Origin of the sequence: Pseudomonas syringae KCTC 12500, assembly GCF_000507185.2 — a bacterium.
GTDB lineage: Bacteria > Pseudomonadota > Gammaproteobacteria > Pseudomonadales > Pseudomonadaceae > Aquipseudomonas > Aquipseudomonas syringae.
The window spans coordinates 4,426,373-4,657,058 of sequence record NZ_AYTM02000002.1 but is presented as its reverse complement, the minus strand read 5'-3'; the positions used below and the strand labels follow the sequence as shown (position 1 = coordinate 4,657,058).

Here is a 230,686-nt window from a genome sequence, read left to right as displayed (position 1 = left end):
CTGCCCAGGCAGCACGTCCGCCGGGTTGGCGGCCTGCAGCAGGCCCTGCAAATGGCTGGGCACGATTTTCAGCACGTCAACCTGATGCTCGGCCATGTAACGCGCAAAACCGTCAGGGTCGAACGCCTGTTCGTGAGACAGCAGGTGCAGCGTCCGGCCGGACGCCAGCGCACCGAACAACAGCGTGTGCCCCAGGTCGGCAGCGACCGTCGACACCATCGCCATGCTCGCCCCGTCGTTCAGCGCCAGGCGCTCAAGCACGCCCTGCACATAGTTGGCCAGCGCGCCGTGGCTGATCACCACGCCCTTGGGCTGCCCGGTGGAGCCGGAGGTGTAGATGATGTACGCCGCTTGCCCGGGCAGCACCCGAACGTCCAGCGACTGGTTGTCGACAGCGGCCCAAAGCGCAGCATCGAACGCCAGCACCGGGCACACGCCCAACCGCGCGGCCTTGTCGTCTTCGGGCGCATGCACCAGCAGCACCGCGCCGCTGTCACGGACCAGTTGCTGCAGGCGCTCGGCCGGTTGCGCGCTGTCCAGCGGCAGGTACACCGCGCCCAGTTTCAGCAGCGCCAGCAGGCTGACCACCCATTCCACGGAGCGGTCCAGGCACAGCGCGACGGTCATGCCCGGCTTGATGTCCTGGGCGTGCAGGTAGCGGGCGAATTGGTTACTGCGTGTCTCAAGCTCGTCAAAGCTCAACACCTGCTGGCCCACACGCAACGCAGTCTTGCCACGCCCGGCACGCAGGCCCTGTTGCCAGAGGCTGAGAAAATCGGTGCAGGCAAAGTCCTGGGTTTGCTCGGCGACCAGCGACGATACCGCGTGTGGATGATCGGCCAGACGCCGGTCGGTGTCCGAAACCAGTGCGTGCAGCACGCTGCGCAACGCATCGGCGATACGCTCGATGGTCTGCGCTTCGAACAGGTCGGTGGCGTAGGTGAAATAACCGCGTATCCCGTCGGGCGTGTCGGTGAAGTCGAAGGCCAGGTCGAAACGCGCATCGCTGCTGCCCATCGGGAACTCATCGACCGTCAGGCCCGACACGCGCGGCCCGTTGTCATCGGCCGCCAGCACGTGCTGATTGATCTTGAACTGGAACAGCGGGTTGTGGCCCGGATTGCGCTCCGGCGCCAAGGCATCCACCAGATGCTCGAACGGCAGTTCCTGATGCGACTGCGCGCCCGTGACCACCTGCTTGACCTGATCCAGCAGCTCGGCAAAGCTCTGCCGCTCGTCCACCTGCACACGCAGCACCTGAGTGTTGATGAAAAAGCCGATCAGCCCTTCCAGCTCGCTGCGTGTGCGCCCGGCATTGGGTGCGCCGATGCGGAGGTCGGACTGTCCGCTGAAGCGCGACAGCACTACCGACAGTGCCGCCAGTGTCACCATGAACAGGGTCTGGCCGTTGTTGCGCGCCAGGCTTTTCAGTTGCGCGGAGAGTTGCTGCGGCAGGTCGACGTGCACACTCGCACCGCGATGGCTGGGTTGCAGCGGACGCGGATGATCCAGTGGCAGGCTCAGCAACGGATGTTCGCTGCCCAGTTGCTGTTTCCAGTAGTCCAACTGCCGCTCGCCCTCCCCGGCCTCCAGCCAGGCGCGTTGCCAGATCGCGTAGTCGGCGTACTGAATCGCCAGGGCGGGCAACGGCACTGGCTGCCCCGATACCTGCGCCTGATACAACTGCACGAACTCGCGAATCAGCACTTCGCCGGACCAGCCATCGGACACCACGTGATGCATGCACACGGTCAGTACGTGTTCGCTTTCACTCAACTGAAACAGCTTAGCCCGCAGCAGCGTCCCACTCAGCAGATCGAAGGGCTTTTGCAACTCGGCGCGCACCTGCTGCTCGATGTCTGCGGGCGCCACTGACGCGAACTCGAGGGCGACCGTGGCCTGCTCGAGAATCTCCTGATAGAACGCGCCGTCCTCTGAAACGAAGCGGGTACGCAGGGTTTCATGACGCTGCACCAGCAGGTCCAGCGCCGCGCTCAGGGCCTGCCGGTTCAATGCGCCATTCAGACGCACCGCCATGGGCACGTTGTAGGCCGCGTTGCCCGGCTCCATCTGCCAGAGGAACAGCATGCGCTGCTGCGCGTAGGACAGCGGAATACGCGCTGCGGCGTGTCGGGTCACGGCGATGGGCAGCAGTTTGAAGCTCTGTCCGGTCTCGTGCATCTTGGCGAGGATCTGCCGGCGCTGCTCGACGGGCAAGCCGACGAAACGCTGGGCGATACGCTCTGCTGCAGACTTGTCCATGTCAGATACCCGCCATTTCATTCATCATTTTTTCAATATCGGACAAGCCGTCCTCGGTCAGCGACAAGCCACTGTCGGCGAAGGCCTGAATAAATTCGTTCAATTGCGGTTTCTCGAAGATCAGGCGCAGCGGAATGTCGATTCCCAGGCCGGTGTGGATTCTGGAAATCAGCTGCGTCGCCAGCAGCGAGTGGCCACCGAGCTCGAAGAAATCGTCGCTCAGGCCGACACGCTCGACCTTCAGCACCTCGGCCCAGATCGCCGCCATCTGCTGTTCCTGCTCTGTGGACGGTGCGACGTACTGGCGCTGCAACTGGCTGGCGTCCGGTTTCGGCAGGGCCTTGCGATCGAGCTTGCCGTTGGCGCTCAGCGGCATCCTGTCGAGGATGATGAAGTGCTTGGGCACCATGTAATCCGGCAGCGACTCCTTGAGGAAGGCCTTGAGCGCATCACGCAACTGATCGTCGTGGTGCTCGACCACCAGATACGCCGCCAGCTGTTTGCCGGACGGGCCGTCAACGTCGATCACCACCGCCTCATGAACACTGTCGTGCTCCAGCAGGCAGGCTTCGATTTCGCCCAGTTCGATGCGCAAGCCGCGAATCTTCACTTGGTGGTCGATACGCCCTGCGTAGTCGATGACGCCCGCGTCGCGATAACGCGCCAGATCGCCGGTGCGGTACAGCCTGCCGCCGCCCTGTTCGTCGAACGGATCCGGCACGAAGCGCTCAGCCGTCAAGGCTGCTCGGTTGTGATAACCCCGCGCCAGACCGAAGCCGCCCAGGTACAACTCCGCCGCCACGCCTTGGGCGGCAGGCAACAGGCCGTCGTCGAGAATGTGGGTTTTCAGGTTATCGATCGGCCGGCCGATCGGCACGCTGAGCACGTCGTCGGTGGTGCACGTCCAATGCGTCACGTCGATGGCCGCTTCGGTGGGGCCATACAGGTTGTACAAACCGGCCTGCGGCAAGCGCTTGAGCACCTGAGCGGCCAGCTCGGCAGGCAGTGCTTCGCCGCTGCACACCACTCGGCGCAGCGTGTTGCAGCTTTCCACCTGAGGATGGGTCAGGAACGCCTGCAGCATCGACGGCACGAAGTGCAGGGTCGTGACCTGATGCTCACGGATGGTCTGCACCAGCCGCTCGGGGTCGCGGTGATCGCCCGGCAGCGCCATGGCCAGACGTGCGCCGGTCATTAGCGGCCAGAAGAACTCCCAGACCGACACGTCGAAACTGAACGGCGTCTTCTGCAGAACCGTATCGCTTTCATCAAGTCCGTAGGCCTTCTGCATCCAGTGCAGACGGTTGACCAAAGCACGATGGCTATTGCCCGCGCCCTTGGGTTTGCCGGTCGAACCCGAGGTGTAAATCACGTAAGCCAGATTCAATGGATGGCTGAGGTTGACCGGGTTGGCAGTGCTGTAACCTTCCAGCCAGTCGCCGTCCTGATCCAGACACAGACTGTGTACCTGCGCAGGAACTGGTAGGCGTTCCTGCAACGAAGCCTGGGTCAACAGCAAGCCAATCCCGCTGTCCTGCATCATGTAGGCCAGACGGTCCTCGGGGTAATCCGGGTCCAGCGGCACGTATGCGCCACCGGCCTTGATGATCGCCAGCAGGCCGATCACCAGTTGCAGGCTGCGCTCGACGCAGATCCCCACCAGCACGTCCGGACCGACGCCCGACTCACGCAGGCGATGCGCAAGCTGATTGGCGCGGGCGTTGAGTTGCGCGTAGCTCAGTTGCTCGGCGGCGAAAATCAGCGCCGGCGCGTCCGGCGTGGCACGTACCTGCGCTTCGATCAGGCTGTGCAGGCAGTCCTCGCTGGGGAAGTCTGCGGCTGTGGCGTTCCAGTCGTGGAGAATCTGCTGCCGTTCAGCCCTGTCGAGCATCGGCACTTCGGCGATGCGCTGTGCGGCATTGGCGCAGATGGCCTGCAACAAGGCCAGCCAGTGCCCGGCCATGCGCTCGATGGTGCGCAGGTCAAACAGCGCTGTCGCGTAGGTCAGGCCAGCGCTCAGGCCACCGTCATGTTCGGCAGTGTTCAGGGTCAGGTCGAACTGCGCCGGGTAACTGTCCGGCAGCAACGCTTCGACCTGCAGACCGGGCAACGCGCAGACGTCGGCGCTGGCCTGGCTCTGGTGATTGAACATCACCTGAAACAGCGGGCTGTGGCTGAGGCTGCGGTGTGGCTGCAGGGCTTCGACCAGTTGCTCGAATGGCAGCTCCTGATGCGCCTGGGCTTGCAGGGCGGTGTGTTTGACCTGCTGCAGCAACTCGTTGAACGTCGTATGCACGTCAAACTCGGCGCGCAGTACCTGCGTGTTGACGAAGAAGCCGATCAGGCCTTCGGTTTCAGCGCGGTTGCGGTTGGCAATCGGCACGCCGACACGAATGTCCGACTGACCGCTGTGACGGTGCAGCAGGCTCTGGAATGACGCCAGCAACAGCATGAACAGGGTCACGCCCTGTTGCCGCGCGACCTGCTTCAAGCCATCGATCAGCGCGGGCTCAAGCTCGACTGCCAGCCGCGCACCGGCATGGCTTTGCACCACGGGCCGCGGGTAATCGGCGGGCAGCTCCAGAATCGGCTGCTGATCGCCCAATTGCTGCTTCCAGTAATCCAGCTGCCGGGCCTGTTCGCCAGCCTCCATCCAGGTCCGCTGCCACAGTGCGTAGTCGGCGTATTGCAGGTCCAGCGCGGTCAGGCTCACCTCACGGCCCTGACTGTAGCCCTCGTAAAGGCGTACCAGTTCATCGACCATGATCGGCATCGACCAGCCATCGGAGACGATGTGATGCTGGGTCAGAATCAGCACATGCTCGTCGGTGTTCAGATTCAGCAAGCGGACCCGCAACAGCGGCCCTTGTTCCAGATCGAACGGGCGCTGCATTTCCTGCTGCACGCAAGCTTCAAGGCTCTGGCCGCTGGGCAGTGACTCGACAGACAGGGTCAAGGCACGTGGCGGATGGACGATCTGCAGCGCCTGTTCGCCCTGCTGACGGAAGGTCGTGCGCAGGGTTTCGTGGCGGGCGATCAGCGCGCTGAAACTGTGCTCCAGCGCAGCGATGTCCAGCGAACCGCGCAGGCGCAGGGCTGTGGGAATAATGTACGCGGTGTTCTCCGGGTCAAGCTGCCAGAGGAACCACTGACGCTGCTGCGCGTAGGACAGCCCCAACGGCTGCGTGCGGTCGGCCTTGATGAAGCGCGGCGCGTCGTTGCCCTGCCCTGCGCCCGCTGCCAGCGCTAAGGCCTCCAGATCACGCGTTTCGAACAAGTCGCGTAACGACAACTCGACGTCCAGTTGCTGACGAATGCGCGAAATCACCTGAGTGGCCAGCAGCGAATGCCCGCCCAGCTCGAAAAAGTTGTCGCTGCGCCCGACCCGCTCGACTTTCAACACATCGGCCCAGATCGCGGCCAGTTGCTGCTCCAGCTCGCCTTGCGGGGCGCTGTAGGTGGCCTGTAACTGACTGGCGTCCGGCGCAGGCAGCGCCTTGCGGTCCAGCTTGCCGTTGGCAGTCAGCGGCATGCTGTCGAGGACGATGAAATGGGTGGGCACCATGTAATCCGGCAGGTGCGCCCTGAGTTCGGCTTTCAGCGTTTCACGCAGCGTTTGCTGATCCTGATCGGACTGAGTCGGCACCAGATACGCCGCCAATTGCCCGTCCAGCGCCAGCACGCTCACTTCGCGTACGGCCGGGTGCGCTTGCAGCCGCGCTTCGATTTCCCCCAGTTCAATACGGAAGCCGCGAATTTTCACTTGGTGGTCGATACGCCCGGTGTATTCGATGATTCCGGCAGCGCGATAACGCGCCAGGTCGCCGGTGCGGTACAGGCGGCCGCCATCGCTGGAAAACGGATCGGGCACAAAGCGTTCGGCCGTCAGCGCGGCGCGGTTATGGTAGCCCCGCGCCAGACCGGCATGGCCGATGTGCAGCTCGCCGCTGCAACCTTGGGCGACCGGATTGAAATCGGCGTCCAGCACGTACCACGACAGGTCGGGAATCGCCTCGCCAATCGGACTGGCGGGGTTCTGCGTGTCAGCCAGCTTGATCGGTCGATAGCTCACATGCACGGTGGTTTCGGTGATGCCGTACATGTTGATCAGTTGCGGTGATTGATCGCCGAAACGCGCGAACCAAGGCTTCAGGCTCGCCACGTCCAGCGCCTCGCCGCCGAAGATGACTTTTTGTAGCGATAACGCCGACGTGGAATCACAGGCAACGCGCATCAATTGCTTGAACGCCGACGGCGTCTGGTTGAGCACCGTAACCTGCTGCTCGACCAGCAGCGCATGGAAATCTTCCGGCGAACGGGTCACTTCACGGGGCACGATGACCAGTCGGCCGCCATGCAGCAGCGCGCCGAAAATCTCCCACACCGAAAAGTCGAAGGCGAAGGAATGGAACAGCGTCCACACATCCTTTTCGCTGAATGTGAACCACTCATCCGTCCCGGCGAACAGGCGCATCAGGTTGTGATGGGCAAGCAAGGTGCCTTTGGGTTTGCCGGTCGAGCCCGAGGTGTAGATCACGTAGGCCAGGTTGTCCGGTGTGGTCTGATTGAGCGGGTTTTCCGTGCTGTAACCGTCCAGAGCGTCAGCCAGATCGAGCGTCTGCACCTGTGCAGGGATTGGCAGTTTGTCGAGCAGCGACGTCTGGGTCAGCAGCAGCTGGATACCGCTGTCGTGCATCAGAAAGCTCAGGCGATCCTGCGGATAATCCGCATCCAGCGGCACGTAAGCACCCCCGGCCTTGAGGATGGCCAGCAGGCCGACAATCATCTCCAGACCGCGCTCGGCAACCAGCCCGACGCGCACATCCGGGCCAATCCCCTGTTCGCGCAGTTTATGGGCAAGCTGATTGGCGCGGCGGTTGAGCTGTTGATAGCTCAGTTGCTCGACACCAAAGCTCAGAGCGATGGCCAGCGGCGTGCGCTCGGCCTGGGTTTCGATACGTTGATGGGCACAATAAGCGCTTGGATAAACCGCGAGATCGCGGTTCCAGTCACGCAGAGTGTTCTGGCGTTCCTCGGCACTCAGCAATGGCAGGTCAGCGATACGCTGATTGACGTCGAGGCACATGCCGTTGAGCAGGTTGCTCCAGTGCCCGGCCATGCGCTCGATGGTCGATGTGTCGAACAGGTCGGTGGCGTAGGTCAGTGCGGCTGTAAGGCCGTCCGGGCGTTCGCAGGTGTCGAGGGTCAAGTCGAACTGCGCGGTGTGCTTGTCGGACACCTGATATTCCAGACGCAGCCCTGCCAGCTCACGGCTCTGGTTGTGCCCTTCGCTCTGGTGGTTGTAGGCCACCTGAAACAGCGGGCTGCGGCTCAGGTCGCGCTGCGGCTGCAAGGCTTCGACCAGTTGTTCGAACGGCAGGTCCTGATGGGCCTGCGCCTGCACGGCAGTGTGTTTGACCTGCTGCAACAGCTCGGCCACGGTGGTCTGCGTGGTGAATTCGGCCTTGAGCACCTGAGTATTGACGAAGAAGCCGATCAGCCCCTGGGTTTCGCTGCGGGTACGGTTGGCGACCGGCACGCCGACGCGTATATCGGCCTGACCGCTGTAGCGGTGCAGCAGGGTCTGCAACGAGGCCAGCAACAGCATGAACAGCGTGATGCCCTGTTGACGCGCCAGCACCTTGAGGCCGTCGAGCAGTGCGGCGTCCAGCTCGACGTCAAGTCGCGCACCTTGGTAACTGCGCAGCGCAGGACGCGGCCGATCAGTGGGCAATTCCAGAATCGGCTGTTGCTCGCCCAGTTGCTGTTTCCAGTACGCCAGCTGGCGTTCCTGTTCACCCATTTCCAGCCAGTTGCGCTGCCAGAGGGCGTAGTCGGCGTACTGGATCGGCAGCGGCGCCAGTGTGGTCTCGCGACCGAGGCTGGCGGCCTGATAGAACTGCATCAACTCCTCGACCATGATCGGCATCGACCAGCCATCGGAGATGATGTGGTGCTGGGTCAACACCAGTACATGCTCCTGCCCGCTCAGCTTGAGCACGTTGACCCGCAGCAGTGGCCCTTGCAGCAGATCGAAAGGCTGCTGCACGTGCCGATCCACCCACGCTTCAACGGACTCGCCAGCCGCCAGTTGCTCGACACCGAGCGCAAACGGCGACGCCGGATGCACCACCTGCAGCGCTTCATCGCCCTGCTGTTCGAAGGTCGTGCGCAGGGTTTCGTGACGCTCGATCAGTTGCTCCACGCTGCGTCGCAGTGCCTCGACATTCAGCGCACCGTGCAGGCGCAGCGCCAGCGGAATGTTGTAGGCCGCGCTGTGCGGCTCCAGTTGCCAGATGATCCATTGCCGCTGCTGCGCGTAGGAGAGCGCGGACGGTGCCTGCGTCTCCCTCACGGCAATCGGCGTGACCCCGTAGAGATTCACCCCTTGACGCTTGAGCAGCACCGCCAGCGCCTTGCGTTCACGGGCGGACAGCGATTTAACGGAGTCAAGCAACTGTTGCACTGGGGTCTCTCCTGCTAAGCAATCAAATTATCAATTTCCTCCGCTGATAAACGTTTGAGTGCCTCCAGTGATTTAGTCAATTCGTCCTGCGCGTGGTCACTTTCGCCATTTTTTTCCTGCAGCGTGGCGCAGAAGTCCGCCAGCAGCGGTTGCTCGAAGACATCCTTGAGGCTGACCTCGTGCTGCAACTGTTCGCGCACCCGCACGAGCATCTGCACCGCCAGCAGCGAATGCCCACCCAACTCGAAAAAGTTGTCGCTGCGCCCGACCCGCTCGACCTTCAACACATCGGCCCAGATCGCCGCCAGTTGCTGCTCCAGCTCGCCTTGCGGAGCGCTGTAGGTGGCCTGCAGCTGACTGGAATCCGGCGCAGGCAGCGCCTTGCGATCCAGCTTGCCGTTGGCAGTCAGCGGCATGCTGTCGAGAACGATGAAATGGGTGGGCACCATATAATCGGGCAAGTGCGCCCTCAGTTCATTTTTCAGCGTTTCACGAAGGCTCTGCTGATCCTGATCAGGCTCGTTAGGCACCAGATACGCCGCCAACTGCCCGTCCAGCGCCAGCACGCTCACTTCGCGTATGGCCGGGTGCGCTTGCAACCGCGCTTCGATTTCACCGAGTTCGATGCGGAAGCCGCGAATTTTCACTTGATGGTCGATGCGCCCGGCGTAGTCGATCATCCCACCAGCCCGATAACGCGCCAGGTCGCCGGTGCGATAAAGGCGGCCACCCTCGCTGGAAAACGGGTCCGGCACGAAGCGTTCGGCAGTCAGCGCGGCGCGGTTGTGATAACCCCGCGCCAGACCGGCATGGCCGATGTGCAGCTCACCGCTACAACCCTGAGCGACCGGATTGAAATCGGCGTCCAGCACGTGCCACGACAGGTCCGGAATCGCCTCGCCTATCGGGCTGGCCGGGTTCTGCGTGTCGGCCAGCGTGATCGGTCGATAGCTCACGTGCACCGTGGTTTCGGTGATGCCGTACATATTGATCAGTTGCGGCGTCTGATCGCCAAAGCGCTCGAACCACGGCTTCAGGCTGGCGACGTCCAGCGCCTCGCCGCCAAAAATGATTTTCTGCAGCGACAGCGGTAGCGATGAATCACAGGCCACGCGCATCAGTTGCTTGAACGCCGACGGTGTCTGGTTGAGCACCGTGACTTGCTGTTCGACCAGCAGCGCATGGAATTCTTCCGGCGAGCGGGTCACTTCGCGGGGCACGATGACCAGTCGGCCACCATGCAGCAGCGCGCCAAAAATCTCCCACACCGAAAAGTCGAAAGCGAAGGAATGGAACAGCGTCCACACGTCTTGCTCGTTGAAATGGAACCAGTCATCCGTCGCGGCGAACAGGCGCATCAGGTTGTGATGGGCGAGCAAGGTGCCTTTCGGTTTACCGGTCGAACCCGAGGTGTAGATCACGTAGGCCAGGTTGGCCGGCGCGGTCTGATTGATCGGGTTTTCCGTGCTGTAACCGTCCAGTTTGTCAGCCAGATCGAGCGTCTGCACCTGTTCGGGGATCGGCAGTTTGTCAAGCAGCGGCGCTTGGGTCAGCAACAGTTCGATACCACTGTCGTGCATCAGAAAGCTCAGGCGATCCTGCGGATAATCCGGATCCAGCGGCACGTAAGCGCCACCGGCCTTGAGAATGGCCAGCAGGCCGACAATCATCTCCAGACTGCGCTCGGCGGCCAGCCCGACACGCATGTCCGGGCCAACGCCCTGTTCGCGTAGTTTGTGGGCCAATTGGTTGGCACGCTGGTTGAGCTGCCGGTAATTCAGTTGCTGATCGCCAAAACTCAGGGCGATGGCCTGCGGGTTACGCTCGACCTGGGCTTCGATGCGTTGATGCGCGCAGTGCTCGCTAGGGTAGCGCTGCACGCGTTGCGTCCAGGCGGTCGGCAATGCCAGTTCGCCGAGTGGCATGGTTGCCGATGCGCAGAGGCTCTGCAGCAGGTGATCGAAATGCGCCGCCAGCTGCAGAATGCCTTCGGCGCTGAAGTGCTGGCGGTCGTAACTGAAACGTACCGACAGCACCTCATTGGCCTCGACCACCAGGGTCAGCGGGTAATGCGCCTGCTCCTGATTGCGCAGGTCGCTGAAGACCAGACCGTCCGGCGCGCGCTGCAGGGCTTCGGACACCGGGTAGTTTTCGAACACCAGAATGGTGTCGAACAACGCCTCGCCACTGTTGCGCGCCCAGCGCTGGATGTCATACAGCGGCGTGTGCTCATGCTCGCGCAGAGCAAGGTTTTTCGCCTGCACCTGCTGCACCCAGTCGGCCACCGTCTGCTCGGCACGCGGGCTGGCGATGACCGGCAGGGTATTGATGAACAGCCCCAGCTGTTCTTCGACACCCGGCAACTCGGCCGGACGCCCGGCCACGGTCGCGCCAAAGGTCACACTGGACTGGCCGGTGTAGCGTTGCAGCAACAACAGCCAGGCCGATTGCAGCAGCGTATTGAGGGTGACGCGTTGCTCGCGGGCAAACGCGTTCAGGCGTCGGGTGCCGTCGCTGTCGATCAGCTGGATGTAATCGCCGTAGCCCTGCCCCTCGGCCGAAGACTTGAACGCTTGCAGCAAGCGGGTCGGCTCGTCCAGCTCCGCCAGTTCCGCAGTCCAGAAACGCTCGCTGAGCGCGGCATCCTGACGCTGTAGCCACTGAATGTAATCACGATAGCGGCCTGCCTGTTTCGCTGGCATCTGCCCGCTGTAGCGTTGCAGCACTTCACCGAGCAGGCGCGAACTGCTCCAGCCATCCATGAGGATGTGGTGGCTGGTATACACCAGATGCCACGCGTCATCGGCGGTGCGCAACACGGCCAGGCGCAACAATAGCCCTTGCGCCAGATCGAAGCCTTGCTGACGGTCGGTCTGCGCCCAGTCGTCGAGCCAGTTTTCTGGCTGACCACGCGCATCCAGCTCGACAAAGGGCACCTCGACCTGACGCTGCACCACTTGCAGCGACTGCTCGCGCTGGCTGACAAAACAGCTGCGCAGCACGTCGTGATGGTCCACCGCGGCCTGCCAGGCGTTGCGGAAACGCGGCACATCCAGCCCGCGAATGTTCACCCGCAACTGGTTGATGTAGTTGCCCGCGCGTTCATCGAATAACGAGTGAAACAGCATGCCCTGCTGCATCGGTGACAGCGGGTAGATATCCTCGATCTGGCCCGCCGCAATCGGCAGACCGTCAAGCTGCGCCTGGGTGAGGCGCGCCAGCGGGAAGTCCGACGGCGTAACGCCTTGATGCCCCGCCGTGCAATGTTCGATCAGGGTGGTCAGCGCCTGCTCGTAGCGACGCGCCAGGGTGTCGATGGTCGAGGCGTGATACACCTCGCGGCTGAAGCTCCAGTCCAGTTGCAACTGGCCGTCGAACACCTGACCGTTGAGGCTAAGCCAATTGCCCAGCGGCCCGTCCTCGCACAGCGCAGTGCCTGAACTGTCGGCACTCGGTACGAACAACGCGCCTTGGTGTTCGTTGAAGCTGCCGTCGAACTGGCCCAGGTAATTGAACGTGACACGCGCCTGCGGCAAGGCGGCCAATTGCTGCGCGAAAGGCGCTTCACCCATATAGCGCAACACGCCGTAACCAATGCCCTTGTCCGGCACTGCACGCAATTGCTCCTTGATGCCACACAGGCTTGCCCCCGGCGCGATCTGCGGCGTGAGGCGCACCGGAAACAGGCTGCTGAACCAGCCGACGGTGCGGCTCAGATCGGTCTCGTCGAACAGGTCTTCGCGGCCATGCCCTTCCAGCTGGATCAGCACCGAGGGCTGCTGACTCCATTCGCAGAGAACCTGGGCCAGCGCCGTCAGCAGCAGGTCGTTGACGTGCGTGCGGTACGCGGCGGGCGCGACTTTCAGCAGCTTGTGGGTCAGGTCCCGGCTCAGCCAGGAAGATGCATGGGCCGCGTCGCGATTGCGCATCGTGCCTTCGGGCTTGTCACGAGGCAGCGGCTGGTCTTCGCCCTGCAAGGCCTGCAGCCAGTAATCGCGCTCGGCCTTCAGCGTCTCACCGGCCGCATACTGTTGCAATTGCTCGGCCCAGCGCTGGAGCGACGTGGTTTTTGCCGCGAGTAATACTGGCTGGCCTTGCGCCAGGGCGAGGTACGCGTGTTGCAGGTCTTCCAGCAACACCCGCCATGACACGCCGTCCACCAGCAGATGATGAATCACCAGCAACAGACGCTGTTCGCCTTGTGGCAGGTTGATCAGCACGGCACGCAATAGCGGGCCATTTTTCAGGTCCAGGCTGCGTTGCGCCTCATCGGCCAGCTCAGGCAAGCGCTCGATGCTGTCCAGCTCATGAGTCCAGAGCAGCTCACGAGCGTTCAGCACGCCGAAGGTGGCCTGCCATTGGCCGTCCTGCTGGGTGAAACCCAGACGCAGTGCGTCGTGCTGCTCGATCAGCGCAGTCAATGCAGACTGAAGATGAGCAGCCTCCAGCGTTTGCAACGGCTTGAGTATCAACGCCTGATTCCAGTGCTGACGCTCGGGGATGTCCAGCTCGAAGAAACGCGCCTGAATCGGCAGCAACGGTAACGAACCGCTGATCTGCTCTGCCACGGCTGCGGGCTTTTTCTGAATCAGTTTCGCCACCGAGGCCAGTTGGCCGATGGTCTGTTTTTCGAACAATTGCTTGGGGCTGAGCTTGATGCCCTGGCGCTTGGCGCGGGCAATGATCTGCAGGCTGAGAATCGAATCGCCGCCCAGTTCGAAGAAGTTGTCGGTGCTGCCGACCTGTTCCAGTTTCAACACATCCGCCCAAACGGCAGCGAGCTTTTCCTCGATCTCGCCGACCGGCGCGGTGTAACGCTGTTTGACCACGCCGGGCCTGGGCAAGGCGCGCTTGTCGAGCTTGCCGTTGGCGGTCAGCGGCAGACTGTCCAGCAGCATGATCTGCGCGGGCACCATGTAGTCCGGCAAGCGCGCAGTCAGTTGCTCGCGCAGGCTGTCGATACTCAGGTGCGCCCCGCCTGCCGCCACGCAATAGGCCACCAGTTGCAGGCGGGTCTGATCGTCATCGATGGGCAACGCCAGTACGCTGACCTGCGCCACCGAAGCCAGGCCCAGCAACACCCGCGCGACCTCTGCCGGCTCGACACGATAGCCGCGCACTTTGACCTGATCGTCGGCCCGGCCGATGAATTCCAGCAGGCCCTGATGATTGCGGCGCATGCGATCACCGCTGCGGTAGACGCGCGTGCCGTCCTGCGCGAACGGGTCCGGCACGAAGCGCTCGGCGCTCAGCGCAGGCTGGCCGATATAGCCCAGCGCCACGCTGTCACCGCCGATGTACAGCTCACCGGCGACCTGAGTACCCACAGGGTTCAACACGTCGTCCAGCACGTAGGCGCTGGCCCCCGGCAACGATGTGCCGACTGGCACGCTGCGCAGAGGGTCGCCAGCGTTCACCCAAGTGGATACACATACATCCTGTGGGAGCGAGCCGGGCGACATCAGCACCTCATAAGTCAGCACACCAACAGTGGTTTCGCTCGGCCCGTAGTGGTTGATCACCCGGCAACCCGGCTTGAGCTGACGCACCTGCTCGATCAGCGCTGGCGAGCAGGCTTCGCCGCCGACAATCAGTGCATGCTGCGGGAGCACGTCGGCTGGCTGACCGGACTGCAACAGCGCGGCCAGATGACCGGGGACGATTTTCAGCACGCCCACCTGATGCTCGGCCATGTAGGCCGCAAAGGCATCCGGGTCGAAACCCAGCGCCTCGGTCAGCACGTGCAGCGTGCGTCCCGAACACAGCGCGCCGAACAGCACGGTATGGCCGAGGTCGGCGGCGATGGTCGAGACCAGCGCCATGCTCGCCTCGGGTGCCAGTTGCAATTGCTCCGACAAGCCACGCAGGTAACTGGCCAGTGCGCTCTGGCTGACCAGCACACCTTTTGCCTGGCCGGTCGAGCCGGACGTATGAATCACGTAGGCCGCCGAATCGGCTGAAGGCCGGGTGTCAGGGCGACTGACAGGCAGGTCCTGCCACAGCGCAGGCGTCCAGGTCAGGCCCTGACAACCGGCAACACCCAGCGACGTCTGCCGCACATCACCCTCGGCACACAGCAATACTCTTGCCTGCGCATTGACCAGCATCTGTTGCAGTCGTGCATCGGGGGCTTTGACGTCCAGCGGCATGTACACGCCGCCGGCCTTGAAAATTGCCAGCACGGCCGTCAGCCAGTCCAACGAACGCTCCATCAATACCGCGACCGGCTGGCCCTCGCTGATGCCCATGCGGATCAGGTGATGGGCCAACTGATTGGCGGCCTGCTCCAGTTGCAGCGTGGTCAGAGTGCGCTGCAGGCAGCGGGCTGCCTGGGCATTAGGTTGCCGTTCGACCTGTCGGTCCCACAGTTGCAGCATGTGCGGCGCGGGTGCGCGAGCGTCGCGCCTCGGCTCGACCGCGAGTGCTCCCAGGCTGAATAGCGGGGCGTGGGGCGTATCGAGCAGGGTTTCGAACAGCGCGAGCAGTTCCGGGATGAAACCTTCGACGGTGGTGCGTCGATACAGGTCGCTGGCGTAGGCCATGTCGCCGTGGATCAGTGTGCCGTCGTCAGTGATGTCCAGCGCCAGGTCGAAATGTGCGCCCTGTTTGTCGAAGGCATATTCGCTGACCTCCAGCCCGGCCAGCCTGAGCGCGGTTTTCTGCTTGAGGACCACGTTCTGGTTGAACTTGGCTTGGAAGAGCGGGTTGTGGCCCAGGCTGCGCTCGGGTGCCAGTTGATCGACCAGTTGTTCGAAGGGCACGTCCTGATGCGCCTGCGCACCGAACGAGGTGTCGCGAATCTGCGCCAGCAGGTCAAGGTAGCTCAGGCGTTCATCCACCTGGCAGCGCAAAACCTGGGTATTGATGAAGAAACCGATCAAGCCTTCGGTTTCAGCGCGACCGCGGTTGGCATTCGGCACGCCGATGCGGATATCGCGCTGCCCGGCCTTGCGCGACAGAAACAGCGAAAAGCCGGCCAGCACCAGCATGAACAGGGTCATGCCCTGCGTGCGCGCAAAGGCGTTGAGCCGCCGCGACAGGTCTACACCGAAATCGAAACGCAGGTGCTCGCCCTGATAGCTCTGCGTGGCCGGACGCGGGAAATCCGGTGCGGCGTCCAGCAGCGGTTGCTCGTCACCCAACCGGTGACGCCAGTACTCCAGCTGACGTGCGCCCTCGCCCGCCTCCAGCCAGCTGCGCTGCCAGATCGCATAATCGGCGTATTGCAGCGGCAGTTCCGGCAGCGCGGGTTCGCGGCCCTCGCAGTACGCCTGATAGCAGTGCACGAACTCCTGAATCATCACATCCATCGACCAGCCGTCGGAGACGATGTGGTGCATGCTGACGATCAGCACATGCTCGTCGTCCGCGAGGCGAAACAGGTGCGCGCGCAGCAGCGGCCCGGTGCGCAGATCAAACGCTTGGCCCGTGACTGTGGCCACTTGCAGCGCCAGCTCGGCATCGCGCAGTTCGCCATCGGCCAGACCGGCCAAATCAATGCTTTCCAATGCGACTGTCTGGTCGTGCAGCAGCACTTGCTGTGCCTGATCGCCATCAGTGTGAAACACCGTGCGCAGCACCTCGTGGCGTTCGATCAGATGATCGAACGCGCGGCGCAACGCCGACTCGTTCAACGTGCCGCGCAGACGCAGGCCGGTAGTCATCTTGTACGCGTCGCTCGAGGGATCGAGCTGCCAGAGGAACAGCAGGCGTTGCTGAGCGAAGGACAGCGGAATGGCGCTGACATCATGCCGGCTGACCGGCACCGGCAACAGGCTGAAATCCTTGCCTTCCTGGCGCAACCGGGCGAGGAACTGTTGGCGTTGCTCCAGCGACAGGCCGACAAAACGTTTCGCAATGCGTGCAGCAGTGGTCCCGGTCATGCGCCGAATTCCTCCAGTGAATCCATGAACTGGTCCATGTCGCTCCAGTCGTTATCCGTGCTGTTGTCGGTCAGCGCTGTCACTTCGACGGCGAGTTCACCGAGCAGCGGTTTTTCGAACAGGCTGCGCAGCGGAAGGCTGATGCCCAGTTGCGTCTTGATCCGGGCGATGACTTGCGCGGCGAGCAGCGAATGCCCGCCCAGTTCGAAAAAGTGATCGTCGAGGCCCACCTGGGGCGCATGCAGAACGTCCGCCCAGATGGCCGCCAGGCAGATTTCCACCTCGCTGTGCGGCGCCCGATAACGCGCCTGCAACTGGCTTGCGTCGGGGGCAGGCAATGCCTTGCGGTCCAGCTTGCCGCTGGGCGTCAGGGGCAGCTCGGGCAACAACAGCATGTGCGTCGGCACCATGTAATCCGGCAGGCTGGCTTGCAACTGGCTGCGGATGCTTTGGCGCAGGGCCAACTGTTCGGCCTCTGTAGACGCGGCAACGTCCGGCACCGCGTAGGCGACCAACTGCGTGCTGCCCGCCAGTTCGACGGCCAGCACCACGGCCTCGCGCACGCCCGTGCATTGCTGCAGGCGCGATTCGACCTCGCCCAGCTCGATACGGAAACCGCGAATCTTCACTTGATGATCGACCCGGCCGATATACTCGACAGCGCCATCGGTGCGCAGTCGGGCGCGGTCGCCGCTGCGATACAGGCGCTCACCGCTGACAAACGGATCGGCGACAAAACGTTCGGCGCTCAGGCCGGGCTGGGCGTGATAGCCCCGCGCCAGACCAGGACCGCCGATGTACAGCTCGCCCACCGCACCTTGCGGCAGCAGGTTCATTTGATCGTCGAGAACGTACAGGCGTCGTCCTGCCAGCGCCTGGCCAATCGGCACGCCGCGCCAGGACACCTGCTGCGGGGTCAGCGTGCTGCAATCATGGATGCTCGACACCACGGTAGCTTCGGTCGGGCCATAGGTATTGAGCAGGCGCACATGCCCGAGCCCGGACTTGTGCCACAGGCGCAGCCCCTCGACGGCCATGGCTTCGCCGCCGACATGCACCTGGCGTAGCGCGCCGTAATGTGCGGGCGGGCTGGCGGCGAAGTCCTGAACCAGCGTCAGCCAATAGGCCGCGGGCAAGTCGGCGAGGGTCACGCCGTGCTCGACGATGGCCTGATGGAAGGTGGCGCTGTCCCACAGGCGCTCGTCACGCAGCACGACGGCCGCACCACGACACAACGGTGGGTAGAACTGCTCGACGAAGCCATCGAAGCTGTGGGTGGCGAACTGCAGGACCCGGTCGCCTTCGCGCAGGTCACTGTAGTTGGCCCCCAGGGCGACGAACTCGGCCAGGGCCGCATGACTGATCGCCACGCCTTTGGGCCGCCCGGTCGACCCTGAGGTGTAAATCACGTAGGCCAGGCTGGCCGGATCAATCGGGCCGTCGAGGTTGTGCACGCTGGCGGTTTCGCTGTTCATCCGATCGATGCACAGGCATTGCATGTCAGCCAATTCAGGCAGCCCGGTCAGCTGATCGCTGTGGGTCAGCAGCAGTTTCACGCCACTGTCCGCCAACACATGACGCAAGCGTTCGCTCGGCGCATTCAGGTCCAGCGGCAAATAGGCACCGCCAGCCTTGAGCACGGCGAGCAGCGCCACGGGCATGTCCAGCGAACGACCCAGCGCCACGCCGACCAGCACGTCCGCGCCGACACCCAGCTCGCGCAGCTGCCAGGCCAGACGGTTACTGCGCTGGTTCAGTTCGGTGTAGCTCAGGCCTGGCGATTGACCTTCACGGGCGAGGATCAGTGCCGGGGCCTGCGGCGTGCGCTGTACTTGTGCCTCGAACTGGCGATGCGCGGGGGTTGTGGTGTCAGCTTTGGTGGCATTGTCGACATCCAGCAGTTGCGTGCGCTCGTCGGCCGAGAGCATCGACAGCTCGGCGATGGTCTGCAGCGGGTCGGCACAGACAGAGGCCAACAGGTTGCGCCAGTGCCCGGCCAGGCGAGCGATGGTCGACTCGTCAAAAATGTCGGTGGCGTAGGTGAAGGCGGCATGCAGTTGTTCGCCTTCACCGCTGGTGGCCAGCATCAGGTCGCTGGCGGCAGCGTGCGAGCGCTGCGCCAGTGCCTGTTGTTCGGCGGGCAGATTAGCCACGCGCAGGCCGCCGCTCAATTGCTTGTCGAGCAGGTCGGCCACCACCGGCTGGTGATTGAACATCACCTGAAATAAAGGGTTATGGCTCTGGCTGCGCTCCGGCTGCAGGGCGTCGATGATGGCGTCGAATGGCAATTCCTGATGCGCCTGGGCACCGGTCGAGGCGTCGCGCACGATATTCAACAAGTCGACGAAGCGGGTCTGCGCCGTCACTTCACTGCGCAGTACCTGAGTATTGATGAAGCAGCCGATCAGCCCTTCGGTTTCGCTGCGGGTGCGGTTGGCGATCAGGCCGCCAACACGAATGTCGGTCTGCCCGCTGTAGCGATGCAGCAGGCTTTTGAAGGTCGCCAGCAGCACCACGAACAGGGTCACGCCCTGGCGTTGCGCGAGGCTTTTCAGGTTGCGCAGCAGCTCGGGCTCCAGTGCCAGCTCCAGGCGAGCGCCGTCGTGGCTGGGCAAGGCCGGATACGGACGGTCGGTGGGCAGCTCCAGCAGCGGATGCTCTTCGCCCAGGTGGCTGCGCCAGTAGTCCAGCTGACGCGCCTGCTCACCGGCTTCCAGCCAGCTGCGTTGCCAGACTGCGTAATCGCGGTACTGCACAAGCAGCGGCTGAAAAGGCAGCGGTTTGCCGGCCAGCAGCGCGTCGTAGCCGCGCAGCCATTCGTCGATCAGCACGTTCATCGACCAGCCATCGGTGATCATGTGGTGCAGGTTGAGCAGCAGCAGGTGCTCCTGTTCGGCCAGACGCAGCACCTGCACGGTGAACAGCGGCCCGCGCTGCAGATCGAAGGTTTGCGCAGCCTGTTCGGCCATGGCCTGACGCGCACTGGCCCAGCGCTGTTCGGGCGGCAAGGCGCTCAGATCGGTCAGGCGGATGCTCACTGGCGCTGGCGGCGCAACACGCTGAAATGCCCGATCGCCCTCCTGGCCGAAGGTGGTGCGCAGGCTTTCATGTCGTTCGACCAGCGCACTGAATGCCCGATCCAGCAAAGGCAGTTCCAGCGGACCGTTCAGGCCCACCGACATCGGCAGGTTGTAGGCCGCGCTGTGCGGGTCCAGTTGCCAGAGAAACCACATGCGTTGCTGGGCATAAGACAGACCCTCACGCTCGGCCAGCCCGGCACAGGAAGGGATCGGGAACAGCGAGAAATCCATGTTCTCCTTGCGCATGCCATCGAGGAACAGGCGGCGTTTTTCAAGGGGTAACTCGACAAAACGGCGAGCGAGTTTCTGGGCGTGTTCGGGGTTCATGGGTCGATCCTTGCTGAGTGGGGCTGACCGTCGGGCGGGGTCGTATCAACAAGAACGAATTGGCGAGGAAATATTTAGAAAGGTTTGTCGGGGGGGTGAGTGAGCTGCCCCCACAAAGTTGGACGGTTGACTATCGTTCCCATGCTCTGGTATGACCCCCGAAGGTTGGACGATTATTTCTACGCTGCCTGAGCGGCCTGCATTCTGAACTCCACAGGGCTCAGGCCGTTAAGTTTCAGTTTGATGCGTGACTGATTGTAATACTCAATGTACTCGTCGATGCCCGCATGAAGCTCATCCAGATTGTTAAATTTGTTCAGATAGAAAAACTCGGACTTCAGCGTGCCAAAAAAACTTTCCATAGCCGCGTTGTCGTAGCAGTTGCCCTTGCGCGACATGCTGCATGTGATCGAATGCTCATTGAGTAATCGTTGGTAAACAGGCATCCGATATTGCCAGCCCTGGTCTGAGTGCAAAATAGGCTTTTCATGCGGCTCAAGCTTCTTGAACGCTCCTTCAAGCATTTCGTCCACCATGGAGTACAGCGGGCGCCTGGCGATTGCATAGGAAATGATTTCGCCGTTGTACAGATCCATGATGGGCGACAGATAGAGCTTCTGGCCTCCCACTTTGAACTCGGTGACGTCCGTGGCCCATTTTTCATTAAGGTGCTGGGCCTTGAAATCACGCTTGAGAATGTTGGGCGCAGCCTTGCCTACTTCGCCCTTGTAAGAGCGGTATTTCTTCACTCGCACCAGGCTCTTCAGGCCAAGCTGCCCCATCAGTTTCTGCACCGTCTTGTGGTTCACAAGATGGCCTGCGCGCCGCAACGCCGCCGTGATACGACGATAGCCATACCGGCCTTTATGATCGTAGAAAACTGTCTGAATCAGGTCTTTCAGCCCGGCGTACTTATCGCCCGCTTGCAGTACCTTTTGTTGATAGTAAAAAGTGCTGCGCGCCAGACCGGCAAGCTTCAGCAGGCCACCCAGAGAATGCCCCAGTCTCAGTTCGGTTACGATTTGCGCTTTTTCTGTTGCGCTATTCGTTGCTTCTTCTGAGCCAAGGCATCGAGCTTTTTTAGATAGTCGACCTCCATCCGCAGTTGCTTCACCTCGGCAAGCAACTCGTCACGCGAGCGCGATTCATCGTCGATTGAGGGGGCGTTCACAGGCGGAAGTGCAGTCGTCATCTTTCTTGGGCGTCCGGCTTTTGTGGGTGGCTTGGAGGAGGCATCAAAGGCCCCTTCTTCATAATGGCGCTGCCATAGACCGATGATGCCGAACTGACGGATATCGAACAAGGCCGCTGTCTGGCGCAGAGATAAACGCTCATCATGCATGCGCTTCAAAACAGTCAGCTTGAACTCGTCACTGTAGCGCTGGCGTTTTTTCTCTTGCAGGCCCGCTACGCCATGAATCTGATAGGCCGCAACCCACTGCCTAAGGCAGGAAAAATCCACATCGTGGCGATGCGCAACATCCCTCAAACCTGCCTTGCCAGCACAATACTCTTTCACGGCTGCGAGTTTTGCCTGCTCTGTATATTTACCCATGACGCCTCCAAAGGTTGCATCCAACCTTCGGGGGTCACACCACTCCGCGTGGGAATGCAGCTCGTGACGCTCTGCGTCACACGGCGGTTTTTCTTTTTCAGGTGGATTGAGGTTCGGCTCAGGTAACCTTTTCGCCCCTCGGCGACCTACTTTGATGGGGCCAAAGTAGGCAAAGCCCGCAGCTCCGTTTCCGGCCCGACTTCGTCGGGTTCCTTCGCCCTGTCACTGCTCCGGGGGTCGCCGCAACGGGCCATCCATGGCCCGGTGCGGCTTGCCTGGCGTCCTGCCAGGCTACCCCCGGATCAGCGCCATGACTCAGCCGTCACTTACGTCGCACTCTGCGTCGTCTGTGCCATCGTGGTTTAAAAGCATCGTGGTTCTGGATGTTTCTGAACTGCGGCGAGCCGTAGATTCGTGATGCAGCGAGTCACGAAAGGCAAAACCACTCAGTGCGTCAGCACGATGATCTAACGGCGTTTACTTATCCGAATGCCCCTGTGCCATGGCGACCACCACTTTGCGTTTGCCGGTGAAGGGTGCGCGGGAGTGGGCGGTGAGCATGTTGTCGAGCATCAGGACGTCGTTTTCCAGCCATGGGAAGCTGACGGTGCATTCGTCGAGTACGCCGCGGATTTCGTCCAGCAGGGTTTCTTCGAGGGGCGAGCCGTCGCCGTAGTAGACGTTGCGCGGCAGGTCTTCTTCGTCCACTACGTCGAGCAGGGTTTCGCGCACTTCCGGTTGCAAGTTGGAGATGTGGAACAGGTGCGCCTGGTTGAACCAGACGGTGTCGTGGGTCACCGGGTGGCGCGATACCGCTTGGCAAATCTGGCGGGTGCGCAGTTCGCCGTCGTCTTTCCATTCGCACTCGATGTTGTGCGCCCGGCAGTAGGCTTCGACCACGCGCTCGTCTTCGCTGTTGAACACCTGACTCCATTCCACATCGAGCCCGTTGCCGTAGTTACGCACGTACATCAGTTTCTTTTCGACAAAGCGCTCGCGAATGCGCGCCGGAATGCGTCGGTAGATTTCGCGGCTGTCGGCGATCGGTGTTTCGCCGCCTGTCTGCGCCGCGATCATGCTGTAGAACCAGATCTTCATCGGCCATTCCAGCGTGTAGGCCTGCTCGTTGTGCAGCGGGATGCTCTGGTGCGCCGGGTACTCGGTCGAGGTGTATACACCCTTGGTGACATTGCTGCGCGGCGTAGAGCCGAACTCGTAGTTGAGCAGCGGATCGCCGAAACCGGCGGCGAACTCGCGAAACGCTTCCGCACCGCCCACCTCGAAGCCGCGAAACAGAATCCCGCCTGCGCTATACAGGTGCCCGGCGACCAACGGCTTGAGTTCGCCCAGCGCTTCCATCAAGTCCAGACCGGGCTCGGGTGCCTGCACCAGCATCGGCAAGCTGCCCGCCCCTGCCAGCAACGGCCGGATATCCAAACTCAACGCATGACTCATGATGTCTCTCCCTTGATGGCAAAAGCGCCCGAGCCCCTGCGGCCTGGCGCAACACCAATGTCCAGATTGAACGTACTGCGCTGCTGGAAAATTAGCCGGACCGCCCTATTCATGCGGCATGCGGAGCTGTACCGCCGCACTGAAACAATTTTTTGCATTTAAACGCAAAAAATTCCTATAGGAATTCAGTTCTCATTCGTCTTTAACTTAATGCGAGGCTTTTATACCGCCCGCGCGTACAGACAGAGGGGACCGCCCTGCGGCCGCTCCACATCGTGAATCGAGATTGTTTATCCATGTCGAAGAAGTCCCGTTCAAAAATCTGGTTTCTCGTCCACAGCTGGCTGGCCCTGCCGATCTGGTTCTTCGTGCTGATCGTTTGTGTGACCGGCACGCTGGCCGTGGTCAGCAAGGAAATCATGTGGCTGGCCAACCCGGAGATGCGTGACAACCGCCCTTCCGACGACGCGCAGCGCCTGAACTTCGAACAGATTCGCGCAACCATCGAACGCAACCAACCGGACCTGATCGTGGGCACCATCATGCAGCCGGACGGCGACTATTTCGCCTTGAGCGTGTTCATCACCTACCCCGACGGGCGTTCGGTGCCGGCTTACGTCAACCCTTACACCGGAGTGATTCAGGGCATTACTCCTTCGTTCGACTTCCGCCGCTTCACCCGCGCGCTGCACGGCTGGTGGCTGGTGCCGTTTACCAACGGTTATTCGTGGGGCTGGTACCTGGTGTCGATTCTCGGCCTGCCGTTGCTGGCCTCACTGGTGACCGGGCTGGTGGTCTACAAGAAATTCTGGCGCGGCTTTTTCAAGCCCGTGCGTTTCAGCCAGGGCCCGCGGATTTTCTGGGGCGACCTGCATCGCCTCAGCGGCGTCTGGTCGATCTGGTTCATTGCGGTAATTTCCATTACCGGCACGTGGTTTCTGATCCAGGCGATTCTGGGCGACAACCAGATCAGTATTTCCAGCAAATCCCAGGGCGCGTCGATCATCCCGCACAGCGCCGTGCCACTGACTGCCGATGGTAGTCCTGCGCCGACCATCAGCCTGGAGCGCGCCGTGGAAATCGCCAGGGAGCGGATTCCGGGCCTGGAAGCCAGCTTCATCACACCGCCGTTCAATGCCTACAGCAACATGCAGGTGGGTGGACGCAGCTGGTATCCATTGATGTTCCAGACCGCCGAAATCAACCCGTACAGCGGCGAGATTGCCGCCTCGCACCTGCTGTCGGACCGCAACAAGCTGGAGTTCGTCACCGAGTCCATGCGCCCCCTGCACACCGGCGATTTCGGCGGCATCTGGATCAAGCTGATCTGGGCGTTTTTCGGCCTGCTGCTGAGCATGATGGTGCTCAGCGGCCTGTTGATCTGGAGCAAGCGTACTGCACTGGCGACGCTCAACGCCCTCAAGCGTGATGCCCGAGCCAGACCTGTCGCGTACACCCCGGAGATAAACACCTCGCCGCTGGCGACCCGCACCCCGGAGAACAGCCTGTGAGCAAGGCCGCCGCTGCTGCACAACCTGCATCGTCACTGAGTCGTTTCTGGCACAAATGGCGCTTCCATATCAACGTGCTGCTGGTGCTGATCCCGCTGGGTTTCATGCCCAAGTACTTCTCCGATGTTTCACTGGATCGTGGCGATCAGGGCCTTGGCCAGCGCGAGGTCGGCGAGATTCAGGTCGGCCCGTGGAGCCTGCGTCTGGCAGAGGACCGCAACGAAGCGCCGCGCCTTTCCGGCCCATCGGGCTACATGAAAAGTTTCAACGCGGCGCTGTGCAACGCCTGCATCGACCGGGTCAAGGCCACTTATCTGCGTATCGGCAAACCGCGCAGCCTGCGCACCGCCGGGGTGATTTTCTTCGGTGGCGGCTACCGCATGAGTGCCTTCATGCAGATCGCGCAAAACACCGATCCCGACGCCGAGCTGTGGATCACCATGGAAGGCTGGGACGGCGCCGTGCATCAGACTTCCATCCCCCTGCAACAGGCTTCGCCCAGCACCGTGGCGTGGCTGAAAAAACAAGGAGCCCAACCATGAGTGCCCGCCCTTCCCTGCGCTGGCTGACGGCCAGTGCCCTGTGCCTGCTTGGCCTGAGCGGCAACGCCCTGGCGCATAACCCGATGTGCGAATGCAAACAGATCGACACCGAGCAGATCCGCTGCACCGGCGGTTTTTCCGACGGCAGTGGTGCGCCGGGTGTGACCCTGGACGTGATCGGCTACGACGAAACCATCCTGGTGCCAGGCAAGCTCGGCGAAGACTCGACGGTAACCTTCAAACGCCCCGCCTCCGAGTTCTACGTGCTGTTCGACGCAGGTCCCGGTCATGTGGTGGAAATCGATCAGGCGGACATCCAGGCGCCATGAGCACACCAACCCGACACATCGTCCGCCCGGCAGGCGCCGGGCATGAAACCCTGTACGTCCTGCTGCTGTGCCTGCTGATCCTTGGCAGCGCTGCCGGGGTGATCAGCTTGCACCGTGATACTCAGGAAACGCACAGCATCGCCAACCACCAACTGGACGCACGACGCGAGTTGAGCGCTGCGGAACAAGGCATTTACGCCGACCTGCGCGTGACCCTCGACGAAATCCGCCTGCTGGCCAGCGAGCAGCAGACACCGATCACCCCAGAGCAACTGGGCGATGAAGGCTTTGCGCCGTTCGCCAGGGATGCCAGTTCGGTGAGCCGTGGCGACCATGCCTGGCAGATGATCGAGCAGTCCTACCTGGGACTGAGCCGGACGTCGAGCGTGGCCGGTTCGTTTCTGATGCGTGTCGATTCCGGCGAGCAGCCGGACATCTGGATCAACCGCAACGCCTCGCTGGCGGCGGTTAGCGACCTCAGTGACCAGGCCTTGATCGATTCAGGCTGGAAACAGGTCGTCGCGCAATTCGATGCTGGCGTGACCCGTCAGCACCCGCACTGAAACTCCGCATTCCTTTGAAAGAAGACCGCTTGCCCATGCCTATTTCATTCAAACGCCGTGCCTTGCTGCGCGGCCTGCTGACGGGGCTGATGGTAGCCCTGCTGGCGCCGTCCAGCTTCGCCGCCGAACCGGCCAAACGCCTGCGCATCGGCATTACCCTGCACCCTTACTACAGCTACGTGAGCAATATTGTCGGCGACAAGGCCGACGTCGTGCCGCTGATCCCGGCGGGCTTCAACCCGCATGCCTATGAGCCGCGCGCCGAGGACATCAAGCGCATCGGTTCGCTGGACGTGATCGTGCTCAACGGCGTTGGCCATGACGATTTTGCCGACCGCATGATCGCCGCCAGTGAAACGCCGAACATCAAGACCATCGAGGCCAATGCCGATGTGCCGTTGCTGGCGGCCACCGGGGTGGCGGCGCGAGGTGCTGGCAAAGTGGTCAATCCGCACACCTTCCTGTCGATCAGTGCGTCCATTGCGCAGGTCAACAATATCGCCCGAGAGCTGGGCAAGCTGGACCCGGACAATGCCAAAACCTACACCGCCAACGCCCGCGCCTACGGCAAGCGCCTGCGCCAGATGCGCGCCGACGCGCTCGCCAAACTGACCAAGGCACCCAATGCCGACCTGCGCGTGGCCACGGTGCATGCCGCCTACGACTACCTGCTGCGCGAATTTGGCCTGGAAGTCACCGCCGTGGTTGAACCGGCGCATGGCATCGAGCCGAGCCCGAGCCAGTTGAAAAAAACCATCGACCAACTGCGTGAGCTGGACGTGAAGGTGATCTTCTCGGAGATGGATTTCCCGTCCACCTACGTCGAGACCATTCAGCGTGAATCCGGGGTCAAGCTGTACCCGCTGTCGCATATTTCCTATGGCGAATACACCGCCGACAAATACGAAAAGGAGATGGCCGGCAACCTGGACACGGTGGTACGGGCCATTCAGGAGTCGGGCGCATGACGGCTGCACAGCAACTCGGTATCGTCAGCCAGGGGCCGGGCATCGAATTCAATCAGGTCAGCCTGACCCTCGGGCGCACCACGATTCTCGATCAGGTTCACTTCAATGTGCGCGCCGGCAGCGTACACGCACTGGTCGGCCCGAACGGCGGTGGCAAAAGCTCGCTGATCAAGACCCTGCTCGGGCAGACACCGCATCAGGGCCAATTGAGCCTGCTGTGGCCTGCTGTCCCGGGGCTGATCGGCTATGTACCGCAGGCGCTGGAGTTCGACCGTGGCCTGCCGATGACCGTCGACGACTTCATGGCTGCGATGTGTCAGCGACGCCCGGCGTTTTTGGGCTTGTCGAAGCACTACGCGGCAGCGATTGGCGAGGCGCTGGAACGGGTCGGGATGCAGGACAAGCGCAAACGGCGCATGGGCGCGCTGTCCGGTGGCGAGCGGCAGCGCGTGCTGCTGGCGCAGGGGCTGATTCCTGCGCCGCAATTGCTGGTGCTGGATGAGCCGATGTCGGCGCTGGATGAAGCGGGTATTCAGGTGTTCGAGCGGTTGTTGGGCGACTGGCGCCGAAGCGGGGTCACGGTCCTGTGGATCGAGCATGACCTGGATGCCGTCAGGCGTCTGGCCGATCAGGTAACGGGGCTCAACCGACGCATCCTGTTCGATGAACCGGCCGCCACTGCGCTGACCCCGGAGCGGCTGCTGACCCTGTTTTCCGCGCACCCGCGCACGACGGATAGCAGCGCCGGGAGGATAGCGTAATGGATTACGAAACCTTTCGCCTGTTCATTCAGGGCCTCGCCTCTTCCGGTTACCTGCCCGAGGCGCTGGCCTACGGTTTCGTGGTCAACGCCCTGCTCGCCGGGCTGTTGATCGGCCCGGTGCTGGGCGGGCTGGGAACACTGGTGGTGGTCAAGCGCTTCGCGTTTTTCTCCGAAGCCGTGGGCCATGCAGCACTGACCGGGGTGGCGATCGGCATTCTGCTCGGCGAACCCTACACCGGCCCCTATGGCGCGCTGTTCGGCTATTGCCTGCTGTTCGGCATCGTCCTCAATTACCTGCGCAACCGCACCGGGCTGGCACCGGACACGTTGATCGGCGTGTTCCTGTCGGTCTCCCTGGCACTGGGCGCGAGCCTGTTGCTGGTGCTGGCCGGCAAGATCAACGTGCACATACTGGAAAACGTGCTGTTCGGCTCGGTGCTGACCGTCAACGGCAACGACCTGCTGGTGCTGCTGATCGTCGGTTCGCTGGTCATGGGCCTGAGCCTGCCGCTGTACAACCGCATCATGCTGGCCAGCTTCAACCCGCAACTGGCTGCGGTGCGCGGCGTGGCGGTGAAGACGCTGGATTACCTGTTCGTGATTCTGGTGACGCTGATCACGGTCGCGGCGGTGAAAGTCATCGGCGCAATCCTGGTCGGTGCGCTGCTGGTGATTCCAGCGGCGGCGGCTCGCCTGTTGAGCCAGTCGCTCAAGGGCTTTTTCTGGATTTCAGTGGCCATTGCGACGCTCAGCACCCTGTGCGGCATCCTGCTGCCCATCGTCTTCGACCTGCCTGTGCCGTCCGGCGCGGCAATCATTCTGGTGGCGGGCATGGCTTTTGCGCTCGCCGCCATCGCTCGCGGCACGCTGCCGAGCCTGAAAGGGAATATTGGATAAATGCCTACGTTACGTACCTTGACCCTCGCGCTGATCATGAGCGGCCTGTTCAGCAACAGCCTGCAGGCGGCTGACAGCAAAACCGACAGTTCGCAACCGGTGCGAGTACTGGCCAGCCTGCCGATCACCTATGGCCTGGGCGAGATACTGCTCAAGGACAGCGGTGTGGTGCTGCAGCGGGCTGCAGCGGCCAACCTGCCGGGCTCGCGTCAGACGGCGTATTTCACCGGGCGTGGTGCCGATGCCTTGCGCGGGCTGGCGAACAACGCCGACGCGGTGATCGGCTTGCGCTCGATCTGGGCCGATGACCCGCTTTACCCCAATGCACGGCGCAGCAATATTCGTATCGTCGAGATCGACGCCGCACGGCCGGTGGACGGCAGCTTGCCAGGCATCGCCGTACAGCCGGGTCAGGGCACTGACGGATTGAACAGTCAGCCGTGGCTGGCGAGCAATAACATGGGGCGTATGGCCGATGTGCTGGCAGCGGATCTGGTGCGCCTGGCTCCGGCCGCCAAACCGAAAATCGAGGCCAACCTGGCGGCGTTCAAGCAGCAGCTACTCAAGCTCAGCGCCAGCAGCGAGGCCGCGCTGGCCGGTGCCGATAATTTGAGTGTGGTGAGCCTGTCGGATCGCTTCAGCTATTTGATCAGCGGGCTGAATCTGGAGCTGATCGACACTCAGGCACTGACGGACGAGCAATGGACGCCAGAAGCCTTGAGCAAATTGAGCGCGACCCTGAAGGATAACGACGTGGCCTTGGTGCTCGATCACCGCCAGCCACCCGCGCTGGTCAAGACCGCCATTGAAGCGGCTGGCAGCAAGCTGTTGGTGCTGGGGATCGATGGCGCTGAGCCGCTGGCGGAGTTGCAGGGGGATATTCAGGGGATTATCGGGGTGCTGGCTGGTAAGGAGTGAGATTATCGTTCGGCACGCTACAGCGTGGGAATGCAGGTCGCGACGCTTTACGTCGTAGAGAGGACGCGGAGCGTCCGGAAAGGCATGCGACGCGGAGCGTCGCACGATAATCGAAGTATCCGTCCATACCGTCAATCAGGCCGTCTGCGCTTCCATTTTCTGGCGCAGGCTCAGGGGGCGCATGTCGGTCCAGACTTCTTCGATGTAGGCCAGGCATTCTTTCTTGAAGCCGCTTTTGCCCACGGTGCGCCAGCCGTTGGGGATCGCCTTGTAGTCGGGCCAGATGGAATACTGTTCTTCGTGGTTGACTACAACTTGAAAGACGATGTCTTCCCGATCGAATACTGAAGTCATTGCTGCTCTCCATGTGTGTTCAGGGCTGCCGTGCCAATTCATGGCAGCTATAGGGATTGAACGTATCACTACGTCGAAAAATTAAACCTGGGCGACAGCGGCGTTCAGCGCACGGCCGAAGATCTCTGCCACTTCGTCGATCTGCTCGGCGGTGATGATCAGCGGTGGCAGAAAACGTACCACGCTGGCATGTCGACCGCCCAGTTCCAGAATCAGCCCGCGCTTGAGGCATTCACGCTGGATCAGTGGGGCCAGACGCGCAAATAGCGGCGGATGACCCTGTACATCACGCGCACCGGATGGGTCGACCAGCTCGACACCGAGCATCAGGCCGCGCCCGCGAATATCGCCCAATTGCGGGAAGTCACGCTGCAAGGCACGCAGATGCCCGGACAGACGCGCACCCATGGCTATCGCATGTTCGCAAATGGAGTGCTCCTGAAGATAGCGCATGACGGCAGAACCGGTAGCCATGGCCATCTGATTGCCGCGAAAAGTCCCGGCGTGTGCGCCCGGCAGCCAGGTGTCCAGCCACGAACGATAGACCACCACCGCCAACGGCAAGCTGCCGCCGATGGCTTTGGACATGACCACTACGTCCGGGATGATCCCGGCATGCTCGAAGGCAAACATCTTGCCGGTGCGGGCGAAACCGCTCTGGATTTCATCGACGATCAGCGCCACGCCGGCCTTTTCGGTGATGCGCCGCACGCCGCGCAGCCAGTCCAGATCAGCAGGGATGACTCCGCCCTCGCCCTGCACCACTTCAAGGATGACCGCTGCGGGCAATTGCACGCCGGCTTCCGGATCGTTGAGCAGGTTTTCCAGATAATGCAGGTTGGCGCGCACGCCCGGTTCGCCGCCAAGCCCGAACGGGCAGCGGTAATCGTAGGGGTAAGGCAGAAACTGCACGCCTGTGCCGAGCAGCGCACCCAGCGGCTTTTTAGGCCCCAGGCTGCCCATCAGGCTCAATGCGCCTTGGCTCATACCGTGATAACCGCCCTGAAATGACAAGACCGTGCTGCGTCCGGTAGCGGTACGCACCAGCTTCAACGCGGCTTCCACCGCATCGGTCCCGGTCGGGCCACAGAACTGAATCTTCGCGTCATCGGCCAGCGCTGGCGGCAGCAGGCCGAACAGGTCCTGAACGAACTGATCTTTGACCGGCGTGGTGAGGTCCAGGGTGTGCAGCGGCAACTCGTCGGCGATCACTTGCTGGATCGCTTCGATAATCACTGGATGGTTATGACCCAACGCCAGGGTGCCCGCGCCTGCCAGGCAATCGATGAAGCGCCGCCCTTCGACGTCCTCGACGTGAATACCCTTGGCGCGTTTGAGCGCCAGCGGTATGCGCCGCGGGTAGCTGCGAGCATTGGACTCCTGGCGACTCTGTCGGGCCAGCAGTGGCGATTCGTCGAACTGGTAGAGCGTCTCAGCCGCAGCCGGGGCAACCCGTGTCGGCTGATCATCGATAAACCTGGTAGCGACTGACATCTGTGCAACCCTCAATACGCGGCTTGAATGACCTGAAGCATGGGCGTTGGCGCATGCCGCTTCAGGTGTGTGTTCGTTGCTTTGAAAACGCGCCAGCGAGCCGCGGATTTACACCTGCCAACGAGTTTTTTATCCGCAGCCCCAGCGCTCCGAGGAGAGGCTGATCAGAGCCCTTCCAGTTCCGCCATCAAGTCCGCCAGACGGTCGAATTTCTGCTCGTCGACCTGTGCTCCGCCAAGGCTTTCCAGGTGCTGCGCCAACGCCTGAACGGTGTTGAACTCGAACATTGCCCGTAACGGGACGTTACGCTGCAAGCGCTTCTGCGCACGGGTCACCACCTGAGTGGCGAGCAGCGAGTGCCCGCCCAGCTCGAAGAAGTTGTCGGTAATGCCCACGCGCTCGACCTTGAGCACATCGGCCCAGATCGTCGCCAGCTGCTGCTCCATTTCGGTCTGTGGCGCCAGATAATCCTGCTGCGCCAGGCTGACGTCGGGCGCCGGCAGGGCCTTGCGGTCCAGCTTGCCGTTCGGGGTCAGCGGCATGGCCTCCAGCAACACCAGATGCGTCGGCACCATGTAGTCCGGCAGGCTGGACTTGAGGTGGCTTTTCACCTCGTCACGCAGAGCCTCGTGATCTTGCGTCGCGGAACGCGGCACCAGGTAGGCCGCCAGCACCTTACCCAATGGGCCGTCGACGTCCAGCACCACTGACTCACGGATGGCCGGATGCTCCAGCAGACGGGTTTCGATTTCACCCAGCTCGATGCGATAGCCACGAATCTTCACCTGATGATCGACTCGACCGACGTACTCCAGCACGCCGTCCTTGCGCCGCCGCGCCAGGTCACCGGTGCGGTACAGACGTTCGCCCGGCGCACCGAACGGATGCGGCACGAACACCGGCACGGTGCGCAGCGGATCAGCAACATAGCCGCGACCGACACCGGCCCCGGCTACGCACAGCTCACCGACGGCACCCAGCGGCACGAGGTCCAGCGCATCGTCGAGCAGGTACAGACGATTGTTGTCGGTCGGCGAACCGATCGGCAGATAAGCGCTGCGAGTGGACTGCACATCGACCCGGAAGAACGCCACATCGTCGGAACACTCGGCCGGACCATAGGCATTCACCAGGCCGATCTGCGGGTAACGTTGCAGCCATTGGCTGGCCAGTTCCGGCGGCATGGCTTCACCGGTCGGCAGCATCCAGCGCAGGCTGTCGAGCGCTGCCTGCGGTTCGGCGAGCAGGCCGGTGATCAGCGACGGCACGCTTTCCAGCACGCTGATGCGCTGCGCCTGAACATGCGCCAAAAGGGCCTGCGGGTCGCGGGCGATGTCGTTCGGCACGATATCTACCCGAGCGCCAAACAGCGGCGCGGCGAGGAACTGCCAGACCGAAATGTCGAAACTCTGCGAGGCGGTCTGGGCGATCACATCGCGGTCGCTCAGGCTCAGGTAAGGCACCTTGCTCAACTGGTTATTGAGCATGCCGCGCTGCTCGACCATCACACCCTTCGGCAGCCCGGTGGAGCCTGAGGTGAAGATCACATAAGCGAGGTTGTCCGGCGCGCTGTAGCGACCAGGGTTGTGCTGCGCGGAATCGCTCTGCTGCACGTTGTCCCAGACCCGCAACTGCGGTCGGCTCGACTCAGGCAGCGCATCAAGTAACGCCCTGCCCTGTTCCAGGCACTCAGCACTGCACACCAGCAGCGGCGTGGCGCTCTGGCCGATGATGCCGCTCAGCCGCGAGTTCGGCAGCGTCGGGTCCAGCGGCAGGTAACCGGCACCGGCCTTGAAGCTGCCGATGATCATGCCCAGCAGTTCAAGGCCACGCTCGGCGAGCACGGCAACCGGCTGATCGAAACCGACACCGGCCTCGATCAAGGCATGGCCCAGACGGTTGCTGGCGATATTCAGCGCGGCATAGCTGAGCTGGCGTTCCAGGCAACTGACCGCAATGCGCTCCGGATGCGCCGCGACCTGCGCTTCGAACAGTTCGACATAGCTTTTATCCAGCGGGTAAGCATGGTCGCTCTGATTGCAGCCGTCGATCAGGAAAGCGCGCTCCTGCTCACTGACCAGCGCCAATTCGGCCATGTCGCCATGAAAGCCTTTGACCAGCGCCAGCAGCAGGCGCTTGAACTCACTGAGCATGCTCTGCACGGTGGATTCGTCGAAATAGCGCTGGTCATAGGACAGGTGCAGGCCCAGGTCATCGCCCGGATAGCAGACTGCGGTCAGCGGGTAGTTGGTGTGGGTGCGACCGGAATCCGAGGTGGCATTCAGGCTTTGCGCACGGTCCAGCACCGAGACCTCGACCGGCGCGTTCTCGAACACGAACAGGCTGTCGAACAGCGGCTGGCCCTTGGGCAGCTCGCTGTTTTCCTGAATGGTCACCAGCGGCAGGTATTCGTACTCGCGCAGCTGCATGTTGCTGTCCAGCAACTGGCTGAGCCACTGGCGAACGCTGCAACGTTGATCGTCAGCCGGCATGCCGACACGCAAGGCGATGGTGTTGATGAACAGCCCGACCGTGCGCTGCATCTGCGGCAGTTCCACCGGCCGCCCGGCCACAGTCACGCCGAACACCACGTCGCGATCACCGCTCATGCGCCGCAGGGTCAGCGCCCAGGCCGCCTGGGCGAAGGTGTTGACGGTCAGTTGATGCTGCTGCGCCAGTTCGCGCAGTTGCGCACCGTCGCGTCCATCGAGACGGGTGTAGCAGTCGCCCACCACCATGCCACCGCTGTCGCCGGCATGTTCACGCAGGAACGGCCGGTCGCTGGGGATCGGCGTGGGCCGCTCGAAGCCGCGCAGGTTGTCTCGCCACCAGTCACGTGCCTGCGTCAGGCCTCGGCGTTGCAACCAGCCGATGTAGTCGCGATAGCGCGGTGCGGGGGCCAGTTGCGCATCACGACCTTCGCCTAGCGCGGTGTAGATGTCGAAGAAGTCGTTCATCAGCAGCGAGCGGCACCAGGCATCGATCAGGATGTGGTGGTTGCTCATCATGAACCAGTAGCGCGCCTCGTCGACGCGGATCAGACGCAAGTGGAACGGCGGTTGATCGAGCAGTTCGAAACCGGCCTCGCGCTCGGACTTGAGCAGAACCTGCAAGCGCGGCTCCTGCTGCTCCGCCGGCACCTCACGCCAGTCCAGGTAATCAATTGGCGTGCTGCCCGGCTTGTGAATGACCTGCAGCATGGTTTCGCCGATGTTCCAGCAGAACGAGGCACGCAACGCTTCGTGACGGGCGATGACCGCTTGCCAGGCCTGGGCGAAACGCTGCGGGTCCAGCGCGCTGTCGATGCGGTAGCGGTCCTGCATGTAATACAGTCCGGTGCCCGGCTCCAGCAAAGTGTGCAGCAGCATGCCCTCTTGCATCGGGGTCAGTGGGTAGACGTCTTCGATGTGGCTTGGCGGAACCGGCAGCGCGTCCAGTTGCGCCTGATCCAGAGTAGCCAGCGGGAAGTCCGACGGCGTCAGGCCGCCGCTGCCATCGGCCAGGCAATGGGCGATCAGCGCCTGCAGGCAAGCCAGGTAATCCTGCGCCAGTGCTTCGATGGCAGCGGGTTCATAGCGCTCGGCACTGAAAGTCCAGCGCAGCAGCAGTTCACCGCCGTACACCTGACTGTCGATGCTCAATTCGTTGGGCAGCGGCGCCTGTGGATCGTGGGCCGCACCTGGCGACTCTTGCAGCGGACGGAACAGCGCGTCGTCAGCGAAGCTCTGATCGAACTGGCCGAGGTAGTTAAAGGTGATCGGCGCCACCGGCAATGCCTGCATGGCGGCCTTGCTGACACTGTCGGCCAGGTAGCGCAGCACGCCATAGCCCAGCCCCTTGTGCGGCACCTGGCGCAGTTGCTCCTTGACCGCCTTGATCGAATCGCCCGGTGCCGCGTCGACAGCCGGCGCTGGCGTCAGGCGCAGCGGATAGGCGCTGGTGAACCAGCCCACCGTGCGGGTCAGGTCGATGTCATCGAACAGGTTTTCACGGCCGTGACCTTCAAGCTGGATCAGGGTCGACGGCTGCCCGCTCCAGCGGCAGACCACCTGTGCCAGCGCGGTCAGCAGCAGGTCGTTGACCTGGGTTCGGTAGGCACTCGGCGCCTGTTGCAGCAGTTGCCGGGTACGTTCGGCATCCAGGCGCACGCTGACCGTCTGCGCATGACGATTCTGCCGACCGCCCTGCGGGTTATGGCACGGCAGACTTGTCGCAGGACCGCCCAGCTGGCGCTGCCACAGGTGCAGTTCTTCACGTAACGACTCGTTGCCCGCATAAGCCTGCAGACGTGCGGCCCAGTCGCGGAAGGCGCTGGTCTTCGCCGCAAAGCGCACCGGTGCGACTTCGCTTAATTGACGATAAGCAGTTTGCAGATCGTCGAGCAGCACGCGCCATGACACGCCATCGACCACCAGGTGATGAATGACCATCAGCAACCGTTGCTGGCCCTGCGGCCCGTCGACCAGCAAGGCGCGCAGCAGCGGACCGTTTTGCAGGTCGAGACTGCGCTGGGTGTCAGTGTACAAGGCTGCGCATTCGGCCATGTCGCTGACCTGCACCTGAATCAACAGGGTGGTATCGGCGGTCACTGCGCGGTGTTCTGCCTGCCACGTACCCTCATGCTCGGTGAAACTCAGGCGCAGGGCATCGTGTTGTTCGAGTAGCGCACGCAACGACTGCTCAAGGACGTTCGGGTCCAGCGCGCTGAGCGGCTCCAGCAACAGCGACTGGTTCCAGTGCTGACGCTCGGGGATCGGCGTGTCGAAGAACCAGTGTTGAATCGGCGTCAGGCCGGAAGCACCGTCAAGCTGGCCCTGCTCGGCCTGAATCAGCTCGCGAGTGGTCGCCACGGCGGCCAGGGTCTGCACGGTCTGGTGCTGGAACAAATCACGCGGGCTGAAATGAATACCCAGTTGACGCGCCCGGCTGACCACCTGAATCGACAGGATCGAGTCGCCGCCCAGCTCGAAGAAGTTATCGTTGAGGCCGACTTTTTCCACGTTCAGCACCGCACACCAGATTGCCGCCAACTGTTGCTCCAGCTCACTGGCGGGCGCTACGTAGTGTTGACGATTGAGCTCCGGGTCTGGTGCAGGCAAGGCACGGCGGTCGAGTTTGCCGTTGGCGGTCAGTGGCATGCTGTCGAGCAGAATCAGGTGGGTCGGCACCATGTAGTCCGGCAGTTGCGTCTTGAGGTGCGACTTGAGCGATTCACGCAATTGCGCCTGATGCTCGTCGCCCTGCCCGGCCACATCGCTGACCAGATAGCCCGCCAGCTGCTTGCCCGACGGCGTGTCCAGCGCCAGCACGATGGCTTCGCGAACGGCTTCGTGCTCCAGCAAGCGGGTTTCGATTTCACCCAGCTCGATGCGGAAGCCGCGAATCTTCACCTGATGGTCGATACGCCCCAGGTATTCCACCAAACCGTCGGCGCGCTGGCGCACCAGATCGCCAGTGCGGTACAGACGCCCGCCATTGCTGGCAAATGGATCGGCCACGAAGCGTTCGGCAGTCATGCCGGGGCGCTGGTGATAGCCCTGCGCCAGGCCCGCTCCGCCGATGTACAGCTCGCCGCTCGCGCCCTGGGGCACCAGCGCCAGATCGGCGTCGAGAATGTACGCCACCCTTGCACCGACCACGCGCCCGATCGGCACGCTGGCTTCACCGTCCTCCAGTTGCTGCGGGGCCAGGCTGGCCAGCGGCATGACCACGGTTTCGGTCGGGCCGTAGGCATTGAACAGCAGCTCGGGCTGGAACACCGCACGGATGCGTTGCAGGTGTTCGCCGGTCAGCGCTTCGCCGCCGGTGATGCACATACGCACCGGCAGGGTCTGGCCCTGGGTCGCCAGCCACTGCGCCAACTGGCTGCCGTAACTGGGCGTGAAGCCGAGAATATTGACCTGCTGCTGACGAATCAGCGTGCAGATTTCTTCGGCGTCCCACTGCCCCTGAGCACGCAGCACCACACGCGCACCGCTGAGCAGGGGCACCAGCAGACGCTCGGTAGCGGCATCGAAATTGATCGAGTAGAAATGCAGCTCACAGTCGTCAGGGCGCATGTCGAAGCGCCGGATTACTGCCTGGCAATGCATGGCGATTTCACCATGGGACACCACCACGCCCTTGGGTTTGCCGGTCGAGCCGGAGGTGTAAATCAGGTACGCCTGATGCTGCGGCAGGCTGATAAACGGCAGTTCATCGGACGAAAAAGACTCCAGCAGCGGCTGATCGTCTTCCAGGCACCAGCGGGCAACACCGGCAGGCAACTCGCCCAACGCGGTAAACAGGGCACGATCGCTCAGCAGCAGCCCGACGCCGCTGTCTTCGATCATGTAGTGCAGGCGTTCCAGCGGGTATTCCGGGTCAAGCGGCACGTAGGCACCACCGGCCTTGAGGATCGCCAGCAGGCCGACGACCATGTCCAGCGAGCGCGGCAGTGCCAGACCGACGCGAACCTGCGGGCCGACGCCACGTTCGCGGAGCATCCAGGCCAGTTGGTTGGCCTTGGCGTCCAGCTCGGCGTAGCTGAGAGTTTGCCCGGCGAACGTCAGCGCCGGCGCGTCTGCACGCCGTTGTGCCTGTTCGGCGAACAGGCTGTGAATGCACTGGTCGAGCCGCTGCTCACCCGCTTCGACGCCGAGGCTGTCGAGCAGTTGCTGACGCTCTGTGTCCTGCAACAGCGGCAATTCACCCAAACGCTGTTGTGGATCAGCGAGCAGCGCCTGCAACAGGTTCAGCCAGTGTTCGGCCATCTGTGCGATGCGCGGTTCGTCGAACAGATCGGTGCTGTAGGTCAGGCAGCAACCCAGACGGTGGTCCAGTTCGGTGACTTCCAGATTGAGGTCGAACTTGGTGGCTCGCGCATCGTTGACCAGGTACTCGACAGTCATGCCCGCCAGTTCGCGGCTTTGCTGGAACTCCCAGCGCTGCACGTTGCACATCACCTGAAACAGCGGGTTGTAGGCTGCGCTGCGTGGCGGTTGCAGGGCTTCGACCAGATGATCGAATGGCAGGTCCTGATGCGACTGGCCTTCGATCACCGTGTGACGAACCTGTTCGAACAGCTGGGCGACGCTCATCTGCCCGTCAAGCTGCACGCGCAACACCTGGGTATTGAGGAACGCGCCGATCAGCCCTTCGCTTTCCGGACGAATGCGGTTGGCCACCGGCGCGCCGATGCGCAAGTCGTTCTGGCCGCTGTAGCGGTAGAGCAATACCGCCAGGGTGGCGGTCATGGTCATGAACAGGGTCAGGCCGTTGCGCGCATTGAATGCACGAACTTTCGCGGCCAGGTCGGCGTTCAGGTCGAAGCGATACAGTTCGCCCTGATGGCTTTGCACCGGCGGCCGCGGCCGGTCCGCAGGCAGCTCCAGCAATGGATGCTCGCTGCCCAACTGCGCGGTCCAGTAATCGAGCTGGCGCTGGCGTTCGCCGGCTTCCATCCACTGCCGCTGCCAGACGCTGTAATCCAGATAGTGCACCGCCAGCGGTTCCAGCGGCGATGGTCGTCCTTCGAGGAAGGCTTCGTAAAGCTGCCCCAGTTCGCGGGCGAAAATGTCCATCGCCCAGCCTTCGGTGACGATGTGGTGCAGGGTCAGGACAACGTAATGCTCAAGGTCGCTTGACCTGACCAGACACGCGCGCAGCAACGGTCCGGTTTCCAGATCGAAGGGCTGGTGCGCCTCGCTGTCGGCCAGTGCCTGAATACGTTGCTGACGAGCCTCGGCGGGCAACGCAGAATAATCCTGCCACTGCACGCGCAGGCCGGACTGCTCGCTGACCTGCTGGCACGCTACGCCGTTGACGCTCGGGAACGTGGTGCGCAGGGTTTCGTGGCGCAGGATCAAAGCTTGCAGCGCTGCCTCGAAGCACTCGATGTTCAGCACGCCTTTCAGGCGCGCCATGCCGCCGACGTTGTAGGCCGGGCTGTCCGGTTCCATCTGCCAGAGGAACCACATGCGCTGCTGGGAGTAGGACAACGGCACCGGCTGGCTGCGGTCGACACGGGCAATCGGTTGCAGGCTGCTGCGTGCGCCGGACTGCTGAATGGCCTCAACCTGTTCGGCAAACGCGCCCAACTCGCTTGCTTCGAATAGCGTCCGTAACGGCAGGTCGATGTCGCACGCCTGACGCACGCGGGAAATGATTTGCGTGGCCAGCAACGAATGCCCGCCCAGCTCGAAGAAATCATCGCGCAGGCCGACACGCGGCACGCCCAGCACCTGTCGCCAGACAGCGGCGATCTGTTTTTGCAGATCCGTCTGCGGCTCGACGTGCTCGCGGGTCTGCCATTGCGGCTCGGGCAAGGCGCGACGATCCAGCTTGCCGCTCGGGCTCAGGGGCATGCTGTCGAGGCGCACCAGCTGCGCCGGAACCATGTAATCCGGCAGTTCCAGGGCCAGTGCCGACTTGATCCGCTCAGCCTTGACGTTCTGCCCCGCTTCGGCGGTGTAGTAACCGATCAGTTGCGGCCCGGCAACGGTTTCGCGCAGCAAGACGGCTGCCTGGCCTACGCCTGGATGGGCCAGCAAACGCGCTTCGATCTCTTGTGGTTCGACGCGGAAACCGCGCAGTTTGACCTGCTGATCCAGACGGCCAAGGTATTCCAGCACGCCATCGGCGGCCCAGCGCACCAGGTCACCGGTGCGATACAGGCGCTCACCCGCTTGCCCCAGCGGATCGGCGATGAAGCGCTCGGCGGTCAGCCCGGGACGTCCCAGATAGCCACGCGCCAGACCGATGCCGCCGATGCACAGCTCCCCGGCCACCCCGCGTGGCAGCGGATTCAGTTCGCTGTCCAGCACCCGGCACAGCACATTGCCCAATGGCCGGCCGATCGGCGAGCGCAGGCCGTCGCTGATCCGGCACTGCCAGTGGGTGACGTTGATCGCGGTTTCAGTCGGGCCATAGCGGTTGTGCAGCTGTACGCCGGGCAGTTGCTCGAGCACCCGGTTGCGCAGCTCGCCGGGCAATGCTTCGCCGCCGGAAAACAGCCGACGCAGGCTGCTGCACTGCTGCGCCAGCGGCTCATCGATGAACAGTTGCAGCAGCGGCGGCACGAAGTGCAGCGTGGTCACCGAATACGCGTTGATCAGCTGCGCGATGCGCTGCGGGTCGCGATGCTCACCAGGGCCTGCCAGCAACAAGCGGCAGCCGGTGATCAGCGGCCAGAAGCACTCCCACACCGAGACGTCGAAACTGATCGGTGCCTTCTGCATGAGCACGTCGCTTTCATCCAGTGCGTAGGTGTCCTGCATCCATTGCAGGCGCTCGGCCAGGGCCGCGTGAGTGTTGCCGACGCCTTTGGGCTGACCGGTCGAGCCGGAGGTGTAAATCACGTACGCCAGGTTGTCGCCGTGCAGGTTCAGACGCGGCGCACTGACCGGCCAGTTGTCCAGGTGCAGCGTGTCCATCGCGACGGTGCACACGCCTTCGACGCTCGGCAGGTCGCCCAGCAGATGGCTCTGGGTCAACAGCAGTTCGACCCCGCTGTCTTGCAGCATGTAGGCGAGTCGATCCATCGGATAGTCCGGGTCCAGCGGCACGTAAGCCCCGCCTGTCTTGAGGATCGCCAGCAGCCCGATCAACAGCTGCGGCGAACGCTCGGCGGCGATCGCCACCTTGATGTCCGGACCAACGCCCTTGTCGCGCAGGTAATGCGCCAGGCGGTTGGCCTGAGCGTGCAGGCTGGCGAAGTCTAGGCTGCCGCCCTCCCACACCAGTGCGATACGTTCCGGTGTCTGTCGCGCCTGGCGGTCCAGCCGTTCCGGCAACCACAACGTGGCCGGTGCGCAAGGCGCGGCGCTCCATTGCGCCTGTTGCTCCTGCTCCTCGGCGCTGAGCAGTTGCACGTCACCCAGCGCGAGCTGGGCCTGCTGGCTGACCTGCGTCAGCAGGCGCACATAGTGCTGAGCCATGGCCACGATAGTGTCGTGCTCGAACAGTTCGTCGGCGTAATCGAAGGACAGCGTCAGGCGACCATTGCGGTCCTCCTCACTGTGCAGTTGCAGATCGAACTTGGCCTCGCGGCTGTGCCACGGCAGCTCTTCGGCCAGCAGCCCCGGCAAACGACGCAGAGCGCCGAGGTCGCGTTGCTGGTGGTTGAACATGACTTGAAACAGACCGTGCTCGCGCGCCTGCGGAAACGCTTCGACCAGTTGCTCGAACGGCACGTCCTGATGGGCCTGGGCTTCAAGCGCCGCCTGCCGGGTCTGTGCCAGCAGGGTCGAGAATGGCAGACGCGGGTCCAGCTCTGCGCGCAGCACCAGGGTGTTGATGAAGAAGCCGATCAGGCCCTGGGTTTCATGGCGTGGCCGATTGGCGCCGGGCACACCGATGCGAATGTCGGCTTGCCCGCTGTAACGATGCAACAGGGTCTGGAACCCTGCCAGCAGGAACATGAACGACGTCGATTGCCAGGCTTGCGCGGTGTTGCGCACGGCGGTGCTCAGTTCGGCAGTCAAGCGCAGGCTGTAGCGCGAAGCGCTGTGCTGCTGGCGGGCCGAACGCGGATGGTCAGTGTTCAGCGTCAAGACTGGCTGTTCATCACCCAGTTGCTGCTGCCAGTAAGTCAACTGACGCTCGGCCTCGCCGTTCGCCAGCCATTCGCGCTGCCATTGGCCGTAATCAGCGTAACGCAGCGGCAACGGTGCCAGCTCCAGCGTCTGGCCCTGAACAGCCGAGGCATAGAGGCGCGAGAATTCGTCGATCAGCACATTCAGCGACCAGCCATCGGCAATGATGTGGTGCAGCGTGACCAGCAATTGATGCTCTTCTTCGTCCAGTTGCAGCAGCGTGACGCGCAGCAAAGGGCCATGTTGCAGATCGAACGGCAAGCGCGCCTGTTGTTCGCGAATTGCCACGGCCCGTGCCTGACGCTCGGCGCTGGGCAGATCGCTGATATCAAGGGTGTCGAGGTGAAATTCACTCGGCGCATCGATACGTTGCAGTGCCACACCGTCCTGCTCGTAGAAGCGCGTACGCAGCGATTCATGGCGCTCGATCAGGCGCTGGAAGCTGGTGCGCAATGCAGTGCTGTCCAGTTCACCGCGCAGGTGAAGCCCACCGGGAATGTTGTAGGCGCTGCTGTGCGGGTCGAGCTGCCAGAGGAACCACAGACGGTTCTGGGCCATGGACTGTGGCAGATGCTCATTGCCGGGCAATCGCGCGATGGCGCTCTGCGTCTGGCTGTCGCCTTGCGATGCGGCGGTCTGCAGCGTTTCGACCTGTGCCGCGAAGACCGCCAGCGTCGGCGCCTCAAAGAGCAGTCGCAGGCTCAGGTCAATCCCCAGCGTTTCGCGCAGGCGGGCCACGACCTGGGTCGCGATAATCGAATTGCCGCCCAGCAGGAAGAAATGGTCGTCGGCGTTGACCTGTTCACACTGCAACTGCTCGCACCAGACTGTGGCGATCTGCGCTTGCAGGTCCGAGCCGCTGCTTGGGGCACAGCCTGAAAGAGTGGCATCGCTCGAAGGAAACACCGCGTAGCTGTCCAGGCTGCCGTCGGCCAGACGCGTGCGGCAGGCCGAGCGCTGCAATTTGCCGCTGGAGGTCTTGGGCAGCGCGCCCGGATTGAGCAGCACCACGACACTCGGCGCTTCCTGAAACGCCTCGGCCACGGTCTGCCGGATGATTTTGATCAACGCGTCCGGCGTGAGGATTTTCTGCACGCTGCGACTGATTTCAGCAGCAATGCCGATGCCTTCGCTACCGTCCTGAGTGACGGCAAACGCCGCCACCCGGCCTTTGCGCACGACATCTACGTCACGCTCGATGAGCTTTTCGATGTCCTGTGGGTACAGGTTGTGGCCACGAACAATCAGCATGTCCTTCAGGCGGCCAGTGATGTACAGCTCGCCGTGACGCTGAAAACCCAGGTCGCCGGTACGCAGCCAGGTCTGCCCGGCGTGCTGCACGAACGCCTTGGCGGTGGCTTCCGGGTTGCGCCAGTAACCATGGGCGACGCTCGGCCCGCTGGCCCAGACTTCGCCAACCTGATTCTCGCCGAGCACCTGCAGGCTGACCGGGTCGGCGATCAGCACGCCATGCCCTGGCTGGCCCGTGCCGCAGCTCATGACCGGCATACCGTCGCCCGGTTCTACGACATTGCGCGCCAGCGCCTGCGCATCCAGGCGCAGCGATGGGATACCCTTGCCGCGCTTGCCGCCGGCCACATACAACGTCGCTTCGGCCAGACCGTAGGACGCCATGAAGCTGTCAGGCGTGAAGCCGCAACTGGCGAATTTTTCGGCAAATGCTCTCAGGCTGTCTTCACGAATCGGCTCGGAGCCCGAATACGCCACGCGCCAGCGACTCAGGTCCAGACGCTCCAGCGCCGAATCGCTGACCCGTGCGCTGCACAGCTGGTAGGCGAAGTCAGGTCCGCCGCTGATGGTGCCGCCGTATTCACTGATGGCTTCCAGCCAGCGCAACGGCCGGGCGAGGAAGTACGCGGGGGCCATCAGGATGCACGGGACACCGCTGAAAATCGGCTGCAACAAGCCGCCGATCAGGCCCATGTCGTGGTAGAGCGGCAGCCAGCTGACAATCACGTCGTCCGGATTGACGTCGATGCCGAAGCCGTGGCGGATCAATGACTCGTTGGCGACCAGATTGCCATGCGTGACCTGCACGCCCTTCGGTAGTGCGGTCGAGCCAGAGGTGTATTGCAGGAACGCAATGTCGTCGGCCTGCAGTTGTGGGCCCTGCCAGTCTTGTGCCGGGGCAGCAGGCAGCGTATCGACACAGAGCAGTGGCGGCGCATCGGCAGCGGCCAGCTCGTCCATCTGCAGCAAGGCAGGCTGCAAATCGGAGCCGGTCAGCAGCAGACGCGGCTCGGCATCGGCGATGATCGACAGCAGTCGCTCCTGGTGATGGCGACGATTGGATTCCGGCGGATAAGCCGGCACGGCAATGACCCCGGCATACAGGCAGCCGAAGAACGCCGCAACATAGTCGGGCCCGCTATGGAACAGCAGAATTGCCCGATCCCCCGGCACAGCCTGACGTTGCAGCGCAGCAGCGATGGTCCGCGCGCGCAGGTCCAGATCACGGTAGGTCAACACCAGGCCCTGGTCTTTCTCATCGGTGAGAAAACGCAGCGCCAGCCGATCCGGCGTGTGCAAGGCGCGACGCTGAAGAGCCTGAGCCAGAGTGTCGGGGAGTTCAAACGCATCCATGATGGGGTTCCTGCTAGATTCGGCGTGCCAGATAAAATCTGAATTTCAAAAAAGACGCGCGCCCTGCAAGGAGGTCGCGCGCGGAGCAAACAGGGTCAACCGGCGGCCCGGTTCATGTGCCGTGACGCGCTGTTGCGCCAGCGTGTCAGGTGCTGTTCGCAATAGCGTCGCAGCAGACGGAGCAGCTGCGTTTGCTCGTCGACCAGATAAAAGTGATGGCCCTCGAACATGTCCAGAGAGAAGCCGGTGCAGGTCTCTTCCTGCCAGTCGAGCAGTTGCTCGACGCTGATGCTGTCCTGCTTGCCGCCGAATACATGGATCGGCACGCTGAGCGGCTCGCGCTTGCCATACACAAAGCTGCCGCAGAGCAGAAAATCGGCGCGCAGGATCGGCAGCATCAACTGCATGAGCTCCTGGTTGGTGATGACGTTTTCGCTGGTGCCTTTTAACGTGCGCAATCGGTCGAGCAGTTGCGCATCAGTCTTCGCAGTGGCGTATTCGCTGACATCGCGGCGCACCGGGCCGGCAGTCGCCGATGCGAACAGCGCCAGCGGCGCAGGCAGGCCGCGCTCGCGCAAAACGTGCGCCAGCTCAAAGGCCAGCAGCCCGCCCAGACTGTGGCCAAACAGCGCATAGGGCTTGTCCAGGTCGGCACTGATCTCGTCGGCCAGATGACTGGCCAGCTGCACGATGTCGGTCTGCAAGGGCTCGTCCATGCGCATGCCACGGCCGGGAAGCTCCAGCGGGCGCACGTTCAGCCACTCCGGCAATTTGCGCCGCCAGGGGCTGTAGAACATCGCGCTGGCCCCGGAATAAGGCAGGCAGAACAGCGTCAGGCTCACCGGCGTGCTCATATCGAAACCGTCCGGCTGTGGGCGCGGATGTAAAAGCGGCGATGCGCGTGATCGAAACGCATGGGGTTCTCCTGAGGTATTCCCTGGCCGCAACCGTCGTCGGGCCTGTCACCAATGAGAACGGATGGCGTCTGCAAATAATTAGGCGGATGCACGCGGCGGGGACAGGCACGACGAAAGCGCCCTTTTAAAGTGCGCTGATTGGCTTTCGCATTTGACAATAATTATCATTAAGGCTAATTTGTCGCCCCATGTGACGGTGCTGCCCCCTCCATGCGGCCCTCCCCTCCATTGTTAAAGCAGCAAGGTGAATTCCATGACGGAACACGTAATCACAAGTAAGTGCGACTCACCCTTACTCCAGGCATTCGTCGATAACTACTTGCTGCTGGTCAAGATTGCGGCCCGCATCGTGGGCTGCCGCTCACGCGCCGAAGACGTCGTGCAGGATGCCTTTTTCAGACTGCGCTCGGCACCTCAGGCCACGCTGACCTTCAAGGCACAGCTCAGTTACCTGTTTCAGATCGTGCGCAACCTGGCCATCGATCATTACCGCAAACAGGCGCTGGAACAGAAATACACCGGCCCCGAGGCCGAGGGGCTGAACGTGGTGATTCAGGGTGCCTCGCCGGAAATCTCGCATATCAACTTCTCCAGCCTGGAGAAAATTGCCGACGCCCTGACCGAGCTGCCGCCCCGCACCCGCTATGCGTTCGAGATGTACCGCCTGCACGGCGTGCCGCAAAAGGACATCGCCAAGGAACTGGGTGTGTCGCCGACACTGGTCAACTTCATGATCCGCGATGCGCTGATTCATTGCCGCAAGGTCAATGGCGCCCAGGCCGAAGCCTGATTGCGAGGGGTTCAGACAGGCAAAAAAAATCCGGAGCACTGGCTCCGGATTTTTGTTTTCAGCTTGGCAGACGACAGATCAGCGGCTGACCTGATACTCGGGCTGCACTTCCGGCATCGCCGAGGAGTGGTGGTTGAGAATCTTCCACTCGTTGCCGACGCGGTGGTAGAGAAACGAATAACGTGCCTGCACCTTGGTCTTTTTGCCGTCCGGCGCCGTCAGGGTGAAGGTGTAAACACCGTTGTCCGCTGCGGCATCAGGCCCCAGGCGACGAATCTCCCGGTAGTTGATCTCGCCAACCGGCTTGAGCGCCAGGAACTTATCGAAGTAATCTTTGATCTCTGCCGGAGTGGCACGCACCTTGTTGGAGACCGTAGGCTGCAGGACCGCGTCCGACGCGTACAACGATGCGACGGTAGTGGAGTTTCCGGTCTGCAGGGCCTTGTTCCAGCGATCAAACAGACCGGCGATTTCCTTGTCGTTCACATTGTTTGGCGTCTCGGCCACCATGCGGTAGGTGTAGCCGGACGGCTCGGCAGCAGCTTGAACCATCGGTGCACTTACAGCCAGCAACAGGGCCAGGGCGGTCAATTTCGTTTTCATCGCTACTCTCCTACGGGGATCTGTTCAGGGATTCAGTGATTGCCACTTTGCCCTCCCCGCCACGGCTCGCCATCGGCCAACCGGGGTTAACTGTGTATGCCGATCGGCAGATAGGCGTCACCTCCTGATACAGTTCTAATAGCCTGACTTCTGTTTATGCCCGCGCGGGCATAAACCCTCGCTGGAGCACCCCATGCAAAGTCCTCCCCATGATCCGGCAAGCGCACTGGCCATCCGTAACCAGTATCGCCAGTCGCAAAGCCGCGCCGCACGTCTTCGCCTGCTGGTGGATACCGGTCAGGAGCTGACCCATCTGCCACCTCAGGCCATGCGCCAGTGCGTGCTGCAACGCGCGTGCGCATTCGTAGCCATGGACCATGGCCTGCTGCTGGAATGGAGTGCCGACAACGGTGTGCAGACCACCGCCAGCCATGGCAGTGCAGAACGCCTCGCCACGCTTGAAACCGCTGCCGACCCGCTGGCCATCGGCCCGCAATGGCTGGAGCGGCCCGCAGCCGACCTGCCGTGCATGCTGCTGTTACCGTTGCGCGGCGCCGACGAAGGGTCTTTTGGCACCCTGCTGCTGGCCAACAGCGTGGGCATCAATGCGCCGGACAACGAAGACATCGAGTCGCTGCAATTGCTGGCGACGTTGCTGGCGGCGCACCTGGAAAACAATCGGCTGCTCGACGCGCTGGTGGTCAGAGAGCAGACCATGTCCGAACTGGTCCGCCAGTTGTTCACCGCTCAGGAAGACGAGCGCAAACGCATGGCCTACGACCTGCATGATGGTCTGGCTCAGACCCTGGCCGGTCTGCACCAGCGATTGCAGGGTTTTGCCGGTCGCTGCCCGGAGCTGCCTGAGCAACTGGACGCCGATCTGCAGGTCATTCTCAAACTGGCGCAGCACTGCGTGGGCGAAGGTCGACAACTGATCAGCGGCCTGCGGCCGAGCGTGCTCGACGATTTCGGCCTGCTGCAGGCGGTCGACAAGGAAGCCGACCGGTTGCGCGAAGCCGGAGTCGCGGTGCACTGGCGCTCGCGCTCCCTGACCCGCCTGCCCAGCCACCTGGAAATCGCCCTGTTCCGTATTGCCCAGGAAGGCATCAACAATGTGCTCAAACACGCCAGTGCCGGCCGCGTAGAATTGGCCCTGGAACTGAGTGACGAGCACATTTCACTGCTGCTGGAAGACAACGGCAGTGGCTTCATCACCCAAAAACCGTTTAATGGCAAAGGCGTCCAGAAACTGGGCCTGGTGGCCATGCAGGAGCGCGCCAGCCTGCTCGGCGGCCGCCTGACCTGCGTCAGTCGGCCCGGGCACGGCACCCGACTGCGCGCCATCGTTCCTTTTACCGCAGACAAGGCAATGACATGACAGACACTGTGCGACTGGTTTTAGCGGACGATCATGAAGTGACGCGCACCGGGTTCGTCTCGCTGCTGGCGGGGCATCCGGAATTCGAAGTGGTCGGTCAGGCAGCCGACGGCCAGCAAGCCATCGATCTGTGCCTGGAACTGCAACCGGACATCGCCATCCTCGACATTCGTATGCCGATACTCAACGGGCTGGGCGCTGCGCGGATTCTCCAACAACGCATGCCGGGGCTGAAAGTGGTGATTTTCACCATGGACGACAGTACCGATCACCTGGAGGCTGCGATCAGTGCGGGGGCCGTGGGCTACCTGCTCAAGGATGCCAGCCGCGACGAAGTGATCGACGGCCTGCAAAGGGTGGCGCGTGGTGAAGAGGCACTGAACAGCGCCGTCAGCGCGCGCCTGCTGCGGCGTATGACCGAACGCAACACCAGTGGCGCAGCCCTGCCGGAAACCCTCACCCCGCGTGAGCGCCAGGTACTCGGCCTGGTAGCGGGCGGCTTCAGCAATCGGGAAATAGGCGAAAAGCTTGGCATCACCACCGGCACAGCCAAGGCCCACGTGGAAAAGGTCATCGGCAAACTCGGCGCCTCGGACCGCACGCAGGCTGCAGTACGCGGTGTTGCACTGGGGCTGGTGAGTCAATCGACGAGCGACTGGCAATGACGGCACACGCCAGCAGTCGCTGGGAAGACCTTCCGCTACGCGGCAAGGCGCTGGTGGCCATTTCGCTGCCACTGACGATTCTCATGTTCTCGCTGGTGCTGATTTATATCGCCGAGCGCCAGACCGCTCGGGCGGAGGAAGATGTACGGCGTGTGCTGCTCGTGCAAGGCGACATCCAGACCCTCCACACCCAGATCGCAGAAGGCGCGGCCAGCGTACGTGGCTATCTGCTGACTCACAGGGAAGACTTCCTGCCTGGCTACCTCAACGCGCAACCGCTGATCGAGGCGGCGCTGACGCGGCTCAACACCAATGTGCGTGACGGGCAGATGCGCGAACACCTGAAAGCCATCGAACCGCTGATCAACACCAAGGTCGAAGGCCTGGGAAAACTGCGCTCGATGAATAGGCAAGATCAGGAAACCGTCGCCCGCATCCTGATCGAAAACAAGTACGTGCTCGACCAGTTGCGCGAACGCATCGGCATCATGCGCGAGCGTGAAGACGCGCTGCTCGCCGAACGCACCGAGGCTGCCGCAGCCACCCGCGAGCGCCTGCTGCTGTCGACCCTGCTGGCAGCGGCCTGCGGAATCTTCGGCGCCATTCTTGCCGTGCTGATGCTGTCCAAGGGCATCGTCGCCAGGGTGCATCAGGTGCAACGCAACGCCCAGCGTCTGGCGCTCGGGCATCCGCTGCTGCCCCAGCCGCCTGAAAAGGACGAAATCGGCCAGCTCGGCACCCGGCTGGTCGAAGCCGGTCAGTTGCTGGCCGAACGCGAACGCGCACTGCGCGACAACGAAGAGCGTTTGCGGCTGATCATCGAAGGCGTCAAGGACTACGGCATCTTCGCGCTGGACCGCAACGGCTACATCACCACCTGGAACGCAGGCGCCGAACGTATCAAGGGGTACACGGAGCAGGAGATCATCGGCCAGCACTTTTCTGTGTTCTATCTGCAGCAGGAGTGTCCGCAACACCCCGACATGGCGCTGCATGAGGCCACCGTCAATGGCCGGTATACCGAAGAAGGCTGGCGCCAACGCAAGGATGGCAGCCGTTTCTGGGCCAGTGTGGTGATCACCGCGCAATACGACAGCAATGACGAGCTGCGCGGTTTCTCCAAGATCACCCGTGACATCAGTGATCGTCGCGTTGCCGAAATTGCCCTGGGCACTGCGCGCGAGGAAGCCGAACGCGCCAGCCGCGCCAAAAGTGAATTCCTGTCGCGCATGAGCCATGAACTGCGCACGCCGCTGAACTCGATTCTGGGCTTTGCCCAGTTGCTGGACATGGACTCCCCCGCCAGCCAGCGCCCGCAAATCGGTCATATTCTGCGGGCGGGCCAGCATCTGCTGAAGCTGATCAATGAAGTGCTCGACATCGCCAGAATCGAAGCCGGGCATGTTTCCCTGATCCTCGAGCCCGTATCCCTGTCGAGCGTGCTCGAAGAAGCGCTGGTGCTGGTCTCGCCGATGGCTGCCGACGCCAACATCGGATTGAAGCCCTTGCCGAACCTGCCTGACGAGATCGGCGTGGTGGCTGACCGCCAGCGCTTGATTCAGGTGTTGCTGAACCTGCTGTCCAACGCCATCAAATACAACCGGCCCGCCGGCCAGGTGCGGATTGAAATCGAGCAGACCGCCGAGCAGGTGACAGTCAGCGTAGTGGACACTGGCTACGGGATTGCGCCAGAGCGTATCGGGCAGCTGTTCAAGCCGTTCGAACGCCTGGATGCCAACCCGAGCGTCGAAGGAACCGGGCTGGGACTGGCGCTGAGCAAAAGCATGCTGGAGATGATGCACGGCACGCTTTCCGTACAAAACACGCCGGATGAGGGCTGCCGGTTCATACTGGCGCTGCCGTTTGTGCGGGTGCAGCCGCCTGCCGCTAAACTGCCCCGTCAAGCTGAAACTTCCCTTGAGATAAAGCCTGATGCACGCTCACCTGCCCGCCCGGTCTATCATGGCAAGCTGCTGTGCATCGAAGACAATTTGTCGAGCATGGCCTTGATTGAAACGCTGCTGCAACGTAGACCCGGTATCCAGTTGCTGTCGAGCATGCAGGGCCAACTGGGGCTGGACCTGGCGCGCCAGCATGCGCCACAGCTGATTCTTCTCGACCTCAACCTCCCGGACATCAAAGGGCTTGAGGTGCTGCAACGTCTGCGCCACTTGCCGGCCACCGCCCACACGCCCGTGCTGATGATCACTGCCGACACCAGTGATAAAGCCCATCGCGAACTGAAACAGGCCGGCGCCACGGCCATTGTGATCAAACCCATCCAGGTGCCAGTGTTCCTTGCACTCCTGGACCAGTATTTACCGGAGCCCACATGACCGGCGACTTTCGCATTCTGATCATCGATGACCAACGGCCCAACCTTGATCTGATGGAGCAACTGCTTGCCCGCGAGGGGCTGACCAATGTCCTGAGCAGCACCGAGCCGTTGCGCACGCTGGACCTGTTCAACAGCTTCGAGCCCGACCTTGTTGTGCTCGATCTGCACATGCCCGAATTCGATGGCTTCGCGGTACTGGAACAGCTCAATCGGCGCATACCGGCCAATGACTACCTGCCGATCATGGTGCTGACCGCCGACGCAACGCGCGATACCCGCCTGCGCGCGCTGGCGCTGGGCGCGCGGGACTTCATCAGCAAGCCGCTGGATGCCCTGGAAACCATGCTGCGCATCTGGAACCTGCTGGAAACCCGCGCGCTGTATAAATCGCTGCGCGAGCTGGTGCCTGCGGAAAATATCGAACTGCTGCGCCAGCCGCGCACGCTGGCGCAGCAGTGATTATTTGATCAGCGTCACCGGCACCGATGCTTCGTGGATCACCCGCGTGGCCACCGAGCCCAGCAGCAAGCCGCCAAAGTTACCGAGCCCGCGGGTGCCCATGACCACCGCGTCACAGCCAAGCCGCTTGACCTCGGCCTCGACCTGTTCGGCCACGTTGCCCAGATCGACGTGGGCCTGAAACGGCACACCAGCAGCAGTCAACAACGCAACCGCATCAGCCAGCACCCGCTTGCCTTCATTGGTCAAGCCGGCCTTGACGCCATCAATCATGTCGGGAGCCAGATAAAGGCTGTAATCGATAGGGCTGGCCTGCACATTCAGGATATGTACCTCGAGCGACTTGGTGAGTTCGCCAGACAACTCGATGACATAGCCCAGGGCACGCATCGCGTGCTCGGAGCCGTCGAAAGGAACCAGGACTTTGTGCATGGGCGTTTTCCTTGTTGGGTTATGCGCTCAACATAACCGCAGCCCGATAACGCCGCTACTGGAATAAGCGTTTCCTTTGATTCGGCTCAACTCAGATCAATTCACGGCACATGCGATCAATGCCCCTGCAGAAACGCCGCGGCCTTATCCAGCAACAGCATAGGGTTTTCGGCCTTGTGTATGTCAACCGACAGCAACTGCCGGAAGCGTCGCGCGCCTGGGAAACCCAGGCCCAGACCGAGCATATGCCGGGTGACGTGGTGCATGTTGCCGCCGCTGGCAATGTGCGCAGCAATGTACGGCCGCATCGACTCCAACGCATCGTAACGACTGATGACCGGCGCCGTGCTGCCGAACAACTGCTGGTCCACATGCGCCAGCAAATAAGGATTGTGATAAGCCTCACGCCCCAGCATCACCCCATCGAACGTCTGCAAATGCTCACTGCACTGCTCCAGCGTCTTGATGCCGCCGTTGAGCACAATCTCCAGGTCAGGAAAGTCTGACTTCAACTGCGCGACCACGTCATACCGCAATGGCGGAATATCGCGGTTTTCCTTGGGAGACAGCCCTTCGAGAATCGCGATACGCGCGTGAACCGTGAAACTCTGGCAACCCGCCTCCTGAACCTTGCCGACGAAATCACACAACTCGGCGTAGCTGTCACGGCCATTGATGCCGATCCGGTGCTTGACCGTGACCGGAATACCGACCGCATCGCGCATCGCCTTCACGCAATCCGCCACCAGCTCAGGATGCGCCATCAGGCACGCGCCGATCATGTTGTTCTGCACCCGGTCACTCGGGCAACCGACGTTCAGATTGACCTCGTCATACCCCGCCTCTTCCGCCAGACGCGAACACGCAGCCAGATCCGCCGCCGTACTGCCACCCAGCTGCAATGCCAGCGGATGCTCGCTTTCATCATGCCGCAGGAAACGCTCACGGTCGCCATGCAACAAGGCACCGGTGGTGACCATCTCGGTGTAGAGCAAGGCGTGCTTTGAGAGCTTGCGCATGAAGTAGCGGCAGTGGTGGTCGGTCCAGTCCATCATCGGGGCGACGGAGAAGCGGCGGGATAATACTGGGGCCGATTCACCAGCATTTACGGGTTGTTTTACTTCTTCGATGCTCATCGATACTGATCTTTTATACAGCGGTTTATGGGCATCTTCGCTTGGATTTTGTAGCGCGTTGGTAATGTGTACCAACCCAAATCAAAAATGTACCCACTCAAAATAGGAACGATCAGCCCCTTCAAGCGCGAAGACAACATGACTGCTGACTACGCGCAGATACGGATCAATCGAAACGGCCAGCCAGTTTATCAGGAAACCCGAACCTTCGACCGCAAGTGGGTGGCTCACGCGTGGATGAAACGACGTGAGGCCGAGCTGGCCGTACCAGGTGCGATTGAGCGCATGAACCGCAAGACCGTCAGCGTCAAACAGATGATTGATCGATACCTTGATGAGTACGAAAAAGTTCGTCCTCTGGGCAAGACCAAGCGGGCAACGCTTACGGCCATAAGCGAGAGCTGGCTGGGAGCGGTGGCAGACTCAGCATTGACTAGTCAGAAGCTGGCAAACTACGGGCTCCGTAAGCTAGTCTAAGCCCTCAATTTTTAAGCAGGAAGCTGATATGTCTTTTGACGCATTTATGCAGGTGGACGGTGTAGAGGGCGAGTCGCTGGACAACGCCCACAAAGGCTGGGTAGAGCTGCTGTCATATCATTACGATGCGGTTCAATCGATCAGTACAACTGCCTCTTCTAGCGGCGGCGCGACTGCTGGGGGCGTGACCCTGGGCGACTTTAGAATCAGTAAATATATAGACAGAGCAACACCAAAACTATTTGAACTTTGTTGCCGAGGCTCGCACATCAACAAAGTAACTATTCGCATACACCGTGCAGGCACCGAGAAATTTAAATATCTAGATATCGTTCTTGAAGAAGTCTTGATATCAACCGTTAGCGGTAATGGTGCGGAGCATGCTGGCTTACCTGTGGAAATGATCACACTCAATTATGGCCGTATAAAATTCGAATATTCTCAGCAGCGGCGTGCTGACGGAGGAAATGCTGGTATCGTCTCAGGGGGGTGGGATAGGACCGCAAACAAGCCTTTTGCGTAATCAAAAGCATTAGCAGTTCAGCGGCCTTCTTTAAAAGCTGAAGGCCGCCCAACGACAGTACGGGCTTCAGACTTATTTGAATAGCAGCAAAGTGACACCAAGTAGAATGACAGTAATTATTGCTTCTTTTCGAGAAAGCGAAAAGCAAATGGCCATCTGCACAACGACAGCTATGGTTACGACCAAGCCCCGAAAAACTGCTCTGTTGTTAGACTCATCTTGAATCGGTAAGGATAGATTATCAGGTGATGGCGCGAGACCAGGTGGTGACGCGAGCATACTGGGATCCATCCAATCATATTCAGATCCCTGAAAGAGCACATACATTAGCAGACAGAAACAATAGATACCGTACAAAAAAACTCGTAGCAATACGCTTTTAATTTTCATAGTTATCACATCGCAAGTTGTTTGAGGCGAGACCAAAAATTGACGATGAAGTTACCGTAACGCATATCTTTTTTTATCTCATCTAACGACCAACTTGTACCTCGATTATACCGAGCACCGATAACTCGCACCTCCTCCATTCCGATGGTAGAAAAGTGATCATAATCAGCGAGCATACGTATGTGCTTTGCCGCAATATCAATATTATAGATATCAGTTTCAATACAATTAGCCAAGGTCCGAAGCTGACTGATATCCATCTCATCGGGATTCATCCCTAAAGTAACAGCTGCTGTGCGAAGCTGGATGCTGACCCAACCGAAACTGGTTTTGAGTGGGGGACTAGTAATTACGGTTGGCAGATTACCCAAGTGGTCAAAAGCTCTGACTTCAAAGCCTATCCTGTCCACAATATTTGGGTCGCCGCCAACCTCAATCCAACAAACTCCGGCCAACAGTTCAATAGGGAGGTAGTACTTAGCTGCTGCCGCCTTGATATATGATTTATTATGAACTACCCAAGCATCTTTGAATCGTCTTGAATAAGCGGTGCCACCGCCCAAACGCTCGGGCCATGCTTTCCAAATGATTATATCAAGCAAGGTCCAAGTGGGACTGTTGTTTGACTCTGGCGTGCAAAATTCGTCCATATGTTCATCCGTGACCAGCTTGCAAAAGCTTACTCTAACATTAACCTTTGCCGTAAGTGCAGTCACTAGTGGCCCAGCTACGGACAAAAATCAAAATACCCCCCAGCACCAAAGGCTCCCAATTTGATAACCAGCTCACCGCTGACATCAGCCTTTCCCTTTCTCTGGTTTTGGAGCGGCAGTTCGGTGCCAGCGTCGGCCAGTCGCTTGACGAGCCTGCGCCTACCGTCACGGCCGGAGGTGGAAGTAAAAGCTCTGCCGTATCGCTCAGACTCTCCCCAGGTCATGAGGAAGGCGCACTGCGCGTCGCCGCGTTCCTGATCAGCTATTACGGAACCGAGAACGTCAGCAGCGCGGGCGAACCAGCGCCCACCATCACGACCAAGGATCGCTTGGCGCTGGTCACCGTGATGGTCAAGGGTACGCCCTACGTGATCGTAGACATCTGCCTTCGAATGCTCAAACCGTCCGAGCTGTACAAGGCCCAGGGCTTCCCGGCCGACTACGTCATCACCCACGGCGCCGACGGCAAGCCATTCACTAAGACCCAGCAGGTGCACATGTGCGGCAACAGCGTCAGCCCTCCGCCGATGGCCGCACTTGCCAAAGCAAACGATCCATGGCGGCAGATCTAACTCTGCAGGGAGGCAGCATGAGCCGCACAGGGGGGCGTGACAGAGCGCGCAAACAGCTCACCGAAACTTTGGCGCTCATGAGTGACTCCGTGGCTCTTCTTGCCAAGTCGCGCTCGCTGATCGAGCACATCGATACACCGGACGCAGCTCAGTATCTTGCAGATCTGGAGGCTTTTTGTTCCCGCCCGTTTCCAGCACAGGTCGACCAGCACCCTAATAACCAAGCTGTTGATGCGTTCGCTGCCGCAATGAAAACCAAGCTTGCCAAGGCCCGCGCTAAAGGCCGTCATGGCTGGTGCGAGTCATGGGTGCAGGATAAGCAACTAGCCGAGCTGATGGTTGGGCATATTCCCAAGGGCAATGCTGGCAACTTTGAGGACATCGCGAACTTCGCCATGATGCTGCATCAAAGGGGCGCGGATCCGATGGAGCTGTCACTGGCTTTCGACAAAGCCAAGCTCGGCCGGGATTTAATGGCGCGTGTTGAGCATGCGCTCGAGGAGGTGACCAAGCAAATCACTACCCAACCAGCAAACCAACAGAGCGAGCCAGTGGCTTGGGATGTGCTCTCAAGCCGTGGGAGTTGGTGCAAGACTGTGAGAGGGCTTCAGACAGCCTTGGCAGCAGAACAGCGCGGCGTCAAGATAGAACCGCTTTTCCGCCGCGCCCAACCAGTTATAGCGGATGTGAACGAAAGAGCGACGAATCTCGGCCCAGACATGAGGCATACCAATGACGGCGTTGAACTCGTCACCTTGAGTGCAATGGCCAGCGCCCATGAAACCCGCTCTGTAGGTGACTTGAAGCAGGTGAAGCCATGAATACTCTGTTCCTATTGATGGCCCAGTATGACGGCCAAGCCGTGATCCCCCTAGACCGAGTCTGCTCCGATTATATGCATTTAACTGTCGAAAAATTCAAACGTAAAAGGCTAGACGGCGAGATAGATATCCCTGTTGTACGCCTCGGCGCTGACAGTCAAAAGGCCGCCCTAGGTATCCACCTCAAAGACTTGGCTGATTACATTGACCGACAACGAGAGAAGGCAGCCAAAGAGCAAAATCAGCTCATGGGGAGAGCAGCCTGACAAGATACTTTATCTCCCGCTACATTCTATTTTTAGAGTCTCCAAAATCAGCCTGCCCCTCCCTTCGTGGGTGAGGGACAGGCTTTCTGGCAAAAAGACATGCCGCACGAGGGGTAACCAGTCGACCATCTGCAGCAGGACAATGTAATATGCGACCTGCTTGCATCCTAAATATAATTCAAAAGAAGGTGGGTATGGTCAACCAAGCAAGAAATCATCACTACGTTCCACAAGCCTATCTACGGGCTTTCACAGACGGCGGGTCAAAAAAATCCACACTATATGTATATAATGTAATTACTGGAGATAGATTCGAAACGATTCCTCGTAACGTATGTGCTATCCGAGATTTCAACAGAATTTCAATACCTGGATTCCCGAGTGATTACATAGAATCCGAGATGGGAAAGTTCGAGTCATTGATTGTCCCTGCAGTTATCCACATCGAAGCCGATAATGAATTTCGTGGTGAGCCTAAATCCTGCATTCTGAATTTGATCGCACTGTTGGCTACACGACACCCTGCTAGAAGAGAAACTACCCGAAAGTTTCATGAAAAAATTGCAAAGATGACTATGGGCATGGTTCTACAAAATCGTGAGCGATACGAAAAAACTATTTCAGACATGAATAGTAACGGTGTCGCCGCAAGCTCAAAAGCCACATACGAGGAAATGAAAGATTTTGTGGCTAAAGGCGAGTATGAGATAGAAGTTACAACAGAGCATCACATTAATTTGGAGGGGAAAATGCAGGAGGCTGCACTAGAGGTACTTCACCAAAGAAACTGGAAACTTTTTAAAGCAAGTAGGGAGGATGGACACTTCATAACAAGCGATTGGCCGGTCTCCTTGGAGTGGACCAATCCAGAGACCATACCCCCTTTTTATCGGAGCAGCCCAGGCCTCGGATTGAATGGCACGGAGGTGGTGTTTCCTTTGACTAAAGAATTGGCACTGCTAGGAACATTCGATGGCAAAGATGAAACACTCCAAGCGTCCCCTCATCTAGTTGCCGCCTTCAATTCAAGGACGCTTAGATTCAGCAGAAACCAAGTCTACTCACCAAAGCGCTGGTTTCCGGCGCTCTCGAGCGGCGCAATCGTTTCAGGCGCTGAACTAATCCAAGGATTGAGTCGCTAACCGGTAGGGCCCAAGTGGCCCAATACTGACTAAACTTACAAAGAATGGGAACGGCAGAATGAAAAACCACAATTCAGATCGGCGAAAAAAACATGAAAGAATAATATCAAAATTTTACCTTCAAAGAGTTCTTTTTTATCAGAGCATCTAGACTACCTTTACCCCAATCAAGCGTGCTCAAATGCCTGAGAATGTGAGGCAACTCCGAACTATTCCCTACTTGACCGTTCGCAGCCGCAATTCGTATCAAACTATCAGCTTGCTTATAAGTAGGTTGGGAATCTTGAAACTTTAGCCTAATAGTACGACCATATCGGTTCGCTTCAGCGAAGCTTGATGAACCTTGATAAATCTCCAAAAGCCTATCGATCACGGCGGGAGGAGGGTCAAACCAGCTCGACTCATCTATCTCATCATAAGTTGCCTTCTTAACTCTTTTTTCAATTGCAAGAAGAAATTCTTTAGGAGAGTCATCTACCAAATAAAACCAATCTAGTTCGCTGTAAAGGCTGGACGGAGCATTTTCAACATAAGTTAAAAACCGTAGCCTCTCTGCTTTTGGCAAGACCTTCCACATTCCTAGCTCGTTGAATCTTGCGAAACGGATGACAGCAAAGTTCATCGCGTCTTCTACACGCAATGGTTCTACAATCTGCTTGACGCAATTCGAAAAAAACTCCTCCCATAACGCTGGATGCATTATTTTTAAAGCCGATAGCGCGAGAGCGCACTTCCCGGGTTGGACAGGGGCATCACCTACTCCGATGATCACTTTAATTAATATCTTCAACAAGTTACTCATAAGAGCTGACCTGCAACGCTTCAATGGACCTGCTTCAAAAAGCGTTACGACATCATCAAGACTGCTGGGAAAAAATTTAGAATCCAAATCGTTCAACACCCTCTCTAGCGCAGCTTTTCCTTGAGCTGCAGGCTTGGAAAGTATAGATATTACCGCATTGTGTATATGCAACCTAGACAGCTCCGCCGATGCAACAAACACTTGATTATCAGAGACGTGAGAAGGATGCGCACACCGATTGCGATCTTCAACGAGGCGTACAAGATCCAAATACTCTAAATGGGAAATGAACTCAAACTTATCCTTGGCCATGAGTGGCAAGTCTTTCTCAAAGGCCAGCGCGCCGGATAAGTTGTTGGCCTTTTGAATTGTTTCGAACCGTGTTAACTCAGCCTGAGCTTCTTTATCCCCACCTGCGGCTAACTCTTTGATTTTATCGACCAAGTCAAAAGCTACTGCAATCCAGCAAGCCACCACCGAAGAGCGATAAGCACCAGCTTTATAGCAACGGACGGCCTCTTCAATATATTTTCGTGATCGTGGATCCTCGCAGCTCAAGATCAGTTCGTCAAGGTCGCTTAGCATAGTTTCTCTTCGTTATAATAGACAGTTATGAACTATCGCACATGGAGAAATTTGTTGCAATCAGGATCCAATTCAAAGTCAACCACATCTTCCCAAGCCAGCGAAGGTGCGCGAGATAGGAAAGGATGCTGTCAGACGCAGCTATGAATTGGAGAGGATTGTCTCACCGCCAACAATCTAACCGATAATCAGAGACAAGATTTCGGTCGAAAAGCCCCACATTCCCTAGGCACAGTATCTCTCGTCAACTATTATGCTGAGCACCCGCGCCAAAATTGGTACATTTAGAGCGGTCAGATCTTTTCATCCCAATAAAAGCTTGGGATTCGGCCGGAGTATGTCCAATCCATCATAGGGGCGACGGAGAAGCGGCGGGACACTGTTGCAACCGGATCGCCTATGTTTGCTGAGGCTTCGTTGTTTTCGATGTTCATGTGGATTGGTCTTTTACGCGGCGGGTTATCGCCATCCCTTAGCTGGCCCCAACAACATGCATCATTGAGAGGCGGCCAGCGAAAAAATGGCTCAATTGAATCGAGCGATACGCGGGACCACACCGTGGCCCGCACGCAGAGACGCGGTCAATCGGGAAAGGCCGATAGTTTATCAGGAAAGCGACAGTTCTGATGACGTGCTGATTTGCAGCCGGATTTCAGGCACGGGAGTTGAACGTGTCAAAAAGCGCCAACGGCAAAGGCATTTTCCGGGCGTGTTTTTCCAAGAATATTCTGCTCGCAGACAGCATTGACGCTCCTCACAACGCTGGTACTTATTCTGGAAAGGACAGCTCTGGAAATGCGATCGTTGTTGGAGATTACAGACATCCGTATGGCGGGCAATGCGGGAAGCAGCGAGCTTGTGATAATAGGCGTATCGCCCGGAATGAGTGATAACTCGCCCACGCCGATACCTACACCAGCACTGATGGCATTGAAAACGGCAAAATTGGACTCTGAGGTGAATCGTATCTCGGACGCCATCCCGGCAAACTGCAAGGATTGGACAGAGACCTCTCGGCATATACAACCATCGGGAAAATGCACCAACGGTATCGGATGCCCTGCCCTGATCAGCCTGGCATCGCCGATCCAGTGCAGTTCTTCACGCCTGATGTATTCAGAATGCTCCATGACCCGAGATTCCGGCACTGCGACAACGGCCATGTCCAGTCGACCCTGGTCGACGTCGTCTATCAAGAACGACGACGTCTTGCAGACCAGCTTTATCTTGAGATCGGGGTTTGATCGAGACAGGGCTTTTACAATCCCTTGCAGGAAAAAGAGTGCGTAATCATCCGGCATGCCCAGACGCAATTCGCTATCAGGGTTCTTGTTCTTCAAGCGGAACAAATTGTCATGCATGGCGAGAATCTTTTCAGCGGCCGCCAATACTTCTTCGCCAATGACCGTCAGCCGAAAACCGTCGTCGCCTCTGACGAACAACTTCAGTTCCAGAAGTGCTTCCAGCTTTTTTATCTGCATACTGATAGCTGGTGGAGTTTTGCACAGCGCAACCGCAGACCGCGTGATACTTCGAGTTTCGCTCACCGATTTGAACGTGCGCCAAAGGTGCGTATCAACATCAAAGATTCGAGACATCCGTTTTCCCTGTTTACCCGGTGCAAAGCGGATGGTCGACTTTGCTAACCGGGTGTTTTCCCGCTCCGGGGTTTTTCCACTGCACCCCGGCTTTCCTTCCCTCTATAGTTAGGCCATTTGGCGGGTATTCGCAAAGTATTCCTGAGCATCAGAGGAAATAGGGTTAAAAAACGACGGGCTGAATCGATTTTCTGCGCCCCGATCATCTTTCTGACCATTCATTTACAGATGAAAACTTCGGTACGTCCAGACTCCCCTCCGCGGCACGGATACCGAGCTTCTGTCAGGAAGCCTCTTCCCGCAACGCGACGCCAAGCGCCTGCAGCAGAGGCGTATTTTCACAGGCGATGTACGTGACCTCTGCGTCCTCTGATGTATTGACGTGTTTGTGCCAACGCCAGACGGGAATATAAACGGCGTCTCCAGCTGTCCAGGCAACGAGCGTCTCTCCTACCATCGAAAAACCGGTGCCTGAAATGATATAGATGATGGTTTCATAGTTATGCCGATGCAGGCCCGACCCTTGCAGCGGCTGCAGCGCACCGAACGTCATACTTATCGACCTGGACGGCAGGTCGACAACATGAACTTCGTGCTTTCTTGTTTTGCTGAACGCGTCCAGCGTGGTGGTTCTGACGCCTTCATGTAACAGCGTGCCCACGTCCTCGCCAGCGGCCAGACTGGCGGGAACATGCACGAAATCACCGGAAGAAAAAGTAGGGTTATTCATGCTCACCTCAAAGTTTATCGAGAAACTCAAGTCGCGCCTTGATCATCATGACGGCGGCGTGCCGGACTATTTCAAAACGAGTCGGTTTTTCCATCACCAGACGCGACAGAATCGCCAACAGGGTGTCCGCGTGACCATCGTCACATTCGATATGCAACGTGAAAAACCTGAGCCTCTCTGCAGCAACGCCCTGACCCGAGAAGCCAGTGACAATGTCACTGTACAGATGAGGAACAATGGCCTCAGCCCCCAGGCACAACGCCGAGAGTCCATAAATACCATTGGGCTGTTTGCAGAAGTCCATCATTGTATCGATGAGGTGCTGCGTGGAAGGGAGCGTGGCGTGCGCCTCCAGGTTCAGGTCGAAGGAGCACAACATCTCACGGTAGATAGCCGAATGAGTGGGTTCGGCGACTTCACCAAAACCCAGTTCTTCGAAAAGATTTTCGAACACTGCCAGAATATCTTCATCACCCTCAAGATGACTCATTAACTGGCAGATGTACCGCGTGAAATAACGGCTGTATTTTCCTTGTTGCACGAGAAAGCTCTTCAGCCGGTCTATCGGCATGCTTGCCGCACGGCACTGAACCAGAAAAGGATGATCGAAAACCTGCTGGATCAGTTCGTCTCTTAATTGTGCAAGCTCTTGCAGGATGAACTCATTGCCCAACGCACGGGCAGCCAATGTACGGGTATCTCCAACCATTAAATCCATCAGGCAATCCCTCGCGATGATTCGTTGTGTAAGGTAGAAAGGTAGGCACGTTTCAAGATGTCCAGTCCGCGCTCTAGTACAGGCAGATCGATGGTCAGTGGCGGCATCAGCTTGAGCACTTCATTCAAGGGGCCACAGGTTTCCACAAGCAGACCTTGGGACAGGCATTCTGCAGACAGTCTGCTCGCACGCCGTGAGTTGCCAAATCTCAATCCCATAAACAGCCCTCTCCCGACAATGCGGACAGCCTCGGGGGGCGAATGAGCAATTATTTTTTCCAGTGCAAGGCGCAGGACGGCGGAACGTTGCGCTATCGAGCGCTCGAACGCGTTGTCTTGCCAATAGCTCAGTGCCGCCGCAGCCGTCACGAATGCAGTGTTGTTTCCACGAAAGGTGCCATTGTGTTCACCGGGCGCCCACTGATCGTGCTCCGGTTTTATCAGCACCAGTGACATCGGCAGACCATAACCGCTGATGGACTTTGAAAGGCAAATGATATCGGGGGATATATCGGCAGATTCAAAACTGAAAAACGTGCCCGTACGACCGCAACCGGCTTGAATATCGTCAATGATCAGCAGCGCGCCTGAGGCCTGGCACAGCCGTTGAATTCTCTGTAACCATTGCGGACGCGCGCAATTCAAACCGCCCTCGCCCTGCACAACTTCCAGAATAATGGCTGCCGGCGGCTCGAAACCTGCGCCTGCTGAGGAGAACATCGTTTCAATGATATGCGCGCTGTCAATGTCACGCCCCAGAAATCCGTCATAAGGTAGCCGAACGACGTTTGACAGCTCTACGCCAGAGACGGCTCTTTTATCGGCGTTGGCGGTCAGCGCCAGCGAGCCCAGCGTGACGCCGTGAAATGCATGGGTAAACGCAGCGATGGAAGTGCGTCCGGTGATCTTGCGGGCCAGCTTCAAGGCGGCCTCGATTGCATTGGTCCCCGTGGGCCCGGTGAACTGCAGTTTGTAGTTCATTCCCCGCGGCGTGAGGATAATCCGTTCGAACTGTTCGATAAACCGAGACTTCGCAGCGCTGTGAAAGTCCAGGGTGGTCGTGATGCCGTCCTGCTGAATATAGTCCAACAGCTCTTTTTTCAAACGCGGGTTATTGTGGCCATAGTTCAGTGATCCGGCCCCCGCAAAAAAGTCGATGAACTGCCGCCCCTCGACGTCTTCGATCACTGCGCCTTGCGCCGTCGCAAACACAACGTCACAGTCGCGACAATAAGAACGCACATTCGATTCACGCTCGTAGATAGCCATTGATGGGTTCATGTCTGCTTCCCTTGCCCAGAAAAATTAAACTACGCTCGCGCCATGATGTAATGGCCCAGGCTTTTCTCGGGCCCGTAAAATATCGACAGCATGTCCTTGATGTCTAAATGCAGAACCGTACACTCTGACGTTTCATGCAACTCGTCTCGAAAGCGAATGTTCAAGTCACGGAACCCCATGTGGGCCAGTGCTTTTATCGGTGTGTGCGGTGTATCGATAAAACAATTGGCAAGGACGTCGTAGTTTTTTTCTTTCAGGCAATGTTGCAAAGCCGCTTTTACCAAGGCAGCAAAAATACCGTAGGGGTAAGCCGAAAATATCTGATCGCGGTGCCTGGCCGGAACCATGAGTCGCGCACATTCGATGAGCGCGCCTTGCGCGGTTGCCCGTATCCCGGAAATATCGGCAAAGTTGTCGATGGGCAGACCTTGGTCCCCGTCGATAATCATGCGCATGACCCCCACGGCGGCTCCCTCTTCGTCAGTGGCGAGCAGGTAGACCGAGTTGGCATGGTAGCGATCATTACGAGGATCGGTGTCATCCCCGTCCAGCCAACCTAACTCCTCGCTGTACACTTCCTGCCAAACAGCCTTGACCAGGGCGAGTTCGATATCAGAGTTTGCAAGTAGCACGTTACCTTTGAAGTCCTTCGACGTGGCATCGTCAAAGGGCAGTGTCGATCCGTTCATGTTGTGCATTCCATAGCGTGTAGGTATAGGAAACTGCCATTATTGAAACAATCATTGCGACTGCACTGATGACACCTACGACGGGCGCGTCAACGAACTCGAGAAGTGTTCCCAGCAGGAAAGAACCTATCGGACTGCCCCCCATGAAAAACAACATCAGTAACGCTAACACCTGAGCTTTATTACCTGAAGGGGCATTTTCCTGAATCAGCGTCTGCCCCATGCTGAGGGCAATACCGCCCAGAAACCCCCAACTCAATACCCCTAAAAACAGAATCCACTCTGTGAGCACGGATGGGATAACCGCCAGCAGTAACGACGCGAGCAGGCAGGAACTGATCAGTGCCCGTAATTTATTTTCTATCCCGCCCTTGACGGTCAAGACAATGACGGAAGCGATCAACCCAACCATAAACACAATATTGAACAGCGCCAACAACGAGGCGTCGTACCCCGGCAACCGGGAAATATGCAGGGGTAACATGACGAAAAACGAGCCCAGAAAAAACACACCGATCAGGCCGTTCAATAACAGTACCGGGAAGATGACCGGGTGCTGAATGGAAAACCGCAGCGCGGTACGGGTTTCAGCGATCAGGCCGGAATGAGGCTTGCTGGGCGTGGTCACCGAAATATAAGAGGCGGCCAGGGACGACATCCCGAACAGAAACGACAACAACAAGAACATCAGACCGACGCCCACCTGTGGTGCAATACCTCCAATGGCGAAACCCACCGTCTGAATCCCAAACTCAATCCCGATGTTTATAGTGACGATCTTTTGCAACTGTTTCTTGCCCAGTACATTCAAGTAAAGTTCTCTGGCGGGCGCACAAAAGGCCGACAGCACGCCAAAGGCCAACGCATACACCAGCACGTTGGCGTAGGTTATTGCGGACTGGTAACTCCATACGGCGAAGACCAATGCCGTCAGCGCGCCACCCAGGTACACGCAGACCAATAACCTGCGCACCGGTTTGCGATCGGCAACATAACCGCCATAGATCACCAGCAGCAGCACCGGCAACATCAGGCACATCTGGGCGATGCCAAATTGAAAGGCCGATGCATGAACGACGCTGATCAGTACCCAGGGCAGAAATACGCTTTGTATCCCCACACAAATGAACCACAGACTGGAGGCCAGGAGGAACCTGGAAATATTGTGCCGTTCCTGAGTATCGAGCACTTCGTTCACGGCGCCTTCCTCAAAGGGCTGGCCCCGATCGGGGCCAGCTGGTTCAATTGACATTGAAGTGTTTGCGATGCTCCTCGGGGTTTGCCCACGTACCGTCGAACTCATAAATACCGTTGTCGAACGTAGAGCCGTCGAACCAGTAATACTTGGGCATGGGAGGAAGTTCGGTGCTGTACGGTGCGCCCTCCAGGTCGCAAAGCATCAGCGCTGAACGACAGAGAATCAGGTAATGCGAGGCCGTCGGTGCCACGGAAAGAATAGGCACGTTTCCTGTCTCTTTCATCCAGCTGAAAATATCGGGAATGCTCGGAAAACGAGGCTGATAAGAGGCTTGAAGCATGACCAGCCTTTCTACCAGCTCAGGCGTCATCTGCGCCTCTTCCGGAATATCGTAAAAATCCTCCAGCGTCAGGCCTGCCTTGTCGAACTTGTAGATGTTGGCGCCCCAACCGACCACCGAGGATGCCAGCAAGCCTTTGCACTTGGCTGAGTGACGGTACGCCCTGTGCAGTGCATAGCGCTCGGCAATGCTGTAGAAGTCCATTTGATCCAACACCAGATCACAGTCTTCCACAAACGCTTCAGCGGTGTGCTTCTGTATACCCTCCGGAAACACATCAACGCTCACGTCCCCCGCCAGCCGGTGAACCAGCTCGGCAACCACCAACGCCTTGTTACGACCGACGGTTTCCACTGAAGCACCAAACTGTCGGTTGATATTGCTGATGTCGAAAGAATCGGGATCGGCAATTTTGATATGCCTTACACCCAATCGTGCCAGCCCGAGGGCCACGGCACCGCCAATACCCCCTGCGCCAGCGACGCCGACAACAGCATTGGAAAGCTTACCCTGATTGGCCATCTGCTCCAGTGTCGAGTTGCCGAGAAAACAACCGCTGCGTGAAACCCGCTCGTTGTATACCTGCTCGTCAAAAACGCCTGGAAATTTAACAATGCGTGCTTTCTTCAACATGATCTGCTCCTTGCTTTAGTTGCGGCCGCCGCAAAAACTACAGGCCAGTGACAATCGGTTATATGAGCCTTCCAGAAAAACCCGTACTTCGCGATAGAGTTCGAAACGCTTTTTTTCAAATAACATGGCGTGGGTGCCTTTATCGATCAGCACGTACCGTTTACTGGAAGCATTGCTCAGGTGTGTGTACAGCCAGTCGATATCCGCCGCGGTGGTCAGCACATGATCATAATCCCCGCGTGTAATTAATACGGGCACCGTGATTGTGGCAGGGTCCCAATACACGCCATGCCAGGCATCGTAGATATCCTGGGCAAAGCCTCCGGGTACTTTAATCATGTTCTTTTGATGCGCTCTTTCCAGCGCTGCATCACCGGGCCAGTTTTTTATAAACCCTTGTTCAAGCTGCGTCTCGGTGCCCGCCGGACGGTCTTCTTCTATCATGGACAATCGCTTGTCGACCGGAATCTCATAAAAGCTCTTGTCGGGTCTTTCGGCACTGCCGAACAAGCCTCGGACAATCTCCGGGCTTGTGGTATCACGCCGGACGATGGGCGAATTGAACACGACCTTGTCTACTTTTTCGCCGTGCGCGCTCAGGTAATACCCCACCGGTATCGCGCCCCTGGACGTGGCGATAATCGTCAGTTTTTTTGCACCGGTAAACTTCAATACATAGTCGACGGCGGCATCAATCACGGGCACCAGGCTTTTGGCATTGCCCACCGACTCACCGTTGGCGTTTGGACTGGCCTCGCGCATTTCCGAATAATCATCAGAGCGACCATACCCCGGCAGGTCCACCACCCAGGCCTCGCGCCCTGAATTGGCGACGTCTTGGGCCCAGGAATAACCGTCGATGGCGTACCCGGCCGAGAGATTACCTGAAATGGTTGCGCCATGAATAAACAGAACAACTTGTGACTCTTTCATTGTTTGAGCGTGGGTCCCTTTCGGCGAATCACGCCAAAGTGCCATCTTCATCGCGTCAGTTTTTAGCGTGACGGTATGAACTTCCACACCGTCTATATTTGCGGCTGAACTGGCAGGCAGTGGCGCCGCGCTCACCATTAAAGCGGTGGTACAGGACGCAATAAACAACGCAGCAGAAGCAATCCTTTTCATCAGTCGACGTCCTTGCGATAAAGTGGACAAAAGCATTCCACAGGGGCTGCGTGTTGTCTGTTCAAACTTTTTTAAGCCCCTTCATTTTTTTTTAATCATGCGTGCTGCGAAGAAGACTATGCTTGGCCCTTCAGGGAGGCGCCATGAACACCAGCCAGGCATTCAGAAAGTTACATGAACGCAATGAGTTATTCGTCATGCCCAATGCATGGTGTGAGGGAAGCGCGCGCCTCATTCAGCAGTTGGGCTACGCCAGCCTCGGCACCACCAGCGCGGGGATTGCCTATGCACAGGGCTACCGCGATTCATCCCCCTCGATGGACCATGAAGATCGCTTTGCGGCGATTGAACGCATCGTTAGGGCAGTGGACATACCCGTGACGGCAGACCTGGAGAATGGTCTGGCGAAAACACTGGGCAAGGTCGAGGAGCATTTCAGAAGAGCCCTGACCGTCGGCTGCGCAGGTGCATCCATTGAGGATATATCCGACTATCATGACCCGAACACCCCGCTGTATTTCTCTATCGAAGAAGCGTGCGATCGGGTACGCGCTGCGAGTGAGGCCGCCCACGCGCTCGATGCCGATTTTATCGTCACCGCCAGGACCGACTATCTGCTTGGAGCGCACGAGTATTCGTTGACCGAGGTTATTAAACGGCTGGTCGCGTTTGAAGAAGCAGGAGCCGATTGTCTGTTCGCACCCGGCTTGAAGTCGATCGAGGACATTGAGGCGATTCAGAGAGCGCTCAGCAAACCTCTCAACGTCCTGCCTGTTTTCGGTATGACGATTGACAGACTCAGGACAGTAGGCGTTCGCCGGATCAGCCTGGGCAGCTCACTGTTTCGTAACGCCTACCGGCAGATCTCGACTGTTTTACTTGGATTGGAAGAACCAGAGGGACTGGATTTTCTACAATCGGGACTGAGTCTGAATCAGCTCGATGAAGTGATGCGTTAATCAGGATCGAGTGTTTGCATGGAGCATACATGTGATATCCGATAGAAACCGAAATGCCGTTATTGGTCTCGAGAACGGCGTGACGATCAACCGTAGCTCCTTTCGTCTGGCCTGGCGGACGCTGACGTTTGGTAAAGCAGAGCAGTTGGCAACTGAGATGGCAGGCGTTGAAAACTTACCCGTTTCAACGACAGGCCTGGCGACGGTACTGAGCCCGGCCATGCGGCTTTTTGATGGGTGTGCAGACATGGGTCTATGGGACGATGATACTTATGACCTGTTGATCATTCGTCTTCCCCCCGACGGCAGCAGATCGGACACCTACAGGCATCTCATCCGTGTGGCACGTCAGGGTGTGATTATCCTGCGCTGACTTTCAGGCCATGACGGGCGCGTTATCAGGGACAGGCAGCTCTGATCCGGATGCTCTTCAGTTGCCTCGCAACTCTATCGCCGCTATGCGACCTCACTCCGCATTCAACGGAATAACGACCGCAAACGTAGTCCCCAGATCCGCTTTCGATGTCACCTCGATACGCCCGCCGTGCGCATCGACAATCCTGTCGACGATGAACAGACCCAGCCCCAGGCTTGAATAAGGTCCGTTATCGGTCATTTTTTCGGGTGAGTAGCGGTCCATCGGGTTGAAGATGAACGGAAGCACGTCTTCGGGAATCGGGCTGCCGGTATTGTGAACGGTAAAGCGCAGCTCGCTCTCCGAGACGGCCAGCGTTACTTCGACGGGATCGCTGCTATTGCCATGCTGTATGGCGTTGCCGATTAGGTTGGAGAAGACCTGCTCGAGGCGATCGCCATCGAAGCGACCAATAACCGGGTCGTCTGAAGTCAGGCGAATGTCTGCTTCCGGGTGGACGGTACTCGACTCTTCAACGATGCGAGTGCAGATGGGTTGCATGTCTACTTCGGTCTTTTTCAGCGGGATGCCGGGGCCGATCTGCGAACGCGTGAAGTCAAGCAAATCGCCAACGATCTGGTTGGCGCGCTTCACGCTGGAATAGATCCTCGAGGCGACCTTGGTTGGACGAGCGCCCAGATCATGGGTGCGCAACAGCACGTCGGCACCCAGCAGTATCGCGCTTAGCGGGGTGCGCAAGTCGTGCCCGAGGATGCCCAGAAAGATATTGCGTGACGCCTGAACCGCGCCTGTGTAGCTGGTGATGGACTCGGCAAGTGCCTGATCTATTGCCTCGTTGAAGCGGATCATGTCTTCGATCTGCTGTTGAGCGTCCTGCGTCTCTCGCGACATCCACTGCTTGATCACGCTCGCCCGCAATGCCCGAAACTCCGAAACCACCTGATCGATGGTGAAGCCCGACATCAATCGAGTGATCGCGTGGCTTTTCGCTGCAGTCTGTTCATTTGACACACCGTGGCCCTGGGATTTGTCGACCTGTTGCTGCAACGATTGATCCGTTTGCAGATCAGTGGCGATGGCGCGCAGCATTTGCTCGGCATGGTCTCTGAGCTCCGTGGTATCCAGAGGCTCGCCGAGCGCGGACAGGGTGCGCGCGAAATCGGTCCACTCGCGCACGATAGCTTCGATGTTCTCGAGGATGAAGCCTGATAAACGCATAGCCATTCAAACCTGACATGAACCCCGCAGATTGCGGATTCGTAGGGTAAGCCAATGCATCCGTCCCTATCCAGCGGACAAATAACGTCTGGAGTGAAATTCACGCAGGCAGGAGAATAACGGAATACCGAATCTAATCGGCAAGTGCCTGTAAACGAGCCTGAACTGCGTCGTCGAATATGATGTAAAGCGCTTCGGCATCGGCTGGACGCAGCTTTCTGCTGGTCTCAAGACCGTGAATGTATTCGATCTGCAACGCCGCTTCGGCTTCCACGTCGGCGCAGGTGCTGGTTGCGTCGAGCGCTCTTACCAGATCACTGATTGCTCCCTGTACAGGCTTGGGGAGCCGTAACTGGTCAAGTCGTTCTTGCATGCGCTCGGTATTCCGCTAAAAGCCAAAGAGTAGGAAGCAGATCACGCAGCGGCGTGCAATGCAAGGACATGCGTCTGTTCATCGATGAGCTGATGATGCAGCGCGGCCCTCCAGTAGATTTTTCACACTATAGGTCACCACGCCCAGGATGATCAGGTCATCGTTGTCGGTGACATGCAGTGGCGGGTAATCCGGGTTTTGCGATTCCAGAATCACCACATCACCCCGCATGTGCAAACGTCGGCAGATCTGCAGTGCATTGAGCGAGGCAACGACGATGTCACCGTGCTCGGCGTACTGGCTGCGGTCGACCACCAGCATGTCTCCGCTGCACATGCCGCCCCCTTGCATGCCTTGATCTTCGATCCTGGCCAGGTAAGCGTGCGGCTCACGGACCTCACAAAGCTCGGCAATCGAAACATGCTTCTCGACCACTGGCGATCGGGCGCCAACGGACGACAGCGATATGAACGGGAGCTTGATGCCCCCTGCCGACAATGGGCCAAGGAAGGTAACACTCATGAGGCGAGCCTTTTATGATTTACTGTATACATATACAGTTAATCGTTTATCGGCGCTCAGGTCAATCGCGATGCCCGATACCTCGACAGATGGCGCGGACCGGAGACCACGCCTTGCCGCCCTCACCTCACAGGCCCTCAGGGTGTCGCATCGCCCTTCGACAGCTGCGTAATCAACGCGACGGTCAGGTAAAGCCTGGGCGCAATGCTCGACAACTCAATGTATTCATCGTCGGCATGCAGGCCCGCGCCGACCACGCCCATGGTTTCGAGCACCGCCGGTTTTGCACTGCCCGGTACGTAGGCATAGCCCGCGTCGGTACCGAAACGCATGGCAATCGGCTCTAAAGTTCGGCCTGTTTTCTGGTAAAGCGTCTGCGCGGTTTTCGCCAACTGTTCGGAGCCAGGGTTTCTGGCCAACGGCGGTCGGCCTTTTTCCATTTGCAAGGTCACTTCGGTGCCATCGACCAGCGTCTTCTTCACCATCCTTTGGCCATCAGCCAGTACGCGATCGCTTTCACTGAGATCGGAATAGCGCATGTCCGCCTCGGCCGACGCGCTGGATGGAATGATGTTGCGCTTCTCCCCGCCCTTGATCAGCGTCCAGTTGACGGTCGTGCCTTTGTCCGGGTCGCCGAGGTCCTTGAGCTGCAGCAGTTGGTGCGCAAGCTCGATGGCCGCATTGCGTCCGGCCTCGGGAGCGGAGCCAGCGTGTGACGACTTGCCTTTGACATCGAGAATCAGCCCATTGATGCCGTTGGTGGCAACAGTGACGGCATCCTTGTCAGGCGGCTCGTACGAAAACACGTAGTCATGCTGGCGAGCGAGTTCGGCGATGACTTTTTTCGAGCCGCTGGAGCCGGTCTCCTCGTCCGGGTTGAAGAGCACAGTGAGCGTACCGAACGCCTTGAACTGCTCATTCTGCAACAGTTGCAGCGCGTGCAGAATCATCGCTACGCCGCCCTTGGCATCTGCCACCCCCGGGCCATAGGCGCGCTCGCTGTCGAGTCTGAAGGGACGCTTGGCGGCGGTGCCCGGCCCAAACACCGTGTCGTAGTGAACCATCAACAGAAAAGACCGCGTGCCGTTGCCTTTGAAGGTACCGACGATATTGTCTCCCGCCGAAGGCTCTGCCGGCGTGGTGGAAACTTCTGCGCCCAGCGCCTTGAGACGTTCGACCAGCATTGCGCTGACGGTCTTCAGCCCGGTTGCCTGGCCGGTGCCTGTGTCGATATCGACCAGTTGCCGGACCGTGTCGAGGTAGGCCGGTTGTTCGGCCTGGGCTTTTTTCAGCAACTGATCGGGCGACAGTTCGGCGGCGCTGGCAGCCATGGAAAACAGGCCCATTGAAGCCAGGGAAAGTCCGATTGCGGCAGTGATGGGGAAGCGTCGTGAATGCATGCTGGTTCCTTCAGATGATCGCGAGTTGAACAGCATCTTTACCCCAATGCGTTGCTCGACGCCACAGGCGAGGCTCGTGCAACAAATATGTATGAGGATGTAACTGAGAGTGATTAGCATTTAATTAAATATGAAAAAGTTGTTAGTCTCGCCCCGCCGCTGCCCGTCACCCCGGTCGAGAGGCGCGTCCTCTGCCAGATGTATCACCACGTCCTCAGCCATTGCAGGAATGACCCTAATGCTTCGTCCGTTTCCCCCTTCGCTGACCGGTCTTGTAGTCCTTGGGCTTTCAGCCGCCGCAGTGGCAGCCCCCGTCCAACTCGATCTGCCCGCACAGCCGCTCTCCAAATCGCTGACACAACTGAGTCAGGCAAGCGGCCTGCAGATATCGGCTGATGACTCCCTGATTGCAAGCAAGCAGGCCCCGGCTGTAAGAGGCAGCCTGGAACCGGCTCAGGCACTGAGCCGACTGCTGCTGGGCAGCGGCCTTGACGCCCAAGTGCAGGGCAATGCCGTGAAGGTATTCCAGCCAGCCAGTAATGGCCCCATGACGCTGGGCAACGTGGATATCAGCGCTCAAACGGGAATCGCTGGAATGGCCACTACAGAAGGCAGTGGCTCGTATACGACCGGCTCGATGAGCAGCGCGACCAGGCTGCCCCTGTCGATTCGCGAGACGCCGCAGTCGGTGAGCGTGATCACCCGCCAGCGCATTGAAGATCAAGGCATGAACGACCTCAATGATGTCGTCAAATATGCACCCGGCGTGACGCTGCGCAAGTTCGGCTCGGACCGTCAGCAATTTCTGGCGCGCGGCTTTGCCATCGATAACCTGATGTATGACGGTCTGCCGACAATCGTCAGTACCTTTACACTGGACACCATTTCCGGTGCCGATCTGGCCCTGTACGACCGCGTCGAGGTGGTGCGCGGGGCGACGGGGCTGATGACCGGTGCGGGCAGTCCATCGGCGACGCTGAACCTGATCCGCAAGCGTCCCACCACGACTCCGCAAGTGAGCGTGACCACCAGTGCAGGGAGTTGGGACCGTTACCGTACCGAAGTGGACGCGTCGAACCGGCTCAACGATTCCGGTACGTTGCGCGGCCGGGTGGTGGCGGCCTACGAAACGGGCAACAGTTTTGTCGATGAGCGCGATAAAGAGCGCCAGACGTTCTATGGCGTGCTGGAAGCCGATCTCAGCGAATCGACCACCTGGACCATCGGCGCCTCGAGGCAGCGCGATGACGCGACCTCCGACTGGGGCAGCCTGCCATCCGGTCCGAACGGCGAGAATCTTGACCTGCCACGCTCGACGTTCCTGAGCAACGACTGGGCCTACTGGGACAGACACAACGTCAGCCTTTTCACTGACCTGACCCATCATTTCGACAACGGCTGGAGCAGCAAGCTGGCAGCGACCAGAATCTGGGCGGAGTCCGACATGTACTCCAACTACCTGACCGCCAACGGCACCGGCTACGGCCAGGCAGCCGGCCAGTACGACACCACGGATGTGCAGACCAGCCTCGACGGCTCACTGTCCGGCCCGTTCCAGCTGTTTGGCCGAGAGCATGAGGTGATGCTCGGGGTCAGTCGTCGCGAAGAGAAGTTCGATCAGAAAGGCGGCTTCTACGGCTCCACGCCAATCGATATCCATCACTTCAATCCCAACGTGATTGCAAAGCCAGACCTTGCCACGCGCACGGCCTATGTCAGCCAGAACACCGCCACCGAGGAAGGCGTCTACGCTGCCGCGCGTTTCAACCCGATTGATCCGTTGCACCTTATCGTCGGCAGCCGGGTGAGCTGGTACGACTACCAGAATCGTTCGGCCAATAATGGCGACTACAAGGTCATCCGCGAAGTCACGCCCTACGCCGGTGTTGTCTATGACCTGAACGACACCTACTCGGCCTACGCCAGCTATACCGAGATTTTCAAGCCGCAGAATCAGCTGGACGTGGGGGGCGGCGTGCTTGACCCGATGACCGGCGAAAGTTATGAAATCGGTCTGAAAGGCGAATACTTCGACGGCAGCCTGAATGCCTCGCTGGCAGTCTTCGACATGACCCAGGAAAACCGCGCGTATGCCATCGTCAACCCGCCAGCCGCCTGCCAGCAGCAAAATCGCGTCTGTTACGAAGCCGCCGGGGAAGTGCGCAGTCGAGGTATCGACGCAGAAATAACCGGCCAACTGACACCTGACTGGCAGGCCTCCGCTTCCTACACATTGGTGTTGAGCCAGTACGTCAAGGACCGAACCAATGACAAGGGCGACCTGTTTGCGCCCAATCAGCCGAAACACCTGTTCAAGGCAGCGACGTCCTACCACCTGCCCGGCAACCTGAACAAATGGCGCGTGGGTGCAGATGTCCTGGCACAAAGCGAGACGTACAACCGGGTCGGCAACGGTCACTCCGTGCAGGATGCCTATGCGGTCGTGGGGCTGATGGCAGGCTACCGGTTCGACGAGCACTGGGACGCGCGGGTCAATCTCAACAACGTATTCGACGAAAAATACTGGCAAGGCATTCCGCTGGCAACCGGCAGCGGCGTTTACGGTGACCCGCGCAACCTGATGGTCTCGCTGAAGTGGTCGCTGTGAAACCTGCAGCGTGCAGGCCGCTCGGCAGAGGTTAAATTCATATCAAGGGAACAAGCAGTCGGTGCGAGGCTCAAAAACAGTCTAGACAAAGGTATTCACGACAATGCCGTCCCTCAGGGCCTATCATCGGCAGCAGTAAACGCTGCGGCCTTGAGTGGTCGGCAGCGCTCGGGTAATGTCATCCAACCGCACAGGACAGAGCACGCTCATGACTTCCAAGCTGGATCAACTCAAGAAATTCACCACCGTTGTTGCTGACACCGGCGACTTCGGCGCAATCAAGAGCCTCGAACCCGAGGACGCCACCACCAACCCTTCCCTGCTGCTCAAGGCCGCTTCCGACGCGAACAACGCCAAGATGCTGGGCAAAGCGTTCGACGGTAGCAAGGGCGACATCGGCCTGGCCTGCGACCGTTTTGCAGTCGCCATCGGTCAGGAAATTCTCAAGGTGGTTCCGGGTCGCGTATCCACTGAAGTGGATGCACGCCTCTCCTTCGACACCCATGCCCTGATCGAGCGCAGCAAGCGTTTGATCGGTCTGTACGACGCCGCTGGCATCAAGCGTGATCGGGTGCTGATCAAACTGGCAGCTACCTGGGAAGGTATCCGCGCAGCCGAGAAGCTCGAAAAGGATGGCATCCAGACCAACCTGACCTTGCTGTTCTCCTTCGCCCAGGCAGTCGCTTGCGCCGAGGCCGGGGTGTTCCTGATTTCGCCGTTCGTGGGCCGTATCTACGACTGGTACAAGAAGTCGACAGGCACCGACTACACCGGCGCAGAAGACCCGGGCGTGCAGTCGGTATCGCGCATCTACAACTACTACAAGGCCAACGACTTCAAGACCGTGGTCATGGGTGCGAGCTTTCGCAACCTGAACCAGATCGAACAGCTGGCCGGTTGTGATCGTCTGACCATCAGCACCGACCTGCTCAAGAAGCTGGCTGAGGACACCGGCACTCTGGAACGCAAGCTTGCACCGGGCAACGCCGGCGAAGCGCGTCAGAGCCTGACCGAGAGCCAGTTCCGCTGGGCTTCCAACGAAGACGCCATGGCCACCGAAAAGCTGGCTGAAGGTATTCGCCAGTTTGCTCGCGATCAGGAAAAGCTGGAAGCACTGCTCTCCGCCAAAAAAGCCTGAATATGAAAAGGGCGACACCTTCGCAGGTGTCGCCCTTTTTGCTGCCTGCCGTTCTGAGATCAGAGAGACAGACGCAACTGATGCCTAGCGCTGACCTTCCAGTGCATTGACCAGATCATGGAACGCTTCACGATTGGAGTCGTTGAGGCCCATGAGGATCTTGTGCGCTTCAAGCACCTTGGCTTTCACCACTTCTTCGCACTGGTCCTGTGAAGGCAGATCAGTCAGGCACTCAGGCCGCGGCAGAGGCCGGTCAACGATGTTGAAGACCTGATCGAAGCCCATCGACTGCAACAGGCGCGTGATGTCCTCGTGAGTGGTCACAAGGGTCGGCAACAGGCCTACCTTCTGGCGTGACAGAATCGACAGTTTGGCCAGCAGGCCAAGCGTTGTGCTGTCAATGCTGCGGGTTTCGGTCAGGTCAATGACCACCGCCGAGAAATTCAGCGCAGTGAAGATGCGCTCGATAGTCGCATCCAGTGCCGAACACAGCGTCAACCGCACTTCACCCACGAACTTGAGAACGAAGGTGCCTTCCTGCTCGGCGAACTGGATTCTACCGGTACTCATTCAAGATTCCTGCTTAACACTAACAAGGCGATATCATCCGGCATCTCCCCTAGCGTTGCCAATTCAAAAACCCGCTGCAAGCCATCCAGGCTGCCGCCAGCCGTCTTGACCAATTCGGGAAGGACGGCTTCTTTCTCTTTGAGTGTATCACCGGGTAACAAGTCCAGTATGCCATCAGACAACATGGTCAGACTGAAGGACTCGGGCAGATCGATTTCATGATCCTGGTAAGTCGCCTCGTTGAACAACCCTACCGGGAGTCCACGACCTTCCAGATAATGCGCCTGCCCTTCGGAATACAACACAGGCAATGGCAGGTGTCCGCCCACTGCGTACGTCAGTTTACCTGACTCTTCGTCGATGACACCGCCGACCATCGTAACGTGCTTGCCCAGCTTGCAACTGATAAGGCCACGGTTGATATGTCCCAGCACATCCGACGGCTTGAATTCCGGAAGCGTTCCACCACGCTTGGACTCGAACAGCAGCCGCGTGGTCATGAACTTCAGCAGCACGGTAATGAATGCCGATGACGCGCCATGGCCTGAAACATCGGCCAGATAGAAAGCGACGCGCCGTTCGTCGACCCTGAAATAATCGACAAAATCGCCGGACAGGTACAACGACGGAATGATCTGGTGCGCAAACTTGAACGCGTCAATCGACCAGGGCGTGATCGGCAGCATGTTCATCTGCACTTGCCGACCTGCGTCCTGGTCTTCCTGCAACAGGTGAAGGCTGGCTTCGAGCTCGCGATTGGCTTTTTCCAGCTTCTCGCGATAGACCTGGTTTTCAGTGAGCAAGCGAGCACGATCCAGCGCACGACGCACCGAATGCTCGAGTACGGCAAGATCTTCGAGAGGCTTGATCAGGTAGTCGGCAGCGCCGAGGCGCAAGGCCTCGACTGCATCGCTCATCACGCCCGCGCCGGAAACGACGATGACAGGCGTCTGCGGCGCGATGGCGGTGACCTGACGGATCAGCTCAAGCCCGCCCATCTGTGGCATGCGTAAGTCGCAGACCACCAGATCGGGGTTCTCCTGCTCGAATATCTGGATTCCCTGCAAGCCGTTACTCGCTTGCAGAACGCTGAAGCCACTGTCTTCAAGGTAGGCGGCAAGGCTTGCGCGCACTACGTCGTCGTCATCGATAATCAGCAGCTTGGCACTGGTTTTTGGCATGGGGGCAAACGGCGCCAGATCAGGTTGGCGTAGGCGGCCCGGGATTACCGGAAGCCACTTACTGGATTCGCTTCTAGCCTCTCCGCAATAACACGCAACAACTTGATAAGTCTGTCGTGTTTCAGAGGTGCCCTTCAAGGCGCAGACGGTACTCCCATCCGACGGGTGTTTCAAGCATGCTCCTACCCTCACTTTGCGCTCTTTACATCGCAAATCACCCAGAGTTATAAGAACTCACAAATCAGCAACTAAAACGAAGGACTGTACATGAGTCGAAATGATCGCGACTACGAGGAAAAGCGGGATTACATCCGCATGCGCGTCGATGCAGACGTCAACCTGATCCACGCCGGCCAGGTGATCCCTGCCGTATGCATTGACCTTTCCAGTTCTGGCATGCAGGTTCAGGCGCCACGCTCGTTCCAGGTCGGAGACAAACTCGACGTGCGTATTGATTCTGACCATCCTGCACTCAAGGGGCTTGAAGCCGAAACCGAGGTGGTCTGGGTGAATGATGAAGAAGGTGGTGGACAGAAACTGGGGCTTTCAATCGTCTCGATGAAGTGAAAACGGGCGGAACCGGTTCACACTTTTACAAAATAATAAAGGCGACCCAAGGTCGCCTTTATTGATTCATGCAGAGGCAAAGTAGCGATTAAAAATCGTCTTCGACCTTGCCATCCTTGACCTTGAACTCGCGGTTCTGCAAATAGGCATTGCGAATGAAGGTGTAGCGATCGCCACTGACCATGCGCTCGGCAGACAGCAGGCTGGCACGCGTATCGATCAGGTTGACGCCCAGCGCCGTGTTACGGGTCGGGACGTGATCGATGTAGCGGTAGGGCGAGGTGTAGGTGTCCGGGTACTTGGCAAACGCATCACGTACGGTGCTTGGCCCCAGCAACGGAATGACTACGAACGGACCGCTCGGCACGCCCCAGTAGCCCAGCGTCTGACCGAAGTCTTCATCGTTGCGTTGCAGGCCCATGCGGGTACCTACGTCGATGAAGCCCAGCAGGCCGAAGGTGGTGTTGACAATCAGGCGCGCAGTGTCGACGCCCGCCGCTTCAGGCTTGGCCTGCAGCACGTTGTTCGCCAGGTTGCCGACATCGCCGATGTTGCTGAAGAAGTTATGGATACCGTCTTCGACGAATTGCGGTGCGATGTACTGATATCCCTTGGCCAGCGGCTTGAGCGTGTAAGCATCAAGAGTATCGTTGAAGGTAAAAATGGAACGGTTGATACCTTCCCACGGATCGTCCTCGGCGGCCTGAACGGCTACGGGAACCAGCGCCATGCCGGCACACAGGGACAATTGCACCAAACGTTTGATAAAGCCTGCACCGGTCACGGGCATAGCTGACACTCCTGATCGAGATATCGAAATAATGACGCGGGTGCTACGCCCCACACGCTAGGACAGGGAGTATAAAGCCTTCTGTCGAGAATAAGGCAGGTCTGTCAGCAAAGGGTTCCGCATAAACTCCGTCATCGCACATTCATCGAAGTGTCACAAAAGATCGGTAGCGTTTCTCGATATTTCAGAGAGATCCTCATGCTCGCCCCGGTCCTCACGCCTCTGCCAACCTTCCCTGCCCTGCTGTTCGGCCTCAGCGGCTGCCTGGTGGACTTCGGCGCGCAGGCCGCAAACTCGCGCACACCCGGCGATGAGCACACGCAGTTCACACCGGGTGCAAAGGCTGTTCTGCAGACCCTGCGCGACCAGAGCATGCCTTGCGCCTGGCTCGATGAACTGCCTGAAAGCGTGAGCGCCGCACTGTCTTTGCCGGTAAGTGACTGGATGATTCCCGCCCCCCGCCCGACCGCAGGCTGGCCCGCACCGGATGCCTGCTGGCTGGCATTGATGGCCCTGAAAGTCAGCCATCTGGATGGCTGCGTACTGATCAGCGGCGACCCGCGCCTGTTGCAGTCCGGGCTGAACGCCGGGCTGTGGACCATTGGCCTGGCCTCCTGCGGACCACTGTGCGGACTCTCGCCCTCGCAATGGCAAGCGCTCAGCAATGCAGAACGTGAACAGCGACGCGCGCAGGCCACGCTCAAACTCTATTCGCTGGGGGTGCATTCGGTGATCGACCATCTGGGCGAGCTGGAATCCTGCCTGGCCGACATCGCCCTGCGACGCAGCAAGGGCGAAAAACCCTGATACATATGCAGCAGGGCGCAGACTGGATTAGTCTTGATTGAACAGGGACCTTTAGCTCTCCGGCGAAGTCCATGAGACAGACTTATCAATCAAGGAGCACGTCATGCCCGCCCGCGAACTGCAAGAACAACTCAATACCCTGCGCGAGCACCTGGAGACTAACCCGCCGATGTCAGAGTCCGAGCGGGAAAACCTGCACGAGCTCATGCAACAAATTGAAACTAAAATTCGGCTGGAACAGGCTACCCACGAGCAGAACAGCAGCCTGGCTGATGGCGTGAATCTGGCCGTCGAGCGTTTCGAGCTGGAGCATCCGACCATCGCTGGAACCTTGCGCAACATCGTGCAGACGCTGGGTAACATCGGAGTCTGATCGGGGAATGCCGCTCTGCTGGCTCTGCGTTGGGCCGCTGATGCGCGGTGCGACGCAGAACATTGTCACCACTGAGACCTATCGTTACTCACGCTTCGCGTGGGAATGCCGTTCCGGACGCTTTGCGTCCACTCCCCAGGCCTCAGACACTACTACTGACGCGCCAGCCTGCGGTTGTCCACATCAAGCGTTTCAGTGCTGCGGTACGGGTTGATGTCCAGACCACCGCGGCGCACGTAGCGCGCATACACGGTGAGCTTCTCCGGCTTGAGCAAGCGCTGCAGGTCGAGGAAGATTCTTTCCACACACTGCTCATGAAAATCCGAGTGCTGGCGAAAGCTGACGATATACGCCAGCAGGCTGGCATGATCCAGCGCTGCGCCGCGATATTCGACCACTACGCTGCCCCAGTCAGGCTGGCTGGTGACCGGACAGTTGGATTTGAGCAGATGACTGTGAACGCTCTCTTCCACCACCCGCGAGTCATCACAACGCAGCAACTCGGGCTGCGGCCGGTCATAGCTGCTGACCGAAATGTCCAGGTCGTCGATGCACACGCCCGGCAACGCCGCGACACCTTCTTCTTCGATTTCCGCCAGGCTGCGAATACGCACGCCGACCGGCTTGCCCGCCGCAGCCGACAAATCCTGCTCGAGAGTGGTCTGCAGCTGTTCGACGTTCGCGAAAGCCGTCTGATTCAACGAATTGAGGTACAGCTTGAAGGACTTCGATTCGATGATGTTGGGCGATTCGGCCGGAATACTGAATTCGCCGATGGCCACAACCGGCTTGCCGGAAGGCAGCAGCCATGACAGCTCGTAGCAGTTCCAGAAATCGACACCCTGATAAGGCAGCGTCTGCGCGGTAAGCCCAAGCTCGGCCCATTTTGCGGCGCGAGGGATCGGGAACAACAGAGACGGCGTGTAGGTGGCGATGTACTCACTGGACTTGCCCAGCGGTGAGTGTTCGGCTGCGGGATGCATGGCAATACCTGGATCATGAATTAACGCGGCGAGTTTATAGCGTTTGCGTGGGGCTTTCAGCGAAAATCCGCGCTGCCCCATCACCCTCGCGGGCCGCCCTGCGGCCTCGACGAAGGTGACTCAGGCTCTGTCACTCGTAACGCAGTGCGTGCGCCGGCTGGATCTGCGCGGCGCGCCATGCGGGGTAGATGGTCGCCAAAAAGCTCAGGATAAACCCGGCACTGCAGATCAGCAGCACGTCACCGGCCTGCAGTTCTGAAGGTAGGTTGCTGATGAAATACACATCGGAACTGAAGATGTGCTGGCCGCTGACCCGCTCTAGCCAGCCCACCAGGCTGCTGACGTTCAGCGCGGCAATAATCCCCAGGATGCCGCCGATCAACGTACCAACGATGCCGATGACAGTGCCCTGGACCACGAAGATCGCCATGATCTGCCGCGGCGTGGCGCCGATGGTACGCAGGATGGCGATGTCTGCACCCTTGTCGTTAACCACCATGATCAGCGTCGCAATGATGTTGAACGCGGCCACGGCGACGATCATCAGCAGCAACAGACCGATCATGGTCTTTTCCATTTTCATGGCACTGAACAGGCTGCCCTGTGTGTGGGTCCAGTCATCCGCGCGATAGCCTTCACCCAGACCGGCGGCAATGGCAGTGGACACCTGGGGCGCCTTGTACAGATCCTTGAGCGCCAGTCGCACGCCCTGAACCTGATTGGGCTGCCAGCGTTGCATCTGCGCCGCATCGGCGATATTGATCAGGCCCATCGAACCATCCAGTTCGGCACCGACCTTGAAAATACCCACGACGGTCAGGCGTTGCATGCGCGGCGTGATGCCGCCAGGGGCGCTGCTGACTTCCGGGACGATCAGGGTCAGCTTGTCGCCGATGCTCAAGCGAAAGCGGCGCGCGGTGATATCGCCCAGCACCACGCCGAATTCACCCGGCTTGAGGTCTTCGAGACTTCCGCGGGTGATGTGCTGCGTGACGATCGACACTTCATGTTCCAGCGCCGGGTCTACGCCGCTGATCTGGATCGGCTGCATCGAGCCCTTGTAGGACAGCATGCCCTCCATGTCGGTGAACGGCACCGCAGCGGTGACTTCAGGGTTTTTCAGCGCAGCGTCGGCCAGCGGTTTCCAGTCATCGACCGGAGTGTCACCGGCGATCACCGCGTGCGGCACCATGCCGAGAATCCGCGAGCTCATTTCCCGCTGAAAACCGTTCATGACCGACAGCACCACGATCATCGCCAGGACACCGAGTGCCAGACCGATCATCGAGGTCATCGAAATGAACGAGATGAAGCTTTTGCGGCGTTTGGCGCGGGTATAGCGCATGCCGATGAAGATGGGTAACGGTCTGAACATTCGCGAAGCACCGTGGGAAAATACACCGTATAAAAACTGGAACCCGGCGCGATGAATTGCGCCGGGCCGGGTCGATCAGGCCTCGACGAGGCGGCCGTCTTCCAGACGCAGGACGCGGTCCATTTGCCGGGCCAGGTTCATGTCGTGGGTCACGATCAGAAACGCCGTGCGCGACGACGTGCTCAGTTCACGCATCAGGTCCTGAATGCCCTGCGCCGTGTGGTGATCGAGGTTACCGGTCGGCTCGTCAAGCATCACCAGACCCGGCTGATTGATCAGGGCACGGGCAATTGCCACACGCTGACGCTCGCCACCGGACAGCTCCGAAGGTTTGTGCGCCAGACGATGACCGAGGCCGACACGTTCCAGCAATGCAGTGGAGCGCTTGCGGGCTTCGGGGATCGGCGTACGGCCGATCAACAATGGCATGCAGACGTTTTCAAGCGCGGTGAATTCGGGCAGCAGATGGTGGAACTGGTAGACGAAACCCAGCGCCCGATTGCGCAGCAGCCCGCGAGCCTTTTCGCCCAGCGCCGACAACTCTTCGCCGGCCAGCCAGACACTGCCCTCGGACGGCGTGTCCAGCCCGCCCAGCAGGTTGAGCAAGGTACTTTTGCCCGACCCCGAACTGCCGACGATCGCAACACGCTCGCCAGGGTGCAACTCCAGCTGCAGGCCGGACAACACCACCACGGACTCCGGGCCTTCCTCGTAGGATTTACCCAGGTTGCGGCAACTCAATACTGCTTTATCAGACATGCCCGACTCACTCATAACGTAACGCCTCCGCCGGCTGGGTGCGCGCAGCACGCCAGGCGGGATACAGGGTGGCGAGGAAACTCAGGACCAACGCTGCACCACAGACCTGGAACACGTCCTGGGCCATCAGTTGCGAAGGCAGGTAATCAATGAAGTAGACGTCGGCGTTGAGAAACTTGTGGCCGATCAGCCCTTCGAGTGCAGCAATGGCTGCGCTGACATTGAGCGCCGCCAGAATACCCAAGGCCGCACCGATCAGCGTGCCAACCACGCCGATCACCGTGCCCTGGACCATGAATATCGCCATGATCTGTCGCGGCGTAGCGCCCAGGGTACGCAGAATCGCGATGTCGCCCTTCTTGTCATTGACGACCATCACCAGCGTGGAAATGATGTTGAAGGCCGCCACCGCCACGATCAGCAGCAGCAACAGACCGATCATGGCTTTTTCCATGCGGATGGCCTGATACAGGTTGCCGTGGGTGCGCGTCCAGTCACGCGAGTAGAAATTGTTTTCGCCCAGCTTCTGCGCGATTTCCCACGAGGTACGTGGCGCCGCGAACAGGTCGTCGAACTTGAGACGCAGGCCCTGCACCTGATTGGGCTTCCAGCGGTGCAGACGGCCGAGGTCATCGAGGTTGGTCAGCCCCAGAAAACCGTCGATTTCGCCAGCGCCGACGTGAAAGATGCCGGTCACCTCGAAACGCTTCATGCGCGGGAACATCCCGGCCGGCGTCACCGTCACTTCAGGTGCAACGAAGGTCAGTTTGTCACCGATGCCGACGCCCAGCTTGGCTGCGGCCTTGTCGCCGATCATGATGCCGAAGCTGCCGGGCGACAGGCTGTCGAGCTGGCCCTGCTTGATGAAGTGGTCAATGATCGAGACCTTGCGCTCTTCAACCGGGTCGATACCGTTGAGCAGCACTTTCTGCACCTTGCCGTCGTGGGTCAGCAAACCCTGCATCTGGGTGAACGGCGCAACGGCCAGCACCTGCGGGTTTTCCTGAACTTTCGCGGCCAGGCCGCGCCAGTCGGTGATCGGATCAGCCGATTCAATGGTCGCGTGCGGCACCATGCCGAGCACGCGGGTACGCATTTCGTGATCGAAACCGTTCATCACCGATAACACGACTATCATGACCACAACGCCCAGGGCGAGGCCGATCATGGAGGTCAGGGAGATGAAGGAAACAAAATGATTGCGTCGCTTCGCACGGGTGTAGCGCGTGCCGATAAATACAAAAAGAGGTCTGAACATGTAGGAATTTGTTCGCAGGAATGAGGACGTCCGTGTGGCGGGCCTTGACGTGCAGCTTTACACTCGAAACTCTCTGACCACCGCCGCTAGCTTGGGTTCGCCATGTCGACATTAGATGAAGCAGGACGCCGCGAATACTACCGTATCGACGACAGCGTCGCACTGGAAATTAACCCCCTGTCTGCCGCCGACCAGGCAAGCCAGGATGCCATGCAGGACACCTCGACGCTGTTCGACCTGCTCAGCGAGCTGCACGTGAGCGAGTTCGAGTCGCAGCATTTGATGCGCCAGCTCGACGAGCGCGACCGGGTGCTGAACAGTTTTCTCAAGTCGCTGAGCAAGCGCATCGACCTGCTGGGCGAAGTGGTTGCCCACACCGCACTGGGCAAGCTGGGCGCTCCCCAGCCGGTCAAACTGTCCGAAGGCGGGATTCAGTTCAATTCTCAACAGGCTTTTGCAGTCGGCGAACAACTGTCGATCAAAATGGTGCTGATGCCTCAGGCCGCGGGTCTGATGCTGCGCGCCAGGGTTTGCCAATGCGACACGCTGGCAGACGGCAATTTCGATATCAGTACCGAGTTCGTCAATCTCCCGGACGCCCAGCGCCAGTTACTCGCCCGCCACGTGTTGCAGCGTCAGGCTCAGCAGCGGCGTCAGGCGCTGGAACAGGGCCAGCCATCCGGAAATTGAACACCCTGCCTCTTTATCACTACCAGTAGTAGCCAGGAGTAAACGTGACCCTTATCTACGGCCACCGCGGCGCCAAGGGCGAAGCACCGGAAAACACCCTGACCAGCTTTCAGGAATGCCTCAAGCACGGCGTGCGCCGCTGTGAACTGGACCTGCATCTTTCAAAGGATGGAGAGTTGATGGTCATTCATGACCCGACCCTCAAGCGCACCACCGACCGACGCGGCAAGGTCAACGAACACCTGGCAGACGACCTGGTGACGTATGACGCGCGCAAGGGTGGCCCTGGCTGGGTCTCGCCGTGCCCGATTCCACGCCTGGAAGAGCTCTTCGAACAATGCGATTTCGAGCACTGGCAGCTGGAAGTCAAAAGCGCTTCACGCACTCGCGCCGCCAACACCGTGCTGGCGATTCGTGAAATGACTCAGCGCCATGGCTTGCTGGACAAGGTGACGATCACCTCCAGCTCTCGCGAAGTGCTGCGCGCCGCCCTCGACCTGACGCCGGACATCGCGCGCGGGCTGGTGGCCGAATACGCCTGGCTCGACCCGCTGAAGGTCGCCCAGAGTTACGGCTGTGAAATTCTGGCATTGAACTGGACACTGTGTACCCCAGAGCGGCTGCAGAAAGCACAGCGTCAGGGCCTGCATGTGTCGGTGTGGACAGTCAACGAACCTGCACTGATGCGCAGGCTCGCTGATTTCGGCGTCGACAGCCTGATTACAGACTTTCCCGGTTTGGCCACCGCCACGCTCGGGAATCACTGAAATCGGTCTCCCCGGCCGGCTCAGGCCACCGGCCGGAGTCGCTTAAAAAAGCCGGTTGAGGCCATCGTATGCGGCTACCCGATAGGCTTCGGCCATGGTCGGGTAGTTGAACGTGGTGTTGACGAAGTACTTCATGGTGTTCGCTTCACCCGGCTGGCTCATGATTGCCTGACCGATGTGCACGATCTCGGACGCCTGGTCACCGAAGCAATGCACGCCCAGCACCTCTAGCGTCTCGCGGTGGAACAGGATTTTCAGCATCCCGACCCGCTCCCCGGAAATCTGCGCACGCGCCATGCCCTTGAAGAACGCCTTGCCCACTTCGTAAGGCACCTTGGCCTGCGTCAGTTCGTGTTCGTTCTTGCCGATCGAGCTGATCTCGGGAATGGTGTAGATCCCGGTCGGCACATCGTTGACATAACGCCAGCTGCCATTGTCGACCATGCTGCCCGCTGCCGAACGACCCTGGTCGTAAGCAGCACTGGCCAGGCTTGGCCAACCAATCACGTCGCCGGCGCCGTAGACGTTGGAGACGCTGGTGCGGTAGGTCTCGTCCACTTCGATCTGACCACGACCGTTGGCCTTCAGGCCAATGTTCTCAAGACCCAGCTTGTCGGTGTTGCCGGTACGGCCGTTGCACCACAGCAAGGCATCGGCCTTGATCTTCTTGCCGGACTTGAGGTGCAGGATAACGCCGTTATCCAGACCTTCGACCTTTTCGTACTCTTCGTTGTGGCGAACCATCACGTTGTTGTTGCTGAAGTGATAGCTCAGTGCCTGGGAAATTTCCGAATCCAGGAAGCTCAGCAACTGATCACGGTTATCCACCAGCTCGACCAGCACGCCAAGGCCGCTGAAGATCGAGGCGTATTCGCAGCCGATCACACCGGCACCATAAATGATCAGCTTGCGCGGGGTATGGCCCAGGCTGAGGATGGTGTCGCTATCGTAGATACGCTTGTGACTGAAATCGATATCGGCCGGCCGATAAGGGCGCGAACCGGTGGCGATGATGATCTGGTTGGCCACCAGCTTTTCCACCACACCGTTGGTGCAGACCACGTTGACGCTGGTCTCGTCGGCAAAACTGCCGGTGCCGAAGAACACGTCGACACGGTTGCGGGCGTAGTAACCGGTGCGCGAGGCCACTTGCTTGGAGATGACCAGTTCGGCGTTTTTCAACACATCCGGAAACGAAAACCAGCGCGGCTCGCCGATGGCACGAAACATGGGATTGGTGTTGAACTGAATGATCTGCTTGACCGAGTGACGCAGGGCCTTGGACGGAATGGTGCCCAAATGGGTGCAATTGCCGCCCACCTGCCGACGGCTGTCGACCATGGCGACCTTGCGCCCCGCCTTGGCGGCGTTCATTGCCGCGCCTTCTCCGGCAGGGCCGGAACCCAGTACCACTACGTCGTAGTTGTAGACAGCCATGCGTACTCCTTTAAACAGACCGAGGCGCCACTTTGGCATCTCTGGCTAAATCACGCGGCGCAGTCTAGCGCTGCACCGAGGCGGCGAACATTAACCCTTGGTCGCGTCGAAGGCCAATTTTTGTCTGCACCTGACGCCAGTGACCGGATAATCCGGCACGTTGACTTATCGCGGCTGCTCCACAACCAGACGATCAAACGACGCGTTGCTGCGGATGATAAAGCGCTTATCGGCACGAATCACAAAAAAAGCAGGGATTTTATGTTCTTGCGCATAATCCCAGCCGCGCTGCGGGCCGAGAATCAACAGCAGGGAGGACAGACCGTCGGCCATCAACGCCGAGGGATCAATGACCGTCACCGACGCCAGACTGTGGCTGATCGGTTTGCCGGTCAGGGCATCGATCGTATCGGAAATGCGCCATCCTTCATGGTCGGTGTAACGCCGAAAGTCGCCCGACGTAGACACGGCGTAGCCTTCGAGCGGAAATACTTTTTGCGTGACAGTGCCATCATCAAGCGGCGCGTCCAGGGTCACCCGCCAGGGCGAGCCGTCGGGTTTGAGCCCACTGACTTTCAGCTCACCTGTGGCCTGCACCAGATAATCGTGCAAGCCAAGCGCGTCCAGCCGTTCGCTGATGCGATCTACCGCATAACCCGCGGCGATGCTGTTGAGGTCGACTTGCACCGCGGCGCTCTTGCACAACCGGTCGCCGACGATGCGCAGGTTGCGATAACCGACTAGCGCCTGAGTCCGGGCCAGTTGCCGCACCAGCGGCATCTGCTCGAACAGCGTATGAGGCCCCAACCCCCACAGGTCCATCAACGGCTTGACCGTCAGGTCGAAGGCACCGTCGCTCTCCTGCGCCAGCTGTTCGCCCACGCCGATCATTTTCAAGACCGGTTCCGGCATCACCTGGCAGCTATTGGCGGGCAATGCATTGAAGCGCTCGATATCCGAATCCGTGCGCCAAAGCGACATCTGCTGATCGACCTCGTCCAGAATCGCTTCAACCTGCGGACGCACAGCCGCAGGCTCTGGCTGCCCGGAGGCGCGCGCATACACCACAGAATAATGGCTGCCCATGGTCGGCCCACCAAAGCTTTCCAGCTTGCGTTCCTGACCACAACCACTGCACACCAGCAACACGAGGCACCCTGCAACCTTGCCAAACCTACGCAAACCCATGCCCCGCACTATAAAAACCTTCAGAGTGACTTGCTGCCATTGGCGACCAAGACAGAAAAGCGTCCATACCTGCCCTGACACCCCATGAACCGCCCCGACACAAGGCCGACCGGCATATTAGTGGTCGACGGCCACTTATGCTCCCTGTGCGCCTTGCCTGTTCATCAATTTTCATCAAGTTTCATCAAGTTTCATAAAAATGACACGCAGCACGATTTCCATATTCTTGACCTGTCAAGCGTCAGTTAACTGATAGCAAATCGCCGAAACGGTTGTCTTTGAGCCCTGTTACACATACTGTTACAAGTGCGCATCGCCAGTTGCACACACGAAATGGCGATGCGAACGGGATAAAAACGACAACGGACTCCAAGCCGACGAGCCTGAGCGAGTAACTAAATGGCCTCCACAACAAGTAAGGGCAAAGCGATCTTTCGCGTTGTCAGCGGTAACTTCCTCGAGATGTTCGATTTCATGGTCTACGGCTTCTATGCCACGGCCATCGCAAAAACCTTCTTCCCTTCCGACAGCGCTTTCGCTTCGTTGATGCTGTCGCTGGCGACCTTCGGCGCGGGCTTCCTGATGCGTCCTCTGGGCGCAATCTTTCTCGGTGCCTACATCGACCGTCACGGGCGTCGCAAAGGGCTGATTATCACCCTCGCGATGATGGCAATGGGCACTCTGTTGATTGCCTGTGTACCCGGCTACGCCACATTGGGTGTCATCGCACCCTTGCTGGTGCTGCTCGGTCGTTTGCTGCAAGGTTTCTCGGCGGGTGTGGAACTGGGTGGCGTTTCGGTGTATCTGGCTGAAATCTCGACACCGGGCCGCAAAGGCTTCTTCGTCAGCTGGCAGTCCGCCAGCCAACAGGCCGCCGTGGTCTTCGCCGGCTTGCTGGGCGTGGGTCTGAACCACTGGCTGAGCCCTGAGCAGATGGGCGAATGGGGCTGGCGCGTGCCGTTCCTGATCGGCTGCCTCATCGTGCCGGCCATCTTCATCATCCGTCGCTCGCTGGAAGAGTCACCAGAGTTCGAAGCTCGCACGCATCGCCCGACGCTGCGTGAAGTGGTGCGCTCCATCAGCCAGAACTTCGGTCTGGTGCTGGGCGGCATGGCGCTGGTAGTGATGACCACCGTGTCGTTCTACCTGATCACCGCCTACACCCCGACCTTCGGCAAGAACGAATTGAACCTGACCGACCTGGAAAGTCTGCTGGTGACGGTCTGCGTGGGCGTGTCCAACTTCATCTGGCTGCCGATCATGGGGTCGTTCTCTGATCGCATCGGCCGCAAGCCGCTGTTGATTGCCGCGACCGTGCTGGCCATCGCCACTGCCTACCCCGCCCTGTCGTGGCTGGTTGCACACCCGAGCTTCGGCAATCTGCTGATGGTCGAGCTGTGGTTCTCGTTCCTGTACGGCTCCTACAACGGCGCGATGGTCGTGGCGCTGACCGAGATCATGCCGGTCGAAGTCCGCACCACGGGTTTCTCGCTGGCCTACAGCCTGGCGACCGCGACCTTCGGCGGCTTCACCCCGGCGGCCTGTACTTACCTGATTCACGAATTGGGCAACAAGGCAGCGCCAGGCATCTGGCTGACCGGCGCAGCAGTGCTGGGCCTGGTGGCCACGCTGGTGCTGTTCCGCAAGGGCGGGCAAAAGCTTGAAGCGCCTGTGGCGGCTTCAGCCAGCTGATCGCTGCATCGCAAAAGAAAACCCCGGCTCGAGCGTCTCTCGGCCGGGGTTTTGCGTTTTCAGACCTTGCGTTTCCAGGGACGAAAGCTGAGCCAGAGCAACACGCCAGGCAATTGCAGCGCAATCATGAGGCCCAACGACCACTGGTAGGCCTCGAGCGAGTGACCGGCGCCCTGGGACGCTGGCCATAGATTAAGTACGACTCCCATCAACCACTGGAGGAAAAACGCCAGCACGAACACCACCAGATTGAATGAAGAACTCACCCTGCCCGCCAGTTCCGGTGACACCGATTGCGCCACAATGGCGTAGTTCATGGTCGTCGAGGTGCCGAAGAAGCTGAAGCCCATGGCAATCAGATAGGGCGATACTGACAAGCCGCTCGCCATCAGCACCTGAAAACCGACAAAGATCAGCATGCCGGTGCCACAGATCATGATTGGCTGCACGCCGAACCTGCGCAGATAATCGGTGATCGCGCCGAACGTCAGGGATCCCGCCACCATCGCGATAGCTCCGAACAACAGCACATTGGCCATCCCGGAATCGCTCAAGCCCGCCATATCGCGTAGCCACGGCCCCATCCAAAGAGACAGTACCGACATGTAGATGGCGTGCGCGAACACCGAGTACAGCGCCAGACGCCAGAACGTCCACGACGAGTACAGTTTGCCGACCGCGGCAAACATATCGCTGTAACGAGTTTTTTTGCTCTCGTAGGCTTTGGGAACGCTGAGGTGTATGACCACCGCCACACACAAGGTCAGCAGCGCCAGAACCAGAAACGCCTCTCGCCAGGTCAACCAGCTCAGCAGCGCATGCAAAGGCGTGGTCGACGCCATCGCACCCAGCCCACCAATCGACAGCAGGCAGGCGGTACTCAGCGGCAAACGCTCGACCGGCAACCAGATGGCACACGCTTTGATCGCACTCATCAGCGAGCCCGCTACCCCCAGGCCAATCAGCCCTCGCCCGATCAACAACCCTGTCTCGGTGCTGGAAATACTGAAGATGACCGAGCCGGCGACCGCGAACAGCAGCATCGGCGCCTGAACGCTGCGCGGCCCATAGCGGTCCAGCATGACGCCGAGCGGAATCTGTGCGGCGGCGAAGGTCAGAAAGTACACACCAGTCAGCAAACCCAGACTGCTCGCGGGCAAACTCAGGTCGGTCTGCAGATCAACGTAAATCACTGCGTTGACGGTACGAAACAGGTAGGAAACGAAATGCCCCAGCCCGAAGGGGATGAAGATCGTCAGAAACAGCAGGAAGAAGCTGCTTTTGAGGGGGTGCTGCGAACCGTCCAGGGCCGAACTGCTCATCCTTGATACTCCATCGTCCAGAAAATCTGCGCGCCACAGATTCTCATGGTCAGCCACAAAACAAAACGGGCCGAAGCCTGCCTGCGCAGGATTCGGCCCGTTTATCTGCTGCCCCGGTCAGACCGGGCAGCTCAGCGTTCAACGTTTACTGCGGGAAGGCTGGCGGATTGACGTCTGCCATGTCTTCCATCACGCGAACCACCTGATGGCTGTAACCGAATTCGTTGTCGTACCAGACGTACAGCACAACGCGATTGTCGTTGACGATGGTGGCTTCGGCGTCCACGACACCGGCGTGACGCGAGCCGACGAAGTCAGTGGAGACCACTTCCTGCGAGTTCACGAAGTCGATCTGCTTGTGCAGGTCCGAGTGCAGCGCCATGTAGCGCAGGTACTCGTTCATTTCTTCGCGAGTGGTCTGCTTCTCGAGGTTGAGGTTGAGAATGGCCATGGACACGTTCGGCGTCGGAACGCGGATCGCGTTGCCGGTCAGCTTGCCGGCCAGCTCGGGCAATGCCTTGGCAGCAGCGGTGGCCGCACCGGTTTCGGTGATGACCATGTTCAACGCCGCGCTGCGACCACGACGGTCGCCCTTGTGGAAGTTGTCGATCAGGTTCTGGTCGTTGGTGTACGAGTGCACCGTTTCGACGTGACCGTTGGTGATGCCGAACTTGTCGTTGACTGCCTTGAGCACCGGCACGATGGCGTTGGTGGTGCAGGAGGCCGCCGAGACGATCTTGTCGTCCGCAGTGATTTCACCGTGGTTGATACCGTGCACGATGTTCTTCAGCTTACCCTTGCCCGGCGCGGTCAGTACCACGCGGTCGATGCCCGGGCAGGCCAGATGCTGACCCAGACCTTCGGCATCACGCCATACACCGGTGTTGTCCACCAGCAGGGCGTCCTTGATACCGTACTGGGTGTAATCCACCTCGGACGGGTTCTTGGCGTAGATCACCTGAATCAGGTTGCCGTTGGCGGTGAGCGTGCTGTTGGCTTCGTCGATGGTGATGGTGCCATCGAACGGACCGTGAACCGAGTCACGGCGCAGCAGGCTCGCGCGCTTGACCAGATCGTTTTCCGCGCCCTTGCGGACCACGATGGCGCGCAGACGCAGGCCATCGCCACCACCGGTCTTCTCGATCAGGATCCGCGCCAGCAGGCGACCGATACGACCGAAACCGTACAGCACGACGTCAGTGCCCTTGCGTGGGCTGGTGCCCTGCTGACCCACTACACTGGCCAGTTCTTCACGAACGAACTGCTCGGGCGTGCGGCCATTGCCTTCGGTCTTGAACTTCACGGCCAGCTTGCCCAGGTCCACCGAAGCGGCACCCAGTTTGAGTTCGCTCATCGCTTTGATCAGCGGGAACGTCTCGTGTACGGACAACTCAACCGCATCGGACTGACGATGACGCGCAAAGCGGTGAGCTTTGAGAATCGCGATGACTGAACGGTTGATCAGGCTACGGCCATAGATCGAGCTCACCACATTATTATTGCGGTAGAGCTGACCGATGAGCGGGATCATCGCTTCGGCGAGAGCTTCACGATCAATCCATTCACCAAGACACTGGTCGGGCTTCTGAGTCACGGGAACCTTCCACATGTAGGGGCTGAAAAAAGGGGCTACATTATGACCGCGCCTTTGTTTATGAGCAATGCACGGCTGTCATATCGACGCGCACTACATAATTTTCGCCCGTAAATACTCGGTAATACTCCGGAAAACTGACAGCCACCACCTTCCCCCGTTACAATCGCCGCCCCTGTTGCAACGCCTGGAGCCCGACCTTCCCGTGCCAGTTCTGCGTCTACCGCATCTTTCTGCCGCTGCAGGCAAACAACACTGGGGCAATCTTCCCGGTGCCACACTGAGCCTGGCCATTGCCGAAGCCGCCAGCGCGGCCAAGCGCTTCACCCTGCTCCTGACCGCCGACAGCCAAAGCGCCGAGCGGCTTGAGCAAGAGCTGAAGTTTTTTGCGCCTACGCTGCCGGTTCTGCACTTCCCGGACTGGGAAACCCTGCCCTACGACCTGTTTTCGCCGCACCAGGACATCATTTCCCAGCGCATTGCCAGCCTTTATCGCCTGCCGGAACTGGAGCATGGCGTTTTGGTAGTCCCCATCACCACCGCCCTACACAGACTGGCGCCGACCAAATTTCTGCTCGGCAGCAGCCTGGTGCTGGATGTCGGCCAGAAGCTCGATGTGGAAGCCATGCGTACGCGCCTGGAAGCCAGCGGCTACCGGTATGTGGACACGGTCTACGAACATGGCGAGTTCACCGTGCGCGGGGCGCTGATCGATCTGTTCCCGATGGGCAGCAAACTGCCGTTTCGGATCGACCTGTTCGACGATGAAATCGAAACGCTGCGCACCTTCGATCCGGACACCCAGCGCTCCATCGACAAGGTCGAGTCGGTGCGCCTGTTGCCTGCCCGTGAATTCCCGTTGCAGAAAGAAGAAGTCACACGTTTCAAGGCGCGCTTTCGCGAGCGCTTCGACGTGGACTTCCGGCGCAGCCCGATTTTCCAGGACTTGAGCAGCGGCATCACGCCGGCCGGCATTGAGTACTACATCCCGCTGTTCTTCGAAGAAACGTCGACGCTGTTCGATTACCTGCCGCAGGACACCCAGGTGTTCTCCCTGCCGGGCATCGAACAGGCGGCCGAGAACTTCTGGAACGACGTGCGCAATCGCTATGAAGAACGCCGCGTCGACCCTGCAAGGCCGCTGTTGCCGCCCGCAGAATTGTTTCTACCGGTAGAAGACTGCTTCGCGCGCCTGAAAAACTGGCCGCGCGTGGTCGCCAGCCAGCAGGATGTCGACGCCGGTGCCGGACGCGAGCGCTTCCCGGCGCAGTCCCTGCCGGACCTGTCCATCGAAGCCAAGGCCACTCAACCACTGGCGGCCCTGTCGAATTTTCTGGATGACTTCCCCGGTCGCGTGCTGTTCACCGCCGAGTCCGCCGGACGCCGGGAAGTGCTGCTGGAGCTGCTCGAACGCCTCAAGCTGCGCCCCAAGACCGTCGACAGCTGGCTGGATTTCGTCGACGGCAAGGACCGGCTGGCAATCACCATCGCACCGCTTGACGAAGGCCTGCTGCTGGAACAACCGGCCCTGGCGCTGATCGCAGAGAGCCCGCTGTTCGGCCAGCGCGTCATGCAGCGCCGTCGCCGCGAAAAGCGCACCGACGGCGGCAATAACGACGCGGTCATCAAGAACCTTACCGAGCTGCGCGAAGGCGCGCCGGTGGTGCACATCGATCATGGCGTAGGTCGTTATCTCGGGCTTGCGACCCTGGAAGTCGAAAACCAGGTCGCCGAATTCCTGATGCTGGCCTACGCCGAAGACGCCAAGCTGTACGTCCCGGTCGCCAACCTGCACCTGATTGCCCGTTACACCGGCAGCGACGACGAAACCGCGCCGCTGCACCGCCTGGGCTCGGAAACCTGGCAGAAAGCCAAACGCAAGGCTGCCGAGCAGGTCCGTGACGTGGCCGCCGAACTGCTGGATATCTACGCGCGTCGCGCAGCCCGCGAAGGCTATGCGTTTGCCGACCCCAAAGCCGATTACGCGACCTTCAGCGCAGGCTTCCCGTTTGAAGAGACGCCGGATCAGCAAACCACCATCGACGCCGTGCGCGCCGACATGCTGGCGCCCAAGCCGATGGATCGTCTGGTCTGTGGCGACGTGGGTTTCGGCAAGACCGAAGTGGCCATGCGTGCCGCCTTCATCGCCGTGCATGGCGGGCGTCAGGTGGCCATTCTGGTGCCGACCACCCTGCTCGCCCAGCAGCACTACAACAGCTTCCGCGACCGTTTCGCCGACTGGCCGGTGACCGTCGAAGTGATGAGCCGCTTCAAGTCGGCCAAGGAAGTCAACGCTGCGGTTGCCGATCTGGCCGAGGGCAAGATCGACATCGTTATCGGGACGCACAAGCTGTTGCAGGATGACGTCAAGATCAAGAACCTCGGTCTGGTGATCATCGACGAAGAACACCGGTTTGGCGTGCGCCAGAAAGAACAGCTCAAGGCGCTGCGCAGCGAGGTCGATATCCTGACCCTGACCGCAACGCCGATCCCGCGCACCCTGAACATGGCCGTGTCTGGCATGCGCGACCTGTCGATCATCGCCACGCCACCGGCGCGCAGGCTGTCGGTGCGTACCTTCGTGATGGAGCAGAACAAGCCGACCATCAAGGAAGCCCTGCTGCGTGAGTTGTTGCGCGGCGGTCAGGTCTATTACCTGCACAACGACGTCAAGACCATCGAGAAATGCGCTGCCGATCTGGCCGAGCTGGTGCCGGAAGCACGTATCGGCATCGGCCACGGGCAGATGCGCGAGCGCGAACTCGAACAGGTGATGAGCGACTTCTACCACAAGCGCTTCAACGTGCTGATCGCCTCGACCATCATCGAGACCGGCATCGACGTACCGAGCGCCAACACCATCATCATCGAGCGCGCCGACAAGTTCGGTCTGGCCCAGTTGCACCAGTTGCGCGGCCGCGTCGGGCGCAGTCACCACCAGGCCTACGCCTACCTGCTGACGCCGCCACGCAAACAGATCACCCACGACGCCGAAAAGCGTCTGGAAGCGATTGCCAACACCCAGGACCTGGGCGCGGGCTTCGTGCTCGCCACCAACGACCTGGAAATCCGTGGCGCAGGCGAACTGCTCGGGGACGGCCAGAGCGGTCAGATCCAGGCGGTGGGCTTCACCCTGTACATGGAAATGCTCGAGCGCGCGGTGAAGTCGATTCGCAAGGGCGAGCAGCCCAATCTCGATCAGCCATTGGGCGGCGGACCGGAAATCAACCTGCGCGTGCCGGCACTGATCCCCGAAGCCTACCTGCCGGATGTGCACACGCGCCTGATTCTCTACAAGCGCATTGCCAACGCCGCTGACGAAGAGGCCCTCAAGGACCTGCAGGTCGAAATGATCGACCGCTTCGGCTTGCTTCCGGAACCGACCAAGAACCTGGTGCGTATCACGCTGCTCAAACTGCACGCCGAACAGCTCGGCATCCGGAAAATCGACGGTGGCCCGCAAGGTGGCCGTATCGAGTTCGCGGCCGAGACACCGGTTGACCCACTGACCCTGATCAAACTGATCCAGAGCCAGCCCAACCGCTACAAGTTCGAAGGTGCCACGCTGTTCAAATTCATGGTTCCCATGGAGCGCCCGGAAGAGCGCTTCAACACGATCGAAGCGCTGCTTGAGCGCCTGACCCCGAAAACTGCTTGAAGGATTCACGCATGCTTCTGTTTCGTTCATTGATCCTGCTGCTGACGCTGATCGCGCCGGCAGCGTTCGCCGATGGCCTGTATCAGGTCGAGATTCTGCTGTTTCGCCAGAACGGCGAGCCGGCCTCGACCCGCCAGCTTGTACCGGAAAACTGGGACAAGGGCGCACAGAAGATCGACGCGAGCGATGAACGAAGCCCCGCGCTCAATGATCTGGCGAGCAAACTGCAAAGCAGCGGCCACTATGAAGTGCTGATGCAGCGCGCCTGGCAGCAGAGCATCGGCAGCGAACCGGGCAAAGTCGCCATCACCAGTGGTGACGAGCGGCTTGGTCATTACCCGATCGAGGGCACCGTGAGTCTGGCGATGGCACGCTTCACCGATATTGGTGCACAATTCTGGGTCAACCAGCTGGACCCGCATGGCGTGGTCATCAGCAGTGAACGATTGAAGCAGACTGCCAGGGTAAAGAACGGTGAGCTGACCTATCTGGACAACGGCAACCTCGCGTTGCTGATCAAGGTTTCTCCTCTTTGATCTTTACGTACGCAAGGGACGCCCAGGCGTCCCCTTTCTTTTTGAGCATCGCTGCGGCGTAGGGCTTTTTAAAACTTGTCGTCCATTCTCGAAAAAGTCCTGGCTGCGGCCTGGACAGACCTATTCCACGAGCGAACGCTTGAGCGAGGGCGCGACTACGCCCGGCAAAAACGCATCGTGCTGGAAGACTCCAGCCCGCAGATCATCCGCACCGCCTGTCGGGGCTCGGGCCTGGAAATCTACACCCAGACGCTGCTGTTCAAGGACCCCGATCGCTATAAGAACTACCTGACCTGCAAATGCACCTGCCCGGTTCGCAACGATTGCAAACATTGCGTGGCCGCCCTGCTGTTTCTGCAGGACCCGCACAACCGTCCGCTGCTGCAGGCCGCACTGGCCTCGCACCAGCAAGAGCCGGAAAAGCCCGTCGAGCAGAAGCCCAGGCTGCCGGAGCGCCTGATCGATGATCTGCAGCCACGGCCCAGGCTGATTCTGGCCAGCATCGAGTTCAGTGCCTACGAGCCGCGCAACGGGCGCATGCAGCGGCACATTCAGCACCGTGCCGCCCTGGCCTTTGCCTACGGCAAGCATTACGCGGTTGGCACCACCAACGTCAGCATTCTGGTCAGTTCGCTGGGCAGCGATCTGGTGAACCAGAAAAGCGACATCATCGAACACACCGACACCGAAACCCTGCGCATCCGTCGTCAGGGCGAACGGGAGCGGCAGTTGCGTCAGGAACTGGCCGATCTGGGTTTCAAGGTCGCCACCCGGCAAAGCAAGGCACTGCCCGACAGCGCCGGCGACATGTACGAACTGCCCAACGACAAGGCCTGGCTGCATTTTGTCCTCGATGACCTGCCGCGCCTGCGCGAACAAGGCTGGGAAATCGACATTCAGGAAGAGTTCGGTTTCGACGTCACGCCGGTGGAAGACTGGTACGCGGTCATCGACGAAGAGAACGAACGCGACTGGTTCGACCTGGAACTGGGCATCATCGTCAACGGTGAGCGCCTGAGCCTGTTGCCGATCCTGATCAACCTGATCCGCAGCCATCCCGAACTGATGAGCCCGTCGGCCGTGGCCAAGCGCGGCGACGAAGAACAACTGCTGGTGCAGCTCAATCACTTCACGCAAAGCGGCGGCAGCCCGGTACAGATCGCCCTGCCCTACGGGCGGCTCAAGCCGGTACTGGCGACGCTGGGGGACTTCTACTGGCGTCAGGAAGGCAACAACGCGCTGCGCATGAGCAAAGCCGATGCGGCGCGCCTTACTCAGCTCGAAGACCTGCCGCTGACCTGGCAGGGCGGCGACCGCCTACGTCACTTCGCCGAACGCCTGATCAACATCAAGGACGCGCCGGTCAGCCTGCCCGATGGCCTGAACGCCACGCTGCGCCCTTATCAGCTGGAAGGCCTGAGCTGGATGCAGTCGCTGCGCGAGCTGGAAGTCGGCGGCGTGCTGGCAGACGACATGGGCTTGGGCAAGACCCTGCAGACTCTGGCCCACCTGCTGATGGAAAAACAGGCCGGACGCCTCGACCGCCCGGCACTGGCGGTGATGCCGACCAGCCTGATCCCCAACTGGCTGGACGAGTCCGAGCACTTCACCCCGGACCTCAAGGTGCTGGCACTGTATGGCGCCAACCGGCATCAGGATGCCGGCAACCTTCAGGATTACGACCTGATCCTGACCACCTACGCTTTGCTGCCACGGGACCTGGAACTGCTCGAAAAACAGCCCTTCCACGTGTTGATTCTCGATGAAGCGCAGTACATCAAGAACCCCAACAGCAAGGCCGCTCAGGCCGCACGCAACCTCAACGCCCGCCAGCGCCTATGCCTGAGCGGCACGCCACTGGAAAACCATCTGGGCGAGCTGTGGTCGCTGTTTCACTTCCTGATGCCCGGCTGGCTGGGCAACAGCAAGGAATTCAACAGCAACTACCGCACCGCCATCGAAAAGCATGGCAACCAGGACCGCCTGCATCACCTCAATGCGCGCATCAAGCCGTTTCTGCTGCGTCGCACCAAGGAGCAGGTGGCGACCGAACTGCCGCCCAAGACCGAGATCATTCACTGGGTCGACCTCAATGACGCGCAGCGCGATGTGTACGAAACCGTACGTCTTGCGATGGACAAAAAGGTCAGGGACGAAATCACCCGCAAAGGCGTGGCACGCAGTCAGATCATCATTCTCGAAGCGCTGCTCAAGCTGCGTCAGGTGTGCTGCGACCTGCGCCTGGTCAATCAGGACATGCCGGTCAACAGCAAACAGGGCACCTCGGGCAAGCTCAACAGCCTGATGGAGATGTTCGAAGAACTGCTGGCCGAAGGTCGCAAGATCCTGTTGTTCTCGCAGTTCACTTCGATGCTCAGCCTGATCGAGGAAGAGCTCAAGCAGCGCGGTATCGCCTACGCCCTGCTGACCGGCTCGACCCGCGATCGCCGCACGCCGATTCATGATTTCCAGAGCGGCAAGCTGCCGATCTTCCTGATCAGCCTCAAAGCAGGCGGCACCGGCCTCAACCTGACCGCCGCCGATACGGTGATCCACTACGACCCGTGGTGGAACCCGGCAGCGGAAAACCAGGCGACCGACCGTGCGTACCGTATCGGCCAGGACAAGCCGGTATTCGTCTACAAGATGATCGCGCGCGGCACCGTGGAAGAGAAAATCCAGCGCCTGCAGCGGGAAAAATCAGCGCTGGCCTCGGGCGTGCTCGACGGGCGCACCAGCGGCGACTGGAAATTGCGCGACGAAGACCTGCAAGCGCTTTTCGCCCCACTACCCGCTGCGCCGAAGAAAACCCGCAAGTAAGCCCGTCAGGCGCTTATTCGACAGCAACCTGCTGGAGAATCTGCGCCGTCGACAGCACCGTAGCGTACTCGCCGTGCAGGTTGGCCAGTGACATCGCGTGCACTTCTTCGGCACTGCGCGGCGTGCCGAAGAAGTCCTGTTGATCGAAGGTAAAGCAAGCATCGTGCGCGACCAGCACGTCAAACCCCAGATTGCCGCCACTGCGCGCGGTGGACTCGACCGAGTTGTTGGTGACCACACCGGCGATCACCACCTGCCTGATCCCGTCGGAGCGTAACCACATTTCCAGGAAAGACCCGCAAAACGCGTCGGGGACCTGTTTGCTCAGCTCACGCTCATCGGCTTGCGGCAAGAACGCTGGCTGGTACTCGACGCCTGACTGTTGCGGCCAGAACACTGATTCGGGCGACGTCGAGAAATGCCGGACATGAATCACCGGCCGCCCGGATTGCCGCCAGGCACCGAGCAGAGCGCTGACATGGCTCTCGGCCTGTAGGTTATTGCGTCGCCCGAGCTTGGGATGATGGATGCCCTGCTGCAGGTCGATGAGGATCAGCGCGCTGTTGTCTTGAATATCCATGATCAATCAGTCCGAACTTTTGGTTCAGCAAGACTATCGCAATCAAGGTCTATTCTGGTCGCAATCGTCGACAGCCTCAGGCTTGTCCGAGACCTGCCCCCAAGGAGAACATCATGATCGAACACCTTAAACTCGCCGGCAAAGTAGCGCTCGTGCAGGGCGGCTCACGTGGTATCGGCGCAGCCATCGTCCAGCGCCTGGCCAAAGAAGGCGCTGCCGTGGCGTTTACCTACGTCAGCTCCGAGGTCAGCGCTCTGGAGATTCAGGACAGCATCGTCGCCAATGGCGGCCGCGCACTGGCCATTCGCGCAGACAGCGCCGACGAAAAAGCCATTCGCCAGGCCGTGCAGACCACTGCCGAGACCCTTGGCAGGCTGGATATCCTGGTCAACAACGCCGGCATTCTGGCCATTGCGCCGCTCAATGAATTCAGCATGCAGGACTTCGACAAGACCCTGGCCATCAACGTGCGTAGCGTATTCATCGCCAGCCAGGAAGCCGCGCGGCATATGGAAGAAGGCGGCCGCATCATCAACATTGGCAGCACCAACGCTGACCGCATGCCCTTTGCGGGCGGTGCCACCTACGCCATGAGCAAATCGGCGCTGATCGGCCTGACCAAAGGCATGGCCCGCGACCTCGGCCCGCAAGGCATCACCGTCAACAACGTCCAGCCCGGCCCGGTGGACACCGACATGAACCCGGCGCAAGGCGAATTCGCCGAAACCCTGAAAGCGTTGATGGCCCTGCCCCGCTACGGCACCAGCGAAGAAATCGCCAGCTTCGTCGCCTACCTCGCTGGCCCTGAAGCGGGCTACATCACCGGTGCCAGCCTGACCATCGACGGCGGCTTCAGCGCCTAAGGCCTGCACCACAAGCGGCCCTTTGCCCAAGGGCCGCATCCCCCACCAGGGCCTTTTACTGGCGAATCAGCGTTTATTTGCTTAAGCGCATGAAAAATCTGAAAAAAAGTTTTGCGTTAGGAAAAGCTTTCGACTACATTAGCGCGCCTCGGCAGACACAACGTTGTCGTCGAGATACGGTGAGGTGTCCGAGTGGCTTAAGGAGCACGCCTGGAAAGTGTGTATACAAGAAATTGTATCGAGGGTTCGAATCCCTCCTTCACCGCCATATTTGAAACACACGAAGCCCCTGAATTCTGAAAGGAATTCAGGGGTTTTGTGGTTTCTGGGGTCTGAAAAAATGGCCGTGATAGACCGACGAACCTATGGCTCTACGGCGAAATATTTGTCTCTGGTCATTCATAGGGCTACTTGCGGGACCCGAGCAAACTGAGGCAAGGCGTAGGCATCACAGCTGATGCGCATGGCGAAAGAAGTTGCGCTGGAATCTGGCTCGATACTTTGATTCACAAACTCCATCCTTCCATTAACGATATGGTTTCACTGGGCTCTGGCGTCTCGATGTTTTCCCTACAGAACATAACTGTTTGTTTCTACAGAAGCGATTAGGTTGAGGGCAATCCGTGGTGTGATCGACCGACGAGAGACCGCGAAGCCAGTCGGCCGGCCGGCCTTACCAGCAGTTTGTATTGGTATCGAAAACCGCCGTTGATGACCTTCAGCTATCGGCCAAGAGTGGACGCCAAAAGCGGGAGAAATAAATCTCTTCCGCTTCTTTCTCGAGGTGTTTCAGCGGGACGGTGATACATGTAGTGGCCTCAACCCTGCCAGCAGAGCTTACCCCGGTGTAGGAGCACAGCTTCGCCTCAGCTGATGGCCTGTCTCAAATCACCGGAAATGCCGTAATCTTGGTTTATTAATGTTAAACGTGGCGCTTTGAGTTCCAGTCGCCATCTGTCCCAGAGCCCAGCGCATCCACACAAATCGAGTGCCCCTAATGAGCCAAGACTTCTACCTACCTCGGACGCTCGCTACTAATGAGAGGACATTCACCGAGCATGAGCTGATGAGTGTTTCAGCCTACGTGGTCGTGCTATCTGAACCAGGTGGTGGCAAGTCATCACTGCTCAAAAGCCTCGCGGCTCAGTTGGAAGTGGAATGTGTGACTGCCAACCTCTTCAGCCACGTGGGGACCGAGACGAAGAATGGTTCGTTGGTAATCGATGCCTTCGATGAGCTTGCGAAAATCGACCAAGTTGGCATCAATAGGCTTCTAGCCTACGCGAGAAGATCTGCTCCAAGACATGTCATCATATCCAGTCGTTCAAGCGAGTGGGGTGCGTCATCAACCAAGGCATTTGAAGATGCCTTTGGATATATCCCGTTGGTGGTTAGATTAGAAGAGTTCAACGAAGCAGAACAGCGAGCTATATTCTCTCATCATGTCATGGATGAAAACTTTGAAGCGTTCCGTGATGAATTATCTAAGTTCGATTTGGAGTCTCTTTTACCCAACCCGCAATTTCTTAAGCTCTTCGCCGACGCGTACATAGAAAGTGGTAGAAGATTCAAAGACAAAAAATCAATCTTCTCAATGGCCGTTGAGCGCTTGGCCAGAGAGGTCAATACAAGCATCGCAAGCAAGCACAACTCCTTTCCGGTAGTAGACAAAGTTGCGTTAGCATCTGAAATTTTTGCCAAACTACTTCTTTCTGGCGCAGATGGTGTCACTACTAGCGAGGCAAGCGAGACTCGAATTTTTCCGATGCTCAACTCGGTGCAAAGCAAAAACCACTCAAACATTGATATCTTAGCAACGAAATTGTTTAGGCCAGGAGACCACCCTGATCTTCACCGCCCAGTTCACAAGGTCGTGGCTGAATATTGCGCAGCTTCCTATTTAGTGAAGCGTATTGGAGACCCACAGGACACGCTGACCCTACCAAAATGTTTTTCAGTGATTGCACCGAATGCTACCGTACGTGACGAACTGCGCGGCTTGATTGGATGGATGGCCGCACTAGGAAATAAAGATATACAGAACGCCATTATCCAGCTTGACCCGTACGCAGTACTCGCTAACGGCGACCCCTCTCAGCTTTATTCACCCATAAAGAGGGTTCTCATTCAAAAACTACGTGACATAGAAATGCGAGACCCTTATTTCCGAAGGGGCGACTATGGGCGCACTTTCAGCATGGCTGGTTTTTTCTCGAAAGATGTCATCGATGAGATCAGACCAATTTTGTCAGCTGGTGAGGATGGGCATCTTCGAGATCTTATACTGGAATTACTTTTTTCTAGCAAGGAGGCATCACACCTTGAGGCGGAACTACAGCATATTCTGCTATCAACTGATGAATCTCAAAATTCGAGATTGCTAGCGAGCAAGTGTCTGCTTTCTATTCCGTCCTTCGATCACAAAGCCAATCTCACATTTCTAATCGCTGAGGCTAGTCATAATTCATTGCATATAGCCTCAGACATCATCACATATCTATATGTAACGCCATACAACCATGCTATAACGCTCGACTTTCTTAGGGGGTGCGCGAGGCTCTATCCAGAGGGATATTAGCAGTACAGCCCCCAGGCCGCATCTCGATATTTTGTAAAGCGATTTGTTGGAGGGTTAAATCCTGAAATAGTCGAACGGCTTCTAGATGATCTGACCTTCGGCTTGGTGTGCACCTGTGATAAGCAACCCTATGAATGCAGTTGCCGAACAGGCATTAGCAAGATAGTTGGTTTGTTGTTAGATAATTATTTCGGCGTCGTTCCTCCACCCTATAGTCCAGCTCGGGTCTGGCAGTGGGTGAACAACTTGAACTATTACTATCAGAAAAGCACTCAGCAGAGTGCGGCCGTCAAAGTAATGCGAAAGAACGTTGAATTGAGACAAGGTTTGCTAGCATTAGTATTCACACCGCTTACTGACCGCGAAACAATTAGCAACACCAAAATCCACAAATTTGATTTTCATTCTCACTCTGGACTTGGCCTATTTGAAGAGGATAGACAATATTTAGCCGATCTGGCATTCGAGACTGATAATCCCGTTCTATGGGGTACTTGCATTACTCCTCACCACAAACATCGGACAACGAATGAGCGAGGGCCTGATCCACTGCGGCAACGTCTGCGTAGGCAAGCCTCGGCAAAACCTGCATTCATGCGCGCATGGGCTACATTTGCACGTGCGGCATCCGAACTTAAAAACATGCGTGACCTTCCCAGAAACTTCAAAAGAAGGATGGCGCGGAGTCGTAGAAGGCAGGCTTTGATTCATGAGCAGAACATCCTATACGTCAGAGAGAACAGAGATCTAATTGCGTCAGGAGCACATTGGGCATGTCTTGTGCGTTTCGCAGAGCTTTCATTGATGCACCCCGATAAAATAAATGAAGAGTTTGGCGACGAAGAAATAGCACGTACAGCATTAAAAAACTGCCTCGGCTTTATAGCCCCGTCAGTCCCAGGGTTACGTGAACTGGCAGAGCTTAGATGCTCATCAAAATTCTCTCGAGCTGTTCAGGTATTGTACGCCGCTTTCATTCTAATCATGGCGGATGAGAACTCTTTGGAGGAAGTTGATCCATCCCTACTTCGATCCCTTAGGGGCTGCATTAACGTTCACTATAGTACTGTGAATGAGAACGCCAGGGCTACTCTGAAGGAGGAGATTGACAGGATCATATTCGCCGAGACAGGTGCGCCAGAGGCGTTCTTGAGAGAGTTTATCGAGCCTCAACTTGAGACGCCATCTTGCGTCAATCCCGATGTTTGGTTGCTGGGTAATGATGAGGCATTTTGTGAACTGAAATCCAGGCTTTCGATGGAGTGGCTCGCCAGATTCGACAACTTGAATCATGATACGCTTGACACAGTATTTGATATCGCCGCAGAGCATGGAGATCGCGCGGTTTTAGAGCAAGTCATCAGAGAGCGCACATCTGATTTGATAGATCGACTACCCGAGACACTAGGCGATCCTGCTATAATTTCTAGATGCAAGTTCTGGTTTGTTCGAGCGTTTTATTTTATTGAAGGGATTAGTTATCCGCAGTGGCACTGGCTACAAACGGATCCAGATTTAATCCTCTATCTGTTCGACCGGTCAAGCCTATATAGCCGCCAGGGTCATGGCTGGCCTAGCTTAACCGCTTTAAAAACGAAAGCGGTGCTTGACGCCTATGTTGAAAAATGGCCCAGTGTTGATCTACCTGACCACTGGGGGAGCGACAGCCCAAAGAGCGAAAACGCGTACCGTCACATACGAAATTTAGTTTGGAGTTTTGATTCATTCGATCCTGAGGCTGCTATAGGGCCGCTGGCAGAGTTACTAGCAGATCCTAGGTTTATCGGCCTTCGTAAGGATATCGGTAGTATATACAGTGGCCAACTTAGGAAGCGCTCCCTTCAAAACTATGAGGCTCCGAATTCAAAGCAAATTTCAGACCTTTTAGATTTTGACTCGATCGCTACAGTAGAAGGATTGCGTCAATGCATTATTGATGAATTGCATGATTTTCAAGGAGCGATCGATGGAGGTGAATTCAATTCAGGTGCTCGTTTCTTTGAAGGTGACAAACATTTAAATGAAAATCCCTGTACTTCAATTATAGCTGAGCGACTAAGCCTAAAGCTTGTATCTAAAGATATCGCAATCACCCCAGAGCACCATCTTAAAAATGACAAGCGAAGTGACTTCACCGCTGCAAGATTGATTAATGGAGAAAGACGACTACTGGTCACAGAGGTAAAAGGACAATGGCACCCAGAGCTATACACAGCCGCAAAGTGTCAATTGCATGAGCGCTACTCAATACACCCCGACGCCGAACACCAAGGGGTTTTTCTTGTTCTATGGTTTGGGGCAGACGTGCCTGTAGCGGGACTCAAAACGTCCGAAATTAAATCAGCAGAACAACTCAGACTGAATCTTGAGGCATCGTTACCATCCGACCTGCATGGATTAATTGATATATTTGTACTGGATTTATCCGATTCCAAATAAATATCAATTAATCTCATGTTTTGCGTGCTGGAGACATGGCACTGTTGCCATTCAGCTTAACACCGCCTGTTCATCGCTTAGGGAAACTCTGAAAAAGACTTCTAAATCTGGTGAAATACTCCAGTCCCAAGCACTGAACGGTTGAGTCCCGATGAAGCAGATGTCCTTCGCTGGCGCCGAATACGCTGGCAAACGCAAAAAAACCCCGCCGTGAACGCTTCCTGATCGAGATGGATCAGGTCGTGCCCTGGAATGGCTTGGTCAAACTGATCGAGCCACACTATCCAAAGGGCGAGTTTCGAGGACAACTTGAGTCATCTCCTTACACTGCAAATCGAAAGCGCTGGATGGATCGGTGCAGGTTGGCTAATTGGGTGTGCTGTCCTCTATGCTCTCGGTGTACTGGTAGCGTGGGTTATTCGTGGCTTCCGCCATAAAGGGCCGATAAGCTCATAGCGTCCGCTATGGGACAATGTCAGCCTCTATGCACAGGTCAACCAAGGGCTTATGCATGAGGCACCGAATAATCGTGCTTGTTTCTTCAGCACTTAGATCAGGCTGCTTAACCGCCTCACCTATTAAGGCCAACGTCTGACGTCGGATCACCTCGTCAATAGCGCTGATCCTAAGCACCACGTCGTCCTGCCAGCCTTCCGGTAACGGCACACCTTGACGAGCATTCTTGATAGCAGTCTACCAAGCATTGATAATCAACAACCTACGACTCATTGCCTCACGGCGAGAACCAGTCTTCAGCTACTGGGATAAAATCTTCCGCCCGCCGACTGCCTTCTGCAAATCCTTGGGGATGGCGAGAAGAACATGCCACGTACCACCCTGAAGCTCCAAATTTTCTGCCATTATGTCCGCAGCAGAATGTCTATCGTGCGTAAAACATCCGTTTAGGTCAGCAATTACGGCACTATAAGGGCTGGAAGGTTGTTTAGTTCGAACCTCTTCTTCACCGCCATATTTTAAACCACAAAGCCCCTGAATTCTGAAAAGAATTCAGGGGCTTTGTGGTTTATGACTTCTCAAAAAGCGACTGTGCAACGCCGTATGGGCTAATGCGCACTGTTAGCCGGAAGCGATAGCGTTTTATGACTGCGATCAAATAATCGCAATCAAATTACGAGCCCAGTCCTTACGCCATCCGCCTCATGGACAAATTCATCTGCCCCATCAAATCTCTCTGTTCTCTCAGCGAAAGCACCAGCCGGGCGATGGACCGGCTGCTGTTTACTTCGGACAGGGACAGCCCCGTTACATAGAGCTGGATCTCACCTGATTCGGGGTGAAGAAGCTTCACCGAGAAGGTTTCATTTGGCGCGACGACGCACTCGCACTTTGAAGGCAGAAAGGCTGTTTCAAGAACTCGCTGAATATCGGGTTTTGAAAACATGGTGCGTCCTCTGGAAGGGGCCGAAGCGTGATGTGAAGTGTAGACGAGTTTCAGGCGAATAGGTTTCCGAGCTGCGCGCCGGATGCACGCGGCGCGTGGGGCTTTTTGTGGCGGCTGCCTGGGACTGTTTTTGCCTGATCAAGGCAACTGCCCACAACGCATCATGCTCTCTGGTCTAAAGTACCCTCTCCTGAACTCCCCGAGCCTCGACCGACATGAATGAACGCGCACGTGAACTGGCGTCTCGTCTGATTCGCAATTTTAACGAGGCTCCCCTCGAACATGAAGTTCGTGAACCGCTCTATGAAAGCTCGGCAGCCCGCTTGGGCACTGGCACAGCCGCGCAAAAGCTGGGGGCGTCGATTGATGTCGTGGCGCCGGGCAAGCGCTCCTGCCCTTATCATTTTCATCACGTGCAAGAAGAGATGTTCGTGATCGTCGAGGGCGAAGGCAGTCTGCGTGTCGCGGGCGAGATGCTGCCGATCAAGACGGGGGACGTCTTGTTTATCCCCGCAGGTGCCGATTACCCGCACCAGATAATCAATACCTCGCAGGCGCCGCTGAAATACCTGTCGATCAGCACCCGGGAAACACCCGAAGTGTGTGAATACCCGGACTCGGGCAAGTACCAGGCCATGGTTTCTGTCCAAGGGACCCGAGTGTTCACCGCCAACCAGCGGACCACGGAAAACCTCGATTACTGGGACGGCGAACCGTGATTTGAATTGTTTATAAATTGTATCCGGCAGTTCACGCTTTTTTCACGTTCGCGGGTTTATTGTTAACTCAATTCCCAGCAAGACCTTAAGCCCGCTACCCCCCATCGCGGGCTTTTCTTTGTCTGCGATTTGAGCATGCAGCGTTTGGCATGAGTCAAGAGACATCAGGGACACGACTGCTCAAGCAAGCGTCGGGCAGACAGGGAACATCATGCAGAATACGATTTCCAAGCCCTACCTCCCGGATGAAACCCGTCAATCATGAAAAACACCCTGAAAAAACTGCTCCTCGCTGTGGCATGTCTGGCGGCTGGCCCTGCTTTCGCTGCGTGTCAGATGACGCCAGTGGCGTACGACATGCCTTCGCAACGTCTGGACGAGGCCTTGCAGCAACTGGCGCATCGGTCCGGCTGCCCGGTGAAGGTCAACCTGGGCGCGGACAGCAGCAGAAAGGTCAAGAAATTCAAGGGCACCTTTACCCCGGATCAGGCGTTGTGGCTGGTCTTGAAAAAAACCGGGCTGGAAGGCTATGTCGAAAATGACGGGCTCACGGTTGACCGTCGCGGCCAGGACTTTGTAAACCAGCGGGCAACAGAGCTACGCACAGCTATCGATGAGGCAGGCACGCGGATGGAGGCCAGGAAGAAAAAGCGCTTCCTTCATCAACTGGACACCATCGAGTCCGGAGCGAAGAAGGTGGTCCTTGAACAGAGCTTTGTCAGCGCAGCCGAGATGGCGAGTTACAAGCGTGACTTCGACGAACTGTCGAGCCAGATACCGGCCAGCAAGTGATCCCGCGATAATTGCGCTAAAATTTGCCGCTTTTAAGCGCAAGGCCGAACGCGCAGTGGATGACCGATGAAAAAAACCGCATTACTCCTGATGGCACTGACCCTGCCTGCGCTTGCTCAGGGCGCAGGCGATGCCGAGGCCGGGAAAGCCGTGTTCACCCGCCTCTGCTCGGGCTGCCACAAGATCGGCCCTTCTGCACGCAGCGCATTTGGCCCGCCCCTCAACGGCATCATTGGTCGTCAGGCGGGGCAACAGGAAGGCTACGTGTACACCGACGCGATGAAGAACTCGGGGCTGGTCTGGACGCGTGAAGTGTTGCGCACTTATATCAAGGACCCGAGCGAAGTTGTCCCCGGTACACGCATGAAGCTGTGGTGGATGGGTAACGATGAGCGAATGGAAGATCTGCTGGAATACCTTGATGCCAACAAGTAGTACGAGGGGGTAAAGCGAGGTCCGGATATAAATCGCCCCCGGTACTCACCGAGGGCAGTCTGTCAGTTACTTGTCCGGCGTGTAAGGCGGGTAATCATCCTTACTGCCTTTATCGGTAGCAGGCGTCTTCGCTGGCTCGGTGGGGTCGATCTGCGGGTCTTGGGTGTTCGGCGACTTCTCGTCGAAACCCGGATCGTTCTTGTTTCCGCTGTTGCTGCCTGGCTGGGTGCCGGTCATATGCGCCTCCGTTTTTAAATTCAGGACCTGATATTAAGAGAGCCTGAGGCCACAGCCGTGCGATGTGTCTGACGAACGGGCCTGGCAGAGGGATATGGCAGCGACAAAGAGCAAGTGGTAGCCTTGCGCCATGCTCGCGTCCAGTAGGGATAACCTCATGAAAAGGCTTTCAATAACGCTGTCGGTATTCGCTTTGCTGGGCAGCGGTGCAGCATACGGCGAGATCTTCAAATGCACATCACCCCAAGGCAAGGTGAGTTATGCATCGATTCCGTGTGATGAAAGCGCGCAAAGCGCACTGCAACGCGAAGGCCCGGCCTATATGCGGAACGCAGACGAGCCGCTGGACTACGTTCACAAGACCAACCTCAAGGCTATCGAATACCTGAAAGTCGGCGGTCGCACTCGAGTGCAAGTGATCGAGACCGAGCGCTACAAGGCCTTCCAGAGAAACCGCCCGCCTCCCCCGAACATTCCTTCGCAGTGCCAAAGCCCGCGTTACGACAGCCAATGTTTCGATCCATCGGGTGGAATGTCCTCGAAAAAACAGGCGGCCTTTCGGAATACCGCTCGATAATCTACTGAGCGGTTTTCACATCGGCACGCACTTCACTGATCTGAATTTCAGGGATCAGGTCGGTGTAGTTGATGATATCGGCATTGATCTGCTTTGAATGCGGCCCCATGCCGGCTTCGAAGTCTTCAATGGAATCACAGTAAATGTGGCACATGCCGATATACACGGGGTCGGAACCTGGCGTTGCTCCGCCTATGCCGCGGTCCACGCTGTAGCCCTTGCAGTACTTGCCCATCAGCTCCTGCACCAGCGGCATGTGTTTGTCACGATAGTAATCGTGGTCGAAACGGGCACCCTCTTCATACGCATACAGCACGCTCACTTTGATCATAACGACAGGTTCCTCTTCAAATGATCGATAAATTCGTGCGGACAACCGTTTGCAAGTGCTGACATCAAAAGCCACCTCCCTCACAATCACGCGGTCTTGCCAGACTATTCAAAGAGACAGCCTGGCTATCGAAACGTTTGAGGCAAAACCACATGAATACACTTGAGTGGAACGAGGCCGCGCTGGCGAAATACCTCGCGACCCATCCGACCCTGAAGGATGAAATCAGCGCCTTGAGCCCCAAGGAGCAACAGCAGCAAGTGCAATGGGCGTTCGAAGACGAGGCCGAGAGCCTGGGTATCGAGACCTGGGAGCTGGCCTTGGAGCTGATTGCCGAGTCGCCCGAACAATTGCAGAGCATGCGCCTGGAAGCACACCGCCAGGTCGCCGAAGCACTGGGGATGGACTGGGAAGAATATTGCGGATTCAACGATATCCAGCCATGACGCGGCGCGCAGTCGGCGCAAAATCAGCCATTGATCGGCACGCCATTCAGTGACCCGGCAGTCAGCGCTTTACCTGTTCCTTATGGATGAGTAACGTCTGCTCACTTCAATAAAGGAATCACGTCATGAGTGATCTGGTCTCGTACCATCTGGACGACGGCGTCGCCACGCTGACCCTGAACAACGGCAAGGTCAATGCCATTTCCCCGGACGTGATCGTTGCGTTCAACGCGGCGCTGGATCAGGCCGAAAAGGATCGGGCCATCGTTATTCTCACCGGCCAGCCGGGCATTCTGTCGGGCGGTTACGACCTCAAGGTCATGACCTCCAGCGCCGAGGCCGCGATCGAGCTGGTCGCACAGGGCTCGACGCTGGCGCGGCGCATGCTGTCGCACCCCTTCCCGATCATCGTCGCCTGCACCGGCCACGCGGTTGCCAAGGGTGCCTTCCTGCTGCTGTCTGCCGATTATCGAATCGGTGTCGCCGGGCCATTCAGTATCGGCTTGAACGAGGTGCAGATCGGCATGACCATGCACCACGCCGGCATAGAACTGGCGCGCGATCGCCTGCGCAAATCGGCGTTCAATCGCTCGGTGATCAACGCCGAGATGTTCGACCCTGAAGCAGCGATGGCCGCCGGTTTCCTCGACCGGGTGGTCAGCGTCGAGGAGCTGCAGAGCACCGCACTGGCCGTCGCCGGGCAGCTAAAGAAGATCAATATGAACGCGCACAAGAAGACCAAACTCAAGGTCAGAAAGGCCTTGCTCGACACGCTGGAGGCAGCGATCGAGAAGGATCGGCAGCACATGCTCTGATCCCCAACCGAAGCCCGTGTAAACGGGCTTTCGTTTATCGGCGAACTCATACGCGTTTGATCAATCTGATCAGCGACCGCGCATGTTTTTGCGCCACTGACAAATTGAAGAAGCGATAGCGCCATGGGCCGAGTTGTTGCAGCAGCGGTGTACACAAAGGGCAAAAAAGTCCGTGATATTACCCTCGATGAGGGCGCTGCCTGGGCAGCCAAGCCCGATCATTTCGTCTGGATAGGACTGGAGCAGCCCACCAACGCGGAGCTGACCAGCCTCAAGGAGCAGTTCAACCTGCATGAGCTGGCCCTTGAAGACGCGCTTGAGGTGCATAGCCGTCCGAAGCTGGAAACCTTTGGCGATGCACTGTTCATCGTGACTTACGCCCCCGTTCGCGACAACGGCAAGCTGCTGTTCATCGAAACCCATATCTTCGCCGGCAAGGGTTACATCATCACCTCGCGCAACGGTCACTCCAAGTCCTACGGGCTGGTGCGTCAGCGCTGCGAAGCCAGACCACTGCTGCTGGAGCATGGCGAAGATTTCGTGCTCTACGCGCTCTTGGACTTCGTGACCGAGAACTACCAGCCGGTGACCGAAGCCATCCACGCCGAGCTCGAGCAACTGGAGCAGAGCGTCATTGGTGGTTCGTTGCGCGAGTCCGACATCCAGCACATTCATGCTCTGCGCCGCGATCTGTTACGCATGCGCCGCTACGTAGCACCGATGGTGGAAGTGGGTGAGGAATTGCAGAAACTGAGTTTTCCGTTCATTGACAAGAACATGCGTCCTTACTTTCGCGATGTCGAAATTCACGTCAAGCGGCAGATGGAAGACCTGGGCAACCTGTGTGACATCGCCAGCCAGACAATCGAAATCGGCCTGCTGCTGGAGTCGTCGAGGCAAAGCATCGTGCAACGCAAGTTTGCCGGATGGGCAGCGATTCTGGCGTTCCCGACGGCCATTGCCGGCATCTACGGCATGAACTTCGAGAACATGCCTGAACTCAAGTGGGAACACGGCTACTTCATCGTGCTGGGTGTCATTCTGGGCGGGTGTACGGCGCTGTTCGCCAGCTTCAAGCGCTCCGGCTGGCTCTAACCCCGCCACCGCATTCCCGTTCAAACAGTCCGCCGAGCCAATGACGATGAGTCATGCGTCGGGTCAGACGGACTGTTTTTCCGGCTTGTGCGCCACAAAGCGCATCATCCATTCCGCCACCGTCGCACCATGATGGTCGTGATCCAGGCTGGCGACACCCTGCTGGTAAATCTGCTCGCCCAGCGCTTCTTGGCGAAGGTCAAGCAAGGTGCGGGAAAAGTCATGGATGAACTCGGGATGCCCCTGGAAACACAGCACCTGATCATTGATATGGTAGGCCGCAAACGGGCAGAACTCGCTGGACGCAAGCACCGTCGCGTTTTCGGGCAGCGCGGTGACCTGATCCTGATGGCTGATCAGCAGCGTGAGCTTTTCCATCGCCGGCGTCATCCACGGCCTGGCGGGGGCCAGCTGATAATGGTGAATGCCGACGCCCCACCCTTGCACCGCACGCTCGGTCTTGCCGCCCAGCAGCAAGGCCAGTAACTGATGACCGAAACAGATACCCAGCAGTTTTTCGCCGCGCTGATACAGCTCCAGCAGGTAGACCTTCAAGGTCTGAATCCACGGGTCGGTGCCAAATGAGTCGGCCTTGCTGCCGGTGACCAGGTAAGCATCGAACTGCTCGTCTGCAGGTGGATAGTCCCCTTGCACCACGTTGTAGACCGTCAGCTCTGCGGCGATGGGCTGGCGAGCGAAGAGTAACTCGAACATCCGCCCATACCCATGATATTGCTCGACCAGTTCAGGCCGCAGATTGTCGGTTTCCAGAATACAGATGCGTAAAGACATAAAAGGGACCCTGAAGCAGTAATGAGGCAATAGCGCACCAGCAGAGCCTGCCTTGAAGACCTCGGCAAATCAAGCTGCACCCCCGCCCGTTTCAGACGTTTATTCCATGTAGGAAAATTCTGTCCCGGACGAACGGTGCAAAGCTGACGGCCAATGCCGAAGCGTCTAGAAAAGGGCTGTGCATTCAGCGCCGCACCCGGTAATAACGTTCGCTTCTAGATAAACACAGTTAGATTCCCAACAGTTCTAAGCTGAACGGCACCTCGGCTCTATGGTTATATCTGTAACAGGAGGCGCGCAAAATCCTTTCAGCGCTCGGGCCAGCGGTCGAATGACCGGACCCACCTGTTCAATGCGTAACCTTGCCAGCAGTCGATTATCTGTTTTGCAGATCGCGCCTGCTTCTGTTGCTCAGGAATAACAACAAAAGGCGGTCGGCCATGTTCAAGTTCAAACACTCTAAAGTACGTCAGGCGGGATTGATCCTCTTCACCACTGCGCTGTTATTGATCGTGCCTAACCTGAATCGATTGTTTGGCTGATCCACGCGCTTTCGATCGACGTTCAACTGTGCCACTCTTTCCATTCGCACTGAGGGAGGTGGAGTTTATGCGCCAATGGATTGCTGTTTGTGCACTTGTCAGTAGTTTCGCAGCACACGCGGGGATGGTCGATCAGGCTGCGGCCGTGGCAGCGCTGAAGGAAGGCAAGCTGGCGATGGATGTTCGCAGTCAGACCGACTATGACGCAGGCACGGTACTGAACGCCGTGCGCGTCGATGACCGACGGCTGGTCAATCAGATGAAACAGGTGCTCAACGACCGCAATGCGGTGTTCGTGATTTTCAGCAGCACGGACAGCAAGGCCGACAAGGCTCAGGACCAGCTCAGGGCTGCGGGCTACTTCAGCGTCATCAATGGCGGCAACTATGAAGAGCTGCACAACGCGCTCTACGACATCACCGACGACCCCGCCGAATAAGCAACGGCCGGGAACTTGAGCCCGGCCATTGCATGATGCACAGCCCAGTTACGCGTTACTGATGCTGCGCCTGGACCTGCACACGGGTTTTCACTTTCGGCGTGCCGGTCATGGGCGACACCACGACCTTGGCGTGCATATGCTCGGATCCGCCACCGCGCCGCATGCCGCGCACCGGACAGGCGTCCAGATAATCCAGCCCTACCGCCAGTTTCAAATGACGCTCGGGAATGGCCAACTGATTAGTGACATCGAAACTGTACCAGGCGTCGTCTATCCAGGCCTCGGCCCAAGCGTGGCTGGACAGATGCTCGCTGTCTTCGCTGCACAGGTAACCGGAGACATAACGAGCCGGCACCCCGAGGCTGCGGGCACAGGCCAGAAACGCGTGGGTATGGTCCTGACACACGCCAGAGCGTCCGGCGAAAGCCTGCGCGGCACTGGTGTCCACCTCGGTCGCGCCCTGGGTGTAGGTCATGTGCTGGTTGAGCGCCTGCATCAGGTCGATCAACCCGGTGCGGTCAGCTCGTTTGCGGCACTCCATCGCCGCAAAACTGCGAATCGCCTCGTCAGGCTCGGTCAGTCGGGTCACGCGCAAAAACGGCAATGCCGACTGGCTTTCGTGCTCGGCCTCGCGGGTCTCGTCGATCTCCACCTGCCCGCGCGCGCCGATGATGATCGATTCGTGCGGCTCTTCCAGGCTCAGAACATGCAGGATATTGCCAAAGGGGTCTATCTGCGCACGCACCGGACGTGGCAACGTCAGCTGCCAGCTGAGCACTTGCTGACGCTCACTGTCGTGAGGTGTCAGGCGCAGATACTGGATACTCGAGCGCACCTGGTCATCGTAGTGATAGGTGGTCTCATGGCTTATCGAAAGTCTCATGCAGCCTCCAGATACGAAGTGTGAATGGCATCACCCAGTTGAGCCAGCATCGGAATGAATTCGTTCAACCACTCGTGCAGGCCTTCAGACAGAATCTCGTCGATGCTGGTGTAGCGTAATCTGGCGTCCATCTCGGCCGCCATGCGCTGTGCGGGTCGACCGTTGACGCCGGGCAGGCTGGCCAGAATGACGTCCATCTCCTCCAGACAAGCGCGTAGCGAGCGCGGAATATCGGCACGCAGCAGCAACAGTTCGGCAACCTGACGCGCGCCTGGCGCATCCCGATAGACCTCAGTGTAAGCCTCGAACGAGGACAGCGCGCGCAGCAAGGCGCTCCACTGGTAATACCCGGCCGCCGAGTTGTCTGCGGCGGCGTTGGCCTGTGGCCCACGCAATTCAAGCATTTCATAACGGGCATCGAGCATGCGCATGGTGTTGTCGGCGCGCTCGATGAACGTGCCCAGACGGATGAAGCGGAATGCATCGTTACGCATGATGGTGCCGTAGGTCGCGCCACGGAACAGGTGCGAACGCTCCTTGACCCACTCGCAGAAACGGCTCATGCCGTAGCGGGTCAGGCCCTGCTGGGCGATGCCGCGAATCTCCAGCCAGGTGGAGTTGATGTTCTCCCACATGTCTGCGGTGATACGCCCGCGCACCGCGTGCGCACTGGCCCTCGCTGCGCCCAGGCAGCTGTAGATGCTGGCCGGATTGGTGGCGTCCAGGGCAAAGAAATGCAGCATGCGTTCGGCGTGCAGCTCGCCATGACGCTCGATATAGGTTTCCAGCGTTCCGGTGATCAGCAACGGCATGGCTATTTCATCCAGCCCGTCGCCCCGCCCGTCCTGCGGCATCAGCGACAGCGAATAGCTCACGTCCAGCATTCGGGCGAGGTTCTCCGCTCGCTCCAGGTAACGCGACATCCAGAAAAGATCAGAGGCAGTTCTACTTAACATTGGCAGGCATCCTTAATCCTCGACCACCCAGGTGTCTTTGGTTCCGCCACCCTGTGACGAATTGACCACCAGCGAGCCTTCACGCAAGGCCACTCGGGTAAGCCCGCCAGGCACAACGCGGGTTTCACGACCGGACAGAACAAACGGGCGCAAATCGATATGTCGCGGGGCGATGCCGTTCTCGACAAAGGTCGGACAGGTCGACAGGCACAAGGTGGGTTGGGCGATGTACGCATGCGGCTTGGCCTTGAGGCGTGCCCGGAAGGCTTCGATCTCGGCGGCGGTCGCTGCGGGACCGACCAGCATGCCGTAGCCACCGGAGCCCTGGGTTTCCTTGACGACCAGGTCGCCCAGGTTGGCCAGCACATGTGACAGCTCTTCAGGCTTGCGGCACTGCCAGGTCGGCACGTTCTTGAGAATCGGTTCTTCGTCCAGATAGAAGCGAATCATGTCGGTGACGTAGGGATAAACCGACTTGTCATCCGCGACGCCGGTACCGATGGCATTGGCCAGGACCACGTTGCCGGATCGATAGGCAGACAGCAGCCCAGGGACGCCCAGCATCGAATCAGGGTTGAAGGCCAGAGGATCGAGAAATGCGTCATCGAGGCGACGATAGATCACGTCAACGGCTTTCGGGCCGTCGGTGGTGCGCATGAACACGCGGTCATCGCGAACAAACAGATCAGCACCTTCCACCAGTTCAACGCCCATCTCGCGAGCCAGAAACGCATGCTCGAAAAAGGCGCTGTTGAAGCGGCCTGGCGTCAGCACCACGACACTCGGGTTGTCCAGATGACTGGAACTCTTGAGCGTGTCGAGCAACAGATTAGGGTAGTGATCGATTGGCGCAATGCGCTGCGCGGAAAACAGCTCCGGGAACAGGCGCATCATCATCTTGCGGTCTTCGAGCATATAGCTCACGCCGCTCGGGGTGCGCAGATTGTCTTCCAGCACGTAATAGGTGCCGTCACCGTCGCGCACCAGATCGACGCCGGAAATATGCGAGTACAAATCGCGGTGCAGATTAAGACCCTGCATTGCCAACTGGTACTGCTCGTTGGCCAGCACCTGTTCGGCGGGAATTATCCCGGCCTTGATAATCCTCTGGTCGTGATACAGATCGGCCAGAAACATGTTCAGCGCCTTGACGCGCTGAATGCAGCCACGCTCGACAACCCGCCATTCGCTGGCCGGGATGCTGCGCGGGATGGTATCGAAAGGGATAAGCCGCTCGGTGCCCTGCTCATCACCATAGAGGGTGAATGTGATCCCGGCACGGTGAAACAGCAGATCAGCTTCGCGCCTGCGTTGAGCCAAAAGCTCGGGAGGTGTATCACCCAGCCAGCGGGCGAACTCCCGATAGTGCGGACGGACTACGCCGGCCGCATCGTACATCTCGTCATAAAAGGTGCGGATCATGCCGTACTCCTTGTCACCATGGACACCAAGACCATCGCAAAGCCCGTGCCACCGGCATAAACGCTTTGATTTCAAAAGGTTAGGTAAACACTCGACGCTCTACGCACCATTCCTGTGCACTAAACGCCCAAGCCAATTCTTTTGCGCCTCATTCGGAAGCGTCATTCAACCGTGAAATCTATGATCAGCATAGTCAGAGTTGATTTCCGCCAACGACATTAGTTCGCCACACTCCACAGCAACAGAGCAAACAGGGCGCCAAACGCCGATTTTGCCCTAAACGATATTTTGTCCAGCAAGCCAAAAATGCCTGCGGATTTTAAACAGACTTCCCTTTGCGCCACTCGTTTGAGTGGCTTTTTTTTGACCACTGCTTATGAACCAGGCCCAGAAACAGAACCGGCCGATGCGGAACGTATCCCGAATCAGCCGGTGGTGGTGTAGTGCCTGACAATCCGCAGCCATCAAGCGTGCAGTCTTCTGATCTCCTGAGTAACGCCCCATCCCTCGACTTCGCCGTCCATAGGTGAAATGACCGTCTGGAAGTCCTGCTCGAAGTCACCAATGCCGTCATAGGTGGCGTACATGACTTTGCTCAATTGAAGGTGCCAATGACCGTCATCACGTACGTTTACCTGGGTGTTGAGGGATTCGCCGCGAAATTGCTCTGCGGCCTGCCGTGCCCGCTCCTCGTCCGGGAAGATGGCGTAGAACTCGATGGGATAGATTCGCGCGAAGTCAAAACCGCCTTCTTTCATGCGGCGCAGTACGTTACTGCTGATGTCCTCTTGATAGGCTGTGCTCATGAAACGTCCTCCTATGCAACGATAGATAGAGTTTCAACTCTTCCTGAGCGACCGCCGAGTCTTCGGAGGGCGCCTCGCGACAGATAATCCGACGCGGGGAATCAAGCATGTAGCTGACCGGACCAGGCTTGGCACCGGTCGGGTATCGAGATGTCAGAGGCTGATTGAACAGCCTCGTCTGCAGAGTAGCCCCATCGTGGGCCGGATGCCAAGTGGTTGCCACTAAAAGGTTTTTGATCAGCGCAGATCAGGCGACTTCTGTAATGGAAATGATCTGCACACTGTTATGGTCCTTGAGCGTCTTCACGGTAGGATCTTCAGTACGCCCATCAAGATCATTCAGATTCAGCTCGTCGGTAACTGGGTAGAGATCCTTGCGCAGGAAACGCGCCGCCTCCTCCTCACTCGGACGCTCATCAAAACCAGCCTCGCGGTGCTGCTGCACACCATCCTTGTCCAGATACGAAATGGCCCACTGTTTCATCAATGCCTCCCATACGAAGCCAGGCACTCTGGCTTATGTGATCTGGACCTTTTGGCCCGTGTATTCGTTCAACCGATTGCGCCGCAGGGCCAGCCATGCCGGGCAAAAAAAAGACCCTCGCAGTCAATGCCGAGGGCCCTTGTCGCTTGACTGATCCGACTCGCCGGTCGCCCGGACGAGTCGGTTGTCATCAGTTGCGGTTCTTGCTGGCTTCTACACCGGCCGTGTTATCCAGAAGGCTCTTGGTGGCCGTCTGCAGGAAACTTTCCAGCTTGCGCTTGAGCTCCTGCGTGTCGGGCGCATCAGGCACTTCTTCGGCATGCGGCTTGGCGCCAAGGGTGTAGGTTAACAACTTGGCAGGCATCTCGGTCGGCTCGATCAGGATACGGTTGCCGCTGATGATAGCGACCACCTGCTCACTGCCCGACGGCTTGATCACACCGAAGCCCTTGTCACCCTCAGGCAGGTTCAGCAGATCGCGGCCCCAGCACTGGTTGCGGTTCAGACCACCCAGACGTCCCATGATGGTCGGCACGACGTCGACCTGCGTCCCCACGATGCTGCTGCGCTGGCCGAACTTCTCCTGCACACCAGGGCCGATCAACAGCAGAGGCACGTTGAAACGGCCCAGGTCCATTTCGGTCAGTTGCTTGTCGTTACCGAAACCATGGTCGCCCAGCACTACGAACAGCGTGTTCTTGTAGTAAGGCTCTTTTTTGGCCTTCTCGAAGAACTGGCCCAGCGCCCAGTCGGCATAACGCATGGCGGTCAAATGCTCGTCCAGCGAGCCGTGCCCGGTGACGCGCTCGACCGGCAGAGGATCCGGCAGCGCATACGGCGTGTGGTTGGACAGGGTCTGCAGCAAGGCATAGAACGGCTTGCCGTCCTGACGGGCCTTGAGCTCCTGCGCGCCACGGTCGAACATGTCCTGGTCGGAAACACCCCAGGTCGGATCGGAGAACACCGGGTTGACGAAGTCTTCACGGCCGACGAAGTTGGTCATGCCCTGGTTGCTGAAGAAGCCCGACTGGTTGTCCCAGGCAAAGTTGCCGTTATAGACGTAGACGTCGTCGTAGTTGCGACCCGTGCTCAGCAATTGCGGAAGCCCCGACAGCTTGTGGCTGCCTTCCGGCGTCTGCATCAGGTACTCGAAGCCCGGCAGGTTCGGGAAGCACGCCATGGTGGCGAACATGCCCTGGTGGGTGTGGGTACCGTTGGAGAAAAAGTGATCGAACAACAGGCCTTCCTTGGACAACTTGTCGAAGTACGGCGTGATGTTGGCATCGTTGCCCAGGGCGCCCACCGAGTGACCGGCGAAGCTTTCCATCAGGATCACGACCACATTGCGGATCGGCAAGGTGTTCTCTGCCGGCGGCGTGAAGTCGCGACGCACAGCGGCAATATCCGGCTCGACCAGCTTGTCATTCGGGGTCAGCAGCATGTCGCGCACGGTCTGCTGAGCCTCGTTCTGTGGCAGCGTGGCTTTCCAGATATTGTCGCGATCTTCGGACATACGGCTCTTGGCCGCAGTGATCAACGTCAGTGTGCCGTTGAGGCCCAACTGGTTGGCGAAGTTGGAGTCAGTGGTGTAAGCGTCGCCCCAGCGCAGCGGCGGACCTTGACGCAGAGTGCCACGGATGCAGACCACCATGACCAGCAACACCAGCACGAACACACCGGCGCGCACATACCACGGCGCAATGGAACGAGTGGCCTCCGGGCTGGTTTTTGCAGCAACACGTGGACGGGTTGCACGGTCAATGCCCTTGAACACCAGACTCAGCAGCCAGGTCACCACGGCCCATGCCAGCAGGTAACGGACCACCGGGAAACCGTACCAGAGCATGCTCAGAACAGTCTTCGGGTCTTCCTTGACGTATTGAAACACCAGACCGTTCAGGCGCTGGTGAAACTCACGGTAGAAGTCCATTTCCATCAAGCCGAAGAACAGCGTAATGCTGCCAACCAGCGTCAGCCAGAAACGGAAGAACCCGCGTGCCGCCATGGCGCGTGCGCTGAACAGCGACAGCACCAGCGGAATGAGCAGGTACACGGTCAGGCGCAGGTCGAAGCGCGTGCCGTTGAACAGTGCTTCAAGGAACGTCGAGGCAGGCGTGTCGCCAATCATCTCGCGGTTGTAGACCAGCAGACCGATACGCAACAGCGTGTACATCACCATCAGGGCGAAGCCGCTGAGCAGGATGTACGCCAGATGCGATTTGACAGTGGGGTTTTGCAGGCGGGCTTGCCGATGAATCTGGGCGTCCGTTTTGGCCATGGTTGTCAGGATCCGGTGGATTCAGGGGTAGGTTCAGAGTGCGGCGCCGCCCTCCTCTTGAAGGAGACGGCGCGCGACAGGGCGCAGATATTACTTGATTGCGGGTCGCCAGGGGCCAGCTCGGCCGATGAAGACGCGTGCCTGTTCAGCTTCGCGCGCAATTTTGTGACAGAACGTGTGAAATTTCTGTCGCGAATTAAGCGCTTATAAAGCCTTACAGGCCACGCTCGAGAAAATCCGGCTCGAGGAGCCGGACCGACTCATCAGTCGTTGCTGGCCTTGCCTACGGCCTGCAGAACGTACTGTGGCAAGGCGAACGCACCGATGTGGACTTCCGGATTGTAATAACGCGTAACAATACCGCTGCCCGAGAAACGCTGACGCAGGGTTTCCAGCGGCAGTTTGCGATAGCTCTTGTTGGTTGAGCCCCAGGCGAAGGTCATTGCTCCGCCGATATAAGTAGGGATCGCAGCGTGATAGAAATGCCAGTCGGCAAACAGACCGTTCATGCGCCCGGCTGTGGTCTGCACGCCACTCAACTGCATGAAAGGCGTGCCATTCTGGGTGACCAGAATGCCGCCTTCATTGAGGCAGCGATGGCAGGCCTGATAAAAGTTTTCCGAGAACAGTACTTCACCCGGGCCGATCGGATCGGTGGAGTCGGAGATGATCACGTCGAACTTCTCTTCGGTGGTCGCGACGAAGCGCATGCCATCGTCGATGACCAGGTTCAGACGTGAATCGTCGAAGGCACCGCTGGAATGATTGGGCAGATATTCCTTGCACATCTCGACCACGGTCGCATCGATCTCGACCATGGTGATATGTTCGACGCTCATGTGCTTGGCGACTTCACGCAGCATGCCGCCGTCGCCACCGCCGATGATCAGCACACGCTTGGCTGCACCGTGCGCCAGAATCGGCACATGGGTGAGCATTTCGTGGTAGATGAATTCGTCCGCTTCGGTGGTCTGAATGACGCCGTCCAGCGCCATGACACGGCCCATGCGCGGGTTCTGGAAGATCACCAGGTGCTGGTGATCGGTACGTACTTCGTGAAGCATTTTTTCAATACGAAAGCGTTGGCCGTAGCCTTCGTATAACGTTTCCTGATAATCGCTCATGGGTAAGCTCCCGCTGGGTACTGATGACAGGACGGCCGACCGCCCACAACAAAGGCGCGCATTCTACGTCGAGGAACATGACAGGTCGAACCTCTATGCAGCTTAGCGTGTCACTGCCGCCGCGAATGCCCGGCGCATGAAACGAAAAACGCCTGATTACCCAGGGTAATCAAGCGTTGTTTGCCCAGCGTATGGACGTATCACATACGGACGTTGCCACGCGGCCCGAGGATTGCCCAGATGATCAGGCCCACCACAGGAAGCAGTACGATCAGCAATACCCAAAGGATTTTCTTGCCGGTCTCGGCACCGCTTTTCAAGACGTTGATGATGGCCCAGATATCGAGCGCCAGAATGATCAAGCCGACCAGGCCGTTGAAGCTAGAACCCATGGTGTTGCCCCTAAATTGAATGCTTACCCTCCTAGGATAGTCGCGCCGTTCGGGGGTTCCGTTGAACCAACCTTATATTCTCGGGCTCCCAGACGGGGTCGACTTTGTATTTCAGTCACCATTGCTTTCTCCCCCTTTACATAGGTAGCCCTATCAATGCCTACGCCCGCATCCTCCCGAACGCCCTGGGCGGCCTGGTTAAACCAGCTTCAGGGCAGCCCGCTGGTAAGCCTGGGCTTCGCCCTCGCCCTGCTGATCGTCGTCGGCCTGGGTGGCATCAGTCTTTACAACGCTTTCTATGGCACCAGTCAGGTCAACTTCAATCACGCCTTGCTGGGCGGTATCGCTGGTTTTCTGGCGACGGCGCTGGGCGCAGTGATGGCGGTTGCCCTGCGCAACGTCTCGCAACGCGTTCAGGACATCATGCTCGGGTTTGCCGCCGGGATGATGCTGGCGGCCAGCTCGTTCTCGCTGATTCTTCCGGGCCTGGAAGCCGCCCGGGACATTACCGACAGCGGGCCGTGGGCAGCTGCTACGGTTGTCGCCGGTCTGGGGCTGGGTGTGCTGCTGATGCTGGGGCTGGACAGGTTCACCCCGCACGAACATGAAAGCGTAGGCCGCCAGGGGCCTCATTCGGAGCGAATCAGCCGGGTCTGGCTGTTCGTGCTGGCGATCACCCTGCATAACCTGCCTGAGGGCATGGCGATTGGCGTCAGTTTCGCCAGCGGCGACATGAATGTCGGCCTGCCATTGACCACCGCCATCGCCATTCAGGACATTCCCGAAGGTCTGGCCATTGCGCTGGCCCTGCGTGCGACCGGCCTGTCGGCCTTCAAGGCGATGCTGGTAGCCATCGGTTCCGGCCTCATGGAGCCACTGGGCTCACTGGTGGGCCTGGGTATCTCCAGTGGCTTTGCCATCGCCTACCCGCTGAGCATGGGGCTGGCGGCAGGCGCGATGATCTTCGTGGTGTCCCATGAAGTCATCCCGGAAACCCACCGCAATGGCCATCAGACCTCGGCAACTCTGGGCCTGATGGGCGGGTTTGCGGTGATGATGTTTCTCGATACGGCGCTGGGTTAACCGCGCAGTGCTTGCAGTGCAGGTGCGGCATGGATGCCGGCCGATGCTGCCAGCTCGACTACGCGCGCTTCGTCACAACCGTATACCAGCACCGCTTGCAACTCGTCATCCAGTGGCTGGCTGAAGTTCATCAGCACATAGCCGCCCATCTCCTTGTTCATGCTGCTCAACTGAATCTGAATGCGATTGAGCGCAACCAGCGGCTCGACCTTGGCCAGCTGCTTGGGCTTGATGTTGAAGGTCACGTCCTTGCCAAACGACTGAACGATCTGCTCGAACAGGTCCATGTAGCTGTCGGCCTGGAACAGAACGGTTTCCGGCAGGCTGCCCACCACGACCCACTCGCCCAGCGGGATCGGGAATGTATCGTCGTAGTTGATATCAGGGTTGGCGGCCAGAAATGCCTGCGGATCGGCATACGCCTGCGCGGCTTCATCGGCGATATGCACGATTTCATCGTCGCCCATGCAGCCGGAGCTGACTTTGCTGATTAATTCGACCAGTGAGTCTTTCATGGGGGCGATCCTGATAGCGGGCAAAAAAAGAGGCGCGAAGGATAACGGTAACGACCTGCAATCGAAATGGCCTCGACCTGCAATATCGGGTTTTTCGACAGACATTAATTGAGTCTATCCGGCCCCCGCGAACCAGCATTGACTGTAAACGAACCCGAATCTATGCACTTCGACCTGCAATCGAGCGCAACCGGCCAAGATTAAATTGGACTGAAAAACCGACGATTTTGGCGTCCATCAAACGGTGGTTTTATCGATTCGACCAGGCAGCAGGAGGGTTTACGAACAGAAACGAGGCTCAAGTGCATTTTTTTATTAATCCCCGAAGCCCGTGTTCCGCAGCACAAGGCGGTTGGAGAACACCGCCTTGGCGAGACCTTGCATATGACGACGCAGCGCCCCAAGGGACGTGGATATGCGCGAAAACCGTGGCCGGCAACCCGACGCTGAGTGGTTTTGCCCATAACTGAGAAATACTGATGTTCAACGTTCACGCTCGCGCGACCATCAGTAATGTGGCTGTGCCAACGCCCCAATTCAGCCAGTATGACGCGTCGTCACGATCAAACGACTTCGCTGCATAAGTGCTCTGGAAGTCGTGGATTTAGGATTTAGTCAATCACATGCGCTTGGCCGTATCTCTCGATCCACTCGTGCATATTGGCATTTACTGAGTAGTTCTCTTCCCGGTGCTTGAATTTCAACCGGGTCTTAAAGTCAAGCTCCACCACGCCCTGTCCCGTCCAAGAGTCTACAATCGCTCCTTTCGGAAACTCATTAGTCGGGTGGATGACCACATAGTTGTGGCTTAACTTACGGTTGCTGTAGATGGTGAAATCTGAGATCCCTAGCTTATGGCGAAGGTGCAAGCCGATTTCCAGCGCCTGTATGTCACAATTGGAAAACCCTCTTCGCGGCACTTCCGTACGCAATCTGTGAGTTGCGTGGGCGTCATCTCAATCGCGCCACGCAAGTTCCCACTGTTGGTGCGATATATTTTCCGTTGCTGCAAATCTGCCAGATTCATCAGCGTTTCCGAAATATAAGTACGCTTCGCGCTGTCCGTGTACTGTTGCGCCCTCCTCACAGTCATTAGCGCATCCGCATCCGATTTTTCAGGTTTGTTCAAGCGGCCCATTGCCGTCTGATAACCTGTCGTGGACAACGTGGTTCTCTCGCTCACTTGCTCCACAAGATTGTTGACTGCCTGCCAGGTCGCTGACGAACTACCGGAAACTCTATTCATGCTGATTACACTCCGACGGTATGTTTCTAGTACGGAGCTTGGGTGGACTTTGGGCCGGATTCGGTTCCATGCGAACGTGGAGGACGCCAGAGCTTTATTTTGCGCAGATGAGCATTCCCGAACAGTTACAGATAGCGGTAAATCCATCGCGCCTCTATGTGTTCATGCCTTGCTGTCAGGACCGGGCTGGCTGCACGCCCATTCTGGTCAACTGCTCGATGGTGACGGTCGCGCCCATTGCCTGAGCGGCGCCCAGTGCAGTGATGCCCTTGGCATCGGTGGCATGCGGGTCCGCGCCCTGACTGATCAGGTAATCGACTATCTCGTTGCGATTGAACATCGCCGCCATCATCAGTGCGGTACGCCCATCAGCAGAGGCACCGTCTATATCCGCGCCCGCCTCGACCAGCAACCTGACCACTGCCAAATCGCCCTTGAACGCTGCGCCGGCGATGGGGCTCTGGCCGTTATCGTTGCGGATTTCAGGATCAGCCTTGTGGTTCAGCAGCACACGGACCGCATCCGCATGGCAGTGGTAGCTGGCCAGCATCAGCAGCGTATCGCCCTTGTGGTTGCGCAGATCTGCGGGCACGCCCTTTTCAAGCAGACGGTCCAGCATGACGGCATTTCCCTGGCGAGCCACATCGAATACCTGCTCGGCGAACTCGGCGGCTTCGTCTTCAGTCATGGTTTTCGAGGCGCTGATATCTGTATCGGTCATTAACTACTCCTTGGCGCACGTTACTCCGGACATATGTTGACCCGGCACTGATAAACACACTGACCTCAACTCTCGCCAGCTGTTCGATCAGCATCGATCCGGATGCGCAATGCCTGCTCTTGATCGCCAGAAGCTATGCAATCCCCCTTCTGCCCGATCCCTATCGTGCAAGAAACGGCAAAATGCAGGGCGCACGACGGGTGTTCATGCAAAATGCACGAAGCCTGAAAATAGAAAATATTTCAAGCTATTGATTTTAAAGGATTTAATTTAAGAGAAAGTCTGGCACAGACACTGCAATAGTACTTGCAAGCTTGTTATCCCATGAGCAATGGAGCCGCCTCACATGACTTTTATTCAAGAAAAATTCGCTTCCGTATTCTCCGACTACACCGTCACCACTCAGCCGCGTCCTGATGGTGGTGTTCTGTTGTCACTGCGTACCCAGGATGGTAAGCAGATCCGTCGCTCAGTCTCTTATGCTCAGTTGCACACTCCGGTTCAACTGGAATGGGTAATCAGCGCTATTCGCCGCGATCTGGCTGCACAAGCCAGCGAGCTGCCAGCTATCTCGATGCTGCAAAGCCAGCACCGTTTTGATCTGCCGACGTACCACACACGTTGATTTGCCCGCCACCCTGATGGGTGGCATCCGCTGTACGCTCTCTCATCCCTTGTTTACCGCGATTACACTTTGTTCTCGCGGCTTTTTTTTGCCTGCGTTTTCCTGGTCGGCTACCTGATCAGCCCCCGACAAAGTGCTTCGCCCACCGCCTGTGCCCTGTTGGCAACGCCCAGCTTGGAGTAGATGGTCTTGAGGTGATACTTCACCGTCGACTCCGACACGTCGCGGATCATCGAGATCTCCCAGGCCGTCTTTCCATCCCTGGCCCACTGCAACACTTCCAGCTCACGATGGGTCAGACCGCGTGAACAGAACTTTAGACCCCGCGCGACACTGTGCAGCACCGGCATGAGACTGCTCATGAGGTACTTTTGTTCAGCGCTGATGGGCCGCTCCACTTCGCCCAGGGTACACACCGATGTCACGCTGTCGGCACCACGACAATGATTGGTGTAGCCGTAGGAGATGGCCGGAAGCAGTTCACAGGTATCGACGAGCGCGTCATAAAAGGCTGATACCGGGTATTGCCTGAACGCATCCTGCCAGTTCAGGAAGCCCAGTTGATTGCGATAACAACGGATCACCGGGTCTTGCGTGATCAAATCGTGCTGGCGGTAGGCATCGCCCCAGGCATCGTCGACGTTGGACGTGATGAACGTCAGTAACACCGGGCCCTTGAACTGAAAGAACATCGCGCGCTCGCTGTTGCATTCGCGCCGTAACCATTCGAGTGCGTTTTCGATGGCGGCCTGCCCATCGAGCTCGGTAATCGTGCTCACCATCTGCTGTATCAATAAGTCCCTGGTTGCGCTTTCTGTCATGGCACTGCCCATCGCTGCCGCTCCTTCTTCGCCGGGAAATCGGTACAGGTGTTGACCGTGACCCCGTTGACGATGGCGCAGAACTTACACGAATAATCACGTTGAAAAACGGCGAACAGAACAAACAGATTCAACGTACTTTCGACCAGGCAATCGCTCACCAAAAAGCAGGAAATGCCTTACAAAATAAGTGTTTAAGCGTTGGACTTCGATGCAGCGGCATCAGGACGATGCCGCGCACAGCAGGCGGGAGTTTTCTAGAAAGAGGCTGGATCGATAAGCGCAAAACTGGCCACATACGTGTGCCCGGCAAGCGCCCCGCCATCACGCGCAAGACCACAGGTGGCCATGCCGGCGGCCTTTGCAGCATCGAGCTCTTCGACGATATCCGACAGGAACAGAATGTCCTCGGCAGGACAGTCCATTGCCTGCGCAATGGTCCGGTAGGACTGCGCTTCGCGCTTGGGGCCGGACGTCGTATCGAAGTAACCACTGAACAGGCCGGACAGATCGCCTGCCTCGGAACAGCCGAAAATCAATTGCTGAGCCTGAATCGAGCCCGAGGAATAAACGTAAAGCCGGTAACCCTGTTGATGCCAGTGCTTCAAGGCATCGACAGCATCCGGATAAACATGGCCCTTGAGCTGTCCGGCGTTGTAGCCCTGCTCCCAGACCATCCCCTGCAGAGCCTTGAGCGGCGTGGCCTTGCGATCTTCGGCGATCCATTCCAGCAATATTGCAATGACGCGCTCGACCTCAGCGTCAGGCTCACCGGCCTGGTCACGCACCGCCTGCAGCTGCTGCGCCACAGCCGGTTGCTCGGCATTTTCACGAACGAATGCGGGCAAGTGCTTTCTGGCGAACGGAAACAACACGTCGAAAACGAAACTCACTGCACTGGTGGTGCCTTCGACATCCGTGAGGATAGCTTTGATGGGCATCAGAATGGGGCTCCTGTCAGTCTTCAAGCCGCGGAAAACGGCCAGCAATGTCTTCACCGGTAAAGTTTGCTACCCAGCCTTCCGGATTATTGAACAGGCGGATGGCAACGAAGTGCGGGTTCTCGCCCATATCGAACCAGTGCCGCGTGCCGGCCGGTACGGAAATCAGATCGTTCTTTTCGCACAGCACGGCGTACACATAATCGTCGATGTGCAAGGTGAACAAGCCCCGCCCGGCGACGAAAAAGCGTACTTCGTCTTCGCCGTGGCGGTGCTCTTCAAGAAACTTGGCGCGCAATTCGGCTTTTTGCGGGTGATCGCTGTTGAGACTGATGACATCCACGGTGACATAACCGCGTTCGCTCATCAGCCTGTCAATCTGGGTGCGATAGGCGCTGATCACCTCTTCCTGACTGGCACCGGGAGTGATCGGCGTGGCGGCCTCCCAGCGGTCGAACGCCACGCCATGCTCGGCCAGCGTCGACGCGATGTCTTCCAGATGGGTCAGCACCTTGTTGGGTATATCAGGGCTTGAAACGTGATAAACGGACAGGCTGCTCATGCGTGAATCCTCGGTTTGGTGCAACGCCTTCCGGCTTTTACAGGCCGGTCAGGCTTACAGGCTGGTTTGGCAAGACGTTGTCAGCGGTTCAAGACCGCGCGCATTTTCAGTTCGCACTCGAACAGGAACTCGAACGCTTCGATCTGGCGCAAGGCATCGCTCATTTTTGCCCCCCAAGTGTAGAGACCATGACCGCGGATCAGGTAGCCGGCGCACTCGGGATGGGTGTCCAGCCAAGGCTGCACCTTTGCCGCGAGACGGGCAATGTCCTGATCGTTGTCGAAAATCGGCACCACGACCTGCGACTCATGAGTGACCACGCCGCTAAAGGCCTTTTGCAGCTCGTAATCCTCGAACACCAGATGATCGGCCGTGGTCAGCCTCGACAACACCGTCGCGTTCACCGAGTGGGTGTGCAGCACGGCACCGACCTGCGGCCTGCAGCTGTACAACTGGGTATGCAGCAAGGTTTCGGCAGACGGCTTTTTACCCGGCTCCAGGCTATTGCCAGCCAGATCGGTGGCCAGCACATCGTCAGGGCCCAACTGGCCCTTGTGCTTGCCGGATACGGTCAACAGCGCCTCGCTGGCAGAAAGGCGCGCGGAATAATTGCTGCTAGTGGCAGGCGACCAGCCTCGGCCATACAGAAAACGCCCGGCTTCGATGATCTCCAGGCTCAATTGTTCGCGGCTCATACACCTTCCTCTTTCTTGGGTGTGACAATCATGACGGCAGCGGCAAACGCTGCAAGGCTGGCAATGGCAAAGGTCCAGGTCGGCCCCAGCGCGTTCCAGCTGTAACCGGAATACAGAGCGCCTAACGCCCCGCCGACCCCGGACAAGGCGGCATAAAGCGCTTGCCCTTGACCTTGTTGACGCGGACCGAAGCTACTTTGCACGAAATGAATGGCAGCGGCGTGAAAGCTGCCGAACGTGGCGGCGTGCATCACTTGGGCAATCAGCAGTGCGGTGAGGTGATCGGCAAACAGGCCCAGCAGCAGCCAGCGCAATGCGGCCAGCAGGAAGCTGGCGAACAGTACCTGGCGCACGGTAAAGCGCTGCAGAATCCGGCTCATGACCATGAACATCAGCACTTCAGCCACCACGCCGACCGCCCATAGCACGCCGATCAGGCCGCGGCTGTAACCGAGTTCTTCGAGGTGAAGGGTCAAGAAGGTGTAATACGGGCCATGGCTGAGCACCATCAGCGCGACACTGAGGTAGAACGCCCATACACCGGGGCGCGCCAGTTGCCTGAGAAAACCGCCCGACCCGGCTTCGCGGCTCGACGGTGCGGGATGCGCATTCGGCACCCACCAGCTGCTGACAACGATACCGGACATGATCGCCAGCGCGATGTAGGGAAACAGGTCCAGGCTGAACCATTCGAATACCCGCCCCAGCACCACGACGGCCAGAATGAAACCGATCGAGCCCCACAGGCGGATCTGGCTGTAACGCGAGGTCTGGCCTTGCAGGTGTGCGAGGGTGATGACTTCGAACTGCGGCAGGACGGCGTGCCAGAAGAACGCATAGAGCGCCATGACCATCGCCAGCCAGGCATAGCTTTTTTCGACCAGGATCAGCGAAAACGCCAGCAACGTGCAGATGGCGCCAGACCGCACAATGGTCAGACGCCAACCGGTGTGATCACCCAGCCACCCCCAGAGATTGGGCGCGACGCAGCGCATCAGCATTGGAATGGCGACCAGCTCGCCGATCCGTGCGCTGGAAAAACCCAGATGATGCAGGTAAAGGGCCATGAAAGGCGCCGACAGGCCCAGCAAGGCGAAATAGCATACGTAGAACCCGGACAGCCGCCAGTAAGGCAGCTGTCCGCCGGCAGGTTGTGCCACGCTAGCAGTCCGCAACCGTGACGGCGTGCATTACACCTGCCCCAGCACAGGTGTGTTGACGCTGACGTCGGCGTTCTGACCGCGATGACGCAACAAGTGATCGAGCAGAACGATGGCCATCATTGCCTCGGCAATCGGCGTGGCACGGATGCCGACACACGGGTCATGCCGACCCTTGGTGATGACGTCGGCGGCGTTGCCATCGACATCGATCGAACGCCCTGGCGTGGTGATGCTTGAGGTCGGCTTGAGCGCCAGATGCGCGATGATCGGCTGGCCGGAGGAAATACCGCCGAGAATGCCGCCCGCGTGATTGGACAGGAAACCCTGTGGCGTCATCTCGTCGCGGTGCTCGGTGCCGCGCTGGGCAACGCAGTCGAAACCGGCACCGATTTCCACGCCCTTGACCGCGTTGATGCTCATCAGCGCATGGGCGAGTTCAGCGTCCAGACGATCGAAGATTGGCTCACCGAGACCCGGCATTACGCCTTCTGCGACCACGGTAATTTTCGCACCGACCGAGTCCTGATCGCGTCGCAACTGGTCCATGTAGGCTTCCAGTTCCGGCACCTTGTCAGGGTCGGGGCAGAAAAACGCATTGTCCTCTACCGAATCCCAGGTCTTGAACGGGATCTGGATCGGGCCCAACTGGCTCATGTAGCCGCGAATGACGATGCCCTGGCTTGCCAGGTACTTCTTGGCAATCGCGCCTGCAGCCACACGCATGGCGGTTTCCCTTGCCGAACTGCGTCCGCCACCGCGGTAGTCGCGGATGCCGTACTTGTGGTGATAGGTGTAATCGGCGTGGGCCGGGCGGAACAGGTCTTTGATCGCCGAATAGTCCTTGGATTTCTGATCGGTGTTGCGGATCAGCAGGCCGATGGACGCACCGGTGGTCTTGCCCTCGAAGACACCCGACAGAATCTCGACTTCATCGGCCTCCTGACGCTGCGTGGTGTGGCGGCTGGTGCCCGGCTTGCGCCGGTCGAGGTCGCGCTGCAGGTCTTGCAGGTCCAGTTCCAGCCCGGGCGGGCAGCCGTCGACGATAGCGACCAGCGCCGGGCCGTGGCTTTCGCCGGCGGTGGTGACAGTGAACAGCTTGCCGAAAGTGTTGCCGGACATGCGGGCGCTCCGAAAAATCAGCCAAAAAACCAGATCGTTAAACCAAGCGCGCCAGTATACGCAGGCTCGCGGTTCAGTTCATCCTCGAACCTTCTGTCACCGCGTGCGTCCAAGCGTGACTCCCCCAATGATGGCCTTGCGATGTTATCCGGTATTTCCCTGCTTCGAGTTCCCAATGCGCTGCGTCTGCTGGCCCTGCCGATAACCCTGATCCTGAGTCTGGCCGCCGCAACCGCCAGCGCTGCGGCGCCCAGCGCGGTGCAGCGACCGATAAGCGTGGACACCGAAAACGGCAAGCTGTACGGCACGCTGCTCATGCCGCGTTCCGACAAACCGGTGCCGGTGGTGCTGATCGTCGCCGGTTCCGGCCCCACTGACCGCGACGGCAACAACCCGGAAGGTGGACGCAACGACAGCATGAAACGCCTGGCGGTGATCCTGGCGAGCAACAATATCGCCAGCGTGCGCTACGACAAACGCGGCGTAGCGGCCAGCAAGGCGGTTACACCGGATGAACGCAACCTGAGCGTCGAGCGCTACGTGGCCGATGTGCAGCTCTGGGCCAGAGCGCTGAAAGCCAACCCGCGCCTGGGCCAGCTGATTCTGTTGGGCCACAGCGAAGGTGCGCTGGTGGCGACGCTGGCGGCTGAAAAGGTAGGTGCAGCGGCACTGATTTCCGTGGCCGGCACCGGACGACCGGTGGATCAGGTCCTGCGCGAACAGTTTCAGGAGCGCCTGCCACCGGACCTGCTGCAGCGCAGCGATCAGTTGCTCGACGAACTCAAGGCCGGCAAGACCGATGACAACGTGCCCGCCGAGCTGGAAGTGGTCTTCCGCCCCAGTGTCCAGCCTTACCTGATCTCGCTGTTCCGCCAGGACCCGGCGGCGGCTTTCGGTGCTTTGCACATTCCGGCGCTGATCGTTCAGGGTCGCAACGACATTCAGGTCGGTGTGGGTGACGCCCTGCTGCTGCAGAAAGCCAAACCGGATGCCCAACTGGCCCTGATCGACGGCATGAATCATGTACTGCGCATCGTCCCGGACGATTTGCAGCAGCAACTGCTCTCCTACCGCAATCCGACCCAACCGCTGGCCAGCGAAGTGACCGAGCGGATCCTGAGCTTCATCAAGGCGCTGCCGCACCCGGAAAAAAGATCTGACGCGCGCTAGTTAAAAGTCCTTCAGTCCTGGCGAATCTGGCCGATAGCAATGTGCTGGCCCTGTGTTCCGGCACCTTAGTGTTTCGGCACCTTTATGCCCCGGCAAACGTGCCCCGGGGCAAGGCCCAGGAAAGGACACCCTTATGACAGACGCAACTACCATGACTGAAACCCTCGCAGAACCGGCCAGCGCAGAAGTTGCAGTGCCGGTGCCCCCGCAGCCGTGGGAAGACGTTCTGCCCGAAAGCTTTCAAATGCTGCGTCTGTCGCCACTGCCCACCGACCGTGCTACCGGCGGCCGCCCTCTGCGCTTCGTACAGTTCGGCCGTGCCGAGCGGCACAGCAAGGCATTGAGCCTGCTGCGCATCACGGTGCAATTGCCAGGTCAGCGGGTCCGCAAGGAACAGAACCATCTGGATATCTGGGCCGACCACGAAAAACGCATGGTGCGCTTCGGTCCCGAGTCAGGCTTGCAGATCGAGCCATGGAACCGCGGTATCGGGCGTTTCATGATTGCTCATGCGGTGCATTGGGCGCAGAAAAGATGGTCTTCCTACAAGATTGAAGGCGTGGCGCTGGCCAGCAAGGACGGTCTGAACGAAGACACACGTCTGCGTCGCGATCACTTTCTGCGCACTCTGGGTTTTGAAGTGACGTATGCCGATGCCCAGCACATGAAAGGCGCGATCAAGGATGTACACGTCGGCAACCTGCACAGCACCTGGAACAACGACAAGGTGCAGATCATCGAGATTCTCGAAGCCTCGCAGATGCTGGAAAAGGCCGAGAAAAATCTGATCGAGCAAGAAGTGACGATACGCCAGCATGAAGACCGGGTCAGCAAATACAAGCGTGAAGACAGCGGCCTGCGCTTCACGATTGCCTGTCTGGTGACCTTCGCGGTATTCCAGGCCGGCCTGCTGATCTGGATCGCAACGCACCGATAAAAGACGCGCCGATAAAGCCGATAAAAAAGGGAGGCTGATATCAGCCTCCCTTTTGTCTCAGCCTCAGCCGCTTATCGCGGCTCTTGACCTCAAACCTTCGACTGGAACAGTGCCTGATGGTCGCGGCACTGTTCTGCCGTGAGCATGAACACACCATGCCCACCCCGCTGGAAGTCCAGCCAGGCAAAATCGACCTCCGGGTACAGCGCCTGCACGTGCACCTGGCTATTGCCGACCTCGACGATCAACAGGCCCTTCTCGTTCAGATGATCGGCGGCCTGGGCGAGCATGCGGCGGACCAGGTTCAGACCATCGCTGCCACAGGCCAGCGCCAACTCCGGCTCATGCTGATACTCGTCGGGCATGTCGGCAAAGTCTTCGGCGTCCACATAAGGCGGGTTGGACACGATCAGGTCAAAGCGCTGACCCGGCAGGCCATCGAATCCGTCACCCTGAACGGTGTAGACGCGATCCTCCATGCCGTGACGCTCGATGTTCTGATTGGCCACTTCCAGTGCGTCATAGGACAGGTCGGCCAGGGCCACCTCGGCATCGGGAAACACCTCGGCGCAGGCGATACCGATGCAACCGGAGCCTGTGCACAGATCGAGAATCCGCGCCGGTTCGTCGGCCAGCCAAGGGGCGAAACGCTCTTCGATCAGCTCGGCGATGGGCGAACGCGGGATCAACACGCGGTCATCGACAATGAACGACAGGCCACAGAACCAGGCCTCGCCCAGCAGATACGGGGTTGGCACACGATCGTCGATGCGCCGCTTGATCAAGCGTTGCAGGTCGGATATTTCGTCGACTTCCAGACGGCAATCCAGGTAGCTGTCGGCAATTTCCCAAGGCAAGTGCAGCGCCCCCAGCACCAGTTGCCGCGCTTCATCCCAGGCATTGTCGGTGCCATGACCGAAAAATACGTCTTCCTCGTGAAAGCGGCTGACGGCCCAGCGTATATGGTCGCGCACGGTACGCAGACGGGAAGTGATCATGGACAAACTCCTTGAAAGGCAACGAACTGCTGTAAGACGAGCCCCGGTGAACAGTCTGGTTACGAACAACGTGCATTCTTCGTACCCGATAGGCCGGGAAGTTTCCATGATTCGTCTACCGCCATCAAGGCAAACCGCCAGCCACCCCCTCCTTCAACTGCCCTGCAGGCCATAAAAACCGTGGCCTGCGATGGTTGCCATTCCCAGAACGCTTCAGCCAGAGGACAATGTCGCAAAAGCCCCACACAAAGGAGCCCGTGAATGTCCGATTTAAAGACCATGTTTCAGCTCAGCGGCCGGGTGCATGCGCCCGCCCATCTGAGTAACGCGACGCTGATCATCATCGACGCGCAAAAAGAATACCTCCGCGGCCCGCTGGCCCTGACCGGCGTCAGAGAAGCGATGGCCAACATCGGCCGGCTGGTCGAGAAGGCTCGTGCGGTCAAGTGCCCGATCGTTCACATCCGCCATCTGGGCACCGTGGGCGGCCCGTTCGACCCACATGGCGAGCGCGGTGAACTGGTGCCGGAGCTGTTGCCGCAGGGCGATGAACACCTGGTCGAGAAACGCCTGCCCAATGCTTTCAATGGCACCGGACTGCATGAGCTGCTGCAGAGTCTCGGGCACCTGGACCTGATCGTCTGTGGCTTCATGAGCCATTCGAGTATCAGCACCACGGTTCGCGCCACCAAGGACTACGGTTATCGCTGCACCCTGGTCGACGATGCCTGCGCAACCCGTGACCTGCCGAGCCCGCACGGCGTGGTCAGCGCAGAGGTCGTGCACAGAACCGAGATGGCAATCATGGCCGACAACTTCGCCACCCTGGCGCTGACCAAAGACCTTGTTTGAAGCTGCACGGGTAAGGGAGCATGTGACACCGCTCACATAACCGCCCATCCTGTGCCGTTATGGATCGTCCCGGAGGCGGGAACCACCCCTCCTTCCCCGGGTCAGAGCGCCGATACTCCATTGAGCTGATACCTGTTGAGGAAAAGGCATGAAAACGTCAGATGGTTTCGATGCACGTCGCCTGCGCCCCAGGGGTCAGGGCAACTGGGGCAAACGCATCGGCACGCTGATCGCACTGCTCCTTGTGGTCGCGGGCCTGTTGCTGGCGATTGCCGGTGCATCCAGCCTCACGGTTCATCCGCAAATGCTGGGCGAACTCAATGCCAGCCCGGGCGGCGCGGCGTTTGTGGCCATCGGCGGATTGCTGGTGCTGTACATCGGCGTCTGGCTGTGGCGCCGCTGCCGTCGTCAGCGCAGTGGCGGCGGCTTGAGCATCTCTTCGCATCTGATGAAAAAACACAACTGACCCCCTCGCCTGAGCGGTTAGAATGGCCTCCTTCGCGGAGGCCTCATGCAAGACGACGATTTTTCCCTGTTCAGAAGCGAGACGCGCGGCGTCAAGCCGCTCAAGCATGAACACGCCGATGTCGGCAAACCCAAGACTGATCGAAAAATGCTCGCCCGCCTGCGCCAGTCTGCAACTGTGCGCACCGACTCGGTGACCGTCGACGGCTTGTCGGATCAATTCGTGATCGATGTCGGCCCTGAAGATGTCCTGAGCTGGTCGCGTGACGGCGTGCAGGAAGGTCAGATGCGCAAGCTCAAACTCGGGCAGATCAGCTTCGAGGGCAGCCTGGACTTGCATGGCATGAGCGTGGAAGTAGCGCGTGAGACGCTGTGGGAATTTCTGGCTGAAGCGACCCGTCTGGAAATACGCTGCGTACGCGTCACTCATGGCAAGGCGGTACGCCTGGACGGCAAGCGACCCATGATCAAGAGCCACGTCAACACCTGGCTGCGTCAGCATTCGCAGGTGCTGGGCTTTTGCTCCTGCCTGGCCAAACACGGCGGTGCAGGTGCGGTGTACGTGATCCTCAGGCGCATCATGATGGAAGGGCGCGACGAGTAGAACCCGCCGCGCCCTTGCAGTCAGTCCGCCCCTCTACACCGGGCAGCAAGCCGCCGCCCCGCTGGTGACTCAGCGACCCGGGCCAGGACCGCCAGGACCAGGGCCACCGCCCTCATGATGCCCGCCACCGCCACCGCCACCGCCATGTCCACCCGGACCAGGCCAGAACGGCCAGCAACCGGAAACCGACGACAGTACAATCGCGAACAACGCTATTTTTGCTACTCGACTCAACATCCGGGTTCACTCTCTAGACAGGCAATGGATTGATAACCTGCCTACTCAGACCGCAATGGACCCCGGAAGTGGGTAGCGATCTGGTCGCCAACGTGTAAGCGAGAGGATACAAAAGCTGTAAAAGCGGATTTTTCAGGGCAAACAAAACAACCGCCAGACACAAAAAAGCCATACGACTTTGGACCTGACTCAGACGACTCACTGCCCTGGCATAGCTATCGCAGGCGTTCAGAACCAGACCTTGAATGCAAGCCATGAAAAAACCAGAGCAAATACTGCACCGGATGCAGCAGACACCAGAACGTTTCGTGGTTCATGGGCAGGCATGTTGCGGACCTCGTTGCCCAACTGCTCGAGGTCTTCGCGCATCCGCTTTATGACTTGATCGTGACTCATACTGATCTTCTCTCGAAATGCCGATTCATGCGTTGCGTACACACTTTCGCTTGGTCCAGACTGAATCTCAAGCGCTGCAAGTCGCTGTCCGCTACTGGATACTGGCTGCCTGGAGCTTGTGGATGAAAGCGGCAGCAGTAACGATTACGGTGATCAACCCACCAGCCGCCACAAATGGATAAAAGCTCGTTTCGCGCTGGAGCTTATTGGTCTCCGCGATCATTTTTCGTGCCTCAGCCACAAACTTGTGAACCTCAGCCTGGAGTTTCTCAAGTTCCAGCTCGTCCTTTTGACTCGGCATCCAACCTCCTATCAGACTCTGGCCTGCATCTCACAAGCCGCCTTCATGAAGCAAGGATACGCTTCACATCTGCTTTGCAAACGCTTGAAAAAGCTACGGCATATTTCATTCCAGCGCTCCAATCAAGGCAACAGAAACGCATGTCGGAGAGCCCAAGCCAAAACGCATGCTCCCTGCATTCGCTTTTCTGCGACACTGAAAAGCACCGGGCTATAGCGCAACGCCGGGCAAAGTCTAAAAACCGGCGCTGATTGCGAAAGCATTACGAGGCCACGGCAGTACAACTGCGAGCACACCTACGCTACCATGTGCCCAATCGCCGGGATAAACCCCGCATTCATCGCCAATCAACGAGATCCGTAGGTTACGTATGCGAAATCGCCCAACTCCACTGGAGCGGGATCGGCAAACGGGACACCAGCTCGATTGGTAAAAAATCGGTACAGCCCCAAACGTACCGCTCTGAAACCTATACGGAATCACCCTCTGTGACACTGGAACAGAATTACACCGCCATCCTCGGGCAACTGGGCGAGGACGTCTCGCGCGAAGGTCTGCTGGACACCCCCAAGCGCGCCGCCAAGGCCATGCAGTATCTGTGTCGCGGTTACACGCAGACCCTGGAAGAAGTGACCAACGGCGCACTGTTCAGCTCCGATGCCAGTGAAATGGTGATGGTCAAGGACATCGAACTGTACTCGCTGTGCGAGCACCACCTGCTGCCGTTCATTGGCAAGGCACATGTGGCTTACATCCCGCAGGGCAAGGTGCTTGGTTTGTCGAAAGTGGCGCGAATCGTCGACATGTATGCGCGCCGTCTGCAAATCCAGGAAAACCTCAGCCGCCAGATCGCCGAGGCTATCCAGCAGGTCACCGGCGCGCTGGGCGTAGCGGTGGTAATCGAAGCCAAGCACATGTGCATGATGATGCGTGGCGTGGAGAAGCAGAACTCGGCCATGATCACCTCGGTGATGCTGGGCGAGTTCCGTGAAAACGCGGCCACCCGCAGTGAGTTTCTCAGCCTGATCAAGTGATCATTCAGCCTGCGTTCACCTGCCATGAGGCAAGCTGAACGCACGGCTGAGCACGCCACCGCCCGCAAGAGGTATGACCTTGTTCATGAAAGCGTTAAGAGTCGGCCTCGGCCAACTCGTCATCGGCATCGATTTCCTGACTCGCCCGAGCAGGAAAAAACGTGACCCGCAGGCCCAGGCGGCTGTCGCTGAAGCGGCTCAGGACCTGACGCTGTATCAGTTTCATGCCTGCCCGTTCTGCGTGAAGACGCGTCGCGCCCTGCGCCGCCTCAATGTTCCGGTCGCGTTGCGCGATGCGAAAAACAACGAGCTCGATCGCCAGACCCTGCTCAACGAGGGCGGCAGGATCAAAGTGCCTTGCCTGCGCATCGAGGAAGGCGACAAAACCGTGTGGATGTATGAATCCAAGGTGATCATCGACTACCTGAACCAGCGCTTCGGAGCGATATGACCGCTGTTTGCCCGGCGCCTCTCAGCGCGGGCAACCTTCCTCGCGACAGGCCACATAGGCTTGCAACTGCTTAAGCCGCACACGGGTCTGCTCGGCCAGACATTGCGACTGCAGCAAGGGCCAGATAGAGCCTGAGTCCTCGGGCTTGCCCGCCTGATACAGGCAATCGGCATCACGCAGGGCTATCCACTTTCGTTGCGCATCCTTGAATGCCTGCTTTTTCGCCGGGGTCTTCAACCACGCCATTTGCGCGTTGTACTGCTTGTTGAGATCGGCATCGAGCGCTGCCTGCTCATTGGCAGCGCAGCGGTTCATGCTGGCCTGATTGGCGTCGCAGTCCTCGGCCTGGGCCGAGCAGCCGATACCCAGCGCAATGAAAGCGCCCAGAAGTACGATTGGAACGCGCATACATTTCCCTTTGTTCACATGACGGATGTGTCAGTCCAGCATACCGATATAACCCGGCTGTGCCTTGACTCGATCCAGCCACCGGCGGATCCCGGTATAGGGTGCCAGATCGAAACCGCCCTGATGCGCGACATGGGTGTAGGCATACAAGGCAATGTCGGCGATGGAAAAATTCTCGCCGACCAGAAACGGCGTACGGTCGAGCTGCTGCTCCATGACTGCCAGTGCGCGATAGCCGGCCTTCTGCATAGCGCGATACTCGGTCATGCGTTCGGCCGGCAAGCCCAGATAGAACTGGATGAAACGGGCCACCGCAACGGACGGCTCATGGCTGTATTGTTCGAAGAACTGCCACTGCAGCACCTGGGTGCGCAACCTTGGTTCACTCGGCAAGTATGAAGAGCCATCAGCCAGAAAGTTGAGAATCGCGTTGGACTCCCACAGGCAAGTGCCGTCTTCCAGCTCCAGCACCGGAATCTTGCCGTTGGGGTTCTTTTCCAGAAACGCCGGGGTCTGGGTTTCGCCGTTGAGAATATCCACCGGCACCCACTCGTACTCGCTGCCCAGCAGGTTAAGCATCAGCTTGACCTTGTAGCAGTTGCCCGAGTTGTAATCGCCATAAACCTTGTACATCAGACTGCTCCCTTGCTGCGTCTATGTTGACGTCTTGAATCAGGCGGCCTGCAGAAGGTGTGCTGCGCGGACCACCGACGCCAGACGTTTTATACCCTCATCGAGCCGTGCAGGGTCGATATGGCTGAAATTGAGCCGCAAGTGACCGTGATTGGCGTCCGGATCGGCAAAGAAAGGTTCGCCCGGCATGAACGCCACATCGTGCGCCAGCGCTGTATCCAGCAAGGTGCGCGTGTCCAGCGGCTGCTTCAGCGTCAACCAGAAGAACAGTCCGCCTTGCGGGCTGTTCCAGGTGGCCAGGTCGGAAAAATGCGTTTGCAAGGCACTCTCGAACGCATCACGACGGCCCCGGTAAAACTCGCACAGCGTTACCAGATGCTCACGATAGTGCTCAGTACCAATCCACTGCAAGGCCTGCCACTGGCCGAGGCGATTGGTATGCAGATCGGCCGACTGTTTCAGACGCAGCAAGTGCGGAAACAGATCGGGGCTGGCGATCAGATAGCCCACTCGCAGGCCCGGCAGCAGCGTCTTGGAAACCGTACCGGTGTAAATCCAGCTGGCTGTCTTCAAACCGCTGACAATCGGCCTGGCACTGCTGCCGTCAAAACTCAGTTCACGATACGGCTCGTCCTCGATCAACGTGACACCGAACTCGTCGAGCAACGCCGCAACGGCATCGCGACTGGCCTGGCTGTAGCGCACCGCCGAGGGGTTCTGGAACGTCGGAATGAGGTAGGCGAACGCTGGCGTGTGCTGCTCCAGACGCTGGCGCATGGCAAGCAGGTCTGGGCCTTCGGCCTGCAGCGGCACAGTGATGCAGTCGGCGCCGAACAGCTGGAATATCTGCAACGCCGCCAGATAGGTGGGCGCTTCGAGAAGAATTTCGGTGCCTTTATCGATGTACAGCTTGGCCGCCAGGTCCAGTGTCTGCTGAGAACCACTGACCACCATGACCTGACTGGCGTCGCACTCGATACCCAAGGCAAGGGCATCGGCGGCCAGCGCTTCACGCAGCGCAGGTTCGCCCTCGCTCATGCCGTACTGGCCCAGCGCAACAGGCATGTCGGCCCACTCTACTTTGGGTAGCATCGACTCGGCGGGCAGACCACCGGCGAACGACATCACTTCCGGACGCTGAGCGGCGGCGAGGATCTCGCGGATCAGAGAACTTTTCAGACGGGAAACGCGTTCGGAGAAAGCCATGGCAGTTACCTGTAGCCGAGACAATTGGAAATACGTCAAACTGGTTGACTCAAATTACGACGACCAACCCGGATACGTCAACATGCTTGACCTTAAAAAACCTGCCAATCAACAAATGGCCATGGAAGCCTTCTTCTTCGGCTATCAGGCATTCACTGCCAAGGCTGATGAAATGCTGGCCAGACGCGGCTTCAGTCGTGTGCACCAGCGCACCGTATTTTTCATCGCCCGCTACCCCGGCCTGAGCGTCAAGGAGCTGCTCACCGTATTGGGCGTCAGCAAACAGGCCCTCAATGCCCCGCTGCGCCAGCTGATCGCCATGAATCTGGTGCACAGCGCGGCCCCCGAGAATGACAAGCGCAAACGACTGCTGGGCCTCACCGATGAAGGCGCCCTTTTTGAACAGGGCTTGCGCCGCGAACAGGTCAAACTGCTGCAGCGGGTGTTCGCCGAAGCGGGTCAGGATGCCGTGGATGGCTGGCTGACGGTCAATCGGGCGCTGGGGCAGACCCTGCAATCCGGCGCCTGCCCGACCGGGGCTGACGCCGAGTAAACGCCACGTCTGCAACTGTGCTGGCGTTTACTTGTGTCGCTGTATTGCAAGGCCGAGCGGCCATGCGTTTAGGCTTGGCGCCCTTTGCTACCTGCCCGTTTCTAGGAACGCCCTGCATGAACCAATCCCTCAAGGTGCCATTGCGCCCGCTGACAGACTCATCGCCGTCGGCGGTGGTTGCCGGTTTCATCGCCATGATGACCGGCTGCACCAGTTCGCTGGTGCTGATGTTCCAGGCGGGCCAGGCGGCAGGGCTGAGCAGCGTGCAGATTTCATCCTGGCTGTGGGCGCTGTTCATGGGCATGGCGGTGTGCAGCATCGGCCTCTCGCTGCGCTACCGTATGCCGATTACCGTGGCGTGGTCGACACCCGGCGCCGCCCTGCTGATCACCAGCCTGGGCGGCGTCGGCTACCCGCAGGCCATTGGCGCGTTCATCACCAGCGCGCTACTGGTGACTCTGTGCGGGGTGACCGGCAGTTTCGAGCGCATCGTGCGGCGCCTGCCAGCCTCGCTGGCCGCGGCCTTGCTGGCAGGAATTCTGTTCCGGATCGGCAGTGAGATTTTTATTGCCGCACAGCACCACACCCGCCTGGTGCTGGGTATGTTTTTCACTTACCTGCTGGTCAAGCGCCTGTCGCCACGCTATTCGGTGCTGCTCGCGCTGCTGGTCGGTATCGGCCTCTCAGGCCTGCTGGGCTTGCTGAACTTTGGTGGCCTGGCGCTGGAAGTCGCCATGCCGGTCTGGACCACTCCAGAGTTTTCATGGGCGGCGACGGTCAGCATCGGCATCCCGCTGTTCGTGGTGGCCATGACCTCGCAGAACATGCCCGGTGTGGCCGTGTTGCGAGCCGACGGCTACTTCCCGCCGACCTCACCACTGATATCGGTGACAGGCTTTGCCTCACTGCTCACGGCACCGTTTGGCTGCCACGGGATCAATCTGGCGGCGATCAGTGCCGCCATCTGTACCAGCCCTCATGCCCATGAGGACAAATCCAAACGCTATACAGCGGCGATATGGTGCGGGATTTTCTATGCAATAGCCGGCATTTTCGGTGCCACCCTGGCGGGTCTGTTCAGTGCGTTCCCCAAGGAACTGATGCTCTCGATTGCTGCGCTGGCGCTGCTCGGATCGATCACCAATGGCCTGACCGTTGCGATGGCCGAACCGAGGGAACGCGAGCCCGCCTTGATCACCTTCATGGTCACCGCTTCGGGACTGACGCTGTTCTCCATAGGCTCGGCGTTCTGGGGCATCGTCGCGGGCTTGCTGACCTTGCTGATCCTGAACACACGCAAAACCGACTAGGCCAACCACCAGCAGCGTGGCAGAGACATCAGCTACGCGCGGCAGTCGCTACCAACAGGGTTCCGGCGTCGGCATCAAGTATCGCCTGAGTGCCCAGTGGCACTGCCTGATTGAGATCTCCATGGCCTACCGGCAGACCGCCGAGCACCGGGATGCCAAGACTGCCCAGCCGCTCCAGCAGCACATCGGCGGGGCTGATGGTGCGGCCAGTGTTGGCGGCAGGCGTAAATTCGCCGACGGCAACGCCCGCCAGAGACGCAAGAATCCCGCAGTTGCCCAGATGGGTGAGCATGCGGTCGACCCGGTAGGCGGGTTCGTTGACCTCTTCGATGAGCAGGATCGCACCGCTCAGGTCAGGCATGAACGGCGTACCCACAGAGGTATCGAGGATGCACAGGTTGCCGCCCAACAGCAGGCCCTGTGCGCTACCACCAGTTCTGACCCTGGCCGTTGGCGAGGCCGGGTCAGCCTTGAGCAACACCGGCTCGCTACTCATCAGCACATGGCGCATACCACTGACGAACAGGCCGCCTCGTTCCAGCTGCGAAGCGACCGGCCCATGAATGGTCGCCAGGCGCGCGTGGTTCCACAGCGCACCGTGCAACGCGGTGATGTCGGAAAAGCCGGTCACCAGCTTGGGGTCGCGACGCACCGCGTCCATATCCACCTGCTGAACGATCCGTTGTACGCCATAACCCCCGCGAGTGCAGATGACCGCGCGGATTTCCGGATCAGCCAGCGCGGCGTTGAGGTCGGCGAGCCGCTCTTCATCGGTCCCCGAATAGAACGAGTAGCTGCCCAGCGCATGCGGATAGACCCGTGGACGCAGCCCCCACCCTTCGAGTACCGCCACCGCCGCCTGGATCTTGCCGGGGTCCACAGGCCCTGCCGGAGACACCAGTGCCACGGCGTCGCCAGCTCGCAGAGCACGGGGGTGGAGAGTGTTTGAAGAGGTGGCAGGCATAATGTCGTCCAAGCGTTGATCGAACAAGGAATCTAGAGCACTGAGGGGGGGCGACTCAAGCCATATCCGTCATCAGCATTTTTCATCCGCAGATCCGTCTGAACGCCAGCGGCGCAACGGACTCCTATCAACCACATGGATCAAACGGCATTCGCTGGGTGATCGCTTCTTGCCCGAATGGCGCGATGAGCGTTTGAATCCATTCTTGAACCCTTTTCAGGAGACCCTGCCATGACCGATCTTTCCAACCGCCAGTTCCTGCTCGCCAAGCGCCCTTCGGGCGATGCGCACCGTGATGACTTCACCTATCAGGAAGCCGCGGTCAGCGCACTTGCCGACGGGCAGATTCTGGTCAGGAACAAATACCTGTCACTGGACCCGGCAATGCGTGGCTGGATGAATGACGGCAAATCCTACATTCCAGCCGTGAAGCTGGGCGAAGTGATGCGCGCCCTCGGCGTGGGTGAAGTACTTGAATCGAAAAACCCCAAGTTCGCCGTAGGTGATCACGTCCAGGGCGCCCTGGGCGTGCAGGACTACTTTGCCGGTGAGCCGAAGGGCTTCTACAAGGTAGATACCAGCCTTGCGCCCCTGCCGCTTTATCTATCGGCATTGGGCATGACCGGCATGACCGCCTACCTGGCGCTGCTGGACGTCGGTCAACCGAAAAGCGGTGACACCGTGGTGATTTCCGGTGCGGCAGGTGCGGTCGGTAGCGTGGCCGGGCAGATCGCCAAGCTCAAGGGCTGCCGGGTCGTCGGCATCGCGGGAGGCACGGCAAAATGTCGTCTGCTGACCGAGGAGCTAGGCTTTGACGCAGCCATCGACTACAAATCCGAAGACGTCATGGACGGTCTGAAACGCCACTGCCCGGATGGCGTGAATGTGTACTTCGACAACGTCGGTGGCGACATTCTCGACGCGGCACTCAGCCAACTGGCGGTCGGCGCGCGTGTCGTGATCTGTGGTGCCATCAGTCAGTACAACAGCACCAAGGCAATCAAAGGCCCGGCCAACTACATGTCGTTGCTGGTCAATCGCGCCCGCATGGAAGGCTTCATCGTACTGGACCACCCGGAGCGCTTTGCAGAAGCGGGCCAGGTCATGGCCGGCTGGATCAAGGAAGGCAAGCTCAAGAGCAAGGAGCACATCGTGGACGGTCTCGAGACGTTCCCGGAAACCTTCCAGATGCTGTTCAGCGGTGAGAATCAGGGCAAGCTGATCCTGAAAGTGGAATAAACCCGCAGGCTTTTCGCAGCGTCACAGCCCTTCTCCGCTATGCGGGTAAAGCGCCGTGACGCTACGCATCCATCCACTCAAGCCAGCTCGGCAACCACAGCCGCCAAGGCCTTCGCCGGGTCAGCCGCCTGGCTGATCGGGCGACCGATGACAAGGTAGTCAGAGCCTGCATCCAGTGCCTGACGAGGGGTCAGGATACGACGCTGATCGTCCTGCGCACTGCCCGCCGGGCGGATGCCAGGTGTCACCAGTTGCAATGACGGGTGAGCGGTTTTCAGAGCCTGTGCTTCCAGCGCGGAGCAGACCAGACCATCCATCCCGGCCTTCTCGGCCAGAGCAGCGAGGCGCAGCACCTGCACCTGCGGGTCGATGTCCAGGCCGATACCGGCCAGGTCTTCACGTTCCATGCTGGTCAGAACGGTCACGCCGATCAGCAACGGCTGTGGACCGGTGCGCTGCTCAAGCACTTCCCGACAGGCCGCCATCATGCGCAAGCCGCCCGAGCAGTGCACATTGACCATCCACACCCCCATCTCGGCCGCCGCCTTGACCGCCATTGCCGTGGTGTTGGGAATGTCGTGGAATTTGAGATCCAGAAACACTTCGAAGCCTCTGTCGCGCAAGGTCTCGACGATGTCGGCCGCGCAACTGGTGAACAGTTCCTTGCCGACTTTGACCCTGCACAGCTTGGGATCGAGCTGATCAGCCAGGCGCAAGGCGGCTTCGCGGGTCGGAAAATCCAGGGCGACGATGACAGGAGTCTGGCAGGCGGACATGAGCGTGTTCTCAGGTAAGTCGAAATCGGCGCGCATTGTAGCCGAACCGGCGCACAGGCGGGACCCATAGGTCGGCATTTGTCCAATGGCGGTCTTAAAACGTCACGATTTCCTGCACCTGCAGCGACCGTCATTGCACTAGCCTGCACCGAATCTGCACAACAAGGTGAATCAGTTAACCCACACGTTCCACAAACGACCTGTTTTGAAGCAACACGACGTTGAACAGTGCACTGGCACGGCCTCTGCAACAGGATGTTTCAACGATTATCGAATCCCAGGGAGAAAACAATGAGCACACAACTCAAGCCGACGCTCGGCACGATTCATTTATGGGGGATCGCGGTAGGGCTGGTGATTTCCGGCGAATACTTTGGCTGGAGCTACGGCTGGGGCGTCGCGGGTACGTTGGGCTTTTTGGTAACAGCCCTGATGGTTGCCACCATGTACACCTGTTTCATCTTCAGTTTTACCGAACTCACCACGGCCATCCCGCACGCAGGCGGTCCGTTCGCCTACAGCCGTCGCGCCTTTGGCGAAAAAGGCGGACTGATCGCCGGCATGGCCACCCTGATCGAATTCGTCTTTGCGCCACCGGCCATTGCCATGGCGATCGGTGCGTACCTTAACGTGCAATACCCGGGTCTTGACCCCAAGCATGCGGCAGTCGGCGCCTACATCGTATTCATGGCGCTCAACATCGTGGGCGTGAAGCTCGCGGCGACCTTCGAGCTGGTGGTGTGCATTCTGGCTGTGGCCGAGTTGCTGGTGTTCATGGGCGTCGTCGCACCTGCATTCAGCTTCAGCAACTTCGCCCTGAACGGCTGGGCCGGTTCACAGACTTTCGGACCAGAAGCCATTGCCGGCATGTTCGCTGCCATCCCCTTCGCCATCTGGTTCTTCCTGGCCATCGAAGGCGCTGCGATGGCCGCCGAAGAAGCCAAGGACCCGAGACGGACCATTCCGAAGGCCTACATCAGTGGCATTCTGACCTTGGTCATTCTGGCTATCGGCGTCATGCTGTTCGCCGGTGGCGTGGGCGACTGGCGCACCCTGGCCAACATCAACGATCCGCTGCCCCAGGCCATGAAAGCCGTGGTCGGTGACAGCTCAGGCTGGCTGCACATGCTTGTGTGGATCGGCCTGTTCGGTCTGGTCGCCAGCTTCCACGGGATCATCATGGGCTACTCGCGCCAGTTCTTTGCCCTCGCCCGCGCCGGCTACCTCCCCGCCTCGCTGGCCAGACTCTCGCGCTTCCAGACACCGCACCGGGCAATCATCGCCGGCGGCCTCATCGGCATCGCCGCGATCTACAGCGACGGGCTGATCAACCTGAGCGGCATGACACTGACCGCTGCGATGATCACCATGGCCGTGTTCGGCGCCATCGTCATGTACATCATGAGCATGCTCAGCCTGTTCAAACTGCGCAAGACCGAGCCTGACCTGGAACGCACGTTCCGCGCCCCCGGTTATCCGGTAGTGCCCGGCATCGCGCTGGCGCTGGCCGTCGTGTGCCTGGTGGCAATGGCTTGGTTCAACGCATTGATCGGCCTTATTTTTCTGGGCCTGATGGCCATCGGCTTCATCTATTTCAGCCTGACTGCCAAATCGCGCGCCGACGCGCCGACCGACGCGATGCTGACCGGGAAGTAGTTGGCAGAATCTTAGGGTTGCGGGCGAATGCTTTCGTACGCAACCCCTTCAGGGCGCATACACTTGAACCATTGGGCAGCTTTGCTGCTCCAACCGGTATCACAACAAGGAGAGCGCTATGCCCTGGTATGCCTGGTTAATTCTGCTCGTAGCCATTGGCTCGGTCGTCGGCGGTCTGATGATGCTGCGCGACACAGCCAAGAAACTGCCCCTCACTGAAGAACAGCTCAAGCGCGTCCATGAGCGCAACGCAGAAATGGATGCCAAGGACGCCAACGACCGTTGAGTGCCTCTGGGTGGCAGGCGCAAAACCTGCCCCCCTGCTATTTACCGGGCATCTCGGCATTGACCGCAAGCACCTTGATGTGAAGCGGCTCGAAAATTTTCGCCAACTGCCCATCTGCACGCAACCGCTCCAGTAGCTGTTTGAAGTGCGCCACATCGATGCTGCCATTCGGACGCAACAACGCATATTGACGGTAGGTCTGATCGATACGGTCGGACACCATCAGCTGCGCCGCTTCATCCTTGTTATGCGCCATGAAATCAATCAGGTACGAACGGGTAACAGGTGCAATATCGGCGCGGCCGCGCACCACCATCAGCAAGTTACTGTCGTGGGAGTACGTGGAGGTAATACTGAAGTGCTCGCTCAGGTATTTCTGATCGGTGTTGAAGTTGGCAAATCCATAATGATAGCCACTGAACAATGCCAGACGCTTGTCAGCAAAGGTGTCGAAGTAATCCTGCCCGCGTCCTTCCACCCGGCGCGCCACATAGACCTCGGCATCCTCGAGCCCCATATCGATCTGCTCATGGGGAATGTCCTTCCAGCCCCAGTCGGGGTTTTCGAAAACTGCAAGATCGAAACGCCCTTCCGTGAAATCACGAAAACGCCGAGGCACCGATGTCGGAATCATCACGAATTCATATTCGTCCTGCTCGCCATTCAGGGCATCGACCAGCTTGGGTAAAAGGCCAGCGTCCTCACCTTTTTCAGGGCGCACCATGTAAGGGGGGAAATGCACTGCGGCCACCCGCACGATCTGCGCGGCAAAGACCTGCGGCGCTGCCATCAACGGAATGAAGAGCATAACGCCGGTCACAAGCTTGCGCGCCACACCGTTAATTAACACTGCAAGTCTTTTCATAAAACACGACATCAATCAAAGCCGTCCAAACTATGCGGTTTCCGTGATTTAAACAACTGTCAAATCGACGGCGTCAGCGCTCTGCGGTGCGCTTGCAGTATTCATCCAGGCACGTGACAGCCGCCTGCGAGGCACCAATGCAATCACCTGTGGTCACTGTAGAGGCCGTTGTAACAACAAGCATGCCGATGCAAAGCCCAGAGTGTGCGCAACGGGTTAATCTGGCTACGCTGAAGCCATTGACTATCGTAAGGAAGCTTGATGATGCCGCACTGGCTGGTGATTGATCTTGAGGCCACGACCGAAGAAGGTGGATGGCCAGTCGCAGAAATGGAAGTCATCGAGATAGGCGCGACACTGGTCAATCAGGACGGACGCGAGCTTGACCATTTCGAGCGCTTCGTGCGCCCGGCACGCAGACCGCTGCTGACCCATTTCTGCCGCGAGCTGACCCACATCAACCAGAGCAGCATCGACAGCGCTGCGCCGCTGACGACGGTGTGGCCGCAATTCGAGCGCTGGTTGAGCCATCACCGTGCACGCATCGTGGGCTGGGCCAGTTGGGGGGACTACGATCGTCAGCAACTGGAAGAGGAATGGCGCCACCATCACCTCGACAGTGCGCTGTCCAGCATGCCGCACGTCAATCTCAAACAGCGTTTCGCCCAGGCCCGCCACTTGCAGAAACCGATGGGGCTGAACAGTGCCTTGCAACTGGCAGGCATGCAGTTCAGCGGGCAACAGCACCGCGCCCTGGTCGATGCGCGCAATACTGCCAGGCTGCTGCCGTTGATCCTGCCCAATTGAATGCCGCTGCAGGTCGACGTTTCGTCAGCGTTCACGTGCAAGGGGCGTGACGAGTTTTACCGTGTTGGGCATACTGGCGAGCCATTTTCAGCCCTTTCAAAAGGAACCGCCCATGTTCAAGGTCAACGAGTACTTCGACGGCACCGTCAAATCCATCGCCTTCACCCAGGCCGATGGTGAGGCAACCATCGGTGTCATGGCAGCGGGCGAATATGAGTTCGGTACGGCGCAACGGGAAATCATGCATGTGATCTCCGGCGAGTTGAGCGTGAAGCTTCCGGACAGCACTGACTGGGAAACCTTTGCCACCGGCAACCAGTTCAACGTACCGGCCAACAGCAAGTTCCAGATCAAGGTCAAAGTCGATACCGCCTACCTGTGCGAATATCGCTGAGGCTCAGCGAGTGGGAGGCTTGACCTCCCACGTTCCCCACAAGCCCTTCTCGCCCTCTCCTACTCAACCCCGGCATTGAACTGCAACGCCGCCAGTCGCGCATAAAGAGGGTTGCTGGCGATCAACTGCTGATGGGTGCCCACGGCCACCAAACGCCCCTGATCCATGACGGCAATCCGGTCGGCATTCTGCACCGTGGCCAGCCGGTGGGCGATGACCAGCGTGGTACGCCCCTGCATCAGGCTCGGCAGGGCCTGTTGAATCAAATGCTCACTCTGCGCGTCCAGCGCACTGGTCGCCTCGTCCAGCAACAGGATCGGCGCATCGACCAGCAAGGCGCGGGCAATCGCCAGACGCTGCCGCTGTCCGCCGGACAATCCCACCCCGCCCTCACCCAGATGCGTACGGTAGCCGTCGGCCATGTCGAGAATGAACTCATGCGCATGGGCAATGCGCGCCGCCGCCTCTACCTGCTCAAGGCTCGCGGTGGCGTTACCGTAGCGAATGTTGTCTTCGACACTGCCGAAAAACAGTGCGGGCGATTGTGAAACCAGCGCGAAGCAGCGACGCAAGTCATGGGGATCGAGCTGCGCGATCGGCACGCCCTCGATCAGGATGCGCCCTTTAATCGGGTCGTAGAAGCGCAACAGCAGATCGAGGATGGTCGACTTGCCCGCGCCGGAGGGCCCGACCAGCGCCAGGGTTTCACCGGGCTCGATACTCAGGGTCAGGTCATCCAGCGCGTTGCGCTCGGGACGCGACGGGTAGGCGAAGGTGACATTCTCCAGCGCCAGGCGCCCACTGATGCGCTGCGGCAGGCTCTGCAGGTCCGTGGTCGGCACGGTGATCTCACTGCGCGCCTGAAGCAGCTCGCCGATCCTCTCCGCCGCACCGGCGGCGCGCTGTAGATCGCCAATCACCTCGCTCAACGTACCGAACGCCATACCGACCATCAGCGCGTAAAACACAAACGCTGCCAGCTCACCGCTGGAGATGCGACCGCTGATCACGTCCATGCCGCCCACCCACAGCATCACGGCCACCGCACCCAACACCAGAACGATTACCAGCGTGATCAGCCAGGAGCGCTGCAGGATGCGTTTACGAGCGGTCTCGAACGCCTGCTCCACCGTATGCGAAAAGCGCTGCTTGTCCTGCTGCTGATGATTGTAGGCTTGCACCGTCTTGATCTGCCCCAAGGCCTCAGCCACGTAGCTGCCGACATTGGCGACCCGGTCCTGACTCTCGCGCGACAGGTTTCGTACCCGCCGCCCGAACATGAGAATGGGCGCGATGATCAGCGGTAACGCCACCACCACGATACTGGTGAGTTTGGGGTTGGTGATAAACAGCAGCACGATGCCGCCGATGACCATCAGCGCATTGCGCAGGAACATCGACAGCGACGAGCCGATCACCGACTGCAACAGCGTGGTGTCGGCGGTCAGTCGCGACTGGATTTCCGAACTGCGATTGTTCTCGTAGAAGCCCGGATGCAGTTCGATCAGGTGATCGAATACTTTCTTGCGCAAGTCGGCAACCACACGCTCGCCGATCCACGACACCAGATAGAAACGGGCGAAGGTTCCGACAGCGAGGCCGACCGTCAGCAGCATGAAAAACCCGATCGAGCGCTCGAGCAACTGTGGTGAACGGGTCATGAAACCCTGATCGACCATCAGTTTGATGCCCTGCCCGATCGACAGAGTAATGCCCGCAGTAATGACCAGTGCCAGCAATGCGCCGAGCGCCTGCCAGCGATACGGCGCGATGAAACTCGCAGCCAGACGCAAGGCCTGGCGATGACGTCGGGTAATCCGTGAAATCATGAACGATGAACCTGCCTGTCTGCCCGATCTGTCTGAATTGCAAAGCCTACACCGGTGTTGCCGGGCGCGCCGAACATCATTTCGAATGAACTTGCGGCTGGCTTCAAGAGTCAGGTTATGACTGCTTTACAGAGGCCGCTATAAGACATCGATCTAAGCGCCTGCTGGCAGATTTGCATCATATCTGTTGCACTTGGAGCGCGTTTGAGCGGCTGACAGTACATGTCACGGACCGGTCATCAAGCGCGGTTAACTTAACGCCGTTACCTGATGAAAGGAGAAACACCATGAACCCGCAAGAGCGCAGCAACGAAGTTCAAGTCGTTCGAGCCACGCCCAATCTGCCGGTTGGCGGTGCCGTTCTCGACCAGCACGGGGAAGAAGTCCTGATCACCGAAGAAATGGTTCAGGCTGCCTGCCAGGAATGCGATAAGAACTGGGTAACCCCGGAAAAATAAGACCGAGCCGTACCAGACACTTGAAACCCGACCACTTGGTCGGGTTTTTTATTACCCGATAGCCCGCCTGGCGATCAGACCAGCACCGCACCCAGCGCCCGCACCAATTGCGCCAACGCCTCGGACTCGCCCTCCAGGTGCACCTTCAGCCCTTCGATTTCCCGGCGTGGCGGGTACTGCTTGCGCAGTGCATCGAAGGCCAGACGCTGACTGGCGGTGTCACCGGTCAGGCTGCGGCGAAAATCCGCATCGTCACAACGCGGGTCATACACGCCACGGCACAGCATGTTAAGCGCCCAGACCGGGTCGCAGGCCGCGTCGAGACTGACCTGCGCCAGCCAGGGTCTTGGCAGCAGATCGTCCAGCTCGATCGTAGCAGGCTGATCAAGAAAGCCACACAGCGCCTGATAGATCTGTGCCGTACCGCGCTGCCTGCCATCCAGGCTGTAACCGGCAATATGCGGTGTACCCAGAACGCACAAGTCAGCCAGCGCGACGTTGACCTGCGGCTCGCCCTCCCACACGTCCAGCACCGCTTGCAGGTCTTCCCGCTCAAGCAGCACGTCGTGCAGCGCTGCGTTATCCACCACAGCGCCACGGCTGGCATTGATCAGCCAGGCACACTGCCGGAGCTGACGCAGACGCGCGTCGTCGAGCAGGTGCCAGGTCGGTGACGTCCCGGTTTTGCTCAGCGGCGTGTGCAGGCTGATAACGTCACAGCGCTGCAGGATCTCGTCGAGGCTGACGAAGTCACCGCCTTCGGCAGCCTGGCGTGGCGGGTCGCAAACCAGCACGTTCCAGCCCAGAGCTTTCAATACGCTGATCAGCCGGCCACCCACCTGCCCTGCACCGACCACACCGTAGGTGCGTTGCGCAAGGTTAACACCCTCGATTTCAGCCAGCGTCAACAGGCTGCCGAGCACGTAGTCCACCACGCCGCGCGCATTGCAGCCCGGAGCGCTGGCCCACTGGATACCAGCTTGCTGAAACCAGTCCAGATCGAGGTGATCAGTGCCAATGGTGCAGGTCCCGACAAAACGCACCGGGCTACCCTCAAGCAGTTCGCGGGTCACTGCAGTGACCGAGCGAACCAGCAGGATGTCTGCATCAGCCACCGCGGCTCGGTCCATGGCGCGGCCCGGCAAACGATGAATCTCACCGAAATGAGCAAAAAAGGCGTCGAGCAGGGGAATATTTTCGTCAGCAACAATGCGCATGGAGGACTCTCTGGGTCTGGCGAACAGGGACCTGCTCGAATCGGGAACAGGTGCGTCGTGAACAGCGCGGGTTGCAGCGATGTGGCGATCAGTCGGACTTCTTGCGGATCCAGTAGAGGAACGTGCCCTCTTCGGCTTGCTCCGCAACCAGCTCATGGCCAAGAAATACACAGAATTTCGGGATATCGCGACGCGTGGACGGATCGGTTGCAGTGACCTTGAGCAGACCGCCCGCAGGCAGATCACGCACCTTCTGGTGCAACATCATCACCGGTTCCGGACAGAACAGCCCGACGGCATCCAGCTCGGCGTCGACAGTGAGGTTTTCAATGGGCTCAGACATGGGGCACTCCAGAGACGGGGGAAGATTGTCGCTCAATTCAGTCGATCAGGCCAAATGCTGATAGTAGTGATGAAGCCGAACAACGGCGCCCGGCCAGCCAGACAGCAGACAGAAAAATGCCAGGCACAGGGCCTGGCATTGATCATGACCCGTGCGACCGTCAGAACGGCAGCTTCATACCGGGCGGCAACTGCATGCCAGCGGTCATGGAAGCCGTCTTGTCCTGGCTGGCCTGCTCGATCTTGCGCACAGCGTCGTTGACGGCGGCGGCGATCAGGTCTTCCAGCACTTCCTTGTCTTCCTGCATCAGGCTGTCATCCAGATTGATGCGCTTGACGTCATGACGACCGGTCATCACCACGCTCACCAGGCCTGCGCCCGATTGACCGGTGACTTCCGCGTTGGCCAGTTCTTCCTGCATCTTGGCCATTTTTTCCTGCATTTGCTGCGCCTGCTTCATCAGACCAGCCATGCCACCTTTCATCATGGGATATCTCCTCGAAAATGGATGGTTCGTTTGCGTGGCGCCAGCGGCGCCCTGTGTTCAGTTATTGAGCCGGCACCGCAGGCGCGTCCACCGGTTTGATCGTGTCTTCCCGGATCACAGCGCCAAACTGTTGCAGCATCTGCTGGATGTACGGGTCGGCCTGGATCGAGGCTTCGGCCTGGCGCTGGCGCTCGGCACGCAACCGTGAAGCAGCCTGCGCAGGGGTTTCCTGCTCGGGCTTGATCAGCTCGATACTCAGATTGATCGTGCGCCCATGGTACTGGTTCAACGCATCGTTCAGACGCCGCTGCTGCGTCGAGTTGAACAGCGCGCTGTGCGCCGGGTCCAGGTGCAGCAGCCAGTTGTCGCCATCGACCGAGATCAGTGTGCAGTTGGCCGCGATGCTGCCGGTCATCCCGGAGATCGGCAGCTTGGGAAACACGTCCAGCCACTCGGCCGCAAGACCGGTGGCCGGTTTGGCAGCCGGAGCAGGCTCCGGTTCGACGGCTTCAAGCTCGACGACACTTTCGTGGGCCAACTCATCCAGATAGCTGTAGGACGCCGGGTCTATGTCGATATCCGGCTCGACATAATCGTCGTCTGCTGGCGGCTCGTCGTCACGCCCCATGGGCCCGGAGCCGGAAGACGTCGAATTGGCGTGCATGGACAGATACGCAGAGTCCGGAATGGCTTCGAGCATTGCCGGCGTGACCGACTGCTCGGCTGCCGGCTGTGCAGGCTCGGCTTCAGGTGCGGCCGGCACCGGGCTGGCGGGCGTAGGCGTCGGCATGGGCGTCAGGTCGGGCTGCTCGGAAACGGTCTCCAGAACCGGCTCGGCTACTGGCTCGGCATCAGATTCGCCCTCAGATTCGGTAGGGGGCGCAGTTTCGGCGGCGGGTTCGGCAGCCGGGGATTTCGGTTCATTCCACGGCAGGTCGAGGTCTTCGACTGGCGCGGCTTGTGGCTCTGGCTTCGATTCCGGCTGTACCGCGGGCTCTGGCCGGGCGGCGGCAGGCATCGCCGGCGCCGCAGGCGGCAGCGCTTCGAAGGCCGGATCGGGCGCAGCCATCACCGGGGCGGTAGACACTGCGGGAGCTGCCGATGCAACAGGTGTCGCATCAGCCACTGCTTTTCGGGAATCAACCGTGGCCTGGCTGATCCCCACTGGCTTTAGCGGCTGCCTCGGCGCGTCTTCGCTGTCGGCAGGACGGAACGCCAGCATGCGCAGCAGGACCATCTCGAAGCCGCCACGCGGATCAGGGGCCAGCGGCAGGTCACGGCGACCAATCAAGCCCATCTGGTAGTAAAACTGTACGTCTTCGGCAGGCAGGGCCTGCGCAAGCGCCAACACCCGGTCACGATCACCATGACCGTTGTCGACGCCTTCCGGCAACGCCTGGGCAATCGCCACACGGTGCAGCACATTGAGGATTTCCGAGAGCACGCCATTCCAGTCAGGGCCCTGCTCGGCCAAGTGGCGTACCGCCTCCAGCACCCCGCGGGCATCGCCTTCCAGCAGCGCCGTCAGTACATCGAACACCTGGCCGTGGTCCAGCGTGCCGAGCATGGCTCGTACATCGGCAGCCATTACCTTGCCTTCACCGAAGGCAATGGCCTGATCGGTGAGGCTCATCGCATCACGCATCGAACCATCGGCGGCGCGCCCGAGCAGCCACAGCGCGTCGTCTTCGAAGGGCACGTTCTCGACGCCCAGCACGTGGGTCAGATGCTCGACCACGCGTTCAGGCGTCATGTTTTTCAACGAGAACTGCAGGCAGCGCGAAAGAATGGTCGCCGGCAGCTTTTGCGGATCGGTGGTGGCGAGGATGAACTTGACGTAGGGCGGCGGCTCTTCAAGCGTCTTGAGCAAGGCGTTGAACGAGTGGCTGGAAAGCATGTGCACTTCGTCGATCAGGTAGACCTTGAAGCGACCGCGACTTGGCGCGTACTGCACGTTATCCAACAGCTCGCGCGTGTCTTCGACCTTGGTGCGGCTGGCAGCGTCGATTTCGATCAGGTCGACGAAACGGCCCTCGTCGATCTCCTTGCACACCGAACAGGTGCCGCAAGGCGTCGAGGTGATGCCGGTTTCACAGTTCAGGCACTTGGCGATGATCCGCGCGATAGTTGTCTTGCCGACGCCCCGGGTGCCGGTAAACAGATAGGCATGGTGCAGGCGCTGGCTGTCCAGCGCGTTGATCAGGGCCTTCAACACATGAGCCTGGCCGACCATTTCGCGGAACGAGCGCGGACGCCATTTACGTGCAAGAACCTGATAACTCATTTAAAACCGTCGCAACTGGTAAGCGGAAGACCGCCAATGCTAGCCGAGCAGGGGCAAAATTGCATCTGGTGTCCGTCTCTATTGTGGCTAAGTTGTGCAAATGACTCAATTGATGCGCTTTATTCGGGCCTTCACCACACCGCCGTTGCCTTGTGCAGCGGCGCTCTGTCTGCTATTGCTGTTGCCGCAAACCGGCCGCGCGGCACAGGGAACCTTGAGCTTTGCGGTCAACGAAGGCTGGACCATGCCGATGATGCACATCACCGACTTTCGTCCCGAATCCGGCATTCTGTTCGACATCATGCAAAGCCTTGCGCACCATGTGGGCCTCGAAGCCAGTTATCACGTGATGCCACGCCTGCGCATCCAGTCGGCGCTAGAGCGTAGCGAAGTCGACATGCACTGCTACAGCGCCCAGGCGTGGTACCCGGACCTGTCCGGGGACTACCTGTGGAGCCTGCCAATTCTCTATCAGCGCGACTGGCTGGTCGCTTCGGCGGCAACGGCTGCCGGCCCCTACCCCGAGCAGTTCGACAACGAAACCGTCGGCACCGTATTGGGCTACACCTACCCGGCCCTGCAGCATCTTTTCGAGGCGCATAAACTGGTCCGTGAAGATGCACGCACGCAGAACCAGACGCTCGGCAAACTGATGGCCGGGCGCTACAACTATGCGGTGACCAATCAGTTGATCCTCGAATGGACCAACCGGAACCTGCCTGCCGGCAAGAAGCTCATGCCGATATCAATGGTCGCCGAACAGCCGGCCGCCTGCGTGATCCGCAACAACTCCGATCTGCCAGTGGGCAGGATTTTGCGCACGCTGGTGCAGATGCGTCTGTCGGGGGAGATCCAGCAGATCATTGATCACTACACCACGCCCACCGTCCCCTGACCCTTCATCTGCGTTGTCGCAATAGCGTCATATTCCATCGTTACGCTCGCCTGAAATCTTTGGCAACACATTAACCAGCGCGAGTATTTGGCGATGAGCGACAGACCAGACGACGAAGATACCAATGAAAACCCCGGCCGCCGTCGTTTTCTGGGCGGGATGGCTGCGTTGGGTGCAGGTGTCACCCTTAGCAGTTACGTTTCCGCCCACGAGAAGCCGCCTGGCGACAACGAACGGCATCATCACCTTGCCGGCCCCGCGCTGGATCGCGCCTTGCGCGAAAATGTGAAAACCATTGTGGTGATCTACGCCGAGAACCGCAGCTTCAATAACCTGTTCGGCGATTTCCCCGGTGTCGAAAAGCCGCTCGCCTCGCTCAGGCCTTCCGATTACGAGCAGCGCGACCGCGACGGCACGCGATTGTCCAAACTGCCACCGGCCTGGGGCGGCGTGCTGCAGGTCGGACCGCAAACCGTCGATGGCGTGACCTACCCGGTGGGCGAGCAGTTTCAGCAAGACCTGCCCAACGCGCCGTTCCCGCTCAAGGGGCCAAACGGTGAAGACCTGCCGCTGAGCCTGGTGACCCGCGACCTGTGGCACGTCTTTTACCAGAACCAGATGCAGATCAACGACGGCAAGAACGACCGTTTCGTGGCCTGGGCGGATGCGGGCGGTCTGACCATGGGCAACTACGCACAGACTCAGTACTCATTGCGCCTGTGGGACGTGGCCGAGGAGTTCGTGCTGTGTGACAACTTTTTTCAGGGTGCTTTCGGCGGCTCGTTCCTGAACCACCAGTACCTGATTTCAGCCACCGCGCCTGTTTACCCGAACGCCGCCGAATCTCCGGCCAAGTCGCAAATCGCCACCCTGCAGAGCTTCAATCCGCTGGACCCGCGCCTCAAACCGCTCGACAAGTCGCCGGCCAGCGCCATGGACGGGCCGCCACAATTCGGCCCCAGCGCCATCACGCCGGACAACTACGCGGTCAACACCATGGCTCCGCCCTACTGGCCAACCTGGCTGCGCGACCCGCAGAACCCTGATTACTCGAAACCGGATCTGCCCAACGTACTGGTTCCACAAAGCCACGAGCACATCGGTGACAAGCTGTCGAAAAGGAATGTTGACTGGGCTTGGTATGCCGGCGCCTGGCAAGTGACGCTGGATGAGTTCAAGGACTCCACCGGGATCCCGAAAATCCCCAACTTTCAATACCATCACCAGCCATTCAACTACTTCAAGCAGCAGGGGCCGCAGCACCCTGAAGAGCGCAAAAAGCGCCTGCGTGATGGTGGGCTGGGTGACGAGTCGAGCACCAATCGCTTCCTCGCCGATGCCGAAGCGGGCAAGTTGCCTGCGGTGACCTTCTACAAACCCCAGGGCAACCTGAACATGCACGCCGGTTACGCCGACGTGGCTGCGGGTGACCGGCACATCGACCGGGTGATCAAGGTGCTGCGCAAGAGCCCGCAGTGGGACAACATGGTAATCGTCGTCACCGTCGACGAGAACGGCGGCTGGTGGGACCACGTCGCGCCGCCAAAAGGCGATCGCTTCGGTCCTGGCACGCGCATTCCCGCTCTGGTCATCTCTCCTTTCGCCCGCAAGGGCAAGGTCGACCACACGGTTTACGACACCGCCTCGATCCTGCGCCTGATCACTCGCGTGCATGGCCTGGAAAAACTCGACGGTCTGAAACGCCGCGACGAGGCCATGATCGCACGTGGCCAAGCACCGATGGGCGACCTGACCAACGCGCTGCAGTTTCCGGCCTGATTCCATCAGGTGGTCGCGTCGGCTGCCTCCAGCGCAGTCGGACGAGCAGTTTTAACCGGTGGCAGGGACGCCACGTACACCGTGCGGGACGGGAACGCGAAACGCACATCCAGTTCGGCAAAGGCTTCCATGATGTCCAGATTGATCGCCTGCTGCACATCCATATAGACGTTGTAGCTGGGGTCGAGCACGATGAAAACGGTCTCGAACTCCAGTGATGTCTCGCCAAAACCCCGAAAATGCGAACGGTCGAAACGCGCCAGCTTCTGCGCGTTGATGATCGCTTCGACTTTCTTCGGCACTTCCCTGATCTGATCGACCGAGCAGTCATAGGTCAGCCTGAATTCGAAGACAATGCGTCGTTCCTGCAAGCGTTTGTAGTTCTGGATGGTGTTGTTGATCATGTCGGCGTTGGCCATCACGATCTGCTCGCCACCCAGGCTGCGGATCCGTGTGGTCTTGAGGCCCACGTGCTCGACCGTGCCGGACAGCGCGCCGACGACGATGAAGTCGCCGACCTCGAAAGGCTTGTCTACTGCGATGGACAGCGAGGCAAACACGTCGCCCAGAATGTTCTGCACCGCCAGCGCGACCGCGATACCGCCGACCCCGAGGCTGGCGACGAACGCGGTGATATTGACCCCGACGTTCGACAGCATCGCCATGACCACCGTGGCCCACAGCAACACCTTCGCGCCCCACAGACTCAACGTGGCCAACGCGCTGCCCTGAAAGGTGCCGCTGGCGTTGTGACGTACGAAATAGCGCTGCAACGCGAGCGCGATCGCCCGGTTCGCCCACAGCCCGACCTGTAATGCGGCGACCACGAACCACAGACTGCTGACCCGGCCCAGCCAGCGTTCCGGCAGATCGAGCATGCCGATGCCGATCAGAATGGAAGCCAGCAGCAATAAGGTATTACTGGTGCCCGACAGCACCTGCACAACGATGTATCGCATATGCGTGCTGGGCGCATCCGCACGCGAACGCATCTTTCTGAGCACAAAACCGATCACGCCCCTGACCAGAATAAAACTCAGGGTCGAGGCGAAGATAGCCAGTATCCAGTTAGCGAGCGATATGCCCAGAAATTGCGAGTCTGTGAAAAATCTGATGATGTCCTGTTCCATCCGGCCCCCGGCTCCACTGCTGCGAGACGCCTGACCGAAAAGCCCGTGACACCCGCAGCGACTTGAATTGCCCCTTGCCGTAAAACGGTTTCAAGCGACGCGTAAGGGGTTAGGGGATGTGTAAGAGGGAGGGTTCAGTTGAATTGGCCATTGATCGATCACCTGAACGCACACCGAGTTTTCACTGTTCGTCGAAACTGATCGGACAGCATGGAACTGCTCCTCAATGAGTTGCCACTCACGGCCCCGAGCGACGGGCTACCAAGCCCCAAGCGTTCAAGCGGCCCAAAAGGCCAATTCGTGGTTAGCACCACATTCAACCAGAGGAAAATATCCGTGACCTACGGCATTCGCGGCGGAGTTGGCACATCGGCTTACTACACCCAGCCCCAGCCTTTTGATGAGTTGAAGCTGAAGCCGGAACAGATTCAGGAAAAGACGGCAAAACTCATGGAGAAAGGGTATTTCACCGTTCCCATAGCAGAACCTACAAGACGTTTTTTGCATGAGCAAAGCAGTCTCAGTAACCCGGCCTGGAGACAGGAGACCGTTGGAAAGGTTATTGATCTGAAAGCAACCGACTACGAACGATCAATAACGGCCGTAGCGAAGGACATTGCAACCACGCTCACCGGGGAACAGCAACAATTGAGACCTCATGAGTTCCAACTGCGAAGGGCCAAAAATCAGGGCGCAGACCAATGGCATCAGGATAAAGGGCCGAAAAAGGTCATCTGCATCGCCACCATCGAGGGTCGCGGCACCGAATACGTGAAACGCGCAGAATCGGAAGGAATATTTGAAGCGGGGTATTTTGGGAAAATGACGCCTCTGGACGCCAAGGCTGTCGAGCAGAGAACCAGGGAAGCCAAGCAAGACCGCTTCTATTTCTTTGCGGGCAAAGGTATTTGCGAAGAAAGCATTCCCAAACTAGTACACCGCTCGCCACATCAGAGTGGTCGCTCCATCTTCCTGGCACGATGGCAGTAAGGCAGGCCACGTAGGATTAACCGCCGGGACAGAGACATCCGGCGGTTTTATCTCGGTGCCGGGCAGACTGTTTTTACAGACGCACGAAGTTCTCGCCAGCGCAGGGCGCAGTCGAAACAGGAATAGGAACAGGCTGTTATTTTTACGAGTAGGCCCCTTTCAGAAAGAACCTTGAGATAGGTGGTGCCCCCACCAGCCACACCCCGGCACACAATGTTCCCGCTGTGGCTGCTGCCTTCCGGCTCTGACCAGGTTCACGGGTAATCGTTGCGGGGGGACCGATGGGGTCACCATAACGACACTCACCAGTTGGCGAGCCGCGCCATTGTACCGGTCTTGCGCGAGTTTACAACCGTTGCTGCGGATAAAAATTTCGAGGGGGCTCAAGCACTTGTGTGCCGGGGCTGAAAGGCAACTGCGTATTGCTCCGCGGCGTGACAAATCCTCGAAACGGCCCCATTCGATCCTGTACCCTGCCCGCCTCAACATAATCAGCCAGCAGGTTGCTCATGCAGACTCGATTGGTCGACTACCACGACCTCAGCGCCTCTCAACGCCAGCAGCTCGGATACCTCGAGGTTACGCAGGAACAGATCCAGTTCTCCGGCGACATCTACACAGCGCTCAATACGCTTCTGGTCAGACCCAGCCCGAACATTTGCGGCTTCGTGCTGCTCGGTGACGAGAAGCCCGTGGGGTTTTTCCTGCTCAAGCGCGACGACTGTCTGCCGCACTGGGCTCAGGAGGATCTGACGGCGACACTGCATGCGCTGCAGATCGATCATCGTGAGCAGGGCAAGGGGCTGGGCAAGGCGTGCCTGCAAGCGCTGCCTGCAGCGTTGCGCCTGAAATGGCCGGACATCACTCAATTGATGCTGTCGGTGGACGCGGACAACTTGGCTGCCATCGGGCTTTATACAGGCCAGGGCTGGGTGGATACCGGTGAGGCGTATCGCGGGCGTATCGGTTTCGAGCGCAGGCTGACCCTGACGCTTTGACCCGCTTTTGAACAAGTGCCTGACACGCCGCCAAAGCGTGTCAGGCACTACTCGCGTTACTGGGCCTGCAGAACCTCATCGGCCTTGCCACCGGCATCCTGAATCACCAGATGGATGAAGTGCAGCTTGGCGATGACCGCTGGCGGCAGCACGAACGGATAGAAATCCGGTTGCCCCATGCTGCGTGACAGCTCGTTGAGCATGCTCGCCAGCTCGATCCAGGCATTGACGAACGACAGGAACGCCGGGCCACCCGGATGCTGAGGGTCGTAGAGCACTTCCAGCGGAAACGGCTGGTAATCGAGCTCCATGTCGCGAGCACTCATGCCAAACCCCAGCGCGGTGTCGACCGCATCCATCATGTGCAGGTAATGCGCCCAGGTTTCGGCCCAGTCTTCCCATGAGTGCATGGTCGCGTAGGCACTGACAAAGCTTTCCTGCCAGTTGTCCGGCGCGCCGTTCTTGTAGTGGTGATCGAGGGCGTCGGCGTAGCTGGCGCGCTCGTCGCCGAACAGGTTGCGATAGCTGTCCTGCCAATGGGTATTGGCGATGAGCCGATCCCAGTAGTAATGACCGACTTCATGACGGAAATGGCCGAGCAAGGTGCGATAGGGCTCGTGCATCTGTACGCGCATCGCTTCACGGTGTGCGTCGTCGGCTTCTTCGATATTCAGGGTAATCAGGCCGTTAGCATGGCCTGTGGTTGGCAAGTTGCCTTCCAGATCGACACCGACAAAATCGAAGGCCAGGCCGGTTTCTTCGTCGACGGTCTTGGGGATGACCTGCAGGCCCAGAGAAATCAACTGCGCGACCAGACGCCGCTTGGCGGTCTCGACCTTGCGCCAGCGCTCGCCGTTTTCAACCACGGACAGGTCGGGAATGGTGTGATTGAGGCTGCAGGCGACACAGAATTCGCCGGCATTGTGCTCTGGAAAAAGCCAGTTACAGGCTGCCGGGGTGCCGAGGTTGGCACAACGCCGATACAGCCCGGCACCTGGCTCATCGCTCAAGCGCCAGGTGGTGGGCTCAGGCCCTGCCTCGAGCGTAGCGACGCGGCCCTGCTCAGGCAGATAGCCCAGCGCTGCAGAGCAGGCCAGGCATTGGGTATTAGGGAAAAACACCGACTGGCCACAGGTGCACTGCCAGACCTTGCTGTTACGTTTGGATTCGCCGACAAATGGGGCGGTGATGCGTGAACTCAGCTGCTCGAAGAAGCGATACATGGCGATCTCTCGTTGACCTTGCATGGACTAGATCATGCCGACGCTTCAGGGGTTCAAAAATATTATCGAGCGGCATGAATGATAAGGCTGACGGCGTGTTCATGAGCCAAAACGGTGCGTCGCACGGTAGTGGGGATTATCGTTCCTCACGCTCCAGCGTGGGATTGCAGTGCGTGACGCTCCGCGTCACAGATCTACGCCGCACCCTCACACTCAAGATCGGACGCAGAGCGTCCAGAACTGCCTGCGACGCAGAGCGTCGCACGATCATCAGGGCATACGGAGCGTCGGCCTCCCTCAATCAACCGCCACGCCCAGCTCGGTCAAGCGTTTGAGCAGTGCATCTTCGTCCAGCACGGTAAGACCCAGTTCGTTGGCCTTGGTCAGCTTCGAGCCGGCACCAGGCCCCGCGACTACGGTGTGGGTCTTGGCCGAGACCGAGCCGGACACCTTGGCACCGAGGCTTTCGAGTTTTTCCTTGGCGACATCGCGGCTCATGCGCTCCAGCGAGCCGGTCAGAACCCAGGTCTGGCCGGCCAGCGGCAAGCCTTCAACGGTTTTTTTCTCGCTGCGCCAGTGCATGCCGAAGTCCTTGAGCTGGGCTTCGATGGCGCGGGCACGCTCGGCGTTTGCGCTGTCGTCGAAGAAATCGCGGACCGACTTGGCCTGTTTCTCCGGCAGTGCCTGACGCATGTCCAGCCAGTCGGCGCTGATGATGGCCTCCAGCGTACCGAACCGGTCCGCCAGTTTCTGCGCAGCACCCGGCCCTACCGACGGAATGTGCAGTTTGTCGATCAGCCCTTCCAGTGTGGTGCTGGCCGCGAACTCGGCGCCCAGCTCGCCCTGGTCCTGCAATTGCAGACCGCATTCACCGAGCAGCGCATCGATGACGCTACGGTTGTGCTCGTCCTCGAAGAAGCTGTGAATCTCGTAAGCCACTTCCAGGCCGACATCCGGCAGGTAGGTCAAGACTTCCGGCAAAGCCTGTTTGACACGCTCCAGCGACGCCAGCGAACGCGCCAGGACCTTGGCCGTCTCTTCACCCACATCGGGAATACCCAAGGCATAGATGAAGCGCGCCAGGGTTGGCTGTCGGCTGTCGGCGATGGCCTTGAGCAGCTTATTGCTGGAGATTTCAGCGAAGCCTTCCAGGTCGATGATCTGTTCGTATTTCAGCTTGTACAGATCGGCAGGCGAGCCGATGAGTTTCTCATCGACCAGTTGCTCGATGGTCTTGTCACCCAGCCCTTCGATGTCCATGGCGCGACGCGAGACGTAATGGATGATCGCCTGCTTGAGTTGCGCACCGCAGGCCAGACGCCCGACACAGCGATACACCGCGCCCTCGGTGACGGTTTCCTTGCCTTTGCTGCGTTTGATCAACTGCGTGCGCTCGACGTGCGAGCCGCACACCGGGCAGGTCTGTGGAACCTGCACTGCCCTGGCATTCTCGGGGCGGCGCTCGGCAACGACCTGCACCACCTGTGGAATCACGTCACCGGCACGCCGGATGATCACCGTGTCGCCGATCATCAGGCCGAGCCGCGCCACTTCGTCCATGTTATGCAGCGTGGCGTTGGCGACCATGACGCCTGCCACCTTGACCGGCTTGAGCCGCGCGACCGGCGTCACTGCGCCGGTACGGCCCACCTGAAACTCGACATCCAGCAGTTCGGTGAGCTCTTCCATGGCGGGGAATTTATGGGCAATCGCCCAGCGTGGCTCACGGGCGCGGAAGCCCAGTTCGCGCTGCGCTGCCAGGTTGTTGACCTTGAACACCACGCCGTCGATCTCGTAAGTCAGCGCCAGGCGTCGCTCACCGATATCGCGGTAATAGGCCAGGCACTCCTCGACGCCATTCGCCAGTTTCAGCTCGCGACTGACCGGCATGCCCCATTTTTTCAGCGCTTCAAGCACGCCGATGTGAGTGTCGGCGATTTCCGCCGACGTCTGGCCCAGGCCATAGCAACAGAACTCCAGCGGCCGGTTGGCCGTGATCTTGGAATCCAGCTGACGCAGACTGCCCGCTGCTGCGTTGCGCGGGTTGGCGAAGGTCTTGCCGCCGATTTCCAGCTGACTGGCGTTGAGGCGCTCGAAACCGGCCTTGGACATGAACACTTCACCGCGCACTTCCAGCACATCCGGCCAGCCCTTGCCTTGCAGCTTGAGCGGGATGTTACGCACTGTGCGCACGTTGACACTGATGTCTTCGCCGGTGGTTCCGTCGCCGCGTGTCGCGCCCCGCACCAGAGCGCCATCGCGATACAGCAGGCTGACTGCCAGACCGTCCAGCTTGGGTTCGCAGCTGTACTGCACCTTGCTGCCTTCGCCAAACAGGTCGCCGGCCGGCAAGTCCAGCCCCTCGGTCACCCGCCGGTCGAACTCAAGCATGTCGTTTTCTTCGAACGCGTTGCCCAGGCTGAGCATCGGCATTTCGTGACGCACCTGGGTGAACGCCGACAAGGCAGCGCTTCCGACCCGTTGCGTCGGCGAATCAGGAGTGACCAGATGGGGGTTTTCCGCCTCCAGGGCCTTGAGCTCGTGAAACAGGCGGTCGTACTCGACATCCGGAATGCTCGGTTCATCCAGAACGTGGTAGCGGTAGTTGTGCTGATCCAGCTCTGCACGCAGTTCCAGGATTCGGGTTTCGACGGCCTTCATACGGTGTTCTCTCAAAAAGCAAAAAAGCAGCCGAGGCTGCTTAATCTGTTGGCTCTGTTCTGTTCAGGTCAGGCCCCGACAGGGCGTGCCGCAGCACGCTCATGATCGGGGACCTGCCCAAGGGCTTGCTTAACCGCGACGCTGGGTCAACGCACGACGTTCGAACTCGACGATGCGCTGGCGGTAATGCTCGATGGTCTGCGCGGTCATGACGCTGCGCTGATCATCCTTCAGTTCGCCATCCAGCTCGTGAGCCAGCTTGCGAGCGGCGGCAACCATGACGTCGAATGCCTGCTTGGGATGACGAGGGCCTGGCAAGCCGAGGAAGAAGCTGACCGCACGGGTGCTGAAATGGTCGATATCGTCCAGGTCGAACACACCGGGCTTGACCGCATTGGCCATCGAGAACAGCACCTCGCCGTTGCCAGCCATGCTCTCGTGACGGTGGAAAATGTCCATCTCGCCAAAACGCAGGCCGCTTTCCAGAATGTTCTGCAACAGTGCCGGGCCCTTGAAACCGCCTTCGCTGCGCGAGATCACGCTGATGACCAGTACTTCCTCAACCGGAGGCAGGTCCTTGTCTTCGGTGATGCGCTGGGCAGGCTTGTCATCCGGGAAATCGTCGTCGCGGCCGGTGAACAGGCTCGGGCCGTCGAGATCCAGGTTCAGGTCGCCCTGCTGTGGCTCGTCTTTGCGTTTCTTGTCATTGCGCTTGTCGCTGTTGCTGCGCTTGCCTTCACGCGGGCTGGCGCTCATGGACGGCAGATCCTGCTCGTCGAGCTGCGGCTCCTTGTGCGTATCCAGCACACGGGGCGGACCCAGCACTTCGGCAGACGTGGTTTCTTCTTCATCCGGAAGGTTGGAGAAGCTCCGATCCAGTCTGAATTTCAATTTACCCTTGCTGCCGCGCATACGGCGCCAGCCATCAAAGAGAATACCGGCGATGACTATTATGCCGATGACGATCAGCCACTCGCGCAGACCGATTTCCATGTAATCCAGTGCCTCTAATGAAGAAATCTGAAAATAAGGGCCTAAACCCCTTTAATACGTGGTGCCAAGTCTATGTTCTGACTGGCAATTCGCCCACGCGAAAATAAAAAGTGGTCACTAAACTAGCACGACCAAAGGTAACTTTACACCGTCTGTTACGTCTCTTCGCCGCCCAAATTGCCATCTCATGTACCAGCGTCTCATTTTCAGGCCTCCGGGCGGCCATTTGCCCGCAGAACGAGGCGTCGAATCAGGCATCCACCAGCGCCATCGCCTGCTCCACGTCCACCGCTACCAGCCGCGAACAACCGGGCTCGTGCATCGTCACCCCCATCAGTTGGTCGGCCATTTCCATGGCGATCTTGTTGTGGGTGATGTAGATGAACTGCACCGTTTGTGACATTTCTTTCACCAAGCGTGCATAGCGACCCACGTTGGCGTCATCCAGCGGCGCATCCACCTCGTCAAGCATGCAAAACGGCGCAGGATTGAGTTTGAAAATGGCAAACACCAGCGCCAGCGCCGTCAGGGCTTTTTCACCGCCCGACAGCAAATGAATGGTGCTGTTCTTCTTGCCAGGGGGACGCGCCATGATTGTCACCCCAGTATCGAGTAAATCTTCGCCTGTCAGTTCCAAATAAGCGGAGCCACCACCGAAAACTTTTGGGAAAAGTGCCTGAATTCCGCTATTTATCTGATCGAAGGTATCCTTGAAGCGGTTTCGGGTCTCCTTGTCGATCTTGCGGATGACGTTTTCCAGAGTGTCCAGCGCTTCGACCAGATCGGCATCCTGCGCATCCAGATAGCGCTTGCGCTCGGACTGCTGCTGATACTCGTCGATGGCCGCGAGGTTGATTGCGCCCAGACGCTGAATACGCCCGGCGATGCTTTCCAGTTGCTGCTCGGCAGCCTGTTCGCTGGCTTCCGGCGTCAGCGTGGCGAGCACGCCGTGCAGGTCGTAGCCGTCTTCATGCAGTTGGTCTTGCAAAGCTTTGCGACGCACCGTCAGTGCCTGCCACTCCAGACGCTGTTGTTCCAGCTGGCCACGCAGCAGTTGCGATTGCTGCTCGGCCTGGGTGCGGCGTTTTTCTGCCTCACGCAATTCGCGGTCAGCGTCTTCGAGTGCGTTCTTGGCGATGCGCATTTCGTCATCGACCACCATGCGCCGTTCCAGCAACTCTTCAAGCTTGAGGCGCAGCTCTTCGAGCGGTGCCTCGCCCTCCTCCAGATTCAGGCTCAGTTGTTCGCGCTTCTCGGTAAGCCTTTCGGACTGCATGCGCAGGCGCTCCAGCGCCTGGCGGGTCGAATCGTATTGCGCCTTGATCGAGCCCAGACGCACCGCCAGTTGATGACTGTGATCCTTGTGCTGCCGCGCATCCTGACGTATCCGGTCCAGACGCTCACGCAGCGCATCACGCTGAGCCTGCAGCACCTCGCGCTGTTCGGTATCCTGCGCCATGCTGTCCAGCGCGTCCTGCAATTGCAGGCGCGATTCGCCAAGTTGCTCGTGCTCGACTGCGCGCTGCTCGCCCAGCTCGGCCAGTTCCTCATCAAGGCGGGTGCGCCGCAGGGTCAACTGCTCGACTTTTACCCGGACCGCCGACAGCTGCGCTTTCAGTTCGCTTTGCTGACGGGTTTCGTCCTGCACGCGACGGCGCAACTGCTCACGGGCGTCTTCCTCCTGCGACTGCTGCTCGCGCAAGACCAGTAATTGCTCTTCTAAAGTGGCCAGCGTCGCCTCGCGCTCATCGCGCTCCAGACTCAGCCGCTGCAATTCCTTACCGCGCGCCAGCACGCCACTCTGCGCTTCGCTGGCGCGGCGTACACGCAAAAAGTGCCGCCCCACCCAGTAGCCGTCACGGCTGATCAGGCTTTGTCCGGCGCTGAGTTGTGCGCGTCGCGCCAGCGCCTCGTCCAGGTTCTCCACCGGAATCACCTGGCTCAGCCAGGCAGACAGATCAACCGTACTGTCGACCTTTTCCAGCAAGCTGCCCGGCGCACGAACCGTATCAGCACCCGCGCTGAGCAAGCGCAGATCGCCCTGCTGAAAACCGGCCAGATCGAGGCCATCGAAGTCATCCACCAGCACGGCCTGCAAATCCGCGCCAAGCACGGTTTCCACGGCCAGCTCCCAGCCGGCTTCAACGCTCAGCCCCTCGGCCAGACGCGGTCGCTCGGCCAGTTGCTGATCACGCAGCCACTCGGCGGTGCCGGTGTCCGGGTCAAGTGCAGCCTGCTGCAGCGCCTCCAGGGACGCCAGCCGGCCATTGAGACGTTGCAGCTCGCCCTGCGCCTGCTGTTGCGCCTGACTGGCGTGCTGCAATGCCTCGCGCAATTGCTCAAGACGCTCGACCGCCTGCTCTTCACCCATGTGCAGCTCTTCAAGGGTCATGTCGCGGGTGGCGAGGTCTTCGCTCAATTGCAGAATGGCCGCATCTTCCGGGTCCGCGGCCAGCAGTTGACGCTCTTCGGCCAGACGCCGCTGGCGCTCTGCAAGGCGTTCGATGCTCTGTTCCAGCTGCTGAATGCGTGACTGCTGGACCTGTGCCTGACGCTGCGGCTCGGCGGATTGTTGATTGAAGACGTCCCACTTTTCCTGCCAGCCCTGCATGGCCGCTTCGGCGTCTTCCAGAGCGATGGCCGACTCCTCGGCGGCGGCGCTGGTCATTTCCTGCTCGGGCTCAAGCATCTCCAGCTCTTCGCCGAGGGTGGCGAGCAAGGTGGTGTCGTGCCCAAGGTGCGATTCGGTTTCCTGGCGGGCACGCTCGGCTTCTCGCAGGTCATCCTGCAACTGGCGCAGCCGCTGCTGACCGTGCTGAATGCTCTGCTCGACGCGGGCAATGTCGCCGCCGACCGAATAAAAGCGGCCCTGCACCAGGTTGAAGCGTTCGGACAGGTCATGGTGGCCGTCACGCAGCCTTTCGATACTGGCATCGGCACTGCGCTGATCGGCCACCAACGCCTCGAAGCCCACTTCCTGATTGCCGATCACCGCCTCGCGCTGACCTACCAGATCATTCAGCGCCTGCCAGCGCAGGGCCGACAATTGCGCTTTCAGCTGGCGCTCTTCAGCCTTGTATTCCTGATACTTCTCGGCAGCCTGAGCCTGTCGGTGCAGACGCTCCAGTTGACGCTCGAGCTCTTCACGCAGGTCGGTCAGGCGCGCCAGGTTCTCGTGGGTGCGACGAATGCGGTTTTCGGTTTCCCGGCGCCGCTCCTTGTACTTGGAGATCCCCGCGGCTTCTTCGATGAAGTTGCGCAGATCTTCAGGCTTGGCCTCGATCAGTTTGGAGATCATGCCCTGTTCGATGATCGAATAGCTGCGCGGCCCCAGGCCGGTGCCGAGGAAGATATCGGTGATGTCGCGACGGCGGCACTTGGTGCCGTTGAGGTAGTAGCTGTTCTGGCTGTCGCGGGTCACTTTGCGGCGAATGGAGATTTCCGCATATGCCGCGTACTCGCCCACCAGCGTGCCGTCGGAGTTGTCGAAGACCAGTTCGATGCTGGCCTGGCTGACCGGTTTACGGCTGGTGGAGCCGTTGAAGATGACGTCGGTCATCGACTCGCCGCGCAGGTTCTTGGCCGAGCTTTCGCCCATGACCCAGCGCACGGCGTCGATGATGTTGGATTTGCCACAGCCATTGGGGCCGACGACAGCCGCCATGTTGCTGGGGAAGTTCACCGTGGTGGGGTCGACGAAAGATTTGAACCCCGCCAGCTTGATGCACTTCAGGCGCACGGCGTCAGCCCGCTGCCAGGGCGGCCAGCACCAACTGGCAGCTGCGCTGACAGTAGCTGACCAGCACAACACGAATCTTCGGGATATCCCGTGCCACCACTGCGCCAAGCAGTTCGTCGAACAACGCCAGGTAGTCGCCCATATCGGCCTTGCGTTGCTCGAGCGCGATGAAATAGCTGCGGCTCATGGAAGGCTGCAGATTCTCGACGGTTTCCTCAAGGTACGGGTTGTTGGCGAACGGATAGGCTGCGCGCATCACATTGAAGCTCTCTTCGACGAATGCATTGACGTCCTGCTGCTCGAAACTGGCCTGCAGACGCTGTTGTATCTGCATGAACGGTGCAAGATCCTCCTCGGTCGTCCAGCGCTCGACCACCGCGTTGGCCAGCAGAATGTACAGCTCTCTCATCATGCAGCACAGGCTGGTGACATTGTGTGCGTTGAGCACCGTGACCTGTGCGCCACGACGCGGCAGGATCACCACCAGGTGGCGGCGCTCCAGAATCAGTAATGCTTCGCGCACGGAGCCACGGCTGACGTTCAACGCCTGCGTGACTTTCTGTTCCTGGATACGCTCTCCAGGCTTGAGCTCACCGCGAATGATCCGCTCGGCAAGATGATGAGCAATTTGCTCAGCGAGGCTGTCCGGGGCCTTGAACGTCATGACTATCCTTCAGAAAAAACCAGTTCCGCATGCAAGCCGCGGAGTGTATCGCAACCGGCACCGGTGGCGCAGGGCCATAAACGCGGAAACTGGCACGAAATACGCAAAACCTTGAATACAGCCGGCAGGCAATTCAAGAACCAGAGGTTGTTTGATCGGCAGATGGCCGAAAAACTCAATTTCCTGACTCTGAAGTCAGAAACAAATTGACCCAATAAACATAGCTGATAGATTCATCGACATGTCTGATGACAATAAACGTGAGGGCTTTGCGCCGTGATTAAGTTCCTTTTGAACCAAGAGCTAAAAACCGAGCGCAGCCTGAATCCGAACATGACCGTGCTGACCTACCTGCGTGAGCAGGCACACAAGCCCGGTACCAAGGAAGGTTGTGCCAGTGGTGACTGCGGTGCCTGCACCGTCGTGGTAGGCGAGTTGCACAGTGACGCCGACGGCGAGCAAACGCTGCGTTATCGCAGCCTCAATTCATGCCTGACGTTCATGGCGTCGCTGCACGGCAAACAATTGATCAGCGTCGAGGACCTCAAACATCAGGGCCAGTTGCACAGCGTGCAGAAGGCGATGGTCGAGTGTCATGGCTCGCAATGCGGCTTTTGTACCCCGGGTTTCGTGATGTCGCTGTTTGCCCTGCAAAAGAACAGCAGCGAAGCCGATGCCCATCAGGCCCACGAAGCCCTGGCCGGCAACCTGTGTCGCTGCACCGGCTATCGCCCTATTCTGGCCGCCGCCGAGCAGTCTTGCGCGCAGCGCCTGCCGGACCAGTTCGATCAGCGCCAGGCGCAAACCGTCGAACGCCTGCGCGCCATCGCCCCGGCCGGCACCGATGAACTGAATGACGGCGAAAAACGCTGCTTCATTCCGCTGACCGTGGCGGATCTGGCGGACCTCTACGACAGCCATCCACAGGCGCGTCTGCTGGCCGGCGGCACCGATCTGGCCCTGGAAGTCACGCAGTTTCACAAACAGTTGCCAGTGATGATTTACGTCGGACACATCGACGAGATGAAGGGCGTGAAGCGTTTCGACGATCGCCTGGAGATCGGTGCGGCAACCCCGCTGACCGACTGTTATGCAGCGCTAAAGGCCGAATACCCGGACTTTGGCGAGTTACTGCAGCGCTTTGCTTCGTTGCAGATCCGCAATCAGGGCACGCTGGGTGGCAACATCGGCAACGCCTCCCCCATCGGCGACTCCCCGCCGCTGCTGATCGCCCTTGGCGCGCAGATCGTGCTGCGCAAAGGCAACAGTCAGCGCACTTTGGCGCTGGAAGACTATTTCATCGACTATAAGGTCACGGCCCGTCAGGAAAGCGAGTTCATCGAAAAGATCATCGTGCCCACCGCCTCTGCGCGACAGATTTTCCGCGCCTATAAAGTCTCCAAACGTCTGGATGATGACATCTCGGCGGTCTGCGCTGCTTTTCGCCTGACCCTTGAAGATGGCGTGATCCACGAGGCTCGCGTAGCGTTCGGCGGTATGGCGGCGATTCCGAAACGTGCAGCGGCCTGCGAACAGGCGCTGATCGGGCAGCCATGGAACCATGCAACCGTCGAGCGCGCCTGCGCTGCACTGAGCGAGGACTTCACTCCGCTGTCGGATTTCCGGGCGAGCAAGGAATACCGCCTGTTGAGCGCGCAAAACCTGCTGCGCAAGTACTTCATCGAATTACAGACCCCAGCGGTTCCAACGCGGGTGACTGACTATGTCTGAGCATTCCCCAAACACCACCCAGGCCGAGATGCTTGCGGTATTTCAGCAGGGTCTGAACACCGGCGTGGGCCGCAGCGTCAAGCACGACAGTGCCGACAAGCACGTGTCAGGCGAAGCGGTGTACATCGATGATCGCCTGGAATTTCCCAACCAGTTGCACGTCTACGCACGCCTTTCCGACCGAGCCCATGCGCGCATCATCAGCATCGATACCTCGCCCTGCTACGCCTTCGAAGGTGTACGCATCGCGATTACCCATCAGGATATTCCGGGGCTCAAGGACATTGGGCCGTTGCTGCCCGGCGACCCGCTGCTGGCCATCGACAAGGTGGAGTTCGTCGGGCAACCGGTGCTCGCGGTGGCGGCTAGCGACCTGGACATTGCACGCCAGGCAGCTATGGCGGCAATCATCGAATACGAAGACCTGCAACCGGTGCTGGATGTGGTCCAGGCCCTGCGCCAGAAGCATTTCGTGCTCGACAGCCATACCCACAAGCGTGGCGACTCTGCCGCTGCCCTGGCGCGCGCAACCCACCGCCTGCAGGGCAACCTGCACATTGGCGGCCAGGAACATTTTTACCTGGAAACCCAGATCTCCTCGGTGATGCCGACCGAAGACGGCGGCATGATCGTCTATTGCTCGACCCAGAACCCCACGGAAATCCAGAAGCTGGTGGCCGAGGTGCTGGGCGTGCCGATGAACCGCATCGTGGTCGACATGCGCCGCATGGGCGGTGGTTTTGGCGGCAAGGAAACCCAGGCGGCCAGTCCGGCCTGCCTGTGCGCCGTGATTGCCCGCTTGACCGGCCAGCCCACCAAGATGCGCCTGCAACGCTTCGAAGACATGCAGATGACCGGCAAGCGCCACCCGTTCTACATCGAGTACGACGTGGGCTTCGACGATGACGGTCGTTTGCAGGGCATACAGCTGGATCTGGCCGGCAACTGTGGCTATTCGCCGGACCTCTCGGCGTCCATCGTCGACCGCGCCATGTTTCATGCCGACAACGCGTATTACCTGGGCGAAGCCACCGTCAACGGTCACCGCTGCAAGACGCACACCGCGTCCAACACCGCCTACCGGGGCTTTGGCGGCCCGCAGGGCATGGTCGCCATCGAAGAGGTCATGGACTGCATTGCACGCTTCCTCGGCAAGGACCCGCTGCACGTGCGCAAGGCCAACTATTACGGCAAGACCGAGCGCAACGTCACCCACTATTACCAGACGGTCGAACACAACCTGCTGGAAGAGATGACCACCGACCTCGAGCAAAGCAGCCAGTACGCCGAGCGACGCGAAGCGATTCGTGCGTTCAATGCCGGCAGCCCGGTGCTGAAAAAAGGCCTGGCGCTGACACCGGTCAAGTTCGGCATCTCGTTCACCGCCAGCTTTCTCAATCAGGCCGGTGCGCTGGTTCATATCTACACCGACGGCAGCATCCACCTGAACCATGGCGGCACTGAAATGGGCCAGGGCTTGAACACCAAGGTCGCGCAGGTCGTGGCCGAGGTGTTCCAGGTGGACATCGAGCGCATCCAGATCACTGCGACCAACACCGACAAGGTGCCGAACACCTCGCCCACTGCCGCTTCGAGCGGTACGGACCTGAACGGCAAAGCCGCACAGAATGCTGCTGAAATCCTCAAGCAAAGGCTGGTGGAGTTTGCTGCCATGCACTACCAGGTGAGCGAAGCAGAGGTCGAATTCCGCAACGGCCATGTGCGGATCGGCGAGCTGTACCTGCCGTTCGCCGAACTGGCGCAATTGGCATGGATGGGCCAGGTGTCGCTGTCGAGCACCGGCTATTACAAGACGCCGAAGATTTTTTACGACCGCAGCCAGGCGCGTGGCCGGCCGTTCTATTACTACGCCTTTGGCGCAGCCTGCGTGGAGGTCATCGTCGATACGCTGACCGGCGAATACAAGATGTTACGCACCGACATCCTTCACGATGTCGGCGCGTCGCTGAACCCGGCCATCGATATCGGTCAGGTCGAAGGCGGCTATATTCAGGGCGCCGGCTGGCTGACCACCGAGGAACTGGTGTGGAACGACAAGGGCAAGCTGATGACCAGCGGCCCGGCGTCCTACAAGATCCCGGCAGTGGCAGACATGCCGCTCGATCTGCGCATCAAGCTGGTAGAGAACCGCAAGAACCCGGAAGACACGGTGTTTCATTCCAAGGCCGTCGGCGAGCCGCCGTTCATGCTCGGCATCGCCGCCTGGTGCGCCATCAAGGACGCCGTGGCGAGCTTGGGTGACTATCGTCATCAACCAGACATCGACGCCCCGGCGACGCCGGAAAAAGTGTTGTGGGGCTGCGAACAGATGCGCCAGCACAGCGCTGCGCGTCGTGCACCCAGCGAAAGGGCCGAGCCGACTGTTTCTGCCGCTTCGCGAGCAAATGAAGAGGCGCCAGGCTCGCCTTCACCTATTCAGGATGCTCCCGTGGGAGCGAGCTTGCTCGCGAAGGCGCCTGGCCTGGATCACTCTGTCCTGGAGCAGAAATGAACAACTGGATCAGCGCCCTGGCCGAGCTGCAGGCCCGTGGAGAACCCGGCATTCTGGTGACGATCATCGAGGAGCTGGGCTCCACGCCACGTAATGCCGGATCGAAAATGGTGGTCTGCGCCGAGCACATCCACGACACCATCGGTGGCGGCCACCTGGAATACAAGGCCATGGAAATCGCCCGCGAGATGCTTGCCAGCGGCACCCGGCAGACGCGCCTGGAACGCTTCAACCTGGGTGCAAGCCTGGGCCAGTGCTGCGGCGGCGTGAACGTGCTGTTGTTCGAACCGATGGGCGAGCCCGTCGCGCAGATCGCCGTGTTCGGTGCAGGTCACGTCGGCCGCGCCCTGGTGCCGCTGCTGGCCAGCCTGCCCTGCCGGGTACGCTGGATCGACAGCCGTGAGCAGGAATTCCCCGAGCCGATGCCCGAGGGCGTGACGAAGATCATCAACGACGAGCCGGTCGACGAGGTCGCGCAACTGCCGGTCGGCACCTATTGCATCGTGATGACCCACAACCATCAGCTGGATCTGGAACTGACGGCCGCCATCCTCAGGCGTGGCGACTTTGGTTACTTCGGGCTGATCGGCTCGAAAACCAAACGGGTCAAGTTCGAACATCGCTTGCGGGAGCGCGGTTTCGACGCCAGTCTGCTGCAACGCATGCGTTGCCCGATGGGCCTGGCCGAGGTCAAAGGCAAGCTACCCATCGAGATCGCGGTGTCGATCGCCGCGGAAATAATCGCCACTTACAATGTCAGCTTTGGCCAACACACCGCCAACGCCGAACCTATCGCCAGACTGCTGCCTGCATCGCGCCGCAGTCAGTCGCAATGAGTCCCAACGAGAGTGCCATGAGTTCAGTTTCCCGCCGTAAAGCTTACCGCGCCGCCATCGTTCACAGCCTCGCCGACCCGGCCGAAGTGGCGCTGGATGCATCCTATGAATACTTTGCCGACGGCCTGTTGCTGGTCGAGGACGGCAAGATCGTTTCGGTGGGTCACGCTGCCGATCTGCTGGAGCGCCTCGACGACGATGTCGAGCTGATCGAATACCCGGACGCCCTGATCACACCGGGGTTCATCGACACCCATATTCACTTGCCGCAAACCGGCATGATCGGCTCCTACGGCGAGCAATTGCTGGATTGGCTCAACACCTACACCTTTCCCTGCGAAAGCCAGTTCGCCGACCCCGCGCACTCGGCGCAGGTGGCCGACATCTTCATCAAGGAATTGCTGCGCAACGGTACGACCACGGCGCTGGTGTTCGGCAGTGTGCACAAGGAATCGGTCGAGGCATTTTTCAGTGCGGCCCAGGCACTTGATCTGCGCATGATCGCCGGCAAGGTGATGATGGACCGCAATGCACCGGATTACCTGGTCGATACGCCGGAATCCGGGTACGCCGACAGCAAGGCACTGATCGAGCGCTGGCATGGCAAAGGGCGTTTGAGCTACGCAGTGACGCCGCGCTTCGCGCCGACCAGCAGCCCGGAACAATTGAGCCTCGCCGGCCAGTTGCTCACCGAATACCCCGGCCTGTACCTGCAGACCCACATCAGCGAGAACCTTCAGGAGATCGAGTGGGTCAAGGCGCTGTTCCCGGAGCGCAAGCATTATCTGGACGTCTACGATCACTTCAACCTGCTCGGCGAGCGCTCGGTGTTCGCCCACGGCGTGCACCTGTGCGACGAACAATGCGCCCGACTGGCGCAGACCGGTTCGGCGATTGCCTTCTGCCCGACCTCCAACCTGTTTCTGGGCAGCGGCCTGTTCAACCTGCCAATGACCGAGAAGCACAAGGTGAATGTCGGCCTGGGAACCGACGTGGGCGGCGGCACCAGCTTTTCGATTCTGCAGACCCTCAACGAGGCCTACAAAGTCATGCAGATGCAGGGCGCGCGGCTCAATCCGTTCAAGTCACTGTACCTGGCGACACTGGGCGGCGCGCGGGCGCTGCGTCTGGAAGACAAGGTCGGCAGCCTGAAGCCCGGCAACGAGGCTGACTTCCTGGTGCTCGACTACAACGCCACCCCACTGCTGTCGTATCGCTTGAAGCAGGCGAAGACTATCGAAGAGATTCTGTTCGTGCTGATGACCATCGGTGATGACCGGACGGTGAAGCAGACCTGGTCGGGTGGCCGATTGGTGCATGACAGAGGCTAGCACCTCGCTCCTCACGTTCCAGCGTCGTCAAGAGGATGCGGAGCGTCCGCAACGGCATGACGACACGGAACGTCGCACGAAAGTTGAATTATCCGCGCGGCCTCAACGCTCCGTCTTTTTCCGGCCCATGACATGCGAGAACACTGCATGCAGGTCGTCAGAGGCGCTGTCTTCGTCAAGGTTGAGCTTGCTGTCGATGTGGTCCATGTGATGCATCATCAATTCGACGGCCAGCGCTGCATTGCGGGCTTCGATGGCGTCGATCAACTGGTTGTGTTCATCGTAGGAACAATGCGTGCGATTGCCGGTTTCGTACTGGGCAATGATCAGTGAGGTCTGCGACACCAGACTGCGCTGGAAGCTGATCAGCGGCGCGTTTCTAGCGGCCACGGCCAACTGAAGGTGAAACTCGCCGGACAGACGAATACCGGCGCCCCGATCACCGCGAGCAAAGCTGTCGCGCTCGTCGCTGACCATCTGACGCAGCTCGGCCAACTGCTCGGCAGTGGCGTGCTCGACCGCCAGTTGCGTGATTGCCTTCTCGACCATGCGCCGCGCGAAAAACACCTGACGCGCCTCTTCAACGCTGGGGCTGGCGACCACCGCGCCACGATTGGGGCGCAACAGCACGACGCCCTCATGCCCCAGCCGCGACAGAGCGCGACGAATGATCGTGCGGCTGACACCGAAAATCTCGCCCAGCGCCTCTTCACTCAGTTTGGTACCCGGCGCCAGCCGCTGTTCCAGGATGGCATCGAAGACATGTTCGTAAACGATATCGTCTTGCGTGACGTTACGGCTTAGGCCAAGCCTGCGCGGCTGTTTCTTGAGAGGCAGAGACTGGTCGTTCATGGGCACTCGTGCGCAGGTGAATTACGGCGTCGGGACTGGCGCATTGTACACAGGGCAAACGCGCAGACACGCGCAAAAAAAAGCCCGCAGTGTGGGGCGGGCAAGAGGTATTCAGCTGCCCCGGTACGTCGAGTAGCTGTACGGCGAGATTAGCAGCGGGACATGAAAGTGTTCCTGACCTGCATCAATGCCGAAGCGCAGCACCACCTCATCGAGAAAGGCAGGCTCATTCAGAACCACGCCCCGCGTGCGGTAATAATCGCCAGCCTTGAAGTGCAATTGATAGACGCCGGATTGATAAGCCTCACCCTGCAACAGCGGCGCATCGCAGCGCCCATCGCTGTTGGTAAGCGTACTGACAATATGCAGCAGTCGCTGGTCTTCGACCCGGTACAACTCGATGCGGATGGCGCTGCCGGGGCAGCCATGGGCGGCGTCCAGTACATGTGTGGTCAATTTTCCCAAAACTTCACTCCTCACAGCCGGCCATGGTGAAGCAGTGCACCAATGAAGTGCTCTACATCGTGCGATTGCGACCGATTAAGACACTTTCGGGAAAACCTGTACACAATAAATTCTTCATCGTTCCACAGCCCTTAGCCAGGACGCTGGCTGGGCGCGGGATTGGCCATACAAGAAGGAAGCAGAGGAAAAATATCAGGTTTTTTACGATTAGCTGACCAGTCAGGCAGGTTTCTTGCTTGTTTTACTCTTGCCGAGACGCTTCGGTGCAGAAACGTACAGGGTTACAAGCTGAAAATAAAATTGTATACAATCTTGATCCGACAGTGCCTTGACCGCTATTGGCATTGCACCTGACTTAACGCATCCAACGCACCCCATGGACAAGAAGGAAGCTTGCAGTGAGCGCTGACTACCCACGCGACCTGATCGGTTACGGCAACAACCCGCCTCACCCACGCTGGCCGGGTAATGCGCGCATTGCCTTGTCTTTCGTGCTGAATTACGAGGAAGGTGGCGAGCGCAATATTCTGCATGGCGACAAGGAATCAGAAGCCTTCCTGTCCGAGATGGTTGCCGCGCAGCCACTCCAGGGCCAGCGCAACATGAGCATGGAGTCGCTGTACGAATACGGCAGCCGCGCCGGTGTGTGGCGCATTCTCAAGCTGTTCAGGCAGTTCGATATCCCCCTGACCATTTTTGCCGTGGCCATGGCCGCGCAGCGTCATCCAGAGGTGATCCGCGCCATGGTCGCCGAAGGTCATGAGATCTGCAGCCACGGCTATCGCTGGATCGACTACCAGAACATGGACGAAGCCCAGGAGCGTGAGCACATGCGCCAGGCGATCCAGATCCTCACCGAGATCAGCGGCGAACGGCCGCTGGGCTGGTACACCGGGCGCACCGGCCCCAACACCCGGCGTCTGGTCATGGAGGAAGGCGGTTTTCTCTATGATTGCGACACCTACGACGATGACCTGCCGTACTGGGAGCCGAACAACCCGACCGGCAAGCCTCATCTGGTGATTCCGTACACCCTGGATACCAACGACATGCGTTTCACCCAGGTGCAGGGTTTCAACAATGGCGAGCAGTTCTTCCAATACCTCAAGGATGCGTTCGACGTGCTGTATGCCGAAGGCGAAGACGCGCCGAAGATGCTTTCCATCGGCCTGCATTGCCGCCTGATCGGCCGCCCCGCCCGCCTCGCCGCACTCAAGCGTTTCATCGAGTACGCCAAAGGCCATGAGCAAGTGTGGTTTACCCGTCGTGTCGATATCGCCCGGCACTGGCACACTGAACATCCGTTTACCGGCAAGGCCGAGCAATGAGCACGTTCAAGACACTGACACCTTCAAGCCTGGGCCGGGATGCGTTCATCGCGGCCTTCGCCGATATCTACGAACACTCACCGTGGGTCGCGCAGCAAGCGTTCGACCAAAGCACAGGCGCGCAACTCGATCAGGTCGAGACCCTGCACGCTCGCATGAGCGAGATCCTGCTGGGTGCCACACACGAGCAACAACTGGCACTGATCAATGCCCACCCGGACCTGGCAGGCAAGGCTGCCGTTCAGGGCGAGCTGACTCAGGCCAGTACCGATGAACAGGCCGGCGCCGGTATTCACCATTGCACGCCTGAAGAGTTTCAGCGCTTTACCGAGTTGAACGAGGCTTACAAGGCCCGCTTCGGCTTTCCGTTCATCATGGCGGTCAAGGGCAGCGACAGACATAAGATTCTGGCGGCGTTCGAGCAACGCATCCACCACTCGCCCGAGGTCGAGTTCGCTTGCGCCCTGGCCGAGATCAACAAGATCGCACTGTTTCGTCTACAGGCGCTTTGAGCGTCGCAGTCATAACCGTATTCAGAAGGCAGACAAAGAGCATGAAAGTTTACGCCGCACCGTTCGAGAAGTTCGTGAACCTGGCCGACGCGCGTCTGGGCACCAAAATCCTTTCGGTCACCGATGACTGGTTCGCCGACGCCAACCGGCTGTTCCAGCCGACACCGGCCGTCTGGAAAGAAGGCGTATTCGACGACAACGGCAAGTGGATGGACGGCTGGGAGTCGCGCCGCAAGCGTTTCGAAGGGTACGACAGCGCGGTGATTCGCCTCGGTGTGGCGGGAACCATCAAGGGTGTGGACATCGACACCTCGTTTTTCACCGGCAACTTCCCGCCTTCCGCATCGCTGGAAGCGTGCTTCCTGGCGTCGGGCGAGCCCGATGAAAACACCGCCTGGACCGAAGTGCTGCCGTCTGTGGAGCTGCAAGGCAACAGCCATCATTACCACGAGATCAGCAACGATCAGGCGTTCAGCCACCTGCGCTTCAACATCTATCCGGATGGCGGAGTCGCGCGTCTGCGCGTGTACGGTGTGCCGCATCGCGACTGGTCGAAAGTCAGCGAGGACGAGCAGATCGATCTGGTTGCGGCGCTCAATGGCGGCCGATCGATTGCCTGCTCCGATGAACACTACGGCAGCATGAGCAACATCCTCAACCCTGGTCGCGGTGTGAACATGGGCGACGGCTGGGAAACCGCGCGCCGCCGCACACCCGGCAACGACTGGGTGATCGTGGCGCTCGGGCACCAGGGCGAAGTCGAGAAAGTCATCGTCGATACCCTGCACTTCAAAGGCAACTACCCGGACAGCTGCTCGATTCAGGGCGCCCTGGTCAAGGGTGGCACCGACAGCCAGATCGAAACCCAGAGCCTGTTCTGGCGCGAGTTGCTGCCCAGCCAGAAGCTGACCATGCACGCCGAACACGAGTTCGCCGAGCAGATCAAGGCGATCGGCCCGATCACCCACATCCGCCTGAACGTATTCCCGGACGGTGGCGTCAGCCGCCTGCGAGTGCTGGGCAAGGTGGCCAGGTAACAACGCATAAACTCTCTTTCCTACGTTCGGCGTTCATCATATACATAAGTCCTGGAGCGCCCTGAATAAAAGGCTGCCAGGCTTCTGCCCGAAGGGCGTAGGAGCGAAGCGTCGCCCGGTCCGCTCCTACGGCCTCCGGCCAGAATCCAAAGCGGATGTGTGTATAACGATGAGCGCACCCTCAAAACCATTGAAGAAGAACCCGCATGCGCAAACTGATAATCGAGCCACTGACCAAGGAAGCCTTTGCGCCATTCGGTGATGTGATCGAAACCGACGGCAGCGATCACTTCATGATCAACAACGGCTCGACCATGCGCTTTCATCGTCTGGCTGACGTGCAGACCGCGCAGCCGGAGGACAAGGCGATCATCAGCATTTTCCGCGCTGAAGCGCTGCCGATGCCGTTGACCATCGGCATGCTGGAGCGTCATCCGCTGGGCAGCCAGGCGTTCGTGCCGCTGCTCGGCAACCCCTTTCTGATCGTGGTCGCGCCGGTTGGCGATGAGCCTGAATCAGAGGCGACCCGCGCCTTCGTGTCGAACGGCAGGCAAGGTGTCAATTACCATCGCGGCGTCTGGCACCATCCGGTGCTGACGATCGAAAAGCGGGATGACTTCCTGGTGGTTGATCGCAGTGGCGAAGGCAACAACTGCGACGAGCATTACTTTGCCGAGAGCCAGTTGCTGGTTCTCGATCCCCACCCACTGGAAGGGTAAACACCGTGCTGGCACATATGATGGAATGGCTGAATCTGGGCGTGCGCTGGATTCACATGATTGTCGGCGTCGCCTGGATCGGCGCATCGTTCTACTTCGTCTGGCTGGAGAACAACCTCAACCGCAGCAACCCGCGTGAAGGCCTGTCGGGTGACCTGTGGGCGATCCACGGCGGCGGCATCTACCACCTGGAGAAGTACAAGCTCGCACCACCGACGATGCCGGAGAATCTGCACTGGTTCAAATGGGAAGCCTATTCGACCTGGCTGTCCGGTGTCGCGCTGTTGTGCGTGGTGTTCTACGCCAACCCGACGCTGTACCTGCTGGCACCGGGCAGCAGCCTGAGTGGCGCCGAGGGCGTGCACATCGGCCTGGGTTCGTTGTTCGTCGGCTGGTTCATTTACAGCTTTCTGTGTGACTCGCCACTGGGCAAGCGCCCTGCCCTGTTGGGCGTGGTCCTGTTCGTGCTGCTGGTGGCGGCGGCATATGGTTTCAGCAAAGTGTTCAGCGGTCGCGGTGCCTATCTGCATGTGGGCGCGATCATGGGCACCATCATGGTCGGCAACGTGTTCCGCATCATTATGCCGGCCCAGCGCGCGCTAGTGGCCGCCATTGCCGAGAACCGTACGCCGGACCCAAGCCTGCCGGCAAAAGGCCTGTTGCGTTCACGACACAACAACTACTTCACCCTGCCCGTGCTGTTCATCATGATCAGCAATCACTTCCCAAGCACCTACGGCAGTGAGTACAACTGGCTGATTCTCGCAGGCATCGCGCTGCTGGCCGTGCTGGTGCGCCATTACTTCAATACACGCCACGACAGCCATCGATTCGCCTGGACCCTGCCAGTCGCGGCGCTGGGCATGCTGTGCCTGGCGTATGTCACCGGCCCTGCGCTAGCGCCGGCAAAAATCGTCTATCAGCCACTGCCCGGTACAGCGGTCGGCGGGCATCGGGCTGATGAGCAGCCCGCTGCTGCACCTGCCCAGGCTGCACCTGCCCAGCCCGAGCCTGCCAAGGTGGCAGGTGCAGACTTCAACAAGGTGCACGACGTCATCCGGCAACGTTGCTCGGTCTGTCACTCGGCCACGCCTACCAGCCAGCTATTCAGCGTCGCTCCGGCCGGCGTGATGTTCGATACGCCTGAACAGATCCAGCAACAGGCGCCGCGCATCAAGGCGCAGGCAATCACCGCGCCGATCATGCCGCTGGGCAATATCACCCAGATGACCCAGCAGGAACGTGATCTGGTAGGCGCTTGGATCGATCAGGGCGCGCACATCAACTGAAGCAACGGGCATTGCCCTGTTTTCGCTCCGGACGCCCTGCTCTGGAGCACTTGAGCACGGCGACGCGAGTCAGTATCCTCCGCCGCCGCTGCCAACCCGCCCCTCTTTTTCCCGATAGCTGAACCTGACCGGGCGGCCCACTGGCTGAACGGCACTCAGAACGCAGCCCATTGAAAAAAATAACCTGAAATCGACACTTCGATATCGGTTTGAAGGGTTACTTAAACTTTTTTTCACTGATTGGCGCAGCTCTTGCTAACAACACAAAGCTGACCAGACAGACAAATTATTGCAACCACCGACAAGGCGTCACGCATAGAACGCCAGTCCGAAAAAATCACGATCGACATCAAGGGGCTCACCGCATGAACCGTACGATTTCCAGTGCATTACTGGCCAGCAGTCTGCTGGCTGCTGCACCCGCCATGGCAGGGGATATCTTCCAGTGGCAGAGTAATAGCCTGACCTATCTCAATGGACGAGACTTTGCTGTCAACCCGGAAAATCAGCAGACCTTCACCTTTGAGCACGCGGACAGCTGGAAGTACGGCGACAACTTCTTCTTCGTCGACAAGATCTTCTACAACGGCAAGAAAGACGCAACCGCTGGCGATAACACCTATTACGGCGAGTTCTCGCCACGGCTTTCGCTGGGCAAGATCTTCGGCCAGAAGTTCGAGTTCGGGCCGATCAGCGATGTGCTGATTGCCGCAACTTACGAGTTTGGTGAGGGCGATAACGAGTCGTACCTGATCGGTCCGGCGTTCGACTTGAAGATCCCGGGTTTCGACTACTTCCAGCTTAACTTCTACCAGCGCCAGACCGAAGGAAATCGCCCGGGCGACGGCGTGTGGCAGATCACTCCGGTGTGGTCCTACACCATTCCGGTGGGCAAATCGGATGTGCTGATCGACGGTTTCATGGACTGGGTAGTCGACAACGACAAGACCTCGCGTGGCACTTACCACTCCAACCTGCACTTCAACCCGCAGATCAAGTACGACCTGGGCAAGGCACTGAATTACCCGGAGCGGCAGCTGTACGTGGGTATCGAATACGACTACTGGACCAACAAATACGGCATCAAGGACACCCGTTCCTTCGACACCGATCAGAACACCGCGAGCTTGCTGGTCAAGGTGTTCTTCTAAGCACGTTGTTTGACGGTGATGACGCTCACTGCGGAATTCTGTGGGAGCGCTTGCTCGCGAAGGCGGTGTTTCAGCCACCCTTCGGTTGGCTGTACCAACCCCTTCGCGAGCAAGCGAAGCGTAGCCCGGCTCGCTTCCACGGCCTTAGATCAGAAGTGTGGATGACCGCCTCAATCACTCCTTCGCAGCTTTCCAGACCTTGCCAATCAACGTCACGACCAGCACCAGCACGGCACCGGCAATGACCCCGGCAACAGCATCGATCAGCGTCGGAACGACCATCGACAGACCGCCTACCGCACCCGCTGCCGCTTCGGTCACACCCTCGACCCAATGATGAGCGAACGGCAGACCGTGGACCAGAATCCCGCCGCCGACCATGAACATGGCGGCAGTACCGACGATCGACAGCACTTTCATCAACACCGGTGCCAGCCACAGCAGGCCTGCACCGATCTTTTGTGCAGCCGAAGCTGCGCTTTTCTTCAGATACAAGCCCAGGTCATCGAGTTTGACGATACCGGCGACCAGCCCGTAGACCCCCACGGTGATCAGCACTGCGACGATGACCAGTACGCCGACCTGATCCATGAAGGGTCTGGCCGAGACCACACCCAGTGCGAGCACGATGATTTCCGCCGAAAGAATGAAGTCCGTGCGGATCGCGCCTTTGACGCGTTCCTTTTCGAACGCCACCATGTCCACGGACGCATCCGCCGACGCCTGCTTGCGCTGCTCATGCTCTTCGCCGGTTTCGGGATGCAGCCATTTATGGGCGATTTTCTCGAAGCCCTCGAAGCACAGAAACGCACCGCCGATCATCAGCAACGGCAGAATCGCCCAGGGTGCGAAGGCACTGATCAGCAACGCTGTCGGAACCAGAATGGCCTTGTTGAGCAGCGACCCCTTGGCCACGGCCCAGACAACCGGCAATTCGCGATCCGCTGAAACACCGGTGACCTGCTGGGCATTGAGCGCCAGATCATCACCCAGCACACCCGCCGTTTTCTTCGTGGCCAGCGCCACGTCATCGAGCAGCATCGCAATATCGTCAAGCAGGGTAAGCAAGCTTCCAGCAGCCAAAATGAAAATCCTTGAGCAAGTAAAAAAGAAAACGGCACTGATTGAATCATGCGCCAGAGTCAATCGTATGGCAGTCAGCAACTCTGACCTTGGTCAGACGTGAACGTTTGACGCTGCATGCAGCAAACAGGCCACGCCAAACCCCGTCAGAGGGGTAACTGTGTGGTGGAAACGACCTGACGCAGTCCCATGAACGAACGAATCTGTCTGACACCGGGCAAGTACAGTAACTGTTCGGCGTGCAAACGGTTGAAGCTCTGACTGTCCCTGGTGCGCAACAACATGAAGTAGTCGAACTCGCCAGTGACGACATGAAACTCCATACAGCCGGAAACCTTCTGTGCAGCGGCTTCGAATTGGGCGAATGAATCCGGTGTCGAGCGGTCCAGCACGACACCGATCAGCACCACCATGCCGGCGTCCAGAACATCGCCATTGAGCAACGCCACCACGCCCTTGATCACGCCCGCTTCTTTCAGCCGCTCGACGCGACGCAGGCACGCAGGCGGACTCAGTTTGACCTTCTCGGCAAGTGCCACATTGGAAATGGACGCGTCACGTTGCAAGGTCTTGAGGATGGCGCGGTCAATCCTGTCCAGCAGCGGCGTTACGTCAGCACCGGACTTTTTAGTGCGTTCATTTATTGCTTTCATAATGAAATTCACATAATAAAAGTCTGTTTAGTTGCATTCAGGCTAACGCTTATTTTGTAGATAGACAATTCTTTGCAACCACGATTATTCGCGGTTTTCCTATGATGGGAGCCATGCCGGGCGGCTCGATAAAGATATCGAGACCCACCTTCAATGTCCGGAACAACTTATCAACGGAGACCCGATATGAACCTGAGCAAGTTCAAGCGCTACCCTCTGACCTTCGGCCCCTCGCCCATTACCCCACTGAAACGCCTGAGTGAGCATCTGGGCGGCAAGGTCGAGTTGTATGCCAAGCGCGAGGATTGCAACAGCGGTCTGGCCTTCGGCGGCAACAAGACCCGCAAACTGGAATACCTGGTGCCGGAAGCTATCGACGGTGGCTACGACACACTGGTATCGATCGGTGGCATCCAGTCCAACCAGACCCGTCAGGTGGCAGCCGTAGCGGCGCATCTGGGCATGAAGTGCGTGCTGGTTCAGGAGAATTGGGTCAACTATTCGGACGCGTTGTACGACCGGGTCGGCAATATCGAGATGTCGCGCATCATGGGCGCTGATGTGCGTCTGGATTCGGCAGGCTTCGATATCGGCATTCGCCCGAGCTGGGAAAAGGCCATGGCCGACGTCGAGGAAGGCGGCGGCAAACCGTTCCCGATTCCAGCGGGCTGCTCGGAACACCCTTATGGCGGCCTGGGGTTCGTGCGTTTTGCCGATGAAGTGCGCCAGCAGGAAGAAGAGCTGGGCTTCAAGTTCGACTACATCGTGGTCTGCTCGGTAACCGGCAGCACTCACGCAGGCATGCTGGTGGGCTTCGCAGCCGATGGCCGGGCACAGCGTGTGATCGGTATCGACGCGTCGGCCAAGCCGGAAAAGACCCGCGCGCAGGTCCTGCGTATCGCTCAAAACACCGCAAAACTGGTTGAGCTGGGCCGCGAAATCAGCGCCGAAGACGTTGTGCTCGACACCCGCTACGCCTACCCGGAATACGGCCTGCCGAACGATGGCACCCTCGAAGCCATCCGCCTCTGCGCCCGCCTGGAAGGCGTGCTGACCGACCCGGTCTACGAGGGCAAATCCATGCACGGCATGATCGACATGGTGCGCAACGGCGAATTCCCCGAAGGTTCGAAAGTGCTCTACGCCCACCTCGGCGGCGTGCCGGCGCTGAATGCCTACAGTTTTCTGTTCAAGGACGGTTGAGCCACCCCGAAAGCTGCTTGAATGGCCCGCGAATTCGCGGGCCATTTTGCACCCGATCGAAAACCCGACAAACCAGAAATGGAAACGGCATCTACAGGCGTATTCACATGTATTACACTGCACCCCAATGTAATACAAATAACTACGTGTGAGGTGCATATGTCCACAATGTCTCTACGTCTGCCGGACGAAATGGCAGATACCCTTGCACACCTTGCAAAGGCGACCGGGCGCAGCAAGTCATTTTTGGCCCTCGACGCGCTCCGCGAATACCTGACACGCGAGGCTTGGCAGATTGCCGAAATTCAGCGTGCCATCGAAGAAGCCGACGCCGGCGAGCTCGCAAGCCAAGAAGACGTAAAAGCTGTCATGGACAAATGGTCAGGCAATGCAGGTTGAGTGGCTCAAAACAGCACTAAAGAATCTGGATAAGGAGGCAGCGTATATCGCACTGGACAATCCAGCTGCTGCCGCTGCTTTCGTGAAAGCCATTCAATCAAGCGTAACGCAGCTCGCGAGCTTTCCCGCCATGGGCCGGGAAGGACGGATTGCCGGAACCAGAGAATGGCCTCTGCCAGACCTGCCTTACCTGATTCCATATCGCATCCGTAGCGGCCGACTACAGGTTCTACGGATTTTCCACACCAGAAGACAATCGCCACCCGTGTGGTGAACCGCAAAGACGTTTACTGCACACAGCTTCGCTATCAAACCCGAAAATACTTCTGCAGGGCCTGCGCCAGCAGGCTCACCGCCTCGTCGTTCTGTGACGACGGCGAGCGCAGGAAGACGATTTCGTGCTCGGCTATTTCAGGCAGGTCATCGAGAATCTGCATGGCGTCCGTGACCCCGCTCCGATCGATGAGGCTGATCGCAAGGCCCGCTTCCACACAGGCTTTGATCGCCTGATTGGACGGGCTTTCGAGAACTACGCGGACTTTGCGGCCGTTGTCTTTGAGTGACGCCAGCATGGCTTCACGATAGGGACATTGGGCTGCGTGAATCGCCAGCGGCACCGGGTCAGCGGATGCCAGTGCAACGCTGGCCGGCCCGACCCAGACCGGTTTGGTCGATACCAGAAACTGCGTATCAGCACTCAGCTGCCCTTTGGGTTGCGCGATCACCGCTGTCTGCAACTTGCCACGCGCAACCTGCTCGCGCAGGGCGTAGCTGGGTGCGGATTTCAATTCCAGCACGACATTAGGCCACGCGGCCGCGAACACCGGCAGGATGTCGCGAATGACATGCACGGCGTATTCATCCGGAACACCCAGCGTGATGCGTCCGGCCAGATGAGTGCCTTGCAGATCCGCCAGCACCCGGTCATGCGTGGACAGCAGCTCTGTCGTCGACAACAGCAGGCGCTTGCCCAGCGCCGTCAGCGACACTGCCTGGTTGTCCCGATTGAGCAAGCGCCCGCCCGCCACGGCCTCGAGGCGCTGGATATGCACACTGACCGCTGCCGGGCTTTTATGAAGTTGCTCGGCGGCGGCTGAAAACTTTCCTATCCGCGCCACCGCATGGAAGGTGCGCACCAGTTCGATGTCGAGAATGGCCGTCATGATTCAGTATTCCTGAACAACTCATGCATTTAATTTTGATTTATTAGACTACGCCGGTTTCGTAACCTGTGTCCATGAACCCATACCTGTCGATTGCTCCTAACGTCTCGCGGCCTGCCAGGCACCAGGCCATTCCCCTTCCTCTGCTTGAAGCCGCGCTTATTCTGACCTGGAGTTCAGGCTTCATCGGCGCACGCTTTTCGCTGGAACATGCGCCGCCGCTGCTGGTGGTGTTCTGGCGCTGTGTGGTGGTTACCCTGATCCTGCTGCCTTTTGTTGCCAGGCAACTGAGGTCGATCCCGGCTGCGACGCTGCTGAAAAACGCGGGTATCGGTTTGCTGGCCATGACCGGCTACGTCGCCGGTGTCACGCAGGGTATTGCGCTGGGAGTGCCAGCCGGCCTCGCTGCGCTGTTTGCCGATTTGTTGCCGATGGGCATGGCACTCCTGGCGGCAGTAGTGCTCGGACAAAGGCTGGCCTGGCAAATCTGGGCGGGACTTTTTGTCGGGCTGATCGGCGTAGTGCTGGTGACCTACAGCGCGCTTGCGGTGGGTGACGCACCGTTGTGGGCCTACGGCCTGCCGCTGCTGGGCATGTTGTCACTGGCCATCGCGACGCTGTGGCAGAAACAGTCCGGCACCGCAGAGCCTATGGCACTGCTCCCCAATCTGTGGCTGCAATGCGCTGTCTCCAGCGTCGCCTTCGCGATCATTCAGGGCACACAGGGCAGCCTGGCGCCTGTAGCCAGTACCGGCTTTGCGCTGAGCGTGCTATGGACGGTGGGGCTGGCAACCCTGGGCGGTTACGGACTGTATTGGGTGTGTCTGCGCCGCGCGACAGCCACCCGCGTCGCCAGCGTGCTCTACCTCAGCCCACCGGTGACGATGCTCTGGGCCTGGACGATGTTCGACGAACCTCTGTCCTGGCAGATGGCCTCAGGCATGGCGGTGTCAGGTATCGGCGTGTGGATGGTGGTGCGGGCGGAACAACGGCAGTCGGCCTCCTGATGGGCTCAGGAGGCCGACTTGGCTTTGCGCAGGTTAAATCTTGAAACGCGCGACCATGCTCTGCAAATCGCTGCCCAGACGGGCCAGCTCGACGGTCGATGCTGCGCTTTGCTCGGTGGCTGAAGCCGACTGATCGGCGATGTCGCGCACGCTGAGTACACTGCGGTTGATTTCTTCGGTCACAGCGCTCTGTTGCTCGGCCGCGGCGGAAATCTGCTGACTCATCTGTTCGATGGTGCCAATGGACTGGTTGATTTCCACCAGCGCCTGTTCGGCCTGACGAGCCAGCACCACGGTGCCTTCAGTGCGTTGCAGGCTGGCGTCCATCAGGCCCGAGGCGGCGCCTGTACCTTTTTGCAACGCCTGGATCAGCGCTTCGATTTCGGTTGTGGAATTCTGCGTACGCTGAGCCAGCGAGCGGACTTCGTCAGCCACCACGGCAAAACCACGACCCTGCTCGCCTGCCCGTGCAGCCTCGATGGCTGCGTTGAGCGCCAGCAAGTTGGTCTGCTCGGCGACTGCCTTGATCACGTCAATCACGCTGCCGATCTTGCCGCTGTCTTCGGTCAGGCGCTGCATGGCTTGGCCCAGTTGCTGCACTTCACCGGCCAACTGACCGATTTCGCGCGTGGCATGCTGCACCACACTGCTGCCATGAGCGGCGCGTTCACTGGCCTGTTTGGCGGCTTGCGAAGCGTCTTCGGTGTTGCGCGCCACTTCCTGTACGGTAGAGGCCATCTCGTTCATGGCGGTGGCGACCTGGTCGACTTCGTTTTTCTGCAGGGTCACGCCCGCGCTGGTCTGCTCGCTGACGGCAGACAACTGTTCGGCCGCCGTGGCGATCTGCGTGACACCGTTGCCGATCCCACCGATCAAGCCGCGCAGCGAAACAGTCATGTGCTGCATGGTGTTCTGCAACAGGCCCAGTTCGTCCTGGCGGGTGGTGCTGGTGTCATGGGTCAGATCGCCGTCGGCGATCCGGCGCGCCGCAATCACGGTGCTGCTCAACGGCACGGTAATCTGGCGCGTGATCAGGAACGCAGCAAAGATGCCGACCAGCAGCACGACCAGCGCCACGCTGAGCAATTGCACCACAGCGGTTTCCTGTTCTTTTTTGGCACTGATGACCTGCTGTGCCGCCAAGTCATCGGCGCGGGCTGCGGTCGCTATGGATTGCTGTTGCAGGTCGTTGCGGATCTGCTCGGTCTGCTGAAGCATGTCCGAGATCGACGTCATCAACACTTTGTACTGTTTCAACGCGACCAGCGCAGCATCCACTGCGGCATTTGCCTCGACAGGCAATTGACTGCGAGCGGCATCCACTTGCGCGATCAGGGCATCGGCGGACTTATAGGTGGCCTGACGGTTGTCGGCATTCGGAACACTCAGGTAGCGGCGAAACACCAGACGGAAATTGGTCATGCCGTTACGCAAGTCGCCAGCGATCTTGACCTGCCTGATGCCGGTTTCATTCGGCGCGCGCAAGGTGTCGTCAATGGTCTTGTTCAGCAGATTCTCGAAGGTCGCGCTGACGTCATCGGAAACCTTGATGATCGGTTTCAACGCCTCATCGACTTTCTGATTAATACCGACCAATTGATCGAAGGTCTGCTTGAGACCGCCCACCTGCTCCTTGATATCGCGCAGCTTGGCCAGGTTGCTCGATACCACGAACACCTGCAAGCCCTTATCGACACTGCGGCTCAAGGTATCCAAAGCGCCAGCGTAGTTCTGTACACCTGCAGCAGTAGGACCGGTTGCATAGGCTTGCGCGGCGATCCGGGCACTCAGGACGTCAGCCTTGATCTCGGCGACCTTGCTGCTCTTGCCCATGCGCTCGATCAGCAGGTTGGTACTGGAGTAGCCGATGACGGTGACGGTCAGTACTCCGAGCAAAATAGCGGCAAAGCCCAGCCCGAGCTTCTTGCTGACGTTCAAATTGTCCAACCATTTTGCGCTCATTACGTGTGTGCCTTTAATTTTTGCGGAATACCCGTGAGTCGGCGCTGAAAGATTTAACTTGATAGTTAATGTGTCTGGAATAAGGGACCGGTCGAGAGAGAGGACCTCGCACCCCATGAGTTACGGGGTCAGGGATCGATGATTAAGATTTATTTAAGTTGCCCGAGCAGAATTTTCCGATGATTGGTGCTGTAGAACACAGCAAAAAAGTGCAATCAAAAAGCCACATAAGCCGCCTGTACAGAGCCATCGGACATCTGCTGCTGCGTCAGGCGTTGTGGTTATTGAAATGAACATCCAGCCGGATGTTTTCCGGCTCATCAATCGCCGCCAGGTACTCGTCCACGGTGATTTCTCCGACGCAGGCCCGAGCGCCCGGCTGTGGACGATAGCCACCGGCCATTTTGCTGCTCAGCGCGACGGCGGCACTGCCGGGAATCTCCGGCCCCTTGTCGTTCAGTGCAGTCAGTTGCGCACGCATGTGCAACGGCTGGCCGTCGAGGTCGACGCCATCGACATCGATGTACATCGCGCTCTTTCGATCACCCCACTGTTCAAAGCGCGCGCCCCAACGGTACAGGCGCCCGGCCCACGGCGCAGGATCGCGCAGCAGCCCGCAGCGAATCCCCAGCGCCAGCAGCCAGGTCGCGATGCCGCCGGCCTTGAGCGCAGAACCGGCCTTGAAGCTCAGATTCTGCGCGGCGTAGCGTGCAGCAAATACATCCAGGTCCGGGACGTCGACATTGGCCACCAGCCGCGTGCCCATGCCGGGCATCCGACGCAGGGCCAGGCCCATCCAGCCGTAAACGTCGTGTACCTTGCCGTTGCGCAGTTGCCTGATCGGCCGCCCGGCATTGGCCAGCACGCCGCGCACGGTCGACAGACCGGGCATTTTCGCTGCCGAGGAGATGCCATGCTCTATCGAATCGATGCGCAGAAAACGCTGGCGATGCTGATCGATGATCGCCGCCGAAAGCGTCGGCACCGAGCTGCACCCGCTCAGCACGCTGACACCTGCCTCGCGCGCTCGGGCATCGAGGGTGGCGATGCCGGCGACAAACGCCCGGCAATCCGCCAGGTCGCAATAGTTCACACCCGCCTCAATGCAATGCCGGGCCACGGCATACGACTTGCCCTGAAAAGGCCCCGCGGTGTGGATAAGCAGATCGATGGCCAATTCACCCAGCTCACTGCCCGCGCCATCCTGCATGATGTCCACGCACCAGCTCTCGCAGAACCTGCCCCCCAGCGTTTGCAGTGCAGCGACCTTTTCCGCAAGCTTGCGCGGGTCACGACCGGAAATGACCAGTTCGATGTCCGGCATCATCACCAGATGATTACAGATAAGGCTGCCGAAGTTGCCGTAGCCACCGATGACCAATACGCGAAATGCCATTGACTCGTCCCTGACTTGCCGAAGGATGTGATCCTGCCTGGTTGCATCACGATTACCGTGAGCAACGGCGATGAAATACGCGTGCATTATTGATCATTGGCCGCAGGCCGGGTACAAAACCCGGTGCCTTTTTGATTGCCCAGGGAGCAACGGATGCTGAAACTACACACTGAACGACTTTATCTGCGGACCCTGCTCGCCAGTGACTGGCCGTTGTTTTTCAGGCTGCACTCCGAGCCCGAGACCATGCAGTACGTGTTCGGAAAAATCGAAGAGCCGCAGATCCGCAAAGGCTTCGATCATCGCCTGCCAGAGTGGACGCCGGCGTCCGATCACTGGCTGTGCCTGGTGGTCATGGACGCCCAGAGCCATGCCGAACTGGGGGTCAGCGGCTTTCGTATCCTGTCGCCGGGGCACGCCGAAGTGGGCTATCTGTTGCTGCCGGAACATCAAGGCAAGGGCTTCGGCACCGAATCATGTCGCGCAATCATCGACTACGCCGCCGCCATCGGCCTGGATTCACTGGAATCGACCGTGACCGACGGCAACATCGCCTCCTGCAAGGTGATGGAGAAATGCGGCTTCAGCTTCGAGCGCCGCGTCCCGCAGGCCTATCAGATCGACGATCAGTGGTTCGACGATCTGATATACCACCTGCCACTGCGCTGATGAAGCGACAGACCTGCGTTCGCCAGTCAATCGCAAGCGCCTTCAGGCCTGGGGCCGCCCTCCGAGAATCGTCACCCGCTCGCCATAGCGCGAGTGCGGGAAGTAATCCCACACCGCGTGGTGCTGGGTGCAACGGTTATCCCAGAACACCAGCGTGTTCGGCTCCCAGCGCACGCGGCAACTGAGAGAAGGTTCGCGGGCGATCAGATCGAACAGCATGGTCAGCACCGCGTGGCTCTCGCCGGGTGAGAGTTGCACGATATGCGAGGTGAACCCGGAATTGACAAACAGGCTGCGACGTCCGGTTTCGGGGTGGCGAACCACCAGCGGATGCTCGCTTTTCGGCAGGCCGGCAGGTGGCTGATAGCCTTTCCACGGAATCTCGCCATCGTGAATGGCCGTCAGCCCACCGAGAAACTGCTGCATCGCTGGCGAGAGCATTTCAATGGCCAAGTGCATGTTGGCAAACAGCGTGTCGCCGCCGGTGCCGATGGCGGGTGTCTCCTTGACGTACAGCATCGAGCCCATCGACGGCTCCAGATCAGCGGTGCCGTCGGTGTGCCATAGCTCGCCCGCAGCGAAACGCGATTGGGCGTTGGCGCGCACCACGACCAGTTCCGGGTCATCGCCATCAATGCTGTCCACCGGCAAGGCGCGCAAAGGACCGAACAGTCGGCCGAATGCCTTGTGCTGTTCGACCGTCAGGTGCTGATCGCGAAACACCAGCACGTGATTTTCCAGAAAGGCCCGGCGGATTTCCGTCAACTGCTCGGCGCTGAGTGGTTGCGACAGATCGACACCGCCGACCTCGGCACCGATGATCGGTGTCAGGCGGTTGACCGTGATGCTCTGATACGGCGCACGCACGGCGCCTGCGATGCCTTCTATGGCCTTGAGTGCCATTTGATCCATGATCCCTCACCTTCAGTTGTTGGCATGGCCGGTCACCATGCCCGTGGTTCGTCTGCGGGTACTTCAGCCCCGCCTGAAAAGCCTGTCGTTAACGTTCAGCCCTTTATCGACGACAGGTCGGCATTGATCATCTCGGCAATCACCTGCGCCCAGGGCGCTGCGACAATGCCGTAATGGTCGGTGTCCAGTGCTTCCCAGCTCGACATGTGCGGCAACAGTCCTTGCCAGGCCCGCTGTAGATCGGCGATCCGCCAGGCGCTGCCCATGCCATAAGGATTGGGCTGCGTGGCGATGAACAGCCGCACTGGAGTGCGCAACAGCGCTTCGGGCTGATGGCCGGCCATGCTCGCCATATTGTTCTGGCAGCAGACAATCAGGCTTTGCAGGTAACTCGATGCATCTTCGCTGGCCGTGCTGGTGGCCGTGTTGACGCCGCGCCGTGCAGAAAACTCGCGCTGGAAAACTTGCTGAATCTGCGCTTCGCCAATCTGCGCCAGCTCGTTACCCGCATCCGGCGCGGGGGGATCGATCAGGTACAACAATGGCTGCTCGCAATCCTCCGTCAGCAGGCTGCACATCGCTTGCGTCACCCACGCGCCGAACGACCAGCCGGCCAGCCGCCATGCCGTGCCGTCGGGGTGATGGGCCTGCAACGCTTTGAGATACAGCTGCGCGCGCTCATCCACGCTGATGTTCGGCAGGTCGGGCAGGCGCAAGGCCGGATCGGCGATTACCCACACGCCCAGATCAGGGTGCAGCGCCGAGGCCAGCTCGCGGTACGCCTGCACGTCGCCACCCACCGGGTGAATCAGATACAGGCGCTCGCGGCCCGCGCCGGCATGCCACTGATCGATCCGCACCGCATCGGCCCACTGGTTTTCGTCCGCAACCGTTACGGCCCCTGACGCCTGCACCAACGTCAACACCTCGGCCAGGCTGACTTTGTGGCTGAACTGCGACAACTGGAAGACCACGCCGGTCGCGGCCTGCAGTTCGTCGATCAGGTCCAGCAGGGTCAGGGAATCGGCGCCCAGCTCATAGAGCGAGGCATCCGGCTGCAGCGCACTCACACCGAGCCATTTGCACAGGCAGTCATGCAGATGCTCGGGCAGACGGTCCGGCGCTTCAGTGTCTGCCGTTAGCGCTGGCGCAGTATCGGCCACCGTCGAGCCCGCGCTGTGGCGAACCGGGTAAAACTGTCGCGAGGTGTCCGGATCGGTGGTCGAGATCAGCAGTTGCGGAAGTTGGGCCGTCATGGCTGCATCGAATACCCGGCAGCCCTCCTGCGCCGACATGCCGACCGCCAGATGCCGCTGGTGCGCGTCATCCCCGACGCCACTGGCAGCGGCCATGCCGACATCGCGCCAGATGTCCCAGTTGATGCCCAGACGCACACAGCCATTTTCGGCATGCGAACGGTAGTGGGTAAAACCGTCAAGCACGGCACTGGCGGCGGCGTAGTCTAGGTGCCCGGCGCCACCGAACAGTGCCGACATCGAAGAGCAATACAGCACGAACCCCGGGGTCATCTTTTCGATCAACGCTTCGACCGCCAGCATGCCACGCGTCTTACTGGCCATTGCCTCAGACAGCACCTGAGCATCGCGCTGACGGATCAGGCTGCCCGCTCCGGTGCCGGCGGCGTGAATCACGCCGTCAAAGTGCCCATAACGCTCACGCAACTGTTCAAGCACCGTGGGCCAGCGCGCCAGGTCGGCGATATCCGCAGCGATGCTATCGATGCGCGAAGCATAGGCGTGCAGTTGTTTCGGACACTCGCCACCTCGCGACAGCAGCACGACCCGCCGCTGACTGGATTGCAGCAGGTGTTCACACAAGGTACGCCCGATACCGCCTGTACCGCCGAGCACCAGCAACGTGCCGTTCGCCGGCAGCAGATTCGAACCAGCCGTCGGAGTCGCCAGCGGACTGGGCAGCAGCTGTGGCTGCCACAGATAACCGTCACGAATGGCCATGCGCCGCGGCAGCGACGCCGGTTCGGCCAGCAGCGCCGCCAGGTGCCGAGCCTGAACGCTCAACTGCGCCGTGGGCAGGTCCAGCCAATGACAGCGTATCGGGAACTCCTGCGGGGCCACTTCGGTGATACCGGCCAGCGCCGCCAGTTCAGGGCGCATGACCTGGCCGTTCACCGGGCACGCTTGCCAGGACAACAGCCAGAGCCGCAGAACGCTCTTCTGTGCGTTCTGCCCCCAGGCCTGCAACAACGCGCTGAGCGTATCCAGACAGGCCCATTGCGCGGCCGCCAGGCTTTGCTCGTCAACCGCTCCGCCCACCGACAGCGGCAAGGCATGCAGCCAGTCCAGTTCGCTCGCCGTCTGCCCATTCTGATCGAGCGTGGCGATCAATCGACCAAACGCCACAGGGTCCAGCGGGTCGAGCTCATAACGATTCGGGCCAAGCTGCTGGTAGCCATTGCCGGCCTGCACCTCGATGACATGCCGATAGACACCCTGCAGACTGCCAAGCGTGGTGGCATCCAGACGCTCATGGCTACACACCACCAGCACGTCACGACCCTCACCAGTCGGTTGTGTACGCAGACGGTTTACCCGCTGCCACTGACGCTGATAAAACCAGTCTGCCAGCGGCTGGCGCTCCACGGCTGACGACTTCTGCAGTTCGGCACGTGCGGCGGGTTTGAAGCGGAAGGTCTGCAGATCGAATGCCGACGGAGGCAAGTCCCAGGGTGGCGGCGTCGAACCGATCGCCCCTTCGATGCTGGCCCCCGCATACCAGGCGTCCAGCAGGGCCTGGGGCGAATGCTCGCTGGCGTTCACTCGCACATCCGAAAGCGTCACCTGCTTGATCGACGCGGCTTGCAGGCGCGGCGTCTGACCGGGCTCGCAGATCATCGCAAAGCGCCAGGGCAACGCGCGTCGACCGTGTTGCAGGTAATGCAGCAGCGCAGCCTGCTGCTCGGGAAAGGCGTTGAGCCAGGCTTCAATCGCCAGCATGTCCCGCTCCAGGGCAGTGCGGCTGTGCGCCGACAGCAGCAGGCACGCCGGGCTATCCTCGACGCGCGCTGTCTGCTGCGGCGCGGCGCCGACAATCACATGCGCGTTGGTGCCACCGATGCCGAAACTGCTGACCCCGGCCAGACGCCGACGCCCCTCGGGCCAGGGCCCGGAGGTGGTGGGTATGTAGAACGGCGAGTGCTGCAGATCGATTTGCGGATTGATCCGGGTAAACCCCAGGTTGGGTGGGATCACCCCGTGAAACACGGCAAGCGTCGCGCGAATCAGCCCGACCACGCCGGCAGCCGCGCCCAGATGACCCACCTGACTTTTCACTGAGGCCAGCGCGCAACCGGCGGCTGGTGCCGCGCCGAACGCTTTGGTCAATGCAGCCACTTCAATAGGGTCGCCCAACAGCGTGCCGGTGCCGTGAGCCTCGATGTAGCCCATGTCGGCGCCATTGATCCCGGCCTTGCGCAGCGCCTCGCTGATCACTGCGCTCTGCCCCGCCACTGATGGCGCGGTGTAACTCATCTTGGCGCGGCCATCGTTGTTCAGCGCAGAGGCTTCGACCAGCGCGTAGATCCGGTCGCCGTCGGCCTGGGCACGGTCCAGCGGTTTGAGTACCACCACCCCGTAACCGCTGGCACCGATGGTGCCGCTGGCGTCCTCACTGAACGGACGGCACAAACCGTCGCGGGAAAAAATGTGCTGCGGGCGATAACGATAGCCATCGGTCAGGGTCGAGTCGATCAGCACCCCGGCGGCCAGCATCACGTCACTGTCGCCCTGACGCAGCATCGCCGCCGCCAGGTGCACAGCAATCAGCGAACTGCCGCACGCCGCCTGAACGCTGAGTGCCGGCCCGCCGAGGTCGAGGTGGTAAGCCGCCTTGGTGGCCAGAAAGTCCTTGTCGTGGTGCAGCGCCATCTGAAAACCGTCGGGCAGATCGCCCTCGGCGGTTTCGCGCAACATTTGCTGGAAATACGTGGTTTCGCCGCAACTGGCGATCAGGCCGATGCGCGGCCCGTCGGCTTTGGGTGTCAGCCCGGCATGTTGCAGCGCCTGCACGCAGCCCATCAGCAGGTGCCGCTGTTGCGGGTCCATCAGCCGCGCTTCCTGCAGACTGATGCCGAAATAGTCGGGATCGAAATCCAGCAGGCCGGTCAGTTGACTGCGCGCACCGACCAGCCCCTCGGCAGCGTCGAACCGCTCGATGCCCAAGCCATTTCCTTGAACCATCGCCCAGAATTCGGCAAGGTTGCTCGCCCCGGCCACATTCACCGACATGCCGATGATCGCCATGGGTTGTTCGCCAGCCTTGGCACCTCGCTCATTGCCCTTCCCTGCACCGGACAGTTGCCCTGCCGGTATGGATAGATGCTGTGCCAGGCGGCGCACGCTGACATGCTCGAACAACGCGGCCATTGCCACTGGCTGCGGCAGCACCTCGTTGTAACGGGCATGCAGACGCATCAGGCCGAGGCTGGTGGCGCCGGCTTCGAAGAAAGTCTGATCAGGATCGATGTCGCGACCGATGACCGCCACGAACAACTCGCTCAGTTGTTGTTCAAGTGCGCTCAACGGTGCCGCAGGCAGCCCGGTGCGTTGCCGTTGCAATACCTCGCCGAGATCCCCCAGTGCCCTGCGATCGATCTTGCCGCTCGGCGTGCGCGGCCAGGCGTCGACCCGCCGGTACTCGTCGATACGCACATGCGCCGGCAGGTGCAGGCTGATCTGTCGATCAAGCTGTTGTGCATCGGGCAGCGTGCCTTCGCTGCGCAACCAGGCCACCAGAAGGGGCGGCTCAGCCTGCATGGCTACCACCGCGTTGCTCACCTGAGCGACCTGCAACAGCGCGGCCTCGATCTGCCCCAGTTCTATACGCTGACCACTGATCTTGATCTGCTGATCGTCCCGGCCCAGGTAGTGCAGACAGGCGTTTGCATCAGCCCGCGCAAGGTCGCCGGTGCGATAGAACAGGGTCATGCCCTCTGGCTGCGGCAACTCGACAAAGCGCGCAGCATTCAGCGCCGGGTCAGCGAGGTAGCAGCGCGAAATCATCGGCCCTGCCACCAGCAGATAGCCCTGGCTGCCACGCGGCACCGGCCGGTCGTATTCGTCCACCAGCAGCAGGCGTGCATTGCTCACTGCCCGCCCGATCGGCGCGCGCAGCGGCCAGTCCTGAACCGCCGCAGGCAAACGCCAGGCGCTGACCACGTGGGTTTCGGTCGGGCCGTAATGATTGAACAGCCGTGCCTGCGGCATGCCGCCGAACCAGTTGCGCAAAGCCTCGGTGCACAGCAGTTGCTCGCCCGCCGTGATCACTTCGCGCAACGCCTGCGGATACACGCCCTGGCTGACAGCGGTCTGCGCCAGATGCTGCAAGGCCACGCAGGGCAGGAACAGTCGTTCGATACGCGTCTGCACCAGATAGCTCAGCAATGCCTGGGCATCCTGCCGCCAACGCGGGTTGATCAGGTGGTAACAACCCCCGCCGCAGAGGGTGCTGAAAATCTCCTGAAACGACACATCAAACGACAGCATGGAGAATTGCAGGGTCACTGACTTCGCGGGTAACTGCCCCTCGTTGCGCTGCCAGTGCAACAGATTGCAAAGGGTTCGGTCCGGCACCTGAACTCCTTTCGGTGTCCCCGTCGAACCGGACGTGAACAGCGTGTACAACGGTCGTTGACCCGCATGACGGCGACGCTCGAATGGCCGTGCCGCAGCGCTCAGGTCGACCCGATGACAGACCTGTCGGTCTGCGTTCAACTGTTCCAGTGCCACCTCAGTGGTCGCGCTGTACAGCACGCAGCCGGGTTGTGCCTGCTGCATGACCTGACGCTGCACCGCCAGCGGATAGCCAGGATCGACGGGTACCGCCGTCAGGTTGAGCCTGGCCAGCGCCAGCAAGGCCACAATGTGCTCGACCGACGCTTGGAGGTACAAGACCACTTGCAGCGGCGCATCGTTATCCTCCGGCAGCGGGCACTGCTCGATCAGGGTGGCCGCCAGCGTATCGGCCAGTGCATCCAGTTCGGCGTAGCTGATGCACTGCTGATTGTCGACCAGTGCCGGAGCATCCGGTGTGCAACTCACCTGGTAGGCGAACCAGTCGGCCACGGTGTTGAACGGCGGCTCAGCGCTGTCGCCCTGACTGGCGGGCGGCAGGCTGAAGCGGTAAGGCGTGAGCAGCGCATCAAGGGTCGCCGACGGTTTCTCCAACAGCAGATCAAGCCCCTGCTGCAAGAGCTGATTGACGGCGACCATTTGGCCCGCATCGAAATAACTGCACTGGTACTCCCACCAGCATTCCAGCTGTAACCCGGCATCGACCACCAGCAAGGTCAGCGGACATTTGGCCTGCACAGTCTCGTTGAATTCCAGCGTGGCCCGCAGGCCGGTATGGGCCAGCCTGGCGTAGTCGGTGTTTTCCAGCACGAACATGAAATCGAACAGTGCACTGCTCGACGACAGCCGCAGGTCTTCGACCAGATCCGCCAGCGCGACGTCCTGCAAGGCCAGCACCTCACGCACAGTGGCGGTCTGCTGATGCAGTTGCTGGCCGAGCGCCTTGTCGCCGTCGAACGCCGTGGGGATCAGCACGGTATTGGCGAACATACCGATTGCGTCCTCGAATTCGCTCAGCGGACGGTTGGATACCGGGCTGGCGATGCGTGGCCGTTCACAGCCGGTCAGGGCGTAAATGCTCCAGGCATAAACGCTGAACAGCACCTCATAACGCGTGACGCGCTGTCGGCTGCAAAAACGATCCAGTGCAGCGCTGCGCGTGGCTCCCAGCGGCTGACGATAAAGCAGTGCCTGCGGGCCAGGCTCGCGAACCGGCAGCAGCGCGGGCGAAGACGCCGGGTGCTGACGGTGCAACCCGGCCAGGGCGCGACGCTGATCGCGGTAACGCGGGTCGACACGCCATTGCCGTTGCCAGAGGGCAAACTCCAGCGTGCCCAGACCCGGCGAAGGCTCGGCACTCGGCAGCCCCTGCAGCGCATCGTCGTACAGCTGCACCAGGTCATCGAACAACAGGTTCATCGACCAGCCATCAATGGCCACGTGATGCAGGTTCAGCAGCAAGCGGCAGCTGCCATCGGCAAACGGCAATAGCCAGGCCTTGCACAGCGCCGACGTCGCCAGATCGAAAGGTGTGTCGAAGACCAGGGCTGCAAAGCTGCGCCAGGTCTGTTCACTGAACGCCCCTTTAGCAAAGGTCTGGCACACCGCGTCCCGTTGGTGAACCTCTTGATGCAGCCCGTCGGCAGCGGAGACGAACGCCGTGCGCAGCCCGCGGTGCCGAGTCAGCAGGCGCTGCACGGCGTCGGCCAGTGCGGGGAGTTGAACGCCCGCCGCCAGGTGCAGGATGATTGGCACGTTGTAGGCGGTCGCCTGCGGAGTGCGCTGCTGCATCAGCCACAGGCGACTCTGCTCGGCAGTCGCCGGCGCACGCCCTGAATGGTTGACGGGCGGCGCGGGCGGATAGGCAGACGCCGCACCCTGCTCATCACCAAGGCGCTCGGCCAGTGCCGAAAACGATTCGCTCAGCACCGCACCCAGGGTGATTTCCCGCTGCCAGTGGGTGCGGATTGCCGAACGCAGACGCATGGCCTTGAGCGAGTCGCCGCCGCTGCCCAGCCAGTCATCCTCGCCTCTCAGCTCAGGTTGCGCCAACAACCTGCGAGCCTGAGTCAGCAGCCAGTCAAGCGTGGGCGAGTGTTGCTCGTCTGCACGCGAACCCGCCAGCGGTCGCCACGGCTTCAAGGGCTGCTCCAGCAGCGCACGCTGATCGATCTTGCCATTGGCGGTCAACGGCAGGCGCTGCAGCACAAACAGCTGATGCGGGCGCATCCATACCGCCAGGTTGTCACGCAGGTGCTGGTCGAAATCGCGATAGTCCAGCGCCTCGCGCGGCACGATGAAGGCCAGCAACTGGTGGTCTTCAGCCGCCTGCCGGCGCGTACAGACGTGCACCTGCGCCACCTGCGGGTGCTCCAGAATACGCTGCTCGACCTCGCCCGGCTCGATGCGAAAACCGCGGACCTTCACCTGACGATCAATCCGCCCCAGGTACTCGATCAGCCCGTCGGCATTGACCCGCACCTGATCGCCGGTTCGGTAATGCAGTACATCCCCGGCGTCGCTTTTAGGCAGGCGCAGGAAACGCTGTTCAGTCTCGGTCGGACGGTTGCGGTAACCGCATGCGACACCGCTGCCGCTCAGGTAAAGCTCTCCCGCCTCGCCACTGGCAACCGGGCGTTGTTGCGCATCAAGCACCTGCACGCCGGTGTCAGGCAATGGCCGACCGATCGGCACCGCGTCCCCGGCAAAGTCGCGGGGGATCGGATAGCACACGGCGAAGGTGGTGCATTCGGTGGGTCCGTAGGCGTTGAAAATCCGGCAACGGCTGTCGGGATTGGCCTGATACCAGGCACGCACCGCCGCGGCGCTGACCTGCTCACCGCCGATCAGCACCTGGCGCAGGCTGGCGAAACAGGCGGGGTTATCTGCGCTCAAGGTGTTGAACAGCGAAACGGTCATGAACAGGCTATCGACCTGCTGCGTTTCCAGCACTCTGGCCAGTTGCTGTGCGTCCTGCAGGTCTGCGTCGGCAATGATGACGCAGCAACCGCCGTTGAGCAGGGGCGCCCACAGTTCGAAATTACAGGCGTCGAACGCCGGGTTGGACAGGCAGGCCACGCGCTCGCCTGCGCGAATGTCGAGGCAACTGTCGGTCCGGGCCAGACGCAACAGGCCGCGCTCCCCTACGTCCACGGCCTTCGGGGTACCGGTGGTGCCCGAGGTGTAGAACAGGAAGCTCGACGCGGCGAAGTCCTCGGGCAGCGGCAGTGCCGGTTGATCAGGGAATTCCAGCAGGGCTTCGACGCTGACGTACCAGCCACGCTGTGGCGCTGCCAGGCTGTCCGCGTCTTCGCCGAGGGTCACCAGCCCGACGCAACCTCCGTCGTCGAGCATCAGCTGTCGACGCCGGGCCGGACTGGCCCGATCCAGCGGCACCACCACAGCCCCGACTTTCAGCACGGCCAGTATCGTGGCGACCCATTGCCAGCAGCGCGGCATGCACAGGGCAATCGGATCCGCAGTGCCTGCGCCTTGTGCCAGCAGCCCTTTGGCGATGCGTTCACTGGCGCTGGCCAGTTGCGCGTAGGTCAGCCGTACCTGTCGGTCGATCACGGCCAGCGCCTGGGGATCACGGCGTACCCGCTCGGCGAAACGCGACAGCAGGGTCTGGGGGTTGCGGGCGTTATTTTCCGCGTGCCGGTTCATCATTGCGCCTCCTGCGTGTCGAAACGTTGCAGCTCTTGCCTGAGCGTCTGCGAGACTCGATGCACCTCGGCGCTTTCCAGCATGTCCCAGTGCCCGCCATGTACCAGCCGGGCCTTGTAACCATTGCCCGCGCGACGACGCCAGAAGCTGCGCAGCTCATGCAACTGCGGGCGGGTAAAGCCTTCGCGAGCCTGAATCAGCACGATGCGCCCGGCTTGCGGAGCGCACTCGTATGCGGCCATGGCCAGGCGGTTGTGGTTGTAGAGGTGGAAATATCGCTCGACCTGCGCGTCTTCGATGCCGGGGTACATGCCGTTGAAGCGCACCAGCTTGTCGCGAAACTCCGCCATGTCCACGGTCCCGATCTGTTGCCGAAACCCCGGATCATCCGAGCCTTGGGTGTCGAGCAGCACCACCGTCACCTGACGATGGCCGGCAGCCGTCAGGCGGCGGGCCATTTCGTACGCCACCAGGCCACCGAACGACAGCCCGGTGAGCACCAGCGGTTGTGAGGTCAACGCCGCGATCCGCCGCAAATAGGCGTCGGCCATCGCTTCGACGCTCGGCTCGGTGCTTTCTCCGGGGTTCAACCCTGGCGATTGCACACCGTACACACCGATGCTTTCCGGCAGTTCCTTGGCCAGTGACAGGTAGCAGAACGCCGTGCCCCCCGCCGGGTGAATGCACACCACGTTGCGCTGCCCGGCACCGCGCCGGAATTCGATCAGGTTGTCCTGTGCCGCGGCCAGGCTGGCGCCAGTACGCAGCCAGCCGCCCAACGCCTCGATGGTCGGGTGGCCGAGGATCACGCGCACAGGCACTTCGACGCTGAACGCCCGGCCAATTTCGTAGGCCATCTTGATCGCCGCGATCGATGTCCCGCCGACGTTGAAAAAGTTGTCGCGAATGCCGATCTGCGGCACCAGCAGCAGGTCTTTCCAGATCTGATACAGGGTCAGCTCGATATGGTCACGGGGGCTGCCGAGATTGACCTGCCGGTCGGCCAGATCCTGATCGGCCAGTGCCGCAAGGGCGGCACGGTCGACTTTGCCATTGACCGTCAACGGTAAGGCGTCCAGCCACAGAAAAGCGCTGGGCATGACGGCGCTGGACAGAGTCGTTGCCAGGTGCGCACGCAGTGCGGATTCGTCCACCGTGCTGTCGGTAACGCAGCACGCCACAAGGCGCTGGTTCTGCGCCGTATCACCGACGATCAACGCCACACTGGTGCGAATACCGGGGAACAGGTCCAGCCGCGCTTCGATTTCACTCAGTTCCAGGCGAATGCCGCGCAGCTTGACCTGAAAGTCGTTGCGACCGAGAAACTCCAACTGACCGTCCGGGCGATAACGCGCCAGATCGCCGCTGCGGTACAGCCGGTCACCGGCAACGAAGGGGTTGTCGATAAACCGTTCGGCGGTGAGCTCGTCCTGCCCCAGATAACCCCGTGCAACGCCGACACCACCAATGTGCAACTGACCGGTGACCCCGGCCGGCACCGGCGCATCACGCTCGTCGAGCACGTAAAAACGGGTGTTGGCAATGGGTCGGCCGATGGGCAATTGGCGTGGCGGAACGTCAGCACCAGGCTCCAGCGTCCAGACACTGCTGATCACTGTGGTTTCGGTCGGACCATAGACGTTGTGCAGGCGGGCATGCGGCAGACGCTCCTGAAACAGCCTGGCGACTGCGGGCGACAGCTCCCCACCGCCACTGAACACATCCTTCAGGGAGAGACAGGCGCTGACCTCTTCGACCTCCAGAAACAGTTGCAACATGGCCGGCACGAACACCATCGCGGTGACGCTTTGTTCGCGCACCACCTGCGCCAGGTAGCCGGGTTCGAAATGCCCGCCGGGACGGGCGATGACCAGCCTGCCCCCGGTAAGCAACGGCCAGAAAATCTCCCAGGCCGAGGCGTCGAAACCGAATGGAATCTTGTGCAGCATGCTCCCGTGTTCGCCGCAGAATTGCTGACACCACAGCAGCAGGTTGCTCAGCCCGCGATGCGTGACCATCGCCCCCTTGGGCAGCCCGGTGGTGCCGGAGGTGTACAGCACATACGCCAGATGGTCGGCGTTCACACCGACACGCTGCGGCTGCGGATTGTCCGACGGGCACTCGGCCCAAAGCACGGCATCGGCCTGCACGTCGAGGATCGGCACTTCACAGTCCGCGCCTTGCAGGGCCTCGCGCAGGATCTTGCGCGTCGGCCCTTGGGCCAGCAGCACCACCGGGGACGTGTCATCGAGAATATGCCGCAGGCGACCCGATGGATAATCCGGGTCCAGTGGCACATAGGCGCCCCCGGCCTTGAGCACCGCCAGCACGGCCACCGGCAATTCCAGCGAACGTTCGATACACACCGCCACGCGCACATCCGGGCCGACGCCGAGGGTGAGCAAGTGACGCGCCAGGCGGTTGGCCTCACTGTTGAGCTGGCTGTAGCTCAGCGATCGACCTTCGAAGATGACCGCACACTCGGCCTGCCGACGCGTGACCTGAGCCTCGATCAGGCGATGCACGCAGTCGACGGGCTGAGCCAGCGGTGCCGGGCTGTTCCACGCATGCAGTATCTGTTCGCGTTCGGCATCGCTGATCAGCGTCAGTGCGCCGACAGGCTGCTTGGGGTTCAGCGCCACCTGCTCCAGCAACTGACGATAATGCCCGCTCAGGCGCTCGATGCTGGTCTGGTCGAACAGGTCGGTGTTGTATTCCACCAGCAGGCTCAGCACACCGTCGCGCTCGACCCATTCGAACGCCAGGTCGAACTTGGCCGTGGCGCTCCCGGTGCCGTATGGGGTCATGCTCAGGCCCTGCATCTGTGCGGCGTTGCCTGGGGTGTTCTGCAACACCATCATCACCTGAAACAGAGGCGAATACGCGGTATCGCGCGGCGGGTTGACGGCCTCCACCACGCGGTCGAAAGGCACGTCCTGATGCGCATGGACATCCAGCAGAGTGGTGCGCACTTCGCGCAACAGCTCGGCAAAGGTCTGCTGCGGATCGAGACGCTGGCGAATCACTTGAGTGTTGACGAAATGGCCGATCAGCGGCTCGATTTCTGGACGGCTGCGGTTGGCGAATGGCGTACCGATGCACAGGTCCCGCTGACCGCTGTGGCGCCAGAGCAGGACCGACAGCGCGCCGATCAGCACGTTGAACAGCGTGCCTTGGGTCTGTCTGGCCAGCGCATTGAGCGCACGCAAGGTGGTGCCGTCGACCGTCGAGCTGAAGGTCGCCCCAACGTAGCGCTGCACGGTCGGACGTGGCCGGTCGGCAGGCATGTCGAGCAGCGGCGGCGCGTCGGCCAGCGTGCGCTGCCAGAACTCCAGTTGCCCGGCCAGCGCCTCGTCGCTCAGCCGCTGTTGCTGCCAGCAGGCGTAATCGGCGTACTGCACCGCCAGAGGCGCCAGACTGGACGCCTGACCGCGCAGGAAATCGCCATACACGGTAGTCACTTCCTGAAGGATCACGCCCATCGACCAGCCATCGGCGATGATGTGGTGCACGCTGTACAGCCAGAGGTATTCCTCATCGGCCAGGCGCAGCAGCGAGGCCCGCAGCAACGGGCCGCTGGCCAGGTCAAACGGCGCTTTGGCCTCCTGCTCCACCGCCATGCTGACGCGCGCATCGCGCGCTGTAGGCGACAGGTCACGCAGGTCGACACTTGGCATCACCAGCGGCATCGCCGGGTGCACGAGCTGCCGTGGCTCGCCGTCCACGCTGGCAAACGTGGTGCGCAATATTTCATGGCGCATGATCAATTCGTTCAGCGCCCGCTCCAGCACCGGCACATCCAGCGCGCCTTTCAGCAGCACCGCAGTGGGCACGTTATAGAACGCATTGCCCGGTTCCATCTGATCGAGAAACCACAGCTGGCGTTGTGAAAACGACAGCGGAACAGCCGTTTGCCCGGCAGCACGCCGAGGAATCGCGGCGGGGTCGGTGCCGCTCAGCAAGGCAATCAGTTCTGCCTTGTGCTGCTTGAGCGCCTGCAACATCTCGTCATTCAGAAACCCGCGCGGCGCCTTGCAGCGCAGTTTGTCGCCGTCCACTTCAAGCACCACCGCGTGGCGACCGAACAACTCCAGCAATTGATAGGCATTCATATCTCTATCTCCTCCATGTCGCTGGCGTCGTCCGTTTGATCGGCGGCAGAAGCGAACGCCTCGACCTGCGCGCGGCGTTGTTCGTCGGCAGTGCGCAGGCCGCCCACCATCGAGTAGATCAACTGATGATTCGGTCCCAGGTCGAACAGGGCCGACAATTGCTGCTCTTCGAGCGAGCCCATGCCACACAGGCCAAGGCCCTGCTCCACCGCCGTCATGGTCAGCAATTGCGCCATGCCACCGGCTTCGATATGACAGAAGTCGCGACTGCGCTCGCCATACAGCGGCCGGATCGCGGCCATGTCGGCGATGAAGAACAGCGAGAACGCGGCGTTTTCATACACCGGGCGGTTGACGAAATAATCGTAGGTGTCCGGGTCGAGCGGCTCGCTGTCGAGCATCAGCAGGCGGTGCTCAACCGGGTCGTAGTAATAGGCGCCTGCAGCAACGCCGGTGACCCGCTGCGGTTTGACATACAGGTAGCACTGGATCGGGTACAGACCGCCTGCGGACGGAAACTGGTATTTAACCTCGCCGTGCAGTTGCCCCTGCGCCAGGCTGGCCAGTAATCCGGCAAACGCTTCGGTCGGAATGGGCCCCTCAGCGAATTGGCGTACCGAGCGGTAATCGCTGAAGCGTCGCGCGAACGCCGGATCATCCGGACGCGCAAGATTCAGCGCCGCAACCTCTGAGGTGAAAGTCCGCCGACCGCGCTGGTCGGCCTTGAAGCGCGCCCGCTGCTGCGGATCCTCGATCACCTGCTCAGGCGAACCCGCGCGCTGCCGAACGCTGTCGACCACACTGCCGTCGGCCAGATTCCGGCGGTACATGCCGAGCAGATTGAGCAGCGTCGGCTGCGCCAGCAGTTGCGCAACGTTGGGACGGAACTGCAGTTCGCCGGACAGCGCATTGCTGATCCTGACAATGTCGATCGAGGTGGCGCCCAGGTTGAGCAAATTGGCGTCGGCAGCGATCGACGGGCGCTTGAGCACGCCCTGCACGATCATCATCAGTTGTTGCTCCTGTGGCCCCTCCACTTCCAGCGCCGGGCCGGCGTCCTGAACCTGCGACGGCTCCGGCAGGCGTTTCTTGTCGACCTTGCCGTTGGCCGACAGCGGCCATTCCTGCACGAAGGTAAACGACGTCGGCACCATGTAGGCCGGCAGTTTGTCTGCCAGGTACTGGACAAAATCACTGGCCTGCAACGAGGGATCGGCCTTTAGTACGTAGCCCGCAAGCCGCTTCTCGCCCAGCGCTTCGCCGAGCACCCGCACCACGGCGCTCTGTACGCCGGGATGGCGATTGAGCGCCGCTTCGATCTCGCCCAGCTCGATGCGGTGCCCCTGGACCTTGACCTGGGTGTCTTCACGCCCAAGAAACTCGATATTGCCGTCGGGCAGCCAGCGCCCCAGGTCGCCGGTCCGGTACAGACGTTCGCCGGTCAGCGGGTGGGCGAAGAAACTGCCGGCACTCAGGGCTTCATCACGCCAATAGCCCTTGGCCAGGCCGATACCGCCGATATACAACTGGCCAGCCACCCATGTCGGGCGAACCTGCAAGGCGTCATCCAGCACATAGAAGCGCTGGTGATCCAGCGCCTTGCCATAGGGAATACTGCGCCACGCGGGGTCGACCTGCTGCAGCGGATACTGGATCGACCAGATGGACGCTTCGGTCGCCCCGCCAAGGCTGACCAGTTGCAACGCCGGCTGCAGCGCCCAGGCACGCTCGGGCAGCGTCAGGGGAATCCAGTCGCCTGACAGCATCGCCACGCGCAGGCACGACAGCAACGCGCTGCGCTCGCTTTGCACATACTCCAGCAACATGCCGAACAAGGCTGGCACCGAATTCCACAGGCTGACCTGATGCCGCTCGATCAGCGTCAGCCAGTGCGCCGGGTCGAGGGCTTGCTGCGGTTCGAGCAGCACCACCGCTGCGCCAGCGGCCAGCGTGCCGAAGAAGTCATAGACCGACAGGTCGAAACTCAACGACGAAACCGCCAGCACCCTATCCGCAGCGCCGACGGCAAAGCGCCGGTTGATATCGAGCAGCGTATTCACCGCACCGCGATGATCGATGACCACGCCCTTGGGCAGGCCGGTCGAGCCCGAGGTGTAGATCACATAGGCCAGATCGTCCGGAGTGAGATGCACGGCGTGTAATTCGGATTGATCGGAAAGGCCATCGTCGGCAACGATCGGGTCGCTCACGCTGATCACCTGGACCTGCGCGGGCCACTCGACACGTTGCAGCAGTGTCGGCTGAGTCAGCGCCAGGCTGGCTTCGGCACGTTGCAGGATGTGCTCCAGACGCTCGGTCGGCAGCGCCGGGTCGAGCGGCAGGTAGGCCCCGCCGGCGTACTGGATCGCCAGCGTCGCGACGACCTGTTCCCAGCCACGTTCCATGACCACCGCGACCAGTTGATCAGGCACCACGCCGCGACGCTGAAGCCGCGCCGCCAGTTGTCGCGCTTCGGCTCGCAGCTGCCGATAACTCAACTGACGCTGGGTGCCAATGACCGCCAGCGCATCCGGGGCAGCGAGTGCCTGGCGATCGAACAGCTCGTGCATCAGCGCCGAGTCGGCGGGGCTGGCCTCGGGCACCGGCAAGCGCGCCCGCGGTATCAGCTCCACCGTGCCAGCGTTCCAGGCATCGGCGTCCAGCAGGCGATCCAGCAGCGCGTTGTAGGCGACGAACATCTGCTCGATCAGGCCTTGCGGAAACAACTCGTCGATGCTGTCCCAGTTGAACAGCAGGCGCCCTTCCAGCTCCAGCAACGTGTGGTCAAGCCAGACCTGCGGGGTTTGGGTGATGCTGTGCATATGCTCGGCATTCAATGCGTCGGCAAGGTTGAATTCGGCCAGTTCAGGCGCGGCTTCCGACAAGGTGCTGTTGAACACGATCGGCATGGCGGTCTGCTGCACGCCTCGGGCCTGGGACAGTTCACGCAGCACCCGCACGCCGCTGACCACCGAATGGTCGATGTCTTGCCACAACCGTGCCTGCACGGCACGCGCCTTGTCGATGAAACTCACGGCCCCGTCGAGACTGACTTCAAGCAAGACCAGCGAGGTGAAGTCACCAATGATCTCATCAACATCCGGGTGCAGCGGCATGCGGTTGAACAGCGGCAGGCTCAACGTGAAGCGCGGCTGCCGACTCCACAGCGCCAGCACCTCGCTGAACGCGGTCAGCAGCATCACCGATGGCGTCACGGCAAATTGCCTGGCGAGTTCCTTGAGCCTTGACCACTGCAGCGCTGAAAGCTCGCGGTCGCGGCGGGTAAAGTGCGGCTGGCTGATACTTTCCGGCTGGCACACCAGCGGCAGGTCCGGCGCAGGTGCCAGCGTGGCAACCTTCTCGCGCCAGTAGTCCAGTGCCTGTGCGTAGCGGCTGTCATTGCGCAAGCGCTGCTCGGCCAGCACGTAATCGCGAAAGGTCAGCCCCGCTTCGGGCAGTTGCAACTGCGGGTCGGCATAAAACGCCATCAGCTCGCGCGCCAGAATCTGCGTACTCGCGGCGTCGACGATCAGGGCGTCAAGGCTGATGTGCAGATGGCTGATGTCCTCATCGAGCAACGACAGACTGAACTCGAACAACGGCCAGCGACTGGCGTCCAGCACCTGATGGGATTGACGTTCGCGGGTGACTTGCAGGGCCTGCTGCGCGGCGTCGGCAGACAGGCCGCGCAGATCGTTGCGTGGCATGTGATAGATAGGCACGCTGTCGAGGACCTGCTGCGTGCCATCGCCAAGGAACACCACGCGCAGCATGTCGTGCCGCTGGATCATGCGGTTCAGCGCCTGCTCGAAACGTGGCACGTCGAGGCCGGGGATGCGCAGTTCTTCATAGCCATGGGCACTGACCCCGCCGAGGCTGACCGATGCTTCGCGGCCAAACCAGTACGCCTGCTGGATATCGGTCAGCGGAAACGGCGCGTAACGTGCGCTGCGATCGGCTTCAATCGGGGCAAAGGGTGTGTCGAGCGAAGGCCCGTCACTCCGCCCGAGCCGCACCTGCTCGGCCATGTCCATCAGCACCGGCGTCTTGAACAGGCTGCTCAGGGACAGCTGCGCGCCCATGCGCTGGTTGATCATGTAGATCATTCGCGTGGCCAGCAGCGAATGCCCGCCCAGTTCGAAAAAGTTGTCGTGAATGCCGACCTGCTGGCACTTGAGCACCTCGGCCCAGATACACACCATCTGCCGCTCGGTCTCGTCGCGCGGTGCCACATAGGCACTGGCGGCCTGCCGCTCTGGCACTGGCAGCGCCTGACGGTCGAGCTTGCCGTTACGGGTCAGCGGCAACTGCGCCAGCGCCACCCAGGCCGTCGGCACCATGTGTTCCGGCAGGTGGCGGTGCAGCTCGGCACACAGTGTTTCGGCGGTTGCAGGCCCTACCACATAGGCCACCAGACGCTTGTCGCCCGGCACATCTTCGCGCAGCAGCACCACCGCTTCCCGCACACCGGGTTGCTGGTGCAGAAGGCTGTCTATCTCGCCCAGTTCGACGCGAAAGCCGCGCAACTTTACCTGCTGGTCGATGCGTCCCAGGTAGTGAACGTTGCCGTCAGCCGCGAACCGCGCCAGGTCACCGCTGCGGTACATACGCGCACCGGGCTGCGAGTTGAACGGGTCCGGCAGGAAGCGTTCGGCGCTCAAGTCTGGACGATTCAGATAACCACGGGCCAGGCAGGCTCCGGCGATATACAACTCGCCCGCCACACCGACCGGTACCGGGTTCAGGTCGCCGTCCAGCACATACAAACGCGCATTGGCGATGGGCCGGCCAATCGGCGGCGCGTCCGGCCACTGCCCGGCCTGATCACAGTTCAGGCTGAACTGGCTGACCACGTGGGTTTCGGTCGGGCCGTACTGGTTGTGCAGTTGCGCACCGCCAAGGCCGCAGACAAAGGCACGCAGTTCGTCATTGACGAGCAACGCCTCGCCAGCAGTGATGATTTCGCAGCCGCCCTTTGGCAAAGGCATCGGCACCGACGCCTCGGCTTCAGTGAGGCTGGCCAGTTGCTGAAGCACGGCAAACGGCAGAAACGCCCGTTGTACATCTTCGGCCACCAGCGTCGGGCGCAGCGCGGCGAGATCTTTGCGGCCGGCCTCGCTCATCAGCACCAGGCTGCCACCCTGGCACAGCGTGCTGCAGATTTCCTGAAACGACACGTCGAAATTCAACGATGCAAATTGCAGCACGCGTTGTGAAACAGGCGTCTTTTCCAGTTGCCAGGCGATCAGGTTATCCAGCGCCGCACGACTGTGCGCCACGCCCTTGGGCCGCCCGGTCGAACCGGAGGTGTAGAGCACGTAAGCCAGGTTGCCGGGGCTGACGGGGACTTGCGGGTTGGCCTCGGAATACCCAGACCAGCGCTGCGCTTCCACGTCGAGGCAGCAGATCGGCAGCGTGTCGGGCAACGGCGGCAGACCGGCACGCAGTGCAGTCTGGGTCAGCAGCAGGCTCGGTGCGGCATCCGCGAACATGAACGCCAGACGCTCGACCGGGTATGCAGGATCGAACGGCACATAAGCGGCGCCGGTCTTGAGAATGGCCAGCAGGCCGATGACCATCTGCGGCGAGCGCTCCAGACACAGTCCCACGCGCTGCTCGGGCCTCACGCCCTGCTCGATCAGGTAATTCGCCAACCGGTTGGCAGACTGATTGAGCTCGGCGTAAGTCAGCGCTCGCTCATCGGCCAGCAACGCCTCGGCGTCGGGTGTGCGCTGCGCCAAGGCTTCGAAGCGTTTGACACAATCGGGCTGCGCCGAGGTATCGCGTTCGGTGCGGTTCCAGTCGTGGACGATCCGTCGGTGCTGCTCGGCGTTGAGCAGGTCGAGCGTCGCCAGCGGCTGTTCGCTGTCCTCGACCATCTGCATGAGGATGCGGCGCAGGTATTCGCCCATCTGCACCACGGTCTCCGGCTCGAACAGCCCCGACGCGTATTCCAGGCCGCCGACGATTTGTCCGTCACGTTCGCTGAGTGCCAGTTGCAGGTCGAATTTGGCCACTGGCTGGACGCTTTGCAGCACGCTGACCTCGAGCCCGGACAACTCCAGGTCCGAATCCTGATGCTGCTCCCAGGCGAACAGCACCTGAAACACCGGGCTGTAAGCCAGACTGCGCGGCGGGTTGAGCAACTCCACCACTTGATCGAACGGCAAGTCCTGATGTTCCTGAGCGGCAAGCGCAACGCTGCGCGCCTGTTGCAGCCAGCTGGCCACCGTCGGGCTGCCGGCGCGGGTCATGCGCAGGGCCAGGGTATTGACGAAGAACCCGATTAGCCCTTCCAGCTCCTGCTGGCTGCGGTTCGCCGAGGGCACACCGATGACCACGTCATCTTGCCCCGACAGGCGCATCAGCAACAGCGACCAGGCCGCCAGCAGGTTCATGAACAACGTGGTGCCCTGCTGCGTAGCCAACACTCGGAGCCGTGCTGTCAGCGCACGGTCAAAGACCAGCGGCACGAAGCCGCCGCGGTAATCCTGGGCGGCCGGACGTTTGTGATCGGTGGGCAACTCCAGCAATAGCGGTGCACCGCTCAGGGTTTCACGCCAGTAGCGCCGCTGCGCATCCAGTACCTCGCCGGACAGCCACTGGCGTTGCCAGGCCGCGTAATCCACATACTGAACAGCCAGCGGCGGCAGTGGCAGGGACTGCCCGTGCGCGGCCGGTTGCTGAATAGCCGCCTCATAGAGCAGCCCCAGTTCACGGGTCAGCACGCCCATTGACCAGCCATCCGAGACGATGTGGTGCTGGGTCAGCAGCAACACATGATCGTCGTCGGCCAGCCTGACCAGGCTGACGCGCATCAACGGCCCTACTGCCAGATCGAACGGCTTGCTGCCCTCTGCGTCGATCAACGCCAGCAGACGCGCCTGGGCATCGTGCTCGCCACGCAAATCGGTGACTGGCAACGGAATGATCGTCTCCGCAGCGCAAACGCGTTGCCGCCCCTCGCCCTCGACCGCGAAGAAGGTGGTGCGTAGCGCCTCGTGGCGGGCCACCAGCTGATTGAAACTGCGCTCCAGCGCGGCCACTTGCAACGGCCCGCGCAGTCGCAGATTCAAGGGCATGTGGTAGGCCGCATTGCCGCCTTCCATCTGCGCCAGAAACCACAGGCGCTGCTGGGCAGATGACAATGTGTGTGCCCCGCTACGCTCTACAGCCGTGATCGGTGGGCGAGCGTTGCCCTGCTGCGCGGTGCTCAGTCGTTCGGCGAACTGCTGCAGCACGGGGGCGGTAAACAGGGCTGAGGGTGACACCTCAAGATGCAGCGTCTGACGAACCTTGGCCAGCACGCGCATCACCAGCAGCGAGTGGCCGCCGAGTGCAAAAAAGTGATCCTGGCGACCGACTCGCTCGACCCCAAGCACCTCGGCCCAGATGGCCGCAATATCCATTTCCAGCGCGCCTTGCGCGGCTTCGAAAACGTGTCGATCGAATGCGTCATCCCCCGGCTCGGGCAGTGCGATGCGGTCCAGCTTGCCATTGGCGGTCAGCGGCAGCGCGTCCATGCGCACGAACGCAGCAGGAATCATGTAGTCCGGCAGGCTGCGCTGCAGATGCTCGCGCAGGCCTTTGGGCGTCAGCGCTGCGCCGCTTTGTTCGCGAAAGTAGGCAATCAGCCTGGGTACGCCCGCGTTGTCCTCGCGCAGCACCACCACGTTGTCACGCACACCGGCAACCTCGGCCAGACGCGCCTCGATTTCACCCAGTTCAAGGCGCAGGCCGCGCAGCTTGGCCTGCGAGTCGTTGCGCCCGAGAAACTCCAGATGGCCGTCAGCCCGATAGCGGGCCAGATCGCCAGTGCGGTACAACCGCTCACCGGCCACGAACGGGCTGTCGATGAAGCGCTCGCGGGTCAGTTCCGGCAAATTCAGGTAGCCACGCGCAACCCCCGCGCCGCCGATGTACAGTTCGCCGGTCACACCTTGGGGAACCCGCTCGCCAGCGGCATCGAGCAGGTAAATCCGCGTATTGGCCAACGCCCGTCCGATGGGCAGCACCGCATCGACGTGGCTGTCAGGCTCGAACTCGAAACAGGTGCTGTCGATGCTCGCTTCGGTAACACCGTAGGCCTGGACGATCTGTACCTGCTCGCCACACAAACCGCGCAGTTGGCGCGCGCTGTGCGCTGTCCAGATGTCCGAACCACAAACCACCGTGCTCAGGAACGACAGGTCGCGCCCTGCCTCCTGCGCCCAGACCAGCAAAGGGTTGAGCACCGCAGGCACGAAGTCCGCGAAATCGATGCGCGCCTCGCGCAACAGGCGATACAGCGCGGGCGGGTCCATCAGCGTGTCACGCGGGCAGAGCACGAGCGTGCCGCCAAAACCCAGTGCGCGGATCAGGTCGGCGCTGAACACATCGAAGGAAAACCCGGCCATTTGCAGGTGATTGAGGGGTTTGTGCAGCGCGTACAAGCGCTCCCAGGCAGCGCTCACCGCGATCAGCCCACGATGCTCGACCATGACCCCCTTGGGCGTCCCGGTGGAGCCCGAGGTGTAGATCACGTACGCCAGATGGCGGGACGTCAGACCAACCGCGTGCGGGTCAGGGTTGTGCGTCGGCTGCGCCGCCCATAGTCGGGTATCGGCCAGATTAAGCACCTGCGCTGCGAGCTCACCTTGCTCCAGCGCCGCCAGCAACACCGCGCGCGCCGGAGCGTGGCTCAGCAGCACGCGTGGCGCGCTGTCTGCCAGCATGTGGGCCAGACGGGCTTTCGGGTACGTGGGGTCCAGCGGCACGTAGGCACCGCCGGCCTTGAGTACCGCGAGCACGCCGACCAGCATGTCCAGCGAGCGCTCCAGGCAAATCCCGACACGCACATCCGGCCCGACACCAAGGCTGCGCAGGTAATGGGCCAGGCGGTTGGCTTGGGTATTGAGCGTCGCATAGTCAAGCGTGTCCAGCCCGAAGCGTGCCGCGATAGCGTCAGGATTAAGCTGCACTTGTGCTTCGAAAAGGCCATGCACACACTGGGTTTGGTCAAAGGGTTGCTCTGTATCAGGATGAGCGAAGCCCGTCCCGCGCGAGGAAGATTTGTCGACCATCAGGAATCACCGTCCGTGAGCAGATTATTTTTTTATGAGCAGACGGGAGCGCAGAGCAGCAAGCCCGTCAGGCACGGCATGAGCAATGCCGGATGAACATCGAGATTCAGGGAGAGGGTGCGGCGCGGGCTCTCGGGCTCATGCCATTATCTGACATGCAAGCGCGCGGGGGGATCGCTGAGGGATGACAGGCGAACGCGGCACGGCGCGAATCGCATACAGAAAGGGGGTTGGCTGGCTCGTTGACGAGACTGATCGCTCTACCCTTGGAACTGACGTTTGCATACCGCGTGGCCAATTGAAACCTCACCTTCGGTTCGAGGGTCAACGACGGGGAACGGCCTGCGCCGGGGTGTCAGCGCCAGGGTGGACCCGATCGGCTGTGACTGCGGAGTCTGTGGACCCATGACAGTCATCGGCGCCGGGTTTTTGGCCCTGAGCGCCGGGGATAATAACCACGATTTTTGGCGATGAGGCAAACAAAAAGTTACAAACCGCGAAAGTGTCCGTCAAACGGCATGGCCTTCCAGCCGCCGGATCTGTTTCAAATTCCAGTGTCGGGCGGCGACTTTTCCAGGCGCTCAAAGTGTTAGCCCGCCCGGGTAATGGCGCTTCAGCAATCGAGCGCGTCAGCCGCTTCGGTCAGGGAATCGACGATCACGTCCCAGTCCTGTTCGGCGGTCAGATCAGACGTCTGGCCTGGCCCGTGCTCGGCGGGACGTCGGACGAAAACGGTCTTGAAGCCATTCGCACGTGCGGCAGTCAGGTCGGCGTTATGCGCAGCCACCATGGCGACGCAATGCGGCGCCAGACCCACTGCTTTTGCAGACCTCAGGTAGGTCTGGGGCATCGGTTTGTAGGTGCCGGCGATCTCCGCGCCGACGATGACGTCCCAGGGCAGTCCGCCGAATTTCGCAAGGTTGAGCATTCCGGCGATGTGTCCGTTCGATAGCGTACCGATCGAGAATCTGCGCTTTAATCGGGTCAGGCCTGCGACCGAGTCGGGCCATGGATCGAGCCTTTCCCAAGCCTTGTTCAGCTCGGCGAGCTCGGCGTCGGAGATGCTGCCGAAATCCACATCGTGGCGCGCCAGCACGGTTTCGAGACTCTCCCGGTTGAGCACGTCGAGTGTCACGTACGGGCGCTCACCCGCACGCACGCGCTGCATGGAAGGTTGATAAAGACCGCGCCACTGATCGGCAAAATCAAGGGGGTCGACGTTCACGCCATGCTGTTGCAGAAATGGCGCAGCGGCCCGCGCCACGCCGTTTCGCCAGTCGACAACGGTGCCGAATACATCGAAACCGAGAAACCCTATCTGTTCCAGTCTGGCCATATTGCTCTCCCGAATCGTGCACAGTCGCTTATAGTTCTACAGAACTAGAACTATAGAACCAATCGCGCCAAAGCGAGTTGTTCCGGGCAGACATTACCCCAACTGTAAATGTTATGGACGGCACCGAAACGGCTCGACGGCTGATCAATCAACGATAGACGGAGGATTCATGGACTACGTAAAGCTTGGCAACACGGGGCTGGATATTTCCAGACTGTGCCTTGGATGCATGACATTCGGCGAGCCCGATGCCGGAACGCATCCCTGGACACTGGGCGAAGAAGCAAGCAGGCCGATCATCAGACACGCCGTCGAGCAAGGCATCAATTTTTTTGACACGGCCAACAGCTACTCGGCTGGTACTTCGGAAACCATCGTCGGCAAATTGCTCAAAGAGTTCACCCGTCGCGACGAGACCGTCATCGCCACGAAGGTGTTCTTTCCGGCGAACATGTGGGAAGGCTCGACCCGTCCTAACGAAAAGGGGCTCTCGCGCAAGGCCATCATGTCCAGTATTGATGCGAGCCTGACGCGACTCGGCACTGACTACGTCGACCTGTACCAGATCCATCGCTGGGACTATGACACGCCCATCGAAGAAACCATGGAAGCCCTGCACGATGTGGTCAAGGCCGGCAAGGCCAGGTACATCGGCGCGTCCTCCATGTACGCATGGCAGTTCGCCAAGGCCCAGCAGGTCGCGACCGCGCATGGCTGGAGCAGGTTCGTCTCGATGCAGAACTACCTGAACCTGGTGTATCGCGAAGAAGAGCGCGAGATGATCCCGCTGTGTATCGATCAGGGTGTCGGCCTGATGCCGTGGAGCCCGATGGCACGCGGCAGGCTGACCAGGCCCCATGGTCAGCAGACCGAGCGGACCAGAACCGACGTTTCCGGCCAGTCGTTTTATGAGGCGACGGAAAAGGAAGACGGTCGGGTGATCGATACCGTGGAACAGCTGGCCGCAGAGCGCGGGGTGCCGATGGCGCAAATCGCACTGGCCTGGGTATTGGCCAAGCGCGGTGTATCCGCGCCCATCGTCGGCGCTTCCAAGGCCACGCAACTGGACGATGCCATCGCAGCGCTGCAACTGGTGCTCAGTGATGAGGATATCAAACGCCTCGAGGCTCCGTACGTGCCCCATGCAGTGACCGGATTCGTCTGACCGACGCTGTAAAAAATCCCGGAACCGGCGAACGTCATGAGCCTCGCCGGTTACCCGCGGCACACAGCGACGACGAGCGCCGCTAAAGATCGCACCGCGCGCTTTCGTAACTGTCATACCGTTCTGAAATAACACCTGTCTATGTCACCGTGCGCAAATATCTATTGGGCAACGAGTCGACTGGGCGCTATTGTCAGGCGATTCTGAATAAAGGCTCTTCGCCATTATTTAATTCGACGTCTTCTCTTGCCTCGCTCGGGTTCATTCCATGAAAAATCAGGTTTCTCTGGCTACGCGCATCGGCTTGGGATTCGCCGCTGTCGTCTCGCTGCTCATCTTGATCACCGCCGTTGGCATTCAGCGGGTCGGGTTCATCGACAGCACCCTGGAAGACGTAGGCGAAAATGCCGCCAAGGTGCAACGCTATGCGATCAACTTCCGGGGCAGCGTGCATAACCGTGCGATCGCTCTGCGCGATGCTGTACTGGTCAACAACGACCAGGACCTGGCGCTGCATCTGGCAGAGATGACCCGTCTTGAAAAGGACTATGTCGACTCGGCCGTACCGATGGAGCAGTTGTTCACCAAGCCCAATGTCAGTGCCGAAGAGCGCCAATTGCTGCGCGGCATCAAGGAGATCGAACAGCAAACGCTCAGCTCTACCACGAGCGTGATTGCCTTGCGCCGTGCCGGAGACATCGCCGGTGCGCAGGCCTTGTTGCTCAGCCAGACGTCCGGTAACTACAGCGAATGGCTGAAGCGTATCAACGCGCTCATCGATAATGAGGAAGCCTCGATCAGGGTTCATCTGGATAACGTGCAGGCAACCGCCAGCCAGTTCCGTGGCCTGATGCTGCTCGCCACAGCGTTCGCCGTGCTGCTGAGCATCGTGCTGTCGGCGTTCATCATCCGCTTCGTGAAAAAGACCCTTGGCGCAGAACCGGTTGAAGTTGCCGAAGCCATTCGCCGACTGGCAGCGGGCGATCTGCAGCAAACCATCACCACGGCGTATCCCGACAGCGTCATGGGCGTACTGAGAACAGCGCTAAACCGTCTTTCGGAAACCATCACCGACGTACGAATGGCCGCTCAAGAGGTCAGCCAGTCCTCTACCGTGCTGTCGGCGGCCTCCTCCGCCAACAATGCGCAGATCATGGTGCAGACCCGTGAAGCCGAACAGGTAGCCACCGCCATCAGCGAGATGGCTGCGACGGTCAGTGAAGTGTCGGGCTATGCAGCACAGGCCGCAGACGCTGCACGTCTGGCTGACAGTGAGGTGGCGAACGGCAACACGCTCGTCGAAGGCACGACTACTGCCATCGAACAACTGGCGGCCACGCTGACTGAAACGACCAGTACCGTGGAGCAGGTCTCACGGCACGGCGAGGAGATCGAAAAGGTGATCGAGGTGATCAACTCGATTGCCTCACAAACCAACCTGCTGGCGCTCAACGCGGCCATTGAAGCCGCCCGCGCGGGCGAGCATGGCAGAGGTTTTGCGGTGGTGGCCGATGAGGTTCGTTCGCTGGCCAATCGCACTCAGCTGTCGACCCAGGAGATTCAGAACATGATCAGCACGCTGCAGGGCGGTACTGAAACTGCGGCACAGAACATGCGCGACAGCTGTGAACTGGTCAATCGTGCCGTGGAACAGACACGCAATGCCCAAAGCGCCTTGTCGAGAATCAATCAGGAAGTGAGTGCGATCAATCACATGAACGCGCAGATCGCCAGCGCGTCGGTTCAACAGAGTGCGGTGGCAGAAGACGTTGCGATAAACATCACCAGCATCCACGACTCGACACTCAAATCTGCCAATGGATCGCAGCAGGTGGCAACCGCCAGTGAGGAGCTCGCGCAGCTCGCCGATCGCCTGACCCGCAAGGTCGCGTTTTTCAAGGCAGGCTGAGGGTTTAATTAGGGTGTGATGAGGTATCGCGACGATGCATTCAGCGTTGCCGCGGTATCCCATTATCGGCAGATCAGTCTATGCAACTGACCGGTCTTAAGCTGCGCATCGCCAGTATCACGGTGAGCATGGACAGCGCGGCACATACCGCGCCGATCACGATGGCAGCGGTAAAGCCGGCCCGACCGGACACCACACCACCAATGAACGCCCCGCCGCCAATCGACAGATTCACCACACACACCAGCAACGCCTGAACGCCCTCGACACGATCATTGGAAGCCTCGAAACACCAGATCTGTGTGGTGATGGGGATCATCCCGAAAGCGAACCCCCAGACCAGAATCACCGGCCAGAGCAGCCACGGGTTACCGACGAACATCAGCAGCGCCGTCAGCGAACCCAGCATCAGCAGGGTCATGATCAGCACCGAGGACGGCGCGCTTCTGGCCGCCAGGGCTCCACCGGCCAGATTGCCTGCAACCGCCGCCAGGCCGAACGCGAAGAGCAATGCCCCCAGCGCCTGACCCTGAATATGCGCGAATTCCTGCACGAAGGGCGCGAGGTACGTGTAAGCCGCGAAGTGCCCGACATAGATCAACAGTGCGGCGGCGAACATGCGACGAATGCGCTGCTCGCCAGCCAGCGACAACATCTGGCTGATGCCGGCGGAACGCTCGCCCGGCAACGCAGGCAGGAAGGTTGCGATCAACAACCCCACTGCAACCGTGACCACTGCCGCTGTTTCAAAAGCTGCCCGCCAGCCGAAGGCTTCACCGATCAACGTACCGGCCGGAATCCCGGCGACAGTGCCAATCGAGACGCCCGCCAGCACATAAGCAGTGGCCTTAACGCCCTCCTTGCCGGGCCTCAAGCGCGGCCCGAGTGACCCGGCAATCGTCCAGAATCCCCCCAGCGCGAAGCCGAGCAGGACCCTGCCTGCGAGGGTCAGCCAGAAGTGCGTAGACAACGCGACGATCAGGTTGGATGCCAGCAATATCGACAGCAGCCCGAGCAACAGGCGCTTGCGGTCGACATGACTGAACAGGGCAATACAGGACGGTGCCGAGATGGCCGCAAGGATGCCGGGAACGGCCATCATCAAGCCTGTCTGGCTGATGCTGGTTCCCAGGTCGCGAGCGATATCGGGCAGCAGCCCGACCGGCAGAAATTCAGTGGTGACGGTGGCGAACGACCCAAGCGATACGCTGCCAACGGCCCACCATGAAGCGGGTTTTGTTTTTACGTTTCCAGCGGTTTCAAAGCGACTCACAGCGGTTCCAGAATTCAGGGATGTCAGCGACCGGCCGCTCGGGCCAGCGCGTGGAAGCGGCCAACCCTAACGTGTAAGTCCGTATCGAAGCCACCTTGCGAAAGAATTGTGTGTGGATGACGCAAGGTAAGCCCAGCCAGGACTGGCCATCCGGCCGATGCTCTGCGTCGAGGTTGCATGGTTGACGCAGAGCTTCACGAACGGCGTTCCCAAGCAGAGCTTGGGAACGATCACTCAACAACGACCCAAGGCCATGTGACCTACTTGTTGCGGGTCACTCTCCAGACGGTGTTTGCCAGGTCGTCAGCGATGATAAGTGCGCCTTTCGGATCAACTGTCACACCGACCGGCCGGCCACGAGTCTTACCGTCAGCTCCGCGGAAACCGGTTGCGAAATCCACAGGCTCGCCCGCAGGACGTCCATTGCTGAACGGCACAAAGATCACCTTGTAACCCACCGGGTTATCGCGGTTCCAACTGCCGTGCTCACCAACGAACACGCCGTCGGCAAACTTGTCGCCCATGGCCGGGATCGAGAACGACACGCCCAGTGCGGCGACGTGCGAACCGAGGCTGTAATCAGGCTTGATCGCCGCAGCGACTTTGGCCGGATTCTGCGGCTGGGCACGCGTGTCGACATTCTGGCCCCAATAGCTGTAAGGCCAGCCGTAGAACGCGCCCTCCTTCACCGAGGTCAGGTAATCCGGAACCAGATCAGGCCCCAGTTCGTCACGCTCGTTGACCACAGTCCACAACTGCCCGGTGCCCGGCTGAATCGCCAGTGCTGTCGGGTTGCGCAGACCGGTCGCATAAGGCTTGTGGGCACCGGTGGCGGCGTCGATCTGCCAGACCATCGCCCGATCGATCTCGACCTCCATGCCGCGCTCGGTCACGTTACTGTTCGAGCCGATACCGACATAAAGGTAGCGGCCATCAGGGCTTGCCGTCAGCGCCTTGGTCCAGTGGTGGTTGATCGCCGCAGGCAAGTCGGTGACCTTGGTAGGTTCACCGCTGGCCTTGGTCTGGCCTTCCTGATAATCGAAGCTGACCAGCGCATCCTGGTTGGCTACGTACAGCTTGCCGTTCGCGAAGGCCAGGCCATAAGGCGCATTGAGGTTCTCGGCGAAGACCGTCTTCAGCTCGTACTTGCCGTCGCCGTCCGCGTCCCGCAGCAGTGTCAGACGATTACCGCTTTTGACCTTGGTGTTGCCCTGGGCCTTGATGACGCTGGCAATCACGTCCTTGGGTTTGAGCTTGGCAGCGCTGCCGCCGCGTCCTTCGGCAACGATGATGTCGCCATTGGGCAAGACGATGGACTGGCGCGGAATATTCAGGTCACTGGCAATCGCCGTGATGCTGAAACCCTCAGGCACGGCAGGCTTCTGATCGCCCCATGCGGTCGGTTCGGCAATCTTCATGCTCGGCAACAGGCCGCGTTGCGGGTCCGGCAGCTTCGGATCCGGTCCGCGCGCCTGAGTGCTGTCGGCTTCACCACCGCAGGCGCTCAGCAGCAGCGCCATGCTCAATGCAGTCAATGCGTGGATATTTCTCATTCTGCACCTCCGGAACGCAGGCTGGTGAGCCCGGTCCACGTCGCAACGCAGGCCAGAACAGTGACAATGACCGACAGGATCAGGCCAGACGGCATGACCGCCCAGGCGTCTTTCGCATGCTCGAAGGCATTGACCAGACCCAGCACCCAGGTAACCAGCAACAACAGGAAGTACACCACGGGACGACCGGCCTTGTGATCGGCGCGAACCAGATTGACCAACGCGAACAGCAACGCCAGCCCGCAGAACAACAGGCCTCCGGCAATCAGCCAGGCGGCAAAGTTGCTCCACTGAATCTGAAAGGTCTGGTAGTAGGCAATATCACTCAGCAAGCCGCCAAGAAACAAAGGCACGGTTCCGGCAAGCAAGGTCGCATGTAGCGGGCCTGGCGTGTAGCGGTAGACGGGATGGGTGGTTACGGTCATGACGGCTCCTTTTCGTTCGGCGACCCTGGATCAAAACTCAGTGCGGATGTACTGGCAGGTCGGGGTCGCGCTGAATGCGCATAAGGAAGGATCATGCTGAGCAAGCGATAGTTCAGCGCTTTTCATTTCGAAATATGTTGAAAACGCTACTCGCGTGCAGTGCGCTTGTTTCGCCGGCAACGCTCAGAGCAATAAAGCACCTCATCCCAGCAGCGCGTCCACTTCTTGCGCCAGGTGAACGGCAGCCCGCAGACCACACAGGTTTTGACCGGCAACTCACTCTTTTTCAAAGCGCTTCTCCGGCATCCAGCCTGGCCAGCAAATGCTCGCCCCGCTCCCACAGCGCCTGTTGCTTGGGCTCAGCCATACGATCAAGGTTCTTATAGATAATCGCCATGCGCTGATTGCGACGTAACAGGTCGCCGTGGCGCATCAGGAAATGCCAGTAGAGCGCATTGAACGGGCAGGCATCCTCAGTGGTGCTTTCAGTGACCTTGTACGCACAGCCGCGGCAATAGTCAGACATGCGCTTGATGTACTGGCCGCTAGCGCAATAGGGCTTGGAGCCCAGATAGCCGCCATCGGCATGCATGACCATGCCCAGCGTATTGGGCAGCTCGACCCAGTCGAAGGCGTCCATGTAGATCGCCAGATACCACTCGCAGATCTGCTCCGGCACGATGCCGGCAAGCAGGGCAAAGTTGCCGGTCACCATCAGGCGCTGAATGTGGTGGGCGTAGGCGTGCTTCAGGCTCTGGCCAATCGCCTGACTCATGCAGTTCATCTTGGTTTCGCCGGTCCAGTAAAACTCGGGCAGCGGCCGGCTGTTACCGAACAGATTGCCGCTCGCGTAATCGGGCATTTTCAGCCAATAGACGCCACGCACATATTCCCGCCAGCCGATCAGTTGGCGAATGAAACCTTCGGCGGCATTCAGCCCCACCCTGCCCGACCAATAGGCGGATTCAACGTCACTGCACACCTGGCGTAAATCCAGCAGCCCGATGTTCAGCGCAGCGCTGATTCGCGCATGAAACAAAAACGGCTCATCAGTGGCCATAGCGTCCTGATAATCACCGAAACCGGCCAGGCCATAGTCCAGAAAGTATTCCCACAGCGCCTGAGCGTCGGCGTGCGTAACCGGATAGTCGAAATTATCCAGCGAGCCGTAATGACTGGCAAAGCGCTCGCCCACCAGCGTCAGCACCTGACGGGTGATGGTGTCGGCGGAAAAGCGCAGCGGATAAGGCGCGGCCATGCCCTTGGGCAGCGCCTTGCGGTTCTCGGCATCAAAGTTCCAGGCACCACCGACCGGCGTACCGTCGCCGTTCAACAGCAGCCTGCTTTTGCGGCGCATCTCCCGGTAAAAGAACTCCATGCGCAACTGCTTCTTGCCTTGCGCCCACGACGAGAACTCGTCACGGGAACAGAGAAAGCGCGTATCGGCGTGCCACTGGATGGGCAACCCGCAGTCCTTGATCGACTGCTCCAGACGCCAGTCGCCACACTCGGTAACGTGCAGCTCTTCTGCTCGCAACAGGGCCTGCCAACGCTGCAACTCACCCGGCACCGACCCTGTGTTCTGCGGATCATCGAGCATGACGTACTGCACCCGAACACCACGCTCACGCAGCGCCTCGGCAAAATGCCGCATAGCGCTGAAGATCAGCACGATCTTCTGCGGGTGATGCGGCACATGACTCGCCTCTTCCATGACCTCGACCATCAGGACCGTGTCGCGCTCGGGGATCAGACCCGCCAAGGATGCGAGATCGAAGGAAAGCTGATCGCCGAGGATCAGGTGGAGACGAGGGGCTTGGGTCAATGGAAGAGGCTCCGCGGCCATAAAACTTGTACCAATGTAATTTCATGTACAAGATTTTCATAGCGTTTTTCGATGGGATACCTGCCCGACCGCAGGGCGACCCACGCCCGGCCTCAGAGTGGAAATGTGAAAATTTTGTTAACTATTTGTTCGCAGTGTCTTTTTCTGTACGAAACAACCTGTCACACTAATGCGAACCATTATCAACATTATTATCATCCTGCCATGGAGGGCGTCGAGGGAGTGTCGGGTTCATGTCGGGGCAACAATCGCAAAGCCGTAATCGTTTCACACCGGGTCTGCTGGCCATGGGCATCTGGGCTGCCACCACACAGGCAGCCTTTGCCGCTGGAGAACAGGTTGGCGAAGCACAGCCCGCCACGACCATGGAGCTGGGTGCCACGCAGATCAGCAGCGATCAACTTGGCTCCACAACCGAGGGCAGTCAGTCCTACACCACCGGCCCGATGCAGACCGCGACCAAGTTGCCGCTGACCATTCGTGAAACGCCGCAGGCCGTGACGGTCGTCACCCGTCAACGCATGGACGATCAGGCCATGAC

179 protein-coding genes, 1 tRNA gene, 1 other RNA gene and 5 pseudogenes (2 of these 186 cut by a window edge) are annotated in these 230,686 nt (G+C 59.7%); 85 read left to right on the top strand and 101 right to left on the bottom strand.

The genetic code is table 11. The features are described from left to right. The 6 genes from V476_RS20940 to V476_RS20910 form a co-directional block, all read right to left on the bottom strand. A protein-coding gene (locus V476_RS20940; RefSeq protein WP_024960452.1) for an amino acid adenylation domain-containing protein crosses the window boundary here: on the bottom strand, positions 1-2,262 show its 5' portion. It extends 6,369 nt beyond the left edge of the window; 2,262 of the gene's 8,631 nt are visible here — the first part of the coding sequence; its start codon is at positions 2,260-2,262; its stop codon lies beyond the left edge, outside the window. A 1-nt stretch (position 2,263) separates the two neighbouring features. Next, positions 2,264-8,728, bottom strand: a complete 6,465-nt coding sequence (locus V476_RS20935; protein ID WP_024960451.1) for a non-ribosomal peptide synthetase — start codon at positions 8,726-8,728, stop codon at positions 2,264-2,266. A 14-nt stretch (positions 8,729-8,742) separates the two neighbouring features. Further along, the gene (locus tag V476_RS20930; RefSeq protein ID WP_024960450.1) at positions 8,743-16,611 is read right to left on the bottom strand and encodes a non-ribosomal peptide synthetase; all 7,869 of its coding nucleotides are present in this window, start codon (positions 16,609-16,611) and stop codon (positions 8,743-8,745) included. After that, positions 16,608-20,018 carry a non-ribosomal peptide synthetase gene (locus V476_RS20925; protein ID WP_024960449.1) on the bottom strand — a complete coding sequence of 1,137 codons (3,411 nt, stop codon included), beginning with the start codon at positions 20,016-20,018 and terminating at the stop codon, positions 16,608-16,610. The genes V476_RS20930 and V476_RS20925 overlap by 4 nt, the downstream gene beginning before the upstream one ends. A 179-nt stretch (positions 20,019-20,197) precedes the next feature. Next, positions 20,198-21,573 (bottom strand): IS3 family transposase gene (locus tag V476_RS27615; RefSeq protein WP_103715870.1). Its coding sequence is split into 2 segments (ribosomal slippage): positions 20,198-21,102 and positions 21,102-21,573, totalling 1,377 coding nucleotides; the frame shifts between segments, so codons are not numbered across the junction. A gap of 477 nt (positions 21,574-22,050) precedes the next feature. Continuing rightward, a complete protein-coding gene (locus tag V476_RS20910; RefSeq protein ID WP_024959262.1) occupies positions 22,051-23,028 on the bottom strand; it encodes a TauD/TfdA family dioxygenase in 978 nt (325 codons plus the stop codon). A gap of 296 nt (positions 23,029-23,324) precedes the next feature. Between V476_RS20910 and V476_RS20905 the strand changes: the two genes are divergently transcribed. Genes V476_RS20905 through V476_RS20870 form a run of 8 tightly spaced genes read left to right on the top strand, consistent with a single transcriptional unit; the run spans position 23,325 to position 29,519 of the window. Further along, positions 23,325-24,539 carry a PepSY-associated TM helix domain-containing protein gene (locus tag V476_RS20905; RefSeq protein WP_024959261.1) on the top strand — a complete coding sequence of 405 codons (1,215 nt, stop codon included), beginning with the start codon at positions 23,325-23,327 and terminating at the stop codon, positions 24,537-24,539. Next, positions 24,536-25,081, top strand: coding sequence for a hypothetical protein (locus V476_RS20900; RefSeq protein WP_003318854.1), 546 nt, complete (start codon positions 24,536-24,538; stop codon positions 25,079-25,081). Before V476_RS20905 ends, V476_RS20900 begins: the two co-directional genes overlap by 4 nt. Continuing rightward, positions 25,078-25,410, top strand: coding sequence for a hypothetical protein (locus V476_RS20895; RefSeq protein WP_003318855.1), 333 nt, complete (start codon positions 25,078-25,080; stop codon positions 25,408-25,410). Before V476_RS20900 ends, V476_RS20895 begins: the two co-directional genes overlap by 4 nt. Further along, entirely contained in the window at positions 25,407-25,973 is a 567-nt protein-coding gene (locus V476_RS20890; RefSeq protein ID WP_024959260.1) for a DUF6162 family protein, read from the top strand. The genes V476_RS20895 and V476_RS20890 overlap by 4 nt, the downstream gene beginning before the upstream one ends. A 35-nt stretch (positions 25,974-26,008) precedes the next feature. Continuing rightward, positions 26,009-26,941: a metal ABC transporter substrate-binding protein gene (locus V476_RS20885; protein WP_024959259.1), complete on the top strand. Its 933-nt coding sequence runs from the start codon at positions 26,009-26,011 to the stop codon at positions 26,939-26,941. Then, positions 26,938-27,702: a metal ABC transporter ATP-binding protein gene (locus V476_RS20880; RefSeq protein WP_024959258.1), complete on the top strand. Its 765-nt coding sequence runs from the start codon at positions 26,938-26,940 to the stop codon at positions 27,700-27,702. Before V476_RS20885 ends, V476_RS20880 begins: the two co-directional genes overlap by 4 nt. Continuing rightward, on the top strand, positions 27,702-28,601 hold the full coding sequence (locus V476_RS20875; protein ID WP_004418348.1) for a metal ABC transporter permease: 900 nt from the start codon (positions 27,702-27,704) through the stop codon (positions 28,599-28,601). The genes V476_RS20880 and V476_RS20875 overlap by 1 nt, the downstream gene beginning before the upstream one ends. Continuing rightward, positions 28,602-29,519, top strand: coding sequence for a metal ABC transporter substrate-binding protein (locus tag V476_RS20870; RefSeq protein WP_024959257.1), 918 nt, complete (start codon positions 28,602-28,604; stop codon positions 29,517-29,519). It abuts the gene before it with no gap. A 135-nt stretch (positions 29,520-29,654) separates the two neighbouring features. Here V476_RS20870 and V476_RS20865 read toward each other — a convergent pair whose 3' ends face one another. From V476_RS20865 to V476_RS20850, 4 genes are all read right to left on the bottom strand, one after another. Then, a complete protein-coding gene (locus tag V476_RS20865) occupies positions 29,655-29,873 on the bottom strand; it encodes an MbtH family protein (RefSeq protein ID WP_003304661.1) in 219 nt (72 codons plus the stop codon). Between the two features lie 81 nt (positions 29,874-29,954). After that, the gene (locus V476_RS20860; protein ID WP_024959256.1) at positions 29,955-31,367 is read right to left on the bottom strand and encodes an aspartate aminotransferase family protein; all 1,413 of its coding nucleotides are present in this window, start codon (positions 31,365-31,367) and stop codon (positions 29,955-29,957) included. A 164-nt stretch (positions 31,368-31,531) separates the two neighbouring features. Then, the gene (locus V476_RS20855; RefSeq protein ID WP_024959255.1) at positions 31,532-44,545 is read right to left on the bottom strand and encodes a non-ribosomal peptide synthetase; all 13,014 of its coding nucleotides are present in this window, start codon (positions 44,543-44,545) and stop codon (positions 31,532-31,534) included. A gap of 95 nt (positions 44,546-44,640) precedes the next feature. Beyond that, a complete protein-coding gene (locus tag V476_RS20850) occupies positions 44,641-45,399 on the bottom strand; it encodes a thioesterase II family protein (RefSeq protein ID WP_004404766.1) in 759 nt (252 codons plus the stop codon). Positions 45,400-45,715: 316 nt separating this feature from the next. On the opposite strand from V476_RS20850, the gene V476_RS20845 reads away from it, so the two are divergent. Then, positions 45,716-46,252, top strand: a complete 537-nt coding sequence (locus V476_RS20845; protein ID WP_003319375.1) for an RNA polymerase factor sigma-70 — start codon at positions 45,716-45,718, stop codon at positions 46,250-46,252. Between the two features lie 78 nt (positions 46,253-46,330). On the opposite strand, the gene V476_RS20840 is transcribed toward V476_RS20845, so the two are convergent. Next, positions 46,331-46,855 (bottom strand): SgcJ/EcaC family oxidoreductase, encoded by a 525-nt coding sequence (locus tag V476_RS20840; protein WP_003304408.1) that lies wholly within the window; start codon positions 46,853-46,855, stop codon positions 46,331-46,333. 193 nt (positions 46,856-47,048) lie between these two features. On the opposite strand from V476_RS20840, the gene V476_RS20835 reads away from it, so the two are divergent. From V476_RS20835 to V476_RS20820, 4 genes are read left to right on the top strand one after another with little or no spacing between them, the layout of a single operon-like run. Next, entirely contained in the window at positions 47,049-48,233 is a 1,185-nt protein-coding gene (locus V476_RS20835) for a sensor histidine kinase (RefSeq protein WP_024959254.1), read from the top strand. Beyond that, a complete protein-coding gene (locus tag V476_RS20830) occupies positions 48,230-48,898 on the top strand; it encodes a response regulator (protein WP_024665224.1) in 669 nt (222 codons plus the stop codon). The genes V476_RS20835 and V476_RS20830 overlap by 4 nt, the downstream gene beginning before the upstream one ends. Continuing rightward, complete coding sequence (locus V476_RS20825; RefSeq protein WP_024959253.1) at positions 48,895-51,234, top strand: ATP-binding protein; 2,340 nt, start codon at positions 48,895-48,897, stop codon at positions 51,232-51,234. Before V476_RS20830 ends, V476_RS20825 begins: the two co-directional genes overlap by 4 nt. Then, positions 51,231-51,695, top strand: coding sequence for a response regulator (locus V476_RS20820; protein WP_003406975.1), 465 nt, complete (start codon positions 51,231-51,233; stop codon positions 51,693-51,695). The genes V476_RS20825 and V476_RS20820 overlap by 4 nt, the downstream gene beginning before the upstream one ends. On the opposite strand, the gene V476_RS20815 is transcribed toward V476_RS20820, so the two are convergent. Further along, positions 51,696-52,127, bottom strand: a complete 432-nt coding sequence (locus V476_RS20815; protein ID WP_003315056.1) for a universal stress protein — start codon at positions 52,125-52,127, stop codon at positions 51,696-51,698. Between the two features lie 116 nt (positions 52,128-52,243). Beyond that, on the bottom strand, positions 52,244-53,263 hold the full coding sequence (dusA, locus tag V476_RS20810; RefSeq protein ID WP_024959252.1) for a tRNA dihydrouridine(20/20a) synthase DusA: 1,020 nt from the start codon (positions 53,261-53,263) through the stop codon (positions 52,244-52,246). 87 nt (positions 53,264-53,350) lie between these two features. Between dusA and V476_RS20805 the strand changes: the two are divergent. Beyond that, positions 53,351-53,719, top strand: a pseudogene (locus tag V476_RS20805) (site-specific integrase); the annotation flags it as partial. Positions 53,720-53,768: 49 nt separating this feature from the next. Further along, entirely contained in the window at positions 53,769-54,263 is a 495-nt protein-coding gene (locus V476_RS20800; RefSeq protein WP_024959250.1) for an Hcp family type VI secretion system effector, read from the top strand. A 72-nt stretch (positions 54,264-54,335) separates the two neighbouring features. Here V476_RS20800 and V476_RS29195 read toward each other — a convergent pair whose 3' ends face one another. After that, positions 54,336-54,653 (bottom strand): hypothetical protein, encoded by a 318-nt coding sequence (locus tag V476_RS29195; protein WP_308457698.1) that lies wholly within the window; start codon positions 54,651-54,653, stop codon positions 54,336-54,338. 5 nt (positions 54,654-54,658) lie between these two features. Further along, on the bottom strand, positions 54,659-55,303 hold the full coding sequence (locus V476_RS20795) for a hypothetical protein (RefSeq protein WP_024959249.1): 645 nt from the start codon (positions 55,301-55,303) through the stop codon (positions 54,659-54,661). Between the two features lie 170 nt (positions 55,304-55,473). On the opposite strand from V476_RS20795, the pseudogene V476_RS20790 reads away from it, so the two are divergent. The 4 genes and pseudogenes from V476_RS20790 to V476_RS20775 form a co-directional block, all read left to right on the top strand. Further along, a pseudogene (locus V476_RS20790) lies at positions 55,474-55,938 on the top strand (DNA cytosine methyltransferase); the annotation flags it as partial. Between the two features lie 17 nt (positions 55,939-55,955). Beyond that, the gene (locus V476_RS28975; RefSeq protein ID WP_024959247.1) at positions 55,956-56,759 is read left to right on the top strand and encodes a hypothetical protein; all 804 of its coding nucleotides are present in this window, start codon (positions 55,956-55,958) and stop codon (positions 56,757-56,759) included. Further along, positions 56,756-57,025: a pyocin activator PrtN family protein gene (locus V476_RS20780; RefSeq protein WP_005754792.1), complete on the top strand. Its 270-nt coding sequence runs from the start codon at positions 56,756-56,758 to the stop codon at positions 57,023-57,025. Before V476_RS28975 ends, V476_RS20780 begins: the two co-directional genes overlap by 4 nt. Positions 57,026-57,219: 194 nt before the next feature. After that, on the top strand, positions 57,220-58,167 hold the full coding sequence (locus V476_RS20775) for a DUF4238 domain-containing protein (protein ID WP_032628763.1): 948 nt from the start codon (positions 57,220-57,222) through the stop codon (positions 58,165-58,167). 106 nt (positions 58,168-58,273) lie between these two features. Here the strand turns inward: V476_RS20775 and V476_RS20770 are convergent, their stop codons facing one another. From V476_RS20770 to V476_RS20730, 10 genes are all read right to left on the bottom strand, one after another. Next, positions 58,274-59,554: a hypothetical protein gene (locus V476_RS20770; protein WP_027902991.1), complete on the bottom strand. Its 1,281-nt coding sequence runs from the start codon at positions 59,552-59,554 to the stop codon at positions 58,274-58,276. A gap of 293 nt (positions 59,555-59,847) precedes the next feature. Next, a complete protein-coding gene (locus V476_RS28320) occupies positions 59,848-59,988 on the bottom strand; it encodes a hypothetical protein (RefSeq protein ID WP_154232057.1) in 141 nt (46 codons plus the stop codon). Between the two features lie 240 nt (positions 59,989-60,228). Further along, positions 60,229-61,152 (bottom strand): LysR family transcriptional regulator, encoded by a 924-nt coding sequence (locus V476_RS20765; protein ID WP_024959244.1) that lies wholly within the window; start codon positions 61,150-61,152, stop codon positions 60,229-60,231. Between the two features lie 283 nt (positions 61,153-61,435). Further along, a complete protein-coding gene (locus tag V476_RS20760; protein WP_004404790.1) occupies positions 61,436-61,882 on the bottom strand; it encodes a cupin domain-containing protein in 447 nt (148 codons plus the stop codon). Between the two features lie 7 nt (positions 61,883-61,889). Then, positions 61,890-62,600, bottom strand: coding sequence for an iron-containing redox enzyme family protein (locus tag V476_RS20755; RefSeq protein ID WP_024959243.1), 711 nt, complete (start codon positions 62,598-62,600; stop codon positions 61,890-61,892). Beyond that, positions 62,600-63,880 (bottom strand): diaminobutyrate--2-oxoglutarate transaminase, encoded by a 1,281-nt coding sequence (ectB, locus tag V476_RS20750; RefSeq protein ID WP_032628740.1) that lies wholly within the window; start codon positions 63,878-63,880, stop codon positions 62,600-62,602. Before ectB ends, V476_RS20755 begins: the two co-directional genes overlap by 1 nt. A gap of 29 nt (positions 63,881-63,909) precedes the next feature. Further along, positions 63,910-64,569: a GNAT family N-acyltransferase gene (locus V476_RS20745; RefSeq protein ID WP_024959241.1), complete on the bottom strand. Its 660-nt coding sequence runs from the start codon at positions 64,567-64,569 to the stop codon at positions 63,910-63,912. Continuing rightward, positions 64,544-65,767: an MFS transporter gene (locus tag V476_RS20740; protein WP_024649016.1), complete on the bottom strand. Its 1,224-nt coding sequence runs from the start codon at positions 65,765-65,767 to the stop codon at positions 64,544-64,546. The genes V476_RS20745 and V476_RS20740 overlap by 26 nt, the downstream gene beginning before the upstream one ends. 43 nt (positions 65,768-65,810) lie before the next feature. Continuing rightward, on the bottom strand, positions 65,811-66,740 hold the full coding sequence (locus V476_RS20735) for a ThiF family adenylyltransferase (RefSeq protein ID WP_024959240.1): 930 nt from the start codon (positions 66,738-66,740) through the stop codon (positions 65,811-65,813). Positions 66,741-66,755: 15 nt separating this feature from the next. After that, the gene (locus V476_RS20730) at positions 66,756-67,865 is read right to left on the bottom strand and encodes an alpha/beta fold hydrolase (RefSeq protein ID WP_080278420.1); all 1,110 of its coding nucleotides are present in this window, start codon (positions 67,863-67,865) and stop codon (positions 66,756-66,758) included. Between the two features lie 143 nt (positions 67,866-68,008). Between V476_RS20730 and V476_RS20725 the strand changes: the two genes are divergently transcribed. Continuing rightward, positions 68,009-68,824: an isocitrate lyase/PEP mutase family protein gene (locus V476_RS20725; protein WP_024959238.1), complete on the top strand. Its 816-nt coding sequence runs from the start codon at positions 68,009-68,011 to the stop codon at positions 68,822-68,824. 79 nt (positions 68,825-68,903) lie between these two features. After that, on the top strand, positions 68,904-69,197 hold the full coding sequence (locus V476_RS20720) for a hypothetical protein (RefSeq protein ID WP_169737583.1): 294 nt from the start codon (positions 68,904-68,906) through the stop codon (positions 69,195-69,197). A 93-nt stretch (positions 69,198-69,290) separates the two neighbouring features. Here V476_RS20720 and V476_RS20715 read toward each other — a convergent pair whose 3' ends face one another. From V476_RS20715 to V476_RS20700, 4 genes are all read right to left on the bottom strand, one after another. Continuing rightward, the gene (locus V476_RS20715; RefSeq protein ID WP_024959236.1) at positions 69,291-70,418 is read right to left on the bottom strand and encodes a sensor histidine kinase; all 1,128 of its coding nucleotides are present in this window, start codon (positions 70,416-70,418) and stop codon (positions 69,291-69,293) included. A 133-nt stretch (positions 70,419-70,551) separates the two neighbouring features. Beyond that, the gene (locus tag V476_RS20710; protein WP_003346461.1) at positions 70,552-70,791 is read right to left on the bottom strand and encodes a hypothetical protein; all 240 of its coding nucleotides are present in this window, start codon (positions 70,789-70,791) and stop codon (positions 70,552-70,554) included. A gap of 78 nt (positions 70,792-70,869) precedes the next feature. Then, positions 70,870-71,313: a LexA family protein gene (locus V476_RS20705; protein ID WP_024959235.1), complete on the bottom strand. Its 444-nt coding sequence runs from the start codon at positions 71,311-71,313 to the stop codon at positions 70,870-70,872. 137 nt (positions 71,314-71,450) lie between these two features. Next, complete coding sequence (locus V476_RS20700; protein ID WP_024959234.1) at positions 71,451-72,713, bottom strand: M20/M25/M40 family metallo-hydrolase; 1,263 nt, start codon at positions 72,711-72,713, stop codon at positions 71,451-71,453. Between the two features lie 238 nt (positions 72,714-72,951). On the opposite strand from V476_RS20700, the gene V476_RS20695 reads away from it, so the two are divergent. Both V476_RS20695 and tal read left to right on the top strand, forming a co-directional pair. Then, positions 72,952-75,321 carry a TonB-dependent siderophore receptor gene (locus V476_RS20695; protein ID WP_024959233.1) on the top strand — a complete coding sequence of 790 codons (2,370 nt, stop codon included), beginning with the start codon at positions 72,952-72,954 and terminating at the stop codon, positions 75,319-75,321. A gap of 208 nt (positions 75,322-75,529) precedes the next feature. Continuing rightward, complete coding sequence (gene tal / locus V476_RS20690) at positions 75,530-76,459, top strand: transaldolase (RefSeq protein ID WP_024959232.1); 930 nt, start codon at positions 75,530-75,532, stop codon at positions 76,457-76,459. 84 nt (positions 76,460-76,543) lie between these two features. Here tal and rssC read toward each other — a convergent pair whose 3' ends face one another. Both rssC and rssB read right to left on the bottom strand, forming a co-directional pair. Continuing rightward, entirely contained in the window at positions 76,544-77,029 is a 486-nt protein-coding gene (rssC, locus tag V476_RS20685) for an anti-sigma factor antagonist RssC (protein WP_003315067.1), read from the bottom strand. Further along, entirely contained in the window at positions 77,026-78,210 is a 1,185-nt protein-coding gene (rssB, locus tag V476_RS20680; RefSeq protein ID WP_003315068.1) for a two-component system response regulator RssB, read from the bottom strand. Before rssB ends, rssC begins: the two co-directional genes overlap by 4 nt. A gap of 267 nt (positions 78,211-78,477) precedes the next feature. On the opposite strand from rssB, the gene V476_RS20675 reads away from it, so the two are divergent. Further along, on the top strand, positions 78,478-78,777 hold the full coding sequence (locus V476_RS20675) for a PilZ domain-containing protein (RefSeq protein WP_003315069.1): 300 nt from the start codon (positions 78,478-78,480) through the stop codon (positions 78,775-78,777). An 88-nt stretch (positions 78,778-78,865) separates the two neighbouring features. Here V476_RS20675 and V476_RS20670 read toward each other — a convergent pair whose 3' ends face one another. Further along, positions 78,866-79,567, bottom strand: coding sequence for an MlaA family lipoprotein (locus tag V476_RS20670; protein WP_024959231.1), 702 nt, complete (start codon positions 79,565-79,567; stop codon positions 78,866-78,868). A gap of 198 nt (positions 79,568-79,765) precedes the next feature. Between V476_RS20670 and pcrP the strand changes: the two genes are divergently transcribed. Beyond that, positions 79,766-80,374 carry an HAD superfamily inactivated hydrolase PcrP gene (pcrP, locus tag V476_RS20665; RefSeq protein ID WP_024959230.1) on the top strand — a complete coding sequence of 203 codons (609 nt, stop codon included), beginning with the start codon at positions 79,766-79,768 and terminating at the stop codon, positions 80,372-80,374. 103 nt (positions 80,375-80,477) lie between these two features. Next, positions 80,478-80,747 (top strand): DUF4404 family protein, encoded by a 270-nt coding sequence (locus V476_RS20660; protein WP_024959229.1) that lies wholly within the window; start codon positions 80,478-80,480, stop codon positions 80,745-80,747. 152 nt (positions 80,748-80,899) lie between these two features. On the opposite strand, the gene queF is transcribed toward V476_RS20660, so the two are convergent. The 4 genes from queF to V476_RS20640 form a co-directional block, all read right to left on the bottom strand. Further along, a complete protein-coding gene (gene queF, locus V476_RS20655; RefSeq protein WP_024959228.1) occupies positions 80,900-81,730 on the bottom strand; it encodes an NADPH-dependent 7-cyano-7-deazaguanine reductase QueF in 831 nt (276 codons plus the stop codon). A gap of 130 nt (positions 81,731-81,860) precedes the next feature. Then, positions 81,861-83,105 carry a lipoprotein-releasing ABC transporter permease subunit gene (locus V476_RS20650; RefSeq protein ID WP_024959227.1) on the bottom strand — a complete coding sequence of 415 codons (1,245 nt, stop codon included), beginning with the start codon at positions 83,103-83,105 and terminating at the stop codon, positions 81,861-81,863. Between the two features lie 75 nt (positions 83,106-83,180). Further along, positions 83,181-83,864, bottom strand: coding sequence for a lipoprotein-releasing ABC transporter ATP-binding protein LolD (gene lolD, locus V476_RS20645; protein WP_016567727.1), 684 nt, complete (start codon positions 83,862-83,864; stop codon positions 83,181-83,183). Between the two features lie 7 nt (positions 83,865-83,871). Then, positions 83,872-85,122, bottom strand: a complete 1,251-nt coding sequence (locus V476_RS20640) for a lipoprotein-releasing ABC transporter permease subunit (protein WP_003415903.1) — start codon at positions 85,120-85,122, stop codon at positions 83,872-83,874. 102 nt (positions 85,123-85,224) lie between these two features. On the opposite strand from V476_RS20640, the gene V476_RS20635 reads away from it, so the two are divergent. Together V476_RS20635 and V476_RS20630 are read left to right on the top strand one after the other, a co-directional pair. Next, positions 85,225-85,812 carry a PilZ domain-containing protein gene (locus V476_RS20635; protein WP_003315079.1) on the top strand — a complete coding sequence of 196 codons (588 nt, stop codon included), beginning with the start codon at positions 85,225-85,227 and terminating at the stop codon, positions 85,810-85,812. A gap of 44 nt (positions 85,813-85,856) precedes the next feature. Continuing rightward, entirely contained in the window at positions 85,857-86,579 is a 723-nt protein-coding gene (locus tag V476_RS20630) for a glycerophosphodiester phosphodiesterase (RefSeq protein WP_024959226.1), read from the top strand. Between the two features lie 42 nt (positions 86,580-86,621). On the opposite strand, the gene sthA is transcribed toward V476_RS20630, so the two are convergent. Together sthA and V476_RS20620 are read right to left on the bottom strand one after the other, a co-directional pair. After that, positions 86,622-88,016, bottom strand: coding sequence for a Si-specific NAD(P)(+) transhydrogenase (sthA, locus tag V476_RS20625; RefSeq protein ID WP_003315081.1), 1,395 nt, complete (start codon positions 88,014-88,016; stop codon positions 86,622-86,624). A 165-nt stretch (positions 88,017-88,181) separates the two neighbouring features. Then, positions 88,182-89,204, bottom strand: a complete 1,023-nt coding sequence (locus V476_RS20620; RefSeq protein ID WP_161780143.1) for an FAD:protein FMN transferase — start codon at positions 89,202-89,204, stop codon at positions 88,182-88,184. A 399-nt stretch (positions 89,205-89,603) separates the two neighbouring features. Here V476_RS20620 and tcuC point away from each other — a divergent pair, with 399 nt between their 5' ends. Then, positions 89,604-90,896 (top strand): MFS transporter, encoded by a 1,293-nt coding sequence (gene tcuC / locus V476_RS20615; RefSeq protein WP_003415899.1) that lies wholly within the window; start codon positions 89,604-89,606, stop codon positions 90,894-90,896. 59 nt (positions 90,897-90,955) lie between these two features. Here tcuC and V476_RS20610 read toward each other — a convergent pair whose 3' ends face one another. Both V476_RS20610 and V476_RS20605 read right to left on the bottom strand, forming a co-directional pair. Continuing rightward, positions 90,956-92,218: an MFS transporter gene (locus V476_RS20610; protein WP_024959225.1), complete on the bottom strand. Its 1,263-nt coding sequence runs from the start codon at positions 92,216-92,218 to the stop codon at positions 90,956-90,958. 145 nt (positions 92,219-92,363) lie between these two features. Continuing rightward, positions 92,364-93,827, bottom strand: a complete 1,464-nt coding sequence (locus tag V476_RS20605) for a glyceraldehyde-3-phosphate dehydrogenase (RefSeq protein WP_003315085.1) — start codon at positions 93,825-93,827, stop codon at positions 92,364-92,366. A 190-nt stretch (positions 93,828-94,017) separates the two neighbouring features. On the opposite strand from V476_RS20605, the gene mfd reads away from it, so the two are divergent. The 3 genes from mfd to V476_RS20590 all read left to right on the top strand — a co-directional run bounded on the left by mfd (position 94,018) and on the right by V476_RS20590 (position 100,826). Next, positions 94,018-97,470, top strand: coding sequence for a transcription-repair coupling factor (gene mfd / locus V476_RS20600; protein WP_016567723.1), 3,453 nt, complete (start codon positions 94,018-94,020; stop codon positions 97,468-97,470). Between the two features lie 11 nt (positions 97,471-97,481). Then, positions 97,482-98,006, top strand: coding sequence for a CsiV family protein (locus V476_RS20595; RefSeq protein ID WP_024959224.1), 525 nt, complete (start codon positions 97,482-97,484; stop codon positions 98,004-98,006). Between the two features lie 75 nt (positions 98,007-98,081). Beyond that, on the top strand, positions 98,082-100,826 hold the full coding sequence (locus tag V476_RS20590) for a DEAD/DEAH box helicase (RefSeq protein ID WP_003415893.1): 2,745 nt from the start codon (positions 98,082-98,084) through the stop codon (positions 100,824-100,826). 13 nt (positions 100,827-100,839) lie between these two features. Here V476_RS20590 and V476_RS20585 read toward each other — a convergent pair whose 3' ends face one another. Continuing rightward, a complete protein-coding gene (locus V476_RS20585; protein WP_024959223.1) occupies positions 100,840-101,406 on the bottom strand; it encodes a cysteine hydrolase family protein in 567 nt (188 codons plus the stop codon). A gap of 113 nt (positions 101,407-101,519) precedes the next feature. Between V476_RS20585 and V476_RS20580 the strand changes: the two genes are divergently transcribed. The 5 genes and pseudogenes from V476_RS20580 to V476_RS28315 form a co-directional block, all read left to right on the top strand. Next, a complete protein-coding gene (locus V476_RS20580) occupies positions 101,520-102,269 on the top strand; it encodes a 3-oxoacyl-ACP reductase family protein (protein WP_003315093.1) in 750 nt (249 codons plus the stop codon). 178 nt (positions 102,270-102,447) lie between these two features. After that, positions 102,448-102,537 (top strand) — tRNA-Ser (locus V476_RS20575). Between the two features lie 729 nt (positions 102,538-103,266). Continuing rightward, entirely contained in the window at positions 103,267-104,847 is a 1,581-nt protein-coding gene (locus tag V476_RS28970; RefSeq protein ID WP_050428307.1) for an NACHT domain-containing protein, read from the top strand. 246 nt (positions 104,848-105,093) lie between these two features. After that, positions 105,094-107,286, top strand: a complete 2,193-nt coding sequence (locus tag V476_RS28965; RefSeq protein WP_235810956.1) for a hypothetical protein — start codon at positions 105,094-105,096, stop codon at positions 107,284-107,286. Between the two features lie 151 nt (positions 107,287-107,437). Beyond that, positions 107,438-107,582: pseudogene (locus V476_RS28315) on the top strand (IS5/IS1182 family transposase); the annotation flags it as partial. An 848-nt stretch (positions 107,583-108,430) separates the two neighbouring features. On the opposite strand, the gene V476_RS20555 reads toward V476_RS28315, so the two are convergent. Next, positions 108,431-108,688, bottom strand: a complete 258-nt coding sequence (locus tag V476_RS20555) for a DUF1652 domain-containing protein (protein WP_024959221.1) — start codon at positions 108,686-108,688, stop codon at positions 108,431-108,433. A gap of 215 nt (positions 108,689-108,903) precedes the next feature. Between V476_RS20555 and V476_RS20550 the strand changes: the two genes are divergently transcribed. The 3 genes from V476_RS20550 (at position 108,904) to V476_RS20540 (ending at position 110,634) form a co-directional block, all read left to right on the top strand. After that, positions 108,904-109,407 (top strand): cupin domain-containing protein, encoded by a 504-nt coding sequence (locus V476_RS20550; protein WP_017278044.1) that lies wholly within the window; start codon positions 108,904-108,906, stop codon positions 109,405-109,407. A 261-nt stretch (positions 109,408-109,668) separates the two neighbouring features. Beyond that, complete coding sequence (locus V476_RS20545; RefSeq protein WP_024959220.1) at positions 109,669-110,199, top strand: hypothetical protein; 531 nt, start codon at positions 109,669-109,671, stop codon at positions 110,197-110,199. Positions 110,200-110,265: 66 nt separating this feature from the next. Then, positions 110,266-110,634: a c-type cytochrome gene (locus tag V476_RS20540; protein WP_003315101.1), complete on the top strand. Its 369-nt coding sequence runs from the start codon at positions 110,266-110,268 to the stop codon at positions 110,632-110,634. Between the two features lie 66 nt (positions 110,635-110,700). On the opposite strand, the gene V476_RS28650 is transcribed toward V476_RS20540, so the two are convergent. Continuing rightward, positions 110,701-110,871, bottom strand: a complete 171-nt coding sequence (locus V476_RS28650; RefSeq protein ID WP_003315102.1) for a DUF6021 family protein — start codon at positions 110,869-110,871, stop codon at positions 110,701-110,703. Between the two features lie 157 nt (positions 110,872-111,028). On the opposite strand from V476_RS28650, the gene V476_RS20530 reads away from it, so the two are divergent. After that, positions 111,029-111,448, top strand: a complete 420-nt coding sequence (locus V476_RS20530; protein ID WP_003396706.1) for a DUF4124 domain-containing protein — start codon at positions 111,029-111,031, stop codon at positions 111,446-111,448. A 1-nt stretch (position 111,449) separates the two neighbouring features. On the opposite strand, the gene V476_RS20525 is transcribed toward V476_RS20530, so the two are convergent. Then, on the bottom strand, positions 111,450-111,779 hold the full coding sequence (locus V476_RS20525; RefSeq protein ID WP_024959219.1) for an EthD family reductase: 330 nt from the start codon (positions 111,777-111,779) through the stop codon (positions 111,450-111,452). Between the two features lie 152 nt (positions 111,780-111,931). Between V476_RS20525 and V476_RS20520 the strand changes: the two genes are divergently transcribed. From V476_RS20520 to V476_RS20510, 3 genes are all read left to right on the top strand, one after another. Further along, entirely contained in the window at positions 111,932-112,225 is a 294-nt protein-coding gene (locus V476_RS20520; protein ID WP_024959218.1) for a DUF6388 family protein, read from the top strand. 125 nt (positions 112,226-112,350) lie between these two features. Continuing rightward, positions 112,351-113,040: a crotonase/enoyl-CoA hydratase family protein gene (locus V476_RS20515; RefSeq protein ID WP_024959217.1), complete on the top strand. Its 690-nt coding sequence runs from the start codon at positions 112,351-112,353 to the stop codon at positions 113,038-113,040. Positions 113,041-113,163: 123 nt separating this feature from the next. Continuing rightward, positions 113,164-114,135, top strand: a complete 972-nt coding sequence (locus tag V476_RS20510; RefSeq protein ID WP_024959216.1) for a magnesium and cobalt transport protein CorA — start codon at positions 113,164-113,166, stop codon at positions 114,133-114,135. A gap of 63 nt (positions 114,136-114,198) precedes the next feature. On the opposite strand, the gene V476_RS20505 is transcribed toward V476_RS20510, so the two are convergent. Continuing rightward, positions 114,199-114,927, bottom strand: coding sequence for an amidotransferase (locus V476_RS20505; protein WP_024959215.1), 729 nt, complete (start codon positions 114,925-114,927; stop codon positions 114,199-114,201). Between the two features lie 609 nt (positions 114,928-115,536). On the opposite strand from V476_RS20505, the gene V476_RS20500 reads away from it, so the two are divergent. Then, positions 115,537-115,908: a rhodanese-like domain-containing protein gene (locus V476_RS20500; protein WP_003415870.1), complete on the top strand. Its 372-nt coding sequence runs from the start codon at positions 115,537-115,539 to the stop codon at positions 115,906-115,908. 55 nt (positions 115,909-115,963) lie between these two features. On the opposite strand, the gene V476_RS20495 is transcribed toward V476_RS20500, so the two are convergent. From V476_RS20495 to V476_RS20460, 8 genes are all read right to left on the bottom strand, one after another. Beyond that, positions 115,964-116,794, bottom strand: coding sequence for a transglutaminase family protein (locus V476_RS20495; protein ID WP_003315112.1), 831 nt, complete (start codon positions 116,792-116,794; stop codon positions 115,964-115,966). After that, positions 116,791-117,750, bottom strand: a complete 960-nt coding sequence (locus V476_RS20490) for an alpha-E domain-containing protein (RefSeq protein WP_003315113.1) — start codon at positions 117,748-117,750, stop codon at positions 116,791-116,793. The genes V476_RS20495 and V476_RS20490 overlap by 4 nt, the downstream gene beginning before the upstream one ends. Positions 117,751-117,762: 12 nt before the next feature. Continuing rightward, positions 117,763-119,172 carry a circularly permuted type 2 ATP-grasp protein gene (locus V476_RS20485; protein WP_004418420.1) on the bottom strand — a complete coding sequence of 470 codons (1,410 nt, stop codon included), beginning with the start codon at positions 119,170-119,172 and terminating at the stop codon, positions 117,763-117,765. Positions 119,173-119,636: 464 nt separating this feature from the next. Further along, positions 119,637-119,978 carry a ribonuclease E inhibitor RraB gene (locus V476_RS20480; RefSeq protein WP_003315117.1) on the bottom strand — a complete coding sequence of 114 codons (342 nt, stop codon included), beginning with the start codon at positions 119,976-119,978 and terminating at the stop codon, positions 119,637-119,639. A gap of 247 nt (positions 119,979-120,225) precedes the next feature. Beyond that, positions 120,226-120,462, bottom strand: a complete 237-nt coding sequence (locus V476_RS20475; protein WP_003315118.1) for a hypothetical protein — start codon at positions 120,460-120,462, stop codon at positions 120,226-120,228. A 190-nt stretch (positions 120,463-120,652) separates the two neighbouring features. Beyond that, positions 120,653-122,740, bottom strand: coding sequence for an LTA synthase family protein (locus V476_RS20470; RefSeq protein WP_003415866.1), 2,088 nt, complete (start codon positions 122,738-122,740; stop codon positions 120,653-120,655). A 263-nt stretch (positions 122,741-123,003) separates the two neighbouring features. Further along, positions 123,004-123,864 carry a polyamine aminopropyltransferase gene (gene speE, locus V476_RS20465; RefSeq protein WP_003423476.1) on the bottom strand — a complete coding sequence of 287 codons (861 nt, stop codon included), beginning with the start codon at positions 123,862-123,864 and terminating at the stop codon, positions 123,004-123,006. Positions 123,865-124,064: 200 nt separating this feature from the next. Then, positions 124,065-124,256, bottom strand: coding sequence for a PLDc N-terminal domain-containing protein (locus tag V476_RS20460; protein WP_003315122.1), 192 nt, complete (start codon positions 124,254-124,256; stop codon positions 124,065-124,067). A 156-nt stretch (positions 124,257-124,412) separates the two neighbouring features. Between V476_RS20460 and V476_RS20455 the strand changes: the two genes are divergently transcribed. Beyond that, positions 124,413-125,339 (top strand): ZIP family metal transporter, encoded by a 927-nt coding sequence (locus tag V476_RS20455; RefSeq protein WP_024959214.1) that lies wholly within the window; start codon positions 124,413-124,415, stop codon positions 125,337-125,339. Here V476_RS20455 and V476_RS20450 read toward each other — a convergent pair. After that, positions 125,336-125,854 (bottom strand): hypothetical protein, encoded by a 519-nt coding sequence (locus V476_RS20450; RefSeq protein WP_004418424.1) that lies wholly within the window; start codon positions 125,852-125,854, stop codon positions 125,336-125,338. The two genes, V476_RS20455 and V476_RS20450, sit on opposite strands and share 4 nt — an antisense overlap. Positions 125,855-127,275: 1,421 nt before the next feature. After that, a complete protein-coding gene (locus V476_RS20440) occupies positions 127,276-127,821 on the bottom strand; it encodes an ankyrin repeat domain-containing protein (RefSeq protein ID WP_024665201.1) in 546 nt (181 codons plus the stop codon). Between the two features lie 346 nt (positions 127,822-128,167). Between V476_RS20440 and V476_RS20435 the strand changes: the two genes are divergently transcribed. Then, the gene (locus V476_RS20435; RefSeq protein WP_003315128.1) at positions 128,168-128,446 is read left to right on the top strand and encodes a DUF3509 domain-containing protein; all 279 of its coding nucleotides are present in this window, start codon (positions 128,168-128,170) and stop codon (positions 128,444-128,446) included. 110 nt (positions 128,447-128,556) lie between these two features. Here V476_RS20435 and V476_RS20430 read toward each other — a convergent pair whose 3' ends face one another. The 6 genes from V476_RS20430 to aroC all read right to left on the bottom strand — a co-directional run bounded on the left by V476_RS20430 (position 128,557) and on the right by aroC (position 133,747). Then, positions 128,557-129,279, bottom strand: coding sequence for a helix-turn-helix transcriptional regulator (locus tag V476_RS20430; protein ID WP_004418428.1), 723 nt, complete (start codon positions 129,277-129,279; stop codon positions 128,557-128,559). A 245-nt stretch (positions 129,280-129,524) separates the two neighbouring features. Then, on the bottom strand, positions 129,525-130,208 hold the full coding sequence (gene mtnC / locus V476_RS20425) for an acireductone synthase (RefSeq protein WP_024959213.1): 684 nt from the start codon (positions 130,206-130,208) through the stop codon (positions 129,525-129,527). A gap of 16 nt (positions 130,209-130,224) precedes the next feature. Beyond that, the gene (locus V476_RS20420) at positions 130,225-130,770 is read right to left on the bottom strand and encodes a 1,2-dihydroxy-3-keto-5-methylthiopentene dioxygenase (protein ID WP_003423469.1); all 546 of its coding nucleotides are present in this window, start codon (positions 130,768-130,770) and stop codon (positions 130,225-130,227) included. An 80-nt stretch (positions 130,771-130,850) separates the two neighbouring features. Next, complete coding sequence (locus tag V476_RS20415; protein ID WP_003415859.1) at positions 130,851-131,465, bottom strand: methylthioribulose 1-phosphate dehydratase; 615 nt, start codon at positions 131,463-131,465, stop codon at positions 130,851-130,853. After that, positions 131,462-132,625, bottom strand: coding sequence for an MFS transporter (locus V476_RS20410; protein WP_003396396.1), 1,164 nt, complete (start codon positions 132,623-132,625; stop codon positions 131,462-131,464). Before V476_RS20410 ends, V476_RS20415 begins: the two co-directional genes overlap by 4 nt. A 30-nt stretch (positions 132,626-132,655) precedes the next feature. After that, entirely contained in the window at positions 132,656-133,747 is a 1,092-nt protein-coding gene (aroC, locus tag V476_RS20405) for a chorismate synthase (protein ID WP_003436716.1), read from the bottom strand. Positions 133,748-133,888: 141 nt separating this feature from the next. Between aroC and V476_RS20400 the strand changes: the two genes are divergently transcribed. Next, complete coding sequence (locus V476_RS20400; protein ID WP_017278051.1) at positions 133,889-134,917, top strand: alpha/beta hydrolase; 1,029 nt, start codon at positions 133,889-133,891, stop codon at positions 134,915-134,917. A 133-nt stretch (positions 134,918-135,050) separates the two neighbouring features. Continuing rightward, positions 135,051-135,854: a hypothetical protein gene (locus V476_RS20395; protein WP_003315140.1), complete on the top strand. Its 804-nt coding sequence runs from the start codon at positions 135,051-135,053 to the stop codon at positions 135,852-135,854. An 89-nt stretch (positions 135,855-135,943) separates the two neighbouring features. On the opposite strand, the gene prmB is transcribed toward V476_RS20395, so the two are convergent. Beyond that, positions 135,944-136,852, bottom strand: a complete 909-nt coding sequence (gene prmB / locus V476_RS20390; protein ID WP_024959212.1) for a 50S ribosomal protein L3 N(5)-glutamine methyltransferase — start codon at positions 136,850-136,852, stop codon at positions 135,944-135,946. A gap of 261 nt (positions 136,853-137,113) precedes the next feature. On the opposite strand from prmB, the gene V476_RS20385 reads away from it, so the two are divergent. The 3 genes from V476_RS20385 to V476_RS20375 all read left to right on the top strand — a co-directional run bounded on the left by V476_RS20385 (position 137,114) and on the right by V476_RS20375 (position 138,773). Continuing rightward, the gene (locus V476_RS20385; protein ID WP_003315142.1) at positions 137,114-137,704 is read left to right on the top strand and encodes a cysteine hydrolase family protein; all 591 of its coding nucleotides are present in this window, start codon (positions 137,114-137,116) and stop codon (positions 137,702-137,704) included. A 148-nt stretch (positions 137,705-137,852) separates the two neighbouring features. Continuing rightward, positions 137,853-138,170, top strand: coding sequence for a hypothetical protein (locus tag V476_RS20380; protein WP_024959211.1), 318 nt, complete (start codon positions 137,853-137,855; stop codon positions 138,168-138,170). 45 nt (positions 138,171-138,215) lie between these two features. Next, positions 138,216-138,773 carry a Smr/MutS family protein gene (locus V476_RS20375; protein ID WP_003315144.1) on the top strand — a complete coding sequence of 186 codons (558 nt, stop codon included), beginning with the start codon at positions 138,216-138,218 and terminating at the stop codon, positions 138,771-138,773. 465 nt (positions 138,774-139,238) lie between these two features. Here V476_RS20375 and V476_RS28645 read toward each other — a convergent pair whose 3' ends face one another. Both V476_RS28645 and V476_RS28490 read right to left on the bottom strand, forming a co-directional pair. Then, on the bottom strand, positions 139,239-139,406 hold the full coding sequence (locus V476_RS28645) for a hypothetical protein (protein WP_003405800.1): 168 nt from the start codon (positions 139,404-139,406) through the stop codon (positions 139,239-139,241). Between the two features lie 91 nt (positions 139,407-139,497). Further along, complete coding sequence (locus V476_RS28490) at positions 139,498-139,707, bottom strand: hypothetical protein (RefSeq protein ID WP_003343114.1); 210 nt, start codon at positions 139,705-139,707, stop codon at positions 139,498-139,500. Between the two features lie 488 nt (positions 139,708-140,195). On the opposite strand from V476_RS28490, the gene folE reads away from it, so the two are divergent. Together folE and V476_RS20360 are read left to right on the top strand one after the other, a co-directional pair. After that, entirely contained in the window at positions 140,196-140,741 is a 546-nt protein-coding gene (gene folE / locus V476_RS20365; RefSeq protein WP_003343112.1) for a GTP cyclohydrolase I FolE, read from the top strand. A gap of 73 nt (positions 140,742-140,814) precedes the next feature. Continuing rightward, positions 140,815-141,192 carry a glutaredoxin family protein gene (locus tag V476_RS20360; RefSeq protein ID WP_003315148.1) on the top strand — a complete coding sequence of 126 codons (378 nt, stop codon included), beginning with the start codon at positions 140,815-140,817 and terminating at the stop codon, positions 141,190-141,192. Positions 141,193-141,213: 21 nt separating this feature from the next. On the opposite strand, the gene V476_RS20355 is transcribed toward V476_RS20360, so the two are convergent. Genes V476_RS20355 through V476_RS20345 form a run of 3 tightly spaced genes read right to left on the bottom strand, consistent with a single transcriptional unit; the run spans position 141,214 to position 143,439 of the window. Next, entirely contained in the window at positions 141,214-141,600 is a 387-nt protein-coding gene (locus V476_RS20355; protein WP_003315149.1) for a lysozyme inhibitor LprI family protein, read from the bottom strand. Between the two features lie 30 nt (positions 141,601-141,630). Then, positions 141,631-142,233 carry a glutathione S-transferase family protein gene (locus tag V476_RS20350; protein WP_003343108.1) on the bottom strand — a complete coding sequence of 201 codons (603 nt, stop codon included), beginning with the start codon at positions 142,231-142,233 and terminating at the stop codon, positions 141,631-141,633. Between the two features lie 39 nt (positions 142,234-142,272). Then, entirely contained in the window at positions 142,273-143,439 is a 1,167-nt protein-coding gene (locus V476_RS20345) for an aminotransferase-like domain-containing protein (protein ID WP_024959210.1), read from the bottom strand. Between the two features lie 82 nt (positions 143,440-143,521). Between V476_RS20345 and V476_RS20340 the strand changes: the two genes are divergently transcribed. After that, complete coding sequence (locus V476_RS20340; RefSeq protein ID WP_024959209.1) at positions 143,522-143,992, top strand: MarR family transcriptional regulator; 471 nt, start codon at positions 143,522-143,524, stop codon at positions 143,990-143,992. Between the two features lie 116 nt (positions 143,993-144,108). After that, positions 144,109-145,302 (top strand): benzoate/H(+) symporter BenE family transporter, encoded by a 1,194-nt coding sequence (locus tag V476_RS20335; protein WP_017278056.1) that lies wholly within the window; start codon positions 144,109-144,111, stop codon positions 145,300-145,302. A gap of 28 nt (positions 145,303-145,330) precedes the next feature. Here V476_RS20335 and V476_RS20330 read toward each other — a convergent pair whose 3' ends face one another. Further along, entirely contained in the window at positions 145,331-146,266 is a 936-nt protein-coding gene (locus tag V476_RS20330; protein ID WP_024959208.1) for a S66 peptidase family protein, read from the bottom strand. Between the two features lie 231 nt (positions 146,267-146,497). Here V476_RS20330 and V476_RS20325 point away from each other — a divergent pair, with 231 nt between their 5' ends. Then, positions 146,498-147,505 (top strand): NADP-dependent oxidoreductase, encoded by a 1,008-nt coding sequence (locus V476_RS20325; protein ID WP_024959207.1) that lies wholly within the window; start codon positions 146,498-146,500, stop codon positions 147,503-147,505. Positions 147,506-147,582: 77 nt separating this feature from the next. Here the strand turns inward: V476_RS20325 and pyrF are convergent, their stop codons facing one another. After that, positions 147,583-148,281 (bottom strand): orotidine-5'-phosphate decarboxylase, encoded by a 699-nt coding sequence (gene pyrF / locus V476_RS20320; protein ID WP_024648184.1) that lies wholly within the window; start codon positions 148,279-148,281, stop codon positions 147,583-147,585. Positions 148,282-148,572: 291 nt separating this feature from the next. Here pyrF and eat point away from each other — a divergent pair, with 291 nt between their 5' ends. Together eat and V476_RS20310 are read left to right on the top strand one after the other, a co-directional pair. Then, positions 148,573-149,937 carry an ethanolamine permease gene (eat, locus tag V476_RS20315; RefSeq protein ID WP_024959206.1) on the top strand — a complete coding sequence of 455 codons (1,365 nt, stop codon included), beginning with the start codon at positions 148,573-148,575 and terminating at the stop codon, positions 149,935-149,937. Positions 149,938-150,055: 118 nt separating this feature from the next. Beyond that, on the top strand, positions 150,056-150,223 hold the full coding sequence (locus V476_RS20310; protein ID WP_003315162.1) for a DUF2897 family protein: 168 nt from the start codon (positions 150,056-150,058) through the stop codon (positions 150,221-150,223). Between the two features lie 37 nt (positions 150,224-150,260). On the opposite strand, the gene V476_RS20305 is transcribed toward V476_RS20310, so the two are convergent. Next, positions 150,261-151,100: a substrate-binding periplasmic protein gene (locus tag V476_RS20305; protein ID WP_024959205.1), complete on the bottom strand. Its 840-nt coding sequence runs from the start codon at positions 151,098-151,100 to the stop codon at positions 150,261-150,263. 252 nt (positions 151,101-151,352) lie between these two features. On the opposite strand from V476_RS20305, the gene V476_RS20300 reads away from it, so the two are divergent. Both V476_RS20300 and ppnP read left to right on the top strand, forming a co-directional pair. Beyond that, positions 151,353-151,895, top strand: coding sequence for a 3'-5' exonuclease (locus V476_RS20300; protein WP_003315164.1), 543 nt, complete (start codon positions 151,353-151,355; stop codon positions 151,893-151,895). Between the two features lie 112 nt (positions 151,896-152,007). Further along, positions 152,008-152,289: a pyrimidine/purine nucleoside phosphorylase gene (gene ppnP / locus V476_RS20295; protein WP_003343080.1), complete on the top strand. Its 282-nt coding sequence runs from the start codon at positions 152,008-152,010 to the stop codon at positions 152,287-152,289. A gap of 59 nt (positions 152,290-152,348) precedes the next feature. Here the strand turns inward: ppnP and V476_RS20290 are convergent, their stop codons facing one another. Next, complete coding sequence (locus V476_RS20290) at positions 152,349-154,118, bottom strand: ABC transporter transmembrane domain-containing protein (protein ID WP_024959204.1); 1,770 nt, start codon at positions 154,116-154,118, stop codon at positions 152,349-152,351. Positions 154,119-154,405: 287 nt separating this feature from the next. Between V476_RS20290 and V476_RS28640 the strand changes: the two genes are divergently transcribed. Then, positions 154,406-154,576 carry a PA1571 family protein gene (locus V476_RS28640; protein WP_003315168.1) on the top strand — a complete coding sequence of 57 codons (171 nt, stop codon included), beginning with the start codon at positions 154,406-154,408 and terminating at the stop codon, positions 154,574-154,576. Between the two features lie 74 nt (positions 154,577-154,650). Here the strand turns inward: V476_RS28640 and pdxB are convergent, their stop codons facing one another. The 4 genes from pdxB to dnaX all read right to left on the bottom strand — a co-directional run bounded on the left by pdxB (position 154,651) and on the right by dnaX (position 158,907). Next, positions 154,651-155,793 carry a 4-phosphoerythronate dehydrogenase PdxB gene (gene pdxB / locus V476_RS20280; RefSeq protein ID WP_024959203.1) on the bottom strand — a complete coding sequence of 381 codons (1,143 nt, stop codon included), beginning with the start codon at positions 155,791-155,793 and terminating at the stop codon, positions 154,651-154,653. Positions 155,794-155,881: 88 nt separating this feature from the next. Further along, positions 155,882-156,136, bottom strand: a complete 255-nt coding sequence (gene tusA, locus V476_RS20275; RefSeq protein WP_003315171.1) for a sulfurtransferase TusA — start codon at positions 156,134-156,136, stop codon at positions 155,882-155,884. A 160-nt stretch (positions 156,137-156,296) separates the two neighbouring features. Next, the gene (locus V476_RS20270; protein WP_002552818.1) at positions 156,297-156,623 is read right to left on the bottom strand and encodes a YbaB/EbfC family nucleoid-associated protein; all 327 of its coding nucleotides are present in this window, start codon (positions 156,621-156,623) and stop codon (positions 156,297-156,299) included. A gap of 61 nt (positions 156,624-156,684) precedes the next feature. After that, positions 156,685-158,907: a DNA polymerase III subunit gamma/tau gene (gene dnaX / locus V476_RS20265; protein ID WP_024959202.1), complete on the bottom strand. Its 2,223-nt coding sequence runs from the start codon at positions 158,905-158,907 to the stop codon at positions 156,685-156,687. Between the two features lie 100 nt (positions 158,908-159,007). Between dnaX and V476_RS20260 the strand changes: the two genes are divergently transcribed. Next, positions 159,008-159,802, top strand: a complete 795-nt coding sequence (locus V476_RS20260) for a substrate-binding periplasmic protein (RefSeq protein ID WP_024959201.1) — start codon at positions 159,008-159,010, stop codon at positions 159,800-159,802. Positions 159,803-159,895: 93 nt separating this feature from the next. Then, entirely contained in the window at positions 159,896-161,581 is a 1,686-nt protein-coding gene (locus V476_RS20255) for an acid phosphatase (protein WP_024959200.1), read from the top strand. Between the two features lie 5 nt (positions 161,582-161,586). On the opposite strand, the gene V476_RS20250 is transcribed toward V476_RS20255, so the two are convergent. Then, positions 161,587-162,711 (bottom strand): mechanosensitive ion channel family protein, encoded by a 1,125-nt coding sequence (locus tag V476_RS20250; protein WP_024959199.1) that lies wholly within the window; start codon positions 162,709-162,711, stop codon positions 161,587-161,589. Between the two features lie 336 nt (positions 162,712-163,047). Between V476_RS20250 and V476_RS20245 the strand changes: the two genes are divergently transcribed. Continuing rightward, positions 163,048-163,701 (top strand): DUF1826 domain-containing protein, encoded by a 654-nt coding sequence (locus tag V476_RS20245; protein ID WP_024959198.1) that lies wholly within the window; start codon positions 163,048-163,050, stop codon positions 163,699-163,701. Positions 163,702-163,888: 187 nt separating this feature from the next. On the opposite strand, the gene ffs is transcribed toward V476_RS20245, so the two are convergent. Then, positions 163,889-163,985, bottom strand: an RNA gene (gene ffs, locus V476_RS27570) — signal recognition particle sRNA small type. Between the two features lie 62 nt (positions 163,986-164,047). Then, a complete protein-coding gene (locus V476_RS28310; protein ID WP_154232056.1) occupies positions 164,048-164,212 on the bottom strand; it encodes a hypothetical protein in 165 nt (54 codons plus the stop codon). On the opposite strand from V476_RS28310, the gene V476_RS20240 reads away from it, so the two are divergent. Next, positions 164,211-164,699 (top strand): GNAT family N-acetyltransferase, encoded by a 489-nt coding sequence (locus V476_RS20240; protein WP_003423397.1) that lies wholly within the window; start codon positions 164,211-164,213, stop codon positions 164,697-164,699. The two genes, V476_RS28310 and V476_RS20240, sit on opposite strands and share 2 nt — an antisense overlap. 56 nt (positions 164,700-164,755) lie before the next feature. On the opposite strand, the gene V476_RS20235 is transcribed toward V476_RS20240, so the two are convergent. The 5 genes from V476_RS20235 to V476_RS20215 form a co-directional block, all read right to left on the bottom strand. After that, positions 164,756-165,922 carry a zinc-binding metallopeptidase family protein gene (locus V476_RS20235; RefSeq protein WP_003423396.1) on the bottom strand — a complete coding sequence of 389 codons (1,167 nt, stop codon included), beginning with the start codon at positions 165,920-165,922 and terminating at the stop codon, positions 164,756-164,758. Between the two features lie 297 nt (positions 165,923-166,219). Further along, positions 166,220-168,583, bottom strand: a complete 2,364-nt coding sequence (gene ligA, locus V476_RS20230) for an NAD-dependent DNA ligase LigA (protein ID WP_003423394.1) — start codon at positions 168,581-168,583, stop codon at positions 166,220-166,222. 129 nt (positions 168,584-168,712) lie between these two features. Continuing rightward, complete coding sequence (gene zipA, locus V476_RS20225) at positions 168,713-169,576, bottom strand: cell division protein ZipA (protein ID WP_003343047.1); 864 nt, start codon at positions 169,574-169,576, stop codon at positions 168,713-168,715. A 250-nt stretch (positions 169,577-169,826) separates the two neighbouring features. Further along, positions 169,827-173,315, bottom strand: a complete 3,489-nt coding sequence (gene smc / locus V476_RS20220) for a chromosome segregation protein SMC (protein WP_024959197.1) — start codon at positions 173,313-173,315, stop codon at positions 169,827-169,829. A 4-nt stretch (positions 173,316-173,319) separates the two neighbouring features. Then, a complete protein-coding gene (locus V476_RS20215) occupies positions 173,320-173,979 on the bottom strand; it encodes a GntR family transcriptional regulator (protein WP_003343043.1) in 660 nt (219 codons plus the stop codon). Between the two features lie 276 nt (positions 173,980-174,255). On the opposite strand from V476_RS20215, the gene xdhA reads away from it, so the two are divergent. Genes xdhA through guaD form a run of 4 tightly spaced genes read left to right on the top strand, consistent with a single transcriptional unit; the run spans position 174,256 to position 180,389 of the window. Continuing rightward, positions 174,256-175,710 carry a xanthine dehydrogenase small subunit gene (gene xdhA, locus V476_RS20210; protein ID WP_024959196.1) on the top strand — a complete coding sequence of 485 codons (1,455 nt, stop codon included), beginning with the start codon at positions 174,256-174,258 and terminating at the stop codon, positions 175,708-175,710. Next, the gene (gene xdhB / locus V476_RS20205) at positions 175,703-178,222 is read left to right on the top strand and encodes a xanthine dehydrogenase molybdopterin binding subunit (protein ID WP_024959195.1); all 2,520 of its coding nucleotides are present in this window, start codon (positions 175,703-175,705) and stop codon (positions 178,220-178,222) included. The genes xdhA and xdhB overlap by 8 nt, the downstream gene beginning before the upstream one ends. After that, positions 178,219-179,058 (top strand): xanthine dehydrogenase accessory protein XdhC, encoded by an 840-nt coding sequence (gene xdhC, locus V476_RS20200; protein WP_004410592.1) that lies wholly within the window; start codon positions 178,219-178,221, stop codon positions 179,056-179,058. The genes xdhB and xdhC overlap by 4 nt, the downstream gene beginning before the upstream one ends. A 17-nt stretch (positions 179,059-179,075) precedes the next feature. Continuing rightward, on the top strand, positions 179,076-180,389 hold the full coding sequence (gene guaD, locus V476_RS20195) for a guanine deaminase (protein WP_024959194.1): 1,314 nt from the start codon (positions 179,076-179,078) through the stop codon (positions 180,387-180,389). Between the two features lie 102 nt (positions 180,390-180,491). Here the strand turns inward: guaD and V476_RS20190 are convergent, their stop codons facing one another. Both V476_RS20190 and uraH read right to left on the bottom strand, forming a co-directional pair. Next, on the bottom strand, positions 180,492-181,241 hold the full coding sequence (locus tag V476_RS20190; RefSeq protein WP_024959193.1) for a GntR family transcriptional regulator: 750 nt from the start codon (positions 181,239-181,241) through the stop codon (positions 180,492-180,494). A gap of 111 nt (positions 181,242-181,352) precedes the next feature. Continuing rightward, positions 181,353-181,706 carry a hydroxyisourate hydrolase gene (gene uraH, locus V476_RS20185; protein ID WP_003315197.1) on the bottom strand — a complete coding sequence of 118 codons (354 nt, stop codon included), beginning with the start codon at positions 181,704-181,706 and terminating at the stop codon, positions 181,353-181,355. A gap of 398 nt (positions 181,707-182,104) precedes the next feature. Between uraH and puuE the strand changes: the two genes are divergently transcribed. From puuE to V476_RS20155, 6 genes are all read left to right on the top strand, one after another. Further along, on the top strand, positions 182,105-183,034 hold the full coding sequence (gene puuE / locus V476_RS20180; RefSeq protein WP_003343034.1) for an allantoinase PuuE: 930 nt from the start codon (positions 182,105-182,107) through the stop codon (positions 183,032-183,034). Further along, positions 183,031-183,546: a 2-oxo-4-hydroxy-4-carboxy-5-ureidoimidazoline decarboxylase gene (gene uraD / locus V476_RS20175; RefSeq protein WP_003315199.1), complete on the top strand. Its 516-nt coding sequence runs from the start codon at positions 183,031-183,033 to the stop codon at positions 183,544-183,546. The genes puuE and uraD overlap by 4 nt, the downstream gene beginning before the upstream one ends. Before the next feature lie 41 nt (positions 183,547-183,587). Continuing rightward, complete coding sequence (gene alc / locus V476_RS20170) at positions 183,588-184,583, top strand: allantoicase (RefSeq protein WP_003423375.1); 996 nt, start codon at positions 183,588-183,590, stop codon at positions 184,581-184,583. A 206-nt stretch (positions 184,584-184,789) separates the two neighbouring features. After that, a complete protein-coding gene (locus V476_RS20165) occupies positions 184,790-185,302 on the top strand; it encodes an ureidoglycolate lyase (RefSeq protein ID WP_003396316.1) in 513 nt (170 codons plus the stop codon). A gap of 5 nt (positions 185,303-185,307) precedes the next feature. After that, positions 185,308-186,591, top strand: a complete 1,284-nt coding sequence (locus tag V476_RS20160; RefSeq protein ID WP_024959192.1) for a urate hydroxylase PuuD — start codon at positions 185,308-185,310, stop codon at positions 186,589-186,591. Between the two features lie 365 nt (positions 186,592-186,956). Then, positions 186,957-187,742 carry an outer membrane protein OmpK gene (locus V476_RS20155; RefSeq protein WP_003396313.1) on the top strand — a complete coding sequence of 262 codons (786 nt, stop codon included), beginning with the start codon at positions 186,957-186,959 and terminating at the stop codon, positions 187,740-187,742. A gap of 174 nt (positions 187,743-187,916) precedes the next feature. On the opposite strand, the gene V476_RS20150 is transcribed toward V476_RS20155, so the two are convergent. Continuing rightward, a complete protein-coding gene (locus V476_RS20150) occupies positions 187,917-188,825 on the bottom strand; it encodes a DUF808 domain-containing protein (RefSeq protein WP_003423371.1) in 909 nt (302 codons plus the stop codon). Between the two features lie 146 nt (positions 188,826-188,971). Continuing rightward, on the bottom strand, positions 188,972-189,478 hold the full coding sequence (locus tag V476_RS20145; protein WP_003315203.1) for an Lrp/AsnC family transcriptional regulator: 507 nt from the start codon (positions 189,476-189,478) through the stop codon (positions 188,972-188,974). Between the two features lie 186 nt (positions 189,479-189,664). On the opposite strand from V476_RS20145, the gene V476_RS20140 reads away from it, so the two are divergent. The 3 genes from V476_RS20140 (at position 189,665) to V476_RS27565 (ending at position 191,354) form a co-directional block, all read left to right on the top strand. Then, on the top strand, positions 189,665-190,681 hold the full coding sequence (locus V476_RS20140; protein ID WP_003423368.1) for a 1-aminocyclopropane-1-carboxylate deaminase: 1,017 nt from the start codon (positions 189,665-189,667) through the stop codon (positions 190,679-190,681). A gap of 159 nt (positions 190,682-190,840) precedes the next feature. Then, complete coding sequence (gene relB / locus V476_RS20135) at positions 190,841-191,080, top strand: type II toxin-antitoxin system RelB family antitoxin (RefSeq protein WP_024959191.1); 240 nt, start codon at positions 190,841-190,843, stop codon at positions 191,078-191,080. Then, entirely contained in the window at positions 191,070-191,354 is a 285-nt protein-coding gene (locus tag V476_RS27565; protein ID WP_032619832.1) for a type II toxin-antitoxin system RelE/ParE family toxin, read from the top strand. Before relB ends, V476_RS27565 begins: the two co-directional genes overlap by 11 nt. 34 nt (positions 191,355-191,388) lie before the next feature. Here the strand turns inward: V476_RS27565 and V476_RS20130 are convergent, their stop codons facing one another. After that, entirely contained in the window at positions 191,389-192,243 is an 855-nt protein-coding gene (locus V476_RS20130) for a LysR family transcriptional regulator (RefSeq protein ID WP_016567637.1), read from the bottom strand. A gap of 74 nt (positions 192,244-192,317) precedes the next feature. Between V476_RS20130 and V476_RS20125 the strand changes: the two genes are divergently transcribed. Next, positions 192,318-193,250 carry a DMT family transporter gene (locus tag V476_RS20125; RefSeq protein ID WP_024959190.1) on the top strand — a complete coding sequence of 311 codons (933 nt, stop codon included), beginning with the start codon at positions 192,318-192,320 and terminating at the stop codon, positions 193,248-193,250. A 33-nt stretch (positions 193,251-193,283) separates the two neighbouring features. Here V476_RS20125 and V476_RS29435 read toward each other — a convergent pair whose 3' ends face one another. From V476_RS29435 to V476_RS20115, 3 genes and pseudogenes are all read right to left on the bottom strand, one after another. After that, complete coding sequence (locus tag V476_RS29435; protein ID WP_371834275.1) at positions 193,284-193,988, bottom strand: methyl-accepting chemotaxis protein; 705 nt, start codon at positions 193,986-193,988, stop codon at positions 193,284-193,286. A 201-nt stretch (positions 193,989-194,189) separates the two neighbouring features. Beyond that, positions 194,190-195,083 (bottom strand): annotated as a pseudogene (locus tag V476_RS29430) (methyl-accepting chemotaxis protein); the annotation flags it as partial. Positions 195,084-195,480: 397 nt separating this feature from the next. Continuing rightward, positions 195,481-196,608, bottom strand: coding sequence for a saccharopine dehydrogenase family protein (locus V476_RS20115; protein WP_024959189.1), 1,128 nt, complete (start codon positions 196,606-196,608; stop codon positions 195,481-195,483). A gap of 153 nt (positions 196,609-196,761) precedes the next feature. Here V476_RS20115 and V476_RS20110 point away from each other — a divergent pair, with 153 nt between their 5' ends. Continuing rightward, positions 196,762-197,277: a GNAT family N-acetyltransferase gene (locus V476_RS20110; RefSeq protein WP_024959188.1), complete on the top strand. Its 516-nt coding sequence runs from the start codon at positions 196,762-196,764 to the stop codon at positions 197,275-197,277. A gap of 42 nt (positions 197,278-197,319) precedes the next feature. Here the strand turns inward: V476_RS20110 and V476_RS20105 are convergent, their stop codons facing one another. The 5 genes from V476_RS20105 to V476_RS20085 form a co-directional block, all read right to left on the bottom strand. Then, the gene (locus V476_RS20105) at positions 197,320-198,189 is read right to left on the bottom strand and encodes a TauD/TfdA dioxygenase family protein (protein WP_024662583.1); all 870 of its coding nucleotides are present in this window, start codon (positions 198,187-198,189) and stop codon (positions 197,320-197,322) included. A gap of 95 nt (positions 198,190-198,284) precedes the next feature. Then, the gene (locus V476_RS20100) at positions 198,285-207,467 is read right to left on the bottom strand and encodes a hybrid non-ribosomal peptide synthetase/type I polyketide synthase (protein WP_080278413.1); all 9,183 of its coding nucleotides are present in this window, start codon (positions 207,465-207,467) and stop codon (positions 198,285-198,287) included. Next, positions 207,464-211,576 carry a non-ribosomal peptide synthetase gene (locus V476_RS20095; protein WP_024959186.1) on the bottom strand — a complete coding sequence of 1,371 codons (4,113 nt, stop codon included), beginning with the start codon at positions 211,574-211,576 and terminating at the stop codon, positions 207,464-207,466. The genes V476_RS20100 and V476_RS20095 overlap by 4 nt, the downstream gene beginning before the upstream one ends. Continuing rightward, positions 211,573-220,638 carry a non-ribosomal peptide synthetase gene (locus V476_RS20090; protein WP_024959185.1) on the bottom strand — a complete coding sequence of 3,022 codons (9,066 nt, stop codon included), beginning with the start codon at positions 220,636-220,638 and terminating at the stop codon, positions 211,573-211,575. The genes V476_RS20095 and V476_RS20090 overlap by 4 nt, the downstream gene beginning before the upstream one ends. Positions 220,639-221,251: 613 nt before the next feature. After that, on the bottom strand, positions 221,252-221,974 hold the full coding sequence (locus V476_RS20085; RefSeq protein ID WP_024959184.1) for a haloacid dehalogenase type II: 723 nt from the start codon (positions 221,972-221,974) through the stop codon (positions 221,252-221,254). A gap of 169 nt (positions 221,975-222,143) precedes the next feature. Between V476_RS20085 and V476_RS20080 the strand changes: the two genes are divergently transcribed. The 3 genes and pseudogenes from V476_RS20080 (at position 222,144) to V476_RS29420 (ending at position 225,048) form a co-directional block, all read left to right on the top strand. After that, entirely contained in the window at positions 222,144-223,139 is a 996-nt protein-coding gene (locus tag V476_RS20080) for an aldo/keto reductase (protein ID WP_003342942.1), read from the top strand. Positions 223,140-223,407: 268 nt separating this feature from the next. After that, a pseudogene (locus tag V476_RS29425) lies at positions 223,408-223,908 on the top strand (MCP four helix bundle domain-containing protein); the annotation flags it as partial. Between the two features lie 81 nt (positions 223,909-223,989). After that, positions 223,990-225,048 carry a methyl-accepting chemotaxis protein gene (locus tag V476_RS29420; protein WP_428838815.1) on the top strand — a complete coding sequence of 353 codons (1,059 nt, stop codon included), beginning with the start codon at positions 223,990-223,992 and terminating at the stop codon, positions 225,046-225,048. A gap of 73 nt (positions 225,049-225,121) precedes the next feature. On the opposite strand, the gene V476_RS20070 is transcribed toward V476_RS29420, so the two are convergent. The 5 genes from V476_RS20070 to V476_RS20055 form a co-directional block, all read right to left on the bottom strand. Then, a complete protein-coding gene (locus V476_RS20070; protein ID WP_024959182.1) occupies positions 225,122-226,321 on the bottom strand; it encodes an MFS transporter in 1,200 nt (399 codons plus the stop codon). A 260-nt stretch (positions 226,322-226,581) separates the two neighbouring features. Beyond that, positions 226,582-227,874, bottom strand: coding sequence for a PQQ-dependent sugar dehydrogenase (locus V476_RS20065; protein WP_003342936.1), 1,293 nt, complete (start codon positions 227,872-227,874; stop codon positions 226,582-226,584). Further along, complete coding sequence (locus V476_RS20060; protein ID WP_003342934.1) at positions 227,871-228,299, bottom strand: DUF2231 domain-containing protein; 429 nt, start codon at positions 228,297-228,299, stop codon at positions 227,871-227,873. The genes V476_RS20065 and V476_RS20060 overlap by 4 nt, the downstream gene beginning before the upstream one ends. Positions 228,300-228,445: 146 nt before the next feature. After that, positions 228,446-228,589, bottom strand: coding sequence for a DUF2256 domain-containing protein (locus tag V476_RS27560; RefSeq protein WP_080278412.1), 144 nt, complete (start codon positions 228,587-228,589; stop codon positions 228,446-228,448). After that, positions 228,586-230,145 carry a cryptochrome/photolyase family protein gene (locus V476_RS20055; RefSeq protein WP_080278411.1) on the bottom strand — a complete coding sequence of 520 codons (1,560 nt, stop codon included), beginning with the start codon at positions 230,143-230,145 and terminating at the stop codon, positions 228,586-228,588. Before V476_RS20055 ends, V476_RS27560 begins: the two co-directional genes overlap by 4 nt. 233 nt (positions 230,146-230,378) lie before the next feature. Between V476_RS20055 and V476_RS20050 the strand changes: the two genes are divergently transcribed. Then, positions 230,379-230,686: the 5' end (the start) of a TonB-dependent siderophore receptor gene (locus V476_RS20050; RefSeq protein ID WP_024959180.1), read on the top strand. Its footprint extends 1,861 nt past the window's final position; the window shows 308 of its 2,169 coding nt (coding positions 1-308); its start codon is at positions 230,379-230,381; its stop codon lies off the right edge, out of view.

Excerpts from the sequence above, each read along its gene's own strand:
- V476_RS20930 (WP_024960450.1), bottom strand. The coding sequence starts at position 16,611 with ATGACCGGGACCACTGCTGCACGCATTGCGAAACGTTTTGTCGGCCTG.
- V476_RS20925 (WP_024960449.1), bottom strand. The coding sequence starts at position 20,018 with ATGAACCCCGAACACGCCCAGAAACTCGCTCGCCGTTTTGTCGAGTTA.
- V476_RS20910 (WP_024959262.1), bottom strand. The coding sequence starts at position 23,028 with ATGAGTCATGCGTTGAGTTTGGATATCCGGCCGTTGCTGGCAGGGGCG.
- V476_RS20905 (WP_024959261.1), top strand. The coding sequence starts at position 23,325 with ATGTCGAAGAAGTCCCGTTCAAAAATCTGGTTTCTCGTCCACAGCTGG.
- V476_RS20895 (WP_003318855.1), top strand. The coding sequence starts at position 25,078 with ATGAGTGCCCGCCCTTCCCTGCGCTGGCTGACGGCCAGTGCCCTGTGC.
- V476_RS20890 (WP_024959260.1), top strand. The coding sequence starts at position 25,407 with ATGAGCACACCAACCCGACACATCGTCCGCCCGGCAGGCGCCGGGCAT.
- V476_RS20885 (WP_024959259.1), top strand. The coding sequence starts at position 26,009 with ATGCCTATTTCATTCAAACGCCGTGCCTTGCTGCGCGGCCTGCTGACG.
- V476_RS20880 (WP_024959258.1), top strand. The coding sequence starts at position 26,938 with ATGACGGCTGCACAGCAACTCGGTATCGTCAGCCAGGGGCCGGGCATC.
- V476_RS20875 (WP_004418348.1), top strand. The coding sequence starts at position 27,702 with ATGGATTACGAAACCTTTCGCCTGTTCATTCAGGGCCTCGCCTCTTCC.
- V476_RS20870 (WP_024959257.1), top strand. The coding sequence starts at position 28,602 with ATGCCTACGTTACGTACCTTGACCCTCGCGCTGATCATGAGCGGCCTG.
- V476_RS20865 (WP_003304661.1), bottom strand. The coding sequence starts at position 29,873 with ATGACTTCAGTATTCGATCGGGAAGACATCGTCTTTCAAGTTGTAGTC.
- V476_RS20860 (WP_024959256.1), bottom strand. The coding sequence starts at position 31,367 with ATGTCAGTCGCTACCAGGTTTATCGATGATCAGCCGACACGGGTTGCC.
- V476_RS20855 (WP_024959255.1), bottom strand. The coding sequence starts at position 44,545 with ATGGATGCGTTTGAACTCCCCGACACTCTGGCTCAGGCTCTTCAGCGT.
- V476_RS20850 (WP_004404766.1), bottom strand. The coding sequence starts at position 45,399 with ATGAGCACGCCGGTGAGCCTGACGCTGTTCTGCCTGCCTTATTCCGGG.
- V476_RS20845 (WP_003319375.1), top strand. The coding sequence starts at position 45,716 with ATGACGGAACACGTAATCACAAGTAAGTGCGACTCACCCTTACTCCAG.
- V476_RS20840 (WP_003304408.1), bottom strand. The coding sequence starts at position 46,855 with ATGAAAACGAAATTGACCGCCCTGGCCCTGTTGCTGGCTGTAAGTGCA.
- V476_RS20835 (WP_024959254.1), top strand. The coding sequence starts at position 47,049 with ATGCAAAGTCCTCCCCATGATCCGGCAAGCGCACTGGCCATCCGTAAC.
- V476_RS20830 (WP_024665224.1), top strand. The coding sequence starts at position 48,230 with ATGACAGACACTGTGCGACTGGTTTTAGCGGACGATCATGAAGTGACG.
- V476_RS20825 (WP_024959253.1), top strand. The coding sequence starts at position 48,895 with ATGACGGCACACGCCAGCAGTCGCTGGGAAGACCTTCCGCTACGCGGC.
- V476_RS20820 (WP_003406975.1), top strand. The coding sequence starts at position 51,231 with ATGACCGGCGACTTTCGCATTCTGATCATCGATGACCAACGGCCCAAC.
- V476_RS20815 (WP_003315056.1), bottom strand. The coding sequence starts at position 52,127 with ATGCACAAAGTCCTGGTTCCTTTCGACGGCTCCGAGCACGCGATGCGT.
- dusA (WP_024959252.1), bottom strand. The coding sequence starts at position 53,263 with ATGAGCATCGAAGAAGTAAAACAACCCGTAAATGCTGGTGAATCGGCC.
- V476_RS20800 (WP_024959250.1), top strand. The coding sequence starts at position 53,769 with ATGTCTTTTGACGCATTTATGCAGGTGGACGGTGTAGAGGGCGAGTCG.
- V476_RS29195 (WP_308457698.1), bottom strand. The coding sequence starts at position 54,653 with ATGAAAATTAAAAGCGTATTGCTACGAGTTTTTTTGTACGGTATCTAT.
- V476_RS20795 (WP_024959249.1), bottom strand. The coding sequence starts at position 55,303 with ATGGACGAATTTTGCACGCCAGAGTCAAACAACAGTCCCACTTGGACC.
- V476_RS28975 (WP_024959247.1), top strand. The coding sequence starts at position 55,956 with ATGAGCCGCACAGGGGGGCGTGACAGAGCGCGCAAACAGCTCACCGAA.
- V476_RS20780 (WP_005754792.1), top strand. The coding sequence starts at position 56,756 with ATGAATACTCTGTTCCTATTGATGGCCCAGTATGACGGCCAAGCCGTG.
- V476_RS20775 (WP_032628763.1), top strand. The coding sequence starts at position 57,220 with ATGGTCAACCAAGCAAGAAATCATCACTACGTTCCACAAGCCTATCTA.
- V476_RS20770 (WP_027902991.1), bottom strand. The coding sequence starts at position 59,554 with ATGCTAAGCGACCTTGACGAACTGATCTTGAGCTGCGAGGATCCACGA.
- V476_RS28320 (WP_154232057.1), bottom strand. The coding sequence starts at position 59,988 with ATGAACATCGAAAACAACGAAGCCTCAGCAAACATAGGCGATCCGGTT.
- V476_RS20765 (WP_024959244.1), bottom strand. The coding sequence starts at position 61,152 with ATGTCTCGAATCTTTGATGTTGATACGCACCTTTGGCGCACGTTCAAA.
- V476_RS20760 (WP_004404790.1), bottom strand. The coding sequence starts at position 61,882 with ATGAATAACCCTACTTTTTCTTCCGGTGATTTCGTGCATGTTCCCGCC.
- V476_RS20755 (WP_024959243.1), bottom strand. The coding sequence starts at position 62,600 with ATGGATTTAATGGTTGGAGATACCCGTACATTGGCTGCCCGTGCGTTG.
- ectB (WP_032628740.1), bottom strand. The coding sequence starts at position 63,880 with ATGAACCCATCAATGGCTATCTACGAGCGTGAATCGAATGTGCGTTCT.
- V476_RS20745 (WP_024959241.1), bottom strand. The coding sequence starts at position 64,569 with ATGAACGGATCGACACTGCCCTTTGACGATGCCACGTCGAAGGACTTC.
- V476_RS20735 (WP_024959240.1), bottom strand. The coding sequence starts at position 66,740 with ATGTTGAAGAAAGCACGCATTGTTAAATTTCCAGGCGTTTTTGACGAG.
- V476_RS20730 (WP_080278420.1), bottom strand. The coding sequence starts at position 67,865 with ATGAAAAGGATTGCTTCTGCTGCGTTGTTTATTGCGTCCTGTACCACC.
- V476_RS20725 (WP_024959238.1), top strand. The coding sequence starts at position 68,009 with ATGAACACCAGCCAGGCATTCAGAAAGTTACATGAACGCAATGAGTTA.
- V476_RS20715 (WP_024959236.1), bottom strand. The coding sequence starts at position 70,418 with ATGCGTTTATCAGGCTTCATCCTCGAGAACATCGAAGCTATCGTGCGC.
- V476_RS20710 (WP_003346461.1), bottom strand. The coding sequence starts at position 70,791 with ATGCAAGAACGACTTGACCAGTTACGGCTCCCCAAGCCTGTACAGGGA.
- V476_RS20705 (WP_024959235.1), bottom strand. The coding sequence starts at position 71,313 with ATGAGTGTTACCTTCCTTGGCCCATTGTCGGCAGGGGGCATCAAGCTC.
- V476_RS20700 (WP_024959234.1), bottom strand. The coding sequence starts at position 72,713 with ATGCATTCACGACGCTTCCCCATCACTGCCGCAATCGGACTTTCCCTG.
- V476_RS20695 (WP_024959233.1), top strand. The coding sequence starts at position 72,952 with ATGCTTCGTCCGTTTCCCCCTTCGCTGACCGGTCTTGTAGTCCTTGGG.
- tal (WP_024959232.1), top strand. The coding sequence starts at position 75,530 with ATGACTTCCAAGCTGGATCAACTCAAGAAATTCACCACCGTTGTTGCT.
- rssC (WP_003315067.1), bottom strand. The coding sequence starts at position 77,029 with ATGAGTACCGGTAGAATCCAGTTCGCCGAGCAGGAAGGCACCTTCGTT.
- rssB (WP_003315068.1), bottom strand. The coding sequence starts at position 78,210 with ATGCCAAAAACCAGTGCCAAGCTGCTGATTATCGATGACGACGACGTA.
- V476_RS20675 (WP_003315069.1), top strand. The coding sequence starts at position 78,478 with ATGAGTCGAAATGATCGCGACTACGAGGAAAAGCGGGATTACATCCGC.
- V476_RS20670 (WP_024959231.1), bottom strand. The coding sequence starts at position 79,567 with ATGCCCGTGACCGGTGCAGGCTTTATCAAACGTTTGGTGCAATTGTCC.
- pcrP (WP_024959230.1), top strand. The coding sequence starts at position 79,766 with ATGCTCGCCCCGGTCCTCACGCCTCTGCCAACCTTCCCTGCCCTGCTG.
- V476_RS20660 (WP_024959229.1), top strand. The coding sequence starts at position 80,478 with ATGCCCGCCCGCGAACTGCAAGAACAACTCAATACCCTGCGCGAGCAC.
- queF (WP_024959228.1), bottom strand. The coding sequence starts at position 81,730 with ATGCATCCCGCAGCCGAACACTCACCGCTGGGCAAGTCCAGTGAGTAC.
- V476_RS20650 (WP_024959227.1), bottom strand. The coding sequence starts at position 83,105 with ATGTTCAGACCGTTACCCATCTTCATCGGCATGCGCTATACCCGCGCC.
- lolD (WP_016567727.1), bottom strand. The coding sequence starts at position 83,864 with ATGTCTGATAAAGCAGTATTGAGTTGCCGCAACCTGGGTAAATCCTAC.
- V476_RS20640 (WP_003415903.1), bottom strand. The coding sequence starts at position 85,122 with ATGTTCAGACCTCTTTTTGTATTTATCGGCACGCGCTACACCCGTGCG.
- V476_RS20635 (WP_003315079.1), top strand. The coding sequence starts at position 85,225 with ATGTCGACATTAGATGAAGCAGGACGCCGCGAATACTACCGTATCGAC.
- sthA (WP_003315081.1), bottom strand. The coding sequence starts at position 88,016 with ATGGCTGTCTACAACTACGACGTAGTGGTACTGGGTTCCGGCCCTGCC.
- V476_RS20620 (WP_161780143.1), bottom strand. The coding sequence starts at position 89,204 with ATGGGTTTGCGTAGGTTTGGCAAGGTTGCAGGGTGCCTCGTGTTGCTG.
- tcuC (WP_003415899.1), top strand. The coding sequence starts at position 89,604 with ATGGCCTCCACAACAAGTAAGGGCAAAGCGATCTTTCGCGTTGTCAGC.
- V476_RS20610 (WP_024959225.1), bottom strand. The coding sequence starts at position 92,218 with ATGAGCAGTTCGGCCCTGGACGGTTCGCAGCACCCCCTCAAAAGCAGC.
- V476_RS20605 (WP_003315085.1), bottom strand. The coding sequence starts at position 93,827 with ATGTGGAAGGTTCCCGTGACTCAGAAGCCCGACCAGTGTCTTGGTGAA.
- V476_RS20595 (WP_024959224.1), top strand. The coding sequence starts at position 97,482 with ATGCTTCTGTTTCGTTCATTGATCCTGCTGCTGACGCTGATCGCGCCG.
- V476_RS20585 (WP_024959223.1), bottom strand. The coding sequence starts at position 101,406 with ATGGATATTCAAGACAACAGCGCGCTGATCCTCATCGACCTGCAGCAG.
- V476_RS20580 (WP_003315093.1), top strand. The coding sequence starts at position 101,520 with ATGATCGAACACCTTAAACTCGCCGGCAAAGTAGCGCTCGTGCAGGGC.
- V476_RS28970 (WP_050428307.1), top strand. The coding sequence starts at position 103,267 with ATGAGCCAAGACTTCTACCTACCTCGGACGCTCGCTACTAATGAGAGG.
- V476_RS20555 (WP_024959221.1), bottom strand. The coding sequence starts at position 108,688 with ATGTTTTCAAAACCCGATATTCAGCGAGTTCTTGAAACAGCCTTTCTG.
- V476_RS20550 (WP_017278044.1), top strand. The coding sequence starts at position 108,904 with ATGAATGAACGCGCACGTGAACTGGCGTCTCGTCTGATTCGCAATTTT.
- V476_RS20545 (WP_024959220.1), top strand. The coding sequence starts at position 109,669 with ATGAAAAACACCCTGAAAAAACTGCTCCTCGCTGTGGCATGTCTGGCG.
- V476_RS20540 (WP_003315101.1), top strand. The coding sequence starts at position 110,266 with ATGAAAAAAACCGCATTACTCCTGATGGCACTGACCCTGCCTGCGCTT.
- V476_RS28650 (WP_003315102.1), bottom strand. The coding sequence starts at position 110,871 with ATGACCGGCACCCAGCCAGGCAGCAACAGCGGAAACAAGAACGATCCG.
- V476_RS20530 (WP_003396706.1), top strand. The coding sequence starts at position 111,029 with ATGAAAAGGCTTTCAATAACGCTGTCGGTATTCGCTTTGCTGGGCAGC.
- V476_RS20525 (WP_024959219.1), bottom strand. The coding sequence starts at position 111,779 with ATGATCAAAGTGAGCGTGCTGTATGCGTATGAAGAGGGTGCCCGTTTC.
- V476_RS20520 (WP_024959218.1), top strand. The coding sequence starts at position 111,932 with ATGAATACACTTGAGTGGAACGAGGCCGCGCTGGCGAAATACCTCGCG.
- V476_RS20515 (WP_024959217.1), top strand. The coding sequence starts at position 112,351 with ATGAGTGATCTGGTCTCGTACCATCTGGACGACGGCGTCGCCACGCTG.
- V476_RS20510 (WP_024959216.1), top strand. The coding sequence starts at position 113,164 with ATGGGCCGAGTTGTTGCAGCAGCGGTGTACACAAAGGGCAAAAAAGTC.
- V476_RS20505 (WP_024959215.1), bottom strand. The coding sequence starts at position 114,927 with ATGTCTTTACGCATCTGTATTCTGGAAACCGACAATCTGCGGCCTGAA.
- V476_RS20500 (WP_003415870.1), top strand. The coding sequence starts at position 115,537 with ATGCGCCAATGGATTGCTGTTTGTGCACTTGTCAGTAGTTTCGCAGCA.
- V476_RS20495 (WP_003315112.1), bottom strand. The coding sequence starts at position 116,794 with ATGAGACTTTCGATAAGCCATGAGACCACCTATCACTACGATGACCAG.
- V476_RS20490 (WP_003315113.1), bottom strand. The coding sequence starts at position 117,750 with ATGTTAAGTAGAACTGCCTCTGATCTTTTCTGGATGTCGCGTTACCTG.
- V476_RS20485 (WP_004418420.1), bottom strand. The coding sequence starts at position 119,172 with ATGATCCGCACCTTTTATGACGAGATGTACGATGCGGCCGGCGTAGTC.
- V476_RS20480 (WP_003315117.1), bottom strand. The coding sequence starts at position 119,978 with ATGAGCACAGCCTATCAAGAGGACATCAGCAGTAACGTACTGCGCCGC.
- V476_RS20475 (WP_003315118.1), bottom strand. The coding sequence starts at position 120,462 with ATGAAACAGTGGGCCATTTCGTATCTGGACAAGGATGGTGTGCAGCAG.
- V476_RS20470 (WP_003415866.1), bottom strand. The coding sequence starts at position 122,740 with ATGGCCAAAACGGACGCCCAGATTCATCGGCAAGCCCGCCTGCAAAAC.
- speE (WP_003423476.1), bottom strand. The coding sequence starts at position 123,864 with ATGAGCGATTATCAGGAAACGTTATACGAAGGCTACGGCCAACGCTTT.
- V476_RS20460 (WP_003315122.1), bottom strand. The coding sequence starts at position 124,256 with ATGGGTTCTAGCTTCAACGGCCTGGTCGGCTTGATCATTCTGGCGCTC.
- V476_RS20455 (WP_024959214.1), top strand. The coding sequence starts at position 124,413 with ATGCCTACGCCCGCATCCTCCCGAACGCCCTGGGCGGCCTGGTTAAAC.
- V476_RS20450 (WP_004418424.1), bottom strand. The coding sequence starts at position 125,854 with ATGAAAGACTCACTGGTCGAATTAATCAGCAAAGTCAGCTCCGGCTGC.
- V476_RS20440 (WP_024665201.1), bottom strand. The coding sequence starts at position 127,821 with ATGACCGATACAGATATCAGCGCCTCGAAAACCATGACTGAAGACGAA.
- V476_RS20435 (WP_003315128.1), top strand. The coding sequence starts at position 128,168 with ATGACTTTTATTCAAGAAAAATTCGCTTCCGTATTCTCCGACTACACC.
- V476_RS20430 (WP_004418428.1), bottom strand. The coding sequence starts at position 129,279 with ATGGGCAGTGCCATGACAGAAAGCGCAACCAGGGACTTATTGATACAG.
- mtnC (WP_024959213.1), bottom strand. The coding sequence starts at position 130,208 with ATGCCCATCAAAGCTATCCTCACGGATGTCGAAGGCACCACCAGTGCA.
- V476_RS20420 (WP_003423469.1), bottom strand. The coding sequence starts at position 130,770 with ATGAGCAGCCTGTCCGTTTATCACGTTTCAAGCCCTGATATACCCAAC.
- V476_RS20415 (WP_003415859.1), bottom strand. The coding sequence starts at position 131,465 with ATGAGCCGCGAACAATTGAGCCTGGAGATCATCGAAGCCGGGCGTTTT.
- aroC (WP_003436716.1), bottom strand. The coding sequence starts at position 133,747 with ATGTCCGGCAACACTTTCGGCAAGCTGTTCACTGTCACCACCGCCGGC.
- V476_RS20400 (WP_017278051.1), top strand. The coding sequence starts at position 133,889 with ATGTTATCCGGTATTTCCCTGCTTCGAGTTCCCAATGCGCTGCGTCTG.
- V476_RS20395 (WP_003315140.1), top strand. The coding sequence starts at position 135,051 with ATGACAGACGCAACTACCATGACTGAAACCCTCGCAGAACCGGCCAGC.
- prmB (WP_024959212.1), bottom strand. The coding sequence starts at position 136,852 with ATGATCACTTCCCGTCTGCGTACCGTGCGCGACCATATACGCTGGGCC.
- V476_RS20385 (WP_003315142.1), top strand. The coding sequence starts at position 137,114 with ATGTCCGATTTAAAGACCATGTTTCAGCTCAGCGGCCGGGTGCATGCG.
- V476_RS20380 (WP_024959211.1), top strand. The coding sequence starts at position 137,853 with ATGAAAACGTCAGATGGTTTCGATGCACGTCGCCTGCGCCCCAGGGGT.
- V476_RS20375 (WP_003315144.1), top strand. The coding sequence starts at position 138,216 with ATGCAAGACGACGATTTTTCCCTGTTCAGAAGCGAGACGCGCGGCGTC.
- V476_RS28645 (WP_003405800.1), bottom strand. The coding sequence starts at position 139,406 with ATGAGTCACGATCAAGTCATAAAGCGGATGCGCGAAGACCTCGAGCAG.
- V476_RS28490 (WP_003343114.1), bottom strand. The coding sequence starts at position 139,707 with ATGCCGAGTCAAAAGGACGAGCTGGAACTTGAGAAACTCCAGGCTGAG.
- V476_RS20360 (WP_003315148.1), top strand. The coding sequence starts at position 140,815 with ATGACCTTGTTCATGAAAGCGTTAAGAGTCGGCCTCGGCCAACTCGTC.
- V476_RS20355 (WP_003315149.1), bottom strand. The coding sequence starts at position 141,600 with ATGCGCGTTCCAATCGTACTTCTGGGCGCTTTCATTGCGCTGGGTATC.
- V476_RS20350 (WP_003343108.1), bottom strand. The coding sequence starts at position 142,233 with ATGTACAAGGTTTATGGCGATTACAACTCGGGCAACTGCTACAAGGTC.
- V476_RS20345 (WP_024959210.1), bottom strand. The coding sequence starts at position 143,439 with ATGGCTTTCTCCGAACGCGTTTCCCGTCTGAAAAGTTCTCTGATCCGC.
- V476_RS20340 (WP_024959209.1), top strand. The coding sequence starts at position 143,522 with ATGCTTGACCTTAAAAAACCTGCCAATCAACAAATGGCCATGGAAGCC.
- V476_RS20335 (WP_017278056.1), top strand. The coding sequence starts at position 144,109 with ATGAACCAATCCCTCAAGGTGCCATTGCGCCCGCTGACAGACTCATCG.
- V476_RS20330 (WP_024959208.1), bottom strand. The coding sequence starts at position 146,266 with ATGCCTGCCACCTCTTCAAACACTCTCCACCCCCGTGCTCTGCGAGCT.
- V476_RS20325 (WP_024959207.1), top strand. The coding sequence starts at position 146,498 with ATGACCGATCTTTCCAACCGCCAGTTCCTGCTCGCCAAGCGCCCTTCG.
- pyrF (WP_024648184.1), bottom strand. The coding sequence starts at position 148,281 with ATGTCCGCCTGCCAGACTCCTGTCATCGTCGCCCTGGATTTTCCGACC.
- eat (WP_024959206.1), top strand. The coding sequence starts at position 148,573 with ATGAGCACACAACTCAAGCCGACGCTCGGCACGATTCATTTATGGGGG.
- V476_RS20310 (WP_003315162.1), top strand. The coding sequence starts at position 150,056 with ATGCCCTGGTATGCCTGGTTAATTCTGCTCGTAGCCATTGGCTCGGTC.
- V476_RS20305 (WP_024959205.1), bottom strand. The coding sequence starts at position 151,100 with ATGTCGTGTTTTATGAAAAGACTTGCAGTGTTAATTAACGGTGTGGCG.
- V476_RS20300 (WP_003315164.1), top strand. The coding sequence starts at position 151,353 with ATGCCGCACTGGCTGGTGATTGATCTTGAGGCCACGACCGAAGAAGGT.
- ppnP (WP_003343080.1), top strand. The coding sequence starts at position 152,008 with ATGTTCAAGGTCAACGAGTACTTCGACGGCACCGTCAAATCCATCGCC.
- V476_RS20290 (WP_024959204.1), bottom strand. The coding sequence starts at position 154,118 with ATGATTTCACGGATTACCCGACGTCATCGCCAGGCCTTGCGTCTGGCT.
- V476_RS28640 (WP_003315168.1), top strand. The coding sequence starts at position 154,406 with ATGAACCCGCAAGAGCGCAGCAACGAAGTTCAAGTCGTTCGAGCCACG.
- pdxB (WP_024959203.1), bottom strand. The coding sequence starts at position 155,793 with ATGCGCATTGTTGCTGACGAAAATATTCCCCTGCTCGACGCCTTTTTT.
- tusA (WP_003315171.1), bottom strand. The coding sequence starts at position 156,136 with ATGTCTGAGCCCATTGAAAACCTCACTGTCGACGCCGAGCTGGATGCC.
- V476_RS20270 (WP_002552818.1), bottom strand. The coding sequence starts at position 156,623 with ATGATGAAAGGTGGCATGGCTGGTCTGATGAAGCAGGCGCAGCAAATG.
- dnaX (WP_024959202.1), bottom strand. The coding sequence starts at position 158,907 with ATGAGTTATCAGGTTCTTGCACGTAAATGGCGTCCGCGCTCGTTCCGC.
- V476_RS20260 (WP_024959201.1), top strand. The coding sequence starts at position 159,008 with ATGACTCAATTGATGCGCTTTATTCGGGCCTTCACCACACCGCCGTTG.
- V476_RS20255 (WP_024959200.1), top strand. The coding sequence starts at position 159,896 with ATGAGCGACAGACCAGACGACGAAGATACCAATGAAAACCCCGGCCGC.
- V476_RS20250 (WP_024959199.1), bottom strand. The coding sequence starts at position 162,711 with ATGGAACAGGACATCATCAGATTTTTCACAGACTCGCAATTTCTGGGC.
- V476_RS20240 (WP_003423397.1), top strand. The coding sequence starts at position 164,211 with ATGCAGACTCGATTGGTCGACTACCACGACCTCAGCGCCTCTCAACGC.
- V476_RS28310 (WP_154232056.1), bottom strand. The coding sequence starts at position 164,212 with ATGAGCAACCTGCTGGCTGATTATGTTGAGGCGGGCAGGGTACAGGAT.
- V476_RS20235 (WP_003423396.1), bottom strand. The coding sequence starts at position 165,922 with ATGTATCGCTTCTTCGAGCAGCTGAGTTCACGCATCACCGCCCCATTT.
- ligA (WP_003423394.1), bottom strand. The coding sequence starts at position 168,583 with ATGAAGGCCGTCGAAACCCGAATCCTGGAACTGCGTGCAGAGCTGGAT.
- zipA (WP_003343047.1), bottom strand. The coding sequence starts at position 169,576 with ATGGAAATCGGTCTGCGCGAGTGGCTGATCGTCATCGGCATAATAGTC.
- V476_RS20215 (WP_003343043.1), bottom strand. The coding sequence starts at position 173,979 with ATGACGTTCAAGGCCCCGGACAGCCTCGCTGAGCAAATTGCTCATCAT.
- xdhB (WP_024959195.1), top strand. The coding sequence starts at position 175,703 with ATGTCTGAGCATTCCCCAAACACCACCCAGGCCGAGATGCTTGCGGTA.
- xdhC (WP_004410592.1), top strand. The coding sequence starts at position 178,219 with ATGAACAACTGGATCAGCGCCCTGGCCGAGCTGCAGGCCCGTGGAGAA.
- guaD (WP_024959194.1), top strand. The coding sequence starts at position 179,076 with ATGAGTTCAGTTTCCCGCCGTAAAGCTTACCGCGCCGCCATCGTTCAC.
- V476_RS20190 (WP_024959193.1), bottom strand. The coding sequence starts at position 181,241 with ATGAACGACCAGTCTCTGCCTCTCAAGAAACAGCCGCGCAGGCTTGGC.
- uraD (WP_003315199.1), top strand. The coding sequence starts at position 183,031 with ATGAGCACGTTCAAGACACTGACACCTTCAAGCCTGGGCCGGGATGCG.
- alc (WP_003423375.1), top strand. The coding sequence starts at position 183,588 with ATGAAAGTTTACGCCGCACCGTTCGAGAAGTTCGTGAACCTGGCCGAC.
- V476_RS20165 (WP_003396316.1), top strand. The coding sequence starts at position 184,790 with ATGCGCAAACTGATAATCGAGCCACTGACCAAGGAAGCCTTTGCGCCA.
- V476_RS20155 (WP_003396313.1), top strand. The coding sequence starts at position 186,957 with ATGAACCGTACGATTTCCAGTGCATTACTGGCCAGCAGTCTGCTGGCT.
- V476_RS20145 (WP_003315203.1), bottom strand. The coding sequence starts at position 189,478 with ATGAAAGCAATAAATGAACGCACTAAAAAGTCCGGTGCTGACGTAACG.
- V476_RS20140 (WP_003423368.1), top strand. The coding sequence starts at position 189,665 with ATGAACCTGAGCAAGTTCAAGCGCTACCCTCTGACCTTCGGCCCCTCG.
- relB (WP_024959191.1), top strand. The coding sequence starts at position 190,841 with ATGTCCACAATGTCTCTACGTCTGCCGGACGAAATGGCAGATACCCTT.
- V476_RS27565 (WP_032619832.1), top strand. The coding sequence starts at position 191,070 with ATGCAGGTTGAGTGGCTCAAAACAGCACTAAAGAATCTGGATAAGGAG.
- V476_RS20130 (WP_016567637.1), bottom strand. The coding sequence starts at position 192,243 with ATGACGGCCATTCTCGACATCGAACTGGTGCGCACCTTCCATGCGGTG.
- V476_RS20125 (WP_024959190.1), top strand. The coding sequence starts at position 192,318 with ATGAACCCATACCTGTCGATTGCTCCTAACGTCTCGCGGCCTGCCAGG.
- V476_RS29435 (WP_371834275.1), bottom strand. The coding sequence starts at position 193,988 with ATGGCCTCTACCGTACAGGAAGTGGCGCGCAACACCGAAGACGCTTCG.
- V476_RS20115 (WP_024959189.1), bottom strand. The coding sequence starts at position 196,608 with ATGGCATTTCGCGTATTGGTCATCGGTGGCTACGGCAACTTCGGCAGC.
- V476_RS20110 (WP_024959188.1), top strand. The coding sequence starts at position 196,762 with ATGCTGAAACTACACACTGAACGACTTTATCTGCGGACCCTGCTCGCC.
- V476_RS20105 (WP_024662583.1), bottom strand. The coding sequence starts at position 198,189 with ATGGATCAAATGGCACTCAAGGCCATAGAAGGCATCGCAGGCGCCGTG.
- V476_RS20100 (WP_080278413.1), bottom strand. The coding sequence starts at position 207,467 with ATGATGAACCGGCACGCGGAAAATAACGCCCGCAACCCCCAGACCCTG.
- V476_RS20095 (WP_024959186.1), bottom strand. The coding sequence starts at position 211,576 with ATGAATGCCTATCAATTGCTGGAGTTGTTCGGTCGCCACGCGGTGGTG.
- V476_RS20090 (WP_024959185.1), bottom strand. The coding sequence starts at position 220,638 with ATGGTCGACAAATCTTCCTCGCGCGGGACGGGCTTCGCTCATCCTGAT.
- V476_RS20085 (WP_024959184.1), bottom strand. The coding sequence starts at position 221,974 with ATGGCCAGACTGGAACAGATAGGGTTTCTCGGTTTCGATGTATTCGGC.
- V476_RS20080 (WP_003342942.1), top strand. The coding sequence starts at position 222,144 with ATGGACTACGTAAAGCTTGGCAACACGGGGCTGGATATTTCCAGACTG.
- V476_RS29420 (WP_428838815.1), top strand. The coding sequence starts at position 223,990 with ATGCTGCTCGCCACAGCGTTCGCCGTGCTGCTGAGCATCGTGCTGTCG.
- V476_RS20065 (WP_003342936.1), bottom strand. The coding sequence starts at position 227,874 with ATGAGAAATATCCACGCATTGACTGCATTGAGCATGGCGCTGCTGCTG.
- V476_RS20060 (WP_003342934.1), bottom strand. The coding sequence starts at position 228,299 with ATGACCGTAACCACCCATCCCGTCTACCGCTACACGCCAGGCCCGCTA.
- V476_RS20055 (WP_080278411.1), bottom strand. The coding sequence starts at position 230,145 with ATGGCCGCGGAGCCTCTTCCATTGACCCAAGCCCCTCGTCTCCACCTG.